Origin of the sequence: Agrobacterium sp. ICMP 6402, assembly GCF_009498615.1 — a bacterium.
Lineage (GTDB): Bacteria > Pseudomonadota > Alphaproteobacteria > Rhizobiales > Rhizobiaceae > Agrobacterium > Agrobacterium burrii.
In genome coordinates, this window is sequence record NZ_QSNV01000002.1 from 454,839 (window position 1) to 656,925 (window position 202,087).

A 202,087-nucleotide genomic window follows, 5' to 3' on the forward strand; every position below is an offset into this window, starting at 1 on the left:
CAGAACCTGGAAATCGGTGAAGCCGGACTGGCGCAGCATATGGGCCAGAAGTTCGGACTTCTCGATCGAGGTCGTGCCCACCAGAACCGGCTGGCCACGCTCATGCGCCGCCTTGATCTCGGTGATGATGGCGAGGAACTTCTCCTCGCCGGTGCGGTAAACCTCGTCGTCCTCGTCGATACGCTGGATCGGCAGGTTGGTCGGCACTTCGATGACGTCGAGGCCGTAGATGTTGCCGAACTCTTCCGCTTCCGTCGATGCCGTACCGGTCATGCCGGCGAGCTTGGAGTACATACGGAAATAGTTCTGGAAGGTGACGGAAGAAAGCGTCTGGTTTTCCGGCTGGATCTGCACCTTTTCCTTGGCTTCCAGCGCCTGGTGCTGGCCTTCGGAATAACGGCGGCCGGGCATCATGCGGCCGGTGAATTCGTCGATGATGACGATTTCGTCGTTACGGACGATGTAGTCCTTGTCGCGGGTGAAAAGCTTGTGGGCCTTCAGCGCATTGTTGATGTGGTGAACGATGGCGACGTTTTCGATGTCGTAAAGTGATTCGCCCTTCAGGAGGCCCGCCTGCCGCAGCAGGTTCTCGAGCTTCTCGGTGCCGTCTTCGGAGAAGTTGGCCGAGCGCTGCTTTTCATCGATTTCGTAATCTTCCGGCGACAGAAGCGGAATGAACGCGTCAATGGTGTTGTAGAGATCGGAGCGGTCGTCCAGCGGGCCGGAGATGATGAGCGGCGTGCGCGCCTCATCGACAAGGATCGAATCGACTTCGTCGACGATCGCGTAATTGTGGCTACGCTGCACCATCTGGGCGCGGTCGTATTTCATGTTGTCGCGCAGATAATCGAAGCCGAGCTCGTTATTCGTCGCGTAGGTGATGTCACAGGCATAGGCCTCGCGGCGCTGGTCGTCGTCCAGCCCGTGTACGATGACGCCGGTCGTCAGCCCGAGGAAGCCATAAAGCCTGCTCATCGTGGCGGCGTCGCGCTTGGCGAGATAGTCGTTGACGGTAACGACATGCACGCCCTTGCCGGCCAGGGCGTTGAGGTAGACCGCAAGGGTCGCCACCAGCGTCTTGCCTTCACCGGTCTTCATTTCGGCGATGGCGCCGCCATGAAGGATCATGGCGCCGGTCAGCTGCACGTCGAAGGGGCGCATGTGCAGAACGCGGCGTGACGCCTCACGGGCGACGGCGAAAGCCGGGATCAGGAGATCGTCCAGCGTCTTGCCATCGGCAAGCTGCTGGCGGAACTCCGCCGTCTTTGCCGCAAGCGCTTCGTTGGACAAAGCCTTGGTGGCCTCTTCCAGCGCATTGATGGCTGCGATCTTGCTTTTATAGGAGCGGACGCGGCGTTCATTTGCCGAACCGAACAACTTGCGGGCTATTCCGCCGAGACTGACCATCTTACTGGCCCTTTCTGAAATTCCGTTTTCACGGGCGCTTTTCTCCGTCATGCCGATTTCAGCAACAAATGACGGACTTCGCCCTTCAACGTATCTGGACGCGAGGTTGCGTGACAGATAAGAGGGGGGGCAAATGATGTCAACGGTTCTGCCCGTTACAGAATGGCCACAATCCGGTGTTTGGAAGTTTTTTCAGAGCCGGAAACCATGTCTGGAGCCGGCATTGTCCCCGAAAGGTTCAAAATGTTGCGCTATAATAAAATTGCGGCTGCGGTGATTGTGGCCACGCTCGGCCTCCAGCTTCCGGCTTTTGCACAGGAAGACAAGGTTGTCGCCAAGGTCGGCGATCTGGAGATTCACCAGTCCGAACTCGATCTGGCCATGGGCAACCTCGATCCGCAGCTCGCGCAGCTTCCCGACGAGCAGAAGAAGGTCGCAGCCCTTTCCGGCGCGATCGACGTCAAGCTTCTCGTGAAGAATGCCAGCGCCGAGGGTCTCGAAAAGACTGAAGATTTCAAGAAGCGCATGGAATTCATCCAGGACCGTGAGCTGCACAACGCCTATTTCCGCAAACATGTGGTTGATGCCGTCACCGCTGATGAAGTGAAGGCACGCTACGACAAGGAAGTCGCAGCTCTGCCGCAGGAAGAAGAAATCAAGGCTGCCCACATCCTCGTCGCCAGCGAAGATGAAGCCAATGACATCATCAAGCAGCTTGATTCGGGCAAGGATTTCGCCGCACTCGCCAAGGAAAAGTCGACCGATTCCAACAAGGATGACGGCGGCGATCTCGGCTGGTTCGGCAAGGGCCGCATGGTGCCGGAATTCGAAGAAGCCGCTTTTGGTCTCGAAAAGGGCGCTTACACCAAGACCCCGGTGAAGACGCAGTTCGGTTTCCACGTCATCAAGCTGGAAGACAAGCGCATCGCCCCGCCGCCGGCTTTCGAGCAGGTGGAGCCGCAGGTTCGTCAGCTTGTCATGCGTGACAAGTACGTTGCCCTCATCGAGAAGGCCAAGGCTGACCAGAAGATCGAAATCATGGATGAGACGCTGAAGAAGGGCTACGACGAAGCCACGAAGGAACAGCAGGCTCAGCCGCCGCAGCAGTAATAATCACCTTGTTACGGGGCGGCTTTGAGGCCGCCCCGTTTCATCTCAGGCACTTCCATACCTCCCATTTCCAGAATTTCAGGCGCTTTTCCATGTCCGTTGCCGTTTCCCCGCTCGCTCCGAAATCCTATCCCGACATGCCAGCGCTGCGCGGCGTTCGCATGGCGACGGCCGCCGCCGGCATCAAGTACAAGAACCGCACCGACGTTCTCCTGATGGTGTTCGACAAGCCGGCAAGCGTGGCCGGCGTTTTCACCAAATCGAAATGCCCTTCCGCTCCGGTCGATTTCTGCCGCGCCAATCTCGGCGGCGGCGCGGCGCGTGCCGTGGTGGTCAATTCCGGCAATGCCAATGCCTTTACCGGCATCAAGGGCAAGGCGGCGACCGAGCTGACGGCGAAATCCGCCGCCGCTGCCGTCGGCTGCTCTGAGGGCGAAGTGTTCCTGGCATCGACCGGCGTGATCGGCGAACCGCTGGACGCCTCGAAGTTTGCCGGCGTTCTCGGCGACATGAATGTCCGGGCGGAAGCCGATTTCTGGCAGGAAGCCGCCAAGGCGATCATGACGACGGACACTTATCCGAAGGTCGCGACCCGCACCGCCGAGATCGGCGGCGTGATCGTGACGATCAACGGTATTTCCAAGGGGGCGGGCATGATTGCCCCCGATATGGCGACGATGCTCTCTTTTGTGGTGACGGATGCCGATATCGATCCGGCCGCCCTGCAGGTCCTGCTTTCGGCCGGTGTCGGCCCGACCTTCAATTCCGTGACGGTCGACAGCGACACATCCACGTCAGACACGCTGATGCTGTTTGCCACGGGTGCGGCGGCCGAAGACGGTCAGGTGAAGGTGACGAGCGCCGATGACGAGCGCCTGTCCTCCTTCCGCGCCGCGCTCAACGATCTCCTGAAGGATCTGGCGTTGCAGGTGGTTCGCGATGGCGAAGGTGCCCGCAAGATGGTGGAAGTCACCGTCACCGGCGCGGAAAACGATGCCGCCGCCAAGAAGATCGCCCTTTCCATCGCCAATTCGCCGCTGGTGAAGACGGCGGTCGCCGGTGAAGACGCCAATTGGGGCCGCGTCGTCATGGCCGTCGGAAAATCCGGCGAAATGGCCGACCGCGACCGCCTCGCCATCTGGTTCGGCGGCGTGCGCGTGGCCGTGAATGGCGAGCGCGACCCCGATTATTCGGAAGCGGAGACCACCGCCGTCATGCGTCTGGAAGACATTCCGGTGAAGGTGGATATCGGTCTCGGCCAGGGTACGGCCACGGTCTGGACCTGCGATCTGACCAAGGAATATGTTGCGATCAACGGCGACTACCGGAGCTGACCGTTGGAGCCGAAGAGAATGCAGGACAACAAAGCCGTCAATCTGCCGCTGGTTCGCCGTCTGGAAGCCGTCAGCTTCCGCGCATGGCCGGCCTCGTCGGTGATTTATGACGGCAGCTGGCAAATCCGCCTGACGGGGTCGCATCCCTCCAAGCGCATCAACTGCGTGGTGCCGCTTGACCCGTCCGACTATGGCAACAGCGCAGTGCGGCTGGAAAAGGCACGCAAGCGTTTCGAGGATTTCGGCCGACCGCTGGTGGTGCGCGAAACGACACTGATGCCGCCGCAACTCAAGGACTTTCTGGTCAAGGACGGTTGGTCCGTGTTTGAGGAAGTCAAGGTGATGACGGCTGATCTTTCCGGAATGGAGCTTCCGGAAACGCTCGTCAGCCTGCCGAGCCACGATATCGGCCGATTTGTGGAGGCCAGCCTCAAGGTCAGCGATGGCGATGCGTCCCTGCGTCCGGCGATTGCCGAGATCGTCAGTTCCATCAAGCCGACACTCGGCCTGTTCATCAACGAGGAAGTTGAAAGCCAACCGCTGGCGACTGTTATCTGCGTGCAGGATAACGATCTTGCCGGCATCATCTCCCTCGATGTCGACAAGTCGCAGCGACAAAAGGGTCTTGGCACGCAGATTATGGCCTCGGCACTGCGCTGGGCCAGAATCAGCGGCGCGAAAAGCGCCTGGTTGCAGGTGGTTTCCACCAATGCTGCCGCGATTGCGCTCTACGAAAAATTCGGTTTCACCGAAGCTTATCGTTATCGCTATTGGCACAAGGGTGCTGAAGAATGAGTGAGGCGGGCAAAAAAATCCTGCTGGTCGCTGCCTGCGCGCTTCTCGATCAGGATGGCCGCATTCTTCTGGCGCAGCGGCCGGAAGGCAAATCGCTCGCCGGCCTGTGGGAATTTCCCGGTGGTAAGGTGGAGCACGGCGAGACGCCGGAGGAAACCCTTGTCCGCGAGTTGGACGAAGAACTGGGTATCAAGACCAGGGTCGCCTGCCTCGCACCGCTGACCTTTGCCAGCCATACCTATGAGACGTTTCACCTGCTGATGCCGCTCTATGTGTGCCGTCGTTATGAAGGCATCCCGCATGGTCGGGAGGGTCAGGCGATAAAATGGGTAAAGCCGATGGCCCTGCGTGACTACCCCATGCCGCCGGCCGACGAGCCGCTGATCCCTTTCCTGCAGGATCTGCTTTAAGACGCCGCCTTACACCGTCACAGCTTCGTGAAAACCTTCCATTCGCTGCGTTTTGCCGTGCCAAAACGGGGCTATGTTAAGAGATCGTTCAGCACCCTCTGGCAGATTGTTAATCTAAAGAAGCGGTAAACTGCGCGAGACGAGGTTGGTTATGAACGAGGATTTCTGGAAGACGGTGGAAGGTCGTCACTCTTATTCCGATAAATCCCGTCGCACCGGCGTTCTTAATGTCGCGCTGCTTTTCGGCACGGCCGTTATCGCTCTCTCCCTGATCATCACCCCCATGCTTGCCGGAAAATCATCCACCCGTGTGGCACAGTTTCCCGACAATTATGACATGATCAGCACCGGCTCGATCAAGAAAACCGATACGGGCAAGACCTATTCCATTCGCCGCAGCATAACCCAGCCGATGCCGGAAATGCCCTGCGTCGTGACGGGTTACAGCAATGAGAGCGGTTGCTGATCGTTTACCATCATCGGTAACCGATTCCTCACACTGGCGGCCTTAAGATATATTCGATTTCAATAAAGCATAATGCCGGCTGGCGGATTGGGCATATCCTGTGCTGCTTTCATTTATCAATTTTTGCAAGAACGAAGATGGTGCGACAGCAGTTGAATACGGCCTGATCGTCGGGCTGATTTCCGCGGCGCTCATTGGTGGCGCGAGCACCATCAGCAGCGATATCAACACAGTTTTCCAGTTTCTCACCGACACTTTCGCCAAAAGTTGAAAGTGTCGGGCGAGCGCTCAGGACAATTTCACCTCGGTGGTTTTCAGCGCATCCGCAAGGCGCATTTTGGCGGAGCCGGGCTTCAGCGGTTTCTGCTGGCTCTCATGCGGCGCCCAGCCTGAAACATAGATGATGGAAAATGTCGCCCTTATCCGTCCATCCGGGTCTGAATAACGTTCGGCATAAAGCTCCGCCGCGCGCAGGAAGAACGCGCGGTTGAGCGGTTTTCTGCTGCGGCTTGCCAGCGGATTGGCCATGCCCATGGCGCGCAGGTCGCGCATCAGCGGAAAAATCGAATCGTACCGCACCGTATAGGTTTCCGAATCGGTGACCGGAAGGGCAAAACCGGCGCGCTGCAAAAGCGCCCCGACATCACGCACATCGGCGAAGGGAATGACGCGCGGGCTGGCGCCGCCGGTCAGTTCCGCCTCCGCCGTCAGCAACACGTCGCGCAGTTCATGCAGTGTGCCGCTGCCGGGAATGGCGCCGAGAAACAGGCCGTCCGGCTTCAATGCCCGCCGGATCTGGATCAGCGCGCCGGGCGTATCATTGGTGAGATGCAGTGCAAGCGGCGAAACGACGAGATTGGCGGACGCCTCCTCAAGCGGCAGATGTTCCATTGAGGCTGCCTGCGGAATATTCCCATCCGTGGCAAAACAGCTCTCGGTCTCGATACGGCGGATTGCCTCCACCTTGCCCGTCTCGGCCAGGCGCTGCGCGGTGATGCCGGTTCCGCCATGCAGTTCGATCGCGGTCTCGAATTGGCGCTCGACAATGGCGAGCCTGTCGGCGAGTTCTTCAGCTGCCATATCGAGAAGAAACAGGGCCTTGTCGTCGCGCCGGTTCCATGCCCGGCGACGGTTTTGTTCGATCAGGGCCTGGTCAAAGAGAATATCCATCGTCTTGCCTGCTCGGCCAATAGCGCCTTGGGGTCGGCGGGCCGCTTCTTTGCTGTCATGCCGTCAGGGGCATCGTTTTCCGGTGTCTGGCCGGACCATATCGCTCTCGCAAAGGCACCCGTTCGGCGCTAAAGTCAACCTTATGGGTGCTGGTGAAGATCTGTTTTCGGAGTTGCTGTCGAAGTCTGCCAGCGTGCCGGCCGCCGCCCGTGGCCTGTTGCGCGCGGCCTTCCGCATGGTCCACCCACCAACCTGCGCCGGCTGCAATCGCATGACCGGCGGCGAGGGGGCGTTGTGCCCCGATTGCTGGCGGGAGGTTGCCTTCATCGAACGGCCTTTCTGCGAGGTTTTGGGTGCCCCCTTTTCGCGCGATCATGGCGAAGGCGTTGTGAGTGCGCGGGCCATTGCCGATCCGCCATCCTTTGATCGCCTGCGCGCCGTTGCCAGCCATGAGGGCACTGCCCGTAAGCTGGTGCACCGGCTGAAATATCAGGACCGCACTGATCTCGCCCGGTTGATGGCGATATGGATGCTGCGGGCAAGCGACGGAACGGTGGATGCCTGCGATTGCATTGTGCCCGTGCCCTTACATCGTTACCGTTTCCTGCGCCGTCGCTTCAATCAGTCCGCCGAGCTGGCGCGGCATCTGGCGAGGGCGGCCGGCAAACCTCTGCTCGCCGGCACGCTGTTGCGCGTGAAGCCGACCGAGCGTCAGGTGGGGCTCTCCGCACTCGCCCGACGGCATAATGTGCGCGGCGCTTTCTCGCTGGCGCCCGGCCGGGAAGCCGATGTTCATGGAAAGCGCGTGGTGCTGGTGGATGACGTCTATACGACCGGTGCGACGGTGGGTGCGGCAAGCCGTGCCCTGCGCAAGGCAGGTGCCGCGGATGTGACAGTTTTGACCTTTGCAATGGCCATTTCCGGGCCTATATGAAGCCTGAATGATGTGAGGAAACCGTGCGTTCATCGCACGTTTGCGAGGCTTTGAAAGACATGGCACCGGTGACGATTTATACGCGGGATTTTTGTGGTTATTGCGCGCGCGCCAAGGCGCTGCTGGACAGCAAGGGCGTTGATTATGCGGAATATAACGCTACCACGACACCGGAATACCGGCAGGAAATGATCGAGAAATCCGGCGGAACGACCTTTCCGCAAATCTTCATCAATGGTGAGCTTGTTGGCGGTTGCGACGATCTGCATGCGCTGGAGCGCGCAGGCAAACTGGATACGATGCTGGCTGGCTGATCGGTCCGATCGACGGAGGATGTGATGAGTTTCAAGGTTGCTGCCATCCAGATGCGCTCGGGCGTTGATCCGGCGAAAAACGCCGCCGATATGGAACGGCTGGTGCGCGCCGCTGCGGCGGAAGGCGCTGTTTATGTCCAGACCCCGGAAATGACGGGTGCGATCCAGAAGGACAGACAGGCGCTTCGTGCCCAGCTGCGCGATGACGATGGCGATATCATCGTTGCCACCGCCGCACGGCTGGCGCGCGAACTCGGTATCCATGTCCATATTGGCTCCACGGCGATTGCCAGGCCGGATGGCAAGATTGCCAATCGCGGGTTTCTCTTCGCGCCGGATGGTTCGCGCATCTGCAGCTATGACAAGATCCACATGTTCGATGTCGATCTCGACAATGGCGAAAGCTGGCGCGAAAGCGCTGCCTATGAGCCCGGCGAAGTTGCGCGTATCGCCGAACTTCCCCTGGCGAAATTTGGCTTTTCTATCTGCTATGACGTCCGTTTCCCGCAGCTTTTCCGCGCAGAAGCGCTGGCCGGCGCCGAAATTCTGACGGTGCCTGCCGCCTTTACCCGCCAGACGGGGGAAGCCCATTGGGAAATTCTGCTGCGCGCCCGCGCCATTGAAAACGGCGCTTTCGTCATCGCCGCCGCACAGGCGGGGGTGCATGAGGATGGGCGTGAAACTTTCGGCCATTCCATCATCATCGACCCCTGGGGCAAGGTGCTGGCCATTGCCGGCGGCGGCGGGGAAGAGATCATCTTCGCTGAGATCGACACGTCTCTTGTGGCGGCGGCGCGCGGAAAAATCCCCAATCTGCGCAATGCCCGCGAGTTCGGGCTGGATACGGTTATTCCCCTGAAACCTGCCGGAGGTGAGGCGGCGTGATCCGTTATGCGCTGGCCTGTGAGAAGGGCCATGAGTTTGAAGGCTGGTTTGCCGGTAGCAACGATTTCGACAATCAGTTGCAGCGCGGTTTCCTGTCCTGTCCGGTCTGCAATTCCGTGCAGGTCTCCAAACTTCTGATGGCGCCTTCAGTCTCTACCGCCCGTAAAAAGGACGAACGCCAGACGCTCGCCATGGACACGGCAAAAAAGGAAGCGATTGCGAAAATCCGCGAGGCCGTCGCCAATATTCGCGCCAATGCGGAGGATGTCGGCGATAAATTCCCTGAAGAGGCCCGCAAAATCCATTATGGCGAGGCGGACGAGCGCGGCATTATCGGCAATGCCTCCGTGCAGGACGCCAAGGCCCTGCTGGACGAGGGCATCGAAATCGCGCCGCTGCCGTCGTTACCTGACGACATAAACTGAGTTTGGCTATGCGGTTAGCAATCTATAATTTCGGAATACAGATTGCCGCTTATGATGATCCCGCCGTTGCCGGATTTGCCCGGCGCGAACCTTTGAATTTCATGGCCGCCGAACGCGCGGAAGGTTTCATCGGCCGGTCCGGTTACGAAGGCGAACCCGGACCCGCAAGCTGGGGCGTGCAGGTCTTCCCACGTTTCCTGAAGGAAAACGGCGCGACAAGCGGTGTTTCGTCCTTTTCGCTCTGGCGCGATCTCGAATCGCTGATGGCCTATTCCTACTCCGGCGTGCATGCGGAGGCCCTGAAGCATGGACGCAACTGGAATATTCCACAGAAATGGCCGCCGCTTGTTCTATGGTGGGTGGATACGGCGGATAATCCTCTCTGGACAGATGCCGTCAGAAGGTTCGAGCATCTGCACGACCACGGCCCGTCGCCACAGGCGTTTAATTTCAAGCAGCCTTTCGCGGCGAACGGAACTCCGGTTGAAGTCGACCGGGCCGAGGTCCGGAAAATCGTCGCAAGAAATGCTGCCGGGCAAAAGGAACTGCTGTTGGCGGTGCAGGCTATTCCAGTCTGAATGCCGATTTATGCCGGCCGTTTCGCCAGCATCATGTAGTTGACGTCCATATCCGGCGAGAGATTCCACCGATCCTGCAGCACGTTGTAGAAGACGCCGGTGCGGTGGATGATATCCATGCCGCTTGCCACCATCGGCCGCTCAAGCTCTTCCGGGCGAACCAGCTTCTCATATTGGTGGGTGCCGCGCGGCAGCCAGCGCAGCACGTTTTCGGCGGCGAAAATGGCGAGTGCCCGGGCTTTCAGCGTGCGGTTGATGGTGGCGGCAAACATCAGCCCGCCGGGGCGCGCCATTTTGGCGCAGGTGGTGACGAAGAAATCGACATTCGCCACATGCTCCACAACCTCCATGTTGAGGATGACGTCGAAGGTTTCGCCCGCTTCCTGCAACTGTTCGGCGGTTACGGCGCGGTAGTCCACTGTGACACCGCTTTCACGCGCATGGGTGGAGGCGATGCCGATGTTCTTCTCCGAGGGATCGGCACCCACCACGGTGGCGCCCATGCGCGCTACGGGCTCGGAGAGAAGACCGCCGCCGCAGCCGATATCCAGCACGCGCAACCCTTCCAGCGGGCGATGCGCCTTCGGGTCGCGGCCGAAATTCTCGCAGACGCGGTTGCGGATATATTCCAGCCGCACCGGATTGAACTTGTGCAGCGGGCGGAACTTGCCCGTTGGGCTCCACCATTCGGCAGCCATCGCGGAGAAACGATCCACTTCGCTCTGGTCGACGGTCGTCTGTGCGGTTTCGCTCATGGTTCTGCTCCATATTGCTGTTGCACTGAAGTCGGATGATTGCCCCCCGAAGTCAAGACCGACGGGCCATTCCGCTGGCAATTTGTCGGGCGCGCAATGCCGCAGGTGGAACTGATACGGCGCCTCATTTGTTTCATGCTGCGTTCATGGAGAGACGCGTATTTTCCGATCGTGGCAGTATGCGGAACGCATACTCGTCCATCGAAGACGATGGATGCCGACAAGGGCAAAGCGGGCCTTTGCTTGAGGAGAAAGAAGTGAAGAGAAAACTGTTTGGCGCAATTGCGCTGGTGGCCATGCTCGCCGCGCCGGCACTTGCCGAAGCCGCGACACGCGGCTTTGCCACAGCGAACGTGAATATGCGCTCCGGCCCGAGCACGGCTTATCCGGCCGTCGTCGTGATCCCGAACGGCGCACCGCTCACGGTGCATGGCTGCCTGTCCGATACTCCCTGGTGCGACGTGTCCTTCGTTGCCGGTCGCGGCTGGGTTGCCGGGCGCTATATCGAAACCACCTACCGGCAGAACCGCGTCTATGTCGAGCCGCGCTACTACCGGGATCTCGGCGTGCCGATCATCACCTTCGAAGCCGGCCGGTACTGGGACCGCTATTATCGCGACCGCGATTTTTACCGCGAGCGTGATCGCTGGCGTCGCCCCTCCGGCGGTTACTGGAATGCCGCACCGCCGCCACCGCGCGCAGACTGGGACCGCCCACGTCCGCGCGACGAGTGGCGTGATGGCCGCCGGGATGACTGGCGCGACGGCCGCCGCGATGAATCGCGTGATCCGCGCCAGGGCGGCGGACCGAATGACGGCCGCTGGGAGCGCCGTTATGGCGACTGGAACCAGGGTGATCGCAATAAGGGTGACAGAAATCAGGGCGACAGGCCGCGCCGTGAGGACAATCGCCCCCGCGTCGAAGACGATAACCGGGACCGCAACCGCGACCGTCAGCAAAATCAGGATGAAGGCCAGCGCCGCCCTGAACGCCGCCAGTGGGACGAGCAGCGCCGCGCGCCTGGCTCGGAAAACTTCCAGGGCGGTTGCCGGATCGGCGATCCGGGCTGCGACGCACGCTAAACAGACAAAGCCCGGCGAGATTTCGTCGGGCTTTTTCATTTGCTGCTTCAGATGACTATGTGGGGGTCTTTATTTCGCAGCGGCAGCCTTGCGAGCGCGGGCTTTGGGTTTCGCCGGGGCTTCTGCATCCGGTGCGGCGGCATCAGCGGAGACTGCTTTGGGAGCTGCCTTCTTGCGCTGCGCGGGTTTCGTCGCTTCCGATGTTTTCAGAAGTGAAAATTCGTGTTTTGCCTGTTCCCAATGTGCCGCATCGCGGCCGTGGGGGTGGCCTTCTTTTTCCCAGAGTGTATAGGCGCGTTTGCTGATCCACTCGTTTTCCGAAACCTGCATGCTCGTCTCCCGTTGCTGTTTACAGCGCCTTTGAGAAGGCGACATTTCGCTTGGTCCGGCACACGCTCGACAGGAATCAATGCCGGCATTTCCAGAACCCATTACATGCCATCATCTTCCGGGCGTCAAGCAAACATGCTGCATTGCGAAAGCGGATTTCAGGCATTTTACGCCTGGGAAAGCGGTTTAAGCGAAAGACGTTCCCATACGACAAGATCAACGTTGCGTGATTGCGTCAAGGCCGCCAAGATGGGCGGAGAACCGGCAGCGGAGGAGGCGAGATTGGAACTGGGAACCGAAGCGGAGGTGCAGGTCATCGTCGAGAGACGGCAAGGAGCCGGCATCATCAGCCTTAACCGTCCGAAAGCCATCAACAGCCTGACGTTGCCGATGGTGCGCACCCTGTTCCAGTCGCTTCAGCGTTTCGAGGACGACCCCGGCATATCCTGCGTCGTGCTGAGGGGGGAGGGCGAAAAAGGACTTTGCGCCGGCGGCGATGTCCGCATCATTCATGATCTCGGCAAGGCGGGTGACCCGCAGGTGCTTGATTTCTGGCGGGAAGAATTCCCGCTCAACTATCGGATCGCCCGCTTTGGCAAACCCTATGTCGCGTTGATGGATGGCATCGTCATGGGTGGCGGCGTCGGTATTTCCGCGCATGGCAGCCACCGCATCGTTACCGAGCGCACAAGGCTCGCCATGCCGGAAACGGGTATCGGTTATTTCCCGGATGTCGGTGGTTCCTGGCTTTTGCCGAAGGCGCCGGGCGAGTGCGGCACGTGGCTGGGGCTGACCGGCAACGCCGTTACCGCTGCCGACGCGATCTATGCCGGGTTTGCCGATTATTTCGTCCCCTCGGACCGTCTCGAAGCTCTGGTGCAGGATCTGTCGCAAACGACGGATGTCGAAGGTTTGGAGGCAGCGATAGCGGCCTATGCCACTGATGAGGGTGAAGGCATACTGGCTGCAAACCGGGATATCATCGATGCGACATTCCGTTTCGATACGGTCGAGGAAATTTTCGCCGCCCTTTCGGCGCGGGACGATGCCTTTTCGCGAGAAACGCTTGAAGTTCTGCAAAAACGCTCTCCCACCAGCCTTAAACTGACACTGAAGCTTCTGCGGCTTGGCCGCGAAAGTGCAAGCCTGATCGAGTGCCTGGAGCGGGAGTTCGCCGCCGGCACCGAGATATTGCGCCAGCATGATTTTTACGAAGGCGTGCGTGCGGCCTTGGTCGACAAGGACCGTAATCCCCGCTGGCGTCCGGGGCGGCTGGAAGAAGTGCGGGAGGAGGATATTTCACGCTACCTTGTTGATCACTCCGGCAATCTGTTTCCCGAACATCGTCTCTAGCCTGACGCAAAAGAAATCCGCCTTGTCGCCATATATGAAATTATCGCCTGTAGAAATTTTGTTCTTTGGGTGAAATTTCCAATTCATGACCCCGTAAAGCACGACTGTTTCTCGCCGCAGTTGCTTCCGCCCTCTATGTTGAGGACCATTCGATTTTCCGGGGGTATTCATGAAACGTCTTCTCATTATCGGCACTGCCATTGCCGCCCTTTTTGCAGGTGCGGCGCAGGCGCAGTCTCCGACCACTATTCTCAACGCATCTTACGATGTCGCCCGTGAAGTTTTTGCGGCCGAGAACGAGGCGTTCATCAAGCAGCATCCGGGCATCACTGTCGATCAGTCGCATGCCGGCACCTCCAAGCAGGCGCGCGCCATCGTTGAGGGTCTGGAAGCCGATGTCGTTACCTTCAATCAGGTGACCGATGTCGATTTTCTGGTGAAGCAGGGTTTTGTCTCCGCCGACTGGCAGAAGGATTTCCCGAATGACGCTTCACCGTTCTATTCCTTCCCGTCCTTCCTCGTGCGGGCCGGTAATCCCAAGGGCATCAAGGATTGGGACGACCTTGCCCGCGACGACGTGAAGGTCGTTTTCCCCAATCCGAAAACCTCGGGTAACGCCCGTTACACCTACCTCGCCGCCACGGCTTACGCCAAGGAGAAGTTCAACGGTGACGAGAAGAAGGTTCAGGAATTCGTCAAGAAAATCTTCGACAACACGCCGGTTTTCGACACCGGAGGGCGTGCTGCCACCACCACTTTCGTGGAGCGTGAAATCGGCGACGTGCTGATCACCTTCGAGGCTGAGACCCGTGGCATTGCCAAGCAATATGGCAAGGACAAGGTTGAGGGCGTCGTGCCTTCCGTCAGCCTGCTGGCCGAATTCCCGGTGGCGGTTGTGGACAAGGTGGTCGACAAGCGCGGTTCGCGTGAACTGGCCAAGAGCTACCTTGATTTCCTCTATACGGAAGAAGGCCAGCGCATCGCGGCGCAGTTCGGTCACCGCGTGCATGATGAAAAAGTCGTCGGCGAATTCAAGGGTGACTTTCCGGCCATTCGCCTCGTCAACGTCAATGACGTCTTCGGCGGCTGGAATAAAATCCAGAAAGAGCATTTTGCATCCGGCGCGACGCTTGATACGCTTTACGGCAGCCGCTAATCACAGCGAAACAAAACTTGAAAACGACCCGGCGGGACACTGCCGGGTCGCTTCATGATGAAATGGGGGCGGGGGTTTGAAGCGGAATGTTCTGCCGGGGCTGAAATTGTCCCTTGGCGTTACCCTGACTTACGTTGCCATCATCGTGCTTCTGCCGCTCTCGGCGCTGGTGTTCAAGGCGGCAAGCCTGGGGCCGGCCGAATATTGGGCGATTATCTCCTCGCCGCGCGCCGTTGCCAGTTATCGCGTCACCGTGCTCTGCGCGCTGGCCGCCACGCTGTTCAATGTCATTTTCGGACTGGCGCTCGCCTGGGTGCTGACGCGATACCGCTTTCCCGGCTGGCGTCTCGTTGATGCCATTGTCGATTTGCCTTTTGCGCTTCCCACTGCCGTTGCCGGCATTGCCTTGACGACGCTGTTTGCGGGCAATGGCTGGTTCGGTTCGCTGCTGGCGCCGCTCGGCATCAAGGTGGCCTATACGCCTGTTGGCATCATGGTGGCGATGGCCTTTACCAGCCTGCCGTTTATCGTGCGCACCGTGCAGCCGGTGCTGGAAGACCTCGATCCGGCGCTGGAGGAAGCGGCGCAATCGCTCGGTGGTTCGGATCTGGAAATTTTCCGTAAGGTCATTCTGCCGCTTTTGACGCCCGCTCTTCTGGCCGGTCTGTCGCTTTCCTTCGCCCGCAGCCTTGGCGAATTCGGGGCGATCATCTTCATTGCCGGAAACCAGCCGTTCTCTACTGAGATCACGGCATTGCTGGTCTTCATCCGGCTGGAGGAATATGACTACCAGGCTGCAGCCGCCATCGCCTCCGTGCTGCTCATCACCGCTTTCATCATGCTGGCCGTGACCAATTACCTGCAGACGCGCGCGCTGCGTTATACGGTGAGGAGCTAGGAGATGAGCGCCTTTTCCCAACACCGCAAGCCACCGCGCGTCGGAGATGCAAACTGGGTTCGTCGCAGCCTCATCGCCTTCGTGCTGGTCATCGGCGCTTTGCTGGTTGTCGCACCGCTGATCATCATCGGCGTCGAAGCTTTTTCGCAGGGCTGGAAGGTTTATTCCGCCACCATCGCCCATCCCGATACCCGCCACGCCATCATGCTGACGGTGATTACGGCGCTGATCGCGGTGCCCATCAACACGGCCTTCGGCGTTGCGGCTGCCTGGGCGATCACAAAATTCGACTTTCCTGGCCGGCGTTTCCTGCTGGTGCTGATCGAGATACCCTTCTCCATCTCGCCGATTGTCGCCGGTGTCGCCTATCTCTTCGTTTACGGATTGCAGGGGCTGTTTGGGCCGTTCCTCGATGCGCATGATATCAAAATCCTCTTCGCGCTGCCCGGCATCGTCATCGCCTCGATGTTCGTCACGGCACCTTTCGTAGCGCGTGAACTCATTCCCTTGATGCAGGCGCAGGGCCGTGATCTGGAAGAGGCGGCGACCTCGCTGGGCGCATCCGGCTGGCGCACCTTCTTTTCGGTGACGCTGCCGAATATCAAATGGGCGCTGCTTTACGGTGTGGTGCTGTGCAACGCCCGTGTGATGGGTGAGTTTGGCGCGGTATCAGTCGTGTCAGGCAATATTCGCGGCCAGACCAACACGCTGCCGCTGCATATCGAACTGCTCTACCACGATTACCAGACGGCCGGCGCTTTCGCCTCGGCCTCGATCCTCGCTTTGCTTGCCGTCGTCACCATCATCGCCAAGGTGGCGCTGGAACGGCGCGGTGCGGGACGCGGAGCCAAAAAGACCAACGGCGATGCCGCCATCGCCACGGAGACCTGATTCCCATGAAAATCCGCCTCGAAAACGTGGTGAAGACCTTCGATACCTTCCGCGCCGTTCGCGACGTCTCGCTGGATATCGAAAGCGGCGAGCTTCTGGCGCTGCTCGGCCCTTCCGGCTCCGGCAAGACGACGATTTTGCGCATGGTTGCCGGTCTCGAATATAGCGATGGCGGCCGCATCCTGTTCGGAGACGAGGACGCCACCAATATTCCGGTGCGTGATCGCGGCGTCGGTTTCGTGTTCCAGCACTACGCGCTTTTTCCGCATATGACGCTGCACGAAAACATCGCCTTCGGCTTGAAGGTCTCGAAGGTCAAGCGTGACAAACCAGCGATCGACGCGCGCGTCGAAGAACTTCTGAACCTCGTCAAACTCGATGGTCTGGGGGATCGTTTTCCGGCGCAGATATCCGGCGGGCAACGGCAGCGCGTGGCGCTGGCGCGCGCCCTTTCGGTCGATCCCAAGGTGCTTTTGCTGGATGAGCCTTTTGGCGCGCTGGACGCCAATGTGCGCCGCGATTTGCGTCGCTGGCTGCGCGAAATTCACGATGCTCTCGGTATCACCACGATTTTCGTGACGCATGATCAGGAAGAGGCGCTCGATCTCGCTGACCGCGTGGTGATCCTCAATCAGGGTGAGATCGTGCAACAGGGCACACCAAAAGAGGTCTGCCGCCAACCAAACAGTGCTTTTGTCATGCGCTTTCTCGGCGATGCCAACCGGGTCTCCGGTGTGGCGCGCGGCGGCAAGGTCTATGTCGGCGACAACGAGCTGCCCTTCTCCTACACTCAGGGAGACGGTGCCGTCGAGATTTATGCCCGTCCTTCCGATCTGGAGTGGGAAGACCTGCATGAAGGCATTCCGGCCTCGGTGGCGCGGGTTCTTGACCGGGCGGGTGAGCGGCGGGTTATCGCCAGCACCGATGGCGGTGATCTCCTGGAATTCGACGTGCCGCCGGAAAATGACGTCGCCGCCGGTGACCGTGGCTCAGTCATTATCCGCCGGGCAAAGATTTTCCCGGCGGCTTAAGCGGCGCTCGCCGCCTTTAGATCAGAAGCTCGAAAGAGGCCTCGGCCGCCAATCTGCCATTGATCATGAGATCAACCCTGTGAACACCCGCATAGTGCTTGCGGGTGGTGAAATCGCGCATGGCGCGGCTGATCGACAGCGCGCAGCTTTCCCCCGGCTGAAGCTCGATCTCCTTCCATTTGAAGACTTTCGCGGAGGCATCGCCGCTCTTCTTGACGTAATGCACGGCGTAATCGATCACCAGCTTCTGCGGGCTCTTTGCCGCGGAGGTGAAAGAGGCTGAAATCCGCACCGGATTGCCGAGAACAACCTTCTCCGGTGAGACCTGAAACGCGGCAAGCGCGATCTGCGCTTCCTCATGCGCGCCGAGATGGGAGAGTGCGGCGGCGTCACCCTTCTTGATCAACGTGCGCAATGCCTGCCGCATGATCCAGCGCGTATGCGGATTATCCTTTGGCCATGTATCGATCAGCGCCAGCACGAAGGCGGGATTGTCCTTGGTGATGTCGTTCAGGTGGTTGGCGACGGATTTGCGGACGTAAAGCGCCTCATCGGCTTTCATGGCGTCGAGGATCGCGGTCACCGGCGATGGGTCGTCGATCAGCGGTTTGAGCTGGAAAGACCAGGGCAGGCGCGGCCGGCAGCCCTCGCTTGCCAGACGTCGTACATGCTCGTTTTCGTGCCGCGACCATGTTTCCATCACGGCAAGGGTACGGGCAATATCCTTTTGCAAAAAATGACGAATGGCGAATTCCGAGGAGCCGAAGCCGGTGAAATAGGACAATGCCCGCATGGAAATATCGAAATCATCGAGACCATAAAGCGCCACATATTCCGGCAGCGAAATGGATGCAAAACCATTGCCGATGCCGGGGGCTGCAGCGGTCAGGATTTCGATATTACGGGCATAGTCGCCGGGCAACGTGGCATGCAGGCTGGTCGCCACCTGTCGCATGCGTTGCATGATCCCGAGAGCATCGAGATTTGTGGTGGCAAGCGCCATGAAGGCGGAAACGTCGAACGGCGCGTGAACGGCCTTGGTCTGATCGGCGATATGCCGCAGTTTTTCGCGGTTGAAGATTTCCTTCAATGCCGGTGCCGCCGTGTCGCTCATATCGCCCTCAAAGTTCACTTTTTGTTCTTTTAGGGCATGATGAGGCCGGAGGCAAGCTACGGCTGAGCAACTTTCAGAGAGTGCTGGCTGACTGGGTGGGTAAGGCTCGCTTCTTCTCCCCGCCGGGGAGAAGGTCGCGGCAGCGGGATGAGGGGGCAGGGCCAGAGTTATTCGGAGAGCTTGCCCCCTCATCTACCCCTTCGGGGCATCTTCTCCCCGGCGGGGAGAAGAGATTTTCGTACAAATCAGCTCATCTGGCTGATGAAGCGGGTCTCCAGATAGGCCTGAACGGCTTCCGAGCCGCCTTCCGTGCCGTAACCGGAATCCTTGATGCCGCCGAAGGGGACTTCGGGAAGTGCAAGGCCGTTATGGTTGATGGTCAGCATGCCGGCCTCGACCTGATGGCCGAGCGCATGTGCCGTCTTGACCGAGCCGGTGAAGGCGTAAGATGCAAGACCGAAGGGCAGGCGGTTCGCTTCTGCAACCGCATCGTCGAAGCTCGAGAAACGGTTGATGATTGCGACCGGGCCGAAGGGCTCGTCATTCATGATTTTGGCGGTGGTTGGCACGTTGGCCAGAACCGTCGGCTCGAAGAAATTGCCCTTGTTGCCGATGCGGCGGCCGCCGGTCTTCAATTCGCCGCCATGGGAAACCGCGTCGCTGATGAGCCCTTCCAGTGCGGGAATACGCCGCTCATTGGCGAGCGGACCCATGATGACACCGTCTTCCAGCCCGTTGCCGACCTTGATGGCCTTCGTGGCCTCCACGAAACCTTCAAGGAAACGGTCGGCCACGCCGTCCTGCACGAGGAAGCGGGTGGGAGCGACGCAGACTTGTCCGGCATTGCGAAACTTCGAAAGCGAAGTCACCTCGATCGCTTTTTCAATATCGGCGTCGTTAAAGATCATCACCGGCGCATGGCCGCCGAGTTCCATCGTGGCGCGCTTCATGTGCTTGCCGGCCAAAGCCGCGAGGTGCTTGCCGATCGGTGTGGAGCCGGTGAAGGAAATCTTGCGGATGATCGGATGCGGGATCAGATATTCCGAAATCTCTGATGGAACGCCGTAAACGAGGCCGATGACGCCCGCCGGCACGCCGGCATCCACGAAGGCGCGGATGAGTTCTGCCGGCGATGCCGGGGTTTCTTCCGGCGCCTTGACGATGATAGAGCAGCCGGTGGCGAGCGCTGCGGAAAGCTTGCGGACGATCTGGTTGATCGGGAAGTTCCACGGCGTAAACGCCGCAACGGGACCGACCGGCAGCTTGATGGCAAGCTGCGAAACGCCGGCCGCGCGCGCCGGGATAACCTGACCATAGGTGCGGCGTGCTTCTTCGGCGAACCAGTCGATGGTATCGGCGGCCCCCATGATTTCGGTGCCCGATTGCGCCAGCGGTTTGCCCTGCTCGCGGGTCATCATATAGGCGATCCTGTCCTTGCGCTCGCGCAGGATATCGGCCGCCCGGCGCATGATCTTCGAACGCTCGAAGGGCGAAGTGTCGCGCCACACCTTGAAGCCACGGTCAGCGGCGGCAAGTGCGAGATCGAGGTCTTCCTTCTCGGCGTGGGCGATCGCGCCGATGATCTCGTCGGTTGCCGGATCGGACACGGCGATCGTCTTGCCGGAAACGGCGTCTCGCCATTCGCCATCAATGAGAAGTTTGATGTCGGGATAGGTGTGCATAGGGGCTACCTTCATGATGCGGCCGATACGGCGGATGCCGTCCGACCCGGAGACGTGAACAGAATTTTCCTGGCCGGACGATATCCGGCATCGCGGCTTTCGCTGCGCGGAACTTGTGCCTGGACATTTCCGGCGGGGGATTCTGGAATTGCCGGAAACGGAAACGACAGTCTTTATATTAAGTTCCACGCGGTATGTTTCAACCGTCGGCTCCGGCAAAGGCGATGATTTTTCTGTGACGTGGAACTTGTCTTTTGTCATTTCGGTTTAGCCTGCACGCCGATGCCGGATTTCCGGCCACAACCTCCGGCTCGCGCGAATCACATGTTTCTCCATGTGAGCAGGAAAGCTCCCGCCACAATTTGGCCTTCGTCGCGCCGGACGAATTTGATGAGACGGCGTAAGTGAGGTTCGCCTGCGTCATAACAGAGCGCGAAACGTAAAAAAGTACAAATAAGACGGAAAAATTATCCAAAGGGTTTACTCAAAACCTAGAGAAAATACGGATAAAATCTCAGTGAGGATATAACATCCGTTCCTGATATATAGTGCTTACGTCGGTTCCCTTGACCATCAGCGGTTGGCGAAAACCTTCGACGTGAACGTTATCGATGGAGAAAAAGTATGAGTTTCGCCCGGGTACTTCTTAGTGCGTTCTTGTCGCTCGTGTGGCTTTCCTGTGCCGAAGCCGGAACGATTGCCAAACCGCAAGGCAAGCCGATATTAACCATATCCGGAAAGATCACCAATACGAATGCCGATGGTGCTGCGCAGTTCGATCGCGACATGCTGGAGGCGCTTGGCATGGTGACGGTGGAGACGACGACGCCATGGCATGATGGCCGCGTCCGTTTCGATGGTGTTTCGCTGGCAAAATTGATGGACGTCGTCGGCGCGACGGGCACCAGCATCACGGCGGTCGCTCTCAATGATTATGTCAGCACGATACCGGTTGAGGATTTTAAGAAATTTAACGTTATTCTGGCGATCAAACTGGATGGCAACTACATGACAGTTCGAGAAAAGGGTCCGTTGTTCGTCATCTACCCCTATGACAGCGACCCGGAATTGCAGAAGCAGACCTATTATTCGCGGTCCGCCTGGCAAGTCGCCAAATTGATAGTGGAATAAAGGTGCCGTTTGCGAAAACTTGTGGCGGTGATCATCTGTTGCTTCGTCCTGGCAACGGGCTATATCGCTTTCGTCATTGCCGAGCGGCAAACCGCTCTGCAAAAGTTCGCCCGCTATAACGATTCGTGGGCTGTCAGCCAGACCGTGGCGGAATATCTTCGCCTGCAGAACAAGCTGGCCATATTCGCGCTAAGCCCGGGCAAGCTCGACCGGGACGAACTGCAGCTACGTCTGGACATAATGCTGAGCCGCCTGGAGCTTTTGAAACAGGGCAATCTGGGGGCTTTCATCAATGAAAAACAACAGTGGCGGGATCTCGTAACCCGCCTCGACGCTGTTTTGGCCCGTCTGGAGCAGCAGATGAACCAGCTGACGCCGGCTGATGTTCCGGATCTGCTCTCGTCCATGAGCGCGCTCGATGCGCCGATGACGACATTGGCCTCGTCATCAGTGGCTTATGATGTCAATCTCATCGATACGGCCCATGAGGATGTGCGCAAGCTGCACATCGTCTATACCGCGCTGGCGGGTGGCCTCATTCTGTGCGGCATCGCGCTTGTCATATTGCTGCTTCGCCAGAACGACCTGCTGAACCGGGCGCAGAAAAGCATGCGCGGCCTGACGGACGACCTGCGCGCCGCCACGCTGGAGTTGCAGGCGAAGAATGTCCGGCTGGAACATGACGCTTATCACGACGCGCTGACGGGGTTGCCCAACCGGGCATTGTTCCGCCAGGAATTGATCGAGAGGTTGCGCCGATCCTTCGGCGGGACAGGAACGACGGCGATCCTTCTGCTTGATCTCGATGGTTTCAAGGACGTCAACGATACGCTTGGTCACGATGCGGGCGATGCGCTGCTTCAGGCCGTGGCGCAGCGTCTTTCCGGCATTAGCGGCGATTACGACATGGTGTGCCGGCTGGGCGGCGACGAATTCGCCGTGGTGTCCGATGACCTTAACGAGGATACCGCCCGCCGCCTTGCCTCCAAGCTCATCGACCAGATCAGCCGCACCTACCAGCTTGGCGAGCAGGAAGTCAAAATCGGCACCTGCATCGGCATCGCCATATCGCATGGCACAGTCGATGCGGACGAATTGTTCAAGCGCGCGGATCTGGCTCTTTATGAGGCAAAGGCCATCGGCCCGGGCCGGGCGAGTGTTTTCAAGGTCCGTATGCAGAAGCAGCTGACCGAAAAGAAATCCTTCGAGGCCGATCTGCAGACGGCGCTGCAGAATGATGAGATGGAAGTCTATTACCAGCCGCAGGTGGCGACGCAGACACGCAAGCTCTGCGGCTTCGAGGCACTTCTGCGCTGGAAGCATCCCGTGCGGGGGGATGTACCGCCCAGCGTGTTCATTCCCGTTGCGGAACGAACCGGACTTATCCATTCGCTCGGAAAATGGGTGATGGAGACCGCCTGCCGTGAGGCGATGGGCTGGGACGAGGACATGAAAGTGGCGGTCAATCTGTCACCGGTTCAGTTTCACAGCACCAACCTCATCCAGAACGTCATGGGTGCTCTTGAAAAAAGCGGGCTGGAGCCGAGCCGGCTTGAGCTTGAGATCACCGAATCGATCCTGTTGAACAAGAGCGACCAGACGATCAATACGCTGACCCGGCTGAAGGATGTCGGCATCAAGATCGCCATGGATGATTTTGGTACAGGTTATTCCTCGCTCGCGAATTTGCGCGGCGTACCCTTCGACAAGATCAAGATCGACCGGTCCTTCCTGCGCGATATTACCAGCGACCGTGACGCGCTGGCGATCGTCGAATTTGTGGTCGGGGTGGGGCGTAGTCTGCGGATGACCACGATTGCCGAAGGCATCGAGACGGAAGAGCAATATGAATGCGTCAGACGTCTGGGGTGCGATCAGGTGCAGGGTTATCTGATCAGCAGGCCGTTGCCGGCCAAGGAACTGGTGTTCTGGAGTTCCGTCTGAAATCCCCGTTTTTGTGTCATCGCAAGCGTATCGAAATTTTAACCGGATGCATCGGTTCCTGCTAAAACCGATACCGGTTGCTGCACCGATGCTGTAGAGCATTCCCGGTCGATACGGGATCGTTCTGGTGAAAACGACCGGGTTTTGCGAAAAGGCTTGAGACATGGAAATACTGGACGTGCATGGAGTTGCCCTGCCTCTTTCTTCCGATGAGGTGTCACCCGTCATCTGGCAGGCGCTGACCGACGGCAGCTATGAGGCCAAGGAGGCCCGCAGCGTCCTGAAAGCTATCAAACCCGGCGACCGCGTGCTGGAACTGGGGTCCGGCATCGGTATCATCACCTCCATCATCGCCGGCATAGACGATGTTTCGGTGTGGGCTTTCGAAGCCAATCCTTCGACGGCGGCGCTGGCAGAACGGGTACTCGAGGCCAATTGCCGCGGCAATGTCGTGTTTTCACAGGGGCTTCTCACCGCCGATGCGCCGAGCATCTATCCTTTCTACGTCCGCAAGGATCTCTGGATGTCCTCCATGGACGAAAATCAGGGGCCTTATGAACAGCGCATCGAAATCTCCTCCGAAAATATCGACGCGTTTATTGCCAGCCACGGCATTACCGCCCTCGTGATGGATATCGAAGGCGCCGAGCGCGACCTGCTCGGTAGGGCCGATCTGACCGGTGTGGAGCGCATATTCGTCGAGTTGCACGACCATCTTTATGGCCTCGCCGGGGTCCGTGATATCATGCAGGCGCTGACGGCCAAGGGTTATGCCTATGATCCGCGCGGTTCCCGCGGACCCTGCGTGTTGTTCTCCAGGGATGACAGCCCGAGGGAATACGATCCCGACGTGGATTGAAGATAACAGTCGCCCAGCAGGTGATTGAATTCACGGAACCGTGTGCCTATCCTCTCGTTCTCACTCCATAGTGAGGGCGCGGAGCGGTTCGATGCGTGTGCATCCACGCGGATCGAAAAGATAATTTCACTAACAGCAATTCAATGCCAACTATTGTTGCAATTGTCGCAACCGTTGTCCTGCGTCATCATCCCTCCATCAAACCGGCGCACAACTGACAGCGTATCGGAAGATGCCAACGCAACCGAAGGAGAAACGATCATGGGCTTTGTGACAACGACGGACGGCACCGAAATCTTCTACAAGGACTGGGGCCAGAAGGATGCCCAGCCCATCGTCTTCCATCACGGCTGGCCGCTCTCTTCCGATGACTGGGATGCGCAGATGCTGTTCTTCCTCGCCAAGGGTTTTCGCGTCGTCGCCCATGACCGCCGTGGCCATGGCCGGTCTGCCCAGGTTGCTGAAGGTCATGACATGGATCATTACGCCGCCGACGCCTTTGCCGTCGTCGAGGCGCTCGATCTGAAAAATGCCGTGCATATCGGCCATTCCACCGGCGGCGGTGAAGTTGCCCGTTATGTCGCCAAACATGGCGAACCCTCAGGCCGCGTCGCCAAGGCCGTGCTCGTTTCCGCCGTGCCGCCGCTGATGCTCAAGACGGCGGCCAACCCCGAAGGCCTGCCGATAGAGGTTTTTGACGGCTTCCGCTCGGCGCTGGCCGCAAACCGCGCGCAGTTCTTCCGCGATGTGCCGTCCGGCCCGTTCTACGGTTTCAATCGTGACGGGGCGACCGCTCAGGAAGGCGTGATCCAGAACTGGTGGCGGCAGGGCATGATGGGTGGCGCGAAAGCCCATTATGACGGTATCAAGGCTTTTTCTGAAACCGACCAGACCGAAGACCTGAAGGCGATCAGCGTTCCGACGCTGGTGCTGCATGGTGAAGACGACCAGATCGTGCCGATTGCCGACTCCGCACTGAAATCGGTGAAGCTGCTGAAAAACGGCACGCTGAAGACCTATCCCGGCTTCTCGCACGGCATGCTGACCGTCAATGCCGATGTGCTGAACGCCGATCTTCTGGCCTTCATCAAGGGTTGATCTTCAGGCGAAATGGAATGCGGCCCCCTATGAGGCCGCATTTCGTGTTTTGCGGGTGTTGCGTCAAGCCAGATGCGCGAGCCAGTCGGTGCGGTAGGGATGAAGCCCGGCAATGGTATCAGGAGTGAAATGACGCTCCCGGCCGGCAAGTGGTTTGATGCCGGTAAGGAGTGCGGCGCCTGCGCTGGTGCCGGTGGAGCCGCCGACGGCTATCACCTCCGTATCGGTAAAACCGGCCAACGCCTTGAGATAAAGTGCATTGCTGGCAAAGGGGCCTTCCACCAGTATTGGGCCTTTCCGCCCGATCAGCGAAAGACTGAACTCCGTCATCAACGCAAGATAAAGTGCTGCCGCCGCGTGGCGCTCCGCGACTGTGGCATTGTCGTCGGCGATCCAGCGAGCCGTTTTGTCCGGGAAGGGGCCGGAGCCGCTGACGACGCTGGGCAACAGCATCATGCCTTTGGCCAGCACCTTTCCGAGCGCGGCTTCGATCTCTTCGTGTTGAGCAGACCCGAATTGCTGCGTCAGCATTTCATATTCCCTGCCGCCCATGAAGCGGGAGGAGGGAACGGAACGTCCGAAAGCATCGACATTCAACAATGTATCGCGGGCAGGATCCAGCGCCTCCGCCGTGCCGCCTATGGCGAAATTCACCACCCATGTGCCGGTCGAGACGACGGAAAAATCGCCCTCCCGGCGCAAGAGATGCGGCAGCAGCGACGCATTGGAATCATGGATGCCGCAATAGACCGGAATATCTGGCGAAAGCCCCATTTCCTGCGCCATTGACTTGCGGATGGGCCCGAGCACATCGAAAGCGGAACGCACCGGCGCCATCAATTGCGCGATGCCGAGACGCTGGACCAGCGTGGAGAAAGCTTTCCGCCGAGGGTTCCAGAGGTCCGTATGGCAACCGAGGGACGTCGTTTCGGTTGCGTGAACGCCGGTGAGCCGCCCCGCCCAATATTGCGGATAGGTGACGATGCTGTGAACCCTGGAGAATTCCCGCGGAAACGCGGTTTTCTGGAAATGGATCTGCGCGCCAAGGTTCAGGCCGACGGGAAGCTGCGGCGAGCCGGTCTCAGTAAAAACAGGCCGTATGTCTAGATAGGCCTCCTGAACAGCAGCGGGATAGGCGTGCTCATAATCGAGCACCGGCATGGCAAGCTCGCCGTTCTCATCGAGAAGCGCCGCTGCCGCACCATGGGTGGTGATGGAAATGGCGTTGAAACCCACCTCTTTGCCAAATCGCCGAAGAGCGGCGAGAATGAAGCTCCACAGCATCTCCACATCGTAATGCGGATAGATGCCGTCGCGAAGAACGGGGTTGGAGCGCCTGTCGCTGGCAATTTCGTCGCCGCTTTCGGTGTCGATGACCACGACCTTGGCGTTGGTCTTGCCGATATCGATGACCGCGATGTGGCGGGGCTTGATACTGTCGCTCATGGCAGATGGAACACCGGCACCAGGTCTTTTGCGACGGGCGAATTGTCGGGGTTACTTTCCATGATATCGGCCATATGCGCCCACCATTTTTTCATCACCGCATGTTCGGGCAATGCCGCCATGCCGTGGTTCTTCGGGCGGGTCAGCACGCCGAACAGGATGTTGGTTTCCGGGTCGAGATGGATGGAGTAATCGCTCACGCCCGCCTCATGCAGCAGCGTCACCAGTTCCGGCCATATTTCGTCATGGCGTTTTTGATATTCCGCCTGTTTACCGGGAAAGAGTTTCATCTTGAAGGCGTGTTTTTCGAATTCCGGCATGGCTCAGCCTCTCATGGCTCTAAGGCGACGAACGACGATGGGGATGGCGATGGTGATGATCAGCAACAGGCCGACGAAGATCGACATGACGATACCCGGCACGTTCAGCAGCCCGAGACCAAAGGTGACGAGGCCCATGACGAAGGCGGCGATGACCACGCCGGCAATGGTGCCGGAACCGCCGAGAATGGAAACGCCGCCCAGCACCACCATGGTCACCACCTCAAGCTCCCAGCCTTGAGCGATCGACGGGCGGGTGGAGCCGAGCCGCGAGGTGAGGCAGACGGCGGCGATGCCGCTCATCAGGCCGGTGAGCAGGAAGAGGATGAACTTCACGCGCTCGACGGGAATGCCGGAGAAGCGGGCGGCAAAGGGATTGGTGCCGATGACATAGACCTGCCGGCCGAAATTGGTGGCGTGCAGCAAAATGGCGAAGAGGACGGCCATGACGATGAACAGCACGAATTCGAAGGAGATGACGGAGAAGACGTAGCCTTGCCCGAAATAGGCGAAATCCGCCGGATATTTGCCATAGGCCTGATCGCCCAGCACCATATAGGAGATGCCGCGAAACAGGCTCATTGTGCCGATGGTGACGACGATGGACGGCAGTTTCAGTCCCGCAACGAGAAAGCCGTTGAAAGCCCCGCACAAAAGTCCGGTGCCGATGCCGATGGCGACGAGGCCGGGCGTGCCGACACCCATCTGCACCGCAGCGCCCATGGCGGTGGAGGCGAGTGCGATGATGGCGGCGACCGAAAGATCGATTTCGCCGGCGATGATCAAAAGCGCTATGGCAAAGGCGATGATCGCCTTTTCGGTGAAGTTAAAGGTCGCGTCCGACAGGTTCCAGGCATTGAGGAAATAGGGCGAGGCGAGCGAATTGGCGATGAAGATGAGGATGGCGACGCCTAGCAGCAGCACTTCCCAGCTGGCCAAGACGCGCCGCAGCGGCGTGCCGAGCTTGTCTGGAATGATGCGCGGTGTCTGTGTCGGTTGCGAGGTCATGCTGCGGCCTCCTTGGCCTGATCGCTTGCTGCCCGGTCGCGCAGGATGATGCGGCCTTTTCGAGCTTCGGCGCGGGCGTTGAAGACGACGGCAAGCACGATGACCACGCCGGAAATCGCCATCTGCGCGAAGGGGGAGATGCCGATGACCGGTAGCGCGTTCTTGATGACGCCGAGGAACAGCGCGCCAAGCACGGCGCCGGCCACCGAGCCGATGCCGCCGGCAATCGAGATGCCGCCGATGACATTGGCGGCCACGCTGTCCAGTTCGAAACCGGCGGCGATATCCACATAGGCGACAGCATAACGCGAGACCCAGAGGTAGCTGGCGAGACCGGCCAGCGCGCCTGAGAGAACGAAGGCGAAAAAGCGCGTGCGGCCGACATCGATGCCCGCATAAACGGCAGCACCGGGGTTGCCGCCGGACGCATAGGCCGAACGGCCGAAGGAAGTGCGGCTGAGCACCAGCCACGCCCCGGCGATGATGAGGATGGCCACCCATGAAAGAACCGGCATGCCGAGAACCATGGTGCGCGGCACGTTGAGGAAGGTGGGTGAAAACTGGTGCGCGTTCACCCAACCGCCGCCCGACAGCACGAAGGCCATGCCGCGATAGATGGTAAGCGTGCCGAGCGTGACGACGATGGGCGGAATGCCGAGCCACCAGACCAGCACGCCGTTGATCGAACCCAGAAACGCGCCGATGCCGACCGCCATGGCGATGAGAAGCGGCAGCGGAATACCGGGAAAGGCGGCATTGGTCATCGCCACCGCCATGCCGGTGAAGGCGAGGTTGGCGGCCACCGAAAGATCGATGGATTTGGTGAGAATGACCGCCATCTGGCCGAGCGCCAGAATGATGAGGATCGAGGTATCGTTAAAGATGTTGACCAGATTACCCGGCCGGCTGAATCCGGGCGCGCGCAGCGCAAAACCGGCGATCATGATGACGATGATGCCTGCCAGCAGCCATTCGCGATTTTTGAGGAAACGTTGCATGGTTTTGCCCCTCTCAGGCGTTGCCGGTGGCGGCGCGCACCAGCTTTTCCGGAGAAAAATCGGCGCGTTCGAACAGGCCCGCCATCAGGCCTTCGCGCATGACGATGGCGCGGTCGGACATGCCGAGGATTTCGGGAAGTTCGGATGAAATCATGATGATGGAAAGCCCTTCGGCCGCAAGCTCGCTGATGAAGCCGTGCACGGCGGCCTTGGAGCCGATATCGATGCCCTTGGTAGGTTCGTCGAGAATGATGACCTTGGGCTGGGTGGCGAGCCACTTGCCAATCACCACCTTCTGCTGGTTGCCGCCTGACAGCGTGCCAACCGGCACGGAGAGTGCAGCTGCACGCAGATCGAGACGGGACGCATACTTGCGTGCCAGCGCGAATTCGTTGGCCGCCGCCAGAAAGCCCTTGCGGGAAGTGCGTGTCAGCGAAGGCAGCGACATGTTTTGGTAGATCGGCATGTCCAGCGCCAGACCGTGGCGGCCGCGCTCTTCCGGCACGTAAACGATGCCGGCGCGGATCGCATCTTCAGGCGAGCGGATGGTGAGCGGCTGGCCGTTCAGCGTCACTTCTCCCGAAGCCGGGCGGGTGATGCCGAACAGCGACTGGCAGAGTTCGGATCGCCCCGCACCGATCAGCCCATAAAGGCCGAGAATCTCGCCCTTGCGCAGATCGAGTGAAATATCTCGGAACTCCGTCTGGTGCGAATAATCGCGGACTGACAGAACCGTTGGCCCCAGCGTGACAGCCTGTTTGGGGAAGGCGTTCGTCACGTCGCGGCCGACCATCAGGCGAACGATTTCGTCCTGCGGTGTAGCTGCAAGATTACCCGTGCCGACCATCTTGCCATCGCGGAACACGGCGTAATTTTCGGCGATTTCATAGACTTCATCGAACTTGTGGCTGATGAAAAGGATCGCCTTGCCCTGCCGCTTGAGGTTTTCAACGATGCGGAACAGATCGTCGATTTCCTTGCGTGACAAGGCGGCGGTCGGTTCGTCCATGATGACGATGCGCGCCTCGACGGACAGCGCTCTCGCGATCGCGACCAGATGGCGCTGGGCGATCGAAAGGTCCTTCAACCGGATCGATGGATCGATGGTGCTCTCGAGCTGTTCCAGCAGCACGCTTGCGCGGGCATTGATGGTCTTCCAGTCAATGAGGCCGAAGCGGCCTTTCGGCGCATGGCCGAGGAAAATGTTTTCGCCGACGGAAAGCTCGTCGAACAGAACGGTTTCCTGATGAATGGCGGTGACGCCGGCATCGATGGCATCCTGCGCGCCGTGAAACGTGACGGGCTGACCATCCAGCAGGATTTCGCCTTCGTTGGGGCGGTAGATGCCGGTGAGGATCTTGACGAGCGTGGATTTGCCCGCGCCGTTTTCGCCGATCAGTGCGGTGACTTTGCCGGGGTACAGCGCGATATCGACGCCATCCAGCGCTTTGACGCCGGGGAATATCTGGCTGATGCCGCGCATTTCCAGAATGGGCGTGGCGCTGGAAGCTTCTGTCATTGGTAAAGTTTGGGGTTCAGCACGCATCTTCTGTCATACCGGTCAGTTTTGAGTGAAGCGGCGAGGGATACCCCCCTCTGCCCTGCCGGGCATCTCCCCCTCAAGGGGGGAGATCGGCAGGAGGCGCTACCACCACTTCATTCGCAAATGTCGAGATGGGCGAGACTTATCCGCGAGTCGATCTCCCCCCTTGAGGGGGAGATGTCCGGCAGGACAGAGGGGGGTGCCCTTCGCCCGCCGTCAGCAACTTCTCAGATCAAAAAATCTTCGAAAACTGATCGATATTCTTCGCGTCATAGATGAACGGATCAGCCATCGCCGCTTCGCTGTTTTCTCCGACCTTGATCTTGCCCATGCGGCCGGCTTCGATTTCCGAGCCCGGCTTGCCGTCTGCTTCACCCTTCACAAGGCGATAGGCAATCTGGGTGGCGGAATAACCGAGGTCGATGGGGTTCCAGATGGCGAATTCCTTGGTCGCGCCTGATTTGATGGCGCCGGCCATTTCGGATGGCAGGCCAAGGCCGGTCACGAAGACCTGACCGATCTTGCCGGCATCCTTCACGGCCTGCGAGGCGGCGAGAACGCCAACCGTCGTCGGTGCGACGATGACCTTCACATTCGGCTGCGAGGAGAGCAGGCCCTGCGCTTCGCGGTAGCTCTTGTCGGCCAGGTCGTCACCGTAAACTGTCGTGACGAGGTTGAGGCCGGGGAAGTCCTTCAGCTGCTTCTTCATCTCATCGATCCAGATATTCTGGTTCGTGGAGGTGGTGGTGGCCGAAAGGATGGCGAAATCGCCCTTGCCGCCTTCCAGATGCGATGCGGCGAGCTGCAGGCACATCTTGCCGATCAGCGCGTTGGACGAGGGGTTGAGCTGGAGAATGCGGCCTTCAGGCGCTACGCCGGAATCCCAGGAAATGACCTTGATGCCGCGCTGCGCCGCCTTTTTCAGTGCTGGAACAACCGCGTCGGGGTCGTTGGCGGAAATGGCGATGGCATCCACACCCTGCGCGATCAGCGAATTGATGACTTCGATCTGGCCTTCCGCCGTGGTGCTGGTCGGACCGGTATAGATGATCTCGACACCGCCGAGGTCCTTTGCGGCCTCCTGCGCGCCCTTGTTGGCGGCTTCGAAGAAGCCGTTGCCGAGCGACTTGACCACCAGCGCGATCTTCACGTCGGCTGCCTGAGCAATGCCGCCAAAGCCGGCGACAGAGAGTGCTGCGCTCAGCGCCAAAACGCTCGTCAATGTTCTGCGTGTAAGTTTCATGTCCCTTTTCCTCCCGTTTTGAACCTTGTTTTTCCTTGATCGGCGCTCCTCAAGCGACCGAAGAAGAATTCTCCTCATCCGGCGGACCGGCTGTTTTATCCGCCGCCACGGCACCGGCGATCAGCAGTTCGACACCGGCATCTTCCACCATCCTCGCCGCTTCATCCGAAATCCCGTCATCGGTGATGATGGTCGAGACGTTTTCGAGCGGGCAAAGAATGAGGCTGGACCGTTTTCTGAATTTCGAGGAATCGACCATCACGATCAGTTCTTCTGCCTGCCGCATCAGCTTCTGCTCGCTCTGGATGACCAGCGCGTCGGATTCCATGATGCCGAGAGCGCCCACGCCCTGCGCGCCGAGAAAAATCCGTCGCGCATAAAAATTGCGGATCGCATCGTTTTCGAAAGGCGACAGGATGAGGCTCTGGTCGCGATAGATCGCGCCGCCCGGCACGCTGACGCTGCATTTGGAATGTTTGACCAGATGCTCGGCAATCGCAAAGGAATTGGTCATCACCTGTAGCCTGCGCGCGGCCATGTAATGCACCATCTGGAATGTCGTCGTGCCGCCATTCAGGATGATCGCGTCACCCTCATGGCAGAGATCGACCGCTTTGCGCGCAATTGCGCGTTTCTTGTCGATATTGACTGATTCGGACACACGGAAGGGACGGGCGGCCAGATTGCCGAGCTGCGGCGGATGCACCGCCTCCGCCCCGCCGCGCACACGCCGCAACTTGCCCTGAACATGCAAAGACGCGATATCCCTGCGGATCGTCGCTTCCGACGCATCCGTCAGTTCAGCAATATCCTGCACCGTCACGACAGCTTTTTCCTGCGTGGCGCTCAAGATGATGCGATGGCGTTCGCGTTCGTGCATGGGGTCCTCCTGATTGTGATTATTCGCAATCTCTTTACGTTGTCAATCAAGAACGATCAAATTAATCAATATCGCGCTGCAACATGAAAATTTATGATCGTTTTTGATTGACATTGTGCTTTTGCATGCGCGATACCTGCGATCAATGGATGCGGGCCGATGCCGGTGCCGCCAATGCAGACCGATATGGGAGGAAGACATGACGGGAACATCCCGCCTTCTCGAAAGCCGTTGGGACGACGCTTACGCCAGGACGCTCGATGAGCCCGGCAAGCTGCTTTATCGTTCCAATCTGCTGGGTGCTGACAAGCGCATCACCAATTACGGCGGCGGAAACACCTCCGCAAAAGTGCTGGAAACCGATCCGCTGACTGGCGAGAAGGTCCGCGTCATGTGGGTCAAAGGCTCCGGTGGCGACGTCGGCACCATCAAGATCGATGGCTTTTCGACACTCTATCTCGACAAGCTGGAAGCGCTGAAGGGCATCTACAAGGGTGTTGCGGACGAGGACCGCATGGTCGGTTTCCTGCCGCATTGCACCTTCAACCTCAATCCGCGCGCCGCCTCCATCGATACGCCGCTGCATGGTTTCGTGCCTTATGATCACGTCGATCATATGCATCCGGACGCGATCATCGCGATTGCAGCGTCGAAGAATTCGAAAGAACTGACGCAGCAGATCTTTGGCGATGAAATCGGCTGGCTGCCCTGGCGTCGTCCCGGTTTCCAGCTCGGTCTTGATCTCGAAGCTTTCGTCAAGGCCAATCCGAAGGCCAAGGGCGTGGTGCTGGAAAGCCACGGCCTGTTCACCTGGGATAACGACGCCAAGGCATGTTACGAACTGACGCTCGCCATCATCAACAAGGCGATCGAATGGTTTGCAGGAGAGACCGAAGGCAAGACGATCTTCGGTGGTGCCGTGGCCAAAAGCCTGCCAGAGGCTGAGCGTCGCGCCATCGCTGCCCGGCTGATGCCGGAAATCCGTGGCCGCATCGGTCGTGAGGAGCGCAAGCTCGGTCATTTCGACGATCAGGATGCGGTTCTCGAATTCGTCAATTCGAATGACCTGAAGCCGCTCGGTAATCTCGGCACGTCCTGCCCGGATCATTTCCTGCGCACCAAAATCCGCCCATTGATCCTCGACCTCGATACGGCAAATCCCGATGTGGATACGCTGATGGCCGGTCTGGACAAGGCGCTCGAGGCTTACCGGGCCGATTACAGCCGCTATTACGAAGCCTGCCGCCACGACAATTCGCCCAAGATGCGCGATCCGAACCCGGTGATCTTCCTGATCCCCGGTGTGGGCATGTTGTCCTTTGCCAAGGACAAGGCGACGGCGCGTATCGCCGGTGAGTTTTATGTCAACGCCATCAATGTCATGCGCGGCGCTTCCACCGTGTCCGAATATCAGGGTCTTCCCGAGCAGGAAGCCTTCGATATTGAATATTGGCTGCTGGAAGAGGCAAAGCTGCAGCGCATGCCGAAGCCGAAAAGCCTTGCCGGCCGCGTGGCCTTCGTCACCGGCGGCGCTGGCGGCATCGGCCGGGCAACGGCGGAACGGCTGGTGGCCGAGGGCGCCTGCGTTGTGCTCGCCGATATTGACGAGGCGGCGCTGGAAGCCGCAAAGGGCGATTTCGCCAAGCGCTACAGCACTGACGCGGTGCGCAGCGTCAAGCTGGATGTGACGCAGGAAGACGCCGTCATTTCCGCTTTCGCACAAGCGAGTGTGGAATTCGGCGGCGTGGATATTCTCGTTTCCAACGCCGGCATCGCTTCCTCCGCGCCAGTGGAAGAGACGACACTTGCCATGTGGAACAAGAATATCGACATTCTCGCCACCGGTTATTTCCTTGTTTCGCGCGAAGCATTCCGGCTGCTGCGACGGCAAAATCTCGGCGGCAACGTCGTGTTCGTCGCTTCCAAGAACGGTCTTGCATCCTCGCCTAACGCTTCGGCCTATTGCACCGCGAAGGCGGCGGAAATCCATCTCGCCCGTTGCCTTGCTCTTGAAGGGGCGGAAGCCGGCATTCGTGTCAACACCGTCAATCCCGATGCGGTACTGCGCGGTTCGAAGATCTGGAACGGCGAGTGGCGCGAGCAGCGTGCTGCTTCTTCCAAGATCGAAGTAACCGATCTGGAGGAACATTATCGCAAGCGCTCGCTGCTGAAGCTCAACGTGTTGCCGGAAGATATCGCAGAGGCGATCTACTTCCTGGCATCCGATGCTTCGGCCAAGTCGACCGGCAACATCATCAATGTCGATGCCGGTAATGCGCAGAGTTTTACGCGATAAGGCGTTTGGCGCGTTCTTACTTTCGTCATTCCGGCCTTGAGCCGGAATACAGCCGACGCGCGTTTGCGCGGCGAGAAGGGTCTTTTCAGCCCAAGGATTTGGGCTGGCTGGATACCGGCTCAGGGCCGGTATGACGGATTGAGCGTGATCAACTAGCATGTACGGATTGATTTCCGGGGAGGAAAAAATGACCGAGACGAAAATCACCGCCAATTTGATCGCGGTTGAAAATGGCAAGCGCGCAGCCGCGCATAAGGAAGACTACGACGCGCTCGGCAACCAGCTTGCGCGTCGCAACATCGATATCGATGCTGTCACCGCGAAAGTTGCGGAATTTTTCGTCGCCGTGCCTTCCTGGGGCGTGGGCACCGGCGGTACCCGTTTTGCCCGTTTTCCCGGCACGGGAGAGCCACGCGGCATTTTCGACAAGCTCGATGATTGCGCCGTCATCAACCAGCTGACGCGCGCCACACCGAATGTCTCCCTGCATATCCCGTGGGACAAGGAAGATCCGAAGCGGTTGAAGGCCCATGCCGATGCGCTGGGTCTCGGCTTCGACGCCATGAATTCCAACACGTTTTCGGATGCGCCGGGCCAGAGCCATTCCTACAAATACGGCTCGCTCAGCCACACTGACGCCGCCACGCGCCGTCAGGCCGTGGAGCACAACATCGAATGTATCGAAATCGGAAACGCCATCGGCTCCAAGGCGCTGACGGTGTGGGTGGGCGATGGTTCGAACTTCCCCGGCCAGAGCAATTTCACCAGAAGTTTCGAGCGTTATCTTGCCGGCATGGCCGATATCTACAAGGCGCTGCCGGATGACTGGCGCATCTTTTCCGAACACAAGATGTATGAGCCGGCGTTTTATTCGACCGTCGTGCAGGATTGGGGCACCAATTACCTCATCGCCAATACGCTCGGCGAAAAGGCCTTCTGCCTCGTCGATCTCGGCCACCATGCGCCCAATACCAATATCGAGATGATCGTCGCCCGGCTTATCCAGTTCGGCAAACTCGGCGGCTTCCACTTCAACGACAGCAAATATGGCGATGACGATCTGGATGCCGGTTCGATAGAGCCATACCGCCTGTTCCTCGTTTTCAACGAGCTGGTGGATGCGGAATATCGCGGCGTAAAGGGTTTCCATCCGGCCCACATGATCGACCAGTCGCATAATGTGACGGACCCGATCGAAAGCCTGATCTCCAGCGCCAATGAAATCCGCCGGGCCTATGCGCAGGCTCTGCTGGTGGATCGCGCCGCTCTTGACGGCTACCAGCAGGATAATGATGCGCTGATGGCTTCCGATATGCTGAAACGGGCTTATCGCACTGATGTAGAACCGATCCTTGCGCAGGCCCGGCAATTGGCTGGCGGTGCGATCGATCCAATCGCGACCTACCGTGCGAGTGGTTATCGCAGCCTCGTTGCGGCGGAACGGCCTGCTTCCGTTGGCGGTAGCGGCGGGATCGTCTAGGGTTCTCGCATCCGTCATACCGACCTTGAGCCGGTATCCAGTGCGATCAAGTCTTTTATCGCGAAAGACTTGTTTCTCACGGGGCAGACGCGCCGTGGCCGGGATGCCGGATCTAGTCCGGCATGACGGGGAATAACCTCATCCTGTCGGGCTTCCTTACTCCCCCGAACGCGGCTGCTTGCGAACCTGAAAAGTATGCTCCGGCCCCGGAAACGCGCCGGAGCGAACCTCATCGGCATAGTCCCTTGCCGCATCCGAAACCGCCGCACCAAGGTCGGCGAAGCGCTTGACGAATTTCGGTTTGAAATCGGAAAACAGGCCGAGCATGTCGTCGGAGACGAGCACCTGCCCGTCGCAGGCCGGCGATGCGCCGATGCCGATGGTGGGGACGGAAAGTTTCTCGGTAAGCTCGCGGGCAAGCGGCTCAACTGTGCCCTCCACGACAATGGCAAAGGCGCCGGCCTGATCGACCGCAATTGCATCGCGCCAGATTTTCTGCTTTTCCGCCTCCGAATGTCCGAGCGAGCGGAAGCCGCCGGCGGTGTGGACCAGTTGCGGCATCAGCCCGACATGGCCGAACACGGGAATGCCGCGCGCTACCAGAAAGGCGATGGTTTCGGCCATTTCTTCGCCGCCTTCCAGCTTCACGCCGTCGCAGCCGGTTTCCTGCATCACCCGCACCGCGTTGCGAAAGGCCTGTTCCTTGGATTCCTGATAGGTGCCGAAGGGAAGATCGACGATGACGCAGGCATGCTCGACGCCGCGCATGACGGCGCTGCCGTGGGCGATCATCATATCCAGTGTGACGCCAACCGTCGTGTCCATGCCGTAAAGCACCATGCCGAGGGAATCTCCCACCAGCAGCAGATCGCAATGCGGATCGAGCAGGCGGGCGATCGGCGTCGTATAGGCGGTGAGGCAGACGATGCGCGCCTCACCTTTCATCTGCCGGATAGAGGCTGTCGTCAGCCGCTTCAGTTTTCCATGGGTGCTCATTGGGCAGCCTCTCTTTTTTCAGTTCTGTCGCGGCCGATGACGCGGTTATCGAGGAGCCGCGTGCTGCCGAAGCGAACGAACAGCGCCACCAGCACGGGGCCTGCCTGCACGGAGGCAACCGGTGCCAGCGTATCGGGATCGCGCACCGCAACGACCTCCGGCGAAGCCAGCGGCTCAGAGGCGATGAACTTTTCTATTGCCGCTTCGAAGGTGGCCGGATCGTCGAGGCCTTGGTCATAAAGCCGGTTGGCTTCCTCAAGCGCTCGCGGCACGATCACGGCGGCGGCGCGTTGCTCAGGGCTTAGATAGACGTTGCGGGAAGAACAGGCCAGCCCATCTGCCTCGCGCATCGTGGCGACGGGAACGACCCGCACCGGCTGGGCAAGGTCTTCCACCATGCGGCGGATCAGCGTCACCTGCTGATAGTCCTTCTCGCCGAAATAGGCGGCATCCGGCTGGACGAGATTAAAAAGCTTGGTCACGACGGTGGTCACGCCGGCAAAATGCCCCGGCCGCACCGCACCTTCCAGCTGGCTGCCCAGTTCCGGCACATCCACGATGGTCGACATCGGGCGCGGATACATCTCGGTTACATCAGGCGCGAAAAGAATATCGACGCCCGCCTCTTCCAGCAGCGCGCTGTCGCGGGCGAGGTCACGCGGGTAACGCGCCAGATCCTCATTCGCGCCGAATTGCAGCGGATTGACGAAGATGGAAACCACCGTCACGTCGTTTTCTGCCTTGGCTTGGGCAACGAGTGTGAGGTGGCCGATATGGAGAAAACCCATGGTCGGCACGAAGCCGACACTCTTGCCTTCGCGGCGAAAGGCGGAAATCGCATCCCGCAATTCGGCGACGGTTTTTACAAGGCGCATGGGGTCTCCTCCGGCTGCCCGATCACCCTCCGGCGAAAGGTGCTGGATAAAACGCGATTTGCCGAACGGGGTCAACGCGGCTGCGGGCATTATATCGATTAACGTCTCAAGAGACGACGACTGCGGTGAAAGTGCTGCGGTTCAGGACCTGCCGGTCCATATAGGAGGCCGCTTTTCTGCAAAAGCCTGCCGCCCTTCGCGCGCTTCATCGCTGCTGCTGATGGCGGCGATGGCGCCTTCGGCAAAGGCAAGCCGTTCATCGGATGACATGTCGCCCATCGCCAGCAAGGCTGCCTTTCCGGCTGCGATGGCGCCCGGCGCATTCTGTCGCAGCTTCGCAAGAACATCCTCGATCAAGCCATCGAGTTCCGCCGCAGGCGCGGTGCGATTGACAAGGCCGAGACCTGTTGCCTCCGGGGCGCTGACTGGTTGGCCGAGATAAGCCATTTCCTGAAGCCTGCCCAAGGGTATTTTCGCCAGAAGCTTCGCCGCCACCATGGCCGGGAAAAGCCCGACCCGCACTTCCGGCAGACCAAATTCGGCGTGATCGGCGGCATAGGCAAGATCGCAGGCGGTAACGACGCCAAGCCCACCGGCCAAGACCCGGCCGTTGATGCGGGCGATGACGATCTTGTCGCAGGTTTCAATGGCGCGCATCACGTCGGCAATGGGGTTTGTTCCATCCCGTGAGAGGAACACGCTGCCGGCGCTCTCCTTGAGATCGGCCCCCGAACAGAAACTGCGGTCTCCCGCTGCCGTTATGACCACGGCGCGCAGACCACGGTCACCGGATGCCGCGCGGATGGCATCGGCAAGCGCATCCGTCATGGCGGCGTTGAGGGCATTGTGCACCTCGGGCCGGTTGAGCGTCAGCCACAGAACATCCTTGCGTCTCTCACGCAACAACTCATCCGCCATGCAGGTCACCCTCCTGTTTTGCGGCAAGCAGCGCTTTTCCGGCGCGTGCCGCGTTCGGCCTGCCGAGATACCGGCTGATCCGGTCTCCGATCTTCGCCACGGCCATCAGGTCGATACCGGTTTCGATGCCAAGCCCCTGCAGCAGATAAACGACATCTTCGGTGGCGACATTGCCGCTCGCCCCCGGCGCAAAGGGGCAGCCGCCCAGCCCGGCAACGGAACTGTCGAAAACGGCTATGCTTTCCTCCAGCGAGGCCAGCACATTGGCGACGCCCTGCCCATAGGTGTCATGGAAATGCATGGCGATTTTTTCGCGCGGGATACGGGTCGACACCCGCTCGATGACATTGCGAATCCGGCTGGCCGTGCCGATGCCGATCGTATCGCCGAGCGAAATCTCATGGCAGCCAAGCGCGACAAGCGCCTCGGCCATCGCGGCGACCTCATCGGGCGCAACCGCTCCGTCATAGGGGCAGCCGGCAATGCAGGAGACGTAACCTCGCATGTGGATATTTCGGTCGGCGGCCGCCTGCGCGACATCGTGCAGCCGCTTAAGGCTTTCAGCGCGCGAGCAGCCGATATTGTGCTGGCTGAAGCCTTCTGATGCGGAAACGAAAACGGCGATTTCCGTCACACCGGCTTCGATGGCCGCCTCGAAACCTTTCATATTGGGAACAAGCGCCGGATAGGCCGTGCCGGGTCGCCGTCTAAGGCCCTGAAACACCTCTTTCGAACCTGCCATTTGCGGCACTTTTTTGGGTGAAACGAAGGCTCCCGCCTCGATGGCTGCCAACCCGGCTGCGGCCAGCCGCTCGATGAGTTCGATCTTGATGGCGGTGGAAACCTCCGCACTTTCATTTTGAAGACCGTCACGCGCGCCGACTTCGACAATCTTTGCCGCTTGCGGAAAACCCATGTCAGGTGCCCTCCGGCTCGAAATCCACCAGCACCGCACCGGCCGCCACCATATCGCCTTCTGCGCAATTGATAGCGGTAACGGTGCCTTTTGTCGGGGCACGGATCGTGTGTTCCATTTTCATCGCCTCCATCACCACCAGCGCCTCGCCGGCTTCAACGAGCGTACCTTTCTGGCTGAGTACGGCGCGGATAACGCCCGGCATGGGTGCTTCCAGACCGCCGGTATGGGTGGTGGCATCCGCGATATCGACGGGGTCTGGCTGGCTGATGCGATAATGCTCGCCGTCCAGAAAAAGCGTATGGCTGCTGTCCTCGGCGAAGAAATAGCCCTGCCTCTGCCTTCCATCCATGACCGCACGCAGCTTGCCATTCTCTGCGAGATTACCACTGACACGGATCATCCCTCCGCCGATTTCCAGCGAAAACCCGTCCTCATGCGTAACGGCAACCGCGAGCGGCTGGTGGTCGAGAGTGAAATTCAGGGTTTCCCGCGTCGGTGCATTCAGGCGGAAAGCGTTGGTGTTGTTCCATGGGCTATGGGGATCGGCCGATGATGGGGAACTGGTCCCGGCCGCTTTCTGTCGTGACAGAAGGAGGCCGAGCGCAGCTATGGCGATTTCGCTCTCGCCGGTGACTGCGGGGGCGAAAAGCGCTGCCTCGTTGCGGGGGATGAAGCCGGTATCGAGATCGGCGGTGGCAAAAGCCTCGAGCCCTGCAAGCCGCGCCAGAAACGCAACATTGCTGGTGACGCCGCAGATCGCCAGTTTTTCCAGCGCTAGCCGCAGCCGCCGCACGGCGGCGGCTCGGTCGTGATCCCAGACGATCAGTTTGGCGATCATCGGATCATAATGCACGGTGATGGCATCGCCGGCGCGGATGCCGCTGTCGATCCGGAGGTGCGGGCCGTCATCAGGAAAGATCAGACGGCTGACCGTGCCGATCGACGGCAGGAAATCATTTGCCGGGTCTTCGGCATAAATCCGCGCCTCGATGGCATGGCCGTTGATACGGAGATCGGCCCAGCCTTCCGGCAGGGCCTCGCCGTTCGCGACGCGGATCTGCCATTCGACCAGATCGAGGCCGGTAATATACTCCGTGACCGGATGTTCGACCTGAAGCCTGGTGTTCATTTCCATGAAATAGAACTCGCCGGAAGGGTCGAGCAAAAACTCCACGGTTCCCGCACCGCGATAGTCTATGGCGCGGGCGGCAGCGGTTGCCGCATCATACATGCGTTGGCGCAGCTCGTCGGGCAGGCCGGGGGCAGGGGCTTCCTCTATGACCTTCTGGTGCCGACGTTGGATCGAGCAATCGCGCTCGAAAAGCGAAACACAATTGCCATGGCCATCGGCGAAGACCTGCACTTCCACATGGCGTGGACGCTCCAGGTATTTTTCGATCAGCATGCGGTCATTGCCGAAGGCGGCCAGCGCTTCGCGTTTGGCACCGGCAAGCTCGGCTGCGAAGTCGAGCTTTTGCCTAACCACGCGCATGCCCTTGCCGCCGCCGCCGGCAGAGGCCTTGAGCAACACCGGATAACCGATCTTATCCGCCTCGCTCGCCAGCCGTTTCTCGGCCTGCTCATCGCCGTGATAGCCGGGAACAATGGGAACGCCGGCTTTCGCCATCAGCGCCTTCGCTTCGCTCTTGCCGCCCATGGCGCGGATTGCTTGCGGCGGCGGGCCGATGAAAATGAGGTCAGCGGCGGCGCAGGCTTCGGCGAAGGCGGCATTTTCGGACAGAAAGCCGTAACCCGGATGGATCGCTTCCGCACCGGTTGCTTTTGCGGCTGCGATGATTTTTTCCGCATCGAGATAGGAGGCGCGCGCCGGTGCGGGGCCGATGGCGACGGCTTCGTCGGCAAGCGCCACATGCATGGCGTTTCGGTCGGCATCCGAATAGACCGCGACGGTGCGGATGCCCATCCTGGCGGCGGTGCGGATGATGCGGCAGGCGATTTCGCCCCTGTTGGCGATCAGTATTTTCGAGAACATCGTCGCCTCACATCCTGAATATGCCAAAACGGGTGGGTTCTATCGGTGCGTTAAGCGCGGCCGACAGTCCGAGGCCAAGTACGAGGCGGGTATCCTTCGGATCGATGATGCCGTCGTCCCACAGCCTTGCACTGGCATAATAGGGATGGCCTTCCCGTTCGTATTTTTCCCGGATCGGCTGCTTGAACGCCTCTTCGCCTTCCTTCGACCAGTGGCGGCCATCGGCCTCGATGCCGTCGCGCCGGATTTGCGCCAGCACGGAAGCCGCCTGTTCGCCGCCCATCACCGAAATACGCGCATTCGGCCACATCCACAGAAAGCGTGGTGAATAGGCCCGCCCGCACATGCCATAATTGCCGGCCCCGAAGGATCCGCCGATGATGACGGTGAATTTTGGCACCTTGGCGGAGGCGACGGCTGTCACGAGCTTGGCACCATCCTTGGCGATACCGCCCGCCTCATAGGCCTTGCCGACCATGAAGCCGGTGATGTTCTGCAGGAAAACCAGCGGGATGCCACGCTGGCAGCAGAGTTCGATGAAATGCGCGCCCTTCAGCGCAGATTCCGAAAACAATATGCCGTTATTAGCGATGATGCCGACGGGATAGCCATGGATATGGGCGAAACCGCACACCAGCGTCGTGCCGTAAAGCGCCTTGAACTCATCGAATTCAGAACCATCCACCAGACGGGCGATGATCTCGCGCACCTCAAAGGGTTTTCGCGTATCGGCGGGAACGATGCCGTAAAGTTCTTCGGTTGGATAAAGCGGCTCCGCCGGTTCGCGCATGTCCAATTCTACCTGTTTGCGGCGATTGAGGGTGGAGACGATCCGCCGGGTGAGCGCCAGCGCATGGCGATCGTCATGGGCGTAATGATCGGTAACGCCGGATTGCCGGGAATGCACATCCGCGCCGCCGAGGTCCTCCGCGCTCACCACCTCGCCGGTTGCCGCCTTCACCAGCGGCGGGCCGCCGAGAAAGATCGTGCCCTGATTTTTGACGATCACGGACTGGTCGCTCATGGCTGGCACATAGGCCCCACCCGCCGTGCAGCTGCCCATCACCACGGCAATCTGGGCAATGCCCTGCGCCGACATATTGGCCTGATTGTAGAAGATACGGCCGAAATGGTCGCGGTCGGGAAACACCTCGTCCTGATTGGGCAGGTTCGCGCCGCCGGAATCCACGAGGTAAATGCAGGGCAGGCGGTTCTCCGTGGCGATTTCCTGCGCGCGCAGATGTTTTTTCACTGTCAGCGGATAATAGGTGCCGCCTTTTACCGTCGCGTCATTGGCGACGATCACACATTCGCGACCTGAGACCCGGCCGATACCGGTGATGATGCCGGCGGCGGGAACGGGTTCGTCATAGACCTCGTAAGCTGCAAATTGCGAAAATTCGAGGAATGGACTGCCGGGATCGAGAAGCGCTTCGATGCGGTCTCGCGCCAGCAATTTGCCGCGGGAAAGATGCCGTTCGCGGGCCTTTTCGCCGGCGCCTTTCGAGATTTTTTCGACGTGCTGTCGCAGGTCGCCTACGAGACCCGACATGAACTCTACATTGGCGGCAAAGGCGGGATCGCGGTTCAGGTTGGAAGTAAGCTTCATCGCGTTCTCACCCGTTGCCCTTAACCAGTTCGCGGCCGATCAGCATCCGGCGGATTTCGCTGGTGCCGGCACCGATCTCGTAAAGCTTGGCGTCGCGCAGCAGCCGTCCGGCCGGACTTTCATTGACATAGCCGGAACCGCCGAGAAGCTGGATCGCATCCAGCGCCACCTGTGTCGCCCGCTCGGCGGCAAAGAGGATAGCGCCGGCCGCGTCCTGCCTTGTGATGCGGCCATTGTCGCAGGCACGGGCCACGGCGTAGACATAGGCACGCGACGCATTCATGGACGAGTAGATATCGGCGATCTTGCCCTGCACCAGCTGGAATTCGCCGATGGGTTTGCCGAATTGTTTGCGCTCGCGGGCATAGGGCAGCACTAGGTCGATGGCCGCCTGCATGATGCCGACCGGACCGGCGGCCAGCACGGCCCGCTCGTAATCCAGCCCGCTCATCAGCACCGTCACGCCGTCATTGAGGCGGCCGAGAATGTTTTCTTCCGGCACCTCGCAATCCTCGAACACCAGTTCTGATGTGGGTGAGCCGCGCATGCCGAGTTTGTCGAGTTTCTGGGCCGGGCGAAACCCCTTGAATCCCTTTTCGATCAGGAAGGCCGTGATGCCGCGCGGGCCGGCGGACATATCCGTCTTGGCGTAAACCACCAGCGTATCGGCCTCGTGACCATTGGTAATCCACATTTTTGCGCCGTTCAGCACATAGCGATCGTCTCTGCGTTCCGCCTTCAGCCGCATCGACACGACATCCGAGCCGGCTTCCGTCTCGCTCATGGCGAGTGAACCGACATGTTCGCCCGAGACCAGCTTCGGCAGATATCTGTGCTTTTGCTCTTGCGTTCCCCAGCGGTGGATCTGGTTGATGCAGAGGTTGGAATGAGCGCCATAGGAAAGGCCGATGGAAGCCGAAGCCCGGCTTATTTCCTCCATCGCCACGCAATGGGCGAGATAACCCATGTCGGCACCGCCGAATTCTTCCGAAACGGTGATGCCGTGCAGACCGAGCTCACCCATCTCTGGCCAGAGCTTGCGTGGAAAACGGTCGTCGCGGTCTATTTCTGCCGCCAGCGGGGCGATTTTATCGTCTGCGAATGCACTTGCGCTGTCACGCAATGCTGCGATTTCCGGGCCGAGATCGGCATCGAAAATGGCGGCGAGGTTCAAACTCATCGCGTCTCCTCCTCCGGACGGTGTTTGCCGTCCCTTTTGTCAGTTGCCGGCACCTCCTCCGCGCCGGCAACCCTCATTTTTACTGCGCGTCACCTCCGGTGAAGGCGGCGGAACGGCGCACGAATGTCTTGATGGCGAAATTGGACTGGATGCGCGACACGCCGGGAACCGTGGTCAGGAAATCCAGTAGCTCCTGATAATGCGGCAGGTCCCGCACCATAGCGTGGATCAGATAATCGGAACTGCCGCTGGTCTGGTAACCGCCCACGACCTCGGGAATGGAGGCGACATGGTGTTCGAAGGTCGTCAGCGCTTCCTTGATCTGCCGTTCCAGCGTGACGGAGATGAAGACGCCCATATTACCGAGCAGCCGGTTCTCATCGAACACGGCGGTATAGCCACGAATGATGCCTTCCTCTTCCAGCTTGCGCACGCGGCGCAGCGTTGGCGTGAAGGAGAGGCCGATGCGGGCTGCCAGATCGCGCCAGCTCACCCGCCCGTCATCGCCGAGCACATGCAGAATCTTGCGGTCGAAACTGTCGAGCTCAATCATGGATCATTTGCTCTATGATATGACTAATTGTTGGATCAAAGATATCGTCAATCAAAAAACTGTCAATCAAAATAGCTTTGAAATGAATTCGAGTTGGTGATAGCGTTCACCTAGAGCGATGGACCGCTCTAGGTTTTTGCTTGGTATCGGATTATCCGAAAACCGCGGCACACTTTTCGGTCCGATGCTTTTGTCGAGGTCTGGAGGAGATCGCGATGACGGTCGTTTTCTCAAGCGAGAGAATGCCCAAGGGAGGTGAATTTGGCTGTGCATGACCCTGTCGTGATCGTCGGGGCCGCCCGTACTGCTATGGGTGGGTTCCAGGGCGAATTCAAATCGGTGGCGGCACCCGATCTTGGGGCCGCGGCGATCCGTGCGGCCGTCGAACGGGCTGCTGTTTCGGTTTCTGATATTGACGATGTATTGATGGGCTGTGTGCTTACGGCCGGGCAGGGGCAGGCGCCCGCCAGACAGGCAGCCATTGCCGCCGGCATTCCCAATTCGATTGGCGCAACGACCATCAACAAGATGTGCGGCTCGGGCATGAAGGCGATCATGCTGGGCCATGACCAGATCGCGGCGGGAAGCTCTTCCATCGTGCTTGCGGGCGGCATGGAAAGCATGAGCAATGCGCCCTATCTGCTGGATCGTGCCCGAAATGGTTATCGTCTCGGCCACGGCAAGGTCATCGACCATATGTTTCTCGACGGTCTCGAAGACGCCTATGACAAGGGTCGGCTGATGGGCACTTTTGCGGAAGATTGCGCTGAAGCTTACCAATTTACCCGCGCCATGCAGGATGATTATGCGCTCGCCTCGCTGGAACGGGCGCGTCGTGCCATCGCGGAGGGAGCGTTCGAGGCGGAAATAGCGCCTGTCGGTGATGTTATTGTTGACGAGCAACCGGGCAAGGCAAGGCCGGAAAAAATTCCGCAGCTGAAGCCCGCCTTTCGCGATGGCGGAACGGTGACGGCGGCCAATTCCAGTTCTATTTCCGATGGTGCGGCCGCTCTCGTTCTCATGCGTCGCTCCGAAGCGGAAAGGCGGGGCCTTTCGCCGCTGGCGACCATTATCGGTCAGGCCTCCCATGCGGATGCCCCTGCCGGATATCCAACAGCTCCCATCGGCGCGATGAAAACGCTGTTCGATAAAACCGGCTGGACGGCGAAGGATGTCGATCTGTTCGAAATCAACGAGGCCTTTGCCGTGGTGGCGATGGCGGCGATGCGCGATCTCGATCTGCCGCATGAGAAGGTGAATGTGCATGGAGGGGCCTGCGCGCTCGGCCATCCGATCGGCGCTTCCGGCGCGAGGATCGTTGTCACCCTGCTGGCCGCCCTGCAGCGTCACGGGTTGAAGCGCGGCGTGGCCGCAGTCTGTATCGGCGGTGGTGAAGCAACTGCGCTCGGCATTGAGCGGCATTAAGGGAGGCGGCGATGATCCTGAATGACGCCCAGCAGCAGATCAGGGACATGGCCCGCGATTTCGCCCGCGAGCGGCTCGCCCCTGGCGCCGCCGCGCGTGACCGGGAAAGCCGGTTCCCGAAAGACGAGCTGAAAGAGATGGGAGACCTCGGTTTCCTTGGAATGCTGGTCTCAGAAGACTATGGTGGGTCGGAAACCGGTGCCGTGGCCTATGCGCTGGCGCTGGAGGAGATCGCCGCCGGTGATGGCGCCTGTTCCACCATCATGAGCGTCCATAATTCGGTCGGCTGCGTGCCGATCCTGAAATTCGGCACGGAAGACCAGAAACAGCGTTTCCTGCCGAAACTGGCTTCCGGCGAATGGATCGGCGGTTTTGCGCTCACCGAACCGCAGGCAGGCTCCGATGCCTCCAATCTGAAGACCCGGGCGCGGCGAGACGGCGACCGCTATATTCTCGACGGCGCGAAGCAGTTCATCACGTCAGGCAAGAATGGCGATGTCGTCATCGTTTTTGCCGTCACAGATGTGGCGGCGGGCAAAAAGGGCATCAGCGCCTTCATCGTGCCGACCGATACGCCGGGTTACGAGGTGATCAGGGTCGAGGAGAAGCTCGGCCTTCATTCTTCGGATACCTGCCAGATTGCCTTTACCGACATGGTGGTTCCGGCCGAGTTGCGGCTGGGCGAAGAAGGGCAGGGATATCGGATCGCGCTTGCCAATCTGGAAGGCGGCCGCATCGGTATCGCTGCGCAGGCGGTCGGCATGGCGCAGGCCGCCTTCGAGGCGGCGCGGGATTATGCCCGCGAGCGCAAGGCTTTCGGACAGGCGATCATCGAACATCAGGCGGTGGCGTTTCGCCTCGCGGATATGGCGACGCGCATTACGGCGGCGCGGCAGCTGGTGCTGCATGCGGCGGCGTTGAAGGAAGCGGGTGAGCCCTGTCTTTCGGAGGCCTCGATGGCCAAGCTCTTCGCGTCCGAAATGGCCGAACGCGTCTGCTCGGACGCCATCCAGATTCACGGCGGCTACGGTTACATGGCGGATTATCCGGTGGAGCGGATTTATCGCGATGTGCGCATTTGCCAGATTTACGAGGGGACAAGCGATGTCCAGCGCATGGTGATCGCTCGGAACCTGTGAGGATTGTTTCGCGGTCTGGAGGAGACCGTGATGGGAGGAGTAGAATGGATATAACCGAAACGCCACATCTCAGCCTGCATGTTCCAGAGCCTGCGGTGCGGCCCGGCGGGGAGCCGGATTTCTCCAATGTGAAGATACCCAAGGCCGGCTCCGTGCCGCGCCCGGATGTGGATGCAGCGCCGGAAAGCATGCGCGATCTCGCTTATTCGATCATCCGCGTTCTCAACCATCAGGGCGAGGCTGTCGGGCCGTGGGCAGGGCTGCTTTCGGACGAGGAATTGCTGGTCGGCCTCAAAAACATGATGCGGCTTCGAGCTTTCGATGCCCGCATGCTGATGGCGCAGCGGCAGGGCAAAACCTCGTTTTACATGCAGCATCTGGGGGAGGAGGCGGTCAGTTGCGCCTTCCGCAAGGCGCTTTCCAAGGGCGACATGAATTTCCCGACCTACCGGCAGGCGGGGCTGTTGATCGCCGACGACTATCCGCTCGTCACAATGATGAACCAGATCTATTCCAACGAGCTTGACCCGCTGCACGGGCGGCAATTGCCGGTTCTCTATTCTTCGAAGGAGCATGGCTTCTTCACCGTCTCCGGCAATCTTGCCACACAATATGTCCAGGCGGTCGGCTGGGCGATGGCCTCGGCCATCAAGGGCGATACGAAGATTGCGGCCGCCTGGATTGGCGACGGTTCGACGGCAGAGTCGGATTTTCATTCCGCGCTGGTCTTCGCCTCCACCTACAAGGCCCCGGTCATCCTCAATATCGTCAACAATCAATGGGCCATTTCCACCTTTCAGGGCATCGCGCGCGGTGGTTCCGGCACATTTGCGGCGCGCGGGCTGGGCTTCGGCATTCCCGCACTCCGGGTCGATGGCAATGATTATCTCGCCGTTTATGCCGTGGCGCGCTGGGCCGTGGAGCGGGCGCGCCGCAATCTCGGCCCGACGCTGATCGAATATGTGACCTATCGCGTCGGTGCCCATTCCACCTCGGATGATCCAAGCGCCTATCGCCCCAAGACCGAATCCGAAGCCTGGCCGCTGGGCGACCCGGTTCTTCGGCTCAAGAAACATCTCACCCTGCGCGGTGTTTGGTCGGAAGAGCGGCACCGGCAGGCGGAGGCGGAAATCGCCGACGAAGTGCTTGAAGCGCAGCGCGAGGCGGAAAGCCACGGCACGCTGCATGAAGGCAAAAAACCGCCGAAAAAGGATATTTTCGAAGGCGTTTACGAGGAGATGCCGCCGCATCTCGCCCGCCAGCGCCAGAAGGCAGGATGGTAAGACATGGCAAGAATGACGATGATTGAAGCCGTCCGCAGCGCCATGGATGTGTCCATGGAGCGCAGCGACGATGTCGTGGTGTTCGGCGAAGATGTGGGTTATTTCGGCGGCGTCTTCCGCGCCACGCAGGGACTGCAGGGGAAATACGGAAAAACCCGCTGTTTCGACGCACCAATCAGCGAATCCGGCATTGTCGGCACGGCCATCGGCATGGCCGCTTATGGCTTGCGGCCCTGTGTCGAAATCCAGTTCGCCGATTACATGTATCCCGCCTATGATCAGATCACCCAGGAGGCGGCGCGCATTCGTTATCGCTCCAATGGCGATTTCACCTGCCCGATCGTGCTCAGAATGCCGACTGGCGGCGGTATTTTCGGCGGGCAGACGCATAGCCAGAGCCCGGAAGCGCTTTTCACCCATGTCTGCGGGCTGAAGGTGGTTGTTCCCTCCAACCCTTATGATGCCAAGGGGCTGTTGATCGCCTCGATCGAAGACCCCGATCCCGTGATGTTTCTGGAGCCGAAGCGACTCTATAACGGTCCCTTCGACGGTCATCACGACCGGCCGGTAACACCGTGGTCCAAGCACGATATGGGCGAGGTGCCGGAAGGGCACTACACCATCCCCATCGGCAAAGCCGAAATCCGCCGCCCCGGAAACGCTGTCACCGTCATCGCTTATGGCACCATGGTGCATGTGGCGCTGGCGGCGGCGGAAGAAACCGGTGTGGATGCCGAGATCATCGATCTGCGCAGCCTGCTGCCGCTTGATCTCGATAGTATCGTCAAATCCGTCTCCAAGACCGGCCGCTGCGTCATGGTGCATGAGGCGACGCTGACCTCCGGCTTCGGGGCAGAGGTGGTGTCGCTGGTGCAGGAACATTGTTTCTATCATCTCGAGGCCCCCGTCGTCCGTGTCGCCGGTTGGGATACGCCTTACCCGCATGCGCAGGAATGGGACTATTTTCCTGGACCCGCCCGCGTCGGACGCGCACTTGTCGAAGTCATGGAGGCCTGATTATGGCGGAATATATCATTACGATGCCCGATGTCGGCGAAGGCGTTGCTGAAGCCGAACTGGTGGAATGGAACGTCAAACCGGGCGATCCGGTGCATGAGGACATGGTGCTGGCCGCCGTAATGACTGACAAGGCGACGGTCGAAATTCCGTCACCGGTGGCGGGCATCGTCACCTGGCTGGCCGTGACGGTCGGAAACACCGTGCCAGTGAAAGCACCGCTCGTCCGCATCGAAACCGATGTCTCTGCTGCCGCTCCCGAGGGCAACGCGCCGGAAGCGGAAGCGCCGGCGGATATGACGGAAGCACCGCCACCCGTTGAAAGCCAGCCGGCTGCGCGTCCCGCCGAGGACTCGCCGCCGCCACTTCCAGCTGAGCCGCATCATAAACCGCTGGCGTCTCCCGCCGTTCGCCAGCGTGCCGACGATCTCGATATTGATCTCACAAAGGTCAAGGGAACTGGGCCGGACGGGCATATCACCCATGCCGATCTCGATGGGTTCTTAACCGTGCGGGGACGGCCGGAACGCTCCGAATACGTAGCGCCCCACGACAGCGCCGTCGAGGAAGTGAAGGTCACGGGGCTGCGGCGCAAGATCGCCGAGAAGATGGTGCTCTCCGCCTCCCGTATTCCGCACATCACCTATGTCGAGGAAGTCGACGTGACCGATCTGGAGGATTTGCGCGCGACCATGAACGGCAATCGTCGTTCCGGACAGCCGAAATTGACTATCCTGCCGTTTCTGATGTGCGCTCTGGTGAAAGCAGTGGCCGATCATCCCGGCATGAATGCCACTTTCGATGACGAGAACGGTGTCGTCCGCCACTACGAAGCCGTCCATATCGGCATCGCCACGCAGACACCGTCCGGCCTCACCGTTCCCGTGGTGCGCCACAGCGAAACGTTCGGCCTTTGGCAATGTGCAGACGAAGTCGCACGCGTTGCCGAAGCTGCCCGTACCGGCACGGCGCATCGGGAAGAACTGATGGGCTCCACCATCACCATCAGTTCGCTCGGGGCATTGGGCGGCGTGGTTTCGACACCCATCATCAACCATCCTGAAGTGGCGATCATCGGCGTCAACAAGATCATGATGCGGCCAGTCTGGGATGGAACGCGCTTCGTGCCGCGCAAGATGATGAACCTGTCGTCCAGCTTCGATCACCGGGTTGTCGACGGCTGGGATGCCGCCGTCTTCATCCAGGCCATCAAAGCGCTGTTGGAAAAGCCGGCTCTGATCTTTATCGACGGCTGAAAGCTTTTTTTCCGTGAAGCACTCCGGCTTCACGGAACTGTTTCGGTGTCGGTATAGGCTTGCGTTCGCGATCTTCGGGTATAGAAGAGAAAGAACGAGAAGCCGTGTTTTCTCATCATGATCATAGTGGCGGACGGGGGCGCTCCGGTGCCCAGCGCTTCGCTGTCCGCCGGCAACCGAATGAAGAAGAAGGTCCTCCCATGCGCACTCCCAAACCCGTTGTCCTGACTATTCTCGATGGCTGGGGCTTAAGCGAGGACAAATCCAGCAATGCGCCTGTTCTGGCGAACACGCCCACCATGGACCGGCTTTTCGCCACCTGCCCGAATGCGACGCTGACCACTTTCGGCCCGAATGTCGGCCTGCCCACCGGGCAGATGGGCAATTCCGAAGTCGGCCATACCAATATCGGTGCCGGCCGCATCGTTGCCATGGATCTCGGACAGATCGATCTGGCGATCGAAGATGGCAGCTTTTTCCGCAATGCGGCGATGCTTGATTTCGCCGCCAAGGTAAAGACCGCGGGCGGCGTAGCGCATCTGATGTGCGTCGTTTCCGATGGCGGCGTCCATGGCCATATTCTCCACGGCCAGGCGGCGGTGAAGCTGATGATCAGCCACGGTGTGAAGGTCGTCGTGCATGCCATCACCGATGGCCGCGATGTTGCGCCGCAATCGGCAGAAGATTTTGTGGCAGCGCTCGTGGCGAGCCTGCCGCAAGGCACCAGCATCGGCACCGTGATTGGCCGTTATTATGCGATGGATCGCGACAACCGCTGGGAGCGCGTTGAAAAGGCCTATGACGCCATGGTTCTCGGCAAGGGCGAACATGCGTCGGATGCGGTGAGCGCGGTCGCGCAGAGCTACAAGAACAATGTGACAGATGAATTCATCCTGCCGACGGTGATCGATGGTTATGAGGGTTTTAAGGCCGGCGACGGGTTGTTCTGCCTGAATTTCCGCGCCGACCGCGCCCGTGAAATCCTGCTTGCCATCGGTGCGGATGATTTTGATGGTTTTGCGCGTGAAAAGCCGGTGCTTTCGGCATTGCTTGGCATGGTGGAATATTCCACCCGGCACGCTGCTTTCATGACGACGGCCTATCCGAAGCGCGATATCGCCAATACGCTGGGCGCATGGGTGGCAAAACAGGGGCTGACGCAGTTCCGTCTCGCCGAAACCGAAAAATATCCGCATGTCACCTTCTTCCTGAATGGCGGCAAGGAAGAGCCGGAGGTGGGCGAAGACCGCTTCATGCCGAAATCCCCCAAGGTTGCGACGTATGATCTGCAGCCGGAAATGAGTGCGCCGGAAGTGACGGAGAAATTCGTTGAGGCGATCGGCAAGGGTTATGATCTGATCGTCACCAATTTCGCCAATCCGGACATGGTCGGCCATACAGGTGATCTGCAAGCGGCGATCAAGGCCTGCGAAGCTGTGGATCGCGGACTTGCCGCGGTCGTTGCTGCTCTGGAAAAAGTCGGCGGCGCGATGCTGGTGATTGCCGACCATGGTAATTGCGAAACCATGGTCGACCCTGTGACCGGCGGCCCGCACACGGCGCATACCACCAATCCGGTGCCGGTAATCCTGTTTGGCGGCCCGCAGGGTGCAAAGCTGCATGACGGCATTCTTGCCGATGTTGCGCCCACCTTACTGCAACTGATGAACGTGCAGCTGCCCCCGGAAATGACGGGCAAGAGCCTGATCGACCTGTAGTCGAAGGTCTTCGCGCGGGTGCTTTGCCACCCGCGCAGGCCATCTTTATCATGCTTGTCGTATGAACGTTGACCGGTTGAGCTACGGCTCTTTTGCCAGGAGGCGATCATGCGCCAACATGCCTGCAATCATGGCGCAGACGAAAAGAATGACCGGCAAAAGCCCGAGAGCGAAAGCCGACAATGCCGGGCCGGGGCAGAAACCGGCAAGCCCCCAACCGATGCCGAAAATGGCTGAACCAAGGATGAGGGGCCGGTCGATGCGGGTTTTTGCCGGAAGGCTGAACTCTTCGGCAAGAACCGGCCTGGCAATAAAACGGCTGAGCAGAACACCCGGCACGGCGACCGAGACTGCACCGCCAAGAACAAACATCAGGCTCGGGTCCCAATGGTCGCTCGCCACATCGAGAAAACCTGAAACGCGAGCCGGATCGACCATGCCGGAGAGCGACAGGCCGAAACCGAACAGTGCTCCTGCGATCAATGCCAGCACAACACGCGCCATGGCTTGATTTTTCATGACAGGGCTCCCGTTATTGTTGCAGCAAGAATGCCGGTCATCAGGAAGGTTGCGGTTGCGGCGATGGAGCGCCGGGAAAATCGCGCCAGCCCCATGATGCCGTGGCCGGAGGTGCAGCCGGAGCCCATGCGCGTGCCGAAACCCACCAGCAGGCCGGCAATGATGATCAGTGGCCACGGTGCGACTATGGTTACTGCGGGAAGCCGGCCAAATGCGGCGGCGTAAAGATAAGGCCCGGCCAGCAGGCCGGCCACGAACGCCAGATCGGCGAGACGCCGCTCTCGGCTGAGCATCCTGCCCATGATACCGCTGATGCCGGCGATGCGGCCGTTGAACAGAAACAGAAGGATGCTTGCAAGACCGAGAAGCATGCCGCCGAAAAGCGAGGGCCAATAGGGGCTCACGCGGCCGCCTCCGGCGCACAGAATATGGCGTAAAGAGCTTCGATAAGCTGGGCCGCTTTCGTCTCGCTCATCCGGTAGAAAATCTGCTTGGCTTCGCGCCGGGTTTCGACAACACCCGCTTCCCGCAGCACGCCAAGCTGCTGGGAAAGCGTGGGCTGGTGAATATCAAGCTTCGCCTCCAGTTCGCCGACGGAAAATTCTGCCTGCGCCAGCGTGCAGGCCAGCATCAGCCGGGCGGGATGGGCGAGTGTCTTTAAAAGCAGCGCAACTTCGACGGCGCGTTCTTCCATGGCGGGCAGGGGGATTTCGGTGATGCGCGGAGCCTGTTGCCATATATTGTCCTTCACCATGTGCTGCCCTCCAGCCCATCGAGCGGGAATTTGAGGTAGCGTTTGCCGTTGGCCTCCGGTTCCGGCAGACGGCCGCCTCGGATATTGACCTGCAATGCGTGCAGAATGAGCTTGGGCATCGGCAAGGTGCGATCCCGAGCTTCGCGCAGACGGATGAAGCCTTCTTCCGTCATGTCGGCCAGATGCGGATTGTTGCGTTTCTGTTCTCCGACCGTGCTTTCCCATTTCGGCGCGCGACCGCCGGGTTGGTAGTCATGACCGGTAAAAAGCCGTGTTTCGTCAGGAAGGGCAAGGATATCCTGAATGGAGGCCCAAAGCTCCCTGGCGCTGCCGCCTGGAAAATCGGCGCGCGCGGTGCCGGAATCCGGCATGAAAACCGTATCATGCACAAAGGCGGCGTCGCCCACCACATAGGTGGTGGAAGCCAGCGTGTGGCCGGGGGAAAACAGCACGTGGGCTTCCAGCGCACCGATGTTGAACCTGTCACCCGCTTCAAACAGCCGGTCCCATTGCGAGCCATCGGTCTCGAGGTCGAGCCAATTGTATTTCGCCTGCCAGAGCTTTTGCACGCCGGTAACTTTTGCGCCGATGGCGGTCTGCGCGCCGGTTTTCTGTTTCAGATAATGGGAGGCAGAAAAATGGTCGGCATGCGGATGGGTATCGAGTATCCATTCTACCGAAAGGCCCTCGCTTTCGACATAGGCCAGAATGGCATCGGCATTCATCGTGCCCGTCGCGCCGGATTTCTCATCAAAATCATAGACGGGGTCGATAATGGCGCAGCGTCCGGTCGCGGGGTCCGAGACGACGTATTGCAGGCTGGATGTACGTGGATCGAAGAATGCCTTGACGTGCGGCGTCGCCAAAGTCCGCCGCTCCAGCCAGCGAACCGCGCCGGACAGGTCAAAACCATGCGTCCTGCCGAAAGCCTCGATTTCGCTTTGCTGTATACGCGCGTCAAGCGCTTCGCCGAGCACGTAGAGTGTCAACGCGCGGGTACCGCCTTTGCAATGGGCAAAAACAGGGCCGTCGGCCGCGGCCATCGCCTGCTGGAAGGCCCGAATATCGGCCTCGGTTATGGCCGGTCCGGTCACCGGAATGAAGCTGTAAGTCAGACCTGCCGTACCGGCGGCGCTTTTTTCCCGCATGTTGCCCGGCTGGCCGGCGTCTTCTCCATCCGGTCGAGCGTTGATGATGCCTCTATAGCCTTGAGCGGAGAGTGAAGGGAAATCGGCGATCTCCGGCTGGCCGGCTACGGTTAGACGCTCGTTGATCTTGACGGCGCTCATCAGCATCTCCTGTTGTTCTAAATTAATATATGTTATTGTATAATGTATATCGTCTTCTTGCAAGAGTTGGAAATTTCTTATCGAGCGTCTGGGTTGATTTGATATCGTTCGTGACAGGGTATTCTGGCTGGCGCAAGGCTTCGCCCAAGATGGATGACCGCGAGGAGCAGGCAAGGCAGCCAGTCGTCAAGGCGTCCCGGCCCTTGCAATGTTGCGGGTGTTTGCTAACATGCCAGACAGGTTAAAAACAGGTGGGCTGGAATGGACGTTGAGAGCAGCACGAAGCAGGGGGTATCGCTCGCGGCGAAAATCAGTTCTGCACTGAGACGGGATTTGTCGGAAGGCGTGTTCCTCCCCGGTGACCGTCTTCCGAGCGAGAGCGCGCTCACGCGTGAATATTCCGTCAGCCGCACCGTGGTGCGCGAAGCCATCGCCATTCTGCGCGCCGATGGTCTCGTTGAAGCCCGCAAGGGCGCGGGCGTTTTTGCCGTGGAAACGAAACCGGCCAAGGAACTACCTTTCAACGATCTGGCTGTCGGGCGGATTTCCTCGGTGATCGAATTGCTGGAATTGCGCACGGTTTTCGAGGTTGAATCCGCCGGGCTTGCGGCATCGCGCCGTTCCGCCGTGCAGGTGGAGGCGATTGTCGACGCGCATAGGCAGATTGGTGATTGTCTCGCCGCGGGGCTGCCAACACGCGATGCCGATTTCGAATTCCATCTGGCGATTGCTCAGGCGACGCAGAACCGGCGTTTCCCGGAATTTCTTCAGCTGATCCGCTCCGGCATCATTCCTCGCGGGGAATTGCAGGGTGCTGCACCCGGCGCGCGTCCGAAGGACTATAATCTGCATCTCCAGGAGGAGCATGCGAGGATTGTCGACGCCATCATCGAAGGTGATGCCGATGCCGCGCGCCAATATATGGCGGCACATCTGCGCGGCAGTCTTGAACGCTACAAGGTACTTCTGCGCTCGCGCACAGCAGCGGAGTGAGTGAGCTTATATCATTGCTGTGGTTACGGACGGGTTTGATGTTATGGCGCATTGGCGCTGTGAGCGCGCTTTTATTTCCACCGAAAATCCCATTCGCATTCGATCGCGGCTTGTTTCGGGTGAAATGACCTCCAATGGAAGTGATTTCAAGAATCCTCCGCCTGCCAACCCGGTAGCAACCCAGCAGGGTCGCTTCGCCCCTGACGGCCTTTCCCTATTTCGAAACAAATCCCAGCACAGATTTCACAGCTTGCTTGCTTGACAGCTTTCAACACCTGTGACAACTTATCGATAGTTGTCAGACAGGATCGTGCCTTTGTTCTTCGCGCCGGTCGACTTCTGGCAAGGGAGGAACCATGTCAAAAAGACGTCTTTCGCTGTATGGCCTGTCCGGCCAGATCGGAAGTATTGCGGTCACGCTGCTCGGATTGTTGCTGCTGACCTTTTTCATTGGCCGCCTGATGCCTGCCGATCCCGTGCGGGCCATCGTCGGCGAGGATGCGACGCGCGAAACCTATGAACAGGTTTTCCATGCGCTCGGCTTCGACCGGCCGCTGTGGCAGCAATTCATCTATTATCTCGGCGACGTGTTCACCGGCAATTTCGGAACCTCGATCCGCACGGGCCGCCCGGTTATCGAGGATATCATCCGGGTCATGCCGGCGACGATGGAGCTTGCCACCTTCGCGATCCTGATCGGCGCGGGCCTCGGCATCCCCATGGGCGTCTATGCCGCTGTCAAGAAAGACCGCTGGCAGGACCATCTCGTGCGCGTTCTCAGCCTGTTTGGCCATTCCATGCCGATTTTCTGGACGGGCATGATCGCGCTGATCGTTTTTTACGCCCATCTCGGTCTTGTCGGCGGCGGTGGTCGCATGGACCAGTTCTATATTGGTCTCGTAGAAGAACGGACGGGCTTTCTGCTGATCGACAGCCTGCTGGCGGGCGATATGGAAGTGTTCTGGTCGGCGATCAACCACCTCATCCTGCCCGCCGCTTTGCTCGGTTATTCCTCCTCGGCCTATATCACCCGCATGACGCGCAGCTTCATGCTGGATCAGCTGGGCCAGGAATATGTGACGACCGCGCGCGTCAAAGGTCTGTCGCAGCGGCAGACGGTTTGGCTGCATGCCTTCGGCAATATCCGCGTGCAGCTGGTCACCATCATCGCCCTTGCTTACGGCTCGCTGCTGGAAGGCGCGGTGCTCATCGAGACCGTGTTCGCTTGGCCGGGTTTCGGCCAATATCTGACCAGCAATCTTATCATCGGCGACATGAATGCCGTGATGACCTGCGTGCTTATCGTCGGCGTCATCTTCATCGGGCTTAATCTCTTGTCCGACATTCTCTACCGCTTTTTCGATCCGAGGACCCGCTGATGACGGCTCGTGCAGAAACATCCTCTCGTCTTCCGGTGCCGTTGAACGCGCTGAAGAACATTGTCATCTTCCTGCTGAAAAGCCCGACATCGGCTTTCGGTCTGGTGATATTGCTGCTTCTCGTCGTTTCGGCCGTTTTCGCGCCGTGGCTGGCGACGCATGATCCTTACGTGCAGGACCTCGCCAACACGCTGCAGCCGCCCGGCAACGGCCATGTCTTCGGCACCGATGAGCTGGGGCGCGATATCTACAGCCGCCTGCTATGGGGTGCACGCATCACGCTGACCATCATCACGCTGGTGTCGATCATCGTCGGCCCGGTCGGCCTTCTGGTCGGCACTGCCTCGGGTTATCTCGGCGGCAAGTTCGATACGGTGATGATGCGTATCACGGATATTTTCCTGTCGTTTCCCAGCCTCATCCTGTCGCTCGCCTTCGTCGCAGCGCTCGGTCCGAGCCTCAATAATGCGATCATCGCGATTGCGCTCACCTCGTGGCCGCCGATCGCGCGTCTTGCGCGCGCCGAGGCCATGACGTTTCGGAAAGCGGATTATATCGCCGCCGCACGGCTTCAGGGCGCCTCGCCACTGCGCATTATCGTCAAGTCGATCATGCCCATGTGTCTGCCCTCAGTTCTTATCCGCCTGACGCTGAATATGGCGACTGTTATTCTGACTGCTGCCGGCCTCGGCTTTCTCGGTCTTGGCGCGCAGCCGCCGCTGCCGGAATGGGGGGCGATGATCGCCACCGGCCGGCGCTACATGCTGGATAGTTGGTGGCTGGTGACTTTCCCCGGCATTTCAATCCTCTCCGTCAGCCTCGCCTTCAACCTTTTAGGCGATGGCCTGCGGGATGCGCTCGATCCGAAACAGATGAATCGGAGATAAGACCATGGAAAAACCAATCCTTGACGTCGAAAATCTCCGCATCCGTTACGGTGGTTCACCGACCGAGGCGGTGCGCGGCATTTCCTTCACGCTTGGCCGGGAGCGGCTGGGCATCGTCGGCGAAAGCGGCTCGGGCAAATCTACCGTGGGCCGGGCCTTGCTGCGCCTCCTGCCATCAGCGACGATCACCGCCGACAGGCTGGATTTCGAAGGGCTCGATCTTCTGGCGCTCAGTGAAAAAGAGATGCTGAAGGTTCGCGGACGACGCATGTCGATGATCCTTCAGGATCCGAAATTTTCGCTCAATCCCATTCGTCGTGTCGGTGAGCAGGTGACGGAGACCTATCTACGGCACTTCAAGGCGTCGAGGTCGGAAGCGCGAGAAAAGGCGCTCGCCATGCTCGACGCGGTAAAAATCCGCGACGCCGCGCGCGTCTACGAGCAATATCCGCACGAGATTTCCGGCGGCATGGGCCAGCGCGTGATGATCGCCATGATGCTGTTGGCCGATCCTGATCTCGTCATTGCCGACGAGCCGACCTCGGCGCTGGATGTGACGGTGCGGTTGCAGGTTCTGAATATTCTCGACGGACTGGTGCGCGATCGCGGCATCGGCCTCATCATGATCAGCCACGACCTCAATCTCGTGCGCAATTTCTGCGACCGGGTTCTCATCATGTATGCCGGCCGTGTGGTGGAAACGCTTGCCGCGCGCGATCTCGATCAGGCGCAGCACCCCTATACGCGTGGCCTTTTGGCGGCGCAGCCGCGCATCGGCGGCTCGCGCACGCCGCTCGCGGTGCTGGATCGCCGTCCCGAATGGCTGGAGGAGAACGTATAATGGCCGTTTCCGTCGAAACCCGCGATCTTTCCATCACCTTCGGCAGCGGCCATACGGCGCTGAAAGTGCTGCCTTCGGTGTCCTTCCGCGTCGAACCCGGCGAGTGCTTCGGGCTGGTCGGCGAAAGCGGCTCGGGTAAATCCACCGTGCTGCGCTGCGTCTCCATGCTGAACGATTTCTGGAGTGGCGAAATCCTTATCAATGGCAGGTCGGTTCGTGACATGCCGCTGATCGAGCGATGCCGCATGTTGCAGATGGTGTTTCAGGACCCCTATGGGTCGCTGCATCCTCGCCAATCGGTGCGCACCATGCTTTCGGAATCGCTTGCGATCCATAAGCTCGGCGACCGCGAAGAACGCATGCGCAAGGTCATAACGGATGTCGGCCTGCCCGTGTCATTCCTCGATCGTTTCCCGCACCAGCTTTCCGGCGGCCAAAGGCAGCGTGTGGCGATTGCCCGTGCGCTGATCCTCGAGCCGTCGCTGCTTTTGCTCGATGAACCGACATCGGCGCTCGATGTCTCGGTGCAGGCGGAAATCCTCAACCTGTTGCAGCGCCTGCGCGAAGAACGCGGCTTCACCTATATCATGGTGACGCACGATCTCGCCGTCGTTGATCACATGTGCGACCGTTTCGCCGTGATGCTGCGTGGTGAAATCACCGAAATCCTGCCGCGCGACGCTATCGCCGGCAATAGGGCGACGCATCCCTATGCGCGCGAACTGATCGGCGCCTCACTGGAATATGAAGGCGCATGACGGCTCCAAAACCGTGACCGTCCTCCTCCGGGGCGTCACGCATAATAACATCTTCCCTACCTGCCCGGCCTTTGTGCCGGGTATTTTTTTGGATGGGGCAGGCCGAAAATAGAAGAGACTGGGTAGTGATTGTGCCTTGGGCTCGGGCTGCTGGCAAAGCGAAAACCTCTCTTCCGTCATGCCGGACTTGTGTGGACGATCACACGAATATGTGGTCCGTTCTTGCGATGGCGTTGAGGATCGTGACGAGCTTTCGGGCACGAATGAGGTAGCGGTGTCATCCGATGGTCGGCAAACCTCGCCAAACACGCCGACGTCATCCTCGGGCCTGTCCCGAGGATCTGCAACGGCTTGATTTTGTTGGCGTGTTTAGATCTTTGGGACAAGCCCAAGGATGACGTCGAGAAAAACGCACTACGTTCGCCAATAACCTCTATGCCATATAAAGTGTCCAGAATTTTAAACCGGACAGTGGTGACGGCGTGGGGGATGCTCCGCTTTCGTCAAACGCTTCGGGCTTGCGAGGCCTCGTTAACAGCAAAAAGGCGCGGGGTGAGCCGCGCCTTTTTCATGCGTCGATATGTCGACCGACTACCGCTCCTTGCTGACGCTTTCAAACCGCGAGAGCCAGGGGCTGACGATCATGCCCTTGACGTCGCTCCGGAAGGCGGCAGTGTCGATGACTTCCGAGAAGGGCTGAATGGACATGACGATTTCGTCCATATAGCCCTGCAGGTCCTCATAGAGTTTCGCCTGTTTGGTGGGGTCGCGCTCGACAAGCGCCGTCTCGATCATCTTGTTCAGCTTTTCATCGAAGAAGCTCGTCCGCCAGCTCTGGTAGTTGGTGAGCTTGGCGTCGTCGGCATTGTTGGGATTATAGGCGATGGAGCGCAGGTTGTTGTCCGGGTGCGGCTGCTGGCCGCCGCCGCCGCGACCGAGCAGCAGTTCGAAGTTACGCTCGCGCATCGCGCCGTAAATCTGGTCGCCCGAGCCGCTGATCAGTTCGGCCTGAATGCCGGCCTGCGCCAGCGTGTTCTGGATCGCCGTTGCCGCCTTCATGAACGGGTCTTCCGAAAGCACGCGCAGCGTCGTCTTGAAACCATTTGGATAACCGGCCTCAGCCAGAAGCGTCTTGGCCTTTGCGATATCGAGCTTGTAGCCCTCGTCGGGCAGCGCACCCATCACGCCGGTGCTGAGGGAGCGCTGATGCAGCTTGCCGTAATAGGGCATCACCGCCTTGTCGAGGCCTTCGTAATCGATCAGGTAACGCAGTGCTTCGCGCACCTTCTTGTTCGCGAATTTCTCATCCTTCATCGAAACGCTGAGGTAATAAAAACCGGAGCCGGGGGTGGATTCGATGGTGACGGCCTTGTCGGCCTCAAGCGATTTTAGGTCGGGGGCCTGCAAGGAGTAGGCGACGTCGATATCGCCCTTTTCCAGCATCAGGCGCTGCGACTGCGATTCCGGCAGATGGCGCATGAGGATGCGCTTCATCTTGGCTTTTTCACCCCAATAATCGTCATTGCGGGTAAGGATGATATATTCGTTGGATTTCCACTGGGTCAGCTTGAAAGGGCCGGAGCCGGCGGAATTCAGCGTCAGCCATGCGCCGCCCAGATCGCCGTCCTTTTCATTCTCAAGCGCCGTCTTGCTATCGATGATCGAGCCGGGACCATTTTGTCCGAGGATCATCAGGAGCAGGTTGGGGTCGTCCGGCTTCGGAATATTCAGCACGAAGGTCTGGTCGTTTTCGGCAACGAACAGCTCGTCGGCCTCTTCCAGCTTGAAGCCACGGGTTTTCAGGAAGGATGATTGCGCCAGATTGCGGGCGAGCAGCCGCTTCAGGCTCCAGGCTACGTCCTTTGCGGTCACCGCATTGCCGGACGCAAATTTCGCATCGGCGCGCAGATGGAAACGGATCGATTTCCGGTCCTCGGCAATTTCCCAGCGTTCGGCAAGGCGGGGCTGAACACTGCGATCTTCAGGCGAAAGCACGACCAGTGTGTCATAGACGTTGTTCAGAACCTGCACCGTTTCGCGGCCGGTGATGGCGGCGGGATCGAGGGTCAGGATGTTGCTCATGGTCGTGGCGACGATAAGCTGGTCTTTTGGCGTTTCGGCGAAAACACTGAGCGGCATGGCGCCGATCAGCAAGGCGCCAAGCGCTGCGGTTGCAAGAAAATGTTTCATCTTTCCTCCCAATGCGGCCGGTTCATACGGCCTTCCAAGTTTCGATCCACGCGCCTGGTTCCTCCAAAGGCTTTGCGTGATCAGCCAAGAATGTCTCTGACGGGTGCAACAAGCGCCCGGCCGATTGCCGCCGTTGCCGGCGCTTCCAGATGCACGCCATCCACCGGCGAGGCGCTGGCGACCGACCCGGCATCGAAGAAGGCGTGTCCGAGTTCGGTCGCAAGTTTGCGGTAAAGCGGGGCAAGCCGCAGCGATTGTTCGATATCGCGCCCGCCAGCAGGTTCTCCGCCGGGGCCTGCAACGCAGGGCGGCGGCGCGACTATCAATAGTTTCGGCACCGCCTCTCGTGGCTTGTAGATGAAGGTCTCGACGATCTGCGCCAACCTGCGCATGCCGGAAACGGCAGCTTCCGCCCTTCCGCCGTGTACCGGCTTGATGTCGTTGGTGCCGAGCATGACGATGACGAGATCAAGCGGCATGTGGCACGACAGCGCGACCTCAAGCGCCCGCGCGCCGTTGCGGCAGGCGGGACCGGCATGATCGTCATAACAGGTGGTGCGCCCTCCAAGACCTTCCGGGTGAACCTTCGCCTTGCCGGAAAGTGCTGTCTCCAGCACCTCCGGCCAGCGATGTTCGGCCGGGTGCCGCAGGCCCGTTGCCGGGTCCGCGCCCCAGGTGAGGCTGTCTCCAAAGGCGAGCACCGTTTTCATCGCCCGTTACCTCACCCGGTTGTTATCGATGAAGGTGAAATCGATGTCCTCGCCAAGGCCCGGCCGGTCGGGAACGTGAACGAAGCCGTCGCTGTCCATCGGGTCCGACAGCGACTTCAGATAGTCGTGGCCGTCATCATATTCGAGGAAGGGATGTAAGAGGCCGCGCTCGTACCAGCGGCAATTCTTGGTGGCGGCGACGACATGTAGATTCATGGCCGTGTTGCCATGCACTTCGCATTCCATGCCGAAGGCTTCGGCCAGATGCATGGTCTTCAGCGCCGGCGTGATGCCGCCGACATCGTTGACGCCGGTGCGCAGGATATCGCAGGCGCCGGCCTTGATCCATTCGGCGCGGTGCCAGTGCTTGCCGGCCGCACTTTCCGGGCCGACGACGGGAATATCAAGATTGTCGGAGAGCCATTTGTAGGAGGACAGCGACTGCTCATCCATCGGCTCTTCGATCCAGTCGAAGCCGAGCTTTTCGAGGCCACGTCCGAGCGCCAGCGCATCGGTGCGGGAATACCAGTGGAAGGCGTCGATCATCAGGTGAATATCGGGTCCGACCGCCTCGCGCACGGCGGCGCAGGCCTTGAGGTCCATCTTCACATCCGGCGCCCAGCTGACAGGCGGCATCCAGGTGTGCAGCTTGATACCCTTGTAGCCGCGCTTCACCAGCGTTTCGGCAAAACGGCCATAGTCCTCGGGCGTTGCCAGCCCGCCTTCCAGCTCGTCACCGCACATGATGGAGCCATAAGCGAGAACCTTGTCGCGATAACCGCCGATCAACTTGTATACAGGTTGTCCGAGCGAGCGGCCGGCGAGGTCCCAGAGCGCGCAGTCCACCACCGCCAGCGTCCGGTCCGTCAGCTGCGCCGCCGAGCCGCGCTGCCAGTGGGCAAGGTCCTGCCACAGGCGTTCGCGGTCACGGTGGTCTTCGCCGATCAGGACCTTCTTGACGAATTTTTCGATGAGATGCGGGCGAACGATCTCCGGCGCGGTGAAGGAGTGGCCTTCCTGCCCATCTTCCGTGCGGATGGTCAGCATGGCCTGTTCCACCTGATGCGCCGGACCCGGATGTGCGTGACCGGCACTGTCCGAGTGGCGACGGGTCGTCGTGCGGAAAACACGGACCTCGACGTCGGTGATGATCATAATTCCTCCCTCATGCAGGTATCGCAGCTTTCATGGTTGCTACAATGTCATACATGTCTGCGTTATTTGTCAACATGTATGATAATCTGTATTACATGTTTGAGGCGGAAATCAAGTTTTTTGTCGGGTAGCTCGTATCTGGCATCGTGGGCCAGACCGGCTTTGTGGCTGGCAGAAACTGCGAAAGAAACGGGGAAGTGGAGAGCTGGACGCGGCAGGATCGTCGCGAATAACCTATAATTTTAGTAGACTATTAAATCGCGCAACGATCTTTCAACAATGACCGGGACTATAAAAGACCATGCCGTGCCAGCCGCGCCCGTCATCGTGCATTCTGCTGAATATACGCGGCACGGAAGAATTGCCGCCTGAGCCCATCTTTGTCAGCAACTATTCCCGGACGCACACTATGCCCCTTTCCCATATCTCCCATTTCGCCTTTCTGGTTCCCGGCAATTATCACGATGATGGCCCCGCAAAGGGGCTGGAGGAAACGCTGCAGCTTTTCGAAACCGGGGAGGCGCTGGGTTATCACAGCGCTTGGGTGCGTCAGCGCCATCTGGAGCGGGGGGTATCCTCGGCTGCCACTTTTCTTGCCGCTGCGTCACAGCGCACCAAGCGGATCGGCCTTGGCACCGCCGTTATCCAACTGGGTTATGAAAACCCGTTCCGGCTAGCCGAAGATCTCGCCACGGTGGATATCCTGTCACGCGGGCGGCTGAATGTCGGCGTTTCCGTGGGCGCGCCGCCCTTTGCCCATCTCATCTCGGATTATGTCGATCCCGTTGCCGATGCGGATTACAGCCATGCGCGCGCTGAGAAGTTGGCCAAGGCCTTGAGATCGGAACCCCTGTCCAGTGACACGGAAGCCGGTAATGCGGCAGGCGCGCAGGTGCCGCGCCTCCGGCCCTTTGCCAGGGGTTTGACCGACAGGTTGTGGTATGGCGGCGGATCGCAGAATTCCGCTCGCTGGGCTGGCAAGGCAGGCTTCAATCTCCTGACCGGCAACATCGTCAGCGGTGAAAATACCGATGATTTTCTGACAGCGCAGGCGGCTCTCGTTGCCCGCTTCCGGCAGGAATGGGCGCATGAGCGCCAGCCGCGTGTCGCGCTTGGCCGGGTGATCCTGCCGACCGATAGCGCAAGCCCCGCGACGCGCCGCCGTTATGCGGAATTCGTTGCCGAGCGCGACAAGCGCACGACCACACCGCATGGTGCGCGCCGCACACTTTTCCTGCCCGATATCGTTGGCACGACTGAGGAGATTCTGGAAAAGCTGTCGCACGACCCCGTGCTGCCGCATGTCACGGAATTCCGTCTGGAATTGCCCTATGAGTTCCAGCCGGAAGATTATCGCCAGATCGTCACGGATTTCGCGTCCGTCGTACCGCAGTTTTTCGGCGGGCAGGCCGTTTTGAAAGTGGCGGCGGGGCAATAATATGTCCCTGACATCAGCCACTCCCGCTTGCAGCGGGAGACGGCTGGACATGGACCTGCGGTGCTTCAACAGCGCCGCATCTGCCATTCAATCGGGGTAGGGCAGGCCATAGCGGTCGCGGACCGTCGCACCTTCGTATTCGCGCGGGTAAACGCCGCGATCCTGCAGAACCGGCACGACCTTTTCCACGAATTCGGCAATATCGTCCGGTGCGCGCGGCGGCTGCAAGGTGTAGCCATCCACCGTGCCATCCTGCCACAGGTCGATAATGCCGTCCGCCACCTCTTCCGGCGTGCCGAGCAGCAGCCGGTGGTGTCCTTCCGAGCGCCTTAAGGCCTCACGGGCGGTGAGCTTTTCATGGGTCAATAACTCGGAAAGGCCAAGCCCCATACCAACTGCCCATTGCCGGTTCTGGTCGGGAATAAATCGCTCGCCATCGAGTTTTACGTCGGGATCGAAATCACGCGGATCAATGCCGTTTTCCCTGGCGAAGCGTGCCAGAAGACCGTCCTCCGAGCCGGTTCCGCTGTAAAGTTCATGCTTGCGCAACGCCTCCTCACGGTTCTCGCCGAGAATGACGACGAGGCCGGGCACGATGCGGATGCCGGAGGGATCGCGGCCGAAAGAGACGGCGCGGTCGCGGACCTTTTTACCGAACGCCTGCCCCGCCGGTCGGGACAAGATATTGCAATAAATGATCTCGCCATGGCGCGCCGCCAGATCGATGCCGCCTTCGGAAGCGCCGGCCTGGGCGATGACGGGGTGCCCCTGCGGCCCGCGCGGAACATTCAGCGGGCCTTTGACATGGAAGAACGCCCCCTCGTGATCGATCGTCTCGGCGGTCGTCGCATCCCAGAAGCGGTCTTCCGGTACCTCGCCTTCGCGGCGTGGGTCCCAGCTTGACCAGAGTTTCTTTGCGACATCGAGAAATTCGGTGGCCTTGGCATAACGTTCGCTGCGCGGCGGCAGCGGGTCGTTGCCGAAATTGGCCGCGACACTGGGATTGAAGTTGGAGACGATGTTGACGATCAACCGACCGCCGGTGACGACGTCGATGGATTGCGTTCGTCTCGCAAAATTATAGGGAGAATTATAGGTGGAGGAAACCGTCGCCACGAAACCTATATCCGGCACCTGCGCGGCAAGCGATGTGGAGAGAATGAGCGGATCGATGGTATGAAATGGGCGGCTGGCCGGGTCGGTCAGCAATGCCGGATGATCGGACAGGAAAACGGCATCGAACCGGCCTTTATGCGCCAGCTCCGTCAGCCGCCGATAATAGCCGATATCATTGATATCGTGCCGGTCGCCGCTGCGATATTTCCAGGCATTGGGAAGATATCCTGTCGTGTTGATGCCGACGTTGAGATTGAGCCGGCGTTTGGTCTTGCTCATGTTTTTACTTTTTCTTTTCAGCCCGTGTTGGATTTCCGGCCTGCGGCCGGTGTAATTGTCGGGAAGCGTAACAGCCGGGGTTGCGGTCGCGAGTTAAAAATCCTTGCCGCTCGGAGAAGAAAAACTTTCGCGGGCCGTCGTATCCGGCCCGCAGTTGAAGGGGGAGGTGGTCGAGGCGCGGACGATTATTTCACCGAAAATGCTCCTGTTATCGAAAGGATATTCTGTCTTCCCTCCGGAACGGTCGCGATATGGAAACGAATTTCCTTAACGCCCTCCTAAATAGTACACTTTATCTATAGAAAATATTCTACGGCGTGTAGCGTGCTGTCCAGATCGCAATTCGAGGACGAACGCCATGGCTGATGCCGCCCTTCGCCAAGCAACCCAACCCGTAACGCTGTGGTACACACGCTGCCCGGCGCCAACGCCACTCTCCATCGCGGTGCAGCTTGGCTGGATCGAGGAACGTTTCGCCGGTCATGGCATCTCTGTTTCCTCCATTCGCGATGCGGCTGATCCGGCCATTCGCCAGAGCCATTTCGATCATAGACTGGACTGGTCCTTCCGTCAGGGCGGCAATATTCCCCCCATCTGGGCGAGAGCCGGCGGCCGGAAAACGCGGCTGGTAGGGCTGACGAGAACCGACGAATTTCAGGCCGTCATCGCCTTGCCGGCAAGTGGAATTAGCAAGGGCGGTGATTTGAAGGGGCGGCGCGTCGGCCTGCCGAAACGACCGAACGAAACCATCGATTTTCAGCGCGCGACGTCCCTGAAGGGTATCGTCTCGGCATTGACCGTTTCCAGCCTCTCTGTTGCGGATGTCGAGCTGATCGATCTGACGGCAAGGGAACCGGTGCTGCTTGGGCCGACGGATGAGCGGTTCCATGGTCTGCGCCGACGGCTTCCCTATGGCGAGGAAATCGCAGCACTGCACCGCGGCCATATTGATGCGTTTTTCGTGAAGGGTGCGGAAGGCGTCACCGTCGCCAATCTCATCGGCGCGCAGGTCGTCGTATCGACGGGGTTTCATCCTGATCCGAAAATCCGCATCAACAATGGCACGCCGCGCCCTTTGACCGTGGATGCCACCTTTGCCGACGAGCGGCCCGATCTGGTGGCGGAACTGGTGGCCACCGTGCAGCGGGTGGCCCAATGGGCGAATGATAATCCGGCGGAAGCCGTGCGTTTCATCGCCCGCGAGATTGGTGTCAGCGAGGAGGCGGTTCTGGCCGCCAATGGCGCGGATGTGTATCGCAATCTCAGGCTCGATCTCGATCCGGCCGAGCTGGATGCACTGAGCCACTTCAAGGATTTCCTGCTGGAATGGAAGTTCATCCCTGACGATTTCGATGTGCGGCAGTGGGCCGATCCACGCGCCCTTTCTGTGCTGCAAGAGGCCACGCAATCCGATAGAGCGAAGTGAGGGCGTCATGACAGCCAACATTCTTGTAACCGGGGCAACCGGCAAGCTCGGCCAGCGTGTCGTCAGCCGCCTTTTGCAAAAGCAGGGGAAGGTTCGGGTGTTGACCCGCCGGCGTGAGGAAGCTCTCAAGCTCTGGGGCGACAGGGTGGATATTGCGGAAGGAAACTTCTCCGACCCGGCCAGCCTGAACGAGGCCTTGCGTGGCATAGAAACGGTCTTCCTGCTTTCGCCCATCGGTGAAACGCTGGCGACAGACCAGAATGCAGTCATCGATGCGGCTCTCTTTGCCGGCGTGTCGCGGATCGTGAAAATATCCGGCTCCGACTGGACCATTGAGCACGCCGCGCGCTCCATCTCCGGTGCGGCCCATGCGCAGGTGGAAGCGCATCTGGCCGGCAGCGGCATCGCGCACACGGTGTTGCGGCCGAATGCCTGGATGCAGGTGGCGCTGGAGCCCGTTGTTGTCGCGCTGCGCAGGGGAGAGGATGTGCCGGCCCGTTTCGGCAATGCGGCTGTCTCCTTCATCGATGCCGACGATATTGCCGATGTGGCTGTTGAAGCGCTGACCGCCAGCGCGCCGCTTGCCGGTCCCTTGGTGCTGACCGGTGGCGAAGCCCTGACGGCGCTGGAAATTGCCCGCATCGCTGCTCGTATCCTGCATCGTCCGGTCGGAGTATCGCACAACGTCCCGGCCTTTCCGCCCCATATCGGCGCGTTCGAACAGAAAGCGATAGGCGAATTCGGCCAGCTCATCCGCGAAGGTCTCGCCGCTTCCGTCAACGATAATATTCACCAGATTACCGGTTGTTTGCCCCGTGGGGTGGAAGGTTATCTGCGCGCACGGTTGGCTGCGCCCACCCCGCAGGGCGATCATTCCGAGGGAGAAAAGACATGGCGCTGACTGTTCCATTGCAAGATGGCCACGAACTGAAAGGTCCGGCCGATTTCGAAGACAGCCCGCTCAGCCGGGCGGTAAAACAGCCGCTGATGCTGGGCTTGTTCCTCAATCTGCAGGACATCAATTTCTCCAGCCTGCCGACCAGCAACAGCTGGACGTTCGATTACAATGTCGAACTGGTGAAGCGGGCGGAAGAGCTTGGTTTCGAGATCGCCTTCAGCCGCACGCAATGGCTGCCCAAGGGCGGTTATGACGGCGAATCCTCGCTCGACAGTTTCATCGCTCTGGGTGCCATGGCGGCGGTGACGAAGAGCATTCTGTTGATCTCCACAATTCATGTGCTTTACGGGCCTCTGCACCCGCTGCATCTCGCCAAATATGGTGCGACGCTGGATCATATCGCCAAAGGACGCTGGGGCATCAACATCGTCACCGGCCACCGCGCCATCGAACATGAAATGTTCGGCTGGCAGCGCATCGACCACGACAAGCGCTACGATATGGCGGGTGAATTGTTCGATGTGCTTCACCGGCTATGGGGCGAAACCGAAAACTTCTCCTATGAGGGCAAGCTCAATCCGTGGGCGATCAATAATGGCTGGATCACGCCGAAACCCGCCTTTGGCCGCCCGCCGCTGGTAACCGCGACCGGTTCGCCCGCCGGCATCGATTTCGCCGCCCGTCATTCCGATCTGGTATTCGTCACTTCACCCGGCGGCGCGCATATCGACAGCGCGCTGGAAACGCTGCCCGATCATGTCGCCACCATCAAGAACCGCGCCAGGGCCTATGGCCGGCAGGTGAAGACGCTCATCAATCCGATCATCGTCAGCCGTGACACGGAGAAGGAGGCCTTTGCCTATGCCGATGCCATCGAGGCGGGAAAACCGCAGTCCGGCACCCGCGCCTTCGCCACCAATAATTACGACAGCGACGCCCATGCCTGGCGTGGCCGCGGCGATGCGCGCCACAAGCAGGGGCGCAATCTCGGCGGCAACATCGAAATCATCGGTTCGCCGGAACAGGTGGTCGAGCAGCTTGTCAGCCTGAAAAAGGCTGGCATCGATGGCGTGCAGCTGAATTTCTACGATTTCCGCGAAGACCTTGATTATTTCGGCGAGCGCATTCTGCCGTTGATGAAGGAGGCGGGTCTGAGGCTCTGACGCCTCTTCCGCCCCGATTTTCCAGTTCCGAAGCCTGCACTTCGCAATCGCCGAGATTGCGAGAACGATGTTTTTTGCCCTGAGGAGATACCGTGAATATAGCCGTCGATCCCGTCAAAACATCAGCACCGAAAATTCTGGAGCGGATCGGGACCTATGTTCCCGAACTCGTCTCCATCCGCCACGATCTGCACCAGCACCCGGAAATCGGTTTCGAGGAGGTGCGCACATCAGGCATCGTCGCTGAAAAGCTCGCTTCCTGGGGCATCGAGGTGCATCGTGGTTGTGGCAAGACCGGCGTGGTCGGTGTGCTGCGCGGCCGCCACGCGGGCAATCGCTCCATCGGGCTCAGGGCCGATATGGACGCCCTGCCGATGCCGGAGGAAACCGGCCTGCCTTACGCGTCAATCTATCCCGGCAAATTCCACGGCTGCGGGCATGATGTGCACACCACCATCCTGCTCGGCACCGCCCGTTATCTGGCGGAAACCCGTGATTTCGCCGGCACGGTCGTCTTCATTTTCCAGCCGGCCGAGGAGGGTCTCGGCGGCGCGCGCGCCATGATCGCCGATGGGCTGTTTAGAGATTTTCCCGTTGACGAGATTTACGGGCTGCACAATTCCTCCCATGCAGCCCCCAATCATCTCAAGGTTTCGCCCGGCACCATTCTGGCGGGTGCGGATTTCTTCGATATCCGGCTGAAGGGCAGGGGCGCGCATGCGGCCCATCCGGATGTCGCGCGCGATCCGGTGCCGGCCACGGGGGAACTCATTCAGGCCTTGCAGACCATCGTCAGCCGCAACATACCGCCCACCGATCCCGCCGTGCTGTCGATCACCCGCATCGAGGCGGGATCGGCCTATAACGTCATTCCCGAAACGGCCTCGATTGCCGGAACCGTGCGGGCCTTCTCCGACAGCGTGCGCGAAACCATTCGGGGCCGCATCCGCACCATCTCGGATCACATCGCCGCGGCTTACGGCCTGACTGCCGAGGTGGATATTCGCGACATATTCTCGGTTTTGACCAATGACAACGCTTCGGTGGACATCGTTGCCGGCGTGGCGCGCGAGGTGCTCGGGGATGAGCGCGTTTCCACCGAACCGGGCCGCTTCATGGGCAGCGAGGATTTCGCCGATCTCCTGAAACACGCGCCCGGCGCGTTTTTCACCCTTGGCCATTCCGGCACCCTGCCGGCCCACAATCCCGGTTTCATCGTTGACGACGCCATTCTTCCGGTTGGGGCCACCCTGTTTGCCCGGCTGGTGGAAACCCGGCTGAAGGCTGTCTGAAAATTTGAAAACGAGTCTGCAAGAGGAAACATCCATGGATATTACAAGACGTAAGACATTGCTTCTGGCCGCTGCGCTGAGCGGGGCTGTCCTGTTGCCATCATTGCCGGCAGTGGCGGCGGAGGCGCCGAAAAAGGGCGGGATCGTCACTCTTGCGGGTCTTGGCGAGCCGACGACGCTGGTGCCGCTTTCCGATTCCAACACGCGCACCCGCGCCATTTCCACGAAAATCCTCGAAGGGTTGGTGCGGTTCGACGGCGAGTTCAAACCGCATCCGGTTCTGGCCGAAAACTGGGAAACATCGGCCGACGGACTGCGCCACACTTTCAGGCTGCGCAAGGGCGTCAAATGGCATGACGGCAAGGATTTCACGTCGCAGGATGTGAAATTCTCGCTGCTGGCCTTCAAGAAGGTCGGCCCGCGCGGGCGCTTCACCTTTGCCAATATTGCCGATATCGAAACACCCGATCCGCTGACGGCTGTGGTGGTGCTTTCCAAACCCGCACCCTACCTTCTGCGGGCGCTGACGGGCGGCGAAACGCCCATCCTGCCGGCCCATGCCTATGCTTCGGAAAACTACAATGAAAGCCCGAACGGCAATGCGCCCATCGGCACCGGCCCCTTCGTTTTCGAGGAATGGAAACGCGGCAGCTATGTGAAGCTCAAGAAGAACCCGAATTACTGGCAGGCCGATCTGCCCTATCTCGACGGTTTCGTGGCGCGCTTTGTTGCCGATGCGGCCTCCACCACCATTTCGGTGGAAACCGGCGAGGCGGATTACACAGCCGATGTTTCCTACAGCGATCTGGAGCGCCTGCGGCAGAATCCGAAACTTGCGGTGGAGGTCTATACCGACGCCTATCTCAACAATGCCGCCATCGTTGAGTTCAATCTGGAGAACCCGATCCTTGCGAAAAAAGAGGTCCGGCAGGCGCTGGCCCATGCCATCGACCGCGATTTCATCAACGATGCAATCTTCTTCGGAACAGCCAAACCAGCTGGTTCAAACATTCCGGCCGTCTTCACCGCCTATAATGATGAAAAGCCCTTCACCTATCCCTTCGATCTGGCCAGGGCAAACGAGTTGCTGGACAAGGCCGGTTACCCGAAAGGCGCGGATGGCACCCGTTTTTCGTTGCGGCTGGCCTTCCTGCCATCCGACGTCTTCCGCAAAACAGCTGAATATCTGCGTTCCTCCTTCGGCAAGCTCGGTGTGAAGGTGGACATCGTTGAAGGCGATCTCGCCACCTTCATCAAGCGCGTTTATACCGAGCGCGGTTTCGACCTGACGGTGAACGGCATCAGCCGGCTTTTTGACCCGACGGCGGGCGTGCAGCGTCTCTACTGGTCGGACGGCATCAAGAACCCGGCGCCTTATGTCAACGCCGCCCACTATAACAATCCCAAGGTGGACGATCGTTTCCGCGCTGCCGCAACCGAGGTGGATGAGACAAAACGGGCGGCGCAATTCCACGACATTCAGAAAATCACCGGTGACGACCTGCCGAATTTCTCGATCGTCGCTTTACCGACCGTCATTCTGCGCAACACCAGCCTGAAGTCTCTCGTGACGACCATCGACATTGCCTATGGCGATCTGGCGACGGCCTGGAAGAGCGATTGAGGGCAAGTCCGGCGATCCTGTGGAGCGAGAGTAATGACGAACCTTCCTCCACATTCGACGTCGTCCTCGGTCTTGTACCGAGGATGTGCCAAGTCATCCTGGCCTTGTAGATTGCAGATGCCCGGGATAGGCCCGAGCGTGACCAAGGAGAGGTTTTGCGCCAACGACCTCTCACCAGAACCCGGCAATTCTGCCGGGTTTTTTATTGCCGAAATCTGCCCTCCATTCTTTTTGCACCTTCGCGCCGCGCGCCCGTTTTCGAGAAAAACTTTGCGCATGAAACATGTCGGCCGAAACAGCGATGTTACTAACGGAAATTTCGAAAAAATCAGTTTCATCAGTAATTTAGCGCAAAGTAATTCTTCGTTTTAAAGCAAGAATTGCTTTCTGGACCCACGCTTTGGCCACCTGCACTGTGAGCAGGAAATCTCACCTGCAAATGATGGATGCCATGGCCAAGGACACACTTTTTCTGATCGCCCCCGGATTTGAGGACCCGAAACTCCCCGGTGTCCGGTTCGTCTGCCCGCATTGTAACCAGATCGAAGGCCTGCTTGCCGCCTTTCCAGAGCTTGCGGCGCAGATCGATATCCGCCGGGTCGGTTTTCAGCGTCCGCGTGAGGCGGTCATTGCTGTCGTGGGTGAAGAAAACCAGTCACTGCCGCTGTTCGTCTTTGCCGGCGATGTGCCCAACGACGCGACGGCCAAGGGCGACACGCATTTCATTCAGGACACCAAACGCATTTTGCAAATTCTTGCCGAGCGCCATGGGTTCCCGCAGCTGCATTGAGTTGCCGCACCCGCACATCGGATTTTTTCGGAGACAGACATGACCTTTTCCAGACGCCAGTTTCATAAAATAGCCCTCGCCGCCGGCGCTTTCGTGGCGCTGCCGGGCGGTTCTTTTGCCGCTGCCGAAGAGCCCGTTTCAGGCGGCACGCTGAAGATCGTGTATTTCCCTGAGCCGACCCAACTCGTGGCCATCAATACCAGCGCGGGCGGCCCGCAGTTCATCGGCTCGAAGATTTACGACGGGCTTTTGACCTATGATTATGAGCTTTCGCCGCAGCCCAGCCTTGCGAAGGAATGGAGCGTTTCGGCCGACGGGCTGGAATATGTCTTCCATCTGCAGCCGAAAGCGAAATTCCATGACGGCAAACCGGTGACATCGGCGGATGTGGAATTTTCGATCCTGCGGCTGAAGGAAGCCCATCCGCGCGGCCGGGCGACGTTCTCGCATGTCGAAAGCGTCGATACGTCCGATCCGCTGGTCGCAAAGGTGAAGCTCTCCAAGCCGGCACCGGGCCTGATCACCGCGCTCGCCTCGTCGGAATCGCCAATCGTGCCGAAGCATATTTTCGAAACCTTCAAGCCGACCGAAAATCCGAAAACCGCCCAGATCATCGGCAGCGGTCCCTTCGTGCTGAAGGAATGGGTGCCGGGCAGCCACGTTCTGCTGGAGAAAAATGCGGATTATTGGGATGCGCCGCGCCCCCATCTCGACCGCGTCATCATCCGCCTTATCAACGATGCGGGCGCCCGTGCGGCCGCACTGGAAACCGGGGAAGGCGATATCGGCCCCAACCCGGTGGCGCTTGCCGATCTGGAACGGCTGAAATCCATCCCGACGCTGAAGGTGGATGACCGCATCTATGCCTATGCCGGCCAGCAGAACCAGCTGGTGATCAACCTGGAGAACGACTATCTCAAGGACTTGAAGGTCAGGCAGGCCATCGCCCACGCCATCGATGTTCCGGCGCTGATCGATACCGTGCTTTACGGTTACGCCGTGCCCTCGCCCACGCCGATCAGCCCCGGCCTTGCGAAATTCCACAATCCCGACATTGGTTTTGCCGAGTTCGATATAGCGCTTTCGGAAAAGCTGCTGGATGAGGCGGGCTTCCCGCGCAAGGACGGCGGCAAGCGCTTCAAGCTCAGGGTTACCACCAACCCGTTCAATCCACAGACCTATTCGGATTTTATCGCGCAGGCGCTGTCGAAAATCGGTATCGAGGCGGATATCCAGAAGTTCGATTTCGGCACCTATGTGAAGGTAGTCTATACCGACCGCGCCTGGGACCTTTCGGTGGAATCCCTCTCCAACACCTTCGATCCGACGGCCGGCGTGCAGCGCGTCTACTGGAGCAAGAACTTCAAGATCGGTCTGCCGTTCTCCAATGCCAGCCACTATTCCAACCCGGACGTGGACCGGCTGCTGGAAGCGGCGGCGGTGGAACCTGACATCGAAAAACGCGCGGCGTTCTTCAGGGAGTTTCAGGCCGTCGTCGCCAGGGATCTCCCCGTCATCAATCTCGTCTCGCCCATCCAGCCGGTCGTCGGCAGCGTGCGCATCAAGGATTATGCGACGGGGGCGGAAGGTCTCAGCGGCAATCTCGCCAAAGCATGGGTGACGAAGGAAGCGTGAGGTTTCCTCACCTTTTTCGAAGCCGAGTCAGAGTTAAAAAGGGTTCATCGCCATGAGCAGAAAATCCGAGAAGCTGGTCCTCAATGCCTTCATCTATCCGGGCGGACATCATGAGGCGGCCTGGCGGCATCCAGAGTCGGAGCCGCACCGCGTCACCGATATAAGGCTCTATCAGGATATTGCCCGCAAGGCCGAGGCGGCGAAGCTGGATGCGATCTTCTTTGCCGATGCGCCGGTGCTGGACGCCAATATCCGTTATGCCGCCCGCCACCGGCTGGAGCCGATCACCATGCTGGCGGCCCTTGCCGCTGTCACCGAAAAGATCGGCTTCATCGCCACGGCCTCTACCACCTATTACGAGCCTTACAATCTCGCCCGGCTGTTCGCCTCGGTCGATCATATCAGCGGTGGCCGGGTGGGCTGGAACATCGTCACGACCTCGGCCGATGCGGCGGCCGGCAATTTCAATCTGCAAAAACATCCGCCCCATGCCGACCGTTACCGGCAGGCCATCGAGTTCGTCGATGTGGTGACGAAGCTCTGGGACAGCTGGGAAGACGACGCCATCGTCGCCGACAAGGAGAGCGGGCTTTTCGCCGATACCGACCGCATTCATCCTGCCAATCACGAAGGTGAGTTTTACCGGGTGCGGGGAGCTCTCAACCTGCCGCGCTCACCGCAGGGCAGGCCGGTCTATGTGCAGGCCGGCTCCTCGGAGGAGGGGCGTGGTTTTGCTGCCCAATATGCCGAGGCGATCTTTACCGCGCATCAGACTCTGGAGAGTGCGCGGTCTTTTTATTCCGATATCAAGCGTCGCGTGGCGGCCACGGGGCGCAATCCCGCCCATGTGAAAATCCTGCCGGGTATCAGCCCCTTCATCGCCTCCACCGAAGAGGAGGCACGAAAACTCGAGGCCTCCTTTAACGATCTCATCCAGCCTGCCTTTTCGCTCGGGCAATTGCAGCGCATCACCGGCATAGACCTCTCATCGGCCGATCTCGATCAGCCCTTGCCGCAGGAGGCTGTGGAAGCCACGCGGGCGCAGGCGGATAGCAGCCGTCATCAACTGGTTCTCGATGTCATCGACCGGGAAAACCCGACGATCCGGCAATTGCTGCACCGTCTGGCCGGCGGGCGCGGCCACAAGGTGATATCCGGAACGCCGGAACAGGTGGCGGACTGGATAGAGACCTGGTTCCGTGAGGGCGCTGCCGACGGCTTCAACATCATGCCGCCATGGCTGACTGGCGGGTTCGATATTTTCGTGGATGAGGTGGTGCCGATCCTGAAACAGCGAGGCCTGTTCCGCGAGGATTATGAGGGCGATACGCTGCGCGACCATTATGGTCTGCCACGGCCCGAAAATATCTACGCGGCCAAAGAGTTGCAAAGGGAACGCGCCTGAGGTGGGACGGGCGTGTTCAGGCGGCGGTCTCTAGGGAGAGTATATCCTCGCGCAACAAAGCGAGTAGAGATGCGACCTCCGGCAACCGCCGCCTGTCAGGGCTGGTCAGCAGGTGATAACGGCTGGCCGTCGGCTGCGGTGCGCCGAAAGGTGCAATCACGCGGCCGCTTTTCAGCTCTTCCGAAATCAGGGAGTGGCGCGCAAGGCCGATGCCGTGGCCGGACAAAATCGCTTCGATCAGCGCGGTCTGGCGTGAAAAACGGGGGCCGGTGGCCGAAAGCCTGAGCGGAATGCGGCAGGCGCGAAGCCAGTTTGCCCATTCGAAAGCGGCGTCCGCGCCATTGCCGCGCAACATTGCAAAGGAGAGATCGCGCAGCCGGTCAGGCTCGCCGCAAAGCCGGTGGCGGCTGGCGAAATCAGGCGTGCAGACGGCACTGACGGTATCGGTGAAAAGCGGTTCATGAATGAAACCGGGGATTTGCGCATGGGTGGCGATAATGGCGCAATCGGCATCGAAATGGGTGAGGTCTATGGTGTCGCCCTCAAGAGATAAGATCGAAAGGTCCATATCACCAAGCGCAGATGCGATGTTTCCCAGCCGCGGCGCCAGCCAGCGGGCGGCAAAACAACCTTCCGCCAGAACCTTCAGCTGCGGCCGGGCGTTCGAAACCATCAGGTCGGAAAGACTGCCGATCATCGTCTCGAAAGCATCTGCAAGGCCGGGATAAAGCGCGCTGCCGGCATCGGTCAGCAGCAATTCGCCGCGCTGGCGGCTGAAAAGCGGCTGACCGAGATGGGTTTCGAGAATTCGGACCTGCTGGCCGATGGCGGCGGTCGAGACATGCAGTTCCTCCGCTGCCCGCGAAAAGCTGGCATGGCGGGCGGCAACCACGAAGGCGCGCAGCGCCGTCAGCGGCGGCAGCCGGGAAAGTGTCGGCAGGCGAAAAGCCGCCCGGCTCCCGGCGGGAGCGATAAACTCCGTTCTCATTACTGCTCCTCCTGTGCCGCCTGCCATCTTCCGCATGGTCAGAACACCCGGCCTTCCCTAAGGTGGGTCGTGGTGCCGTTGAGGTAATAGTCGCCGATCACCCGCGCCTTATGGGCCAGCGGATTGTGATTGTAGACGGTGCGGATGTTGCGCCAGTGGCGGTCGAAATTCCGATCGCTCGATGTCGCCGAGCCGCCGCCGAGTTCGTAGAGATTGGTGGCGACCGTCAAAGACAGCTGCGAGGCGATAATCTGGGTGCGGGCGGTGGCGAGCGAACCTTCCAGCAACGCCGCTTCTATCGCCTCTTCATCACCATTCGCAAAGGCGACAGCCGTCCGGTCGAGCGTTCTGGCCGCTTCGCGGATGAGTGTCTTGACGGCGAAAGCGCCGGCGCTGATTTCGCCGAGCGTCTTCTGCACGAAGGGGTCTTGATTGGCGGTTTCCGCAGCGCTGTGAAGCGTGGTGCGCGCCTGGCGCAGAACATATTCCACACCGTCGTTGAGCGCCCCCTGAACCGCGCCGGCGGCAGATGCGGCGAGATGCAGTTGCCGCATGGCCGAGCTGTGGCGGCCGATCTGGGTGCCGAGCTTGCGGGTCGTCAGCTCATGCGGCAGCACCTCGACATTCTCAAGCAGCACGCCGCCGCTTGCGGTCATCCGCTGGCCCATGCTGTCCCAGTCATCGAGAATGGTGATGCCGGCACGATCAAGCGGAATGAGCACGCCGATCGGCTGCTCGTCATCGCCAATGGCGCTGAAGGTGCCGAAATCGGCAAAGGCGGTGCCGGTCGCATACCATTTGCGGCCGTTCAGCCGGTAGCGGTCGCCATCCGCACTCAGCCGCGTGGTGATTTCGCCGGGGCGTTTGGTGCCCTGTTCGGTGCTGGCGCCCGCGAAAAGTTTGCCGGCGAGGACCTGTTCGAGATGCCGCCGGTCCTCCAGCTCGATGGGTGCCAGCGCGAGGTTTTCGGTGAAGTTGAAATGGCTGCGAAGTGCGTGCGGAATATTGCTGTCGGCTTCGCCGAGGATCATCAGCACTTCAATATAGTCGGCAATCGAGCCGCCCGGTCCGCCCTTGGCTTCGGGGACACGCAGCGTGCCAATCTTCGCCTCTTTAATAAGGGCGAAGATGTCGAAGGGCAGGTCGCGCTGGCGCTCGCGGCGGGCGGCATCCCTGGCCGCGATAGCCGCAATGTCCTTAGCCCGGGCCAGAATCTCGTCACGGCTCGGCACGCCGGAATTGTCGGTGGTGGTTGTCTGTGGTTTCAGATTGGACATTGCGGTTTTCCCGTGAGCGGATGTGAGGGCCTGCGGCACAATCGCGCCGCAGGTTTTTTCTTATCAGGCGACCGCGCGCGGCTTGACGACCGGGCGGGGTGCGGCTTCGACATTGCGCGGCACGCGGCCTTCGACGGGATGACTCGGATCGTTGAAGCCGGGTGTAGAGGGATGACCTGTCGTGACGAGGCTGTCGACCAGCACTTCATCCTCCGCATCGATCTTCACATCGAGGGCGCGGACATAACCGTTCCAGTGCTCTTCAGTGCGCGGGCCGGTGATGGCGGCGGTGACGAACTTGTTGTTCAGCACCCAGGCCAGAGCGAAATCCGCTGCCGAAACGCCCTTCGATGCGGCGTGCGCCGCAACCTTCTGGGCAATTTCAATAGATTCCGGACGCCATTCCGTTTCCAGAACGCGCTTGTCGCCACGCCCGACGCGCGTGTCGGCGCCGGGCTGTTCGCCCGGCTGGTATTTGCCGGTCAGCACACCGCGCGCCAGCGGCGAATAGGACACGACGCCAAGGCCATAGTGATTGGCCGCCGGCAGCTGCTCGACTTCCGCCGTGCGGTTGACGATGTTGTAGAGCGGCTGGCTGGCAACCGGCCGGTCGATGCCGAGCTGGTCGGCCAGATGCGCAATTTCGGCAATGCGCCAGCCACGGAAGTTCGAAACGCCGAAATAACGCAGCTTGCCGGCGCGGATGAGATCGGCAATGGCGCGCAACGGCTCTTCCAGCGGCGCGTCGAAGACGGCGCGGTGGAAATAGAGGATATCGATATAGTCGGTGTTGAGCCGGCGCAGCGAATTCTCGACGGTCTCGATCACCCATTTGCGCGAATGGCCACCGAGATTGGGGCCCTTGGTGTGGGAATTGACGAATTTCGTCGCCAGAACCCAATGGTCGCGCGTGGCCTTGATGCCGCGACCGACGACTTCCTCTGACTTGCCGTCGTGATAGACATCGGCGGTGTCGATGAAGTTGATGCCCTGTTCGCGCGCCTTGTCGATGATGCGGAAGGCCACGTCATCCGGTGTCGGGCCTCCGAACATCATGGTGCCGAGGCTAAGCGGTGAAACTTTCAACGCGCTGCGTCCGAGATAGCGATAGTCGACCATTATGGTTGCTCCTTCAAGTTATTGGGCATGGTTGGCAAGTTATTGGGCATGGTGGCAAGCCACGGCGTGGTTCTTGCCGAAAAGGGTGTAATCCGGCGCTTTTTCGCGACAGAGATCGGTGGCGAGCGGGCAGCGGGTGTGAAACCGGCAGCCGGATGGCGGATCATGCGGGCTCGGCAGATCACCGGAAATCGGTGCCGCCTGTTTGCGGCGGGCGGGATCCGGAACGGCGGCGAGCAGCGCACGGGTATAGGGGTGCTTCGGCGAGGCCCAGAGTTCTGCGGTCGGCGCGCTTTCCACGATCTTGCCGAGATACATGACCAGCACCCGGTCGGAAAAATAACGCACGACGGACAGGTCATGAGAGACGAAGAGATAGGAGAGCGACAGCCGCTTCTTCATTTCCACCAGAAGGTTGAGGATTTGCGCCTGTATCGAAAGATCGAGCGCCGAGACCGGCTCGTCGCAGACCACCAGTTCCGGCTCCAGAACCAGTGCGCGAGCAATGCCGATGCGCTGGCGCTGGCCGCCGGAAAATTCATGCGGATAACGGTCGAGCGCATCCGGCGGCAGACCCACCTGCGCGATGATGGCCTCGACGATGTCTCGTTGCTGCGCCCTGTCGCCGATGCCGTGCACTTTCAGTGGCGCGGTAAGGATGGTGCGAACCGTGTGGCGCGGATTGAGCGAGGCGAAGGGATCCTGAAAAATCATCTGGATGCGGCGGCGGATGCCACGCAGTTGCGATGACGACATTGCCGTCACATCCGCGCCCTTGAAGGTGATCCTGCCGGAAGACGGCTCGACCAGTCGCATCAGCGATTTGCCGAGCGAGGATTTGCCGCAGCCGGATTCACCCACCAGAGCCACCGTCTCGCCGGCCTCGATATTAAGCGACACATCATCGACGGCGCGCACGGTGCCGCGTCCGCCCGTGTAATGGGTGGAGAGACTATGCACTGACAAGAGCGTCATCGGATACCTCCTGTGATGTCGGGAATACGAAGGGGCAGGCGGCGTAGCGGCCTTCCGAAATCGGCCGCAGCGGCGGCACGAACTGCCCGCAGAAACCACGGGCGCTCGGACAGCGCGGCCGGAAGGCGCAGCCGCGCTCGCCGGTGGCGGAGACGATGGAGCCCGGAATTTCGATCAGCGGTCCGTCACGATAATGCTGGCCGTCTTCCGCGCGCGGCGAGGCGGCGAGCAGGCCGCGCGTATAGGGATGGTAGGGGTTGGAGAACACCGGTTCCGGCAATCCTTCCTCTACCTTGCGGCCGGCATACATGACCATCACCCGATCCGCCCATTGCGCCACGATGCCGAGATCGTGGGTGATGAGGATGACAGCCATGTTGAGATCGCGGCGCAGATTGTCGAGCAGCTGCAGGATCTGCGCCTGTATCGTCACGTCGAGCGCGGTCGTCGCCTCGTCGGCGATCAGGAGTTTCGGATTGCAGGCGACGCCGATGGCGATCATGACGCGCTGGCGCATGCCGCCGGAAAGCTGGTGCGGATAATCATCCACACGACGGCCGGCATCGGGAATATTGACGAGGTCGAGCAACTCGATGGCGCGTTTGCGGGCCTGACGCCGGTCGATCTTCTCGTGGATGCGCAGCACCTCGATGATCTGTTCGCCGACCGTCAAAACCGGGTTGAGCGAGGTCATCGGTTCCTGAAAGATCATGCCGATATCGCGACCGCGAATGCCGCGCCATTGCCGCTCCGAAAGCGGCAGGAGATCGCGGCCCTCGAGCAGAACCCGCCCGCCGGTCTTGGCGTGTGACGGCAGAAGGCCGATGAGCCCGAGTGCCGTCAGCGATTTGCCGGAGCCGCTTTCGCCGACGATGGCCAGCATTTCGCCTGCCTGTAAGTCAAAGCTGACGCCCTTGACCGGCTGGGCTTCGCCGAAGCTGACGGAGAGATCGTGGACTTCGATCAGTTTGCTCATCGGCGTTCCTCCGAAAAACGCGGGTTGAGCGCATCGTTGAGACCGTCGCTGATGAGGTTCAGCGAAATGACGGTGAAGACGATGGCAAGGCCGGGAAGGGCGGTCAGATACCAGGCGGTGCGGATGACATCGCGGCCCGAACCGATCATCGACCCCCAGGAAACACGGTTGGGGTCGCCCAACCCCATGAAGGACAGTGCTGCTTCCATGAGGATCGCGCCTGCCACCATGACGGAGGAGGTGACGATGATCGGCGGCAGCGCATTGGGCAGAATTTCCTGAAAGACGATCCGCGCATGGCCATAACCGAGGCTTCGAGCCGCCAGCACATAGTCCTTCTCGCGGATGGCGCGGAATTCGGCGCGGGTGAGGCGGGCGACGAGCGGCCAGGTGATGATGCCGATGGCCGATGTGACCGTGGTGACCGAGGGCTGGGCGATAGCGACGAGCACGACCAGCAGCACGAAATTCGGCAAGGTCTGGAAGATTTCGATCAGCTTGACGAGAATATCGTCGATGACGCCACCGAAATAACCGGCGAAAGCACCAACGGCGATGCCGATGGTCAGGCCGATCAGCGTCGCCACGACACCGACGGTCAGCGAGATACGTGCGCCGTGCACGATGCCGGCCAGAACATCCCGGCCCATGCTATCGGTGCCGAGCGGATAGGCCGGGTTCTGGCCGGGCCAGAGGAAGGGACGGGCGACCATTTCCAGCGGGTCGCCGGGATAGATCAGCGGGGCTGTGAGAGCGGCGATGAGGACGGTGGCGAGAAACAGCAGCCCGACGATGGCGTTGGGGTTGGTCAGGAAGATTTTCAGTTCCCGCCGCAGGCCGCGCCGGGGCACGGAAACGGAACGGGCCGAAAGCGCATCCGGCGCGTGGATATAGGGCCAGACTTTTTCTTCGGGCTTTTTCGGTTTTGGATTGGTCTCTTCAGCGCCAAGTTCGGCCGTGTCGAGAACCGCAGTGATGGGGGAGGAATTCATCGGCTTTCTCCGATGCGGGGATCGAGCCATGCCTGCAACAGGTCGACGGCCGCATTGACGATGATGACGACGAGGGAAGAGAGAAGCAGGATGCCGAGCAGCACGCTGAAATCACGCGCCATCACGGCTTCGAAGGCGAGGCGGCCAAGACCCGGCCAGCTGAATACGGTCTCGACTACGACTGCGCCGCCCAGCAGGCCGCCAATATGCATGCCGGCCATGGTGGTGATGGGGATCAGCGCATTGCGCAGAATATGGCGTGTGGTGAGCCGGAGCGGCGAAACGCCCTTGGCGCGCGCCGTGCGCACATAGTCCTGGGATTTTACCTCCAGCATCGCCGCACGGGTGAGGCGGGCATAGATCGCCAGAAAATAAAGCGCCAGCGAAAGGGCGGGAAGAATAATATAGCGCAGCCTGTCCAGAAAGGCTGCGAAACCGGTGAGGTTACTGCCAATGGTGCTGTCACCGCCGGAGGGAAGCCAGCCGAGCTTGACAGAGAAGGTGAGGATGAGCATCAGGCCGATCCAGAAACCCGGCACGGAATAAAAAATCAGCGAACCGATCGAAATGATCCGATCCGGCAGCTTGCCGGAAAAAAGCGCCATGATCGAGCCGAGGAACACACCGACGAAAATCGCAATGCCAAGCGCTGCTCCCATCAGGGCAAGGGTGCCCGGCAGGCGCTGACCGATGAGTTCTGCCACCGGCATGCCGTAGCGAGGGGAAAAGCCGAGGCTGAACTGGGCGAGATTGCCGAGATAGTTCATGAGCTGATGCACGATCGGCAGGTCCAGCCCGAAGCGGGAGCGCATTTCGGCCATGGTCTCGACGGTTGCCGAACCCGCTTCCGCCGCCAGCACATCCGCCGCATCACCCGGCGCCAGTTGCAGCAGGAAGAAGTTCAGGATGACGATGCCCAGCACCGTCGGAATGGCCTGAATTGCCACCCGCTTTGCCTGCGATAAAATCCTCTTCGAATTCGACATCGGCTCCAGTCCGTAAACTTGCAAAACATAAATCAGCCTCTCGAAGGCAGGAGTATTAGTTGACTAATTTTATGGAATTTGTCAAAGAGTAATAGAATTATTTTCTGAATTTTACGGAAAATAACACGCTATAAAAAAGAAAATTCCTAATTAAAGGCAATATTGGTGTTTCATGCCAATATCGCTCTTAGTCATGAAACAAACTTCTTTCAAAACGTGGCCATTCAGTTTCACCGGGTTTTGCCGGCAATATCAAGGAGAGGGTATCGCATGACTGTTTTCAACCAGACGACGCGGCGTGGATTTCTGCTGGCGTCCGTGGCGCTCGGCGTCGTGTCGTTGCCGGGGCTGCAGCTCCGCGCGGCGGAGCCGACAAGCGGCGGCACGGCCACCCTGCTGATCTCGTCGGAACCGCCGGTGCTGACGACCATTGCGCACACGGCCTATAATTCCGTCTATATATCGCCCAAGGTCACCGAAGGGCTGCTGACCTATGATTTCGATCTCAACCCCAGGCCGCTTCTGGCCAAATCCTGGGACGTGAGCGCGGATGGCCTGCGGTACACCTTCAATCTGCGGCCCGGTGTGACGTGGCATGACGGTAAGCCGTTCACATCCGCCGATGTGGCGTTTTCCATCTCCACCATCAAGGAAGTGCATCCGCGCGGGCGCAACACATTCCTGAACCTCACCAGCGTCGAGACGCCGGATGAGTTGACGGCGGTTCTGGTTCTTTCCAAGCCGGCACCTTACCTGATAACTGCGCTTGCCGCAGCTGAAACGCCCATCGTGCCCAAACATCTCTACGAGGGTACGAAAGTCACCGAAAACCCGGTCAATCTGGCCCCCATCGGCACCGGCCCGTTCAAGTTCAAAGAGTGGGTGCGCGGCAGCCATATCGTTTTTGAGCGCAATGCCGATTATTGGGATGCGCCGCGCCCCTATCTCGACAAGCTGATTGTTCGCTTCATTCCGGATGCTTCTGCCCGGGCGATTGCCATCGAAACCGGAGAGATCGATCTCGCCCCCAGCACGCCGGTCGCCTATAGCGATCTCGACCGCCTGAAGGAGCTGCCGAGCCTCGGCTTCGAGACGAACGGTTATCAATATACCAACTCCATCAGCCGCGTGGAATTCAACCTTGAAAAGGACGTCTTCAAGGACGTGCGGGTGCGCCGCGCCTTCGCGCATGTGATTGACCGCAATATCATCTTCAACACGGTCAATTTCGGTTATGGCGCGACGATAACAGGGCCGATCAATCCGAAGCTTGCGAAGTGGTATGTCAACGATCTGAAGACCTATCCGATCGACCTGAAGGCCGCCGAAGCGCTGCTGGATGAGGCGGGATACAAGCGCGGTGCGGATGGCATCCGTTTCAAGCTCAATCTCGATTATGTGCCGAGTACCGAGGCCTATCCGCGCGGTGCTGACTATATTCGTCAGGCACTGGCCAAGGTTGGTGTTGACGTGACGGTGCGCACCCAGGATTTCGCCACCTACACCAAGCGCATCTACACGGATCGCGATTTCGATTTTGCCTATGAGGGCATGAGCAATCTCTTCGACCCGACCGTCGGCGTGCAGCGGCTTTATTGGTCTAAGAACTTCAAGAAGGGCGTGCCTTTCTCCAATGGTGCGGCCTACAGCAACCCGAAGGTCGATGCGCTTCTCGAAGCCGCCGCCATCGAGATCGATCCGGACAAGCGCATCGCGCAGTGGAAGGAAATCCAGCAGATCCTCGTCGAGGATGTGCCGGCGATCGACATCGTCGCAGCACCTGAAATCACCATCTTCAACAAGCGCATCGCCGATCACACCATCGGTGCCGAAGGGGTGGCGGGCAGCCTCGCCTTCGCGCATATCGCCGCATCCTGATCGTCTCACCAGACCCGGCCCGCGATTGCGGCGGGCCGGGACTTTTCCCTTTCATCGAGGCCAAAGCCATGAGCACGACACTTTCTGAAATCTGGTACACACGCTGCCCGGTGCCCACGCCAGTCGGGCTGGCAGCGCAGCTCGGTTATCTCGGGCAGACCTTCGAGGAGGTCGGCATCGCGCTGAAATCCATCATCGATTCGCCGGATCGTTCCGTGCGGCAAAGCCATTTCAACCACACGCTGGAATGGTCCTTCCGCCACGGCGGCAATGTGCCGCCCATCCGCGCCCGTTCCGAAGGGCGCAATACGCACCTCATAGGCATTACCTGGACGGATGAGTTTCAGGCGATCATCACCCTGCCGGAAACCGGCATCCGCTCGCTTGCCGATCTCGCCGGCCGCCGTTTCGGCGTGCCGCGCCGGCCGGAAGGCATCGTCGATTTTATGCGGGCAACGGCGCTGAAGGGCATCACCTCGGCGCTTTCGCTGGAAGGGCTGAAGGTCGAGGATATCCAGCTGACGGATATCGTCATCAAGGATTCGGTGCTGGCCTCGCAGGAGGGGCCATCGCTTTTCGGCCTGAAGCGTAGGCAATCCTTCGGCGAGGAGATCATCGCGCTGTTGCGTGGCGAGGTCGATGCGATTTTCGTCAAGGGAACCGCCGGCATCGCCGCTGCGAATCTTGTGGGTGCGGTGCAGGTGGCGGAGTTCGGTTTTCACCCCGATCCGAAGATACGCATCAATTCCGGTTCACCCCGTGTGCTGACGGTTGACGGACGGCTTGCCGATGAGCGCCCCGATCTGGTGGAGCGGCTGGTTGGTGCCATTGCCAGAGCCTCGCTCTGGGCGGAGCAGCATCCGGAAGAAACGCGCCGTTTCATCGCCCGAGAGGCGGGTGCCACCGAAGAGCAGGTTCTGGCCGCCAACGGGCCGGAGGTTCACCGCCATCTTTGCCTCGGTCTCGATGCGGACCTCGTTGCCGCTGTCGGCCATTACAAGGATTTCCTGCACCAATGGGGTTTCCTTGAAAACGACTTCGATCTCGGCGGGTGGATTGACGACCGTTTCGTCACGGCAAGTGAAAGGGCGGTTGCATGAGCGTCGCACTCTCCGCCGTTCCGCCGGTGCAGCCTTCCAGTCCCGTCGCCATCGCAACCGCGCTGGCCGAAGATTTCAGCCGGACCGCAGCGGATCACGACAAAAGCGGCGAATTCGCCGCCGGCAATTTCGAGGCGCTGTTCAAATCGGGCCTGCTTGGGCTCGTCACGGCTGAAAAAGACGGTGGCTGGGGGGAGGGCATGGAAACGGCGCATGCCGTGATCGCGGCCATTGCCAAGGGTGATCCCTCCACCGCCCTCATTCTCGCCATGCATTACAGCGTTCATGCCGCAGTCCGGCGTGGCAAGTGGCCGGCGGCTCTGGCCGCGAAGGTACTGGCCGCCAATAGCAGGGAGCCGGCGCTCTTGAACAATGCGCAGGCCGAGCCGGGTATCGGTTCGCCGGCACATGGCGGCCTGCCGGAAACGACGGCGCGGATCGAGGGCGAGTTCTGGGTGGTGAACGGCCGCAAGAGCTTCGTCACTGGCTTGCCGGGCCTTAAATGGGCAATCGTGCTGGCCGTGACGACAGAGGACGTGCCGCGCCTGATCCAGCTTCTGGTTCCCATCGATGCGCCCGGCATCCACAGGGAAAAAGCATGGGAAGCGACCGGCATGTATGCCACCGCAAGCGACGATCTGGTGCTTGAAGAGGTGAAGGTACCGCTTGCCGATTTGGTCGCCGAACAGCCGGCGGACGAACCGTTGCGGCGCGACGAGGTGGATGGTTATAATTTCTTCGTGCTTCTGGCGTCCGTCTATCATGGTGTTGCGCTTTCGGCGCGTGACGCACTGTTGCGCCATCTGACGGGCCATGTTCCCGCCAGCCTCGGCGCGCCGTTGTCCTCCATTCCCCGCATTCAGGAAGGTCTCGGCCAGATCGAAGTTCTGCTGGCGGCAAACAGGCGTCTGCTTCTTTCCGTCGCGCGCGATATCGATGCGGGAGAAAAGGTGGGAACGGATGCGCTGGCCGTTCGGCATGTGGTGATCGACAATGCGGTGGCGGTGACCGATCTGGCGCTGGAACTCGGCGGCAATCGCGGTCTGCGCCGGGACCATCATCTCGAGCGTCATCATCGCGATGCCATCACGGCGAGAGCGCATGCGCCGCAAAGCCATATGATCCGCACCATTCTCGGCCGACAGATTATCAAATCCGCCAGTGTTTGATCGGCGAGGAGATGGGCGGCCTTGCCGGACGAGGCCGCCCATTTTGTCAGTCCCGGAGTAGCGGCAACAGCCTGTCGCCCTGCCGTTCGATCTCCTGAAGATAGGGCGTGTCGGACAGCACGAAATGGGTGACGCCCAGCGCGCGATATTTGCGCAACGACGCGGCCACATCTTCCGCCGAACCCACCAGCCATGTGGTTGCGGCCCCGCCGCCGCCGAATTTGCCGGGTGCGGTGTAGAGATTATCATCAAGCACATCACCCCGCTGATGCAAATCCAGCAGACGACGCTGGCCGACTGCCACCCCTTGCAGGTGGTCGTTCCAGCGCACGCCATTGTTGGCGGCCATCTCGGCAACCTTCGCTTCCGCATCGCGCCAAGCCTCGGCTGTCGTTTCGCGCACCAGCGTGGTGATCCGTAGGCCGAATTGCAGCGGCGGCAGGTCGCGGCCAAGCTTATCACTCAAGTGCCTCAGCCGTTCGATCCGTTCGTGCACGCCAGCAAGCGGTTCGCCCCAGAACAGTTGCACATCGGCCTCGGTTGCGGCCACCTGTTCGGCGGCCTCGGAGGCACCGCCGAAATAGAGCCTCGGATGTGGCCGGTCAGCGCGCTCGGTGATGCGCGGCGAAACGGTGGAATTCTTGACCCGGAAATGCTCGCCGTCGAAAGTGACGTTTTCTTCGGTCCAGAGCCGCCGCACCAGCCCCATGAATTCTTTCGTGCGCGCATAACGGTGCGCCTGATCGCCTTCTTCGTCGCCATAGGCTGCAAGCTCATCCCGGCCGGAGACGACATTGATCCGCACCCGGCCACCGGAAAGTTGATCGAGCGTGGCGGCGGCTGAGGCGAGGTTGGCGGGTTTCCAGTAACCGGGGCGGATGGCGATCAGCGGCTCGAATGTGGTGGTGCGCGCCGCAAGTGCTGCCGCCACAGTGAACGTATCGGGCCGGCCCCAGCCGGTGCCGAGCAGTGCGCCTTTCCAGCCATGGTTTTCCAGCGCCTTCGCGTGGCTGGTCAAGGTGTCGAGACTATTGTGGTTGTCGCTGACGGCATCGCCCCGGTGGCCGGCTTTGACGTCATTGGGGATGTACCAGAGGAATTCGCTCTTGCTGCTCACATTATCCGCCTGAATTTTCGTTTATGTCGCGGTGAAATGGGCTGGCCGAGGTGCGGCCTTTGCCATTTTTAGGTTCAGGAGGCGAAAGCCTCCGATCCTGCGAGAATGGCAAACCGGCGGCGGCCCGGCCAAGCAGCGGCGTTTCTTTTGGGGTGTGGCAGAGGAAAAGCTTTCCGCATCGATCCCTCATATTGCACATATTTTCTATCGAAAAAATTTTAGACAATGTTTCTATAGGATTGGTTCCAGAACCCCCGTTATAAAAGCATTTTCTGCTCTTTCAGCACTGCCTAGATCAATTTTTCTCGAGGCAAGCGAAGGTGAGCAAGGCAATAGTCGATTAAAATCGGAAAATTCAGCATGCTTGGCACACACCGCCCGCAAAAAATGGAGTAGGCATGTGTACCACCTTGATTGTCTCCGGTCTCAACGGTTCGGATGAGGGGCATTGGCAGCGGCATTGGCTGTTCGATGATCCGCAGGCGCAACTGGTCGATCAGGAAAATTGGGATTGCCCGGTTCTTGAAGATTGGCTCGATCGTCTGGAAGCGTCGCTCGCTTCAACGGAAAGCGCCTATATCGTCGCCCACAGCCTTGGTTGCCTGCTGGTGGCGAATATGGCGTCGCGACCAGTGGCTGCCAAAATCAAGGGCGCGCTTCTGGTGGCGCCCGCCCATCTCGACAAAGTCGAGGCGATGCATCCCTGCATCGTTCGCTTCGGCGCTTTTCCGCAGGCGCCACTTGCTTTCCCCAGCCTCGTCGTGGGCAGCACGAACGACCCCTATATGAACCCGGAAGAACTGGCCCGCACTGCCGCCGATTGGGGAAGCGATCTCGTCAATCTCGGTTCCGTCGGGCATATCAACATCGCCGCCGGGTTCGGACGTTGGCCGGAAGGATATGCTCTTTTCGCACGCTTGAAGTCGGCAGCCGGTTCTGAATGGACGGCTACTCGATCGAGGAAGCGCGGATTGTCGGCCTTGCACGGTGCGCTGGTTCAGGGTGATGCCGGCGGTTTGTAGCGTTTTCATTCGTCAATGTATTCGCCTCCGGCGGTCGGTCCCCATTTGCGGCATACTGCAACCTTTGGGAGCTTTAATGCCGAATTATCCGCATTAAATTTTGAATTTCACCTTTTGATTGTTTTTGAGAGGCTGTATTTATTTTCTACAGAAAATATGGAAAAGTGTTTCTTCGCTCCGAATGGTTTTGTTGTCACATTTCATCGGTCATCAAATCAGGAAGGGGTAAGGAAATGTCCAGAATAAAGCTTGTAACGTCGGCTCTCGGCGGATTGTTGTTGTCGGCGGTATCGCTGTCTGCGGCGGGGGCTTCGGAAGCGCTGGTAACGGCCGACTGGCTGAAGGAAAATCTCGATAATCCGAATGTCCGGGTGTTTGAGGTCAGCGTCGATACCGGTGTTTATGAGCGCGGGCATATTCCCGGTGCAGTGAACCTCAACTGGCACACCGATCTCGTTGACAAGGAAAAGCGCGACATCGCCGCGCGTGAGAATTTCCAGTCCCTGCTGCAGAAGGCCGGTGTGGACGACGATACGACAATCGTTTTATATGGCGACAACAACAACTGGTTCGCCGCCTGGGGCGCATGGATTTTCGAAACCTATGGTCTCGGCGACCGGGTGAAGCTGCTGGATGGCGGCCGTAAGCTCTGGGAAGCGCAGGGCCTGCCTTTCGATACATCGGCACCGACAACGGCTGAAACGAAGCTGAAGCTCGGCGAGCCGGATACGTCGGTGCGGGCGCGGTTCGTGGATGTCGTTGCGGTGGCCGAAGGCAAACACAATATCAAGCTCGTCGATATCCGCTCGGCGGATGAATATTCGGGCAAAATTTTCGCGCCTGATGGCGTCAAGGAGCTTTCGGTTCGCGCGGGCCATATTCCCGGCGCTGTCAACGTGCCGTGGGGCACCATCGTCAACAAGGACGGGACCTTCAAATCCGCAGATGAGATCAAGGCGATCTATGCCGAAAAGGGCATCGACGGCTCCGCCCCGGTCATCACCTATTGCCGTATCGGCGAGCGCTCCAGCCACACCTGGTTCGCATTGAAGAAGATACTCGGTTACGACGTCCGCAACTATGACGGCTCCTGGACCGAATATGGAAATGCGGTCGGCGTTCCCATCAGCAATCCAACCGGCACGGTCTGGACAGGCAAATAAGCCGCCGCTCCCTCCTCTTCGAAGCCAGTGCGCCAGCGGTGTACTGGCGTTTCTCCTGACATGTCCGGTCCCACATGCGTTTCACCCTTCGCCGCCTCACGGCCTTTGCCATTTTATGCACGTTGGCTGTTGCGGCTCATCAGCTGGGGGCGCTTGAAAATGGCAGGCAGCTTGCATTTTCACTTCTGGCCGGCGTTGCTTTCGGCATTGTGATGCAGCGCGGACGGTTCTGTTTTCTCTGCAATTTTCGCGATTTCGTCGACAACAGGCGCTCGGATGGCGTTCTTGCAATCCTTGTCGCACTTCTTGCGGGCGTGGTATTTTATCAGATCATCACCATCGCGTGGATGCCGGTTCCGCAGCCCGGCCGCCTGCCGCCCAACGCGCATATCGGCCCGGTCGGCTGGGTCCTGGCGTTGGCGTCGACGGTTTTCGGTGTTGGCGCTGCGCTTTCCGGCTCCTGCCTGTCGGGACACTTTTACCGGCTGGGGGAGGGAGCCTTTGGTTCCGTTCTTGCCATTGTCGGTGCAGCGCTCGGTTTTCTGCTGGCGCTCCTCAGCTGGAATTTCCTTTATACGCTCAGCGTTTTCAGCGACCCGCCGATCTGGCTGCCGCACCATCTTGGATATGGCCTGGCGCTGCTGCTTGCCGGCTTTGTTCTGGCCGGGCTGATCTTCATTGTTCTCTTTTTCGACAGGGAAGCGCCTGTTTCATTGTGTGCATCGGAAAACCGGCTGCATCAGGCCCTGCGAAGCGTTTTTGTTGAACGCTGGCCGCCCGTCGTCACCGGGGTTCTGGTTGCAGCCATCAGCGCCTTTTCCTATTTCCGCGTTGCGCCGCTTGGGGTAACCGCCGAACTCGGCAGCATCGTCAGAACGGCTGGTGCATCCGCGGCATGGGTGCCGGAAACGCTTGCGAGCCTCGATACGGTACGGGGCTGCATCAGCGCGGTAAAAACCACGATCCTGTCGCCTAACGGCGTCTTTGTGCTGGGGCTGATCTTTGCGAGCTTCGCAGCCGCGCTTTCGGCGGGAAAATTCCAGCCATCCTGGCCGTCTACTGGTGGGCTGATGACCCGGTTTGCCGGAGGTGTGCTGATGGGCTGGGGTGGCATGACAGCGCTTGGCTGCACCATCGGCGTGCTGCTGTCGGGCATTCATGCGGGTGCGGTGTCGGGTTGGGTATTTTCCCTTTTTTGTTGTCTTGGCGCTTTTGCAGGTCTCATCCTCAAACGCCGGTTTGCCTGGCCGTGACGGTCATGCGCTGAAATCCTGCCGATTCTGGCCTTCGAAATGGAATTTTCCTCATCTTGGCAACCTTAGTCCGCATTTGCGAGCAGCCGGGTAATTATAGAATAGTAATTTGATGGAAAATATTGACGATTTTGGATCGTCGCCGGAGGATAGTGGGCGTTGAGCAAAGGAGGCGCACATGCCGCAGGGATTTCATGCGTTTACTTTTGATCTGTTCGGTCTGACCCGGCGTCGGCCTCACGCAGATGAGCAGGTTACTCTTCATCCGCTGGATCATTCCGGGCGTATCAGGCAGGGAAAAAGCGATCTCGAGCTTGAGCGGGAAGAAATCTGCGAAATGAACTTCGCCATGCTCAGCCTGTACCCGGTTTTCTAAGGTTACAGGCTGCCGGTGCGGCAAGTCTCGCGGAGGGAGACAAACACTCCCCTCTTCGGAAAAATTGGAACGAAATTTCTTATATAGCCGGGGGAATTGGCTACCCTTTTTTTGTCCGGTTTCTTGTCGGCCGGGTTGAGTAAGAAAGGGTCTGACAGATAGAACATTATTTCCATAGAATATAAATATTATGGAAAACGATGTCTATTTAATCCCCTGCCGCCGCTGCTAGCTATTGGACAATTCAGCTGTTTTCAGGAGCGATCGATGACACTGCAATATGCGGCCAAGGATCAACAATTCATCAATCTTCGCGATCCGGTTTCGGGTAAGGCTGCGGATGCCGATAGCCTGAAGGCGGCGCTGAGAACGCTCGGCGGCGGCGTCAGCGTCATCACCGCCGGAGAAGGCGAGGCGCGCACCGGTGCGACCGTCACTTCGGCCACCGCTTTGTCGGTCGATCCGCCGAGAATTCTGGTGGCGCTCAACCGGTCGTCGTCCACATGGCCGGTGGTGCAGCGTTTCGGTCACCTCGCCGTCAATATCATCGGCGCGAACCACCAGTTCATCGCCAACCAGTTTGCCGGCATTGGCGGCCTGAAGGGTGCGGACCGTTATCGCGGTGCGGAATGGACCCGGCTTGCAAGCGGCGCACCCATCCTTGAGGACGCCGTTGCCGCTATCGATTGCACCATTGAAGAGGCAATCGAGCGGCATAGCCACGTCATCATCATCGGCAAGGTGGAGGCGATCCGCATCGGCTCCGGACATTCGCTGGTCTATCAGAACGGGCGTTATCATTCGCTGGACTGAGTGAACGCATTCAACGGGTTATTTTTTGAGGGAGTTGAGCATGGGATCTGTCACGCCGCTCGGCGAAAGAATTCGTTTCATTCCTCCACGTCTTGGCGCGGATGGCGATGTGCTGACCGTCGCCCGGGCAATTGCCGGGAAATGTCCCTTCGAAAATAGCGGGCAGGTCCACGCGCGGATCGCCCGCTCCGGCCTTCTTGCCCTCTCGGTTCCGAATGAACTGGGTGGAGCGGACATAACCAACGATATTCTCGCGCAGGCGCTTTCGATTATTGCTGCCGCGGATGCGGAGGCGGCGCGTGATCTGGTCGAACATTTCACTGCGCTTGAATTCATCCGGAATGCCGGCGGTGAAGAGCAACGCAAGGCCCTCTTCGCCCGCCTCGATCTTGGTGAAACCTTCGCTCTTGCTTCCTCCGATCTCAGCGCGGAGCACGCGGTTTTAACGAACGACGACGATTTCGCCCTGCGGCTTCCCGACGATGTGGTGCGCCCTGTTGCTACCGATGCGGACTGGATTGTCGTTCCGGCTGTGAATGCGGCGGGAAAAAACCTGCTCGTGGTTTTGCGCAATCGGCCGGATACATCATGGGATGGCCTGCTGCGCGCCGATCAGGTTACATTTCTTGCGCAGGGCGCAGGAAATCTCGCCGCCTCCGTCGCCACCCTGCTGAAAGCGGCGGTGGCCCTGGGTGAAAAACAGCGTGAACTTTCGACGCTGCTGATTGACCGATTGGCAGACGAGGGCGCGGCGCGTCCCGTCATCGGCGAGGTTTTTCTCGCCACTGAACTCTTGAAAGCACAAATCTCCAGCCTGGCGGCAAATATCGATGCGGCGCAGGTGGGCTCGGAAAACGTTACCTTTCGTTCGGTCAGGAACAACGCCATCACGCTTGAAATCCTGATGGCGCGTCTCGGCCTTATCGATGGCCTAAGTGAGCCCGGGCTGATTGCATCTCTGGAGGATGATCTGCGCCGGCAATAAGCGAAGCCTATTTGCCGGCAGGAATGGAAAGCGCGTCCTGTCCGTCCTTCGCGACGAATTGTGCGAGCGTCATATTGTCCAGAATGGTTGCGATGGCGTCGCGCACGTCCGTCATCGAAACCCTGACCTGACAGGTCTCGGGATCGTCACAGTCGTCGCAGGCTTCAAAGGCGGTGCGGCTGGCACAGCGGATGGGGGCCAAAGGCCCGTCCAGCGTGCGGATAACCTGGCCGATCATGATTTCGGATGGCATTTTCGAGAGCGAATAACCGCCATTCGGTCCTTTCTTTGAGCGCAGGATACCGCTGTTGCGCAGCTCCAGAAGAATGGTGTCCAGAAATTTCTTCGGAATATTGTTGCGCGTGGCAATCTCGGTCACGAAGGCGGTCTCTCCCTGGGGCAATCGCGCCAGATCGACCAGAGCCTTTAATCCGTATTTGCCTTTTTTGGTCAACATCGCCTGATCCGCAAAGAGGGCCGGCACATTCCGCAACGCCGGCCATATTATTCCTAACTTACTAAGTAGTTTTTAGCGAATTCCCGCGCAAGCCGTTTCCTCCGGATATGGCTTTGAAAACCGCCTGTTTTCCGCCTTTTCGACGTCACATCTCCGGCGCTGCGGATATTTTTTGCCAGAACCGGTTTTCAGAATCGTGACGGAAAACAATATTTTCTCTGATCGCGTCGCAACGTGGAACGAACGTTCTTTATTAGAATATAAAATCAGTAGACAAAGTATGCATCAAAAGACATGCGAGGTGATGATGTATACTCTCAGTTTGCTGGATAAGAGCCCCGTTTCGGCGGGTGAGGATGCGGCAGGCGCATTCCGCGACACGATCAATCTCGCCAGACGCGCCGAAGATCTGGGTTACCGCCGGTTCTGGGTGGCCGAGCATCACAATTCGCCGGAGCTTGCCGGTTCCGCGCCCGAGGCGCTGGTGGCGTGGATTCTGGCGAAGACATCCCGCATCCGCGTCGGTTCAGGCGGCGTCATGCTGCAGCATTACAGCCCCTATAAGGTTGCCGAAGTCTTCAACGTGCTATCGGCGCTTGCGCCTGGCCGGGTCGATCTTGGTGTCGGCAAGACGCCGGGCGGGTTGCCGCTGGCCACCTCAGCCCTGCAACAGGCTTATGACCCGGCGCGAAAGCCGGATTTCGAAACGGCATTCGGAGAACTCACCACATTCTTGTCCGGTGTCGCGCCGCAGGACCACGCGCAGGCCGGATTGCAGGCAACGCCGGCGCCGCCGGTCGCAGCGGAGAGGTTTTTGCTCGGCGCCAGCCCGAAAAGCGCAAGGCTTGCGGCCTCAAAGGGATGGAACTTCGTCTTTGCCGGCCACCTCAATGGTGATCCGGAGGTTCTTCGCCGCAGCCTTTCAGCATTCCGCGAGGAAAGCGGGGGCAAAGTTCCGGTCCTTGCCCTGTCGGCTTTTGCCGCCAGTGACCCCGACCATGCCGCAAGGCAGGTGGAGGGACAGCGCATCTACCGGGTATTTCTGAGCGATGGCAGGGCGTTCAACCTTGGCCGGCGGGAGCAGGCGGAAGAGTTCGCCCGCCAGTCCGGTGACAGCGATTATCGCATCGAGGAGCGCAAGCCCAACGTCCTCCATGGCGCACCGGAAGATATTCACCGGGCGTTGCGTGCTCTTTCCGAAGAGCACGGCATTGAGGAATTCATCATCGAACCGCCGCATGTGGGGGCCGATCAGCGGCTTACCTCGATTGAACTCTTGGCCACGCATCGCCTTTCCCGGGCGGCGTGATCTTGTCCTCAGGAGAAATGACATGACGAGAAAGAAAATCCGTTTCGGCATCATGCTTCAGGGTCCCGGTGGGCATATGAATGCCTGGCGGCACCCCAAAAGCCCGGTCGATGCCAGCGTCAATTTCGACTTCTTCAGGAAGACGGCGCTGAAGGCGGAGGCCGCCGGCATTGCCTTCGCCTTCGTGGCGGACGGGCTTTACATCAACGACAAGTCGATCCCGCATTTTCTCAACCGTTTCGAGCCGTTGACCATCCTTTCGGCGCTTGCCTCCGTCACCTCGAAGATCGGTCTCGCCGGTACTGTTTCGACGTCTTATAGCGACCCTTTCACGATCGCCCGCCAGTTCGCCTCACTCGACCTGTTGAGCGGCGGCCGTGCGGGATGGAATGCCGTGACGACGCCGCTTGAAGGCACGGCCAGGAATTACAGCCGCAATCATCCGGAACATGCGCTGCGCTACGAGATCGCCGATGAATATCTCGAAGTCATCAAGGGCCTGTGGGATAGCTGGGACGACGACGCCTTCGTGCGCAACCGGGAGAGCGGACAGTTCTTCGAGCGCGACAAACTCCATACGCTAGGTCACAAGGGACGGTTCTTCCAGGTGGAAGGCCCGCTGAACATCCAGCGTTCGCCACAGGGGCAGCCGGTGGTGTTTCAGGCCGGCTCCTCCGATGCGGGCATCGGCCTTGCGGGCAAACATGCCGATGCCGTCTTCACCAATTCCGCTTTGCTGGAAGAAAACCAGACCTTCCTCAAACGTGTAAAGCAGAGCGCCGTTGCACAGGGCAGATCCGCCAGCGATGTGAAGATTTTCCCCGGTATCGGCCCGATCGTCGGCGAGACGCAGGAGGAGGCGGAGGCGAAATATGACGTCATCCGCAACCTCATCACCATCGAGGACGCGCTTGCCTATCTCGGCCGCTTTTTCGACCACCATGATTTCAGCGCCTATCTGCTGGATGAACCATTCCCTGAACTCGGTGATATCGGCAAGAACAGCTTCCGTTCAACGACCGACCGTATCAAGCGCCGGGCAAAGGAAAAGAACCAGACGCTGCGGGAAGCGGCGCTGGAGGCTGCGACACCCCGCGAAGGCTTCATCGGTACACCGGACAAGGTGGCGGATGAAATCATCCGCTGGGTGGAAAATGATGCGGCCGACGGCTTCATTCTGGGCTTTCCCGTAATTGCCGAAGGGCTGGATGATTTCATCCGCCTTGTCATTCCGGTGCTGCAGCGGCGCGGTTATTTCGATCCGCATCTGGAAGGGGCAACGCTTCGCCATCATCTCGGCCTGCCTTTCCGGGAAAGCGTCTATTCCAGCGGCGAAAGCGGCTCGGACAAGGCCATCGCATAAGGCTGCGGCCGGGCGGCGAGGCCGCCGCCCGCGCAGGTTAGAAGACGCGGCGCGCAAAAAGCCGTGCAGGAGACAGAACCATGAATATCCGCATTGACGGCGCGCGTCCGCAGGACGACGCCGAACGGGGAATCCTTGCCTTCATCGAGGAGAGCATCGCCATCCGGCATGATCTCCACCGACATCCGGAGCTGTCGCTCAAGGAAAACCGCACGGCGGCGCTCATCGCCCGTTATCTGCTGTCGTTCGGATATGAGGTGACGGAGGGTGTCGGCGGTCACGGTGTCGTTGCCACCCTGAAACGGGGTCATGGTGAAAAACGTCTCGGCATCCGCGCCGATATTGATGCGCTGCCAATTCATGAAGAGACCGGCCTTGCCTATGCCAGCGAAGCGCCGGGCGTCATGCATGCCTGCGGTCATGATGGTCACACAACGATCCTGCTTGCTGCCGCCCGTTATCTTGCTGAAACCTCAAATTTTTCCGGTACCCTGACGCTGATTTTCCAGCCCGCCGAGGAAATCGGCGCGGGTGCGAGGGCGATGATAAAGGACCGGCTGTTCGAGCGGTTTCCCGTCGATGCGGTCTTCGGCCTGCACAATTGGCCGGGTGTGGAAACCGGACAGTTCGGTTTCGTCGAAGGCCCTGCCATGGCCTCCGTCGACAAGGCGCAGGTGCGGATCGTCGGCAAGGGCGGCCACGGGGCGGCGCCGCATGAGACGGTCGATCCGGTTCTGGCTTCGGCAAGCTTCATCACCGCCCTGCAGAGCATCGTTTCCCGCAACGTCGATCCGCGCGAAATGGCGGTGCTGACCGTCGGTTCCATCCATGGCGGAACCGCCTCCAACGTCATTCCCGAGAGTGTGGAATTGCAGATCACCGCCCGGGCTTTTTCACCCGCCGTGCGCGACAGGCTCGAGGAACGGCTTCCGGCGCTCGCCAAAGCGCAGGCGGAAAGTTTTGGCGCCAAGGCGGAAGTCGCCTATTCCCGCGGTTTTCCGCCTGTCATCAATCATGCCGCGCAGACGATTTTTGCCCGCGATGTCGCCAGACAGCATTTTCCCGCCGGACAGGTAGCGGAAGGCTTTCAGCCACGCACGGCGAGCGAGGATTTCGCCTTCATGCTGCTGGAGCGGCCCGGCTCTTACCTGTTCGTCGGCAATGGCGACAGCGCGCCGCTGCACAGCCCTCACTATGATTTCAACGATGCGATCATCGCGCCTGCGGCCCGCTTCTGGGTGCGCCTGGCTGAAGCATACCTCTCCTGATTGCCCGTAACCTGAGGACCAACGACATGAGCGATAGTTTTCTCTACACATCCGTCAATGATCCGCTGGCGACGCCGCTTCTGGAGGAGTTGCTGTTTGAATATGACAGCCGTTACGGCACTTTTTTCAATGCGGAAGGGGCCAGGGCGGAACTGAACAAATATCCGCCGGAAGCCTTCAGCCCGCCTTCGGGCAATTTCCTGCTGCTGCTGCGCGACGGCAAGGCAATCGCCGGTGGCGCCTTCATGCGTTACGACGAGGAGACCGCCGAGTTCAAGCGGGTCTGGACCCATTCGACCCATCGTCGGCAGGGGCTTGCAAAAATCGTGCTGCAGGAGCTGGAGCAGCAGGCGATCCGGCAGGGTTATGCCCGCGTCTATCTGACGACGGGGTTCCGCCAGCCGGAAGCCGTCGGTCTTTACCTCACCAACGGTTATCGCGCCCTCTTCGACACGGCGGCCGATCCGGAGACGATCCGGTCGCTGCCGTTCGAAAAATGGCTTTCCGACACCGTTCTCGTTCCGACCGGGGAAAGCGCGGCGATAGCGCACACCAGCCCTCAACCCTCCTCAGCCCATCTGTGAAAGGCTTTTTCCTATGACGATAGCCTCTGATTTTCCGCATGTTGCGGTCAGCGAGCAGAAGGGTGAAGCGGTGAAGGGCGGTTATTCGCATTTTCGCATCGTTCCGGCCCGTTATCCCTTGCGAACGGTGGGCACGGTTTTCTCCGTTCTCATCATCGCCGCCGTGCTGCATTCCGTTTTCGGCAATCCGCGCTGGGGTTGGGACGTCTTTGCCGAATGGTTCTTCGCCGAGCCGGTGCTCGTTGGCCTTGGCCGGACATTGCTGTTGACGGCGCTGGGCGCGCTGTTTGGTTTTGTTCTCGGAACGCTGCTGGCACTTGCCCGTGTGTCGCGCTCGCCGCTGCTGGTTGCCGTTTCCTGGACCTATATCTGGATTTTCCGGTCGATCCCGCTGATCGTGCTTCTGCTGATCCTCAACAATCTCGGTTATCTCTATGAAACGGTGACGATCGGCGTGCCCTATACCGGCATCAACTTTTTCAGCTGGAATACGACGCAGCTGATGACGCCATTTGCGGCCGCTGTGCTGGGCCTCACTCTCAATCAGGCGGCCTTTGCATCGGAAATCGTCCGTGGCGGCATTCTCTCGGTCGATCAGGGGCAGCTGGAAGCCGCCGCCGCGCTCGGCCTTCCACGCCGGCGGCAGGCCTCCCGTATCGTTCTGCCGCAGGCCATGCGCTCTATCCTGCCAACGGCCTTCAACGACATCATCGGCCTCGCAAAGGGAACGTCGCAGGTCTATATTCTGGCGCTGCCGGAATTGTTCTACACCATTCAGATCATCTATCGCCGCAATCTGGAAGTGATCCCGCTGCTCATGGTCGCAACCGTCTGGTATCTGGTGATCCTGACGGCGCTATCGATCGCTCAGCATCATATCGAACGGCATTTTTCCCGTGGTGCGCTCCGCAATCCGCCCCCTTCGCTTTTCGCTACCGTCTACCGCACCTTCCTGCCACGCCGGGCAGCGGCGGAGCCGGCGGCCGTGGTGACAGTGCCTGCAAAGCGAGAAGCTTCGGTATCTGCGCGTGCAGGAGGTTTCCGCATCGGAAATCGTGGAGGTTCGGTGAATATCCACGGGGTTTCCAAGTCTTTCGGCACACTCAAGGTGCTGGATGATGTCTCCCTTTCCATTCCGGCAGGCAGCGTCACCACCATTCTTGGCCAATCCGGCTCGGGCAAATCCACCCTGCTGCGCTCCATCAACCATCTGGAGCGCGTCGATGACGGCTTTATCGCCATAGACGGCGAGCTGGTCGGTTATCGCCAGCAGGGCGATACGCTTTATGAGCTGAAGGAGCGGGAAATCCTCAAGCGCCGCGTCGAAGTGGGCATGGTGTTCCAGAGCTTCAACCTGTTTCCGCATCTCACCGCGCTTGAAAACATCATCGAAGCGCCGGTCGCGGTTCGCGGCATCTCGAAAGAGCAGGCGCAGGCCGAGGCGCGCGATCTTCTGGCCCGTGTCGGCCTTGCCGAAAAGGCCAATGCCTACCCGCGCCAGCTTTCCGGCGGCCAGCAGCAACGTGTGGCGATTGCCCGGGCACTCGCCCTGCGGCCCAAGGTGTTGCTGTTCGATGAGCCGACATCGGCGCTCGACCCTGAACTGGTCAACGAAGTGCTTGACGTCATCAAGGAGCTCTCCCGCTCCGGCGTCACACTCATCATCGTCACCCATGAAATCGGTTTTGCCCGCGAAGTCTCCGACAGGGTCGTCTTCATGGAACAGGGCCGCATCGTAGAAACGGGCACACCGGAGAAGGTGTTCAACAACCCCGAACATCCACGCACGGCCGAATTCCTCGCAAAAGTCCTCTAATCACAACAAAGGCAACACTCACATGGCTTTTTCATCGAAATTATTGTCCCTGCTCGCCGGTGGTCTTTTCACTGCCACCACCGCGCTCATTCCGGCCGCGCATGCGCAGGAGGTCGATCTGTCGCCCGAACAGAAGGGCCGGGTGCGCGCCGAAAAGGTTGAGGAGGCAATCAAGCTCCTGCCGGCGGGTCATAAATTCATTGCCGACGGGAAGCTGACGGTTGCGACCGTGCCCTTCCGCCTGCCACTGGTCGATTATGCGAGCGACACGAAAACGCCGATTGGCGTGGAGCCGGATATCGCCCAGCTGATTGCCGACAGCCTTGGACTTGAACTGCAGCTTGTTCCGATTGCCTGGGCCGACTGGCCGCTCGGCCTTGCTTCCGGCAAATACGATGCCGTCGCATCCAACATCACGGTGACGGAAGCGCGCAAGGAAAAATTCGATTTCTCCAGCTATCGCAACGATCTGCTCGGCTTTTATGTGGGCAGCAACAGCAAGGTCACATCAATCGGCAAGCCTGAAGATGTCGCCGGGCTGAAGGTGATCGTCGGCGCAGCCACCAATCAGGAACAGATTCTGTTGAAATGGATCAAGGATAACAAGGCGAAGGGACTGGCCGACACCGAAGTGCAATATTACGACGATCAGGCCGTGCTTGACGTCGCCCTGCAATCCGGTCGTGCGGATGCCTATCTCGGCCCCAATGCCACCTCGGCCTTTCAGGCGGCAAGCCAGAAAAAGACCAAGCTCGTCGGCACCTTCTCGGGCGGCTGGCCGGAAGCGGCGGAAATTGCCTTCGCTTCCAAAAAGGATGCCGGCATTGCCGAGGCCGTCACCGCTGCGCTGAATGCCCAGATCAAGAACGGCAATTACGGCAAGGTTCTCGCTCGCTGGAATCTCGGCTCGGAAGCCATCACCGAATCCCGCACCAATCCGCCCGGCCTGCCCAAGAGCTGAGCGTGAAAAACTGAGTTCCTAAAAGCTGAGTCGAAGGTGGGACATCACTCAGCCGGTGGCGCGGGCATCCTCCCGCCCGCGCTACCTCCGTCCCGCAATCCTTTCTCGGGAAATCATGATGAGTTTCACCTCTCGTTTCGCCACAGCCATGCTCGGCGTCTTTCTCTCTATCTCCGGTTTCGCCCCGGCCTTCGCAACCGATGTCTTCGATCTGTCACCGGATCAGCCCGGCCGTATCAGGGCTGAAAAAGACCCCGGTGCCATCGCCGCCGTACCGAAAGATTTCAAATTCGTCACGCCGGGCAAACTCACCGTTGCCGTTTCTCCCGGCGGGCCACCATTGGCGACCTATGCGACCGATGCGAAGACCGTCGTGGGCGCAGACCCGGAATACGCGCTTGCCGTTGCCGATAGTCTCGGCCTTGAACTGGAACTGGTGGCCGTGGCCTGGGCCGACTGGCCGCTCGGCCTTGCCTCAGGCAAATATGACGCCGTCATTTCTAATGTCGGCGTTACCGAACAGCGCAAGGAAAAGTTCGATTTCTCCACCTACCGTCAGGGCCTGCACGGCTTCTTCGTCAAGTCCGACAGCGGCATAACCTCCATCGCCGAGCCGAAGGATGCCGCCGGTCTGAGGATCATCGTCGGTGCCGGCACCAATCAGGAGCGTATTCTGCTGAAATGGAGCGACGAGAATGTCGCCGCCGGTTTGAAGCCGCTTGAATTGCAATATTACGATGACGAGGCGACGCGGCTTGTCGCGCTTTCCGCCGGCCGGGCGGATGTGATCGTCCAGCCGCATGCGCAGCTGGTTTTCATTGCCGCGCGCGACAAGACCATCAAGCGGGTGGGAACCCTCTCGGCCGGCTGGCCGGAGCGCTCCGATGTCGCCATTACCACCCGCAAGGGTTCTGGACTGGCGGATGCACTGACGCTTGCCACCAATGATCTGATCAAAAGTGGAGCTTACGCGAAAATTCTCGATCGCTGGCAGCTTGCGGAAGAAGCCCTGCCGGAATCGCGCACCAATCCCCCCGGACTGCCAAAGAGCTGACTGGTCAAAAAAAAGCGGCGGACGGCAATATCCGCAGGTTCGCCTGCGGATATTGTTTTGCTGTTATGGCTTCAGAAATCCGCAACCTTGCCCCATGACGAACCAAGGAACCGGCTGGGGTGATAAGGGGCGGGATCGACGATCGGGCTTGAACCCGTGACGATATCGGCGATCAGATGACCGGCGCCCGGCCCGATGCCGAAACCATGACCGCTGAAACCTGCGGCGAGAATGAAACCGGGCAACTCGCTGGTTTCGCCAATCGCCGGCACACCATCCGGCGTGCTGTCGATGAACCCGGCCCAGGCGGCGGAAATTTGGGTTTTACCAAGTGCGGGCAGGAGTTCGATCGCCCTTTTGTGGGTCTCCCGGATGGCCGCGGCATTGGGTTTCGGATCGAGAATGCGAACCCGCTCCATCGGCGTCGGCGCATCGAGCCGCCAGCGCTTCAACGTTTCGTGGCCGCCGCGAACGCCTTCCAGCCCACCCGGCCGCAGGCTGCGCCAGCGCTTGAGGAACATCGGCACGAATTCACGCGCGAACCGCATCTGCTGCGCCGTCGGATCGACGCGGCCAAGGCCGCTGATGGCGAGGGTGTAACCGCCGTTGTTCCGGCGTGTCAGGGAAACGGCCTTCGTATGCAACGCGTCCGGCAGGCCTTCCGCACCCGGCGTGACCGAGAGGATGGAGGAACGGACGGAAGCCTGCGGGAAACGAATGCCCAGCTGACGGCAAAAGGAAGACGCCCAGGCCCCGCCGGACATGATGGCGGTTTTGGTGCGGATCGTGCCTTTTTCGGTGACGACGGCGCTGACCCTGCCGCCTTCCGTCTCAAGCCCGCGCGCGGCGCAATTCTGATGCACCGTGCCGCCGAGCTTGATGATGGCGCGCGCCACGGCGGGTGCTGCCATGGACGGATCGGCCGTGCCATCGGTGGGTGAGAAGACGCCGCCCTTCCAGCGTTTGCCCGTGGCGCGCCCCCGCTCACTTGCCTCATCGGCGCTCAGCATATGCGTCGTCACGCCGGCGGTGAGGGCAAAGTCGCGCCAGCGCGCCCAGCCGGAAAGTTCCGCCTCGTTGTCGCTCAGGTAAAACAATCCGCAGCGGCGAAAGCCGGTGTCTTCGCCGCTTTCCGTGGCAAATTGTTCCCAGAGAGCAAGGCTCTGGGTCGAAATCGGCAATTCGCGCGCATCGCGGTTCTGCTGCCGGCACCAGCCCCAGTTGCGGCTGGATTGCTCCGCGCCAACAAGGCCTTTTTCCACCAGGGCCACTTTCAGGCCGCGACGGGCAAGGTAGTAGGCTGCGAACACCCCAACGACGCCACCGCCGATAATGACGGCGTCCGCGGCTTTCGGCAGCTCCGGCGATGTCGTGATCTGTTGCAGCGGGGCGGGCATGGGGCGAACTCCTTATATTCATCCTAATTTACCTTGGCTGGCGTGCAAGCGCTGCCAGACTGAGCAGTTTGCCGGAATCTCCTGCTGTTCGGGGCTGTGTCTGCAACTCTTTATGCTGCATCAAAAAAACATGCTTACATCGACAGGGCTCGCGCATGTGATAAGATTTCCACTGCAGCGTCAGAATTTTATGCCGCTCGCTCAAAAACAAAAAAGGGGTTCCGCACGTGATGAAACTTGACCGGATCGATATCAAGATTCTCTACGAACTGCAGAAAAACGGTCGCATCACCAATGTGGAACTGGCGGAGCTTGTCAATCTTTCGCCAAGCCCCTGTCTGATGCGGGTGAAGAAGCTCCAGTCCGAAGGTTATATTGAAGGTTATTCGGCGCAAATCAACATCAACAAGCTTGGCCAGACACTGACCGTCTTCACCGAAATCACCTTCAAGAACCATCGTCAGATCGATTTTGCCCGCTTTCTCGGCGTTGTCGAAAAGATCGATCAGGTGGTGGAATGCCACCTCGTTTCCGGTGGTTACGATTACCTGCTGAAATTCGTCACGTCAGGCATCGTTGAATATCAGTCGATCATGGAGCGGCTGACGGATATGGATGTCGGCATCGATAAATATTTCAGCTTCGTGGTGCTGAAATCGCCGATCACCAAATCGCATATGCCGCTGACCAGCCTGTTTCCGCTTTGAGGGACGGGAACATTTTTGGCAAGGTTGCCAAGGTGCTGAGGCAGGTCGCCTCACACTCGACATCATCCTCGGGCTTGTCCAGAGGATCTGCAACCAATTGATTTTATTGACGTGTTTAGATCCTTGGGACAAGCCCAAGGATGACGCAGGAATATTTATACTCTTCGCCCTGAACTTCGATGCAATGGCTCACCTCTTGGAGAACGCCCGTACCAACTCCGCATCCTGCTGAAGATTGTCGAGCCATGTCGGGTCAAGTTTCGGCACTGAGGAGAACAGCAGCTTCGAATAGGGATGGGTGGGCGATTTGATTGCTTCGGTTTCCAGATGCTCCACTTTCTGGCCGCCATACATCACGACGATTTCGTCGCAGATTGTTTCAACCACCGAAAGATCGTGGCTGATGAAGATGTAAGAAAGGCCAAGCTCCCGCTGCAATTCTCCGAGCAGATCTATGATCGCGGCTGCGACGACCGTATCGAGCGCCGAGGTGATTTCATCGCAGATGATGAGTGATGGTTCGGCCGCAAGCGCGCGGGCGAAATTGACGCGCTGCTTCTGCCCTCCGGAAAGGCCGGAGGGATGGCGGTGGCGGACCGAGCGCGGTAGCTTCACCATATCGAGCAGCTGGTCGATCCGCGCATCGCGGGCCTTGCCTTTCATGCCGTGATAAAAGGTCAGCGGCCGGCCGAGAATATCTTCGATGGGTTTTGCCGGATTGAGCGCGGTATCGGCATATTGGAACACGATCTGCATGCGGCGCAGCTGGTCGCTGGTCCGACGCCGGGCATCGACGTTGAGTTCATGCCCCTCGAAGACGACGTGACCGCTCGCGGCGGGCAGAATGCCGGCAATGGCGCGCGCCAGCGTCGATTTTCCGCAGCCGGATTCGCCGATGATGCCGAGATTGCGGCCGGGATAGACCGCAAGGCTGACGGAATCCACCGCACGCACCAGCGGCATCCGGTCGTCGCCTTTCGTGCCATAACCGGCGATCAGCTGATCAATATTAAGGAGCGGTGTCGCCTCACTTTGCCTGAGCGGTGTCACGACGCGCACCTTGTCGTTAAAAGCGGTCAACAATTCGCGGGTATAGGGATGTTGGGCGTTCTCCAGAATATCCTTGGTCGTGCCGGTTTCCTGAACCTCGCCGCCTTTCAGCACGACGATCCGGTCGGCGATCTGGGCAACGACGGCAAGGTCGTGCGAAACATAGACGCCGCCGATGCCGCCCTTGCGCATCGCCGATTTGAAGGCACGCAGAACCTCGATCTGTGTCGTCACGTCAAGTGCGGTCGTCGGTTCGTCGAAGATTACCAGTTGAGGATTGCCGATCAGCGCCATGGCGGCGGAGAGGCGCTGCAGCTGGCCGCCGGAAACCTGATGCGGGTATCGCTCGCCGATGGTTTCCGGATTGGGCAGTGACAATGCCTTGAAAAGCTCAACCGCTTTTTTACGCGCCTCCTGAGGCGGCATAAGGTGGTGGATGCGGGTGACTTCGATGACCTGATCAATGATTTTCTGCGCCGGGTTGAATGCGGCGGCCGCACTCTGCGGCACATAGGATATTTTCGTGCCGCGCACTTTGGCGCGCTCGGCTTCGGAAAGCTGCACCATGTCGCGGCCTGCCACGGTGACGCTGCCGCCGGAAATGCGGCAGCCCGGCCGGGCATATCCCATCAGGGTTAGCGCGATGGTGGTCTTGCCGGAGCCGCTTTCGCCGATCAGTGCAACGATTTCGCCCTGGGCGATATCGATATCGACGCCCTTGATGATGTCGATGCGGCGGCCAGAATCGGTGGTGGCCTCGACTTTCAGTCCGCGGATTTCAACGAGATTGGTCATTATTCGCTCCTGTCGCGGATTTTCTGCGGCAGATTGTCGATCAGCAGATTGACGCTGATCGTCAGGCTGGCAATCGCCAGCGACGGGAAGATCACGGCCGGCGCGGCAAAGGGCAGGCCGCCGATGTTTTCACGCACCAGCGCACCCCAGTCGGCATTCGGCGGCTGCAAGCCGAGGCCGAGGAAGGAGAGGCCCGACAGAAGCAACACGATGAATACGAAACGCACGCCGAGATCGGCGAGTACGGGGCGGATGATGTTCGGCAGGATTTCCGAGCCGACGAGGTAGAACAGGCTTTCGCCGCGCACGCGGGCGACGGTGACGAAATCCATGGTGTTGACGTTGACGGCGAGCGCCCGGGCGAAACGATAGGCCCCCGGCGTATAGATGACCGACAGGGTGGCAATGAGTACGGGGATGGAGGAACCGACGGCGGCGACGACCACAAGCCCGAAAAGCTTGCTCGGAATGGAGTTTACCGCATCGAGAAAGCGGCTGAGGGCCGCATCAAACCAGCCGCCGACCACGGCGGCACACATGCCGAGAACGACACCGGACACGCAGGCGATCGTGACTGCGGCAAGCGAGATGCCGACGGTGAAACGTGCGCCCATGAGAATGCGGGAAAACACGTCGCGGCCGAGATAATCGGAACCGAGCCAGAGATCGGAGGTCATGGGGCCGAAATAATCGAAGTCGACGATTTCACCAACCGGATGGGGAATGAGATAGGGCGCGAAGATCGCCACCATCGCCCAGAGAAAAATAACGAGAAAGCCGAAAACGCCGACTGCGTTGATCTTGTAACCCAAACGCGAGGTCCCCGACGTTGTTTTGATATGATCGGTCATCAGCGCAGCCTCGGATTGGACATGATGGCGATGATGTCAGCCGTGGTGATGAGGAGGAGATAACCCACGCAGAAAATCATCGCGCAGCTCTGGATCAGCGGCAGGTCGCGGGTCGCGACGCCATCGACCATCAGCTTGGCGATGCCGGGATAGTTGAAGATGGTTTCAACGATGATAACACCGCCGACGAGATAGGAGAGCGACAGGGCCACGGCATTGACGATGGGGCCGAGCGCATTGGGAAGCGCGTGGCGCAACACGATGCGCATGCGCGGCGCGCCCTTTAACAGCGCCATTTCGACATAGGGCGTATCGAGCGTCTCGATCACTGCGGCGCGGCTCATGCGGATCATCTGTGCCGACACGACAAAGGTGAGGGTGATGACCGGCATCGCGTAAACGCGCAGCACATCGAACAGGGTATGAACCTCGCTAACCAGCGACAGGGCTGGCAACCACTTCAGATAAACGGCGAAAACCAAGACGGCGAGCGTCGCGATCATGAATTCCGGCACGGAGATGACGCCGATGGTCAGCACCGTGACGACGCGGTCGTAAAGCGTTCCGCGCAGCATGGCGGAGCTGATGCCTAGCGTCAGCGCCAGCGGCACGGCGATGACGGTGGTGATGCCGGCAAGCTTCATGGAGTTGACGAAACGCGGGCCGATTAGATCAGCGATCGCCATGTTGTTGGCATAGGATGTGCCGAGTTCGCCGTGCAGAAGGCCGAAGAGCCAGCGAACGAACCGCAAAAGCGCCGGGTCGTCGAGATGCATGGCGGTGCGCAGGCCGGCCACGGCCTCCGGCGTCGCCGCCTGGCCAAGCAGGATCGTCGCCGTATCACCGGGCAGCAGGCTGGTGGCGGAAAAGACGAGAAATGACACGATAAGCAGGGTCGTCAGCATGACGACCAGCCGCCTGGCGATAAGGGACAATATCCGGCTGTTCATTGACATGCTCCTGCGACCGACAAAGAGGCTTTCCGCGCTGGCGGAAAGGTTGCCGGACGCATTTGCGCGCCCGGCCCATGGTCTATCAGGCTTCGAGCCATACGTATTCCGCAAAGGCGTAACCCATCATGCCGCCGAGCGGATTGGCTTCCAGGCCCTTGAGCTTTGAGGAGATGGCATCGACATTCGAAATATAGGCGGGAATGATGGTGCCGGCTTCGTCGGCGATCATCGTTTCCAGTTCGAAGTAGATCTGCTTGCGCTTTTCGAGGTCGAGCATGCCGCGTGCTTCGAGCATCATCTTGTCGAACTTCGGCGACTTGTACTGGCTTTCGTTCCACGGCGCGTCGGAGGCGTAAAGCAGCGAGAACAGGATGTCCGGCGTCGGGCGCGGATTGATGTTGCCGAAGTGAACCGGCGCCTTCAGCCAGTAATTGCTCCAGTAACCATCCGAGGGAACGCGCTGCACATCCAGCTTGACGCCGATTTCGGCGGCGGAGGCCTGGATAATCATCGCCATATCGACAGAAGAGGCTGCCGCATCCGATGCGATGACCGGAATGGACTGGCCGATGAGACCTGCCTTTTCGAAGTGGAATTTCGCCTTATCCGGGTCGAAGGCTTTCGGCTTCAGGTCCGGATTGTGATAGGGGTTCATCGGCGGCACCGGCTGGTCGTTGCCGACTTCGCCAAGGCCGCGCAGCGCCGCCTTGACGATCTGCTCACGATTGACGATCGACTTCATGCCGGCGACGAAATCGGCATTGTTGCCCGGCGACTGATCCAGCCGCATGTTGAGGTTGGTATAGTTGCCGGAGGTCGTCTTGGACAGCACGACGCCTTCCTGCTTGTCGAGCAGGCGCAGCGCACGTGGGTTGATGGCTGCTGCAAGCTGGATATCGCCGGAAATAAGGGCGTTGACGCGGGCATTGTCGTCGGAAATCGCCATGAATTCGAAACTGTCGATGTGCGGCCCGCCGGACTTCCAGTAATTGGCGTTCTTGGCCATGATCGAGCGCACACCCGGCTCGAACGTCTCGAGCTTGAAGGCGCCGGTGCCGTTGCCCTTGGAGAAATCCGTGGTGCCGTCGGCAACGATCATGAAATGGTGCAGGGCCAGAATGGCCGGCAGGTCGGCATTCGCATTTGCCAGTGTGATCTCGACGGTGCTTTTGTCGAGAGCCTTGAAGCCGGTCATCTGGGCGGCGATCTTGGCGACCTTGGAGCCAACGGCCGGATCGAGGTGGCGCTTCAGCGAGTAAACCACATCGTCTGCGGTCAGCGCCTTGCCGTCATGGAAGGTGACGCCGGAACGCAGCTTCACGGTCCAGGTCTTGGCGTCCTTCGTTTCGATGGATTCGGCCAGTTCCATCTGCGGCGTGCCGGAAGCATCGAGGAAGCTCAGCCGGTTATATAGGGCGCAGCAGCGGACATAGTCCGTGGAAAGCGAGGCTTTTGCAGGGTCGAGCGTATCGGCCGTGGAGGAGGACCAGCCGGCGGCTTTCAGCGTACCGCCTGAAACGGGGGTGGCCGCCACGGCCTGCGAGGCGCGGCCGAGAATGGCCGAACCGGCGGAAAGGGCGACGCCGCCCGCCAGCATCATGTGAAGCAGTTCTCGCCGCGTCGCGCCGCGACGGATGGCCTGTTCAACGGCGGCATCGTCGGAGCGGGTCCAGTTTGTAATCCTGTCACTCATGGTCTTCCCCTTTTGTATGATTTGTTAAAATGCGTCTGCAGAAATGTCCGGCATGTCGCGTCCCAGTTCGCGCCACGCCCTTGGCAAAGGCGGTTCAGCCGCCGGTTTGTTTCACGGCCTCGGCAAGGCCGGCCATGGAGGTGAAGTGATAGTCCGGTTGGGTAAAGTTTTCCGGCTCGATCGTGCCGCCATATCCCTGCTGGGCGTGACGCCGCTCGATCCAGCAATTGGTCATCCCGAGTTTCCGGGAAATGCCGATATCGTGGTACTGGCTTTGCGCGACATGCAGAATGTCGTCCTTTGATGCCCCTTCACTCTCGACGAAGGCGAAAACCTTCTCGAAAAATGCCGGGTCCGGCTTTTCCGTGCCGGTATCATCGGCGGTGAAAGCGGCATGAAATGGGTTGCCGAGTTCGCTGGCGAAATATTCGAAGGCCCAGCGCTGGGCATTGGTCATGGCAATGAGGCGATGGGTCTTTGCAAGCTGCGCCATGGCGGCACGGCTGTCTTCGAAACCCTTCCAGTTCTTGGCAGCATCGCGCAGCCGCTCGCCAAGCGCGCGTTCGGCCGGCAAGCCCAGTTCCGGAGCGATGATGAGATACACTCGGACGAGGTCATCCGGAAACAGGTCGGTCGCATCGGAGTAACGCGCCGCGCGGTAAAGGCCCAGCGCTTTTTCACCGTCGACCTCGACGCCGTTTTCAGCACCGATCTGCATCAGGGTCGATTTCATGCCGCCTTCGAAATCGATGAGAGTTCCCACCACGTCGAAGCTCATATATTTGAAGTCGTTCAGGTTTTTGGGCAATGTCGGTCTCCGCTCTGCCGCCTCGTCCTCTTGGGGGAGACTGCGGCATTTTATTTTGTTCCCGGACGGGATCCTTGTCCCGTTCCCATTTTTGAAAACGCCGGTTTTCATGGCGTTTCGTGCTTTTTCTAAGGATAGTTTGGCACTTCCCGCACGCCGTATTCGCCGAAATGGATCGGCTCTTCGGCAGAATATTGCGAATATGCGGTGCGTCGCGACATTTAGAGAAGGTGTCGCGACACAGCCGGGTTGCCGCTTCAGGCCATCGCTGCCCGCACGGCGGGGTCTTCGAGCGTCTGGTCGAGGGTTTTCAGTGTCCGCTCGACAATGGCGTCGATCTCGCTATCGGTGCAGCAAAGCGGCGGTGCGTAGCCCAGTATGCCGTTTGCGAAGGCGCGCACGACAAGCCCGTTTTCCCAGGCGCGGTCGAAAACCTTGCGTGCAGGGGCCGCCGCTGCCGGCAGCGGGGTTTTCTTGTCCTTGTCGGTCACAAGCTCGACGGCGGCGAGCATGCCGCGACCGCGCACATCGCCAACCAGCGGGTGGGCTCGAAGGCTCTCCAGCCCGGCCATCAATCGCGCCCCGGCGCGGCGACCATTTTCCAGCAGCCCGCCCTCGTAGAGTTTCAGCACTTCCAGCCCGACGGCGGCGCTGACGGGGTGGGCGGAATAGGTATAGCCGTGCCCGACGGCCGCATCGCCTGCGAAGTCGGCAATTGTATCATAAACATGATCGGCCATGAAGACCGCGCCCATTGGAACATAACCCGATGTCAGACCCTTTGCGGCAGTGATGAAGTCCGGCACGATATCCTCGTCGGCACAGGCAAACAGCGGTCCGGTGCGGCCAAAGGCGGTGATGACTTCGTCAGCGACGAACAGGATGCCATAGGAGCGGCAGAGTTCGCGCATTGCCTTGATCCAGCCCGGTGGCGGCACCAGAACACCGCCCGAGCCCTGAATGGGTTCGGCATAAAAGGCTGCAACCCGATCCGGTCCAATAGTCTCGATCTTGTCCTTCAGAATTTGCAGGGAGGAAGCGATGATGGCGGCCGGGTCGCTGCCGACCGGGTTACGGTAGGCATAATGCGACGGGATTTTATGCTGCCAGTCGTAAGGCACGCCAAAACCGGCATGAAAAGCGGGCAGGGCGGTGAGGCCCGAACCGGCCGTGGTGGAGCCGTGATAACCCTGTTCAATGGAAATGAACTGGTCACGTTGCGGCTCACCCTTTGCATGCCAGTAATAACGAATGAAGCGGATGGTGCTGTCCACCGCGTCCGAACCGCCAAGCGTGAAATAGACGTGGTTGAGATCGCCGGGCGCACGGTCGGCAAGCTCGGAGGCGAGCCGGATGGCCGGTTCGCTGCCAATGTCGAAATAGGCGGTGGCATAGGGCAGTTCGCGCATCTGCTTTGCCGCCGCCTCGACGATGCTGTCATGCCCGTAACCGGCATTGACGCACCAGAGACCGGCAAAACCATCGATCAGCTGATGGCCGGTCATATCGGTGATGGTGGCGCCCTTTGCCGATTTCAGCACGCGCACACCGAGCTTTTCATGGCCGCGGAAGGAAGAGACGGGGTGCACCAGATGGGCTCGGTCTAGTTCGATCAGTGAATTGCTTAACATGGGTCTCTCCAGATTCAGCCCAGTGCCTGGCTGGTCAATGCGAATGTTTTCAGTGTTTTGTCGGCAGGGATTTCGGCTTTGGCCCGGCGCATGGCGATGCCACCGCCGACATGACCAAGACCCTGTTCGGCAAGCCAGGGGCCGAGACCGGTATCCGCTGTGGTGTCCACACGCAGGAATGCGCCGGGGCGCTCGGAAAGCACGAAAGCGATCAGATCCCGGGCGATTTCAGCATTTTCCGCCACAACCGGACCGATGACCTCGCCGCGACCGAAGGCGCGCAGGCCCACGAAACCCGTGATGACGCCTTGTTCTTTCACGACCGCGAACCGCGCCCTGTCGGCAAGTTGCGTAAAGAGTGCCGTGCGGTCTGCGCCGAAAGCCTGCGCATCAAGGGTGGCGAGTTCGGCCGGAACAATGGTCTCCGCCCACGCCACACCGGCTGGCTTATGGGTCGCAACCGGAATTCCCTGATGCTGGAGCACGTCGCCGCAGGCGGCAAATCCCAGCTTCTCGTAAAGCGGAAGACCATCGGCGGTGGCGGTCAGGCGACATTCGCGATTTTCGGCGGCGTCGAGGGCTGCGTTCATCAACTGGCGACCGAGACCCCTGCCGCGCATGGTTTCATCCACGATCACCATGTTGACGGAGGCACAGGTGTCGCCGAGAAGCGTTGCCATCGCGGTTCCGACGACACGGCCGTTTTCCACAGCGATAAAGCCCTTGCTCAGGGAAAGGACCAGCGCCCAGTCTTCCCGGCGGTGTGGCCAGCCGGCCTGGCGGGAAAGTTCGACGGCGGCATCGAGATGTTGAGGCTCGAAATTCTGGATAGCGATCAGGCTGGCTTGCATGGCCCAACTCCGTTTATTCTGCTCATTCATTGATAGACCGGGGGTAAAAGAACATTGTCCCGACGAATGGCAAGGTTCGATATGTTTCACTGTTGCTTTTACCCGCCGCCGCATCTTATGCCGCCCTTTATTCGCATCAGGAGGTAAAACGGGGCGTGGCGGTGACGGGCCGGAGGTGTGAACGCAACTCTCTGCCAAACTGGCGGCTGCATACGCAACAATCTGCTTCCACTGATGGCAATTGCGGTGCGCCGACCGGGCAAAGGCTTTCTATGATCAATTCATTCCGGCACGGCCGATCTCCAAGCAAGGATGACGACGACATGACCATCTTCCGCCCGAAATACATTTCCTTCGATTGCTACGGCACGCTGATCAATTTCCAGATGGCCGAGGCCGCCCGCGATCTTTACGGCGATCGCCTCGACGAAGCGCAGATGCAGCAGTTCATCAAGAATTTTTCGGCCTATCGTCTGGATGAGATCATGGGCGCATGGAAGCCCTATGCGCAGGTCGTCCATAATTCTCTGTCGCGCAGCTGCAAGCGCAATGGTGTGGTTTTCAAGGATGAGGATGCGACCTTCGTTTACGAGCGCGTTCCGACCTGGGGTCCGCATGCGGATGTGCCGGCGGGTCTCGCCAAGGTGGCGAAGGAAATTCCGCTGGTCATCCTGTCCAACGCCATGAATTCGCAGATCATGTCGAATGTCGAAAAGCTCGGTGCGCCCTTCCATGCGGTGTATACCGCCGAGCAGGCGCAGGCCTACAAGCCGCGCTTCCAGGCTTTCGAATATATGTTCGATATGCTCGGCTGCGGCCCGGAAGATATGCTGCACGTTTCTTCCTCGTTCCGTTACGATCTGATGTCGGCCCATGATCTCGGCATCAAGAACAAGGTCTGGGTCAATCGCGGCCACGAGCCGGCCAACCCCTATTACGGTTACGTCGAGATCGCCGACATCTCCGGTCTCGCGGGCGTCGTCGGACTGTAAGGAAGGACTGGATCATGAAGCTCGTCTCCTATTGGCACGATACCGCGCCCCTGTTTGCGGGGGCGGCGCAGGGTCCTGTCGAGGGCCACTATGATGTGGCCGTCATCGGTGGCGGCTTCACGGGTCTGGGTGCTGCGCGCCAACTGGCCAAGGCCGGTGCGCGCGTCGTCGTTCTGGAAGGGCAACGCGTCGGCTGGGGCGCTTCCGGCCGCAATGGCGGGCATCTCAACAATGGCCTTGCCCATTCCTATCTTTCCGCCAAGGCGGAACTGGGCAAGGAGCGCGCCATCGCTCTCTACAAGGCGCTGGATGATTCAGTCGATACGCTGGAAGCCCTGATTGCCGAGGAAGGCATCGATTGCAACTTTCGCCGTTCGGGCAAACTGAAACTTGCCTCCAAGCCGCAGCATTTCGAAGGTCTGGCCAAGAATTTCGAGGCGCTGCATGCCGAGGTCGATCCCGATACCGCACTTCTGTCCGCCGCCGATCTCAAGGCGGAAATCGGCTCGCCCTTTTATGGCGGCATGCTGTCGAAGAAAAGCGCCATGATGCATATGGGCCGTTATGTCGCCGGCCTTGCAGAAGCCGCCAGCCGCCACGGCGCGGTGATTTTCGAAAATGCGGCGGTGACGAAGCATATCCAGAACGGCAAGACCCACACGCTGGAAACGACACGCGGCAAAGTGACGGCCGACAACGTTCTGGTGGCCACCGGGGCCTACACACCCTCCGGCTTCAGCTATTTCCGCCGCCGCATCATCGCGGTCGGCAGTTTCATCATCGCCACGCGGCCGCTCACGGATGCCGAAGTCAAGGCATCGGTTCCGGGCAACCGCACCTATGTCAACTCCATGAATATCGGCAATTATTTCCGTCTCGCGCCGGATAACCGGCTGATCTTCGGCGGTCGCGCGCGTTTCTCCGCGACATCCGATCAGCGCTCGGATGCCAAGAGCGGCGCGATCCTGACGGAAAGTCTGCACCGCATCTTCCCGCAGCTGTCACATGTGCCGATCGATTATTGCTGGGGCGGTCTGGTCGATATGACCAAGGACCGTTATCCACGCGCCGGTTTTCATGACGGGGTATGGTACGCCATGGGCTATTCCGGCCACGGCGCGCAACTCTCCACCCATCTCGGCATGATCATGGCCGATGCCATCATGGGGCGGCCGGACAACAACCCGCTGAAGGGGCTGGACTGGCCGGCGGTGCCGGGCCATTTCGGCAAGCCGTGGTTCCTGCCGCTGGTGGGGTATTATTACAAGATGCTGGACAGGTTTCAGTAGAGAGCGTGATCGAGCGCTGAAGTTGATGGCGAACGTTTCGCATCATCTCAACGTCATCCTCGGGCTTGTCCCAAGGATCTAAACACGTCAACAAAATCAAGCCGTTGCAGATCCTCGGGACAGGCCCGAGGATGACGTCGGCGTGTTTGGCGCGGTTTGCCATTCATCGGATGACGCCCATACTTCATTCGTGTCCGAAGGTTGGGATACGTCTGAACAGCATTAAAAATCAGTATTATAGACGGTGATCGAAAATTTAAACCGGACAGGCAGTGGGCTTGACCCGAGGACGACGGAGGAAAGGGCGGCTTCCGGGCCGCTTTTTTGTTGGCATTGGCGCAAAAAGAAGGGCCGCAGAGCGGCCCTTTAGGCGAGGAGAAAGACAAGGGCTCAGGCAAGCCCGCCAATGTGGAATGTCTTGATTTCCAGATATTCTTCGATACCGGCCTGCGCACCTTCGCGGCCAAGGCCGGATTGCTTGACGCCGCCGAAGGGGGCGACTTCGGTGGAGATCGCGCCGGTGTTGAGGCCGACCATGCCGAATTCCAGCGCTTCGCCCACACGCCAGGCGCGTTTGAGGCTCTCCGTGTAGAAATAGGCGGCAAGGCCGAAGGGCGTGCCGTTGGCGATGGCGAGGGCTTCCTCTTCGGTCTCGAAACGGAAGAGCGGCGCGACGGGGCCGAAGGTCTCTTCGCTTGCCAGACGCATCTGCGTGGTCGCTCCGGTCAGCACCACGGGTGCTGTATATTGCGGACCATCAGGCAGATCATGCGGCTTGGTGATGATCTTCGCGCCCTTGGAGATCGCGTCATCGATATGGGCGCGGATCTTGGTGATGGCAGGCTCGTTGATCATCGGACCGATGGCAACGCCCGCTTCCGTTCCTGGGCCGACCCGCATGGCATCGACGCGATCCGCCAGTTTTTTCGCGAAGGCGTCGTAAACGCTCGCCTGAACGAGAATGCGGTTGGCGCAAACGCAAGTCTGGCCGCCATTGCGGAATTTCGAAACCAGCGCGCCTTCGATAGCGAGATCGAGATCGGCATCGTCGAACACGATGAAGGGCGCGTTGCCGCCGAGTTCCAGCGATAGCCGCTTGACGCTGTCGGCAGCGCCACGCATCAGAAGCGAACCGACGCGGGTGGAGCCGGTGAAGGAGATTTTCCGCACCGTCTCGTTGGCCATGATTTCGTTGCCGATCTCCGTCGGCATGCCGGTGACGATGTTGATGACGCCGGTGGGGATGCCGGCCCGTTCGGCGAGAACGCCAAGCGCCAAGGCCGAATAGGGCGTGAATTCCGAAGGCTTGATGACCACGGTGCAGCCGGCCGCAAGTGCTGGCGCGACCTTGCGGGTGATCATGGCGTTCGGGAAGTTCCATGGCGTGATGATGCCGCAGACGCCGACCGGCTCTTTGAGGATAACGATCCGCCGATCCGGCGTCGGCGAGGGAATGGTGCCGCCGCTGATGCGCCGGGCCTCTTCCGCAAACCATTTGACGAAGGACGCGCCGTAGCGGATTTCGCCCTTCGCCTCGTCCAGCGGCTTGCCCTGTTCGATAGTGAGGATCAGGCCGAGATCGTCGACATGCTCGATCATCAGCGCGAACCACTTTTCGAGAAGCGCTGCGCGCTCCGCATGGGTTTTCTTCTTCCATGCCGCAAAGGCGGCGTTGGCCGCTTCGATCGCTGCGCGGGTTTCCGCGCCGCCCATGTCAGGCACCGTGCCGATCACTGCCTGTGTCGCCGGGTCGATCACGTCGACCACCTTGCCCGATGCCGCCGCCTGCCATGCGCCGCCGATCAAGCCCGTCTGGCGAAAGAGATCCTTGTCCTTCAAACCCTGCATCATCTGTCTCCGAAATCAGTCGAGCGCCGCGAGAACTGCGGCAGTAATGGCGTCCGTCTTGTCCTGGCCCGGCATGGTGCCGATGCCTTTGCCGGTCGCCTTTTCGAGCGCCGCCATGATCTTCGCGGCCGCATCATGTTCGCCGAGATGATCGAGCATCATCGCGCCGGACCAGATTGCGGCAATCGGGTTGGCGATGCCGAGATGGGCAATGTCGGGGGCGGAACCATGCACCGGCTCGAACATCGACGGCGCGCTGCGGTCTGGGTTGATATTGGCGGAGGCGGCAAAACCGAGGCCGCCCTGAATGGCGGCACCCAGATCGGTCAGAATATCGCCGAACAGGTTAGAGGCGACCACGACATCGAGGCTTTCCGGGGCCATCACCATGCGCGCTGCCATGGCGTCGATATGGTAGCTCGAAACCTCGACGTCAGGATATTCCGCGGCGAGCTTTTGCGTCACCTCGTCCCAGAACACCATCGAATATTTCTGGGCGTTGGACTTGGTGACGGAAGCGAGTTTGCCGCGACGTTTCTGTGCCTGCTCGAAACCGAAGCGCAAAATGCGCTCCACGCCCTTGCGGGTGAAGATCGAGGTTTCGACGGCCACTTCGTCGTCCGTGCCCTGATGCACGCGCCCGCCGGCACCGGAATATTCACCCTCGGTATTTTCACGGATGCAGAGAATGTCGAAGCCACCGGCTTTCAGTGGTCCCTGCACGCCGGGCAGAAGTCGGTGCGGGCGGATATTGGCATATTGCACGAAAGCCTTGCGGATCGGCAGCAGCAGGCCGTGCAGCGACACCGAATCCGGCACCTGCGCCGGCCAGCCGACAGCGCCGAGCAGAATGGCGTCGAAACCGCGCAGGGTCTCGATACCGTCCTTCGGCATCATCGCACCGGTTTCCTTGTAGAAGGCGCAGGACCAGGGGAATTCGGTGCCTTCAAGCGCAAAGCCGGTGCTTTTCGCAGCGGCGTTGAGAACCTGCCATGCCGCGTCGGTGACGCTCTGGCCGATGCCGTCTCCGGGAATGAGTGCGATGCGATGCGTTTTCAAGACATTTCCCCTGTTACAGTCCAATCAGGACACTTTTGCTCTTGCGGTTGGCGAGATAGGCCTCCCGTCCGAGATCCTTGCCGATGCCGGAGCGTTTGTAACCGCCGGTCGGCAAAATATGGTCGCGCGAGCGGCCATAACGATTGACCCAGATCGTTCCCGCCTGAATGGCGCGCGACAGGCGCAGGACACGCGAAATATCCCGACTGAAAAGACCCGCCGCCAGACCGTAGGTCGGATGATCGGCAAGCGCCAGCGCCTCCTCTTCCGTGCGGAAGGTTTGCAGCGTCAGCACCGGTCCGAAGATTTCCTCGGTAACGGCAGGCGAGGTCTGGTCGACATTGGCGATCAGCGTCGGCTGGTAGAAATAGCCGGGTCCGTCCATGTTCGCACCACCCGTCAGGCATTCGCCGCCATGGGCGACGGCGGCCTGCACGATGCTGTCGATGCGCTTGCGCTGCACGTCGGAAATGATCGGCGAATATTGCGTCGCCTCGTCCCATGTCGGGCCGGGCTTGACGGCCTTCATGCGGGCGATGATCGCCGCCGAAAGTGCCTCGGCCGCACTTTCCTCGACGACGATGCGCGAACCGGCCACACAGGCCTGCCCGGCATTGGAGAGAATATTGCCGGCAATCGCTGCCGCCGCCTTTTCGATATCCGCATCGGCAAAAACCAGCTGCGGGCTTTTGCCGCCAAGTTCCAGCGTCATCGGCTTGATGCCGGTGCGGGCGACATTGGCCATAATGGCGCTGCCTGCGGCGGTGGAGCCGGTGAAGCTGACTTTCGAAATGTCAGGGTGTCCGGTAATCGCGTTGCCCGTCACCGCGCCATCACCCAAAACGATGTTGATGAGACCTGCCGGCAATCCGGCCTTGATGGCCAGTTGCGCCATGAAAACGCAGGAGAATGGCGTCATTTCCGATGGTTTGAGCACCACGGCATTGCCGGCGGCCAAGGCCGGGCCAAGCTTCCAGCCGGCCATGGAGACAGGATAATTCCACGGCGTGATGGCGCCGACGACGCCATAGGGCTCAGTCATGATCATACCGACACTGGCATCATCGGTCGGCACCAGATCGCCGCCTTCCTTGTCCGCAAACTCGGCAAAGAAGCGGATTTGCTCGGCGGTGACGGCGATATCGCCGGCAATCAGGTGGCCCACCGGCCGTGTTGAGGAAAGCGCCTCGATTTTCGCCAATGTTTCGGCTTCCGCTTCGATCAGGTCGGCCCAGCGTTGCAAAACCTTGGTGCGTTCACGCGGCCGCACGCCGCCCCAGTTGCTGCTTTTCAGCGCCGCCTTGGCGGTTTGCACCGCCTCGTCCACCAACGCCGCATCCGCCTTCGGGCAGCCGGCATATTCGATGCCGTCAGACGGGCGATGCATGTCGATGCCGTTTTTAGCCGTGATCAGCCGGTCGCCGATGAAGTGGCCGATCGGCAGGGATAGGCTGTCTGGATCGAAGCTGAGCGTCATGGGAAATCCTCTGTGGATATGCCCTTAAAACTACTCCCTGCCGGCAAGCGAAATCGGCCGACTGCGGCCGGGACGGTGAACGAAAATCCCGTTTTGTCACCGGCAGACAGCGCAATCTTCGGCGATGCGCTGCCTGTGGTGTTTTTGCGGTTTCCGCGACCGCGACTGATTTCGAAAATGCCGGGTTTCACCTCATCCGTTCACTGTGACGTAAATCTTGCGCACCGTCTCGATGGTCTTCCAGACGCCGACGAAACCCGGCTTCATGACGAAGCTGTCGCCTGCCGTATAACGCTGCGGTTCGCCGCCATCAGGGGTGATTTCGATGACGCCGGCCAGAATATGGCAGAACTCGAAGGTTTCGCCCTTGATCGAGCGGCTTTCGCCTGGGGTCGCTTCCCAGATGCCGGTTTTTACGGTGCCGTCGCGGGCTTCGTCCAACGCCCAGGTCTTGAACGAGGGATCGCCGGCGATGAGGCGTTCCGGCAAGGCCTTGGAGGCCTTCGGCTCGAAATCGGGATTGGTGTCGATGGGCTTGAGAAGCGGCATGGATTTTCCTTTCAGAGATGGGTGGCTGATCAATATCCGCGGCTGCGGTCGACGAGGCCGAGCGGTTCGAGACCGGTTTCGTATCGTCTGATGTTATCAACGACGGTGCGGGCGGCGGAATGGGGTTGGGTGACGCTGGCAATATGCGGCGTCAGCAGAATTTTCGGATGCGTCCAGAAACGGTGGTCTTTCGGCAGGGGTTCGGGATCGGTGACGTCGATCACGGCGCCTGAAAGCCTGCCGCTATCCAGGGTGTCGATGAGGGCGTCATGGTCGAGCTGTTTGCCGCGCCCGGCGTGAACCAGAGCCGCGCCTTCGGGGAGCGAATTCAGACGCTCGGCATTCAGAAGTCCAGTCGTCTCATCGGTCAGCGGCAGCAGGCAGACCAGAATATCGCTGGTGGAGAGGATGGTGCCCAATCCCTCATCGCCATGATGACAGGTGACGCCATCGATCTTGCGCGGCGAGCGGCTCCAGCCGGACAGTGGAAAACCGAAAGGTTTCAGCCGCTCCAATGCTGCAATGCCCAGTATGCCGAGGCCGAGAATGCCCACCCGGCACTCCTCCGCCTGACGCTGGGGCAGGGCTTTCCACACTTGCTGGCGCTGCTGTTGCAAGTAGACCGGCAGGTTGCGGTGAAGGGCAAGCACGCCGAGGCAGACATATTCCTGCATCATGCGGATAATGCCCTCATCCACCATGCGCACGACCTTCACCGTTTCCGGGATGGCCTCGATGTGAAACTGATCGACACCCGCGCCGATCGAAAAGAGCACTTCGAGATTGCGATATCGGGCGATGTCGTCAGGCACCGTCCAGGTGATGAGATAACGCACCGCATCGGGATCGACGCTCGAAACATCCATCGAAAACGGCAGATTGGGAAACTCTGTGACCAGGGCCTGCCGGAAGATTTCACCGCGTTTTGCGTCGGAATTGAAGAGAAAGGTCATCTGAAATCCATATGTCCCGAAGTTTTAAACCGCGCAGCGGTGGCCGAGCGTTTCCAGCATCGATTGGCAGGCTGAAAGCTCAGCCGCCGTAATGAACTCGTCCGGTTTGTGGGCGCGGCCGATATCGCCCGGCCCGCAGATGATGGCATCGATGCCCGCCGCCTGAAAAAGCCCGGCTTCCGTGCCGTAGCTGACGGCTGCGAGGTTGGGGGTGTCGGTCAGTTCCTCCAGAAGCACGGCGAGCGGTGCATCGGCTGGAAGCGACAGCGCGGGGTAAGCGCTCATCGGTGTCCATTCGATATCGACGCCCTTTGCGGCAAGCGCTTCGACGGCGCTTTGTACCGGCTCCAGCAGGGCGAGCGGGGAGACGCTCGAAATTGCCCGCGCTTCCAGTTCTATGGCGCAATGATCGGGGATGATGTTGATTGCCTGCCCGCCTTTGACCGTGCCAATCTGCAAGGAGGAGTAGGGCGGTTCGAAGGTCGCTTCGAACGGTCCCCGCGTCAGCACATCGGCGGTGTCGACTGCTTTCGCCATGATGCCTGTCATCAGGTGAATGGCGTTCACCCCCTGATCTGGACGCGACGAGTGGCCTGACCGACCACGCAGCGTGATGCGCGCTGCGGCCTTGCCCTTGTGGGCGCGAACGGCGCGCATATTGCTTGGCTCGCCGATGATCGCGCCTGCCGGCGGGGCGCACAACTCCGGCAATCTGGCGATGAGATGGGGAACGCCGCGACAGCCCGCTTCTTCGTCATAGGAAAAGGCGATATGTATCGGTCGTTTCAGCGACATGCGCGAAAATGCCGGTGCTGCGGCGAGAACCGTGGCGAGAAAACCTTTCATGTCTGTGGTGCCGCGTCCGTATAGCCGGTCGCCTTCGGTTCTGAGCGTAAACGGATCGGAGGTCCATTCCGGTTCACCGGCCGGCACCACATCCATGTGGCCGGAGAGGATATAACCGGCGCGATCGGCTGGACCAAAAGTGGCGAAGAGATTGGCGCGGTCGCCCTCCGGCCCCGGCAGCAACGATATTTTCGCGCCGTGGCTTTCCAGATAATCCGCAATCCATCCGGCAATATCGCCATTGGCGGTTCCGACGATGGACGGGAAGGCGACGAGACGCTCAAGGATTTCGATTGCGTTCATGGTCTTCCCCACAGGTCTTCCCCACTGACCGGCCGTTATGCTGGCCGGATTATTCATCGCAGAAGCTTAGAGTGGCCGGCGGCGTTTATCTGCTGAAATGCCGATGATTTCGGTAGATTGTTGTGTCCTTCCAGTGCTTTCAGAAAATTCGTGCTGGCGAGGCTGGTTATCTTCGGATGTCATGGGCTGGGCTGCCGGGACTCCAAGGTTCCGCGCCGGAGGGAATGAGAGCCGTTTGCTATGGAGCTGCTCAAAGTCGATAGTTTCGAATTGCGGACCGTGGATATCGCCGATGTGGAGGCCGATCATCTGCATGCCTTGTCCATGGCTGTCGGATGGCGTTATCACGCCAATGAATGGTGTTTCCTGAGGCAATGCGGCGTCGGCCTTGCCGCACTGGACGAGATCGACCGCGTCGTCGCAACCGCCATGCTTTTTCCCTATGATCCGAATTTTGCGACGCTTGGCATGGTCATCGTTTCTCCCCGTCTGCAGGGTCAGGGCGTCGCACCCTGGCTGGTGCGGCAGCTTTCGGCAAAATATCCTGCCGCGGCCTTGCGGCTAAATGCAACGGAGGTGTCGCGGCGACTTTTTTCCTCGCTGGGTTTTGCCGGAGATACGGAAAAGGTGCATCTCCTGCGGGGCAAGGCGCATTGCGCCACAGAGACGCCACAGCTCGGCAGAAAACAGCGGATCGAGCCGCTTTCGGAAGATCAAATTTCCGCCGTGGAGGATCTGGATCAGGCAGCTTTCGGCGTTTCGCGCCGGGGCGTCCTGCAACGTCTGCTGCGGGAGAATGCCGGTTACGGCCTGTTCGAGGCGGACCGTCTTGTCGCCTTTGCACTGCGCCGGGCGGCGGGGCGGGGCCATATTGTCGGCCCGGTCGTTGCGGGTGACGAGGCGGATGCGATCGCGCTGGTCAGGCGGCATTTTGCCGATCTGGAGGGGCAACTTGTCCGGCTCGACGCCGTGCGCGACAGCGGTCTTCTCACCGATTTTCTGGCGCAATCCGGGCTGGTGGAGATCGAAACACTCACCACCATGTCGAAAAACGCGCCGCAACCGGCCGGTTTTGGTGCGGGACAAATTTTCGCGTTGGCAGGCCCGTCTTTGTGCTGATCTGCGGCACTATCGCAATTGACGCCTCGCTTCTTGCCCCGTATGTGAGAAAGCGACGGTTCCTGCAGCCGAAAGGCGAAGGGATTAATAGGGAACATGGTGCGGGTGATGATGATCGCCCAATGCCGTGGCTGCCCCCGCAACTGTAAGCGGATTGCCGTTCATCCTCGTGACGCTTCAAAGGCGTCATGCCACTGCATTCTCTAGAATGCGGGAAGGCAGATGAGCGGCGTAAATTCGTGAGCCAGGAGACCTGCCGTCAAAATATGAACCATCGTTACGGGCGGGGAAGCCCGGAGGAGGAAATTGTAATGTTATTTCATAACATTTGGTTTGCGTCCCGTCGTTGTTCTCCGTACAAGACGTTCCGCTGTTGCTGCGCGTTCTAACGCCTGCTGCTCTGGAACAAGCGATTTAATTTCGACTGGAGAACACATGTTTATTTCTGGACCCCTGTCGGCCTATGCCGGCTTTCTGGCCGCTGCGCTTGCGGCTTTGCCTGTCGCTTCCGCCCATGCTGCCGAAACGGTCTATCCCCTGACGATCAACAGCTGCGGTCAGGACATCACCTTCAAACAGGCGCCCGCCCGCACCGTATCCGTCGGCCAGAGCACGACCGAAGTGCTCTATCTTCTCGGCGTTGCCGACAGGGTGGTAGGCACCGCGCTGTGGATCGGCCCGGTTCTGAAGGGTTACGAGGAAGCCAATGCCAGGGTGGAGCGGCTGGCCGACAATGATCCGAGTTTCGAGGCCGTCGTCGGCAAGAGGCCGGATCTGGTGACGACGCAGTTCCAGTGGCAGATCGGCCCGGAAGGTGTTGTCGGTACGCCGGCGCAATTCGCCGAGCTGGGTATTCCCGTCTATACCTCACCTGCCGATTGCGTCGGCAAGGACAATTCCGGCGGCGGTGACGGCGTGCGCAAGACCGGTTTCACCATGGATCTGATCTATCAGGAAGTCCGCGATCTCGCCAAGATCTTCAACGTGCAGGATCGCGGTGAAGAGGTCGTTGCCGACCTGAAGAAGCGCGAGGAAGCCGCCCGCGCCAAGATAGCCTCGGCGAATGGCAAGCTTTCGGCCGTCTTCTGGTTCTCCAGCGCCGAACTGGATATCGACCCTTATGTAGCGGGCCGCCATGGTGCGCCTGGTTACATCATGTCGGCGCTGGGGCTGACCAATATCATCGAAAGCGATGAGGAATGGCCGACCGTCGGCTGGGAAACCATCGCCAAGGCCAACCCGTCTGTCATCGTCGCCGGCAAGATGGACCGTCGTCGTTTCCCCGCCGATGACGTGGCGGTCAAGCACAAGTTCCTCGCAACCGATCCCGTGGCCAGCATCATGCCCGCCGTCACGCAAGGTCATGTCTTTGACATGGATGCGCAGGCGATGAACCCGACCATCCGCACGATCGAAGGCATTGAAACGCTGGCCGAAGCGATCTCGGCTGCCGGCCTCGCCAAGTGAACGGTCTTTCCGTCAATCTCAGCAGGGCGGGGCTGGTTTTTGCCGCACTCGCCCTGCTGCTCGTCGCGCTGATGGCCGGAGCGGCGATCGGCGAGACCGCAATTCCGTTCGATGTGGTGGCAAAAACCATCGCCAACCGCGTCTTCCATGCGGGTTACCCGCTGGAGCCGCTGGATGAAGGCATCGTCTGGAGTTACCGTCTCAGCCGCGCCGTTGTCGCCGCCTGTTGCGGTGCTTCGCTGGCGCTGGCCGGTGCAGTGCTGCAATCGCTTCTGCGCAACCCGCTTGCCGATCCCTATATTCTCGGCATTTCCGCAGGCGCTTCCACCGGCGCGGTGGCCGTGGCGCTCTTGGGTTTTGGCGCAGGGTTCCTGACCATGCCGGCCGGCGCGCTGATCGGAGCTTTCGTGGCGTTCTCGCTGGTCAGCCTGCTGGCGGTGCGGGCGGGACACGGCAACAGCGCCATCATTCTGGCGGGGGTGGCCGGTTCACAGCTATTCAATGCCATGACCTCGTTCATCGTCACCAAATCCGCCAATGCCGAACAGGCGCGCGGTATCATGTTCTGGCTTCTGGGCAATCTTTCCGGTGTGCGCTGGCCGGATGTCTGGCTGGCTCTGCCGGTCTGTATTGCCGGTCTTGCGGTGTGCCTCTGGTATTCCCGCGCGCTGGATGCCTTTGCCTTCGGCGGTCAGGCAGCCGCCTCGCTTGGCATTCCGGTGCGCCGGACCTATGCGGTGCTCATTTCGGTTTCGGCGATCATGACGGCGGTCATGGTGTCGCTGGTCGGCTCCATCGGCTTCGTCGGTCTCGTCATTCCCCATGCGGCGCGCATTTTCGTCGGCGTTCGCCACGGGTTGCTGCTGCCGGTAACGGCGCTGACCGGCGCGGTGTTTATGATCGTCGCCGATATTCTCTCGCGCATCGTCATTCCCGGTCAGGTGCTGCCGATCGGGGTCATAACCGCGCTTGTCGGCGCACCGGCTTTCGCCTTCATCCTCGGGCAGAAAAGGGGGCGTTCATGAAATTATCCGCCCACGACCTGCATTTCCACGCCGGCAATGTCGATATTGTCAGCGGTGTTTCGCTCGATGTCGGGTCCGGGGAGTTTCTGGGCATTATCGGCCCGAACGGTTCCGGCAAAAGCACGCTGCTTTCCATGCTGGCCGGCATCCGCAAGCCGCGCCGAGGCCATGTCACGCTTGGTGAGGAGCCGCTTGCTTCCTTCGGGCGGCGTGAACTGGCGCGCCGGCTGGCCTTTGTGGAACAGCAGGCCGAAACCACCGAGCGCATCACCGCCCGACAAGCCGTGGAACTGGGGCGCACGCCCTATCTCGGCCCGCTTTCCGCCTGGTCGGCCAGTGACGATGCCATCGTTGATGCCGCGCTCGACAATGTCGATATGGCGGACAAGGCGCAACGATACTGGCACCATCTTTCCGGCGGCGAACGACAGCGCCTGCATATCGCCCGCGCCTTGGCACAACAGCCGCATATCCTGCTGCTGGATGAGCCGACCAACCATCTCGATATCGGCCACCAGATCGGCCTGCTCGATCTGGTGCGGCGGCAGGGGCTGACGGTTGTGGCGGCGTTGCATGATCTCAATCACGCCGCGATGTTCTGCGACCGCGTCGCCATCATGCATTGCGGCCAGATGATTGCGGCCGGTCCACCGCGCGAGGTTCTCACATCGGCGACGATCGCCGATGTTTTCGGGGTGCAGTCCGTTGTCACCACGGATGAAGGCGGCTTTTCCCATATTCGTTTTCTGCCGGCGCATGGAGCGGCCGATCAGACGAAGAAAGCACTGGTGCGATGACGAGATCGAAAAAGCTTCGCCTTGGCTTGCAGCCGCGTAGCGCTCTGGCTGGAATTATCTTGGTGCTGGCCACGAGTCTTCCCCTGCATGCCATGGCCGAAACCTTCGAGGTTAAAATGCTGAACCGGGGCGAAAAAGGCCCGATGGTATTCGAGCCCGATTTCCTTGAGATCGCCCCCGGAGACCACGTGCGCTTTGTGCCGACCCACAAGAGCCACAATGCCGCGACCATCGACGGCATGGTTCCTGAAGGTGCCGAGGGTTTCAAGAGCCGGATCAACGACGAATTCGAGACTGCTTTCGACAGGCCGGGCTTTTACGGTATCAAATGCTCGCCGCATTACGGCATGGGTATGGTCATGCTGATCAAGGTGGGGGAGGCGACCTTGCCGCAGAGCTACAGGACGGTCGACGTGCCCGGACGCGCCAAGCCCCGGCTGGACGATCTCTTTGAGCAGGCCGAAAAATGAGACGGCTCTGGCCGTCCTCAGTCTTTCGCGGACATATCCGGCTTCACGGCGCAGACCGCATAACGGTGCTGCAGGCCACGCAGAATGCCCTTCAGCAGGCTGAAGTTTTTCGACTGGGCGCGGTGGATACCCTGTAGCTCCTGATCGACAGCGACGGGTTCGAAGCCCGTCGCGCGCAACAGCGCCGCGACATCACCGGCCCGCGCGCCGCTGGAAAAATAGACCCGTGAAAGAATGCTGTTGAAAGCATTGCCCGGATCCGCTGGCTTGTGCGGCTGGTCCGGTTTCACGAGGCCGATGCCTTCCAGACCTGCGGCCAGTTTCTTGACGAGTTTTTCGCGCCAGCCGGTATTGACGAAATCGCCGTCGACAATCAGCAGCCGCCCGCCCGGTTTTAGCACGCGGAACCATTCGGCGAAGCTTGCCTGTGGGTCCACCAGTGTCCAGACGAGATGACGCGTGATGATGACATCGGCGCTTTCATCCGGCTCCATGGTATTTTCGGCATCGCCGACAAAAAAGCGGATGATGCGGCCGCGGGTTTTGGCTTTTTCGCGGGCAAGCGCCAGCATGGTTTCCGACCAGTCCATGCCGGTGACCTGAAAACCGAGATCGTCCATCAGATGCGAGATGACGCCGGTTCCGCTGGCGAGATCGAGCGCCTTGCGGCCCTCTCCCTGTCCCAGATGCTTCAAAAGCAGCGCATGCCAGGCTTTACGCTCATCTTCGGAAAAAATCTCGTGTCCGGGGGAAAGATCGAAGGTCGCGGCGCGGCCGGACCAATAGGCTTTGATTTCATCTCGCAGGCTGTCGTTCTTGCCATACTGGATTGTGTCGATCATCGGGTTCAACTCATGTGCCGGTTAGTTAAGAATGGCTCTAAAACATAAATCTTGACTAGTATAGTCAGAAAATAATACAGCCGCGCCAGTCAACACTGGAGAGCAATATCCGATGCGCATCTCAGCCAAATCCACGGCACTTGCCCTTGGCCTTCTCGTATCCGCCGCCTGGCCGGCATTGGCCGAAAAGGTCACCGTCAAGGATGTGACCGGCCGGGATGTCGAAGTCAATGTTCCCGTTTCGCACGTCATTCTCGGCGAAGGCCGGCAGATTTATTTCCTGGCGGCGCTCGACAAGGAGAACCCTTTCCAGCACGTCGTCGGCTGGCGCGATGACCTGGCGAAGGCCGATCCGGAAACCTATGACGCCTATCTTGCCAAATATCCTGAGATTGCCAAGCTGCCGACCTTCGGCGGCATGAAGGACGGCACTTTCGACGTCGAGCAGGCCGTTGCGCTGAAGCCGGACGTGATCCTGATGAATATCGACGCCAAGACGGCGACCGAAGAGGCCGGCTACATCGAAAAGCTTGCCAAGGTTGGCATTCCCCTTGTTTATGTCGACTTCCGCGAAAAGCCGATGGAAAATACCGAGCCGAGCATGCGCCTGATGGGCAAGCTGACGGGCAAGGAAAAGATCGCCGAGGACTTCATCACGCTCCGTGCCGACTCCATCGCCAAGGTCACCGATACGCTCGCCAAGGCCAATCCAAAGAAGCCGGTGGTGTTCGTCGAGCGCGCCGGCGGTTACTCCGACGATTGCTGCATGTCCTTCGGCAACGAGAATTTCGGCAAGATGGTCGAGCTTGCCGGCGGCATCAACATGGCGAAAGACATCATTCCCGGCACCTTCGGCACCGTCAATCCGGAACAGATCATCGCCTCCAACCCGGAGCAGATCATCATCACCGGCGGCAACTGGAATGGTTACGTTCCAGGCGGCAACTGGGTCGGCGTCGGTTATGGCGCGGATGTGAAGGAAGCCCATCGCAAGCTGGAAAACCTCACCAAGCGCCCGGCCTTTACCGGCGTGCAGGCGGTGAAGGACGGCAATGTCCATGCCATCTGGCACCAGTTCTACAACAACCCGTACCAGTTCGTGGCCATTCAGGAAATCGCCAAGTGGCTGCATCCTGATCTCTTTAAGGATCTCGACCCCGAGGCGACCTTCAAGGAACTACATGCCCGCTTCCTGCCGCTTGACTACAAGCCCGGCTACTTCGTGTCGCTGAAGGATGCGAAATAAGACAGGGACGGTGAAGAGGAGCGCCGTCCGTTCGATGGATGAAGCCGCAGCCATGCGGCTTCATCATTTTGTTTTGCAACTCAATGAGGACTTCTCATGCGGCTCAATGCTCTGAGGCATCTTGCGGTGCTGGCCTTCTCTCTTCTCGCCATGACAGCCCATGCAGGCGAGATCACCGATGTTACCGGCCGCAAGGTCGAGCTGGACCTGCCGGCCAAGCGTGTCATCGTTGGCGAAGCCCGCCAGATCCACGTCATTGCGGCGCTGAAGGGCGATAAAACATTCGAAAACATCGTCGGCTGGCGTGACGATCTGCTCAAGAAAGACCCTGACAGCTACACGGCCTATGTCGAGCGTTTTCCGCAGATCGAGAAACTGCCGCGCTTCGGTTATCTGCCGCAGGGCGACTTCAGCCTGGAAACGGCGATCACCCTTTCCCCTGATGTCATCACCCTCAATCTGGAAACAGAAAAAACCGCCAAGGAAAGTGGTTTCGAAGAGAAGGCTGCTGCTGCCGGCATCAAGATCGTCTATCTCGATTTCCGCATCGATCCCGACAGGAATAGCGAAACCTCGATCGAAATCCTCGGAAAACTGTTCGGTGCGGAAGAGCGCGCCAAGGAATTCATCGCCTATCGCCGTGCTGAAATCGCCCGCGTGACCGACCGGCTCGCCAGCGTCAAGGACCTGAAGCGCCCGAATGTCTTTATCGAGCGTTCGCCCGGCATTTCCGGCGAGAACAATTGCTGCCGCACCTTTGGGCCTGCAAATTTCGGCGCGATGGTCGATCTGGCCGGTGGTCACAATATTGCCGACGGCATCATCAAGACGACCTTCGGCGATCTCAATCCCGAGCAGCTGGTCGTCGCCGATCCTGACCATGTCATCGTCACCGGCTCGAACTGGGCGGCGGAATCCGACATCAACCAGTTCGTTCCCCTTGGACTTGGCGCAGACACGGCGCTTTCGCGCGAGCGGCTGGCCAATCTGATGACGCGTACGCCGTTTCCGGAACTGAAGGCGGTCAGCCAAGGCAATGTCCATGCCGTCTGGCACCAGTTTTATGGCGCTCCATACGAGTTTTTGCCGATCCAGCAATTTGCCAGGTGGTTCCATCCGGACCTCTTCGCCGATCTCGATCCGGAAAAAAATGCTGAGGAATTTTACCGGAAGTTCCTCCCCGTTACCTACAAGCCAGGCTATTTCGCCTCGCTCGAAAAAGGTTTGAACCAATGAGTTCGCTGAATGAAAGCGCCGTTGGCGTCAGTGGGCGCGATCAATATCGCGCCCTTGCCGCGCGCAGGATCATTATTCTTGTCGGGCTTTTCATTGCCCTGTGTTTCAGCATGGCCGCCGATATGGCGCTCGGTCCGGCGCGCTATACCATCTCCCAGGTTCTGGCGACCATTGCCGATCCGGCCGCTGCTGCAAACCAGCTGCGGGTGGTGATCTGGGATATCCGTATGCCGATTGCGCTGATGGCGGTCACCGTCGGTGCATCGCTGTCGGTTGCGGGCGCGCAGATGCAGACCATTCTGTCCAACCCGCTCGCCAGCCCCTTCACGCTCGGCATTTCGGCCGCCGCAAGTTTTGGCGCGGCGCTGGCACTTGTCGGCGGCGTGGCGATCTTTCCGGCTGCCGTGCATTACATGGTGCCGATCAATGCCTTCATCATGGCCATGGTTGCGGCGCTGTTCATCCATTTCGCCTCGACGCTGCGCGGTGTGACGGTCGAAACCATCGTGCTCCTCGGCATCGCGCTGGTCTTCACCTTCAATGCGGCCCTGTCGCTGCTGGAATATCTGGCCTCCGAACAGGCGCTCGCCGCCGTCGTTTTCTGGACCATGGGCAGCCTGACGAAGGCAACATGGGAAAAGGTCTATGTGACCGCCGCCATTCTCGTCATCACCGTGCCGATGTTCATGCGCAACGCCTGGGCGCTGACGGCGCTGCGGCTCGGCGATGACAAGGCGGCCAGCATGGGCATCAATGTCCGCCGGCTGCGATTGCAGACAATGCTGACGGTCAGCCTGCTGGCGGCCATTCCGGTTTCTTTTGTCGGCACCATCGGTTTTGTCGGGCTTGTCGGTCCGCATATCGCCCGCATGCTGGTCGGTGAAGATCAGCGCTTCTTCCTGCCCGGCTCGGTCATCTGCGGCGCGCTGCTTCTGTCGACGACCTCGGTCATCAGCAAGGTCCTCATCCCCGGCGCCATTCTGCCGATCGGGGTCATCACGGCGCTGGTCGGCGTACCGTTCTTTTTCGTACTTATTTTCGGTAACAGGAGGCGTGCATGGTAGCGCTCGCACTGAAGGATGTCGGTGCCGCCTATGGCCGCACCACTGTTCTGTCCAAGGTCGGTATCGATACGCTGGAAAGCGGCAGCATGACGGCGGTGATCGGACCCAATGCCGCAGGCAAATCCACGCTGTTCAAGCGCATCGCCAGCCTGATCTCCGGTCCCGGTCTGGTGGAACTCTCCGATACGGCGCGCGGCAACCGCGCCATCTGCTACATGCCGCAGGATACCGGTGCCAATGCCGTGCTGACGGTCTACGAATCCGTGCTTCTTTCCGCCAAGCAGGGCGGCCATAGCTGGCGGGTTCAGGATGATGAGCTGTTTGAGATCGATGCCATTCTCAAGGCGCTGAAAATCCACGATCTTGCCTTCCGCGGCCTCGGCGAATTGTCCGGCGGCCAGCGGCAGCTGGTGTCACTGGCGCAGGCGCTGGCGCGCAAGCCGGAAGTCTTGCTGATGGACGAGCCGACATCGGCGCTCGATCTTCACCGGCAGATCGAAGTTCTGGGCTTCGTGACCGAGCTTGCCCAGAAGACCGGCATGATCGTGTTGATCGCCCTGCACGACCTCAACCATGCGCTGCGTTATTGCGAAAATACCATGGTGATCGCGCGTGGTGAGATGGTGGTGAGCGGCAGTACCGAAGCGGTGATAACCTCGGATATGCTGCGCGATATCTATCGCATCGATGCCCGCATCGAGCCCTGTTCCCAGGGTCGGCCGATGGTTATCGTCGACGGAGCTATCTAACGGCTGCAGAAACAGGCCGCATCTACCGGGGGCCGCACAAATTCTTGATGACAATAGTCATGAAATATCTGTTCGGCTGACGGTTTGGATGCTAGAGATTTTTACCGGAAATCTGCGCTGCCAATCAGCAGCTTGCAGTTTCGTTGATCCTTGAAATTTCTCTCGGTTGAGACATGGGCATACGGGAAGATGACAAGCGTTATAACGCTTACGTCGCGCATAGGGTCGACCTGATCAAATACGCCACCCTCATTTTGGGGTCCCGGGCGGACGCGGAAGACGTTGTTCAGGAGGCCTTCCTGAAATTCGTTCCGGAAGCCTCAGGCAACCCCTCCAACCTTAAATCCTATCTCTTTCGCATCGTTCGCAACCTTGCCCTTGATAATCGCCGACGCAGCCGGCAGGACCTGCGGGAACGGCCGGATGACACCCCGTTCTGGGGTGTGCCTCAGGATCACGGTACGCCGGAGGAACATGCGCTGTTCTGCGATGAAGTCCGGCAGATGCAGACTATTTTGGCCTCCCTGCCGGTTCAGGCACGCGTGGCATTGGAAATGCACAGATTCGGTGGTTACAATATGGAGGAGATCGCGCGTCACCTCGGTGTGTCCGTGGCCAGTGCTCACCGTCTGATCAAAGGCAGCATTGCCGCGATTACCAAAGAAATGAAGTAAAATTGCCCCGCTTGCCGCATCCCGTGAAAAAAATCTCTCTCTCAAACGTCTTTATAACAACGCGGAAGACTAGGCGGCTCCTCCGCCTGCCCACAGGAACTGGCCGGGTTCAATGACCATTGATCCAGATAATAAAATAGAACTATCGAACGGGAAGGCGGAAGAAGCGGCCGAATGGCTGCTCCGCCTCCAGGCAGGCGCAGTGGAACCGCGGCTGAAGGCTGAATTCGACCGATGGCTGGCTTTGTCTCCGGCAAACCGTCTTGCCTGGGAGCGGACCTGCAAGACGTGGCGTAACCTCGGTCTGGTAGAGCCGGAATTCAAGAACCTCTGGGAAGATGCGCCGCATCTGCCGGAAAAGGCTGCGAAACCGGTATCGAGGCGACGTTGGTCCGGGCGGCATTATGCCGGTGCGGCGATGGCGGCGGCGGCTCTCTGTCTTGCCGTGCTGTTCGTCCCGGCGTCTCTCGTCCGTATCAAGGCTGATTATCAGACCAGCACCGCTGAAAGCCGCACGATAATTCTCGATGATGGCAGCAGGGTACAGCTTGCGGCGGCGAGCGCGCTTTCCACGGATTTCACCAATGGTCGCCGCACTGTGAAGGTGCTGAAGGGCGAAGCTTTCTTCGATGTCGCGCCGGACACCACACGCCCCTTCATCGTGGAGGCGAAAAACGTCACCGTTCAGGTGCTGGGCACGGCTTTCGACGTCGACCTGACGGATGGTGTAACGCAAGTCGCGCTTGCCCATGGTTCCGTGGAAGCCTCCTTCCGCAACGCACCGCCAACGCGGCTCGTGCCGGGCGAGATGCTGATTGTCGATGCCTCCGGTGCGATCCGGAAAGAAAATGTTTCCGTCGAGGATATTGGCGGTTGGCGCAACGGCGAGCTTTACGTGGTGGATGCGACGATCGGTTCTGTGGTGGAGCAGATCCAGCGTTACCATCCGGCATGGCTGACAATGGCCGACAAGACGCTTGCCGGGCAGCGGGTGACGGGTTTTTATGATCTACGCGACCCGGACCGCGCGCTGGAAGCATTGGTGGAGCCCTATAGGGGCAAAGTTCACGCGATTGGCGACAGCGCCCGCATCATCACTCGCTTCTGAAATCTTCTGAAACAAAAATCATGTTTATTTTCAGTAATTTATAAAATTTCTTCCGAAAGCCTGAAAAAAATTGCCGAGGCAATCGTCTTTTTGTTGAGTAATCCGGTCAAGATATGTCCGGAGTGAAAGACAGGAAGACAAAACTAGTATGCGCCTCCAGATACGTATGACGGGCCACGGGAAAAAAGCGGGAGGGCAGACGCGCAGGGCCGTGCTGCTGGCGACAACGGCGCTTGTCGTTTCAGTCTCGACGGTGGTTTTTGCACAGACCGGACCGAATGCCGCAAACAGCCAGCGCGCCGGTGGTGAGCAGGGCGCAACGCGGCCATTCAATATTCCCGCCCAGTCGCTATCGTCCGTCGTCGGCGCTTTCGGGCGGCAATCCGGCCTTCAGGTCACGCTTGCCACGCCATCTGCCGGCAATGTGCGCACCAATGCCGTTGCCGGCAGTTTCACGGTGCGGGAGGCCCTGTCACGGCTGCTGGCCGGCACGGGCGTCAATTTCCGCATTGCTGGAAACGGCAGAACGGTTGTCATCGGCACGGGGCAGGCGGCCGCCGATCTTTCCGGGGCCGAAGGCACGACTGTTCTGGAAGCAATCACCGTCACTGGTAAAACAGGGCGCAATTCCATTGCCGGCACCGGTTATCAGGGAACGCCGGACTGGGTTTATGAAACCCCTGCCAGTATCAGCGTTGTCAGCCGTGAGGCGATCCAATCCGCCGGCGTGCGCAACACCCGCGATGTTTTCAACCGCGTGTCCGGTGTTTATGCCGGGGAAGGCAATGGCAGTTTCCCGACGGTCTCGCCCAATGTGCGCGGTTTGCAGGAAAGCGGCCGCGTGGTCGTCTCCATCGATGGTGCGCGGCAGAATGCACAGCGTGGTTTCAGCACCGGCGGCGCCTCGATTTATTCCGCCAATAATGGCCAGGCCTATGTGGACACGGCCTTTATCCGCGCGGTTGAGGTCGAGAAAATGACCAACGCCACCTCCGGTAATGCCGGTTCTCTGGGTGGCAAGGTCGAGTTCCGCACCATTCGCGCCGCCGATCTGATCCCCGAAGGTGCGAACAAGGGTGGCGAGGTCAATATTTCCCGGGGCACCAACGGCTATGATTTTCAGGGCTCGGTTCTGGCTGCCGTTCGAGAGCCGGATGGCCCGCTTTCTTTCGTCGCAGGTTACAGCCGCACGATCATGGACGAATACAAGATCGGGACGAAAGGCGAGGCCCGAAGCACCGCACTGACAATAAAAGATCTGCTCGGCCGGGATGGCTGGTCGACCTTCTTCAAGGGAGAAGGCGATTTCGGAGATGTGCAGACATCATTGTCGTGGATGCATCAGCAGAATGATTTCGTGCAGGGCGCGGCCGAACAGGTTGACCGGGAAAGCGTGCGAAACGACAGCATCGTGGCCAAGCTGGACTGGGACCCCGAAAGCGAACTCATCGATTTCAAGTCGTCGCTGTGGCTGAACGATAACATGACGCATGAGCTGCGGTCGGCGCGTCCCGGATATGCAGTTGAAACGAACCTTGATATGGGCCTGCGCAGTTTCGGCGGCAGCGTGGAGAATACCAGTCGTTTCGATACGAAAGTTGGCGCGCTGAGCCTTACTTACGGGGCTGAAGCCTTCCGGGATATAGCGACATCAGTTGCCACCAGTTCCAAAATCGCGCTCAATCCGACATGGGAGAGCAGCTATACGGCGTTCAGCCCCGCTGGACGACGCGACGTGGCCAGCCTGTTCTTCAACGGAGAACTCCAGCCTGCCGATTGGGTCACGATACGCGGGGGTGTTCGGTATGACTGGTCGCGCCTGAAAGGAACGACCACCTATTATAACCAGACCGTGATTGAAAAGGGGGTAAACCGTATAGTGGGGACGGGGGACAATTATCTCGCCTACGCTTCGCAATATGTACAGACGACCTATGACCGAATTTATACGAGCTGCACCACAGGTGCATATGCCGGTCGCGTCTTCACGCCGACCCAGCAGGCAAATTTCTGTAACACTTTGAACAATGTCTGGCCCAATACCAGAGGCGAAATCATCAATGGTCGGTGGCACGATGCCGGCACCACCTATTTTGGTACGACCTATGATACCGAGTACCCCTCTTACGATGTCGAAATAGACCGCACAGATAGCGCTTGGCTGCCTTCGGCGACGGTAGAATTCAAGCCGACCGACTGGTTCCGGCCTTATCTCAGCTATTCACAGAGTTTCCGTCCGCCCACTATTCTCGAAGCCTTCTTCGCCGGTGCGCGACCGGGGGATTCGGTGGGTTATGAATATGCCCCCAATCAATCCTTGCGGGCGGAAAAGGCAACGACCTATGAAATTGGCGCGAATATCAGTTTGGATGGTGTGTTGCTGGACCATGATTCCGTGCGCATCAAAATGGCCGCCTTTCGCCGCGAGGTGAAAGATTACATCGCGCTCGGTTATCTCGTCACCGATCAGGTTGCGGACCGCACCTATACCAGCTTCGTCAATCTCGACGGCACGACCTATATGCGCGGGCTTGAATTTGAGGGCAATTATGATGCGCGAAGCTTCTGGCTCGGCGGTTCTGCAACGTTGCTGAAAACAGACTGGCCCGACAAAACGCAGGTTTTTTCCAACGGCACCACAACAACGAGCGGCGAGATCGTTGCCTGGCCCGGCGATGTGGCCCCAAAAGTTAAGCTCACGCTCGATGGCGGTATGCGTTTCTTTGAAGAAAAATTCTCTCTCGGCGCACGGTTGAACCACGTCACACCGACACAGTCGCGCACGCTCGATACGGAGGGCAATCTGCGTGAGGTGACCGATCCCTACACGACGGTAGATATCTATGGGTCCTACGCTTTCAATGACAAGGCGACGCTTCGTTTCGCCGTCAACAACCTGACGGACCGCAAATATATTCCGGCAACAAGCGCCTACACCGCGCCTGGCCGTACCTTTATCGCGACGATGAACGTGAAGTTCTGAGGCGCGAAAGCAATTCTCCGGGCTGGGTTGCAGCCCGTCCCGGAGATGAAACGCCTTCGTCACAGGACGAAGGTATCTATATTGGCCAGTAAAGGAGTACACCTATGGCTACCACAATTCAACTGACGCAGTCTTCCTCCGACCTGATCGGTTACCTCAACGGTTGGACGAGCGGTTTCGGTTCGACCTATGGTGCGTTCTACGACGCTCAGACCAGCTCTCTCGCCACCACCACCATCGACCCGAACACCACCTATGAGGCATGGGGCGACGGCAGCAACGGCGGCAAGGGCATCGTCATGAGCGGCGCTCTGCAGTACTCCCAGGGCAACCTGACGGGTTCGGTCGACAGCATCGTTCTCGGCACCGGCTACAGCCAGTCCACCAGCGGCATCGCCGTCAGCCAGCAGGAACTGCTGATCGATCCCGATAGCGCCTACTCGCTTGCCGGCGCGCGCGATCTGCTCGATCTCGCCGTTTACCAGCTCGCCCGCTTCGGCTCGCTGGCCGGTTTCTATGATTATTTCGCGGCCACCGGCACAGTGATTGAGGACACAGCATCCTCCAACACCCTGACCGGTTTTGCGGGCGCGGATACTTTCGTATTCTCTGGCGGCAATGATGTGGTGCAGGCAGGTCCCACTGGAACCTACGGTTATCAGGATGGTGCGGACAAACTGGACGTCTCCGCCTGGGGTGCTGGCAGCATTGACGACGTCATCATCAGCAACAATGCAAATGGACACGCTGTCATTGAAAATCTCTTTGGTGGCGACACTATCACACTCGTTGGTGTAGATTCCAGCGTACTCGACGCATCGGACTTCATTTTCGCCAGCGCATCGGCGCTTGCCGCGTAAAGGAAAAACAGGCTGTGGGCTTTCAAAACCACCAGCAGACACCGCCGCAGTCCCTCACTGCGGCGGTTGTTTCGCCCCTTAAAAGCACGTTTCTCGGTGTCGCGCTCGTCAGCGGCGTGGTCAATATACTGGCGCTCACCTCGCCGCTCTTCATGCTGCAGGTCTATGACCGGGTGCTGGCCAGCGGCAGCCTGCCGACGCTGGTCGGGCTCGCCATTCTCGCGCTTGGCCTTTACGGTTTCCAGTGCCTGCTCGATATCATCCGCGCCCGCGTTCTGATCCGCATCGGCGAAGACTTCGACATGCGCCACTCCGGCAGGGTGCATGATGCCGTGGTGCGCCTGCCGCTCGTCAACCGCATGCCGGGCGACGGGTTGCAGCCGCTGCGCGATCTCGACAATGTCCGCGGTTTCCTCTCCGGCACGGGGCCAACAGCCTTTTTTGATCTGCCGTGGATGCCGCTTTATCTCGGCATATGTTTTCTGTTTCATTTCTGGATCGGCGTGACGGCGCTCGCCGGCGCGATATTGCTGATATCCCTTACCGTTCTGACCAATATCTTCTCGCAGAAACCGATCCGCGACACTATGGTCGAAAACATGGCCCGCAACCGGCAACTGGAGGCCTCGCGCCGCAATGCCGAAGTCGTTCAGGCCATGGGGCTTTCGGGCCGGCTCGGTAAACGCTGGCAGGTCTCCAACGAGGCCTATCTTGCCGCCAATCGCAAGGCGGGCGATGTGGCCGGCGGTCTTGGCAATATCGCGAAATCCCTGCGGGTCGTGCTGCAATCGGCCATTCTCGCGGTGGGGGCATGGCTTGTCATCAACCAGGAAGCTTCGGGCGGCGTGATGATCGCGAGCTCCATCATGATGGGCCGGGCGCTGGCACCTGTCGATCTGGCCATTTCCAACTGGAAGTCCTTCGTGGCGGCCCGGCAGAGCTGGGCGCGTCTGGGGGCGCTTTTTGCGCAGATGCCCACCACAGCCGCAGCCATGGCGTTGCCAAGGCCCGAAAAGGAATTGCGGGTCGAGAACGCCACTATCGTTCCGCCGGGAGAGAGAAAGCCGACCGTTACCGGGCTCGGTTTTGTCATCACCGCCGGAAATGCGCTCGGCGTCATCGGCCCTTCCGGCTCCGGCAAATCCACGCTTGCGCGCATTCTCACGGGCGCCTGGATGCCAGCGGCCGGCAAGGTGCGGCTGGATGGTGCGAGCTTCGATCAATGGGATCGCGCCGCACTCGGCCGCCACATCGGTTATCTGCCCCAGGGAGTCGAGCTATTCGATGGTACGATCGGCGAAAATATTTCCCGTTTCGAGGATAATCCTGATCCGGAAGCCATCATCGCCGCTGCGAAGGCCGCCGGCGCGCACGAACTGATTCTGCGTTTCGAAAATGGCTATGACAGCGATATCGGCGAGGCCGGGTCCGCGCTTTCGGCGGGACAGCGCCAGCGCATCGGCCTTGCCCGCGCGCTTTACGGCGATCCCTTCATCGTGGTGCTGGACGAGCCGAACGCCAATCTAGATGCGGAAGGCGAGGCCGCCGTGGTCAAGGCGATTGCGTCGGTCAAGGCGCGCAAGGGCATCGTCGTCGTCGTCGCCCACAGGCCTAGTGCCATAGGCGTAGTCGATTTTATTTTGATGATGGAAGAGGGGCGCATGAAGGCTTTTGGTCCGCGTGACGAGGTGTTGTCGAAGGTGCTGCGCGTTCCGCAGGCACAGGCGGCCAAGGGATTTACCGCATCCGCGCAGACGATCTCACCGCTGCGCGTCGTAGCCAATGCCCGACCCAAGACACTGGTGCTTGAAGAGGCCCGTGAAGAGAACGGTCAGGAAGGAGATGCGGATGCCAAACATTGATCCGCGCACCCATGTGTCTCGCTCTATCCGCACACATCTCCTCGCCGGCCTTGCAGCAAGCGTTGCGTTGCTTGCCGGTGTAGGCGGCTGGGCTGCCACCACCAATCTCGCCGGTGCCGTCGTCGCGTCCGGTCATCTCGTGGTGGATTCCTACAGCAAGAAAGTGCAGCACCCGAGCGGTGGCGTCGTTGGCGAAATTCTGGTGAATGAGGGCGACAGGGTGAAGGCCGGCGATGTCGTCATGCGTCTCGACGCGACCCAGACCCGCGCGAATCTCGCCATCGTCACCAAAAGGCTGGATGAGTTGAATGCGCGCATGGCAAGGCTGGAAGCGGAGCGGGACGATATGCCGGAACTCGTGTTTCCCCAGGCTCTCATCGCGCGAAAGGACGATCCTGATGTCGTTTCCGCCATGCGCAGCGAAACCAAGCTTTTTGAATTCCGCAAGTCTTACCGCGAGGGCCGGAAAGCGCAGCTTTCCGAACGGATCACCCAGTTCGAGCATGAAATTGAAGGCCTGAAGGCGCAGGAAGTCGCTTATGATAACGGCCTTGCGGTTTTGCAGGCGGAAATCACCTCGCAGAAATCCCTGCGGGAACAGGGCGTCGTCTCGGTGCAGCGGCTGAACAGCTTGCAGACGCAGGCCGCGACCTTCGGCGGTGAGCGCGGCGAAAAAATCGCTTATCAGGCACAGACCGCGGGCCGTATCACGGAAACAAAACTGCAGATCCTGCAGATCGATCAGGAACTGCGCACCGAGGTTGGGCGGGAGTTGCGCGAGATACAGGCCCAGATGGGGGAGTTCGTCGAGCGCAAGGTCGCCGCCGAAGATCAGCTGAAACGCATCGATATTATCGCGCCGCAGTCCGGGATGGTGCATGAAATGGCGGTGCATACCGTCGGCGGCGTCGTGACGCCGGCAGACCCGATCATGCTTATTGTACCTGACGGTGACGAACTGGCGCTGGAAGTGCAGATCATGCCAAAGGATATTGACCAGTTGCAGGTGGGGCAAAAGGCGATGTTGCGCATGACCGCCTTCAACCAGCGGGTCACACCGGAACTGGAAGGCCATATCAGCCGCATTGCGGCGGATATCACCACCGATCAGCGCACCGGCCTTTCCTATTATCTGGCGCGGATTTCCGTGCCAGCCACGGAACGGGAAAAGCTGAACAAGGCGCCGCTGGTGCCGGGTATGCCGGCAGAGGCCTTCATCCAAACCAGCGAAAGAACGGCGCTATCCTACATCGCCAAGCCGCTGACGGATCAGATCAGCCGCGCCTTCCGGGAGGAATAGAACCACGAGCCGGGCCTCCGGGCTTTAATCGATGTCGCCAAGACGGAAGCCGGGGAAGCCTTTCGTCTGCGTCGGGATTGCCCAGACGCCGCCCGAGAACGGCGCTTCGTTCAGCTGGTCCTCGGACATGTTGTGGCGGTGTGATGTCAGGAAAAGAATACTGAAATCAGCTCCCCCGAAGCAGGGCATGGTGGGATGCGGCACAGGGGCTGTGATCACATCCGCCAGCTTGCCATCGGGCGTGAAAACGTTGAGCAGGCCGGCAGAAACGCCCGCGCTGTAGTAATTGCCGTTGCTATCGCAGCAGCCGCCATCTGGCCTTCCCGTTTCTTGCGTCATCTCGGCCACCAGCACGCCCTCATCGAACCTGCCGTTGGCCCAGTCGAATCTTCGCCGGCGTATCCATTTCTGGATGGAATCGCTCTGCCACATGATGGAACCGTCCTCGGAAAAAGCGAGGCCGTTCGGGCATGTCAGCCCGGTCTGCATGCGCTCGGCGTTCGTTTCAGTGATCCGCCAGAGTTCGCCACGGGGCTCCATCTCCGAAAGCGGCACATTGTGCATGGTTCCCACCCAGAACGCGCCGTCCGGGCCGATCCGCCCGTCGTTCAGCCGGCAGGCGATGCCTTCGGGTGCGGGAATGGAGTGGAGGAGCCGCGTTTTGCCGCTGTCCGGATCGAGGACGATGATATCCATGCCGCAGGCGATGATGAGGTCGCCGTTCTGGCAAAGCCCGAGGCTTGAGACCGTGTGGGGAAACGACCATTCGCGATAGTGGCCGGGCTCAAGCGCTGCGGACCGCACCGTCTTGCCGAGAATATCGCACCAGAAAAGCACCTGTCGCCGCTCGTCCCACACAGGGGATTCGGCCAGCGTGCTCATCGTGTCGCACAGAAGTTTCGCCTGCGAGATGTCAAGCGCTTGTCCGGGGTTTGCTGTATTCATGATGCTCGAACCGTTGAAAGGGGATGCCGCAGAATTATTCGAAATAGTCCTGATGGTTCTCGAAAACCTGCGAGAGAATGCCGAGGACGCGTCTCAGATGCTTGCGCAAATTATCTGTTGCGCGGGCTTCGTCTCCCGCCCTGATCGCGTCATACACCGCCTCATGTTCGGCAAGCAGGCCCGCCATATGCGCCTCGTCGGTGATGGCGAGGGCGCGCAGGCGATCCAGTCCCGCCTTTTCGCGGATCAGCAGTGATTCCAGCCTTTCCAGTCCCGTTGCGGCGGCAAGCGCGCTGTGGAACTGGTCGTCATGGATACGGAAAGCTTTTCTGTCTCCACGGCGCATGGCTGCCCGCTGGCCGTTCAGGGCATGTTCGATCTCCTGTTCGGCTTCCGCCGTCAGGCCGATCTGGCAAAGCCTGCACACTGCTGCAACCTCAAGCGCCTCGCGAATGAATTGCGCGCTGCGAATGTTCTTGTCCGATAACCGCGAAACATAGGTGCCGCGGCTTGGCAGCGTGACGATCAGACCGTCATCCCGCAGGCGGCTGAGCGCCTCGCGCACCGGCGTGCGGCTGGAATTGAAGGAATGCCCGATTTCGTTTTCCGAAACCGCCTGGCCCGGAAAAAGCTCGCGGGAAAGAATGGCGGATTTCAGCGCGGAGTAAATCTGGTCCACAACCGGGCGGTTAAGGTCCAGCCGTTCCATCGTCGGCACGCCTGTTACGGGAATTTTCGGCATGTACCCTCCACTGTTTCCATAACCGGTATACCGGAACACAAGGCTGTTGACAACCGGCATACCGGTATGCAAATGATTACGCATTGGGAAGGAGGCTCCCGAATGCAAACTATTAAGACCTGCGTCATCGTTGGTGCCGGAATGGTGGCGAAGACGCATGTGCTTGCCTGTGCGGCAAGCCCTGAGAAAATTCGCCTGAAGGGCATCGTCGATGGTGGTTCCGGCCGCGCCAAGGCGCTGGCCGCTGAAGCATCGAAACACACCGGATATGATGTCGCCGTTTATTCCTCGGTCGAGGAAGCGGCGCGCGATGCGGATGTCGATTTCGCCATCATCGCAACACCGCCCAATGCCCGCATCGATATCGTCGGGAAACTGGCGAAGGCGGGCAAGCATATCCTTATGGAGAAGCCCGTCGCCCGTAACACAGAGGAAGCAGACGGTCTCGTCGCCCTGTGTCGCGAGGCAGGTGTCACGCTCGGCATCATCTTCCAGCACCGCATGCGGGCTGCATCGCAAAAAGCCCGTGAGCTTGTTAATGGCGGCACGCTCGGAGCGCTGGGTCTCTGCGAAATTTCCGTGCCGTGGTGGCGCGCGCAATCCTATTACGATGAACCGGGCCGCGGCACGCTGGCGCGCGATGGCGGCGGCGTTCTGATCTCCCAGGCAATCCATACGATTGACCTGGCATTGAGCCTGACGGGGCCGGTCGCCCGTGTTCAGGCCATGGCTGCGACGACGCGGTTCCATCGCATGGAAACCGAAGATTACGTTTCTGCCGGGCTGCGCTTCAGGAATGGCGCTGTCGGCTCGCTTGTCGCGAGCACCGCGAGTTTCCCCGGCGCTGCGGAATCGATCCTCCTGCATTTCGACAATGCCAGCCTGCGGCTCGCTTCCGGTCTGTTGCATCTCGACTGGCGCGATGGCCGGCAGGAGACATTTGGCGGCGCGGCCGCTGGCACGGGCGGCGGCGCTGACCCCATGGCTTTTACGCATGAATGGCATCAGGGTGTCTTCGATGATTTCGCAGACGCCATCTCTTCAGGACGCCCGCCGGTCGTCTCCGGCGAAGCGGCTCTTTTGTCTCACAGATTGATCGACGCGATCATCAACTCGGCCGACACCGGCAAGGAAGTGGAACTGCAGGATGACTAAAGCAATCAAGTTCGTCGCTCTCGGTATAGAGCATCGGCATATTTTCGGCATGGCCCAGAATCTGCTGGACGCCGGCGCAGAATTTGGCGGCTGGTGGACAGAAGGCGAGCCCGATGTCGTGGAAGGCTTTGTCAAGCGCTTCCCGGATGTGCCGCGCGCAGCATCGAAAGAGGCGCTGCTAGCTGATGGCAGCATCGATCTCGTTGTCATCGCCGACATTCCGTCCAAGCGTGCCGATCTGGCAATCGCCGCCATGGAAGCCGGCAAGGACGTCATGTCGGACAAGCCCGGCTGCACCACCTTCGAACAGCTTGATCGTCTTCGCCAGACAGTCGCAAAAACCAAGCGTATCTGGACCGTTGATTTTTCCGAGCGCTTCGAAGTGCCGAGCGTGACCAAGGCTGCCGAACTCGTTGCACAGGGCGCGATCGGCCGCGTCATCCAGACCGTCGGCCTCGGCCCGCATCGTCTGAACCGCCAGATCCGTCCGACGTGGTTCTTCGAACGCGCGGCTTACGGCGGCATCCTCACCGATATTGCCAGCCACCAGATTGATCAGTTCATGTTCTTCACCGGCTCGACCGAAGTCGAGATCGTGTCCGCCACCGTTGCCAATTACGCCAATCCGGGCGATCCGGGCCTGCAGGATTTCGGCGAAGTTGTGCTGCGCGGTGACAAGGGCCACGGTTACATTCGCGTCGACTGGTACACGCCGGATGCGCTACCGACCTGGGGCGACGGCCGCCTAACCATCCTCGGCACCGAAGGTTACATCGAACTGCGTAAATATGTGGATGTCGGCAACACCGAAGGTACTGACCGCCTCGTTCTCGTCAACGGCGACCGCTGCGAATACATCGATGCCTCCGGTGCCGGCCTGCCGTATTTCGCCCGCCTCTGCGACGATATCCGCAACCGCACGGAGACGGCAATGACGCAGGAACACGTCTTCAAGGTCTGCGACCTCTCGCTTCAGGCACAGGCCAAGGCCGAGGGAGCCTCGAAATGATTGGTGTTGCCATCATCGGCGCCGGCATCGGCGCCCAGCATCTGAGCGGCTACCGGGCGCTGCCGAAGCGCTTCGTCGTCAAGGCGATCTGCGATCTCGATCTGGAGCGCGCCCGCTCCGTCGCCGGCGATGATACTTCCATTCGTTTGACCACCGACCTCGATGAGGTTCTGGCCGATGAAAGCATCCAACTCATCGACGTCTGCCTGCCGCCGCACCTACATTTCCCCGTGACGCTGAAGGCGCATGCGGCGGGCAAGGATGTGGTCTGCGAAAAGCCGCTGGTCCGCTCTCTGGAGGAGGCCAACGCGCTGATCGATTCCGTCAAGAAGACCGGTCGCGGTGTGTTTCCGGTCTTCCAGTACCGTTTCGGACAAGCAATGCGCCAGATGCGTGCGCTGATCGATGCCGGTCTTGCCGGCAAGGCCTTTGTCGCAAGCTCGGAAGTTCATTGGAACCGTGGCGCCAGCTATTACGACATTCCCTGGCGCGGCACCTGGAAGGGTGAATGCGGCGGAGCGATCCTTGGCCATGCCATCCATGCCCATGATCTTCTCTGCCACGTTCTCGGCCCGGTCGATGAAGTTTTCGCGATGGCCGATACGCGCGTCAACACCATCGAAACCGAAGATTGCGCCGCACTCAGCTTCCGCATGAAAAGCGGCGCGCTGGCAACCAGCTCGGTCACGCTCGGTGCTGCGGAAGACACGTCGCGTCTGCGCTTCTGCTTTGAAGGCTTCACGGCGGAAAGCGGCACCTTGCCCTATCGTCCGGCGGAAGACACCTGGCGTTTCATCGCCCGCGCGCCGACCACGCAGGACCAGATCGACGCCGTTCTGGCAACGGTGGCTGATGGCGAAAACGGCTTTGCCGGTTTTGTCGAAGCCATTGCCGACGCGATGGAAGGACGCGGCGGCAAGGAAGTGACGGTCCATGACGGCTTGCAGTCCATCGAACTCGTGACGGCCATCTACCGGTCGGTTCGGGAAGGAAAGCCGGTGCGTCTGTCCGACGCGGCTGAAGGCGAATGGATCAAGGGCTGGGCGCCGCGCGCATCTGCCAACGCATAATCATCTAACGGGAGGAAACCAGATGACCAGAAAATACAGCATGGCATTGGCGCTCGCCTTGGGTGCGGCGTCTTTTGCCGGTGCCGCTCAGGCAGCCGAGGAAGTGCGCTTCACCTGCGCTTATGACGGTAACGGCTGCGAAATCCTCAAAGATATTCTCGCGCGTTACGAAAAGCAGCATCCTGATGTGAAGATCGTCACCGATGTCGTGCCCTACAAGGCACTGCTGGAAGGCCTGCCCGTGCAGCTCGCCGGCGGCAGCGGCCCGGATTTCGCAACGGTGACCGATCTTGGTGGCCTCAACCGCTATTATCTCGATCTGACGCCCTATGTGGACGCGAAATATTGGGAAGACAACTTCTCCAACGTGCTGAAATGGTACCGCAGCGGCCCCGACGACAAGGGCATCTACGGTATGCACACGCAGCTCACCATCACCGGCGCCTTCATCAACCGCACCCTGTTCGACCAGGCAAATGTTGCCGTTCCCGGCAAGGATGCGACGATGGATGACTGGGCGAAGGCGGCAAATGCCGTTGCCAAGGCAACCGGTACGCCTTACCCGATGGCGATCGACCGTTCCGGCCACCGCATCGCTGGCCCGGCCATTTCCTATGGCGCGAAGATTTTCGATGCTGACGGCAAGCCGATCCTCGTCGACGAAGGGTTCACGACGTTCGTGAAGAAGTTCGTGGAGTGGAACAAGGACGGCACCATGGCGCGTGACGTCTGGGCCGGTCAGGGCGGCAATACCTACCGCGACGCCGCGCAGGAATTCATCAACGGCCAGCTGGTCTATTATTACTCCGGCAGCTGGCAGACCGCGCGTTTCGACAGCCAGGTGGGCGATGCGTTTGACTGGGAAGTCGTGCCGCAGCCCTGCGGTGGCGCAGCCTGCACCGGCATGCCCGGAGGAACCGGCATCGTCGGTTTCAAGCAGACCAAAAACCCGAAGATCGTTGCCGATATCCTGAACTTCATGGCTCAGGACGAGAACTATCTCGACTTCACCGTTCGCACCCGTAACGTTCCGGCCAACAAGTCCGTGGCTGACAAGGGCGTGACCTATACCGGTGCAACGCCTGCGACGCAGAAGGCCATGAACGCCTGGCTCGACCAGATCCCGAGCCTTAGCCCGATTGCCTATGCCTACCAGGGTTACAAGAATAATCGTGCCATGTTCAACATCTCCGTCCAGCGCATCACGCAGGCCACCGTTGGTGAAAGCACCGTTGATGAGGCCATGGCCCGTGCAAAGACGGACCTTGAGGAAGCGTTGAAACAGGCGAAGTGATCCATCGCCTTCCGGCGCGGCGCATGCCGCGCCGCGCCGGATCGAAGGAGGACCCCTCATGTATAAATTTCTTGCGCCCGTGATGGGCATCGTCGAATTGCCTTTTTCCTTCCTGCAGAAGGTTCTTGGCCACAGGCGGATTGCTTGGGTGTTTCTGACACCCAACCTGATCCTGTTCGCGGTCTTCGCTTTCCTGCCGATCCTGCTGAACATGGCCTATTCCGTGACCGGCAGCGAACACATATTGCTTTCCGAGCGCCCTTCGGTGGGCGGCGAAAACTTTTCGGTCCTTCTTTCCTGTCAGAATTACCTTGATCCCAATTCCTGTGCGCGCGACCTGTTCTGGCGCTCCGTCTGGAACACGTTGTTCTTCGTTGTGCTGCAGGTGGGTTTCATGGTCGGCTTTTCGCTGATCACGGCTATCGTGCTCAACCGCGATATAAGGGCGCGCGGCTTTTTTCGTGCGGTATTCTTCTTCCCGGTTCTGTTGTCGCCCGTCGTCGTGGCGCTGATCTGGAAGTGGATTCTCCAGCGTTTCGGTGTGCTCAATGCAGCGATGGAAGGCCTCGGACTCGGTTCGGTAGACTGGTTGCTCGAGGCCAATCTCGCCTTCGGCTGGTCGGTCTTCCTGTCGGTCTGGGCGCATATGGGCTTTTACACGCTTATTCTTCTGGCCGGCCTTCAGGCAATCCCGCGTGATGTCTATGAGGCGGCGCAGCTCGACAAGGCAAGCCCGTGGCGCATCTTCCGGCGCATTACCCTGCCGCTGCTTGCACCCACCATGCTCGTTGTTCTCGTCCTGTCGGTCATCAAGGGCGTCCAGACTTTCGATGAAGTCTTTGCCTTTACCGGCGGTGGCCCCGGTTCGGCGACGACCTTCATCATTCAATTCATCTATCAGACCGGCTTTGCCGGGACGCCCCGGAATTTTGGCCTTGCTGCTGCCGCTTCGCTGCTGCTCGCCGTGGTCCTCGTGGTGCTGACCGCCCTGCAATTCCGGGCAAACAGGAGCAAGGTCGATGGCTAGGATTGGCGCATTTCTGACCCGTACCCGCGGCCGTAATGGCAAGTTGCACTGGACCGACTGGCTGTCTTACGCTTATCTCGGCGTTGCTGTGCTGATGATGTTCGGTCCCGTCGTCTGGCTGGTGCTCTCATCGTTCAAAACTGAAGCCGATCTTCAGCGTTTCCCGCCACGGCTTCTGCCCTATAGCCAGGAAACCGTTGCCGTCGACGGGCAGGCGGCGCCACTTCCGGCCTATGTGGACAAGGATGGCCGCAAGTTTGGCATGATCAGACGCATCGGCCTCGTGGCCCAGGTGGTTGATCCGGCCAAACCGACTGAAGTCTTGAAGATGCAGTTCAACGAGCTGAAGCCGGCTGAAAAGGTGGCGCTGGCGACGGAGAACTATACCGAGCTGTTCCAGCGCTTCAATTTCCCGCTCTATTTCTGGAACTCGACCTTCATCACGGTGACATCGACCATCATCATGCTGATCGTCAATTCCATGGCGGCCTTTGCGCTGTCGAAATATCAGTTCAAGGGCAGGGGTGTCGTGCTGGCGTTGGTGGTCGGCACGCTGATGATCCCGCAGACCGTCGTGCTTGTGCCGCTGTTTCTTATCACCAGCCAACTCGGTTTGATCAACAGTCTCTGGGGCGTCATCATTCCCGGCGCGGCAACACCGACAGGTGTCTTCCTGCTGCGGCAATATATGCTGACGATCCCGGATGAAATTCTCGATGCGGCGCGTATGGACAAGGCCAGTGAGTGGAAAATCTACTGGCGCATCATCCTGCCACTTTCCGCACCGGCGCTTGCGGTTCTCGCGATCCTTGCGATCATGTGGCGCTGGAATGACTTCCTCTGGCCGCTGATCGTGCTGACCCGCAACGACAACTTCACCCTGCAGCTGGCGCTCAACTCCTTCCAGGGAGAGATGACGACGGAATGGAGCAACCTTCTGGCGATGACGGTGCTGACACTCGCTCCTATCGCGCTGGTCTTCATGTTCCTGCAAAAATATATCGCCACCGGCATTGCGTCCACGGGCGGCAAATAATCCTCAGGGAGGAAATACGACAATGGCAAGTATTCAGCTTCGTCAGGTCAAAAAGACATATGGCGCACTCGATGTGATCAAGGGTATCGATCTCGATATCAAACATGGCGAGTTCTGCGTTTTCGTCGGTCCATCCGGCTGCGGCAAGTCGACCCTGCTGCGCATGATCTCGGGCCTCGAGGAATTGACTGGCGGCGATATCGTCATCGGCGGCGATGTGGTCAACACGGTGCCGGCGGCGGACCGTGGCCTCGCCATGGTGTTTCAGTCATACGCGCTTTATCCGCATATGACGGTGCGCGAAAACCTGTCTTTCGGGCTTGAGAATATCGGCACCCCCAAAAAGGAAGTCGCCGAGAAGATCGGTCAGGTGGCGAAGATGCTGCAGATCGACCAACTTCTGGAGCGTCGCCCCAAGGACCTGTCGGGCGGTCAGCGCCAGCGCGTCGCCATCGGCCGCGCCGTTGTGCGTGAACCCCGCGTGTTCCTCTTCGATGAGCCGCTTTCCAACCTCGACGCAGAGCTGCGCGTCGATATGCGTGGTGAAATTTCCAGTCTGCACCGGCGTCTCGGCAACACCATGATTTATGTGACGCATGATCAGGTGGAGGCCATGACCATGGCCGACAAGATTGCTGTTCTGCGCGCCGGCAAGCTTGAACAGTTCGGCGTGCCGCTTGATCTCTATAACCGCCCGGCCAATATTTTCGTGGCAGGCTTCATCGGCTCGCCGAAGATGAATTTCTTTGCAGGGGAAGTGACCTCGGACGCAACGCCTGCTCTCAAAATCGCAACGGGCGAGACTCTCCCGCTGCCGCAGACGGGCTTTTCTTACAAGCCCGGCCAGAAGGTGACGCTCGGCATTCGCCCGAACCATGTGGAGCCGGGCGAAGGCGGGGCGTTGACGATGTCGGTTCGTACCGCCGAGCAGCTGGGCGGCGAGTCCTATCTCTACGGTAATCTCGGTGACGGCACCCCGGTGACGCTGCATCTTTCCGGCCAGACCTCGACATCGGCGGGCGAAGTCATACGCCTGTCGGCGCCGCTTCAACACGCCCATGTTTTCGATACGACGAGCGGGCTGACGCTCCGGCAGGACTGACAGCCTTTGGCGCAACCCGCAACGCAGGACCATTGACATGACCGATAAAAAACTCCGCTCCGACCGCTGGTTCGCACCCGACGACCTGCGCAGCTTCGGCCACCGCTCTCGCATGATGCAGCTTGGTTATGCGGAGGAGGATTTTGTTGGCAAGCCTGTCATTGGTATTCTCAATACCTGGTCGGAGTTGAACACCTGTCACTCGCATTTCCCTGAAAGGGTGAAGGATGTGAAGCGCGGCGTGTTGCAGGCGGGAGGCTTCCCCGTCGAAATGCCATCGCTATCGGTCGATGAAAGCTTCACCAAGCCGACATCGATGCTTTACCGCAACATGCTGGCGATGGAGACGGAAGAAATGATCCGTTCGCATCCGCTTGATGGCGTGGTGCTGATGGGCGGATGCGACAAGACCACGCCCGGTCTCGTCATGGGGGCAATCTCGGCCGGTGTGCCGATGATCTATCTGCCGGCCGGCCCGATGCTGCGGGGCAACTATGCAGGCAAGGTTCTGGGCTCTGGCTCGGATGCCTGGAAATATTGGGACGAACGCCGCGCCGGTAACGTCACCGATGAGGAGTGGCGCGGCGTGCAAGGTGGCATCGCCCGCTCTGCCGGCGTGTGCATGACCATGGGTACGGCCTCGACCATGACGGCCATTGCTGATGCGCTTGGCATCACGCTGCCGGGTGCCTCCTCCATTCCGGCTGTCGATGCCGAGCATCAGCGCATGTCCGCTGCCTGTGGCCGCCGCATCGTCGAGATGGTTTCGGAAGACCTGACGCCGAACCATATCCTGACAGCGGCAGCGTTCCGTAATGCCGCCATCGTCGCAATGGCGACGGGTTGTTCCACCAATGCCGTCGTGCACCTCATCGCCATGGCGCGCCGCGCCGGTGTGCCAATGACGCTGGATGAGCTGGACGAGCTTGGCCGCGTCACGCCACTCATCGCCAATGTCCGTCCTTCCGGCAAAGACTATCTGATGGAGGACTTCTATTATGCCGGTGGTCTGCGGGCGCTGATGAAGCAGCTGGAAAGCCGTCTCGACTGTTCGGTGCTGACCGTCACCGGCCGCAGCATGGGCGAAAACCTCGAGGGCGCGAAAGTCTATAATGACGACGTCATCCGCTCGCTCGATAATCCGGTCTATGCAGAAGGATCGCTTGCCGTCTTGCGTGGCAATCTCTGCCCCGACGGCGCCGTCATCAAGCCTGCTGCCTGTGATCCCAAACTCCATGTGCATCAGGGCCCGGCGCTGGTGTTTGACAGCTACCCCGAAATGAAGGCCGCCATCGACGATGAGAATCTCGATGTGACGCCTGACCATGTGCTGGTGCTGCGCAACGCCGGTCCGCTCGGCGGTCCCGGCTTTCCGGAATGGGGCATGTTGCCCATTCCCAAGGCGCTGATCAAAAAGGGCCACCGCGACATGCTGCGCATTTCCGATGCACGGATGTCCGGCACCTCCTATGGCGCCTGCGTGTTGCATGTCGCGCCGGAAAGCTTCGTCGGCGGCCCGCTGGCATTGCTGAAAACCGGCGATATCGTCCGCCTCGACCTGCCGCAGCGTCGCCTCGATATGCTGGTCAGCGAAGAAGAGATCGCTCAGCGTCGGGCGGCATGGCAGACGCCTGTGCCGCGTTATGAACGCGGTTACGGATATCTCTTCTCCAAGCACGTGACGCAGGCCGATCAGGGTTGCGATTTCGACTTCCTGCAGACAGATTTCGGGCGCTCCGCCGGTGAGCCGGATATTTTCTAAGAGACACCTCATGTTGAAGCGATTGCTCATCACCGGTGCCGGCGGAAAGCTGGGCAGCATGTTGCGCGGGCGGCTTGGCCATGTTGCCGAAACCATTCGCCTGTCCGACGTCGTTGATCTCGGTTCGCCAGCGCCTCACGAAGAACTGGTCCGCTGCGCGCTGGAGGACGAGCAGGCCGTTCGTGATCTGGTCAAGGATTGCGACGGTATCGTTCATCTCGGCGGTGTTTCCGTCGAGAGGGCTTTTGACCCCATAGAGGCCGCCAATCTGCGTGGTGTCTACAATCTCTACGAGGCGGCGAGGGCACACGGCAGCCCCCGCATCCTTTTCGCCTCCAGCAACCACACGATCGGTTATTATCCGCAGGGTCAGCAGCTTGGTCCGGATACGCCCATTCTGCCTGATGGCCTCTATGGTGTCTCGAAGATTTTCGGGGAGGCCATTGCAAGCCTTTACCACTCCAAATTTGGTCAGGAGACGGCCATCGTGCGCATCGGCTCCTGTGACGAGAAACCCACGAACTGGCGGATGTTGTCGACCTGGCTGAGCTATGGCGACTTTGTTTCGCTGATCGAAGCCACGTTCCGCGCACCGAAACTCGGATGCCCCGTCATCTGGGGCGTCTCGGCTAATGACGACAGCTGGTGGGATAATTCCCATATCGATTTTCTCGGCTGGCAGCGGCGCGACAACGCTGCGCGCTACCGGGCCGAAATCGAGCGCGACGTACCGCGCCCCGATTCTGAGGCTGCGATTGCAAAATATCAGGGCGGCATCTTCATAGACGAGCCCATTCACAAGACTTGAAACACATCCATCGGCCCATTGCGAGGAGACTGCCATGAATAATGAAACGCGCGAAAAACTGCTGACGATTTCCGTCGCCACACTGGCGACGGCGCTTTACAAGCGTGGCCTGCGAAACCAGGTCATTCAGGGCGTTCGCCCGCTCGGCTACAAGGGCACGAATATGGTGGGCCCAGCTTTCACGCTGCGCTACATGCCGGCCCGCGAAGACCGCAACCAGCTTGTGGAATTCCGCAATCCCGCTCATCCGCAGCGCGTCGCCATTGAAACCTGCCCGCCGGGCCACGTACTTGTCATGGACAGCCGCAAGGATGCCAGCGCTGCGTCGGCCGGTGATATTCTCGTTACCCGCCTGATGGTTCGCGGCGGTGCGGGCATCGTTTCCGATGGCGGTTTCCGTGATGCGGCCACGATCGCCGAGCTGGATATCCCGGCCTATCACACCCGCCCCTCCAGCCCCACGAACCTCACCAAACACGAGGCGATCGAGATCAACGGCCCGATCGGCTGCGGCGATGCACCGGTTTTCCCCGGTGACATCATCGTCGGTGATGCGGATTGCGTCATTGTCATCCCGGCGGGCATTGCCGATGAAGTGGCGACCGAGGCCGTGGAAATGACGGCTTATGAGGATTTCGTGGTGGAGCAGGTGAAGGCCGGCCAGACGATCATCGGGCTTTACCCCTGCACCAAGGAAGAGCACCAGACGGCCTTTGCCGAATGGCGCAAGAAGAACAACCGCTGAGCTTTATAGCCAGCCCAATGCTTTCGCCGCGCGGATCGCCTCCGCGCGGCGTTTGCAATCCAGCTTGCGGAACAGGTTGCCGAGGTGAAATTTCACCGTCACTTCCGAGATGTTGAGCGTCTGGGCGATCTTCTTGTTTGACATGCCGCTCGCCAGCAGTTGCAGCATCTGCGCCTCCCGCTGCGAAAGCCCGCCATGCAGCGCGCGCGCCTGCGGGGAGTTTACCGAGGCGGCGAAAATCGACAGCGCGGTACGGACATCGGAAGAGGTTTCGATGAAACTGCGAATGCGGCGATTGTTCAGAAGCGGTGACAGGAACACGCGCTCTTCCGACAGCACGCCGTTGCAGCCTAGACGCGTCGCAGATTCGAGAGCGATGAGGATATGGGCGCGGGCGGCGGCGTTGTCGCGGCGCTGGTGCGCAGTATAGCTCTGCCAGATTCTCAGTGCGACCTTCTCGCGGTTGGTTACCTTGGGGTTGGCGATCATCGCGTCTATCTGCCGCGAAAGATAAGCGCGGGGCGTGAAAAGATGCACCGCATCGCGCAGCCACGCCATCACGTAGGCGATTTCGTCCCGGCGTGTCAGGCGGGACAGGTCTTCATGGGCGCTCTCCACCCAGTTGCGGCCCATGGGCATGCGGATTGCGGATAGGGTGGCTGCGGCGTCGGCCCAGCGGTTGGCGTTCTGATAAGCGATGGCCGTCCTGATCTCCATCATCGCATGGAATTGCAGCCCCTCCGAAAGATGGATCCACAGGCCATCGAGAAAGCCCGGACGAACGGTCATCGGAAAATGGTCGATCAACACCTGCGAGGCGTAAAACAGGGCAAACTGCATCAGGCTCGGCCAGATTTCGGCAGCGGCGAAGTGATCGAATTCATGCTCTAAGAAATGCAGCAGGTCGCGGGGCTTTCCCGCCTCATAGGCGAGGCAGGCTTCGGCGAGCCGCAGCATCCGGAACTCCTGCTCTGCATCATGCGCCACCTGCTCCAGCCGTGCGCGGGCGTCCTGCGCCGCCCGGCGGGCCAGAAGCACATCGCCGCTCATTAGCCGCAGCACAATCTGGTGCAGATGGATGAAGAATTCGAGCAGCGGCTGACCGCCCATCTTGCGCAGATAGATGAGCGCGCGGGCGGCGGCCGCTTCGGCTTCGCGAAAATTGCGGCGGCGGATTTCGAATTCGAGCAGCGCGTTGTAATAAGCTGCCCATTTGCCGTGATCGTCCATGGGATAATCGGCCATGAATTCCCCCAGACGTGTTATGACAGCGTCATTCGGGGTCAGGTCCTCGGCAATCATCAGGTTCAGGCGGAAGGTGCGGGCTGCGAAGGAAAAACGCGAGCCGCGGGCCAGCACCTTGAGCGGATCGAGATAATCCGATCCCAGGCTCTTGCCGAGCAGATGGCGCACGCGCTGCAATTCACCCTGTTTCAGCAGTGCGCGGGTAACGGCGAAGAGCACGGTTTCATTCGCCGCGATCATATCCTGCGAAAACCGCATGATGATCTCGCGGAACCGGTCGACGCTGCTCCTGTAGATCAGTTCACGGCCATCAGCGCGCTCGAGGATCTGGGCGGCATGGGTCTCATAACCACGATCGAGCAACATGGCCATGGCGGCCAGTGAACGCCCGGCCTTTTCGAAAGCCGAGGCAACCTCCACCACGGCGCTGCCGGCTTGCAATGTCGTGAGGCGTTCTTTCGCCGCCAGCGCCAGAAGCCGTATCAGCGTGCCGTGTTTTTCCGGATTCCTGCTCAGGAAGGGTGGCAAAAGCTCCGTCCAGTCCGCTTTGGGTTCTGCCGACGGATTTTCGAGCCAGAATGAAAGTTCCACCGTCTGGGCTGGAGAGAGATGCGGCAGATAGTTTTCCCGCAGATAGTCGGCGCAAAGTTTCTCGTCGGCCTGGCGGGCGAGGGACAGGAAGGCCGGCCACCCCGCATAGTCGTCAAGCACCAGACGCTTCTGTTCCGGTGGAAGGTGGTCCGCCTCATCCCCACCCAAGGTCAGGTCGTTCGAACCGATGGTGAGCGAACCGCGATGCAGGATCTGCCGCGCCAGCCCGCTGATGCGTTGATCCGGCCGGCAGGCGATGACGACGAAACGCACGGCTTCAAGAACAGGGGCGGGCATGCGCACCGCACGCGCGAAGACCGGCACATCCCACAGCAGCCAGCCCTTTGCCGCATCGTCGCTTCGTGGCTGGTGCGTCCGGCACACCTCTGTTCCCAGTTTCTGTGCCAGCATGTCCAGCAGCACGCTTTTCCCAGCACCCGCAGGCGCGCGCAGAAAAATCACGCCTGCGGTTTCGCTGGCAATGCGGTGGCAGAGTTCCGTCCGAGGCAGAAGCGTCATTCGAAAAGGGATAGGGGGTTTTATTTCAAAAACCTATACTCATTCTTCAAAAAACTATACCTTTCGGCAATTGTTCAAACCGACATGCGGTGAAAAATTGTGCGCAGGCAACTGATGCACAAGGAACGTTCCACCGATGCAGCAACATCCGCTGGTCGCGATTTTGAACAGGCTCGGCGCTTTCGTGCTGGTCATGATCGCCCTGTCCATCATGATTTTCGCGTTGGCCCGCGTGGTACCGGGAGATCCCGCCCGCATGGCGCTCGGCCCGGCGGCAACGCAGGAACAGGTAGATGCGCTGCGCGGCGAGATGGGTCTCGATAAGCCGCTGGCTGTCCAATATCTCGACTACATCGGCAATGCGCTGCATGGCGATCTCGGCTTCTCGCTGGTGTCCCAGCGTCCCGTCACCACCGATCTGGCGCAGACTGTTCCCGCCACCGTCGAGTTGGTGCTGGTCTCGGTCGTCTTCATGTTCGCCGTCGCCATCCCGCTCGGCGTCATCACCGCGCATTACCGCGACCGGCCGCTTGATCATATCGGCCGCATCCTGTCGCTCACCGGGGTGACGATCCCGAGCTTTCTCTTCGCCATCACGCTGCAATTGCTGGCCGCCAGGTTTCTCTCCGGCTGGCCGATCATCGGCAGGCTTGACCACGGGCTCGGCTGGCAGGGCGGTCCGACCGGCTTCATCCTGATCGACGGCATGCTGGCCGGACGGTTCGATGTGGTGCTGGATGCGCTGAAGCATCTCGCGTTGCCGGCCTTTGCGCTTTCCATGGCAGGCATCGGCCAGATCACCCGCATCACGCGCTCCTCGATGATCGAGAACCAGCGCAAGGACCATGTGCTGACCCTGCAAAGCTTCGGCGTGCCGGAGCGGGTCATCATCTTCCGTTATCTCTTGAAGCTCTCTTCCATTGCGCCGCTGACGATCATGGGGCTCGAATTCGCGTCCTTGATCGGCAATGCCTTCGTGATCGAGATGGTCTTCGCCTGGGGTGGTTTTGCCTCCTACGGGCTGAACGCCATCCTGCAGAAAGACCTCAATGCCGTGACCGCCGTGGTACTGGTGGCCGGCCTGTTCTTCATCGTTGCGAACCTGATCGTGGATGTCCTGATCTCGATCATCGACCCGCGCCTGCGCCGCAAGGAGGCTCGCTGATGGCTGATATGAAAATGCTCGAACCCACCGATCGCGGTTTAAGCGCCGGTTACATGATGTGGTATCGTTTCAGCCGCAATCCGGCGGCGGTCATCGGCTCACTGATCCTGTTATCGGTGCTGGTGCTGGCGATCTTTGCGCCATGGCTCACGCCCTATCCGAAACATATCGGCGCGGTCGTCGATTTCCGTGCCCGCCATATGCCGCCGGATCTGGAGCACTGGTTCGGTACCGACAAGGCCGGCCGCGATATCTTTTCCCGTACCATTTTCGGGCTGCGGGTCTCGCTGCTTCTCGTCATCGGCGTGCTCGGAATCTCGGTTCCCGTCGGCACGGTGCTCGGCCTGATCGCCGGTTATTTCGGCGGCTGGACCGAGAAACTCATCAGCGGCCTGACGAATGTGATGCTGGCCATGCCGCCGCTCGTGATGGCGCTGGCGGTCTCCAACCTTCTGGAACCGACGCTGACGAACGCCATGATCGCGATCACCCTTCTGTGGTGGACCTGGCATGCGCGGCTGATCTATTCGGTATCGAAGTCCATCGCGTCCGAGGATTACATCGAGGCGGCGCGCCTTGCCGGTGCCGGCCCGCTGCATATTCTCTTTCGCGAAATCCTGCCTAATTGCGTCTCGGTCATATCCGTCAAGACGACGCTGGATGCCGCCTTTGTCATCCTCTTCGGTGCGACGCTGAGCTTCCTCGGTTTCGGCGTCAAACCGCCGACCCCCGACCTCGGATCGATGGTTGCCGACGGGCGCCAGTTCATGCCGGATTTCTGGTGGGAAGTGCTCTGCCCCGGTGCAGCCGTGCTGTACGTGACGCTGGGTTTCAACCTGCTGGGCGACGGCCTGCGTGACATGTTCGACGTGGAAAGCTAAAGTCATGACTGAACTGCTTCTCAAGGTCGAAAACCTCAACGTCACCTTCACCAATTACGGCCGCACGCGCCAGGTGCTGCGCGATGTCGCCTTCACGGTTGCCGCGGGCGAACGCGTGGCGCTGATCGGCGAAACCGGATCTGGAAAATCGGTCACCGCCAAGACGATCATCGGCACCCTGCCGAAGAATGCCGCGATCACGTCCGGCGCCATCATCATCGATGGCCGGGATGTGCTTGCCCTGCCGCGCAGGGAACGGGAGGCCCTGAAAGGAACGGCGTTTTCGCTGATCATGCAGGACCCGCTGTCTTCCTTCAATCCGGTCTTCAAGATCGGAACGCATCTCGATGATGTCATGCGCTTTGCCGACAAACGCGATGGCATCAACTCGTCCAAGGCCGAGCGCCGCACCCGCATTGCGGCGGTTCTGCGCCGGGTGCAGCTTGCCGATACCGAGCGGGTGATGAATGCCTATCCGTCCGAGCTTTCGGGCGGTATGCGCCAGCGTGTGCTGATTGGACTTGCGCTGCTGCATCAGCCAAAGCTCCTGATCGCCGATGAGCCGGGCACGGCGCTCGACGTGACGACGCAGGATGAAATCCTTAACCTCATCAACCAGCTGGTGGCCGAAGAAAACATGGCGCTGCTGATGATCACCCACAATCTCGGCGTCGTGCGCAAGGTGGCGGACCGGGTCGTGGTCATGCATCATGGCGATATCGTCGAGACCGGTCCGTGCGCGCAAATCCTGCATGCTCCCGCTGCGGATTATACGCGTTCGCTGCTGGATGCGGTGCCGCCGCTCTATGGCTCACGTGTCACGGATCTCGCGCAAAGCACGCGGCAGCCGATCATCACCATCGAAGGCCTGAACAAGATTTACGGCAGACGCAATGGCTACCATGCCGTGCGTGACGTGAACCTGACGCTGAAGCAAGGCGAGGTTTTTGGCCTTGCGGGTGAATCCGGCTCCGGCAAGACCTCGGTTGCCCGCATGATCATGGGCCTTTCGCGTCCCACGTCTGGCAATCTTGTCATCGACGCCCCGGCGCCAGAGCGCGGCAAGCGGTTGACGCAGATCGTCTATCAAAATCCCGGCACCTCGCTCAATCCGAAGCGTACTGTCAAACAGACGCTTGCCCTGCCGTTGAAATCCATCGGCATGGACGGGCAGGCGCGGGAAAACCGGATGCAGGAACTGTTGGGGTTGGTGCGGTTGCCGCAATCCTATCTCGGCAAATATCCGCATGAGCTTTCCGGCGGACAGAAGCAGCGCGTGGCGATTGCCCGCGCGCTCGCGGCAGAACCGAAAATCCTCATCCTCGACGAGCCGACGGCGGCACTCGATGTTTCGGTGCAGAAGACGGTGATCGACCTTCTCCTGCAGCTGCGCGAGGAGCTTGGCCTGACCTATCTGATGATCTCGCACGACCTGTCGCTGATGCGCAATTTCTGCTCGCGCATCGCCATCATGCTGCGCGGCGAGATCGTTGAGGAGGGCGTGACGTCTGCGGTCTTCGCCCAGCCGTCGCATCCCTATACCCGCGCCCTGATCGCGGCCATCCCCGTCGTCACCGACGAGGAAGAGCGTCTGAAACCCACCGTGACCGAGGAAGAGCGCATGCGTTTCCTCGTAAAAACGACCGATTGATGAAAGAGGAGCCTGACGTGTATCGCGTTGGAATTGACGTCGGCGGCACGAATACCGATGCCGTTGTGTTACAGGATAAAACCGTTCTGGCGGGGGTGAAGGCCTCCACCACTGAGGATGTGACGTCCGGTGTCATCGAAGCCCTTGAAAAGGTCATCGAGGCGTCGGGCATCGACCGGGCGCGCATCGGCGCCGTGATGATCGGCACCACGCATTTCACCAATGCGGTGATCGAGCGCCGGCATATGGATGAGGTCGCCGCCATCCGGCTCGGCCTGCCATCCGGCGCCGGCCTGCCGCCAATGGTGGACTGGCCCGATGATCTCAAGGAAATCGTTGGCAACCACGGTTATCAGGTCCGGGGCGGCTATGAGTTCGATGGCCGCGAAATTTCGCCGCTCGATGAGGACGAGATCGTCCGTATCGCGGCCGATATCCGCGCCAAGGGCCTGAAGGCCGCCGCCGTCACCTGCGTTTTCAGCGGCATCAATGATGCGATGGAGCTGCGGGCGAAGGAAATCCTTCAGGAACGTTGCCCCGGCCTGCCGGTGGTTATGTCGAAGGATATAGGCCGCCATGGTCTGCTCGCCCGCGAGAGTGCTGCGATCATGAATGCCAGCCTCCTGTCGCTCGCCGACCGCACGGTTGCCGCTTTCGGTGAGGCGCTGAAGGCAGCGGACATAACCTGCCCGTTCTACATCACGCAGAATGACGGCACGCTGATGGCGGCTGACGTGGTGCGCGGCTTCCCCGTGCTCACCTTCGCTTCCGGCCCGACGAATTCCATGCGTGGAGCGGCGTTCCTCACCGGCCTCAAGGATGCCGTGGTCGTGGATGTCGGCGGCACCACTTCCGATGTCGGCTCGCTGTCGCACGGCTTTCCGCGCCAGGCGTCCACGACGGTGGATATTGGCGGCGTGCGCACCAATTTCCGCATGCCGGATGTGTTCTCCATCGGCCTTGGCGGCGGCTCACTGGTGGTCAATGGCGACCATGGCCTGACCGTCGGCCCGAAATCCGTTGGTTACCGCGTCCGTCGCGAGGCGCTCTGCTTTGGCGGCTCGACCTTGACCGCAACCGATATCGCGGTTGCTTCCGGCAAGGCGGATGTGGGCGAAAAGGTACTGGTGTCCACTCTCGATAAAAGGCTGGTGGATGCTGCGGTCCAAAAGATCAACGACATGCTCGAGGCATGCGTGGAGCGTAGCCGCATCTCGTCATCACCGGTGCCGGTGATCGCCGTTGGCGGTGGTTCGATCCTGATGCCGGATCGTATCGGCGATCTGGACGTCATCCGCCCGGAGAATTTCGCGGTGGCCAATGCCGTCGGCGCGGCGATCGCGCAGATCAGCGGCGAGACCGATCGCGTCTTCTCGCTGGTCGAGGGGCGAACGCGCGAGAGCGCGCTGGCCGAGGCCGAGGCTGAGGCACGCGAGAAGGCGATTGCGGCAGGCGCACTCGCCGAGACGCTGGAAGTCATCGAGCGCGAGGATATGCCGCTCGCATACCTGCCGGGCAATGCCACCCGCATTCATGTGAAAGTTGTTGGAGAAATGGGGGCCAATCATGGCTGACACGCGCAAGCTGAAATATGACGAAGCGGCATTGCGCACGCTGACGCGGGAAGATCTCGACGCGCTGGAAATCGGTGCCGGCATTCTCGGCACGGGCGGCGGCGGCAATCCTTATCTCGGCAAGCTGCTGGCGCTGGAGGCCATGAAGGCCGGTTACGAGTTGAAGATACTCGCGACCGACGCCATCGAGCCGGACGCGCTCTGCATGTCCATCGGCGGCATCGGCGCGCCGGTGGTCGGCGTCGAGCGCATTCGCGAGGGCCGCGAAGGCCTACGTTGCCTGCGCGCGATGGAGGAGCTGATCCGCACGCCCGTGGACGCCATTGTCTGCGAGGAAATCGGCGGTTCCAACTCCATGAACCCGCTGGTCACGGCGGCGCTGGGCGGCCTGCCGATCCTCGATTGCGACGGCATGGGCCGGGCTTTCCCGGAAATGCAGATGACCACCTTCTCCATCTATGGTCACAGTTCCACCCCATCGGTGATGTGTGACCTGCATGGTAATGCCGTCATCTTCAGCCACGCCGTTTCCGAAGTCTGGCACGAGCGCATGGCGCGTGCCTGCGTCGTTTCGCAGGGCGGCGGTGCGATGCTGGCGACCGCGCCGATGCAGGCGCATTACGTGCATCAGTATGGCATTCCGAAAACCTATACCAAGGCGATCGCCATCGGTGAGGCGGTGATCCGCGCCCGCAAGCAGCAGGAAGACCCGATTGCGGCTGTCTGCGCGCTGGAAGGCGGACGGCGCATCTTCAACGGCAAGATCACCGATCTGAAGCGTCATCTGCGCGGCGGTTTCGCCGTGGGCGATGTCGAGCTTTCTGGCTTTGACGATTGCTCGGGCCAGACGGCAAGCGTGGCGATCCAGAACGAATTCCTGCTGTTCCGCCGCGACGGCAAGGTGGAAGTGACCGTGCCCGACCTGATCGTCCTGCTCGATGTCGATACGGGTTATCCGATCACCACCGAAGTCCTGCGCTACGGCCAGCGTGTGGCCGTCATCGCCATCCCTTGCCATGACCTGCTGCGTAGCGCCCGCGCGCTTGAGGTCGTTGGACCGGCGGCATTCGGTTACCCGGAAATTCCTTTCTCACCGCTGCCCGTACCGGTCAGCAAGGCTGCCTAACCATAAGTGGGGCCAATGCCCCCAATAAAGAGGAGAACGATAATGAAAATGCCTGTACTTTCTTCCCGTCTCGCCGCGCTGGCGCTAGGCACGGCGCTCGTGTTGCCGCTTGTTTCTTCCGCAGCCTTTGCGGAAGATAAAGTGTCGGTCGCGGTCAATACCATGCAGATATTCAGCTCGCTCGACCCCGCGAAGGTGACGGATTACACCGGCTACATGGCCATCGTGAACATGTATGACGGCCTGACCACGGTGAACGCCAAGGGCGAAATCGTGCCGCATCTGGCGAAATCCTGGGATATTTCGCAAGATGGCCTGACCTACACCTTCCACCTGCGCGACGATGCGAAGTTTCAGGATGGCACGGCGGTAAAGGCTGCCGATCTTGCCTGGTCGATCCAGCGCCTGCTCGGCATCAACAAGGGCCCGTCGAACCTCATCGTCGGCGTACTGAAGCCCGAAAACGTCACCGCGCCTGACGATGCGACGCTGGTCATGAAGATCGAGCGCCAGTTTTCGCCCTTTATGGCCGCCACACCGCTGATGATGGCTCTGAACAAGACGCTGATCGAAGCCAATGCCAAACCCGAAGACAAATGGGGCGAGGCCTATGTCGGCGAACATTCCGCCGGTTCCGGTCCCTACAAGCTCGTCAGCTACAACCGTTCCGCCGATATGGTCATTGCCCGCAACGCCGATTATTTCCTTGGCTGGAGCAAGGGCAAGCCGATTGACGAAGTGCGCTTCGTGCAGACGAGCGACGACGCCACCGTCAAGGCGCTGGCGGAAAAGGGCGAACTCGGCCTTTCCTCGCACGGGCTTGGCAACGACACCTATGAATCCATCGGCCGGATGAAGGGTTACAAGCTGATCCAGACACGCACCGCCGGCGGTTTTGTCATCAAGCTCAACACCAAGGTTTACCCGACCGACGACGTTCACGTTCGCCGCGCCATCGCCTATGCGACGGACTACAAGACGATCCAGGAAGTGATCTATCCCGGTTTCGATATGCAGGGACCGCTTTCCGATGCCTTCAAGGATGCGCATAACGGCGATATCCAGCCCGGCGTTTATGATCTGGAAAAAGCCAAGGAAGAACTGGCCAAGTCGAAATATGCCGGGCAGAAGATCACGCTCGTCAACAGCTATGTCGCTTCGCTCGCTTTCGAAGCGGAAGTGGCGTTGCTGCTGCAGTCCAGCCTCGAGCAGATCGGCATCACGCTTGATATCAAGCCGGAGCCGTGGAACCGTATCGTCGAGCTGTCTTCCAAGCCGGAAACGACGCCGGCATCGACGCAGGTGAACATCTCGCCGACCTATCCGTCGCCGGATGCGATGTTCTACAACCAGTATCACTCCAAGGCTTCCGGCACCTGGATGTCGATGGAATGGTTGCAGAATGCCGAGATCGACGGGTTGATCGACAAGGTCCGCGCCACCACCGATGTCAGCGAGCAGAACACTACCTACAAAGAACTGCAGACGAAGATCGCCGATCTTCAGCCGGATGTCTGGGCCGTTGCGCCGAACCGCCGTTATGCCGCGAACAAGTGCCTTCAGGGTTACGAGTTCATTCCCATGCAGAGCTGGGACCTGAACTTCTCCAATTTCCATTGGGACTGCAAAGCGGAGTGATCTTCGCTTCATGAAAACCGGCCCCGCCACAAAGGCGGGGTTGGCCAGACTTGGAACTTCAAAGGGAAGGAGCATCGCTTGCAGCCGGAAAGGCTGTGGCATGCCCGAGGATGACGCATGATCCAGGAATTTTCCGAAGACGATATCGAACCTCTGGCCACCGGCGCCTGGATTCTGGGAACGGGCGGCGGCGGCAACCCCTATATCTCGACGCTCAATCTGCGCCGTCTTTATGACGAAGGCAAACGGGTGAAGGTCATGGATCCCATGGCGCTCGCCGATGACGACATGGTTGCGGTCGTCTCCAAGATGGGTGCGCCGCTTGTCGGTCAGGAGCGGCTGGGAGACCCTGTCCATCTCGCCCGCGCTGTCGAGGTGATGGAGGATTATCTCGGCAAGCCGTTCCGGGCGATCATGAGCGTCGAAATCGGCGGTTCGAACGCACTGTCGTCCTTCCTCGCCGCCGCCATGCTTGACCGACCGGTCGTGAATGCCGACGCCATGGGACGCGCCTATCCGGAAGCGCAGATGACATCCTTTGCCATCGGCAACCTGCCGATGTTTCCGCTGTCGCTGGTCGATGTCCGCGACAATGAGGTGATCGTGACGCGGGCGGCCTCCTGGAAGTGGATGGAGCGCATCTCGCGCAAGGTCTGCACCGAAGTCGGCTCCACCGCCGCCACCTGCAAGGCACCGCGCACCGGCAGGGAAGTGAAGGAATGGGGCATTCACTACACCGTCACCAAGGCGACCGAACTCGGGCGCGCGGTGATGGAGGCGCGTGCGCGCCATGACGATCCGGTTCAGGCGGTTCTCGATCATGAGGGCGGCAAGCAGCTGTTCCGCGGCAAGGTGGTGGATGTGGCCCGCGAGACCACCGGTGGTTTCCTGCGTGGCAGCACGACCATTGAAGGCATCGATGCCGACCGCGGTTCGCGCATGGAACTGGCCTTCCAGAACGAATGGGCGGTCGCCTTCCGCGATGGCCAGCCGGTTGCCATGACGCCGGACCTGCTTTGCCTTCTCGACACTGTTTCCGGCGGCGCCATCGGCACGGAATCGGTGCGTTACGGCCAGCGCGTCACGGTTGTCGCCTTACCCGCGCCGGAGCTCTTGACGACACCTGCCGGCATCGCCGCCGTCGGCCCGCGCGCCTTCGGTTATGACATTGATTTCAGATCGGTATTCCCATGAAACGCATCGGTATTGACGTTGGCGGCACCAATACGGATGCCGTTCTGATCGATGGAGACACTATCGTCGCCTCCATCAAGGTCCCGACCACGCAGGATGTCCTCTCCGGCGTAAAGGCGGCGCTCGCTCATGTGGCAGGCCATGTCGGCGCGGCGGACCCGCCGATCGATGCCGTGATGATCGGCACCACCCATTTCACCAACGCAGTGGTGGAGCGCGCCAGGCTGGAGCGGGTCGCCGCCATCCGCATCGCGCTGCCGACAGGTTCTTCGCTGCCGCCGATGTGTGATTGGCCGAAGGATCTCCGCGAGGCCGTCGATCCGCTGATCTTCATGGTGCATGGCGGCCATGAATATGACGGCAGCCCGCTGGTGCCGATGATCCCCGACGAAATCCGCGAGGCGGCGATGAAAATTCGCGATGCGGGCATTACCTCCATCGCCATTTCCGCGACCTTTTCGCCGCTGACGACGGAATGTGAGGTGCGGGCGGCGGAGATTGTCCGTTCGGTGATCCCTGATGCGCGCATCACGCTTTCCCATACGCTTGGGCGCATCGGGCTTCTGGAGCGTGAGAATGTCGCCCTCCTGAATGCTGCCTTACAGACGCTTGGCAAGACCACCGTTCAGGCATTTTCGGATGCGCTGCGCGAAGCCGGTGTGAAAGCACCGTTCTATCTGACTCAGAACGATGGCACGGTGGCGCTGGCGGATGTGGCTGCCGCAAACCCCGTGCACAGCTTCGCCTCCGGCCCGACGAATTCGATGCGCGGTGCGGCCTTCCTGACCGGGCTTTCCGATGCCATGGTGGTGGATGTCGGCGGCACCACCTCCGATATCGGCTGCCTTGTCGGCGGGTTTCCGCGGGAGGCGAACAATATCGTCCATATTGGCGGGGTGCGCACGCTTTTCCGTATGCCCGATCTTCTACCGATTGCGCTCGGCGGTGGCACCATCGTCGATCCGCAGACAGGCAAGATCGGTCCGCGCTCGGTGGGGTATCGCATTCTCACGGAAGCCCGCGTTTTCGGCGGCGAAACGCTGACGACATCGGATATTGCCGTGGCCGCAGGCCTGATCGAGATGGGTGACAAAGATCGCGTGAAGGGGCTGGACCCGGCTTTTGTGCAGGCCTCGCTTCAACGCATCCGTGACATGGTGGCCGACAGTTTCGACCAGATGAAGACGTCTGCGGAAGACGTGCCGCTGGTTGCGGTTGGCGGTGGGGCTTTCCTGATCCCCGAAACGGTTCCGGGCGCATCGGAAGTGCTGCGTGTGGAAAATGCCGGCGTTGCCAATGCGCTCGGCGCGGCCATGGCGCAGGTTTCCGGCGAGGTGGATCAGGTCTTTTCCGGCCTGAGCCGCGACGAAGCCCTTGCGAAAGCCGAGACCGAAGCGCAGAACGCGGCGGTTGCTTCAGGTGCGGGGCGCGAAAGTCTCAAGACGCTTGAAGTCGAGGATATCCCGATCGCCTATCTGCCTGGGGGCGCGCGGCGAGTCCGCGTGCGGGTCATCGGCGATATTGCCTTTCATTGATGGTAAGAGGCCCTGCCGGGACGGGGCTACGAGGGAGTGAGCACATGACGAAGATCGCACTGGCCATTCACGGTGGTTGTGGCGTGATGCCGGAAGACAGCATGACGGCCGAGGAGTGGGCTGCCGCGCGTGATGATCTGGCGGCAGCGCTGCGTGCCGGTTACGGTGTGCTGAAGGCTGGCGGAACCGCGCTCGAAGCCGTCGAGGCGGCTGTCGTTGTCATGGAGGATAGCCCGCATTTTAATGCCGGGCATGGTGCCGCACTCAACGAAAACGGCATTCACGAACTCGACGCCTCGATCATGGATGGTGAAACGCTGGCGGCAGGTGCGATCAGCGCATCCCGTGCCATTCGCAATCCGGTGAAGGCGGCTCGCGCGCTGATGGTGGATGAGCGTGCCGTCTATCTGACGGGTGAGGCGGCCGACCGCTTCGCAAAGGAAAAAGGGCTTGCCACCGAGCCTCAATCCTATTTCACCACGCAAAAGCGCGTGGAGGCGCTGGCGGCGATGAAGCACCATGCCGCTACAGGCACGGAAGCGACCGAAAACGAAAAACACGGAACCGTTGGTGCGGTGGCGCTCGATGCGGCGGGGCACCTTGCCGCGGCCACTTCGACGGGTGGTTACACCAACAAACCGGACGGCCGGGTGGGCGACAGCCCGGTAATCGGTGCCGGCACCTATGCGCGTGATGGCGCCTGCGCTGTATCAGGCACCGGCAAGGGCGAGTTTTTCATCCGTTATGTCGTCGGCCATGAGATCGCGTCCCGCGTCGCCTACCTCGGACAGGATCTGGAAACCGCTGCCGGCAATCTGGTCCACAAGGATCTGGCCCCCTATGATATCGGTGCCGGACTTGTGGCGATCGACGCCGAAGGCGGCGTTGCCGCACCCTATAACACGCCCGGCATGTTTCGTGGCTGGGTGACGCCATCGGGCGAGGCACGCGTTGCCACCCATGACACGGTCTATGAGGTGAAATTGTAGGCCGCTATCTCGTTCGGAATAAAAAACCGGTGACATGAAGCACTATCGGCGGCAAAAGGTTTGAACCGATACAGGCGCGTTTTTCATCCATGGTGCTGGCCTCATGAACATCAAGCAACTCGAAGTCCTGCGCACGCTTCTCTCCACCGGCTCCACCATCGCTACCGCCAAGGCCATGGGCCTCAGCCAGTCCGGTGTCAGCCGGCTTCTGGCGCAGCTGGAGGCGGACCTGTCGCTGACGCTGTTTGCCCGTGACAAGGGGCGGCTGATACCGACGCCGGAGGCCGCACTTCTTGCCAGCGATGCGGAAAATGTGCTGCTTGCCGTTGATCGTATGTCCGGCCACGCTGAAGATCTGCGCAATGGTGCGGCCGGTCCGGAAATCGTCCGCATCGGCCTGCCGAGCAGCATGTGGGAAAATTTTGCGCCCGCGATGCTGATCGACTATGTCAGGGATTTTCCGGGGGTGCGTATCGAGACTTTTTTCGAAACGACCACCGCCATCAACAAGCTGGTCGGCGAGCGGGTAATCGATCTCGGTTTCCTGCGAATGGAAGGCGAGATCGGGCCGGGCATCGATGTCGAGCGTGTTGCGACTGGTAAAAGCGTCTGCGTGGTCCGGCAGGACCATCCGCTTGCCGGGCTTGCCGAAATCACCGTCAAGGACCTGCGCAACATTCCGCTGATCCTGATCGGCCGGCAGCGGCCGAACCGCATGGCGCTCGATCAGGTCTTCAAGAAGGCGGGCGTCAAACCGATGGTGAAGATCGAGACCCATACCAACAGTTCCGCCTGCGCCTATGTCGCGCACGGGCTGGGGGTGACGATCATCAGCAGTTTTTACGCGAATCTCTACCGGCACCTTCCCGTTGTCGCCCGACCCTTCATTCCCCAGTCGACGCAGGAGTTCGGTCTTGCCCGTGCCTCAGGCGCGCCGCTTTCCATCGCCGCCCAGGCCCTCAGCGACGCGCTGAAAAGGGAAATCCAGCTATCGCAAAAAATCGACTGAAAACGGGGTTTTGCGCAAGAAATCTCATTGTCCCTGTCAGGGCAGAACATGCGGCCATTCTGCATAGATGTATGACGTTTACGCATAATATTGCGCCTTATTTATCATTCCGTCATAGTCATCGGCAACGAAACCGATAGAGGCGGGATGTCATTTCCGGCCATCAATCGTGGGGAACCGATGATAAGATTTATACTGAGCCGTCTTTTGATGGCGCTGCCGACGATCGCATTCGTGTCGATCACGGTTTTTGCGCTCATCCGCTTCATTCCGGGCGATCCGGCCGCCCTGATGCTGGGCGACATGGCGCAACCGGAACAGATCGAGGCCATGAGGACCGAACTCGGCCTCGACAAGTCCATGCCGCAACAATTCGTCATCTGGGCCGGTAATGTGGTGCAGGGTGATTTTGGCCGCTCCATCGTCAATGACGAGGCGGTGTTGCCGCTGGTCGTATCGCGCTTTCTCGTCAGTGCAGAGATCGTCGTGGTCGCCGTGTTGCTCGCCAGCCTGATTGCGGTTCCGGCGGGTGTTATCGCCGCGTGGAAACAGAACAGCCTCACTGACCTCGCGCTTGTGGGAACGGCAACCCTGCTGCTGTCCATCCCGACATTCTGGCTGGGCCTTCTGCTTCTGCTGTTCTTCGGTCTCAAGCTCGGCTGGTTGCCGGTGCTGGGATATGTGTCGATCGGCGACAATCTCGTCGGCGGCATGCTTTATCTCGTCCTGCCTGTCATGACGCTTGTCATCCACGAAATGGGTGTTCTGATCCGCATGGCGCGCGCCTCCACGCTGGAAGTGCTGCGGCTGGATTACATCACCCATGCTCGCGCCAAGGGGCTTTCGGAAAGTGCTGTACTCTGGCGGCACGCCTTCAAGAATGCCTTCGGCCCGACCTGGACGATGATCGGCCTTATCCTCGGCAATCTTCTCGGCGGCATCGCCGTCATCGAGACGGTGTTCACCATTCCGGGTCTCGGACGGCTGATGGTCGATAGTATCTTCGCCCGCGACTACCCCGTGATCCAGGGCTGCCTGCTGTTCGTCTCGCTGTCCTATGTGCTGGTCAACCTCTTCGTCGACCTTCTTTATCCCCTCTTCGATCCGCGGGTGGTTGCCGAATGAAAAAGTTCACACTCAACGGGCTTATCGGCGGCTTTCTCATCGCCATCCTGCTCATCACAGCCATGACAGGCCTGCTCTGGACGCCGTATGATCCGATGAAGCTCGGTTTCGCCTCGCGTCTGGCCGGCCCAAGCGCCAGTCATCTGCTCGGCACCGACGAATTCGGGCGCGATGTTTTGAGCCGCCTGATGGTCGGCGCGCGCGCCAGCGTCTGGATCGGCTTCCTGACGGTCAGCTTCGCGACGATCTTCGGTACCCTGATCGGCCTTGTCAGCGGTTATGCGCGCGGCTGGGTGGATGGCGTCATCATGGCCATCAACAATGCACTCTTGGCCTTTCCGGGTATTCTTCTGGCACTCGGTTTGCTCGCGGTGTTCGGCGCAAACCAGTATGGCATCATCTTCGCGCTCGGCATCGCCTATACGCCATCCATGGCCCGCGTGGTGCGCGGTGCGGTGCTTTCTCTGCGTGAGCGGGAATTCATCGAGGCGTCGCTGGTGATGGGCAATGGCGAGATCTACACCATGTTCCGCCATATCCTGCCCAATTGCATCGCGCCGATCACGGTTCTTGCCACCTCCATGTTCGGCTGGGCCATCCTGTCGGAAAGCGCGCTCTCCTTCCTCGGTCTCGGTGTGCCGCCGCCGGCCCCTACTTGGGGCAACATGCTGGCCGCCGGCCGGCCCTTCATCCAGCAGGCCGTCTGGCTCGGGCTGTTCCCCGGTCTCTGCATCGCGCTGACGCTGCTCGGCATCAATCTTCTGGGCGATGCCCTGCGCGACAGGCTTGACCCGCGCATGAGAGGTCTCAAATGACGGACAATACTCTTCTTACCGTGCGCGGCCTTTCGCTGGAGGTCAAAGGAAGTGGCCACCGGGTGGTGAAGGATGTCTCCTTCGATATTGCCGCTGGCGAAATCTTCGGCATCGTCGGCGAAAGCGGATCGGGAAAAACGCTTGCCACACGCTCGCTCATTTCGCTTCTGCCGCCTGCGATTGCCGTTACCGGCGGATCGGTCATCTACAAGGGGCAGGACGTGATGTCCCTGCCGGCGAGCGCGCTTCGCCGCCTGCGCGGCGCAGAGATCGGCGTCGTGTTTCAGGAGCCGATGACCTCCCTCAATCCGTCGATGACGATCGGCCGACAGCTGGAAGAGGGGTTGGTCCTTCACACGAAGCTGTCGCCGGAAGAGCGCCGCGAGAAAATTCTCGGCATGTTGCGGCGGGTCGGCATCCGCGACCCCGAAGGCGCACTGGCAGCCTATCCGCATGAGTTTTCCGGCGGCATGCGCCAGCGCATCATGCTGGCCTCGGTCATGCTCCTGAAACCGGCCTTGCTGATTGCGGATGAGCCGACGACGGCGCTCGATGCGGTCATCCAGCGCGACGTCATGGAACTGATGGTGGAACTGACGCGGGCTGAAGGCACCGCCGTGCTGCTCATCAGCCACGATCTGCCGATGGTGGCGCGTTATACCAGCCGCATCGTGGTGATGGAAAAAGGCGCCATCGTAGAACAGGGCCGCACCGAAGACCTGCTGGATGCGCCGCAGCATCCCTATACGAAAAAGCTGCTTTCCTCTCTGCCCTTTCGGGGGGAGCCGCGCGCCATCGACACCAGCAAGGCACCGATGGTTTCGGCAAGGAATATTGTCGTCGATTATGCCGGCCGCAAGTCGCTGCTCAAAAAGGCCAAGTCGAAGCGGGCGCTGCATGGTGTCAGCATCGATATTCACGAGGGCGAGGTCGTGGCGCTCGTTGGCGGCTCCGGTTCCGGCAAGACGACGCTTGGCCGCACCATTGCCGGTCTGGTCAAGGAAAGCGAAGGGCAAATCCGCTTTCAGGGCCGGGAGCGCAACGAGGACTGGAACGATTATCGCCTGAATTGCCAGATGGTGTTTCAGGATCCCTATTCCTCGCTCGATCCACGCATGACCATTCAGGCGCTGGTGGAAGAGGCGCTGCGGCTCGTACCCGGCCTTGACCACGTCGCCAAGCGCAAGCGGGCGCTGGAAACGCTGGAGGAGGTGGGGCTGGCGGCGGATTACGCCGCCCGGTATCCGCACGAGCTTTCCGGCGGCCAGCGCCAGCGTGTGGCGATTGCCCGCGCCATTGCCCGCCGCCCGCGTTTCCTCATCGCCGATGAGCCGGTTTCGGCGCTCGATGTGACCGTGCGGGCGCAGGTGCTCGATCTCTTTTCCGATCTGCAGAAACGTTATGGTTTTTCCTGCCTATTCATCAGCCACGATCTCGGCGTGGTCGAACAGGTGGCCGACCGTGTCGTCGTCATGCAGGACGGCCGCATCATCGAAGAAGGTGACCGCGACACGATTTTCGACAGCCCGAGAGAGGCCTATACGCGCCGGCTGCTCTCGGCCATTCCCGCCCTCGACCAGAATGAAAAGGGTGGTGTGACACTGAAATGGCGTCTGGAAGATGAAGTTTAACAGGAAGATGACAATGACCGTGGCTGCCCAACTGAATGCGATCTGTGATGCACAGCCTTTCGTGACGCGCTTCATGGTGCGCAATCTCCTGACCGGCGAAGAGATCGGTCGGGGGGAAAACGAGGAGACGCCATCGGGCAGCACCCGCAAGACGTCGATCATGATGGCCGTGCTCAAGGCCGCCAGCGAAGGGCGGATCGATCTCGACCAGCCCGTCACCTATGAGAAGCGGCTGGCGGAAGAGGTGGCGAGCGGCATGTTCCGCTATATGACGCCGGGCATCGTCATTTCCCTGCGCGATGCGCTGGCCGGCATGATGGTGCTGAGCGACAATGTCTGCACCAAGATGGTGCTGGAACGGCTGACGCTGGAAGAGGTGGACAGCTATTGCAAGTCGCTCGGGATGGCCAATACCCACCACCGTTTCCTCATTCCGCCGCTGGCACTGGCGGCTGACCATCCGTTGAAAACCGTCACCACCACCTCGGCGGCGGATCAGGTGCTTCTGCTGCAGACCATCCTCGATGCCCAGTCCTCGCCGGAGGCGCAGGCAAAGCTCGGTTGCAGCCCGCAATTATGCGGTTGGGCGATGCAGACGCTGAAAAACCAGATTTTGCGTTATGGAATCCGCTCCCGCCTGCCTTTCGAGGCCATGGTGGCCAGCAAGAGCGGACGCGGCAAGCGCGGGCGCATGGATGCCGGCATCGTCTACAGAAACGGCGCACCGTCCTTCATCATCACCGCCTATACGGACGAGGTGCCGCAAACCATGCCTGATGGTACGCCCGGATACACCATCGCGCTCGAAACGATCGGCCGGCTGGCACAGGCCTGCTGGGACGGGTTTTAATCAATCACAATCAACGACAACAAAGAGGGTAGAACAGTGAAAAAACTTCTTCTCGCAGGCGTTGCCCTGCTGGTAACGGCCAATATCGCGGCGGCCCGCGACATCACCATTGCGCAAAGCTCGGATCTGCGCAGCAACAATCCGGGCGTGAACCGTGACGGCAATACGGACGGGGTTATCCTGCATATCGTCGAAGGCCTTGTCGGCTATAACAATGCCGGCGAGGTGAAACCGCTTCTCGCCGAAAGCGTCGAGGTTGCGCCTGATGGCCTGACCTATACGTTCAAGCTGCGCAAGGATGTGAAATTCCACAATGGCAAGCCGCTCACCGCAGAGGATGTCGTCTGGAACTGGACACGTTACCTGAAGCCGGAAACCAAATGGGCCTGCCTCAATGATTTTGCGGAAGGCGGGGCAGCACACGTCACCGGCGTCAAGGCCACGGATGCATCTACGGTCGCGATCACGCTTGCAAAACCCTCCGCCGTCTTCCTCGGCCTGATGTCGCGGCCGGAATGCGGTTATACCGGCATGATCTCGCCGGAATCCGTCGCTGCCGATGGCAGCTTCGTCAAGCCGATCGGCACCGGCCCTTTCCAGTGGGATGAGTGGAAGAAGGGCGAATATATCCGCCTTGCCAAATTTGCCGATTATGTTTCGCCGGCAAATGACGGCAAGCCGGATGGCATGGTCGGCTCCAAGCGGCCGCTGGCTGACGGTATCAAGTTCATGGTCATTCCGGATGCATCGACCGTGAAGGCGGGCCTTGAATCCGGTGTGCTCGATACGGCCGAGATTTCTCCCGATCTCATTCCGGAATTCAAGACCAACGAGAAGATGCAGCTGATTGTTGCCCGCAACAACGGCAAGAACCTGTTCTACATCCAGACGCGCGACAAGGTGCTGAGCAATCCCGGCGTGCGCCGCGCCATGGCGATGGCGCTTGATCTCGACGAACTGGTCGCCGCCGCATCGAACGGCACGGGCGAAGCCAACGGTTCGATGGTCTCGCAGGACTCGGTCTATTTCGACGAGGCCCAGAAGAAGCGTCCGGCCTATGACGTCGAGGCGGCGAAGAAGGAACTCGAGGCCGCCGGCTACAAGGGTGAGCCGATCTCGATCATCGCCAACAAGCGCGGCAACGTGCCGAGCTTCCCGGCCGCCGTGATGGCGCAGGCCATGATGCAGCAGGCGGGTCTCAACGTGCAGATCGAGGTGCTGGATTATGCCACGCAGGTCGACCGCCGTCGCTCCGGCAATTATCAGGTGATCTCACAGTCGGTCGCCCCGCGCCTCGATCCGGCTCTGATGTATGCCTTCTATGTCGGCAACAAGGACAAGAATGCTTCGCTGATGTGGGATGATCCGAAGGCGATCGAGCTGATGAAGGCCGCCTATGTCGAGGCCGACCAGACCAAGCGTCAGAAGATTTTTGACGAGTTCCATGAGCTGATGCTGAAGGAAATGCCCGGCATCTTCCTTTACGACATGGTCGATGTCTGGGGTGCGACGAAGAAGCTCAAGGGCCAGCCGGTCTGGCAGTCGAACGCCCGCCTCTGGGAAGTCTCGGTCGACAACTGATCCACTATCGCCCGCGCCGGAAGTAAAGCCCGGCGCGGGCATTTTCCATCATAGACCGTAAGGATTTGGCGGTGCCTCCGCCGAAACGATTGCGTGCGCCCGCAAAGGGCGGAAATGCGAGGACAAGCCATGAACCGTGAAGCCGTGATGTCGATTGCCGCCGAAATCGAAGCGATGAAGCCCGATTTCACCACCCTGAGCGACAGCATCTGGGATTTTGCCGAGCTGAAATTCGAAGAACGGCAATCCGCCGGCGTTCTGGCAGCCGCGCTTGAAGAAAATGGCTTCGCGGTCCGCCGTGGTGTGGCGGGCATGGAGACGGCCTTCATCGGCGAATTCGGCAGCGGCAAGCCGGTCATTGCCTTCCTCGGTGAATTCGATGCGCTGGCCGGCATGAGCCAGGTGGCCGATGTGGCGCAGGTTCAGCCGCTTGAACCTGATGCCACCGGCCATGGTTGTGGCCACAACCTGCTCGGCGTCGGCTCGCTGATGGCGGCCATCGCGCTTGCCCGGCATCTGAAAGCCAGCAATCTGCCCGGCACGGTGCGTTATTACGGTTGCCCCGGCGAAGAGGGTGGTTCCGGCAAGACCTTCATGGTCCGCGCCGGCCTGTTCGACGATGTCGATGCGGCGCTGACCTGGCACCCGGCACCCTTCAATGGCGTACGTTCCACCAATAATCTTGCCGTGCTGGAATATTTCTACCGTTTCAAGGGTGTTGCGGCTCACGCCTCCAACGCCGCCCATCTCGGCCGCTCAGCTCTCGATGCCGTCGAACTGATGAATGTCGGCGTCAATTTCCTGCGCGAACATATGCCGCAGGATTGCCGGGTGCATTATGCGATCACCGATACCGGCGGCAAGGCGGCGAATGTGGTGCAGGCGAAGGCCGAAGTGCTTTACCTGATCCGCGCCCCGGAAATGCGCCAGGCGCTCGATCTTGCCGCCCGGGTGGACAAGGTGGCGCGCGGTGCGGCCATGATGACCGAAACCGAGGTGGAGATCATCTTTGATACTGCCTCCACCAACCTTCTGCCCAACATCACGCTGGAAACGGCGATACATGAAAACATGGTGGCGCTTGGCCCTGTCGCCTTCGACGAAGCGGATATCGCTTTCGCAAAGAGTATTCAGGACACCTTTACTGATGAGGCGATCAAAAGCAGCATCCGGCTCTACCAGATAAAGGGCGATGTCTTTTTCAACCGGAAGATCGATGGTTCGACGCCCCTGCATCTCGGCCTGCGCGATTTCGAGGGCGAGTCACATTTCCGGGCGGGCTCCACCGATGTCGGTGACGTCAGCTGGATCACGCCGACCGCGCAGTGCTGGACGCCGGCCTGGGCGATCGGGACAAATCCGCATACCTGGCAGGTGGTAGCGCAGGGCAAGAGCCCGGCCGCCCACAAGGCCATGGCGCATGCCGCCAAAACGCTCGCATCGACCGGTCTTGCGCTGATGACCTCGCCGGAATTGCTCGCCAGTGCAAAAAAGGAATGGCAGGAAAAGACCGAAGGCAGCGATTACGTCTGCCCGATTCCCGCAGATGTCATGCCCGGTTCGCATAAATAGAACGTACCGTTCCAGCATCCGTTTCAATGGCCGATATGCGGGCTTGAGATTGAATTCGACCTCGCATCAAACTTGGCGCTATCCTCGGGCTTGCCCCGGGGGTCCATAATTTCAAAGGTTTATGGCTCCTCGTCGCAAGGGCGGGGAGGACATGAAAAGAACGGGCCGGTACACCTGTCGGCAATCCGGCCCGAAGCTCCATCCCTCTTAATCTCCCGTCATCACCGCCTTGTGTGCCGCTTCGTCGCCTGGCTGCGAAGAAAACATTGACGTTCGAACCAAAAATGGAATAAATATATCGAACAGCAGAAAATCGGTTTCATTATTCCGTTTTCTGAATGTGAGGAGGTAGCGGCGGGCTTTCGGGTCCGCTTCCGGCTGGGAGAGGTGGCGCCGGACACCGCGGAGGAGAAGACAATGAAGAAGCTTATTATTGGTGCAGCCATGTCTGTGCTTCTGGGCACGGCGGCACATGCAGAAACCGTCGGTGTTTCGATGGCTCAGTTCGACGACAACTTCCTGACCGTGCTGCGCAACGGCATGCAGGATTATTCCAAGGAACTGAAGGGCGTTACCCTGCAGGTTGAAGACGCGCAGAACGACGTTGCCAAGCAGCAGAGCCAGATTCAGAACTTCATCGCGTCCAAGGTCGATGCGATCATCGTCAACCCGGTTGATACCGACGCGACGGCGGCCATGTCGAAACTTGCGACAGAAGCCAAGATTCCTCTGGTTTATGTTAACCGCCAGCCGGTGAACGTGGATAGCCTGCCGGACGGACAGGCCTTCGTGGCATCTGAAGAAACCGTGGCCGGTACGCTGGAAACCAAGGAAGTTTGCCGTCTTCTCGGTGGTAAAGGCAAAGCCGTCGTCATGATGGGCGAGCTTTCCAACCAGGGCGCGCGCATGCGCACGCAGGCCGTGCACGATGTTCTGAAAACCGATGACTGCAAGGGCATTTCGGTGGTTGAAGAGCAGACGGCCAACTGGCAGCGCACGCAGGGCGCCGACCTCGTCACCAACTGGCTCTCCAGTGGTGTCGAATTCAACGCGGTCATCGCCAACAATGATGAAATGGCCATTGGTGCCATTCAGGCGCTGAAATCCGCTGGCAAGGACATGAAGGACTATGTCGTTGCCGGTGTAGACGCCACGCAGGACGCGCTTGCCGCCATGCGGTCAGGCGATCTCGATGTGACGGTGTTCCAGGATGCTGCGGGCCAGGGCAAGGGCGCTCTCGATGCGGCGCTGAAGCTGGTCAAGGGCGACAAGGTCGACAAGAAGGTCTACATTCCCTTCCAGCTCGTCACGCCTGAGAACGTCAAGGACTACGTGGCCAAGAACTGACGATCCCGTTCCGGCATTTGCGCCCGATTGAAGTAACATCGGTAGCAGATGCCGGACTCGGACGGCAACCGAAGGCCCAGCCTGCGGGCTGATCTCGATAATTAGAATTTCAGTGAATTCAAAGTGTTACAGCGCCCTTTTTGTCTTTAATGACTCGGCGCTGTAAGCCTCCCCGGAGGACGGCTGCGATTTCGCAGGCCCATTTTCCGGTCATTTTTGTCTATTGTGGAGGGTGAGATGGTCGTCAGTCCATCGACAATGGCCGCCGTGCGCGCCAGCGGCGCTGTGCCGAACGCAGAATTTCTTCTGGCAGCGGACGGCATACGCAAGGAATTTCCCGGCGTCGTGGCGCTTGATGATGTGCAGTTCCACCTCAAGCGCGGCACCGTGCATGCGCTGATGGGCGAGAACGGCGCCGGCAAATCGACGCTGATGAAAATCCTTGCGGGTATCTACCAGCCGGATGTCGGCGAAATCCGCCTGAAGGGCGCCCCTATACGCCTCGATTCCCCACTCGACGCGCTCGAAAACGGCATTGCCATGATCCATCAGGAACTCAACCTGATGGCCTATATGACGGTGGCCGAAAACATCTGGATACGCCGCGAGCCGAAAAACCGGCTTGGTTTCATCGACCATGGCGAAATGTATCGCCGCACGGAAGCGCTGCTGGAAAGGCTCGGCATCGACCTTGACCCGGAAACGCGCGTCGGCGAGCTGTCGGTTGCGAGCCGACAGATGGTCGAGATCGCCAAGGCGGTTTCCTACGATTCCGACGTTCTGATCATGGATGAGCCGACATCGGCGCTGACGGAGCGCGAGGTGGAACATCTGTTCCGCATCATTCGCGACCTCAGGGAACGCGGCATCGGCATCGTCTACATCACCCACAAGATGAATGAGTTGTTTGAGATCGCCGACGAGTTTTCCGTCTTCCGCGACGGCAAATATATCGGCACTCACGCCTCCACCGATGTGACGCGTGATGACATCATCCGCATGATGGTGGGCCGCGAAATCACCCAGATGTTCCCGAAGGAAGAGGTTCCGATCGGCGATGTGGTGCTGTCGGTCAAGAACCTGACGCTCGACGGCGTGTTTCACGACGTCTCTTTCGATGTTCGTGCCGGTGAAATTCTCGGCGTTGCCGGTCTTGTCGGCTCGGGCCGTTCGAATGTGGCGGAAACGGTGTTCGGCGTCACGCCGGCGTCGTCGGGTACTGTTGCAATCAATGGCAAGCCGGTTTCGATCATGAGCCCGACGGAGGCCATTCGCCACCGCATGGCGTTCCTGACGGAGGACCGCAAGGATACCGGGTGTCTGCTGATCCTCAATATTCTGGAGAACATGCAGATCGCCGTGTTGCAGGACAAGTATGTCGCCAACGGTTTCGTGCAGGAAAACGCTCTTTCGGAAGCCTGCGAGGAAATGTGCCGCAAGCTCCGGGTCAAGACGCCGCATCTTTACGAGCGTATCGAAAACCTGTCGGGCGGCAACCAGCAGAAGGTGCTGATTGGCCGCTGGATGCTGACCAAGCCGCGCATCCTCATTCTGGATGAACCGACGCGCGGCATCGATGTCGGGGCCAAGGCGGAAATTCACAAGCTGGTTTGCGAGATGGCGCGCGAGGGCGTCGCCGTCATCATGATTTCCTCCGAAATGCCGGAGGTTCTGGGTATGAGCGACCGTGTCATGGTCATGCATGAAGGTCGGGTCACGGGTTTCCTTGACAGAAGTGAAGCCACGCAGGTGAAGGTGATGGATCTCGCATCGCGGTGAGGCGCGCCGGGATTTCTCGAGGAGGAACGATTATGAACACAAACGCCGCCGCCAACGCAGAGTTGGATGCAAAATCCGGACGCAAGCCGCACAGGCGCATACCGCCGGAAGCCAATATCTTTTTCGTGCTGATCGGCATCGCGCTGGTCTATGAAATTCTCGGCTGGATTTTCATCGGCCAGAGCTTCCTGATGAACCAGCAGCGCCTGACGATCATGATCCTGCAGGTGTCGGTGATCGGCATCATCGCCGTTGGCGTGACGCAGGTCATCATTACCGGCGGCATCGACCTGTCCTCCGGTTCGGTTGTCGGTCTGACGGCGATGTTGTCTGCCAGCGTGGCGCAATCCTCCACCTGGCCGCGGGCGCTTTATCCGGGCTTGACCGACCTGCCATTCTTTATACCGCTCGCTGTCGGCATATTGGCCGGGGCTTTGGCCGGGTTCATCAACGGGCAGCTGATTGCACGCACGAAAATCCCACCCTTCATCGCAACACTTGGCATGATGGTGACAGCGCGTGGCCTTTCCAAGTGGTACACGAAGGGCCAGCCGATCTCCGGCCTGACCGATGGTTTCAACTTCATCGGCACGGGCATCTGGCCGGTCGTCGTTTTCCTCGTCGTTGCCGCGATCTTCCACGTTGCGCTGCGTTATACGCGTTATGGCAAGTTCACCTATGCGATTGGCGCTAACCAGCAGGCGGCACGCGTTTCCGGCATCAATATCGAGGCGCATCTGATCAAGGTCTATGCCATTGCCGGCATGCTGGCAGGTCTCGCCGGCGTCGTCACCGCCGCCCGTGCACAGACGGCACAGGCCGGTATGGGTGTGATGTATGAACTTGACGCCATCGCCGCAGCCGTTATCGGCGGCACATCGCTTGCCGGCGGCGCTGGCCGCATCACCGGAACGGTCATCGGCACCATCATTCTCGGGGTCATGACATCCGGCTTCACGTTCCTCAGGGTCGATGCCTATTATCAGGAGATCGTCAAAGGCCTGATCATCGTGGCCGCCGTCGTCGCCGACGTCTACCGACAGAAGAAACGCGCAAAGCGCTAAACACTCCTCCTCCCGGACTTGGGGCAAGCTTTCAGGCTTGCCCCTTTTTTTGCGCTGGCCTTGGAGACCCGGCTTATGTCGGAGGGCAGGGGATGATTTTTAGGCCTTGCTGTTTCGGTACTCGTGAACAGCCTTGCCGAAGGCCTCGAACAAGGCGCGGGACGGCGCGTCCGTCTCGGCCCAATATTCCGGATGCCATTGCACACCGACGGCAAAGCCCTTGGCGTCGATGACGGAAACGGCTTCGATCGTGCCGTCCGCTGCCGTTGCCTCCACCTGAAGGCGCGGTGCTGTTTCGGCAATCGCCTGCCGGTGCAGCGAGTTGATCTGGATTTCACCCGACATGCCGAGGTGCTGCGCAATGCAGGAGCCTTCTCGGACATGCACGGGCTGGCGGATGGCGAAGGATACGTCGCGGTCGTCATGTTCGGGCTTGCGGTGATCCCAGATGCCTGCCTGTTCCTGAATCTCGGAGGCCAACGTGCCGCCGAGCGCAACATTCAACTCCTGAATGCCGCGACAGATGGCCAGCATCGGAATGCCACGTTCGATGGCGCGGCGAATGAGCGGCAGGCTGGTCGCGTCGCGGGCGGGATCGAAGGGGCCGTCGCTTTCCTGCGCCTCTTTTCCATAGAGGGAAGGGTGCACATTGGTGGCCGAGCCGGAGACGAGCAGGCCGTCTACCCTGTCCAGAATGGCGTCGACCTCGTTACCGTCCTCGAAGGCCGGAACGATGAAGGACATGACACCGGCCACCTTCAACGCTGCGGAAAGATACTGGTTCTGCGCCGCATGCCAGTCGGCTCCGGTGAAGTGCCGGATGTCGGCGGGAACGGCAATAATGGGTTTTGGCATGGTGGCTCCGGGGCGAATCTTCGAAATTTGTGCGACTGCCGGTGCGCCAAGTCAAGCAGGTGTTTTGCGTTTTGCCGGTAATGGATGCGCCTAAAGTATAAGGCGGTGCGAGGATATTTCAGTTGCAAATAAAATACGAAGGGGAGTTCCCGAAAAGGCCGGTTTTCCGCGATTAATTCTTGGCCCGGGTGCTTGTCAGCCGGGCGGTAACCGTGCTTACTTTGCTGCGATGCCTGAACAGCAAAGAGGGGAATTCAAAGCTGCGGGCAGCGTTCATATCTGGGAGGATATAGATGGATCGCCGTTCCTTTATGAAAAAAGGTGCGCTTGCGGGAGCCGCTACGGCCGCTCTGGCCGCGCCCGCCATTGCACAGCAGAATACCAAGATCACCTGGCGTCTGACGTCGTCGTTTCCGAAATCGCTCGACACGATCTATGGCGGTGCCGAGGATATTGCCAAGCACGTCTCTGCCGCAACCGACGGCAATTTCACCATCCAGCCCTTTGCTGCCGGTGAAATCGTGCCCGGCCTGCAGGCGGCCGATGCCGTGTCGTCAGGCACGGTGGAAATGTGCCATACCTGTTCCTACTATTACGTCGGCAAGGATCCTACCTTCGCCATCGGCACGGCGATACCCTTCGGCCTCAATGCCCGCCTGACCAATTCCTGGTTCTATGAAGGCAACGGCAACAAGCTGCTCAACGAATTCTACGCCAAGCATAATCTCTACGGCATGATCTCAGGCAATACCGGCGCGCAGATGGGTGGCTGGTTCCGCAAGGAAATCAATACCGTCGATGATTTCAAGGGCGTGAAGATGCGCATTGCCGGTCTGGCCGGCAAGGTGGTGGAAAAGCTTGGTGTCGTGCCGCAGCAGATCGCCGGCGGCGACATCTATCCGGCACTGGAAAAGGGCACCATTGATGCCGCCGAATGGGTCGGACCCTATGACGACCACAAGCTAGGTTTCTACAAGGTTGCGAAATATTATTATTACCCGGCCTTCTGGGAAGGCGGCCCGGTCATTCATTCCTTCGTCAATCTGGACAAATGGAACAGCCTGCCGAAGAACTACCAGGCTGTGTTGCAGGATGCTTGCGCCTTTGCAAACACCAGCATGATGGCGAAATATGACGCCAAAAATCCGACTGCGGTGCGGCAACTTGTGGCTGAAGGCGCTGTTCTGCGGCCGTTCAGCCAGGAAATCCTCGAAGCCTGCTATAAGGCTGCGCTGGAAGTCTATGCCAATATCTCGGCATCCAACCCCGACTTCAAGAAGATTTACGAGGACCAGGTGGCCTTCAAGCGCGAGGGCTATCTGTGGATGCAGCTTGCGGAATATACGTTTGATACATTCATGATGATTCAGCAGCGCAACGGAAAGCTCTGATCTTTCGGTAAAGGCGGACCGGCAGAAAGCCCCGGAGATTTCGGTCTCCGGGGCCTTTTGTTCTTGAGCTGGAATTTCGGCCTCGCTGGCCTGTCAACCAACACTGATCAATTTATTATATCCGCGTGCCTGATGCCTGGATGGCAATGGGTCGGCGCAGCGTTGCGCGGGGATCGCTTTCGATCACCGCTGCGCTGCGCCGGTCGTGCTCTTATGGCCCGATCTTGGGCGGCTGGTTAAGGTCGGGTTGGGTGTTCGGCACGGGCTGCTGAGGTTGCGGTCCGCCCAAATTGAGCGGCGGCAAACCGAGCGCCGGCGGTGCTGCCGGAGCCTGGTTCCCCAGCCCGGATGGGGCTGGAGCCGGCCCACCGAGGTTGAGCGGCGGCAGACCCATGGATGGCTGTTGCTGAGACGCGCCGCCGCTGAGCGGAGGCAGTGACAGGTTGTTGTTTCCCAGCCCGCCGGGTATCTCGATCTTGATGGTGCTTGGATCGACGGTGGTGTGGCCACTCTTGTAGGTCAGGACCAGGCCGGGGAATGCGATGACGACCAGGATCATCACAAACTGGATGATGATGTAGGGGAATACACCCTTGTATATTTCCGTTGTTTTCACACCGGGCATTTTTTTGCCCGTCACCTTGTCCACCCAGGTGGAAGTAGGCGCGATTGAACGCAGGAAGAACAGCGAAAAACCGAAGGGCGGGGTCAGGAACGAGGTTTGCAGGTTGATGCCGAGAATAATGCCGAACCAAACGAGGTCGATCCCGAGTTTCTCTGCCACCGGGGCGAGCAACGGCACCATGATGAAGGCGATTTCAAAGAAATCGAGAAAGCAGCCGAGGATGAAAATGATGATCGTGACCACGATCAGGAAGCCGTATTCCCCACCAGGCAGGGCAAGCAGCAATTCTTCAATCCAGACATTGCCGTTGATGCCATAGAAGGTCAGACCGAAAACGCGGGCGCCGATGAGGATCATCATCACGAAGGCGGAAAGCTTCGTCGTCGCATCCAGCGCGTTCTTGACGATCGCCAGCGAAAGTCTGCCTTTGGCGAGCGCAAGGATAAGCGCGCCGGTTGCGCCCATCGCGCCGCCTTCGGTCGGTGTGGCAATGCCGAGGAAGATGGTGCCGAGGACGAGGAATATGAGCGCCAGTGGCGGCACCAGAACGATAATGACCTGTTCGGCGAGGCGTGAAATGACCTTCTTGCTCGCGGCGCTATTAAAAATAGCAACGAGATAAACCGCGAATACGGCGAAGGCGAGCGCTGTAACGAGCCGCCATTCCGGGCTTGTTATGCCGCTGAAGAGCACATGCATGCCGAGGAAATAAAGCGCCACCGACAGGGCGATCATCACCAGCAGCGAAGTAACGCCGTTTCCGAGAGTGCGGGCTTCCTTGGGAAGTGCGGGCACGAGCGCCGGTTTGAAAATCGAAATGGCGAAGATATAGGCGCAATAGGTCGCGACGATCAAAAGCGCGGGGTAGAGTGCGCCGACATACATGTCACCGACCGAACGGCCGAGCTGGTCCGCCATGACGATCAGAACGAGAGATGGCGGGACGATCTGGGCCAGCGTGCCGGAGGCGGCGATCGTGCCCGCGACGAGCGGACGGTTATAGCCGTAACGCATCATGATCGGCAGCGAGATAAGGCCCATCGCCATGACGGAAGCAGCCACGACGCCGGTGGTGGCGCCCAGCAGCGCGCCGACGAGAATGACCGCATAGGCGAGGCCGCCACGGATCGGGCCGAAAAGCTGGCCTATCGTATCGAGAAGGTCCTCCGCCATGCGGGAACGCTCGAGGATGATGCCCATGAAGGTGAAAAACGGGATCGACAACAGGGTGTCATTATACATGATCCCGTAGATGCGTTCCGGATGAGATTGCAATAATGGCCAGAACAGGCGGATTTCCGGAGAAATCCACGATAGCTCCACGCCCAGGGCAAAATAGATGAGACCGCCGGCGGCCAGGGTGAAGGCGACGGGGTAGCCGAGCAACAGCATCAGCATCACGCTGCTGAACATCACCAGCGGCAGGTTGTGCGCAATCAAATCTATCATGTCAGGTCCCTGCCGTGTCGTGGGTTTCTGTTTCGGAATCCGACAGCACGGTTTCGCGGGGATCATCGATATATCCCGCAATCACTGCGTATCGCTTGATGATTTCCGAAAACGCCTGAAGTAGAAGCAGGGCAAAGCCCAGCAGGACGACAAGTTTTGCGGGCCAGATGATCAGCCCGCCGGCGTTGGACGACATTTCTCCGGAATTAAACGAGGTCCAGAACCACGGCCAGGCCAGATATGTCATCAATCCGGCAAATGGAACGAGGAAAATGATGTGAAGCACGAAATCGACGACGTCGCGCGTGCGCTTCGACCATGTGGACGACAGGATATCGATCCTGACATGTTCGTTCTTCAGAAGCGCGTAAGCCGCAGCCAGCATGAAAACGGTGCCATAGAGATACCATTGCACCTCGAGCCATGCGTTTGATGACATATCGAACATCTTGCGCACGACGGCATTGGTGGCGCTGATCAGGACTGCTGCCAGCAACAACCAGGACACAGACTGACCGATAACCGTGGTGACCGCATCAACGGCACGGCTGATTCCCAAAAAAAATTTCACTTTCCCCTCCTCAGGACCAGATACAAGGTCCGGACCGCGACTTTTTTATTGGCGGTTTATTGAGCTTGCCGCCAAGCAAGTCGGTTTTTTGTTGTTTGCAGGTGCTTATTGAACCGCTTTTCAAAAAGCAACTCAGAACGGTATAGTCATCCTCCGAGAACCCCGTATGGCAAGCACTTGCAATGATTTATCGTGCACTGATTTTACCCTGGACGCTACAGCATGCCCCTTTTGCAACGGATTAAAATTCGCTTTTCCACGGATGTCGGAACCAACCGCGCGGGTTGATGATCCATTGCACTTTTCAGCGACTTCATGTTACCTCTGGCTTCGGAGAATCCGGTATGAGCCCGTGATCGCGGGCAGGGCAGGTTCCCTGGCGATACGGGAATGACGGATGGAGCAAAGGGGAAGCGGAATGAGCGAACACCACACGGGTCCGGTCGAAGTTGGCGCCGAGATGAACTACGCCGAGCACGAAAAGACCTATAATGGTTTTCTGGCTATGGCGAAATACGGCACGATGCTCCTGTGCGTGCTGATGCTGGCCATGGTCGCTGGTTTCTTCGCATCTGCGGGTCTTCTTGGCGGTCTTATCGTGTTTCTCGTGCTTTCGGCCGCGGGCTTCATTCTGCTGCGCTGAACGGTCTCCTTCTCGGGCGGTTTCCCGATGCGGAAACCGGGCGACGCCGGATATCGGAAAGGCCAGCCATGAAACGCCTGCTATCCTGCCTGATTTTGTTTGCGGCGCTTTCGCAGCCCGTTCTGTCGCGGGATATTTTGCCGTCTGAGCAGGACAGGCTGCATACGCAGATTGAACGGTTCAGTACCGCCTTGAACGGGCAGGATTTCGAAACCGTCGGCAAGACGGTGCCGCCCAAAATCTTCGAGTTTATCGCAAGGAATGCGGGTGTTTCCGTCGAGCAATTGCGCAGCGCCTTGACGACGCAGATGCAGATGGCGCTTGCGGCGGTCAAGATAACCGAGTTCACCATGGACAAAGGGGCGATCAGCGTTGAGCAGACGCCGGATGGCACGCCCTATGCGCTCATTCCGACAAAAACGGTGATGGAAACCGGCGGCCAGACGATTGAGGCGAAATCCCATACGCTGGCTTTGATGGACGGCGCGGACTGGTATCTGCTACGCGTGAGCGACCAGCAACAGGTAGCGATCCTGCGAAAAGTCTATCCGTCCTTCGCCACGGTGGAATTCCCTGATGATTCCATGCAACCGGTGAAATAACCCGCTTATTGCTGTCGGCAGCTTTAGAGCAGGCCTCACGCTCTTCACTTATGAAAAACGCCCCGGTCGGAAAGGATCGACCGAAATCGCGGTCTCTTCGCCGTTCGCCAACTGGGTCACGAGGCGGGCAGTGGCTGCCGATTGCGTCAGTCCCAGATGGCCATGGCCGAAGGCGTAGATGACGGAGGGTGTGGTACGCGCGGTGCTGATGACGGGAAGACAGTCCGGCATTGACGGACGGAAACCCATCCATTGCGTTCCGCCTTCCATTTTGAGGCCGAGCAGGAAGCGCCCCGCCTTTTTCAGCATCGCTTCCGACCGTTTGAAATTCGGCTGCAGCTCCAGCCCGCCAAGCTCGACCGCGCCACCGACGCGGATGCCTGAAGAAAGCGGTGTCACGACGAAGCCGTGATCGTTGAAATAGAGCTGGCGTGTCAGGTTGAAGGCGCCGGCGGGCAGGGTGGTGTTGTAACCTCGCTCGGTTTCCAGCGGCACGATATTACCAAGCGTCGCGGCAAGTTTCCTCGACCAGGCGCCGCAGGCGATTACCACCCTGTCAGCATCGATCTTGTCGCCATTTTCCAGGGTGACGATCGTGCTTTCACCGACGGCATCGATGCGTTCGGCCTCGCCTTTACGCAGGCTGGCCCCACGGGCAATCACCAGATCGAAAATGGCGCGGGTGAAATCGTAGGGGTCGGAGACCTGCAGACCATCGGGGGAGAACATGGCATGGCGGAACTGCGGGGCAAGGCCCGGCTGCAATTCATCTATCTCATTGCGGCCGACACGTTCAAAGGAGAAGCCCGCGCGCTGCTTTTCGTCCCAATCCTTCGCGGCGGCATTCAAGCTTGCTTCGCTATCGTAAAGATCGAGTGTGCCGGTTTTTGAAACGAAGGACGAAAGCTCCGGCATGGCGGCGACATGCGCCATTTCACTGGCTGCCAGCCGGTTGATATCGCTGAGTGCCCGAAGCCCGTGACGGAAGTTGCGCTCGGCGCTGGCACGCCAGAAGCGCCAGAGCCAGGGGGCGATCTTTGCGGCATAGGCCGGTGGCACGCTGAGCGGACCGAGGGGATCGAAAAGCCAGCGCGGCGCTTTCTTCATGACGCCGGGGGCGGGAATGGGGATGATTTCGGGAAAGGCCAGGATGCCGGCATTGCCGGAACTTGCACCGCGGGCAACTTCGCCGCGTTCCAGAAGAACAACCTCACGGCCGGCATTTTGCAGGTAAAGCGCCGCCATGGAACCGATAATGCCGGTGCCGATCACCAGCACGTCGCATTTCAGGGTTTTAGTCATCGGCGCTCCTGCAACACAAATCTCTCAAGCCCGCCATAACAATGAATGCCGCCCCGATGAAAGGCCGCATTGCACCGCGGCCGCAGAAATATCAGCACTGTGGCAAATAAGCGGTCCACATCAGAGGGGATGCCGCAGGTCGGAGGGCTGGATTTCTCGGCTTTTAACAGCAGCTTCGGCCTCTGAAGCAATAGTTATAATTCATCATTAATCGCTATTTAACGGTGTCCCGCTAATTTGCGTGCGGGCAGACCGATCAGTTTTCATCTCCTGGATTAGTGAGGATTGAGGAGGTCCGCAAACTGGTCATTGTTGGGGGTTCAAAAGCATGTCTCACTTTTCTAAGTTTGGTTTGGATGCATCTGCGGTGCTGGAAGCCCTGAACCGCTCACAGGCCATCATCGAGTTTGATCTGACCGGCAAGGTTCTCAAAGCGAACGATAATTTTTGCAAGGCGATTGGCTATAGTCAAAATGAGATCGTCGGGCTCCATCACCGCACGTTCCTTTCCGCCGAAGATGCGGCGTCTGCGTCGTACAAGACTTTCTGGGAAAAACTGTCGCGCGGCGAGCACGACAAGGGGCAATATCGTCGGCGTGCGAAAAGCGGCGCGGATATCTGGATCGAAGCCTCTTACAATCCGGTTTTCCGTTTCGGCAAGCCCTACAAGGTGGTCAAGATCGCGACCGACATTACGGCCATCAAGCGCCAGAGCGCGGATGACAACGGCAAGCTCGCGGCACTCTCCCGTGCCCAGGCCATGATCGAATTTTCGCCCGATGGAACGATCCTCAGCGCCAACGAAAATTTCCTCGAAGCGATGGGATATCAGGCGCAGGAGATCATCGGCAAGAACCACTCGATGTTCTGCGAACCTTCTTATGCCAGGTCGATGGAATACCGCACCTTCTGGGAAGATTTGCGAACCGGTCGTTTCTCCACTGGCCAGTTCATGCGGCTTGGCAAGGATGGCAAACGTATCTTCATCCAGGCATCGTACAATCCGATCCTCGATGACCGTGGCCAGGTCTTCAAGGTAGCCAAATTCGCCTTCGACGTGTCGGACCGGGTGCATGCGGTGGAGGAGCTTGGCGCGGCGCTGGAGCGACTTTCCCAATGCAACATCCGCGTCACGCTGGACAAGCCGTTTGTCGGCGAGTTCGAGGGACTGCGGCGGGACTTCAACAAGTCCATCGCGGAATTCCAGAAGACGCTGGAGAATGTTCTCGGCCAGACCGGCGATCTGACCCGCAGCAGCCAGGAAGTCAGCGAAGCCTCCGTCAATCTTGCCGAACGTTCGCGCGAGCAAGCGGTGGCGCTGGAGGAAACCTCGGCGGCGCTTGAAGAGATCACCGCGACGGTTCGTTCGTCCACCGAAAACATGAAAGAGACGCGCAAACTCGTGCAGAGCGCGCGGACATCCACGGTTGCTTCCACGGAAGTGGTCGAGCGGACGGTTGATGCCATGCAGCGCATCGAGACGGCATCGCGGGAAATCAGCCAGATCATCGGTGTTATCGATGAAATCGCCTTCCAGACCAACCTTCTGGCGCTGAATGCCGGTGTTGAAGCGGCACGTGCGGGTGAGGCTGGCAAGGGCTTTGCCGTGGTGGCGCAGGAAGTGCGCGAACTGGCGCAGCGTTCCGCCAACGCCGCCAAGGAAATCAAGGCGCTGATCAACAATTCCGGCAGCGAGGTTCTCGAAGGCGTCCGGCTGGTCGGTGAGACCGGCGAAGCGCTAAAGCAGATCGACGGGCTGGTCAGGCACATTGACGGCAATGTCGAGATGATTTCAAAGGCGGCCGACGAACAGGCTGTCGGCATCAGCGAGATCAACAAGGCGGTCAACCGGCTGGACCGGATGACGCAGGAAAATGCCGCAATGAGCGCCCGCACCACCGCGATCAGCGCCACGCTGGCTCAGGGTGCCGATGTGCTTGCGCAGCTCGTCAGCCTGTTCAAACTGAACCGTCGTAACATTCAGCGCGAAGACGGTTCATCTGTCCGGTCGGATTTTTCGAATGCCGGCCGTCAGGATAAGGAATCTGGACGGAAAGCCGCATAAAAAGGCGGGCTCATGCTCGCCTCGACCTGCTGACGAAATTGTTGGATGCGGATGCCTTTGATCGGGCATCCGCATTTCTTTATCCCTGCAATGCCGGCCGTTCGATGCCGAGGTGGTCGCGCAGCGTTGAACCTTCGTAGTCCTTGCGGAACAGGCCACGCTCCTGCAACAGCGGCACGACTTCGCGGTTGAATTCTTCCAGCCCGCCGGGGAAGAAGGGCGGCATGACGTTGAAACCGTCGGCAGCGCCGTTCTCGAACCATTGCTGCATGCGGTCGGCCACGTCTTTCGCCGTGCCCATGACGATGTGGTGGCCACGGCCGGCGGCAACACGCAGCGCGAGTTCCCGGATCGTCAGCTTCTCGCGGCGCGCCAGCTCGGTCAGAAGCTCGGCGCGGCTGCGCAGCTGGTCGGAGATCGGCAGATCCGGCAGCGGGCCGTCGAGATCGTATTCTGTCAGGCTGTGGCCGATACGCTCCTCCAGCAGCGGCATGGCGCTCTTGATGTCCGTCCAGCGGTTCAGTTCCTTCAGCTTTTCAGCAGCTTCGTCAAAGCTCTTGCCGATAATCGGCATGAATCCAGGCATGACGGCAACGCTTGCGGGATCGCGGCCGAACTTCGCCACCCGCGCCTTGAGGCTGGTGTAGAAGGTCTGCGCCTCGGAAATCGCCTGCTGGGCGGTGAAGACGATATCGGCGGTGCGGGCGGCGAGATCCTGACCCGGCCCGGAGGAACCGGCCTGAATGAGAACCGGGTGTCCCTGCGGCGAACGTGGAATGTTAAGTGGACCCTTGACCGTGAAATATTTGCCTTCGTGGTCGAGAATATGGACCTTTTGCGGATCGACGTAACGGCCCGCCTGCTTGTCCTTGACAAAGGCGTCGTCGTCCCAGCTGTCCCACAGGCCACGCACGACATTCACATATTCTTCCGCAACGGCATAACGCTCGTCATGCTCGGGATGGTCCTTGGAGAAATTCGCCGCCGTGCGGGCGTAAGATGTGGTGACGATGTTCCAGGCCGCACGACCATGGCTCAGATGATCGATGGAAGCGAAGGCGCGGGCGGTGTGGTACGGCTCGCCATAGGTGGTGGAGGCAGTGGCGGCCAGCCCGATCTTGTCGGTCACCATGGCTAGGGCCGCCAGCAGTGTCAGCGGCTCGAAACGGGCAATCATGGAAGGGTGGGCGTCTACACCGCTGGTCAGGCCGTCGGCCAGGAAAACCATGTCGAACTTCGCCGCTTCGGCCATTTTCGTGACACGGGTGAGCAGGTCAAAATTCTCGCTGCCAGCCTCCGCATCCGGGTGACGCCAGCCGGAAACGTGGTGGCCGGCGCCCTGCAGGAAAAGGCCGAGATGCATTTGTCTTTTGCGGGTCGTATTGGTCATGGGGTCATGCCTTCATGTCGGTCGTGTTATATTTCAGTTGCCAGAAGCATTTCGAGCTTCCTGAGATCGGCTGCGGTTTTCATGCTCCGCACCAGTGCCGGAATTCCGGCGAATTTCTCATTGCCGCCAGTGGCGTCGGCGAATTTTTCGGTTGGGTCATCGATGCCGGGCAGGCCATCGACGCGGCGCGACAGCACGGTGCCATCCTTTTTCGTCACCTCGATGACCACAAAACGGGTGGTTGGATCAGGTGACAGGCGGCGGGCGGTCTCGTCATGTTGACGCGAAACTTTTGCCGAAAGCGCCAGCAGATCGGTACGCACAGGGCTTTCATCGAAATGGCCGATGGTGAGCGCGCCGTCCACAAGCGCTGCGGCAAAGACATATTCGGCGCTGAAGCGGGCATCAATGCCGGTCTGAGGGGCGGGCGTGCCGATAAGGGCTGCATCGCCGCCCGGCGGGAAAGTGATGACCGCAGTTTCGATCTCGTCCGCCGTCAGATCATGCGCGCTGCGCAGTGCAAGCGCGCCGACGGCGACGGGGTGGGCGGCGGTGCAGCAGGGAAAGGCCTTGAGGGTGAGGCCGGGCGAGACGATCTGCCAGGGTGCGCCCCAGCCCGAAAGAACCCGTTTCGGCTGTTCCACGCCAAAGGCGAAGGCGGAATAAAAGCCGATGGGGTTTTCCAGAAAATCCGGTGCGCCCTGAAAACCCGATCGTGCCAGCCGCGCGGCGGTGAGGCCGGCGCGGGTGGCAAGCCCGGCATGCAGCGGCTTGGCATCGAACCCGAATTGCAGGCGAAGCCCGGCTGATTGCGTGGCGGCGAGGCCAAGTGTGACCGCCGTGGTCTGCGGATCGAATTTCAGAAGATGGGCAATAGCTGCCGCAGCGCCGATGGGTCCCAGCGTGGCGGTGGCGTGGAAGCCGTTTTCGTAATGTTTCGTGCCAAGCGACAGGCCAATCCGCGCCATTGTCTCCAGCCCGACAATATAGGCGGCGATGAAGGCATCCGCCGTCGAAGCTTCCTCGACTGCAACGGCCAGAAGTGCGGGAATGATGGCGACCGTGGGGTGGCCGCGCACGCTGCCGTGGACGTCGTCATAGTCAAGCGCATGGCCGGCATGGCCGTTGATGAGGGCGGCGGTAAAGACATCCGTGCGCAGATCGTGGCCGATGATACCTGCCGTCCCTGAGGTGCCTGAGGTAAAGCTGTCGATCAGGATTTTGGTGCTTCTGTCGGCAGCGCCGCCGAGCACGCAGGCGAAAAAATCGATCAACGCGGTGCGGGCAATCGCCACCGCCTCATCGTCGCGCAGCGGATCGGAGGCGGCGATGGCTTCGGCGAGATGAAGGGTGAGTTTTTCCTCGGTCGTCATGGCGTCATATCCCTTCGCCGTCATTGACCCGCGCCACCTGCCCTCCCAGACCCTTGACGAAGGCGTTGATGCGCGGATTGGTCGACTTGTAGAAGATATGGTCAGGTGTGCCCTGGTCAACGATCAGGCCGTTTTCGGTGAAGACGATATTGTCGCTGATTTCCTCGGCAAAGCGCATTTCATGGGTGACGAGAATGCTGGTCATGCCGTCATTGACGAGATCGCGGATGACGGCGAGCACTTCGCCCACGGTTTCCGGGTCGAGTGCCGACGTCACCTCATCGAACAGCACCAGTTCGGGGCGCATGGCAAGCGCGCGGGCAATGGCCACACGCTGTTGCTGGCCGCCGGAAAGCTGGCCAGGATAGGCATCGACCTTTTGCGACAGGCGGACCTTTTCCAGCAATTCGCGGGCATGGCGTTCTGCTTCCGCCTTCGGCGTGCCGAGGATTTTGATCGGCGCGATGGTGATATTTTCCATGACAGTCAGATGCGGGAAGAGGTTGAACTGCTGGAACACGATGCCGATGCGCTTGCGCAGTGTTATGCGCTCGGCTTCGGTTTTCAGCTGGTCGACACGGGTGCCGCCGACGGTGATCTTGCCCGATTGCGGAATGAGCAGGCCGTTGATGCAGCGCAGGATGGTGGATTTGCCGGAGCCGGAGGGGCCGATGATGGAAACGGCGTCGCCCTTGTTCACCGTCAGATCGATGCCCTTCAGAACCTGATTGTCGCCGAAGGACAGGTGTACGCCTTCCAGTTCGACCAGAGCTTTTGCGACGGTTTGTGGTGCGGGTGCGGACATGGCTTGTTCCAATCAGCGGGAAGCGAAGCGCCGCTCAAGGCGCTGCGTGAAACGGGAGACGGGATAGCAGAACAGGAAGAACGCCATCAGGACGGTGAGATAAACGACGACGGTGAAATCGTTGCGCTGCACGGCGGTGCTGGCGTCTGTCGCGGCATGCAGCAGCTCATGCACGCCGACCAGCGAGGCAAGTGCGGTACCCATGGTTATCGAGGCATAAAGGTTCATCCATGGCGGCAGCGAACGTTTGACGCATTGCGGCAGGATGATCCAGCGCAGGGTCTGGTTGCGCGAAAAGCCGAGGCCCTGTGACGCTTCCCATTGCGCGGTGGGAATGGACTGGATGGCGCCGCGGGTGATTTCGGCGATGTGGGCGCTGGCCGGAATGGCAAGCCCGACCACGGCCTTGATCCAGTCCGGAAACGGAATGTAATGGCCGAAGGCGACGATCTCGAAAGGGAAGATGTAAGTCGCTGCAAAGATCAGCACCAGATGCGGGGCGTTGCGGAAGATTTGCACATAGGTCAGTGCCGGCGCCCGAACCAGACGATAGGGTGCAAGCTCCATGATGCCGAGCAGGACGCCGATGAAGGTGCCGATGGCGATCGCCAGAATGCTGATCAGCACATTCATGGCGAAACCCTTGGCCAGATAGGGCAGCCATTGTAACAGCACCTGTCCCAGCGAAGGATCGAGGATAAGCCACAGCACGACGGCGACAAGCACGCCGAGCAGCAGAATGGTGCCGAAGGGCAGCTTCTTTGCTGCCCGCGTTTGAGAAACCACCGCGCTCATTGACCGAACCCCGGAACTGCGAGACGCCGTTCGAGCCAGAGACCGGCCCGTGCGACGATGAAATTGATGACGCTGAAGAAGATGAGGATCACCAGCATCAGCTCGACGACATTGTCGCGCTGTGTCCATATCAGGATCGAGGCATAGGTGATTTCACCGACCGCAATCGCCGATCCGACGGTGGTGAGCTTCACCAGATTGATGAGATTGTTGATGATCGAGGGCAGGGCGGTGCGGATCGCCAGCGGAAACTCCACATAACGCAGCACTTCGAAAGAGCTGAAGCCGATGGCCCGCGCCGCTTCGATGGTGGTGGCCGGCACCGCTTCGATACCGCCTCGCAGCGCCTCCGCATGGAAGGCGGCGATATGCAGGCCGGTAATGGCGACGACCCAGAAGAATGGCGTGAGCGGGTTGTTCTGTGCCCCACCCAGCACGTTGGAAATCAGCATGTTGAGCACGAGGAAGCCGCACATCAGCTGCACCAGCGTTGGTGTGTTGCGCGTCAACTCCACATAAGCGCGCACGGGGCCGGCGAGCCAAGCCTTGCCGGAGGTCAGCATCGCCGCGAATATGAAGCCGAAAACGAGGCTGAGCGGCAGAGTGACGGCGACGAGGATGAGCGTCATCTTCATGCCGTCGAGCCAGATTTGAACCTCGTAACCGCTGTTCAGAAAATCATAGTTGAGGCCGAGATGCGCGGCCAGTTCTATGAAGCGCGCTGTAAAAGAATCCTGCATCGGAAATCCATGCTGTTATTGCGGGTGCCGCCCTGCGGGCGGCGCCAGAGTTGCCTGCCTTGCCATACAAGCAGAAAAGAAGCGCGGGCGCATCTCGCTTCCGTCATTCCGGCCTTGAGCCGGAATCCATCCGCCGCGCATCTGCGCGGCGAAAACAATCTTTTCAGCCCCAAGACTGGGGCTGGCTGGATACCGGCTCAAGGCCGATATGACGGCGGTGGGGTAGGCAAGCGCGACACCGTCGCGCCCGTTTTCACTGCGCAGCGGAAAGCTTGGTCTTCTGCTCTTCCATAAAACCGATGCTCGGCAGGCGGTTGGCCTTGGCGAATTCGATCATCTTGCCGGAAGCGTGCAGCTCCTTGACGATCTTGTCGAGAGCGGCCTGCGTGTCGGCCTCGCCCTTGCGCAGCCAGATGACAGAATCGGACGGGATGAGGTCGGTGGGGATCAGGATGCCGTAATCCTTCCACTCATCGGCGCGGTCCTGCAGCATCAGGCTCAGCGTGCCGTTGACGTGAACGGAGACATCACAATTGCCGCCCTTTAGCGCCAGTAGCGATTCCGGCTGGCTCGGCAGCGCCTTCACCTGCGCGCCATATTGCTCGATCAGCGGCTGGGTGTAGTTGGAGCCCTGAGAAACGCAGGCGATCTTGCCCTTCAGATCCGACCAGTCCTTGATGCCACTATCCTTGCGGCCGATGGCAGCGCCACCCTGGCGGTCATAGGGGGTGGGCACGTAGTCCAGCGTTTTGGCGCGTTCTTCAGTGTACTGCATGTTGGCGATCAGAATATCGACCTTGCCCTGCTGCAGGAACTGCACGCGGTTGGGCGGGGTCACGGTTTCGGTGACCAGTTCAACGCCGAGACCGGCGGCCAGCGCCTTGGCAACGTCGATGTTGAGGCCCTTCTGCTCCTGCGTCTTCGGATCGATAAAGCCGAAAGGCGCGCCGGACAGGATGACGCCGACGGTAAGCTTGCCACGACCCTTGATGCGGTCAAGCGTCGCATCGGCGTGAGCGGCGGTCGCCATCGAAGCAATGACGACGGTTCCGGCGATGAGTTTTGCGGCAAATCTGGAAAAAGAGAGGGCCATGGGTATTTCCTTTTGATTGTGAATGGAAACTACATGAGGCACCCGCCAAGAGCGAGAATTGGCATTGCGCGAAAAATAGTATGAATAAAATCGTGTTCCAATAAAGCTTTGAGCGCGAAAAAATATCCTAATAATTTTAAATCGTAGAATCCTGTTCTTTGTCTTCCTGTTTGGGCTTTGTCGCGAAGGGCGGCAGGTAATCCACCTGCTGCCTGCTCACCGGATAGCGAGCGGATGCCGCTTGTTTCTTCTCCCCCCGGGGAGAAGATCGCGGCAGCAGGATGAGGGGGCGAGGGTCGAGACATGCGGAGAGCTTGCCCCCTCATCTGACCCTTCGGGCCATCTTCTCCCCGGCGGGGAGAAGAAACAAGCCGCACGCCCTGTGCTTATCTCCCGGCATTATAGGCCGCAATCGCCGCCATGTTGACGATATCGCTGTCCTTCGCACCCATCGAGGTGATCTGCACCGATTTGTCGAGACCGACGAGCAGCGGGCCGATGACGGTTGCGCCGCCCAGTTCCTGCAGCATCTTGGTGGAGATGGAGGCGGAGTGGATGGCGGGCATGACCAGCACGTTGGCGGCACCGGAAAGGCGGGCAAAGGGATACTGGCTCTGCATACGATGATGGTTGAGCGCCACATCCGCAGACATTTCACCGTCAACCTCGAAATTGACATTGCGCCGGTCGAGGATTTTCACCGCTTCGCGCACCTTGTCGGAGCGTTCGCCGACCGGTTGGCCGAAGGTGGAATAGGCGAGCATGGCGACGCGCGGCTCGTAACCGAAACGGCGGGCGAGGCCGGCCGCCTCTTCGGCGATATCGGCAAGGTCTTCGGCCGACGGCATGTCGTGTACGGCGGTATCGGCCACGAAGACGGTGCGGTTGCGCGAAACGACCAGCGAAACGCCGATGACGCGATGGCCGGGCTTGGTGTTGATGCAGCGGCGGATATCTTCGAGCGCGGTCGAATAGTTGCGGGTAACACCTGTCACCACGGCATCCGCATCGCCCATCGCCACCATGCAGGCGGCGAAATGGTTACGGTCATTGTGGATCAGGCGCTGCACGTCGCGCAGCAGGAAACCGCCGCGCTGCAGCCGCGCATAGAGATAATCGACATAGGCATCGACGCGGCTGGAGAGACGGGCATTGGTGATCTCAATATTGGCCCGGTCGAGATCGATGCCGGCACGTTCCGCATTGGCCTTGATGATATCGTCGCGGCCGAGCAGGATGGCGGTGCCAAGACCTTGAGCGGTGAACGAAATCGCCGCACGCATGACCTGTTCTTCTTCCGCTTCGGCAAAAACGACACGCTTCGGTGAGCGGCGCACGCGCTCGTAGAGACGCTGCGTTGTCGAAGCCATCGGGTCGCGGCGGGCGGAAAGCTCACGGGCATAGGCGTCGAGGTCCGGCAGTTCGCGCTGGGCGACGCCGGTCTCGATGGCGGCTTTCGCCACGGCCACCGGAATGGCCGAGATCAGGCGCGGATCGAAGGGAACCGGAATGATGTATTGCGGCCCGAAACGCGGGCGGTTGCCCTGATAGGCGGCGGCCACATCATCAGGCACGTCTTCACGGGCAAGATCGGCCAGCGCGTTTGCGGCGGCGATCTTCATCGCATCGTTGATCTGGCGGGCGCGCACGTCGAGTGCGCCGCGGAAGATATAGGGGAAGCCGAGGACGTTGTTGACCTGATTCGGGTAATCGGAGCGTCCGGTCGCCATGATGGCGTCGTCGCGGATGCGCGACACTTCTTCCGGCGTGATTTCCGGGTCCGGATTGGCCATGGCGAAGATGATCGGCTTCGGGGCCATGGAGCGGATCATCTCTTCGCTGAAAGCACCCTTTTGCGACAGGCCGAACACCACATCCGCACCCTTCATGGCCTCTGCCAGCGTTCGGTTATCGGTCTTCACCGCATGGGCGGATTTCCACTGGTTCATGCCTTCGGTGCGGCCCTGATAGATCACGCCCTTGGTATCACAGAGCGTGATGTTTTCGGGGTTGAAGCCCATGGCCTTGATGAGGTCCATGCAGGCGATTGCGGCAGCGCCCGCGCCATTGCAGACCAGTTTCGTCGTCTTGAAATCGCGGCCGGTCAATTCAATGGCGTTGATAAGCCCGGCGGCGGCGATGATGGCGGTGCCGTGCTGGTCGTCATGGAAAACGGGAATATCCATCAGCTCGCGCAGGCGGCTTTCGATGATGAAACATTCCGGCGCCTTGATGTCTTCCAGATTGATGCCGCCGAAGGAGGGGCCGAGGTACCGCACGCAATTGATGAATTCATCGGCGTCTTCGGTATCGACCTCGAGGTCGATGGAATCGACATCGGCGAAGCGCTTGAAGAGGACCGATTTGCCTTCCATGACCGGCTTCGACGCAAGCGCGCCGAGATTGCCGAGGCCGAGGATCGCGGTGCCGTTGGAGATGACCGCCACCATGTTGCCGCGCGTCGTGTAATCGTAAGCACTCGCCGGATTTTCGGCGATGGCTTTCACCGGCACAGCCACGCCGGGCGAATAGGCAAGCGACAGATCCCGCTGCGTCGCCATCGGCTTGGTCGGGGTGATTTCCAGTTTCCCCGGTCTGCCTTGCGCGTGGAAATCCAGGGCTTCCTGATCCGTAACCGATGTTCGTGTGCTGGCGGGTTTTGGCGTGTCGGACATGGGCTGTGTGCGCTTTCCTGTCGTTAATCGTATAAAAATATTCGTTGTTGTTATGGTATTTTTTGCACGCCTGCCAAGCGTTGAATGTTGTTCAGTGCAGCAAATTTAGCACGAGTGAATTTTACGGACGTTTCAATCGATTAAGTCGATATGGTTCAATTTTGGGAAGCGGGTTGGCAGATGAATTTCCGCGATCCCTTGCGTCATCGACGCGGCGGATCAGGCGGAACCTCGCGTTTGCCCCGGCGTTAGCAGGATGGGTCCGCAGGCAATCGGCATGTGCTCCCAATGCCCGCCATCCGTTCACCAAGCTTTCACAGAGCGAATTTATGAGCTTGCGCTTGTGTGCCCGTGAACCGATGATGGCGGCATTGGCAAATATGTATATTGTCCGGCGCGCCGGGAAATTTATTAGAGTTGGAAAGGTTTTATTGTGAAGGAACACTCTCGAAAGATCACGCCGGTTCTTCTTGCTGGCGGTGCGGGCTCGCGGC

179 protein-coding genes and 1 riboswitch (1 of these 180 running past the window's edge) are annotated in these 202,087 nt (G+C 59.9%); of the genes, 110 read left to right on the plus strand and 69 right to left on the minus strand.

The window, feature by feature from the left end:
* Positions 1–1,407: the 5' portion of a preprotein translocase subunit SecA gene (gene secA / locus DXT96_RS10285; RefSeq protein ID WP_153514843.1), read on the minus strand. 1,302 nt of this gene lie to the left of the window's left edge; the window shows 1,407 of its 2,709 coding nt (coding positions 1–1,407); its start codon is at positions 1,405–1,407; the stop codon falls past the left edge of the window.
* 243 nt (positions 1,408–1,650) lie between these two features.
* On the opposite strand from secA, the gene DXT96_RS10290 reads away from it, so the two are divergent.
* The 6 genes from DXT96_RS10290 (at position 1,651) to DXT96_RS10315 (ending at position 5,793) form a co-directional block, all read left to right on the plus strand.
* On the plus strand, positions 1,651–2,517 hold the full coding sequence (locus DXT96_RS10290; RefSeq protein ID WP_153514531.1) for a peptidylprolyl isomerase: 867 nt from the start codon (positions 1,651–1,653) through the stop codon (positions 2,515–2,517).
* Between the two features lie 92 nt (positions 2,518–2,609).
* A complete protein-coding gene (gene argJ, locus DXT96_RS10295) occupies positions 2,610–3,851 on the plus strand; it encodes a bifunctional glutamate N-acetyltransferase/amino-acid acetyltransferase ArgJ (protein WP_153514532.1) in 1,242 nt (413 codons plus the stop codon).
* A gap of 18 nt (positions 3,852–3,869) precedes the next feature.
* Positions 3,870–4,646, plus strand: a complete 777-nt coding sequence (locus DXT96_RS10300; RefSeq protein WP_153514533.1) for an N-acetyltransferase — start codon at positions 3,870–3,872, stop codon at positions 4,644–4,646.
* Complete coding sequence (mutT, locus tag DXT96_RS10305; RefSeq protein ID WP_153514534.1) at positions 4,643–5,056, plus strand: 8-oxo-dGTP diphosphatase MutT; 414 nt, start codon at positions 4,643–4,645, stop codon at positions 5,054–5,056. Before DXT96_RS10300 ends, mutT begins: the two co-directional genes overlap by 4 nt.
* A 151-nt stretch (positions 5,057–5,207) precedes the next feature.
* Entirely contained in the window at positions 5,208–5,522 is a 315-nt protein-coding gene (locus tag DXT96_RS10310; RefSeq protein WP_149899370.1) for a hypothetical protein, read from the plus strand.
* Between the two features lie 100 nt (positions 5,523–5,622).
* Positions 5,623–5,793, plus strand: coding sequence for a Flp family type IVb pilin (locus tag DXT96_RS10315; protein WP_369809530.1), 171 nt, complete (start codon positions 5,623–5,625; stop codon positions 5,791–5,793).
* Between the two features lie 17 nt (positions 5,794–5,810).
* Here the strand turns inward: DXT96_RS10315 and DXT96_RS10320 are convergent, their stop codons facing one another.
* Positions 5,811–6,692, minus strand: a complete 882-nt coding sequence (locus DXT96_RS10320) for a methyltransferase domain-containing protein (protein WP_153514536.1) — start codon at positions 6,690–6,692, stop codon at positions 5,811–5,813.
* A 142-nt stretch (positions 6,693–6,834) separates the two neighbouring features.
* Here DXT96_RS10320 and DXT96_RS10325 point away from each other — a divergent pair, with 142 nt between their 5' ends.
* Genes DXT96_RS10325 through DXT96_RS10345 form a run of 5 tightly spaced genes read left to right on the plus strand, consistent with a single transcriptional unit; the run spans position 6,835 to position 9,828 of the window.
* Positions 6,835–7,626: a ComF family protein gene (locus DXT96_RS10325; RefSeq protein ID WP_153514537.1), complete on the plus strand. Its 792-nt coding sequence runs from the start codon at positions 6,835–6,837 to the stop codon at positions 7,624–7,626.
* Between the two features lie 59 nt (positions 7,627–7,685).
* Positions 7,686–7,940, plus strand: coding sequence for a glutaredoxin 3 (gene grxC, locus DXT96_RS10330; protein WP_153514538.1), 255 nt, complete (start codon positions 7,686–7,688; stop codon positions 7,938–7,940).
* Between the two features lie 24 nt (positions 7,941–7,964).
* A complete protein-coding gene (locus DXT96_RS10335; RefSeq protein ID WP_153514540.1) occupies positions 7,965–8,825 on the plus strand; it encodes a carbon-nitrogen hydrolase family protein in 861 nt (286 codons plus the stop codon).
* Positions 8,822–9,250, plus strand: a complete 429-nt coding sequence (locus DXT96_RS10340; protein WP_371418830.1) for a DUF1178 family protein — start codon at positions 8,822–8,824, stop codon at positions 9,248–9,250. The genes DXT96_RS10335 and DXT96_RS10340 overlap by 4 nt, the downstream gene beginning before the upstream one ends.
* 8 nt (positions 9,251–9,258) lie before the next feature.
* A complete protein-coding gene (locus tag DXT96_RS10345) occupies positions 9,259–9,828 on the plus strand; it encodes a DUF3291 domain-containing protein (protein WP_153514542.1) in 570 nt (189 codons plus the stop codon).
* 8 nt (positions 9,829–9,836) lie between these two features.
* On the opposite strand, the gene ubiG is transcribed toward DXT96_RS10345, so the two are convergent.
* Positions 9,837–10,583: a bifunctional 2-polyprenyl-6-hydroxyphenol methylase/3-demethylubiquinol 3-O-methyltransferase UbiG gene (gene ubiG, locus DXT96_RS10350; RefSeq protein WP_153514544.1), complete on the minus strand. Its 747-nt coding sequence runs from the start codon at positions 10,581–10,583 to the stop codon at positions 9,837–9,839.
* Between the two features lie 257 nt (positions 10,584–10,840).
* On the opposite strand from ubiG, the gene DXT96_RS10355 reads away from it, so the two are divergent.
* Positions 10,841–11,665: an SH3 domain-containing protein gene (locus tag DXT96_RS10355; RefSeq protein WP_371418831.1), complete on the plus strand. Its 825-nt coding sequence runs from the start codon at positions 10,841–10,843 to the stop codon at positions 11,663–11,665.
* Positions 11,666–11,734: 69 nt separating this feature from the next.
* Here DXT96_RS10355 and DXT96_RS10360 read toward each other — a convergent pair whose 3' ends face one another.
* Positions 11,735–11,995, minus strand: a complete 261-nt coding sequence (locus DXT96_RS10360; protein ID WP_153514546.1) for a DUF2934 domain-containing protein — start codon at positions 11,993–11,995, stop codon at positions 11,735–11,737.
* A 282-nt stretch (positions 11,996–12,277) separates the two neighbouring features.
* Between DXT96_RS10360 and DXT96_RS10365 the strand changes: the two genes are divergently transcribed.
* The 5 genes from DXT96_RS10365 (at position 12,278) to DXT96_RS10385 (ending at position 17,324) form a co-directional block, all read left to right on the plus strand.
* Positions 12,278–13,348: an enoyl-CoA hydratase/isomerase family protein gene (locus DXT96_RS10365; RefSeq protein ID WP_194287617.1), complete on the plus strand. Its 1,071-nt coding sequence runs from the start codon at positions 12,278–12,280 to the stop codon at positions 13,346–13,348.
* A 169-nt stretch (positions 13,349–13,517) separates the two neighbouring features.
* Positions 13,518–14,504, plus strand: coding sequence for a thiosulfate ABC transporter substrate-binding protein CysP (gene cysP, locus DXT96_RS10370; protein ID WP_153514547.1), 987 nt, complete (start codon positions 13,518–13,520; stop codon positions 14,502–14,504).
* A 76-nt stretch (positions 14,505–14,580) separates the two neighbouring features.
* Entirely contained in the window at positions 14,581–15,402 is an 822-nt protein-coding gene (cysT, locus tag DXT96_RS10375; RefSeq protein ID WP_149899361.1) for a sulfate ABC transporter permease subunit CysT, read from the plus strand.
* A gap of 3 nt (positions 15,403–15,405) precedes the next feature.
* Complete coding sequence (gene cysW, locus DXT96_RS10380; RefSeq protein ID WP_153514549.1) at positions 15,406–16,293, plus strand: sulfate ABC transporter permease subunit CysW; 888 nt, start codon at positions 15,406–15,408, stop codon at positions 16,291–16,293.
* Between the two features lie 5 nt (positions 16,294–16,298).
* Positions 16,299–17,324, plus strand: coding sequence for a sulfate/molybdate ABC transporter ATP-binding protein (locus DXT96_RS10385; RefSeq protein ID WP_149899359.1), 1,026 nt, complete (start codon positions 16,299–16,301; stop codon positions 17,322–17,324).
* Positions 17,325–17,340: 16 nt separating this feature from the next.
* On the opposite strand, the gene DXT96_RS10390 is transcribed toward DXT96_RS10385, so the two are convergent.
* Both DXT96_RS10390 and DXT96_RS10395 read right to left on the minus strand, forming a co-directional pair.
* Complete coding sequence (locus tag DXT96_RS10390) at positions 17,341–18,438, minus strand: DNA alkylation repair protein (RefSeq protein ID WP_153514551.1); 1,098 nt, start codon at positions 18,436–18,438, stop codon at positions 17,341–17,343.
* 245 nt (positions 18,439–18,683) lie between these two features.
* On the minus strand, positions 18,684–20,120 hold the full coding sequence (locus DXT96_RS10395) for an NAD-dependent succinate-semialdehyde dehydrogenase (RefSeq protein WP_153514553.1): 1,437 nt from the start codon (positions 20,118–20,120) through the stop codon (positions 18,684–18,686).
* Positions 20,121–20,744: 624 nt separating this feature from the next.
* Between DXT96_RS10395 and DXT96_RS10400 the strand changes: the two genes are divergently transcribed.
* The 4 genes from DXT96_RS10400 (at position 20,745) to DXT96_RS10415 (ending at position 25,152) form a co-directional block, all read left to right on the plus strand.
* A complete protein-coding gene (locus DXT96_RS10400) occupies positions 20,745–21,251 on the plus strand; it encodes an oxidoreductase (protein WP_149899356.1) in 507 nt (168 codons plus the stop codon).
* Positions 21,252–21,272: 21 nt separating this feature from the next.
* Positions 21,273–23,195 carry an EAL domain-containing protein gene (locus DXT96_RS10405; RefSeq protein WP_309574338.1) on the plus strand — a complete coding sequence of 641 codons (1,923 nt, stop codon included), beginning with the start codon at positions 21,273–21,275 and terminating at the stop codon, positions 23,193–23,195.
* A 163-nt stretch (positions 23,196–23,358) separates the two neighbouring features.
* Positions 23,359–24,054: an FkbM family methyltransferase gene (locus tag DXT96_RS10410; RefSeq protein WP_153514555.1), complete on the plus strand. Its 696-nt coding sequence runs from the start codon at positions 23,359–23,361 to the stop codon at positions 24,052–24,054.
* Between the two features lie 261 nt (positions 24,055–24,315).
* Positions 24,316–25,152, plus strand: coding sequence for an alpha/beta fold hydrolase (locus tag DXT96_RS10415; RefSeq protein WP_153514556.1), 837 nt, complete (start codon positions 24,316–24,318; stop codon positions 25,150–25,152).
* Between the two features lie 63 nt (positions 25,153–25,215).
* Here DXT96_RS10415 and DXT96_RS10420 read toward each other — a convergent pair whose 3' ends face one another.
* From DXT96_RS10420 to DXT96_RS10455, 7 genes are all read right to left on the minus strand, one after another.
* Positions 25,216–26,598 carry an FGGY-family carbohydrate kinase gene (locus tag DXT96_RS10420; RefSeq protein ID WP_153514557.1) on the minus strand — a complete coding sequence of 461 codons (1,383 nt, stop codon included), beginning with the start codon at positions 26,596–26,598 and terminating at the stop codon, positions 25,216–25,218.
* Entirely contained in the window at positions 26,595–26,918 is a 324-nt protein-coding gene (gene rhaM, locus DXT96_RS10425; protein ID WP_153514559.1) for an L-rhamnose mutarotase, read from the minus strand. The genes DXT96_RS10420 and rhaM overlap by 4 nt, the downstream gene beginning before the upstream one ends.
* A 3-nt stretch (positions 26,919–26,921) precedes the next feature.
* On the minus strand, positions 26,922–27,926 hold the full coding sequence (locus DXT96_RS10430; RefSeq protein WP_153514561.1) for an ABC transporter permease: 1,005 nt from the start codon (positions 27,924–27,926) through the stop codon (positions 26,922–26,924).
* Positions 27,923–28,924 (minus strand): ABC transporter permease, encoded by a 1,002-nt coding sequence (locus DXT96_RS10435; RefSeq protein ID WP_153514563.1) that lies wholly within the window; start codon positions 28,922–28,924, stop codon positions 27,923–27,925. The genes DXT96_RS10430 and DXT96_RS10435 overlap by 4 nt, the downstream gene beginning before the upstream one ends.
* A gap of 13 nt (positions 28,925–28,937) precedes the next feature.
* Positions 28,938–30,470 carry a sugar ABC transporter ATP-binding protein gene (locus DXT96_RS10440; protein WP_153514565.1) on the minus strand — a complete coding sequence of 511 codons (1,533 nt, stop codon included), beginning with the start codon at positions 30,468–30,470 and terminating at the stop codon, positions 28,938–28,940.
* A 229-nt stretch (positions 30,471–30,699) separates the two neighbouring features.
* A complete protein-coding gene (gene rhaS, locus DXT96_RS10450; protein WP_149899347.1) occupies positions 30,700–31,710 on the minus strand; it encodes a rhamnose ABC transporter substrate-binding protein in 1,011 nt (336 codons plus the stop codon).
* A gap of 49 nt (positions 31,711–31,759) precedes the next feature.
* Complete coding sequence (locus DXT96_RS10455) at positions 31,760–32,590, minus strand: DeoR/GlpR family DNA-binding transcription regulator (protein WP_153514567.1); 831 nt, start codon at positions 32,588–32,590, stop codon at positions 31,760–31,762.
* A gap of 199 nt (positions 32,591–32,789) precedes the next feature.
* On the opposite strand from DXT96_RS10455, the gene DXT96_RS10460 reads away from it, so the two are divergent.
* Together DXT96_RS10460 and rhaI are read left to right on the plus strand one after the other, a co-directional pair.
* Positions 32,790–34,886, plus strand: a complete 2,097-nt coding sequence (locus DXT96_RS10460; RefSeq protein ID WP_153514568.1) for a bifunctional rhamnulose-1-phosphate aldolase/short-chain dehydrogenase — start codon at positions 32,790–32,792, stop codon at positions 34,884–34,886.
* A 187-nt stretch (positions 34,887–35,073) separates the two neighbouring features.
* Complete coding sequence (gene rhaI, locus DXT96_RS10465; protein WP_153514570.1) at positions 35,074–36,366, plus strand: L-rhamnose catabolism isomerase; 1,293 nt, start codon at positions 35,074–35,076, stop codon at positions 36,364–36,366.
* Between the two features lie 156 nt (positions 36,367–36,522).
* On the opposite strand, the gene panB is transcribed toward rhaI, so the two are convergent.
* From panB to DXT96_RS10505, 8 genes are all read right to left on the minus strand, one after another.
* Positions 36,523–37,362: a 3-methyl-2-oxobutanoate hydroxymethyltransferase gene (panB, locus tag DXT96_RS10470; RefSeq protein WP_153514572.1), complete on the minus strand. Its 840-nt coding sequence runs from the start codon at positions 37,360–37,362 to the stop codon at positions 36,523–36,525.
* A complete protein-coding gene (gene panC / locus DXT96_RS10475; RefSeq protein WP_153514574.1) occupies positions 37,359–38,237 on the minus strand; it encodes a pantoate--beta-alanine ligase in 879 nt (292 codons plus the stop codon). The genes panB and panC overlap by 4 nt, the downstream gene beginning before the upstream one ends.
* 141 nt (positions 38,238–38,378) lie before the next feature.
* Positions 38,379–39,155, minus strand: a complete 777-nt coding sequence (locus DXT96_RS10480; protein ID WP_153514576.1) for an enoyl-CoA hydratase-related protein — start codon at positions 39,153–39,155, stop codon at positions 38,379–38,381.
* The gene (locus DXT96_RS10485) at positions 39,145–40,071 is read right to left on the minus strand and encodes a hydroxymethylglutaryl-CoA lyase (protein ID WP_153514578.1); all 927 of its coding nucleotides are present in this window, start codon (positions 40,069–40,071) and stop codon (positions 39,145–39,147) included. The genes DXT96_RS10480 and DXT96_RS10485 overlap by 11 nt, the downstream gene beginning before the upstream one ends.
* Position 40,072: 1 nt before the next feature.
* Positions 40,073–42,067, minus strand: a complete 1,995-nt coding sequence (locus DXT96_RS10490) for an acetyl/propionyl/methylcrotonyl-CoA carboxylase subunit alpha (RefSeq protein ID WP_153514580.1) — start codon at positions 42,065–42,067, stop codon at positions 40,073–40,075.
* A 7-nt stretch (positions 42,068–42,074) separates the two neighbouring features.
* Entirely contained in the window at positions 42,075–43,676 is a 1,602-nt protein-coding gene (locus DXT96_RS10495; RefSeq protein ID WP_153514581.1) for a carboxyl transferase domain-containing protein, read from the minus strand.
* Positions 43,677–43,683: 7 nt separating this feature from the next.
* Positions 43,684–44,856, minus strand: a complete 1,173-nt coding sequence (locus DXT96_RS10500) for an isovaleryl-CoA dehydrogenase (protein ID WP_153514583.1) — start codon at positions 44,854–44,856, stop codon at positions 43,684–43,686.
* Positions 44,857–44,935: 79 nt separating this feature from the next.
* The gene (locus DXT96_RS10505; protein WP_153514585.1) at positions 44,936–45,409 is read right to left on the minus strand and encodes an Lrp/AsnC family transcriptional regulator; all 474 of its coding nucleotides are present in this window, start codon (positions 45,407–45,409) and stop codon (positions 44,936–44,938) included.
* A gap of 261 nt (positions 45,410–45,670) precedes the next feature.
* Between DXT96_RS10505 and DXT96_RS10510 the strand changes: the two genes are divergently transcribed.
* The 6 genes from DXT96_RS10510 (at position 45,671) to gpmI (ending at position 53,247) form a co-directional block, all read left to right on the plus strand.
* On the plus strand, positions 45,671–46,834 hold the full coding sequence (locus DXT96_RS10510; RefSeq protein ID WP_153514587.1) for an acetyl-CoA C-acyltransferase: 1,164 nt from the start codon (positions 45,671–45,673) through the stop codon (positions 46,832–46,834).
* An 11-nt stretch (positions 46,835–46,845) separates the two neighbouring features.
* Entirely contained in the window at positions 46,846–47,973 is a 1,128-nt protein-coding gene (locus tag DXT96_RS10515; RefSeq protein ID WP_153514588.1) for an acyl-CoA dehydrogenase family protein, read from the plus strand.
* Between the two features lie 44 nt (positions 47,974–48,017).
* Positions 48,018–49,256 carry a 3-methyl-2-oxobutanoate dehydrogenase (2-methylpropanoyl-transferring) subunit alpha gene (locus tag DXT96_RS10520; protein ID WP_149899334.1) on the plus strand — a complete coding sequence of 413 codons (1,239 nt, stop codon included), beginning with the start codon at positions 48,018–48,020 and terminating at the stop codon, positions 49,254–49,256.
* A gap of 3 nt (positions 49,257–49,259) precedes the next feature.
* The gene (locus tag DXT96_RS10525) at positions 49,260–50,273 is read left to right on the plus strand and encodes an alpha-ketoacid dehydrogenase subunit beta (RefSeq protein ID WP_153514590.1); all 1,014 of its coding nucleotides are present in this window, start codon (positions 49,260–49,262) and stop codon (positions 50,271–50,273) included.
* A gap of 2 nt (positions 50,274–50,275) precedes the next feature.
* The gene (locus tag DXT96_RS10530) at positions 50,276–51,529 is read left to right on the plus strand and encodes a dihydrolipoamide acetyltransferase family protein (RefSeq protein WP_153514592.1); all 1,254 of its coding nucleotides are present in this window, start codon (positions 50,276–50,278) and stop codon (positions 51,527–51,529) included.
* A 200-nt stretch (positions 51,530–51,729) separates the two neighbouring features.
* Positions 51,730–53,247 carry a 2,3-bisphosphoglycerate-independent phosphoglycerate mutase gene (gpmI, locus tag DXT96_RS10540; RefSeq protein ID WP_153514593.1) on the plus strand — a complete coding sequence of 506 codons (1,518 nt, stop codon included), beginning with the start codon at positions 51,730–51,732 and terminating at the stop codon, positions 53,245–53,247.
* Between the two features lie 81 nt (positions 53,248–53,328).
* Here gpmI and DXT96_RS10545 read toward each other — a convergent pair whose 3' ends face one another.
* From DXT96_RS10545 to blh, 4 genes are read right to left on the minus strand one after another with little or no spacing between them, the layout of a single operon-like run.
* On the minus strand, positions 53,329–53,766 hold the full coding sequence (locus DXT96_RS10545) for a YeeE/YedE family protein (protein ID WP_153514595.1): 438 nt from the start codon (positions 53,764–53,766) through the stop codon (positions 53,329–53,331).
* Positions 53,763–54,170, minus strand: coding sequence for a YeeE/YedE family protein (locus DXT96_RS10550; protein ID WP_371418832.1), 408 nt, complete (start codon positions 54,168–54,170; stop codon positions 53,763–53,765). Before DXT96_RS10550 ends, DXT96_RS10545 begins: the two co-directional genes overlap by 4 nt.
* Entirely contained in the window at positions 54,167–54,520 is a 354-nt protein-coding gene (gene bigR / locus DXT96_RS10555) for a sulfite-sensing transcriptional repressor BigR (RefSeq protein WP_153514597.1), read from the minus strand. Before bigR ends, DXT96_RS10550 begins: the two co-directional genes overlap by 4 nt.
* Positions 54,514–55,809: a bifunctional sulfur transferase/dioxygenase Blh gene (blh, locus tag DXT96_RS10560; RefSeq protein ID WP_153514599.1), complete on the minus strand. Its 1,296-nt coding sequence runs from the start codon at positions 55,807–55,809 to the stop codon at positions 54,514–54,516. The genes bigR and blh overlap by 7 nt, the downstream gene beginning before the upstream one ends.
* 261 nt (positions 55,810–56,070) lie before the next feature.
* Here blh and DXT96_RS10565 point away from each other — a divergent pair, with 261 nt between their 5' ends.
* The 5 genes from DXT96_RS10565 (at position 56,071) to DXT96_RS10585 (ending at position 60,667) form a co-directional block, all read left to right on the plus strand.
* Entirely contained in the window at positions 56,071–56,802 is a 732-nt protein-coding gene (locus tag DXT96_RS10565; protein WP_149899326.1) for a FadR/GntR family transcriptional regulator, read from the plus strand.
* A 356-nt stretch (positions 56,803–57,158) separates the two neighbouring features.
* Positions 57,159–58,181 (plus strand): ABC transporter permease, encoded by a 1,023-nt coding sequence (locus tag DXT96_RS10570; RefSeq protein ID WP_149899325.1) that lies wholly within the window; start codon positions 57,159–57,161, stop codon positions 58,179–58,181.
* On the plus strand, positions 58,181–59,068 hold the full coding sequence (locus tag DXT96_RS10575) for an ABC transporter permease (RefSeq protein ID WP_153514601.1): 888 nt from the start codon (positions 58,181–58,183) through the stop codon (positions 59,066–59,068). Before DXT96_RS10570 ends, DXT96_RS10575 begins: the two co-directional genes overlap by 1 nt.
* Before the next feature lie 4 nt (positions 59,069–59,072).
* Entirely contained in the window at positions 59,073–59,909 is an 837-nt protein-coding gene (locus DXT96_RS10580; RefSeq protein WP_153514603.1) for an ABC transporter ATP-binding protein, read from the plus strand.
* A complete protein-coding gene (locus tag DXT96_RS10585; protein WP_153514604.1) occupies positions 59,909–60,667 on the plus strand; it encodes an ABC transporter ATP-binding protein in 759 nt (252 codons plus the stop codon). Before DXT96_RS10580 ends, DXT96_RS10585 begins: the two co-directional genes overlap by 1 nt.
* Before the next feature lie 591 nt (positions 60,668–61,258).
* Here the strand turns inward: DXT96_RS10585 and DXT96_RS10590 are convergent.
* The 3 genes from DXT96_RS10590 to DXT96_RS10600 all read right to left on the minus strand — a co-directional run bounded on the left by DXT96_RS10590 (position 61,259) and on the right by DXT96_RS10600 (position 64,722).
* Positions 61,259–62,857 (minus strand): ABC transporter substrate-binding protein, encoded by a 1,599-nt coding sequence (locus DXT96_RS10590; RefSeq protein WP_153514606.1) that lies wholly within the window; start codon positions 62,855–62,857, stop codon positions 61,259–61,261.
* Between the two features lie 80 nt (positions 62,858–62,937).
* A complete protein-coding gene (locus DXT96_RS10595; protein WP_153514608.1) occupies positions 62,938–63,567 on the minus strand; it encodes an SGNH/GDSL hydrolase family protein in 630 nt (209 codons plus the stop codon).
* A 6-nt stretch (positions 63,568–63,573) separates the two neighbouring features.
* Positions 63,574–64,722: a mandelate racemase family protein gene (locus DXT96_RS10600; protein WP_153514609.1), complete on the minus strand. Its 1,149-nt coding sequence runs from the start codon at positions 64,720–64,722 to the stop codon at positions 63,574–63,576.
* 409 nt (positions 64,723–65,131) lie between these two features.
* Here DXT96_RS10600 and DXT96_RS10605 point away from each other — a divergent pair, with 409 nt between their 5' ends.
* Positions 65,132–66,160, plus strand: coding sequence for an LLM class flavin-dependent oxidoreductase (locus DXT96_RS10605; protein WP_153514611.1), 1,029 nt, complete (start codon positions 65,132–65,134; stop codon positions 66,158–66,160).
* An 87-nt stretch (positions 66,161–66,247) separates the two neighbouring features.
* Here DXT96_RS10605 and DXT96_RS10610 read toward each other — a convergent pair whose 3' ends face one another.
* Positions 66,248–67,555, minus strand: a complete 1,308-nt coding sequence (locus tag DXT96_RS10610; RefSeq protein WP_153514612.1) for an NtaA/DmoA family FMN-dependent monooxygenase — start codon at positions 67,553–67,555, stop codon at positions 66,248–66,250.
* A gap of 358 nt (positions 67,556–67,913) precedes the next feature.
* Between DXT96_RS10610 and DXT96_RS10615 the strand changes: the two genes are divergently transcribed.
* The 8 genes from DXT96_RS10615 to DXT96_RS10650 all read left to right on the plus strand — a co-directional run bounded on the left by DXT96_RS10615 (position 67,914) and on the right by DXT96_RS10650 (position 77,788).
* On the plus strand, positions 67,914–68,981 hold the full coding sequence (locus tag DXT96_RS10615) for an ABC transporter substrate-binding protein (RefSeq protein ID WP_153514614.1): 1,068 nt from the start codon (positions 67,914–67,916) through the stop codon (positions 68,979–68,981).
* A 7-nt stretch (positions 68,982–68,988) separates the two neighbouring features.
* Positions 68,989–69,882 carry an NmrA family NAD(P)-binding protein gene (locus DXT96_RS10620; protein WP_153514616.1) on the plus strand — a complete coding sequence of 298 codons (894 nt, stop codon included), beginning with the start codon at positions 68,989–68,991 and terminating at the stop codon, positions 69,880–69,882.
* On the plus strand, positions 69,873–71,042 hold the full coding sequence (locus DXT96_RS10625) for an LLM class flavin-dependent oxidoreductase (RefSeq protein WP_153514618.1): 1,170 nt from the start codon (positions 69,873–69,875) through the stop codon (positions 71,040–71,042). The genes DXT96_RS10620 and DXT96_RS10625 overlap by 10 nt, the downstream gene beginning before the upstream one ends.
* Before the next feature lie 92 nt (positions 71,043–71,134).
* Positions 71,135–72,334: a M20 aminoacylase family protein gene (locus DXT96_RS10630; protein ID WP_371418833.1), complete on the plus strand. Its 1,200-nt coding sequence runs from the start codon at positions 71,135–71,137 to the stop codon at positions 72,332–72,334.
* Positions 72,335–72,368: 34 nt separating this feature from the next.
* Positions 72,369–73,958, plus strand: coding sequence for an ABC transporter substrate-binding protein (locus DXT96_RS10635; protein ID WP_194287618.1), 1,590 nt, complete (start codon positions 72,369–72,371; stop codon positions 73,956–73,958).
* 439 nt (positions 73,959–74,397) lie between these two features.
* Entirely contained in the window at positions 74,398–74,748 is a 351-nt protein-coding gene (locus DXT96_RS10640) for a DUF3088 domain-containing protein (protein ID WP_153514622.1), read from the plus strand.
* A gap of 39 nt (positions 74,749–74,787) precedes the next feature.
* Positions 74,788–76,383, plus strand: a complete 1,596-nt coding sequence (locus tag DXT96_RS10645) for an ABC transporter substrate-binding protein (RefSeq protein WP_153514623.1) — start codon at positions 74,788–74,790, stop codon at positions 76,381–76,383.
* A gap of 52 nt (positions 76,384–76,435) precedes the next feature.
* Positions 76,436–77,788, plus strand: coding sequence for an LLM class flavin-dependent oxidoreductase (locus DXT96_RS10650; RefSeq protein ID WP_153514625.1), 1,353 nt, complete (start codon positions 76,436–76,438; stop codon positions 77,786–77,788).
* A gap of 16 nt (positions 77,789–77,804) precedes the next feature.
* Here the strand turns inward: DXT96_RS10650 and DXT96_RS10655 are convergent, their stop codons facing one another.
* The 7 genes from DXT96_RS10655 to DXT96_RS10685 form a co-directional block, all read right to left on the minus strand.
* Positions 77,805–78,776 (minus strand): LysR substrate-binding domain-containing protein, encoded by a 972-nt coding sequence (locus DXT96_RS10655; RefSeq protein ID WP_153514627.1) that lies wholly within the window; start codon positions 78,774–78,776, stop codon positions 77,805–77,807.
* Positions 78,777–78,814: 38 nt separating this feature from the next.
* On the minus strand, positions 78,815–80,053 hold the full coding sequence (locus DXT96_RS10660) for an acyl-CoA dehydrogenase family protein (protein WP_153514629.1): 1,239 nt from the start codon (positions 80,051–80,053) through the stop codon (positions 78,815–78,817).
* 63 nt (positions 80,054–80,116) lie between these two features.
* Positions 80,117–81,172, minus strand: coding sequence for an aldo/keto reductase (locus tag DXT96_RS10665; RefSeq protein WP_153514631.1), 1,056 nt, complete (start codon positions 81,170–81,172; stop codon positions 80,117–80,119).
* A 39-nt stretch (positions 81,173–81,211) separates the two neighbouring features.
* A complete protein-coding gene (locus tag DXT96_RS10670) occupies positions 81,212–82,147 on the minus strand; it encodes an ABC transporter ATP-binding protein (protein WP_153514633.1) in 936 nt (311 codons plus the stop codon).
* Positions 82,125–83,123 carry an ABC transporter ATP-binding protein gene (locus tag DXT96_RS10675; protein WP_153514635.1) on the minus strand — a complete coding sequence of 333 codons (999 nt, stop codon included), beginning with the start codon at positions 83,121–83,123 and terminating at the stop codon, positions 82,125–82,127. The genes DXT96_RS10670 and DXT96_RS10675 overlap by 23 nt, the downstream gene beginning before the upstream one ends.
* A complete protein-coding gene (locus tag DXT96_RS10680) occupies positions 83,120–84,115 on the minus strand; it encodes an ABC transporter permease (protein WP_153514637.1) in 996 nt (331 codons plus the stop codon). The genes DXT96_RS10675 and DXT96_RS10680 overlap by 4 nt, the downstream gene beginning before the upstream one ends.
* Positions 84,112–85,101 carry an ABC transporter permease gene (locus tag DXT96_RS10685; protein ID WP_153514638.1) on the minus strand — a complete coding sequence of 330 codons (990 nt, stop codon included), beginning with the start codon at positions 85,099–85,101 and terminating at the stop codon, positions 84,112–84,114. Before DXT96_RS10685 ends, DXT96_RS10680 begins: the two co-directional genes overlap by 4 nt.
* A gap of 270 nt (positions 85,102–85,371) precedes the next feature.
* Here DXT96_RS10685 and DXT96_RS10690 point away from each other — a divergent pair, with 270 nt between their 5' ends.
* The 3 genes from DXT96_RS10690 (at position 85,372) to DXT96_RS10700 (ending at position 89,248) form a co-directional block, all read left to right on the plus strand.
* On the plus strand, positions 85,372–86,979 hold the full coding sequence (locus DXT96_RS10690; RefSeq protein ID WP_153514640.1) for an ABC transporter substrate-binding protein: 1,608 nt from the start codon (positions 85,372–85,374) through the stop codon (positions 86,977–86,979).
* Positions 86,980–87,047: 68 nt separating this feature from the next.
* On the plus strand, positions 87,048–88,079 hold the full coding sequence (locus tag DXT96_RS10695; RefSeq protein WP_153514641.1) for an ABC transporter substrate-binding protein: 1,032 nt from the start codon (positions 87,048–87,050) through the stop codon (positions 88,077–88,079).
* The gene (locus DXT96_RS10700) at positions 88,076–89,248 is read left to right on the plus strand and encodes an acyl-CoA dehydrogenase family protein (RefSeq protein WP_153514643.1); all 1,173 of its coding nucleotides are present in this window, start codon (positions 88,076–88,078) and stop codon (positions 89,246–89,248) included. Before DXT96_RS10695 ends, DXT96_RS10700 begins: the two co-directional genes overlap by 4 nt.
* A 46-nt stretch (positions 89,249–89,294) precedes the next feature.
* Here DXT96_RS10700 and DXT96_RS10705 read toward each other — a convergent pair whose 3' ends face one another.
* On the minus strand, positions 89,295–90,365 hold the full coding sequence (locus tag DXT96_RS10705) for an LLM class flavin-dependent oxidoreductase (protein WP_371418834.1): 1,071 nt from the start codon (positions 90,363–90,365) through the stop codon (positions 89,295–89,297).
* Between the two features lie 398 nt (positions 90,366–90,763).
* On the opposite strand from DXT96_RS10705, the gene DXT96_RS10710 reads away from it, so the two are divergent.
* The 6 genes from DXT96_RS10710 to DXT96_RS10735 all read left to right on the plus strand — a co-directional run bounded on the left by DXT96_RS10710 (position 90,764) and on the right by DXT96_RS10735 (position 95,977).
* Positions 90,764–91,387 carry an alpha/beta hydrolase gene (locus DXT96_RS10710; protein ID WP_153514644.1) on the plus strand — a complete coding sequence of 208 codons (624 nt, stop codon included), beginning with the start codon at positions 90,764–90,766 and terminating at the stop codon, positions 91,385–91,387.
* Positions 91,388–91,620: 233 nt separating this feature from the next.
* Complete coding sequence (locus DXT96_RS10715; protein WP_153514646.1) at positions 91,621–92,550, plus strand: sulfurtransferase; 930 nt, start codon at positions 91,621–91,623, stop codon at positions 92,548–92,550.
* Between the two features lie 74 nt (positions 92,551–92,624).
* On the plus strand, positions 92,625–93,803 hold the full coding sequence (locus DXT96_RS10720) for a YeeE/YedE family protein (protein ID WP_153514647.1): 1,179 nt from the start codon (positions 92,625–92,627) through the stop codon (positions 93,801–93,803).
* Between the two features lie 178 nt (positions 93,804–93,981).
* Positions 93,982–94,179 (plus strand): hypothetical protein, encoded by a 198-nt coding sequence (locus tag DXT96_RS10725; protein WP_153514649.1) that lies wholly within the window; start codon positions 93,982–93,984, stop codon positions 94,177–94,179.
* Between the two features lie 267 nt (positions 94,180–94,446).
* A complete protein-coding gene (locus DXT96_RS10730; protein ID WP_142843630.1) occupies positions 94,447–94,992 on the plus strand; it encodes a flavin reductase family protein in 546 nt (181 codons plus the stop codon).
* A 40-nt stretch (positions 94,993–95,032) separates the two neighbouring features.
* A complete protein-coding gene (locus DXT96_RS10735; protein WP_153514651.1) occupies positions 95,033–95,977 on the plus strand; it encodes an acyl-CoA dehydrogenase family protein in 945 nt (314 codons plus the stop codon).
* Positions 95,978–95,984: 7 nt separating this feature from the next.
* Here DXT96_RS10735 and DXT96_RS10740 read toward each other — a convergent pair whose 3' ends face one another.
* Positions 95,985–96,434: an Rrf2 family transcriptional regulator gene (locus DXT96_RS10740; RefSeq protein WP_046801485.1), complete on the minus strand. Its 450-nt coding sequence runs from the start codon at positions 96,432–96,434 to the stop codon at positions 95,985–95,987.
* Positions 96,435–96,738: 304 nt separating this feature from the next.
* On the opposite strand from DXT96_RS10740, the gene DXT96_RS10745 reads away from it, so the two are divergent.
* The 7 genes from DXT96_RS10745 (at position 96,739) to DXT96_RS10775 (ending at position 104,789) form a co-directional block, all read left to right on the plus strand.
* Complete coding sequence (locus DXT96_RS10745; RefSeq protein WP_194287619.1) at positions 96,739–97,743, plus strand: LLM class flavin-dependent oxidoreductase; 1,005 nt, start codon at positions 96,739–96,741, stop codon at positions 97,741–97,743.
* Between the two features lie 22 nt (positions 97,744–97,765).
* Positions 97,766–99,106 (plus strand): LLM class flavin-dependent oxidoreductase, encoded by a 1,341-nt coding sequence (locus DXT96_RS10750; protein ID WP_153514655.1) that lies wholly within the window; start codon positions 97,766–97,768, stop codon positions 99,104–99,106.
* 80 nt (positions 99,107–99,186) lie between these two features.
* Positions 99,187–100,374: a M20 aminoacylase family protein gene (locus tag DXT96_RS10755; protein WP_153514657.1), complete on the plus strand. Its 1,188-nt coding sequence runs from the start codon at positions 99,187–99,189 to the stop codon at positions 100,372–100,374.
* A 26-nt stretch (positions 100,375–100,400) separates the two neighbouring features.
* On the plus strand, positions 100,401–100,958 hold the full coding sequence (locus DXT96_RS10760) for a GNAT family N-acetyltransferase (RefSeq protein ID WP_153514659.1): 558 nt from the start codon (positions 100,401–100,403) through the stop codon (positions 100,956–100,958).
* Positions 100,959–100,971: 13 nt separating this feature from the next.
* Entirely contained in the window at positions 100,972–102,774 is a 1,803-nt protein-coding gene (locus DXT96_RS27335) for an amino acid ABC transporter permease/ATP-binding protein (RefSeq protein ID WP_153514661.1), read from the plus strand.
* Between the two features lie 22 nt (positions 102,775–102,796).
* Positions 102,797–103,735 carry an ABC transporter substrate-binding protein gene (locus DXT96_RS10770; protein ID WP_153514662.1) on the plus strand — a complete coding sequence of 313 codons (939 nt, stop codon included), beginning with the start codon at positions 102,797–102,799 and terminating at the stop codon, positions 103,733–103,735.
* A 118-nt stretch (positions 103,736–103,853) separates the two neighbouring features.
* Positions 103,854–104,789 (plus strand): ABC transporter substrate-binding protein, encoded by a 936-nt coding sequence (locus tag DXT96_RS10775; protein WP_153514664.1) that lies wholly within the window; start codon positions 103,854–103,856, stop codon positions 104,787–104,789.
* A gap of 71 nt (positions 104,790–104,860) precedes the next feature.
* On the opposite strand, the gene DXT96_RS10780 is transcribed toward DXT96_RS10775, so the two are convergent.
* Positions 104,861–106,186, minus strand: coding sequence for an FAD-binding oxidoreductase (locus tag DXT96_RS10780; protein ID WP_153514666.1), 1,326 nt, complete (start codon positions 106,184–106,186; stop codon positions 104,861–104,863).
* A 230-nt stretch (positions 106,187–106,416) separates the two neighbouring features.
* On the opposite strand from DXT96_RS10780, the gene DXT96_RS10785 reads away from it, so the two are divergent.
* The gene (locus DXT96_RS10785) at positions 106,417–106,893 is read left to right on the plus strand and encodes an Lrp/AsnC family transcriptional regulator (RefSeq protein ID WP_153514854.1); all 477 of its coding nucleotides are present in this window, start codon (positions 106,417–106,419) and stop codon (positions 106,891–106,893) included.
* A gap of 189 nt (positions 106,894–107,082) precedes the next feature.
* On the opposite strand, the gene DXT96_RS10790 is transcribed toward DXT96_RS10785, so the two are convergent.
* The 7 genes from DXT96_RS10790 to DXT96_RS10820 all read right to left on the minus strand — a co-directional run bounded on the left by DXT96_RS10790 (position 107,083) and on the right by DXT96_RS10820 (position 115,525).
* Entirely contained in the window at positions 107,083–108,738 is a 1,656-nt protein-coding gene (locus DXT96_RS10790; RefSeq protein WP_153514668.1) for an ABC transporter ATP-binding protein, read from the minus strand.
* Positions 108,738–109,589, minus strand: coding sequence for an ABC transporter permease (locus DXT96_RS10795; protein ID WP_153514670.1), 852 nt, complete (start codon positions 109,587–109,589; stop codon positions 108,738–108,740). The genes DXT96_RS10790 and DXT96_RS10795 overlap by 1 nt, the downstream gene beginning before the upstream one ends.
* Positions 109,589–110,539 (minus strand): ABC transporter permease, encoded by a 951-nt coding sequence (locus DXT96_RS10800; RefSeq protein WP_153514672.1) that lies wholly within the window; start codon positions 110,537–110,539, stop codon positions 109,589–109,591. Before DXT96_RS10800 ends, DXT96_RS10795 begins: the two co-directional genes overlap by 1 nt.
* Positions 110,540–110,624: 85 nt before the next feature.
* Positions 110,625–112,235, minus strand: a complete 1,611-nt coding sequence (locus DXT96_RS10805; protein WP_153514674.1) for an ABC transporter substrate-binding protein — start codon at positions 112,233–112,235, stop codon at positions 110,625–110,627.
* A gap of 94 nt (positions 112,236–112,329) precedes the next feature.
* A complete protein-coding gene (locus DXT96_RS10810; protein WP_174373690.1) occupies positions 112,330–113,043 on the minus strand; it encodes an HAD-IA family hydrolase in 714 nt (237 codons plus the stop codon).
* A 257-nt stretch (positions 113,044–113,300) separates the two neighbouring features.
* Positions 113,301–114,674 (minus strand): aspartate aminotransferase family protein, encoded by a 1,374-nt coding sequence (locus DXT96_RS10815; RefSeq protein WP_153514678.1) that lies wholly within the window; start codon positions 114,672–114,674, stop codon positions 113,301–113,303.
* A gap of 14 nt (positions 114,675–114,688) precedes the next feature.
* Complete coding sequence (locus DXT96_RS10820) at positions 114,689–115,525, minus strand: GNAT family N-acetyltransferase (protein ID WP_153514680.1); 837 nt, start codon at positions 115,523–115,525, stop codon at positions 114,689–114,691.
* Between the two features lie 323 nt (positions 115,526–115,848).
* Between DXT96_RS10820 and DXT96_RS10825 the strand changes: the two genes are divergently transcribed.
* A complete protein-coding gene (locus DXT96_RS10825; RefSeq protein WP_153514682.1) occupies positions 115,849–116,517 on the plus strand; it encodes a haloacid dehalogenase type II in 669 nt (222 codons plus the stop codon).
* 14 nt (positions 116,518–116,531) lie between these two features.
* On the plus strand, positions 116,532–117,806 hold the full coding sequence (locus tag DXT96_RS10830) for an FAD-binding oxidoreductase (protein ID WP_153514683.1): 1,275 nt from the start codon (positions 116,532–116,534) through the stop codon (positions 117,804–117,806).
* A 390-nt stretch (positions 117,807–118,196) separates the two neighbouring features.
* Here the strand turns inward: DXT96_RS10830 and DXT96_RS10835 are convergent, their stop codons facing one another.
* The 6 genes from DXT96_RS10835 to argE all read right to left on the minus strand — a co-directional run bounded on the left by DXT96_RS10835 (position 118,197) and on the right by argE (position 124,841).
* Positions 118,197–119,654, minus strand: a complete 1,458-nt coding sequence (locus tag DXT96_RS10835) for an NAD-dependent succinate-semialdehyde dehydrogenase (RefSeq protein WP_153514856.1) — start codon at positions 119,652–119,654, stop codon at positions 118,197–118,199.
* Between the two features lie 15 nt (positions 119,655–119,669).
* On the minus strand, positions 119,670–120,713 hold the full coding sequence (locus tag DXT96_RS10840; protein WP_153514684.1) for a tartrate dehydrogenase: 1,044 nt from the start codon (positions 120,711–120,713) through the stop codon (positions 119,670–119,672).
* Between the two features lie 13 nt (positions 120,714–120,726).
* Positions 120,727–122,190, minus strand: a complete 1,464-nt coding sequence (locus tag DXT96_RS10845; RefSeq protein WP_153514686.1) for an aldehyde dehydrogenase — start codon at positions 122,188–122,190, stop codon at positions 120,727–120,729.
* A gap of 192 nt (positions 122,191–122,382) precedes the next feature.
* Positions 122,383–122,739, minus strand: a complete 357-nt coding sequence (locus DXT96_RS10850; protein WP_004438300.1) for a cupin domain-containing protein — start codon at positions 122,737–122,739, stop codon at positions 122,383–122,385.
* 29 nt (positions 122,740–122,768) lie between these two features.
* Entirely contained in the window at positions 122,769–123,692 is a 924-nt protein-coding gene (locus tag DXT96_RS10855) for a glyoxylate/hydroxypyruvate reductase A (protein ID WP_153514688.1), read from the minus strand.
* Between the two features lie 24 nt (positions 123,693–123,716).
* Complete coding sequence (argE, locus tag DXT96_RS10860; RefSeq protein WP_153514689.1) at positions 123,717–124,841, minus strand: acetylornithine deacetylase; 1,125 nt, start codon at positions 124,839–124,841, stop codon at positions 123,717–123,719.
* Between the two features lie 240 nt (positions 124,842–125,081).
* On the opposite strand from argE, the gene DXT96_RS10865 reads away from it, so the two are divergent.
* The 5 genes from DXT96_RS10865 (at position 125,082) to DXT96_RS10885 (ending at position 129,719) form a co-directional block, all read left to right on the plus strand.
* Positions 125,082–125,960: a GNAT family N-acetyltransferase gene (locus DXT96_RS10865; protein ID WP_153514691.1), complete on the plus strand. Its 879-nt coding sequence runs from the start codon at positions 125,082–125,084 to the stop codon at positions 125,958–125,960.
* Positions 125,961–125,999: 39 nt separating this feature from the next.
* A riboswitch (cobalamin riboswitch) is annotated at positions 126,000–126,236 on the plus strand.
* 159 nt (positions 126,237–126,395) lie between these two features.
* A complete protein-coding gene (locus tag DXT96_RS10870; RefSeq protein WP_153514693.1) occupies positions 126,396–127,427 on the plus strand; it encodes an ABC transporter substrate-binding protein in 1,032 nt (343 codons plus the stop codon).
* Positions 127,424–128,452 (plus strand): iron ABC transporter permease, encoded by a 1,029-nt coding sequence (locus tag DXT96_RS10875; protein ID WP_149899267.1) that lies wholly within the window; start codon positions 127,424–127,426, stop codon positions 128,450–128,452. Before DXT96_RS10870 ends, DXT96_RS10875 begins: the two co-directional genes overlap by 4 nt.
* Positions 128,449–129,249, plus strand: coding sequence for an ABC transporter ATP-binding protein (locus DXT96_RS10880; RefSeq protein WP_149899266.1), 801 nt, complete (start codon positions 128,449–128,451; stop codon positions 129,247–129,249). Before DXT96_RS10875 ends, DXT96_RS10880 begins: the two co-directional genes overlap by 4 nt.
* A 92-nt stretch (positions 129,250–129,341) precedes the next feature.
* The gene (locus tag DXT96_RS10885) at positions 129,342–129,719 is read left to right on the plus strand and encodes a pseudoazurin (RefSeq protein WP_246670560.1); all 378 of its coding nucleotides are present in this window, start codon (positions 129,342–129,344) and stop codon (positions 129,717–129,719) included.
* A gap of 17 nt (positions 129,720–129,736) precedes the next feature.
* Here DXT96_RS10885 and DXT96_RS10890 read toward each other — a convergent pair whose 3' ends face one another.
* Complete coding sequence (locus DXT96_RS10890) at positions 129,737–130,561, minus strand: class I SAM-dependent methyltransferase (protein WP_153514697.1); 825 nt, start codon at positions 130,559–130,561, stop codon at positions 129,737–129,739.
* 112 nt (positions 130,562–130,673) lie between these two features.
* Between DXT96_RS10890 and DXT96_RS10895 the strand changes: the two genes are divergently transcribed.
* The 10 genes from DXT96_RS10895 to DXT96_RS10940 all read left to right on the plus strand — a co-directional run bounded on the left by DXT96_RS10895 (position 130,674) and on the right by DXT96_RS10940 (position 143,643).
* Positions 130,674–131,807 (plus strand): ABC transporter substrate-binding protein, encoded by a 1,134-nt coding sequence (locus DXT96_RS10895; protein WP_153514698.1) that lies wholly within the window; start codon positions 130,674–130,676, stop codon positions 131,805–131,807.
* Positions 131,808–131,903: 96 nt separating this feature from the next.
* Complete coding sequence (locus DXT96_RS10900; protein WP_153514700.1) at positions 131,904–133,043, plus strand: ABC transporter substrate-binding protein; 1,140 nt, start codon at positions 131,904–131,906, stop codon at positions 133,041–133,043.
* Positions 133,040–134,107, plus strand: coding sequence for an iron ABC transporter permease (locus DXT96_RS10905; protein WP_153514701.1), 1,068 nt, complete (start codon positions 133,040–133,042; stop codon positions 134,105–134,107). Before DXT96_RS10900 ends, DXT96_RS10905 begins: the two co-directional genes overlap by 4 nt.
* Positions 134,101–134,856 (plus strand): ABC transporter ATP-binding protein, encoded by a 756-nt coding sequence (locus tag DXT96_RS10910; protein WP_153514703.1) that lies wholly within the window; start codon positions 134,101–134,103, stop codon positions 134,854–134,856. The genes DXT96_RS10905 and DXT96_RS10910 overlap by 7 nt, the downstream gene beginning before the upstream one ends.
* Before the next feature lie 173 nt (positions 134,857–135,029).
* A complete protein-coding gene (locus tag DXT96_RS10915; RefSeq protein WP_046801413.1) occupies positions 135,030–135,530 on the plus strand; it encodes an RNA polymerase sigma factor in 501 nt (166 codons plus the stop codon).
* A gap of 112 nt (positions 135,531–135,642) precedes the next feature.
* A complete protein-coding gene (locus DXT96_RS10920) occupies positions 135,643–136,638 on the plus strand; it encodes a FecR family protein (RefSeq protein WP_153514705.1) in 996 nt (331 codons plus the stop codon).
* Positions 136,639–136,786: 148 nt separating this feature from the next.
* On the plus strand, positions 136,787–139,621 hold the full coding sequence (locus DXT96_RS10925) for a TonB-dependent receptor (RefSeq protein WP_153514707.1): 2,835 nt from the start codon (positions 136,787–136,789) through the stop codon (positions 139,619–139,621).
* A gap of 104 nt (positions 139,622–139,725) precedes the next feature.
* Positions 139,726–140,481, plus strand: a complete 756-nt coding sequence (locus DXT96_RS10930) for a hypothetical protein (protein ID WP_153514709.1) — start codon at positions 139,726–139,728, stop codon at positions 140,479–140,481.
* Positions 140,482–140,495: 14 nt separating this feature from the next.
* Positions 140,496–142,343 (plus strand): type I secretion system permease/ATPase, encoded by a 1,848-nt coding sequence (locus DXT96_RS10935; protein WP_371418835.1) that lies wholly within the window; start codon positions 140,496–140,498, stop codon positions 142,341–142,343.
* Complete coding sequence (locus DXT96_RS10940; RefSeq protein WP_153514711.1) at positions 142,330–143,643, plus strand: HlyD family type I secretion periplasmic adaptor subunit; 1,314 nt, start codon at positions 142,330–142,332, stop codon at positions 143,641–143,643. The genes DXT96_RS10935 and DXT96_RS10940 overlap by 14 nt, the downstream gene beginning before the upstream one ends.
* A 24-nt stretch (positions 143,644–143,667) precedes the next feature.
* Here the strand turns inward: DXT96_RS10940 and DXT96_RS10945 are convergent, their stop codons facing one another.
* Together DXT96_RS10945 and DXT96_RS10950 are read right to left on the minus strand one after the other, a co-directional pair.
* Entirely contained in the window at positions 143,668–144,588 is a 921-nt protein-coding gene (locus DXT96_RS10945) for an SMP-30/gluconolactonase/LRE family protein (protein WP_153514713.1), read from the minus strand.
* Positions 144,589–144,622: 34 nt separating this feature from the next.
* Complete coding sequence (locus DXT96_RS10950) at positions 144,623–145,330, minus strand: GntR family transcriptional regulator (protein ID WP_153514715.1); 708 nt, start codon at positions 145,328–145,330, stop codon at positions 144,623–144,625.
* 102 nt (positions 145,331–145,432) lie between these two features.
* Here DXT96_RS10950 and DXT96_RS10955 point away from each other — a divergent pair, with 102 nt between their 5' ends.
* The 10 genes from DXT96_RS10955 to DXT96_RS11000 are packed head-to-tail and all read left to right on the plus strand — an operon-like array spanning position 145,433 to position 156,338.
* Positions 145,433–146,485 (plus strand): Gfo/Idh/MocA family protein, encoded by a 1,053-nt coding sequence (locus DXT96_RS10955; protein WP_153514716.1) that lies wholly within the window; start codon positions 145,433–145,435, stop codon positions 146,483–146,485.
* The gene (locus DXT96_RS10960) at positions 146,478–147,494 is read left to right on the plus strand and encodes a Gfo/Idh/MocA family protein (protein ID WP_153514718.1); all 1,017 of its coding nucleotides are present in this window, start codon (positions 146,478–146,480) and stop codon (positions 147,492–147,494) included. Before DXT96_RS10955 ends, DXT96_RS10960 begins: the two co-directional genes overlap by 8 nt.
* Positions 147,491–148,564 (plus strand): Gfo/Idh/MocA family protein, encoded by a 1,074-nt coding sequence (locus tag DXT96_RS10965; protein ID WP_153514720.1) that lies wholly within the window; start codon positions 147,491–147,493, stop codon positions 148,562–148,564. The genes DXT96_RS10960 and DXT96_RS10965 overlap by 4 nt, the downstream gene beginning before the upstream one ends.
* Before the next feature lie 22 nt (positions 148,565–148,586).
* On the plus strand, positions 148,587–149,858 hold the full coding sequence (locus DXT96_RS10970; RefSeq protein WP_153514722.1) for an ABC transporter substrate-binding protein: 1,272 nt from the start codon (positions 148,587–148,589) through the stop codon (positions 149,856–149,858).
* Positions 149,859–149,916: 58 nt separating this feature from the next.
* Complete coding sequence (locus DXT96_RS10975; RefSeq protein WP_004438359.1) at positions 149,917–150,885, plus strand: carbohydrate ABC transporter permease; 969 nt, start codon at positions 149,917–149,919, stop codon at positions 150,883–150,885.
* Positions 150,878–151,921, plus strand: a complete 1,044-nt coding sequence (locus DXT96_RS10980) for a carbohydrate ABC transporter permease (protein ID WP_149899247.1) — start codon at positions 150,878–150,880, stop codon at positions 151,919–151,921. Before DXT96_RS10975 ends, DXT96_RS10980 begins: the two co-directional genes overlap by 8 nt.
* A gap of 22 nt (positions 151,922–151,943) precedes the next feature.
* The gene (locus DXT96_RS10985; RefSeq protein ID WP_153514724.1) at positions 151,944–153,023 is read left to right on the plus strand and encodes an ABC transporter ATP-binding protein; all 1,080 of its coding nucleotides are present in this window, start codon (positions 151,944–151,946) and stop codon (positions 153,021–153,023) included.
* Between the two features lie 37 nt (positions 153,024–153,060).
* On the plus strand, positions 153,061–154,785 hold the full coding sequence (araD, locus tag DXT96_RS10990) for an L-arabinonate dehydratase (RefSeq protein ID WP_153514726.1): 1,725 nt from the start codon (positions 153,061–153,063) through the stop codon (positions 154,783–154,785).
* Positions 154,786–154,795: 10 nt separating this feature from the next.
* The gene (locus tag DXT96_RS10995) at positions 154,796–155,593 is read left to right on the plus strand and encodes an NAD(P)-dependent oxidoreductase (protein WP_153514727.1); all 798 of its coding nucleotides are present in this window, start codon (positions 154,796–154,798) and stop codon (positions 155,591–155,593) included.
* Positions 155,594–155,627: 34 nt separating this feature from the next.
* Positions 155,628–156,338, plus strand: a complete 711-nt coding sequence (locus tag DXT96_RS11000) for a ribonuclease activity regulator RraA (protein ID WP_149899243.1) — start codon at positions 155,628–155,630, stop codon at positions 156,336–156,338.
* Positions 156,339–156,341: 3 nt separating this feature from the next.
* On the opposite strand, the gene DXT96_RS11005 is transcribed toward DXT96_RS11000, so the two are convergent.
* Complete coding sequence (locus DXT96_RS11005; protein ID WP_194287620.1) at positions 156,342–158,693, minus strand: helix-turn-helix transcriptional regulator; 2,352 nt, start codon at positions 158,691–158,693, stop codon at positions 156,342–156,344.
* A gap of 136 nt (positions 158,694–158,829) precedes the next feature.
* Between DXT96_RS11005 and DXT96_RS11010 the strand changes: the two genes are divergently transcribed.
* The 19 genes from DXT96_RS11010 (at position 158,830) to DXT96_RS11100 (ending at position 183,219) form a co-directional block, all read left to right on the plus strand.
* Positions 158,830–159,858 (plus strand): ABC transporter permease, encoded by a 1,029-nt coding sequence (locus DXT96_RS11010; protein ID WP_153514729.1) that lies wholly within the window; start codon positions 158,830–158,832, stop codon positions 159,856–159,858.
* On the plus strand, positions 159,858–160,739 hold the full coding sequence (locus DXT96_RS11015) for an ABC transporter permease (RefSeq protein ID WP_020011940.1): 882 nt from the start codon (positions 159,858–159,860) through the stop codon (positions 160,737–160,739). Before DXT96_RS11010 ends, DXT96_RS11015 begins: the two co-directional genes overlap by 1 nt.
* 4 nt (positions 160,740–160,743) lie before the next feature.
* Positions 160,744–162,390, plus strand: a complete 1,647-nt coding sequence (gene nikE / locus DXT96_RS11020) for an ABC transporter ATP-binding protein (RefSeq protein ID WP_153514731.1) — start codon at positions 160,744–160,746, stop codon at positions 162,388–162,390.
* 17 nt (positions 162,391–162,407) lie between these two features.
* A complete protein-coding gene (locus DXT96_RS11025) occupies positions 162,408–163,964 on the plus strand; it encodes a hydantoinase/oxoprolinase N-terminal domain-containing protein (protein WP_371418836.1) in 1,557 nt (518 codons plus the stop codon).
* A complete protein-coding gene (locus tag DXT96_RS11030; protein WP_153514735.1) occupies positions 163,957–165,090 on the plus strand; it encodes a DUF917 domain-containing protein in 1,134 nt (377 codons plus the stop codon). The genes DXT96_RS11025 and DXT96_RS11030 overlap by 8 nt, the downstream gene beginning before the upstream one ends.
* Before the next feature lie 42 nt (positions 165,091–165,132).
* Positions 165,133–166,728 (plus strand): ABC transporter substrate-binding protein, encoded by a 1,596-nt coding sequence (locus tag DXT96_RS11035; protein ID WP_153514737.1) that lies wholly within the window; start codon positions 165,133–165,135, stop codon positions 166,726–166,728.
* Between the two features lie 117 nt (positions 166,729–166,845).
* Positions 166,846–167,922, plus strand: a complete 1,077-nt coding sequence (locus tag DXT96_RS11040) for a DUF917 domain-containing protein (protein ID WP_153514739.1) — start codon at positions 166,846–166,848, stop codon at positions 167,920–167,922.
* Complete coding sequence (locus DXT96_RS11045; protein ID WP_153514741.1) at positions 167,919–169,457, plus strand: hydantoinase/oxoprolinase N-terminal domain-containing protein; 1,539 nt, start codon at positions 167,919–167,921, stop codon at positions 169,455–169,457. The genes DXT96_RS11040 and DXT96_RS11045 overlap by 4 nt, the downstream gene beginning before the upstream one ends.
* Positions 169,458–169,501: 44 nt before the next feature.
* Positions 169,502–170,446 carry an isoaspartyl peptidase/L-asparaginase family protein gene (locus tag DXT96_RS11050; RefSeq protein ID WP_149899236.1) on the plus strand — a complete coding sequence of 315 codons (945 nt, stop codon included), beginning with the start codon at positions 169,502–169,504 and terminating at the stop codon, positions 170,444–170,446.
* Positions 170,447–170,549: 103 nt separating this feature from the next.
* Positions 170,550–171,455 (plus strand): LysR family transcriptional regulator, encoded by a 906-nt coding sequence (locus DXT96_RS11055; protein ID WP_153514743.1) that lies wholly within the window; start codon positions 170,550–170,552, stop codon positions 171,453–171,455.
* 180 nt (positions 171,456–171,635) lie between these two features.
* A complete protein-coding gene (locus DXT96_RS11060) occupies positions 171,636–172,580 on the plus strand; it encodes an ABC transporter permease (protein ID WP_153514744.1) in 945 nt (314 codons plus the stop codon).
* Positions 172,577–173,395: an ABC transporter permease gene (locus tag DXT96_RS11065; RefSeq protein ID WP_153514746.1), complete on the plus strand. Its 819-nt coding sequence runs from the start codon at positions 172,577–172,579 to the stop codon at positions 173,393–173,395. Before DXT96_RS11060 ends, DXT96_RS11065 begins: the two co-directional genes overlap by 4 nt.
* Positions 173,392–175,026, plus strand: coding sequence for an ABC transporter ATP-binding protein (locus DXT96_RS11070; RefSeq protein ID WP_153514748.1), 1,635 nt, complete (start codon positions 173,392–173,394; stop codon positions 175,024–175,026). Before DXT96_RS11065 ends, DXT96_RS11070 begins: the two co-directional genes overlap by 4 nt.
* 13 nt (positions 175,027–175,039) lie before the next feature.
* On the plus strand, positions 175,040–175,876 hold the full coding sequence (locus DXT96_RS11075) for a serine hydrolase (protein WP_188356019.1): 837 nt from the start codon (positions 175,040–175,042) through the stop codon (positions 175,874–175,876).
* 36 nt (positions 175,877–175,912) lie between these two features.
* Positions 175,913–177,457, plus strand: a complete 1,545-nt coding sequence (locus DXT96_RS11080; protein ID WP_188356018.1) for an ABC transporter substrate-binding protein — start codon at positions 175,913–175,915, stop codon at positions 177,455–177,457.
* A gap of 129 nt (positions 177,458–177,586) precedes the next feature.
* Positions 177,587–179,029 (plus strand): M20 family metallopeptidase, encoded by a 1,443-nt coding sequence (locus DXT96_RS11085; protein ID WP_153514750.1) that lies wholly within the window; start codon positions 177,587–177,589, stop codon positions 179,027–179,029.
* A 417-nt stretch (positions 179,030–179,446) separates the two neighbouring features.
* Complete coding sequence (locus DXT96_RS11090; protein WP_149899228.1) at positions 179,447–180,376, plus strand: sugar ABC transporter substrate-binding protein; 930 nt, start codon at positions 179,447–179,449, stop codon at positions 180,374–180,376.
* Between the two features lie 237 nt (positions 180,377–180,613).
* Positions 180,614–182,155, plus strand: a complete 1,542-nt coding sequence (locus DXT96_RS11095) for a sugar ABC transporter ATP-binding protein (protein ID WP_149899227.1) — start codon at positions 180,614–180,616, stop codon at positions 182,153–182,155.
* A 32-nt stretch (positions 182,156–182,187) separates the two neighbouring features.
* Positions 182,188–183,219, plus strand: a complete 1,032-nt coding sequence (locus DXT96_RS11100; protein WP_149899226.1) for an ABC transporter permease — start codon at positions 182,188–182,190, stop codon at positions 183,217–183,219.
* A gap of 99 nt (positions 183,220–183,318) precedes the next feature.
* Here the strand turns inward: DXT96_RS11100 and DXT96_RS11105 are convergent, their stop codons facing one another.
* Positions 183,319–184,074 carry a gamma-glutamyl-gamma-aminobutyrate hydrolase family protein gene (locus DXT96_RS11105; RefSeq protein ID WP_149899225.1) on the minus strand — a complete coding sequence of 252 codons (756 nt, stop codon included), beginning with the start codon at positions 184,072–184,074 and terminating at the stop codon, positions 183,319–183,321.
* Between the two features lie 293 nt (positions 184,075–184,367).
* On the opposite strand from DXT96_RS11105, the gene DXT96_RS11110 reads away from it, so the two are divergent.
* A complete protein-coding gene (locus tag DXT96_RS11110) occupies positions 184,368–185,465 on the plus strand; it encodes a TRAP transporter substrate-binding protein (RefSeq protein WP_153514751.1) in 1,098 nt (365 codons plus the stop codon).
* Between the two features lie 211 nt (positions 185,466–185,676).
* Here the strand turns inward: DXT96_RS11110 and DXT96_RS11115 are convergent, their stop codons facing one another.
* Positions 185,677–187,539, minus strand: a complete 1,863-nt coding sequence (locus tag DXT96_RS11115; protein ID WP_153514753.1) for a TRAP transporter large permease subunit — start codon at positions 187,537–187,539, stop codon at positions 185,677–185,679.
* 1 nt (position 187,540) lies between these two features.
* Positions 187,541–188,110: a TRAP transporter small permease subunit gene (locus tag DXT96_RS11120; RefSeq protein WP_309574333.1), complete on the minus strand. Its 570-nt coding sequence runs from the start codon at positions 188,108–188,110 to the stop codon at positions 187,541–187,543.
* A gap of 418 nt (positions 188,111–188,528) precedes the next feature.
* Here DXT96_RS11120 and DXT96_RS11125 point away from each other — a divergent pair, with 418 nt between their 5' ends.
* The gene (locus tag DXT96_RS11125; RefSeq protein ID WP_174375285.1) at positions 188,529–188,753 is read left to right on the plus strand and encodes an aa3-type cytochrome c oxidase subunit IV; all 225 of its coding nucleotides are present in this window, start codon (positions 188,529–188,531) and stop codon (positions 188,751–188,753) included.
* A 68-nt stretch (positions 188,754–188,821) separates the two neighbouring features.
* Entirely contained in the window at positions 188,822–189,355 is a 534-nt protein-coding gene (locus tag DXT96_RS11130; RefSeq protein WP_153514755.1) for a hypothetical protein, read from the plus strand.
* A 48-nt stretch (positions 189,356–189,403) separates the two neighbouring features.
* Here the strand turns inward: DXT96_RS11130 and DXT96_RS11135 are convergent, their stop codons facing one another.
* Positions 189,404–190,657 carry an FAD-binding oxidoreductase gene (locus DXT96_RS11135; RefSeq protein WP_153514756.1) on the minus strand — a complete coding sequence of 418 codons (1,254 nt, stop codon included), beginning with the start codon at positions 190,655–190,657 and terminating at the stop codon, positions 189,404–189,406.
* A gap of 328 nt (positions 190,658–190,985) precedes the next feature.
* On the opposite strand from DXT96_RS11135, the gene DXT96_RS11140 reads away from it, so the two are divergent.
* The gene (locus tag DXT96_RS11140; RefSeq protein WP_153514758.1) at positions 190,986–192,722 is read left to right on the plus strand and encodes a PAS domain-containing methyl-accepting chemotaxis protein; all 1,737 of its coding nucleotides are present in this window, start codon (positions 190,986–190,988) and stop codon (positions 192,720–192,722) included.
* Between the two features lie 79 nt (positions 192,723–192,801).
* Here DXT96_RS11140 and DXT96_RS11145 read toward each other — a convergent pair whose 3' ends face one another.
* The 9 genes from DXT96_RS11145 to DXT96_RS27070 all read right to left on the minus strand — a co-directional run.
* Positions 192,802–194,112 carry an LLM class flavin-dependent oxidoreductase gene (locus DXT96_RS11145; RefSeq protein ID WP_153514760.1) on the minus strand — a complete coding sequence of 437 codons (1,311 nt, stop codon included), beginning with the start codon at positions 194,110–194,112 and terminating at the stop codon, positions 192,802–192,804.
* Between the two features lie 26 nt (positions 194,113–194,138).
* Positions 194,139–195,485 carry an MmgE/PrpD family protein gene (locus tag DXT96_RS11150; RefSeq protein WP_153514864.1) on the minus strand — a complete coding sequence of 449 codons (1,347 nt, stop codon included), beginning with the start codon at positions 195,483–195,485 and terminating at the stop codon, positions 194,139–194,141.
* A 4-nt stretch (positions 195,486–195,489) separates the two neighbouring features.
* Entirely contained in the window at positions 195,490–196,290 is an 801-nt protein-coding gene (locus DXT96_RS11155) for an amino acid ABC transporter ATP-binding protein (RefSeq protein WP_149899216.1), read from the minus strand.
* A 12-nt stretch (positions 196,291–196,302) separates the two neighbouring features.
* Entirely contained in the window at positions 196,303–197,085 is a 783-nt protein-coding gene (locus DXT96_RS11160) for an amino acid ABC transporter permease (protein WP_149899215.1), read from the minus strand.
* Complete coding sequence (locus tag DXT96_RS11165) at positions 197,082–197,825, minus strand: amino acid ABC transporter permease (protein WP_153514762.1); 744 nt, start codon at positions 197,823–197,825, stop codon at positions 197,082–197,084. Before DXT96_RS11165 ends, DXT96_RS11160 begins: the two co-directional genes overlap by 4 nt.
* Before the next feature lie 253 nt (positions 197,826–198,078).
* On the minus strand, positions 198,079–198,918 hold the full coding sequence (locus DXT96_RS11170; protein ID WP_149899213.1) for a transporter substrate-binding domain-containing protein: 840 nt from the start codon (positions 198,916–198,918) through the stop codon (positions 198,079–198,081).
* A 29-nt stretch (positions 198,919–198,947) separates the two neighbouring features.
* Positions 198,948–199,223: a hypothetical protein gene (locus DXT96_RS11175; RefSeq protein WP_153514764.1), complete on the minus strand. Its 276-nt coding sequence runs from the start codon at positions 199,221–199,223 to the stop codon at positions 198,948–198,950.
* An 81-nt stretch (positions 199,224–199,304) separates the two neighbouring features.
* On the minus strand, positions 199,305–201,593 hold the full coding sequence (locus DXT96_RS11180) for an NADP-dependent malic enzyme (RefSeq protein WP_153514766.1): 2,289 nt from the start codon (positions 201,591–201,593) through the stop codon (positions 199,305–199,307).
* Between the two features lie 121 nt (positions 201,594–201,714).
* A partial coding sequence (locus tag DXT96_RS27070) for a hypothetical protein (RefSeq protein WP_210251588.1) occupies positions 201,715–202,087 on the minus strand: 373 nt, incomplete at its 5' end.

What these genes read in the sequence shown, in the direction of transcription:
- DXT96_RS10785 (WP_153514854.1), top strand. Translation starts at nt 106,417, where the DNA reads ATGAAACTTGACCGGATCGATATCAAGATTCTCTACGAACTGCAGAAA.
- DXT96_RS10490 (WP_153514580.1), bottom strand. Translation starts at nt 42,067, where the DNA reads ATGTTCTCGAAAATACTGATCGCCAACAGGGGCGAAATCGCCTGCCGC.
- DXT96_RS10325 (WP_153514537.1), top strand. Translation starts at nt 6,835, where the DNA reads ATGGGTGCTGGTGAAGATCTGTTTTCGGAGTTGCTGTCGAAGTCTGCC.
- DXT96_RS10725 (WP_153514649.1), top strand. Translation starts at nt 93,982, where the DNA reads ATGCCGCAGGGATTTCATGCGTTTACTTTTGATCTGTTCGGTCTGACC.
- DXT96_RS10740 (WP_046801485.1), bottom strand. Translation starts at nt 96,434, where the DNA reads ATGTTGACCAAAAAAGGCAAATACGGATTAAAGGCTCTGGTCGATCTG.
- DXT96_RS10390 (WP_153514551.1), bottom strand. Translation starts at nt 18,438, where the DNA reads ATGAGCGACACGGCGGCACCGGCATTGAAGGAAATCTTCAACCGCGAA.
- DXT96_RS11170 (WP_149899213.1), bottom strand. Translation starts at nt 198,918, where the DNA reads ATGGCCCTCTCTTTTTCCAGATTTGCCGCAAAACTCATCGCCGGAACC.
- DXT96_RS10865 (WP_153514691.1), top strand. Translation starts at nt 125,082, where the DNA reads ATGGAGCTGCTCAAAGTCGATAGTTTCGAATTGCGGACCGTGGATATC.
- DXT96_RS10760 (WP_153514659.1), top strand. Translation starts at nt 100,401, where the DNA reads ATGAGCGATAGTTTTCTCTACACATCCGTCAATGATCCGCTGGCGACG.
- DXT96_RS11145 (WP_153514760.1), bottom strand. Translation starts at nt 194,112, where the DNA reads ATGACCAATACGACCCGCAAAAGACAAATGCATCTCGGCCTTTTCCTG.
- DXT96_RS11175 (WP_153514764.1), bottom strand. Translation starts at nt 199,223, where the DNA reads ATGTCTCGACCCTCGCCCCCTCATCCTGCTGCCGCGATCTTCTCCCCG.
- DXT96_RS10300 (WP_153514533.1), top strand. Translation starts at nt 3,870, where the DNA reads ATGCAGGACAACAAAGCCGTCAATCTGCCGCTGGTTCGCCGTCTGGAA.
- DXT96_RS10635 (WP_194287618.1), top strand. Translation starts at nt 72,369, where the DNA reads ATGGATATTACAAGACGTAAGACATTGCTTCTGGCCGCTGCGCTGAGC.
- DXT96_RS10530 (WP_153514592.1), top strand. Translation starts at nt 50,276, where the DNA reads ATGGCGGAATATATCATTACGATGCCCGATGTCGGCGAAGGCGTTGCT.
- DXT96_RS10505 (WP_153514585.1), bottom strand. Translation starts at nt 45,409, where the DNA reads ATGATTGAGCTCGACAGTTTCGACCGCAAGATTCTGCATGTGCTCGGC.
- DXT96_RS10290 (WP_153514531.1), top strand. Translation starts at nt 1,651, where the DNA reads ATGTTGCGCTATAATAAAATTGCGGCTGCGGTGATTGTGGCCACGCTC.
- DXT96_RS10825 (WP_153514682.1), top strand. Translation starts at nt 115,849, where the DNA reads ATGACCATCTTCCGCCCGAAATACATTTCCTTCGATTGCTACGGCACG.
- DXT96_RS10660 (WP_153514629.1), bottom strand. Translation starts at nt 80,053, where the DNA reads ATGTCCAATCTGAAACCACAGACAACCACCACCGACAATTCCGGCGTG.
- rhaM (WP_153514559.1), bottom strand. Translation starts at nt 26,918, where the DNA reads ATGCCGGAATTCGAAAAACACGCCTTCAAGATGAAACTCTTTCCCGGT.
- DXT96_RS10500 (WP_153514583.1), bottom strand. Translation starts at nt 44,856, where the DNA reads ATGAGTTTGAACCTCGCCGCCATTTTCGATGCCGATCTCGGCCCGGAA.
- DXT96_RS11065 (WP_153514746.1), top strand. Translation starts at nt 172,577, where the DNA reads ATGAAAAAGTTCACACTCAACGGGCTTATCGGCGGCTTTCTCATCGCC.
- DXT96_RS10975 (WP_004438359.1), top strand. Translation starts at nt 149,917, where the DNA reads ATGTATAAATTTCTTGCGCCCGTGATGGGCATCGTCGAATTGCCTTTT.
- DXT96_RS10420 (WP_153514557.1), bottom strand. Translation starts at nt 26,598, where the DNA reads ATGAGCGACAGTATCAAGCCCCGCCACATCGCGGTCATCGATATCGGC.
- DXT96_RS10750 (WP_153514655.1), top strand. Translation starts at nt 97,766, where the DNA reads ATGACGAGAAAGAAAATCCGTTTCGGCATCATGCTTCAGGGTCCCGGT.
- panC (WP_153514574.1), bottom strand. Translation starts at nt 38,237, where the DNA reads ATGCGCCTTGTAAAAACCGTCGCCGAATTGCGGGATGCGATTTCCGCC.
- DXT96_RS10625 (WP_153514618.1), top strand. Translation starts at nt 69,873, where the DNA reads ATGGCGCTGACTGTTCCATTGCAAGATGGCCACGAACTGAAAGGTCCG.
- ubiG (WP_153514544.1), bottom strand. Translation starts at nt 10,583, where the DNA reads ATGAGCGAAACCGCACAGACGACCGTCGACCAGAGCGAAGTGGATCGT.
- DXT96_RS10830 (WP_153514683.1), top strand. Translation starts at nt 116,532, where the DNA reads ATGAAGCTCGTCTCCTATTGGCACGATACCGCGCCCCTGTTTGCGGGG.
- grxC (WP_153514538.1), top strand. Translation starts at nt 7,686, where the DNA reads ATGGCACCGGTGACGATTTATACGCGGGATTTTTGTGGTTATTGCGCG.
- DXT96_RS10695 (WP_153514641.1), top strand. Translation starts at nt 87,048, where the DNA reads ATGAGCACGACACTTTCTGAAATCTGGTACACACGCTGCCCGGTGCCC.
- DXT96_RS10580 (WP_153514603.1), top strand. Translation starts at nt 59,073, where the DNA reads ATGGAAAAACCAATCCTTGACGTCGAAAATCTCCGCATCCGTTACGGT.
- DXT96_RS11165 (WP_153514762.1), bottom strand. Translation starts at nt 197,825, where the DNA reads ATGCAGGATTCTTTTACAGCGCGCTTCATAGAACTGGCCGCGCATCTC.
- DXT96_RS10670 (WP_153514633.1), bottom strand. Translation starts at nt 82,147, where the DNA reads ATGACGCTCTTGTCAGTGCATAGTCTCTCCACCCATTACACGGGCGGA.
- DXT96_RS10335 (WP_153514540.1), top strand. Translation starts at nt 7,965, where the DNA reads ATGAGTTTCAAGGTTGCTGCCATCCAGATGCGCTCGGGCGTTGATCCG.
- DXT96_RS10685 (WP_153514638.1), bottom strand. Translation starts at nt 85,101, where the DNA reads ATGTCGAATTCGAAGAGGATTTTATCGCAGGCAAAGCGGGTGGCAATT.
- DXT96_RS10960 (WP_153514718.1), top strand. Translation starts at nt 146,478, where the DNA reads ATGACTAAAGCAATCAAGTTCGTCGCTCTCGGTATAGAGCATCGGCAT.
- DXT96_RS10460 (WP_153514568.1), top strand. Translation starts at nt 32,790, where the DNA reads ATGACGGGAACATCCCGCCTTCTCGAAAGCCGTTGGGACGACGCTTAC.
- panB (WP_153514572.1), bottom strand. Translation starts at nt 37,362, where the DNA reads ATGAGCACCCATGGAAAACTGAAGCGGCTGACGACAGCCTCTATCCGG.
- DXT96_RS10710 (WP_153514644.1), top strand. Translation starts at nt 90,764, where the DNA reads ATGTGTACCACCTTGATTGTCTCCGGTCTCAACGGTTCGGATGAGGGG.
- DXT96_RS11085 (WP_153514750.1), top strand. Translation starts at nt 177,587, where the DNA reads ATGAACCGTGAAGCCGTGATGTCGATTGCCGCCGAAATCGAAGCGATG.
- cysP (WP_153514547.1), top strand. Translation starts at nt 13,518, where the DNA reads ATGAAACGTCTTCTCATTATCGGCACTGCCATTGCCGCCCTTTTTGCA.
- DXT96_RS10655 (WP_153514627.1), bottom strand. Translation starts at nt 78,776, where the DNA reads ATGAGAACGGAGTTTATCGCTCCCGCCGGGAGCCGGGCGGCTTTTCGC.
- DXT96_RS10945 (WP_153514713.1), bottom strand. Translation starts at nt 144,588, where the DNA reads ATGAATACAGCAAACCCCGGACAAGCGCTTGACATCTCGCAGGCGAAA.
- DXT96_RS11110 (WP_153514751.1), top strand. Translation starts at nt 184,368, where the DNA reads ATGGATCGCCGTTCCTTTATGAAAAAAGGTGCGCTTGCGGGAGCCGCT.
- DXT96_RS10780 (WP_153514666.1), bottom strand. Translation starts at nt 106,186, where the DNA reads ATGCCCGCCCCGCTGCAACAGATCACGACATCGCCGGAGCTGCCGAAA.
- DXT96_RS10895 (WP_153514698.1), top strand. Translation starts at nt 130,674, where the DNA reads ATGCGCATCTCAGCCAAATCCACGGCACTTGCCCTTGGCCTTCTCGTA.
- DXT96_RS10620 (WP_153514616.1), top strand. Translation starts at nt 68,989, where the DNA reads ATGACAGCCAACATTCTTGTAACCGGGGCAACCGGCAAGCTCGGCCAG.
- DXT96_RS11150 (WP_153514864.1), bottom strand. Translation starts at nt 195,485, where the DNA reads ATGACGACCGAGGAAAAACTCACCCTTCATCTCGCCGAAGCCATCGCC.
- DXT96_RS10410 (WP_153514555.1), top strand. Translation starts at nt 23,359, where the DNA reads ATGGAAATACTGGACGTGCATGGAGTTGCCCTGCCTCTTTCTTCCGAT.
- DXT96_RS10690 (WP_153514640.1), top strand. Translation starts at nt 85,372, where the DNA reads ATGACTGTTTTCAACCAGACGACGCGGCGTGGATTTCTGCTGGCGTCC.
- DXT96_RS10525 (WP_153514590.1), top strand. Translation starts at nt 49,260, where the DNA reads ATGGCAAGAATGACGATGATTGAAGCCGTCCGCAGCGCCATGGATGTG.
- bigR (WP_153514597.1), bottom strand. Translation starts at nt 54,520, where the DNA reads ATGGTGAAGGACAATATATGGCAACAGGCTCCGCGCATCACCGAAATC.
- DXT96_RS10955 (WP_153514716.1), top strand. Translation starts at nt 145,433, where the DNA reads ATGCAAACTATTAAGACCTGCGTCATCGTTGGTGCCGGAATGGTGGCG.
- DXT96_RS10435 (WP_153514563.1), bottom strand. Translation starts at nt 28,924, where the DNA reads ATGCAACGTTTCCTCAAAAATCGCGAATGGCTGCTGGCAGGCATCATC.
- DXT96_RS10995 (WP_153514727.1), top strand. Translation starts at nt 154,796, where the DNA reads ATGTTGAAGCGATTGCTCATCACCGGTGCCGGCGGAAAGCTGGGCAGC.
- DXT96_RS10720 (WP_153514647.1), top strand. Translation starts at nt 92,625, where the DNA reads ATGCGTTTCACCCTTCGCCGCCTCACGGCCTTTGCCATTTTATGCACG.
- rhaS (WP_149899347.1), bottom strand. Translation starts at nt 31,710, where the DNA reads ATGAAACTTACACGCAGAACATTGACGAGCGTTTTGGCGCTGAGCGCA.
- DXT96_RS10485 (WP_153514578.1), bottom strand. Translation starts at nt 40,071, where the DNA reads ATGGGTTTTCCGCAAGCGGCAAAGATTGTCGAAGTCGGCGCGCGTGAC.
- DXT96_RS11055 (WP_153514743.1), top strand. Translation starts at nt 170,550, where the DNA reads ATGAACATCAAGCAACTCGAAGTCCTGCGCACGCTTCTCTCCACCGGC.
- DXT96_RS10495 (WP_153514581.1), bottom strand. Translation starts at nt 43,676, where the DNA reads ATGAAGCTTACTTCCAACCTGAACCGCGATCCCGCCTTTGCCGCCAAT.
- DXT96_RS10715 (WP_153514646.1), top strand. Translation starts at nt 91,621, where the DNA reads ATGTCCAGAATAAAGCTTGTAACGTCGGCTCTCGGCGGATTGTTGTTG.
- DXT96_RS10755 (WP_153514657.1), top strand. Translation starts at nt 99,187, where the DNA reads ATGAATATCCGCATTGACGGCGCGCGTCCGCAGGACGACGCCGAACGG.
- DXT96_RS11030 (WP_153514735.1), top strand. Translation starts at nt 163,957, where the DNA reads ATGGCTGACACGCGCAAGCTGAAATATGACGAAGCGGCATTGCGCACG.
- DXT96_RS10345 (WP_153514542.1), top strand. Translation starts at nt 9,259, where the DNA reads ATGCGGTTAGCAATCTATAATTTCGGAATACAGATTGCCGCTTATGAT.
- DXT96_RS27335 (WP_153514661.1), top strand. Translation starts at nt 100,972, where the DNA reads ATGACGATAGCCTCTGATTTTCCGCATGTTGCGGTCAGCGAGCAGAAG.
- rhaI (WP_153514570.1), top strand. Translation starts at nt 35,074, where the DNA reads ATGACCGAGACGAAAATCACCGCCAATTTGATCGCGGTTGAAAATGGC.
- DXT96_RS11115 (WP_153514753.1), bottom strand. Translation starts at nt 187,539, where the DNA reads ATGATAGATTTGATTGCGCACAACCTGCCGCTGGTGATGTTCAGCAGC.
- DXT96_RS10815 (WP_153514678.1), bottom strand. Translation starts at nt 114,674, where the DNA reads ATGTTAAGCAATTCACTGATCGAACTAGACCGAGCCCATCTGGTGCAC.
- DXT96_RS10415 (WP_153514556.1), top strand. Translation starts at nt 24,316, where the DNA reads ATGGGCTTTGTGACAACGACGGACGGCACCGAAATCTTCTACAAGGAC.
- DXT96_RS11005 (WP_194287620.1), bottom strand. Translation starts at nt 158,693, where the DNA reads ATGACGCTTCTGCCTCGGACGGAACTCTGCCACCGCATTGCCAGCGAA.
- blh (WP_153514599.1), bottom strand. Translation starts at nt 55,809, where the DNA reads ATGAGCGCCGTCAAGATCAACGAGCGTCTAACCGTAGCCGGCCAGCCG.
- DXT96_RS10600 (WP_153514609.1), bottom strand. Translation starts at nt 64,722, where the DNA reads ATGATCATCACCGACGTCGAGGTCCGTGTTTTCCGCACGACGACCCGT.
- DXT96_RS10360 (WP_153514546.1), bottom strand. Translation starts at nt 11,995, where the DNA reads ATGCAGGTTTCGGAAAACGAGTGGATCAGCAAACGCGCCTATACACTC.
- DXT96_RS10590 (WP_153514606.1), bottom strand. Translation starts at nt 62,857, where the DNA reads ATGAAACATTTTCTTGCAACCGCAGCGCTTGGCGCCTTGCTGATCGGC.
- argJ (WP_153514532.1), top strand. Translation starts at nt 2,610, where the DNA reads ATGTCCGTTGCCGTTTCCCCGCTCGCTCCGAAATCCTATCCCGACATG.
- DXT96_RS11070 (WP_153514748.1), top strand. Translation starts at nt 173,392, where the DNA reads ATGACGGACAATACTCTTCTTACCGTGCGCGGCCTTTCGCTGGAGGTC.
- DXT96_RS11010 (WP_153514729.1), top strand. Translation starts at nt 158,830, where the DNA reads ATGCAGCAACATCCGCTGGTCGCGATTTTGAACAGGCTCGGCGCTTTC.
- DXT96_RS10665 (WP_153514631.1), bottom strand. Translation starts at nt 81,172, where the DNA reads ATGGTCGACTATCGCTATCTCGGACGCAGCGCGTTGAAAGTTTCACCG.
- DXT96_RS11045 (WP_153514741.1), top strand. Translation starts at nt 167,919, where the DNA reads ATGAAACGCATCGGTATTGACGTTGGCGGCACCAATACGGATGCCGTT.
- DXT96_RS11140 (WP_153514758.1), top strand. Translation starts at nt 190,986, where the DNA reads ATGTCTCACTTTTCTAAGTTTGGTTTGGATGCATCTGCGGTGCTGGAA.
- DXT96_RS11100 (WP_149899226.1), top strand. Translation starts at nt 182,188, where the DNA reads ATGAACACAAACGCCGCCGCCAACGCAGAGTTGGATGCAAAATCCGGA.
- DXT96_RS11130 (WP_153514755.1), top strand. Translation starts at nt 188,822, where the DNA reads ATGAAACGCCTGCTATCCTGCCTGATTTTGTTTGCGGCGCTTTCGCAG.
- DXT96_RS10885 (WP_246670560.1), top strand. Translation starts at nt 129,342, where the DNA reads ATGGCCGAAACCTTCGAGGTTAAAATGCTGAACCGGGGCGAAAAAGGC.
- DXT96_RS10730 (WP_142843630.1), top strand. Translation starts at nt 94,447, where the DNA reads ATGACACTGCAATATGCGGCCAAGGATCAACAATTCATCAATCTTCGC.
- DXT96_RS11160 (WP_149899215.1), bottom strand. Translation starts at nt 197,085, where the DNA reads ATGAGCGCGGTGGTTTCTCAAACGCGGGCAGCAAAGAAGCTGCCCTTC.
- DXT96_RS10835 (WP_153514856.1), bottom strand. Translation starts at nt 119,654, where the DNA reads ATGCAGGGTTTGAAGGACAAGGATCTCTTTCGCCAGACGGGCTTGATC.
- gpmI (WP_153514593.1), top strand. Translation starts at nt 51,730, where the DNA reads ATGCGCACTCCCAAACCCGTTGTCCTGACTATTCTCGATGGCTGGGGC.
- DXT96_RS11000 (WP_149899243.1), top strand. Translation starts at nt 155,628, where the DNA reads ATGAATAATGAAACGCGCGAAAAACTGCTGACGATTTCCGTCGCCACA.
- DXT96_RS10850 (WP_004438300.1), bottom strand. Translation starts at nt 122,739, where the DNA reads ATGCCGCTTCTCAAGCCCATCGACACCAATCCCGATTTCGAGCCGAAG.
- DXT96_RS10855 (WP_153514688.1), bottom strand. Translation starts at nt 123,692, where the DNA reads ATGACCTTTCTCTTCAATTCCGACGCAAAACGCGGTGAAATCTTCCGG.
- DXT96_RS10320 (WP_153514536.1), bottom strand. Translation starts at nt 6,692, where the DNA reads ATGGATATTCTCTTTGACCAGGCCCTGATCGAACAAAACCGTCGCCGG.
- cysW (WP_153514549.1), top strand. Translation starts at nt 15,406, where the DNA reads ATGAGCGCCTTTTCCCAACACCGCAAGCCACCGCGCGTCGGAGATGCA.
- DXT96_RS10650 (WP_153514625.1), top strand. Translation starts at nt 76,436, where the DNA reads ATGAGCAGAAAATCCGAGAAGCTGGTCCTCAATGCCTTCATCTATCCG.
- DXT96_RS10800 (WP_153514672.1), bottom strand. Translation starts at nt 110,539, where the DNA reads ATGAACAGCCGGATATTGTCCCTTATCGCCAGGCGGCTGGTCGTCATG.
- DXT96_RS10400 (WP_149899356.1), top strand. Translation starts at nt 20,745, where the DNA reads ATGAGTTTCGCCCGGGTACTTCTTAGTGCGTTCTTGTCGCTCGTGTGG.
- DXT96_RS10880 (WP_149899266.1), top strand. Translation starts at nt 128,449, where the DNA reads ATGAAATTATCCGCCCACGACCTGCATTTCCACGCCGGCAATGTCGAT.
- DXT96_RS11180 (WP_153514766.1), bottom strand. Translation starts at nt 201,593, where the DNA reads ATGTCCGACACGCCAAAACCCGCCAGCACACGAACATCGGTTACGGAT.
- DXT96_RS10920 (WP_153514705.1), top strand. Translation starts at nt 135,643, where the DNA reads ATGACCATTGATCCAGATAATAAAATAGAACTATCGAACGGGAAGGCG.
- DXT96_RS10615 (WP_153514614.1), top strand. Translation starts at nt 67,914, where the DNA reads ATGGCTGATGCCGCCCTTCGCCAAGCAACCCAACCCGTAACGCTGTGG.
- DXT96_RS11015 (WP_020011940.1), top strand. Translation starts at nt 159,858, where the DNA reads ATGGCTGATATGAAAATGCTCGAACCCACCGATCGCGGTTTAAGCGCC.
- DXT96_RS10605 (WP_153514611.1), top strand. Translation starts at nt 65,132, where the DNA reads ATGCCCCTTTCCCATATCTCCCATTTCGCCTTTCTGGTTCCCGGCAAT.
- DXT96_RS10515 (WP_153514588.1), top strand. Translation starts at nt 46,846, where the DNA reads ATGATCCTGAATGACGCCCAGCAGCAGATCAGGGACATGGCCCGCGAT.
- mutT (WP_153514534.1), top strand. Translation starts at nt 4,643, where the DNA reads ATGAGTGAGGCGGGCAAAAAAATCCTGCTGGTCGCTGCCTGCGCGCTT.
- DXT96_RS10480 (WP_153514576.1), bottom strand. Translation starts at nt 39,155, where the DNA reads ATGGCGGATGAGTTGTTGCGTGAGAGACGCAAGGATGTTCTGTGGCTG.
- DXT96_RS10970 (WP_153514722.1), top strand. Translation starts at nt 148,587, where the DNA reads ATGACCAGAAAATACAGCATGGCATTGGCGCTCGCCTTGGGTGCGGCG.
- DXT96_RS11125 (WP_174375285.1), top strand. Translation starts at nt 188,529, where the DNA reads ATGAGCGAACACCACACGGGTCCGGTCGAAGTTGGCGCCGAGATGAAC.
- araD (WP_153514726.1), top strand. Translation starts at nt 153,061, where the DNA reads ATGACCGATAAAAAACTCCGCTCCGACCGCTGGTTCGCACCCGACGAC.
- nikE (WP_153514731.1), top strand. Translation starts at nt 160,744, where the DNA reads ATGACTGAACTGCTTCTCAAGGTCGAAAACCTCAACGTCACCTTCACC.
- DXT96_RS11035 (WP_153514737.1), top strand. Translation starts at nt 165,133, where the DNA reads ATGAAAATGCCTGTACTTTCTTCCCGTCTCGCCGCGCTGGCGCTAGGC.
- DXT96_RS10700 (WP_153514643.1), top strand. Translation starts at nt 88,076, where the DNA reads ATGAGCGTCGCACTCTCCGCCGTTCCGCCGGTGCAGCCTTCCAGTCCC.
- DXT96_RS11060 (WP_153514744.1), top strand. Translation starts at nt 171,636, where the DNA reads ATGATAAGATTTATACTGAGCCGTCTTTTGATGGCGCTGCCGACGATC.
- DXT96_RS10645 (WP_153514623.1), top strand. Translation starts at nt 74,788, where the DNA reads ATGACCTTTTCCAGACGCCAGTTTCATAAAATAGCCCTCGCCGCCGGC.
- DXT96_RS10905 (WP_153514701.1), top strand. Translation starts at nt 133,040, where the DNA reads ATGAGTTCGCTGAATGAAAGCGCCGTTGGCGTCAGTGGGCGCGATCAA.
- DXT96_RS10940 (WP_153514711.1), top strand. Translation starts at nt 142,330, where the DNA reads ATGCCAAACATTGATCCGCGCACCCATGTGTCTCGCTCTATCCGCACA.
- DXT96_RS10900 (WP_153514700.1), top strand. Translation starts at nt 131,904, where the DNA reads ATGCGGCTCAATGCTCTGAGGCATCTTGCGGTGCTGGCCTTCTCTCTT.
- DXT96_RS10745 (WP_194287619.1), top strand. Translation starts at nt 96,739, where the DNA reads ATGATGTATACTCTCAGTTTGCTGGATAAGAGCCCCGTTTCGGCGGGT.
- DXT96_RS10890 (WP_153514697.1), bottom strand. Translation starts at nt 130,561, where the DNA reads ATGATCGACACAATCCAGTATGGCAAGAACGACAGCCTGCGAGATGAA.
- DXT96_RS10805 (WP_153514674.1), bottom strand. Translation starts at nt 112,235, where the DNA reads ATGAGTGACAGGATTACAAACTGGACCCGCTCCGACGATGCCGCCGTT.
- DXT96_RS10570 (WP_149899325.1), top strand. Translation starts at nt 57,159, where the DNA reads ATGTCAAAAAGACGTCTTTCGCTGTATGGCCTGTCCGGCCAGATCGGA.
- DXT96_RS10770 (WP_153514662.1), top strand. Translation starts at nt 102,797, where the DNA reads ATGGCTTTTTCATCGAAATTATTGTCCCTGCTCGCCGGTGGTCTTTTC.
- DXT96_RS10950 (WP_153514715.1), bottom strand. Translation starts at nt 145,330, where the DNA reads ATGCCGAAAATTCCCGTAACAGGCGTGCCGACGATGGAACGGCTGGAC.
- DXT96_RS11040 (WP_153514739.1), top strand. Translation starts at nt 166,846, where the DNA reads ATGATCCAGGAATTTTCCGAAGACGATATCGAACCTCTGGCCACCGGC.
- DXT96_RS10575 (WP_153514601.1), top strand. Translation starts at nt 58,181, where the DNA reads ATGACGGCTCGTGCAGAAACATCCTCTCGTCTTCCGGTGCCGTTGAAC.
- DXT96_RS11105 (WP_149899225.1), bottom strand. Translation starts at nt 184,074, where the DNA reads ATGCCAAAACCCATTATTGCCGTTCCCGCCGACATCCGGCACTTCACC.
- DXT96_RS10965 (WP_153514720.1), top strand. Translation starts at nt 147,491, where the DNA reads ATGATTGGTGTTGCCATCATCGGCGCCGGCATCGGCGCCCAGCATCTG.
- DXT96_RS10440 (WP_153514565.1), bottom strand. Translation starts at nt 30,470, where the DNA reads ATGCGTGCTGAACCCCAAACTTTACCAATGACAGAAGCTTCCAGCGCC.
- DXT96_RS10595 (WP_153514608.1), bottom strand. Translation starts at nt 63,567, where the DNA reads ATGAAAACGGTGCTCGCCTTTGGAGACAGCCTCACCTGGGGCGCGGAC.
- DXT96_RS10430 (WP_153514561.1), bottom strand. Translation starts at nt 27,926, where the DNA reads ATGACCTCGCAACCGACACAGACACCGCGCATCATTCCAGACAAGCTC.
- DXT96_RS10870 (WP_153514693.1), top strand. Translation starts at nt 126,396, where the DNA reads ATGTTTATTTCTGGACCCCTGTCGGCCTATGCCGGCTTTCTGGCCGCT.
- DXT96_RS10980 (WP_149899247.1), top strand. Translation starts at nt 150,878, where the DNA reads ATGGCTAGGATTGGCGCATTTCTGACCCGTACCCGCGGCCGTAATGGC.
- DXT96_RS10985 (WP_153514724.1), top strand. Translation starts at nt 151,944, where the DNA reads ATGGCAAGTATTCAGCTTCGTCAGGTCAAAAAGACATATGGCGCACTC.
- DXT96_RS10775 (WP_153514664.1), top strand. Translation starts at nt 103,854, where the DNA reads ATGAGTTTCACCTCTCGTTTCGCCACAGCCATGCTCGGCGTCTTTCTC.
- argE (WP_153514689.1), bottom strand. Translation starts at nt 124,841, where the DNA reads ATGAACGCAATCGAAATCCTTGAGCGTCTCGTCGCCTTCCCGTCCATC.
- DXT96_RS10640 (WP_153514622.1), top strand. Translation starts at nt 74,398, where the DNA reads ATGATGGATGCCATGGCCAAGGACACACTTTTTCTGATCGCCCCCGGA.
- DXT96_RS11050 (WP_149899236.1), top strand. Translation starts at nt 169,502, where the DNA reads ATGACGAAGATCGCACTGGCCATTCACGGTGGTTGTGGCGTGATGCCG.
- DXT96_RS10545 (WP_153514595.1), bottom strand. Translation starts at nt 53,766, where the DNA reads ATGAAAAATCAAGCCATGGCGCGTGTTGTGCTGGCATTGATCGCAGGA.
- DXT96_RS10520 (WP_149899334.1), top strand. Translation starts at nt 48,018, where the DNA reads ATGGATATAACCGAAACGCCACATCTCAGCCTGCATGTTCCAGAGCCT.
- DXT96_RS11090 (WP_149899228.1), top strand. Translation starts at nt 179,447, where the DNA reads ATGAAGAAGCTTATTATTGGTGCAGCCATGTCTGTGCTTCTGGGCACG.
- DXT96_RS10915 (WP_046801413.1), top strand. Translation starts at nt 135,030, where the DNA reads ATGGGCATACGGGAAGATGACAAGCGTTATAACGCTTACGTCGCGCAT.
- DXT96_RS10675 (WP_153514635.1), bottom strand. Translation starts at nt 83,123, where the DNA reads ATGAGCAAACTGATCGAAGTCCACGATCTCTCCGTCAGCTTCGGCGAA.
- DXT96_RS10680 (WP_153514637.1), bottom strand. Translation starts at nt 84,115, where the DNA reads ATGAATTCCTCCCCCATCACTGCGGTTCTCGACACGGCCGAACTTGGC.
- DXT96_RS10610 (WP_153514612.1), bottom strand. Translation starts at nt 67,555, where the DNA reads ATGAGCAAGACCAAACGCCGGCTCAATCTCAACGTCGGCATCAACACG.
- DXT96_RS10845 (WP_153514686.1), bottom strand. Translation starts at nt 122,190, where the DNA reads ATGACGCTCAGCTTCGATCCAGACAGCCTATCCCTGCCGATCGGCCAC.
- DXT96_RS11155 (WP_149899216.1), bottom strand. Translation starts at nt 196,290, where the DNA reads ATGTCCGCACCCGCACCACAAACCGTCGCAAAAGCTCTGGTCGAACTG.
- DXT96_RS10930 (WP_153514709.1), top strand. Translation starts at nt 139,726, where the DNA reads ATGGCTACCACAATTCAACTGACGCAGTCTTCCTCCGACCTGATCGGT.
- DXT96_RS10820 (WP_153514680.1), bottom strand. Translation starts at nt 115,525, where the DNA reads ATGCAAGCCAGCCTGATCGCTATCCAGAATTTCGAGCCTCAACATCTC.
- DXT96_RS11075 (WP_188356019.1), top strand. Translation starts at nt 175,040, where the DNA reads ATGACCGTGGCTGCCCAACTGAATGCGATCTGTGATGCACAGCCTTTC.
- DXT96_RS10455 (WP_153514567.1), bottom strand. Translation starts at nt 32,590, where the DNA reads ATGCACGAACGCGAACGCCATCGCATCATCTTGAGCGCCACGCAGGAA.
- DXT96_RS10310 (WP_149899370.1), top strand. Translation starts at nt 5,208, where the DNA reads ATGAACGAGGATTTCTGGAAGACGGTGGAAGGTCGTCACTCTTATTCC.
- DXT96_RS10790 (WP_153514668.1), bottom strand. Translation starts at nt 108,738, where the DNA reads ATGACCAATCTCGTTGAAATCCGCGGACTGAAAGTCGAGGCCACCACC.
- DXT96_RS10395 (WP_153514553.1), bottom strand. Translation starts at nt 20,120, where the DNA reads ATGCACACCTATCCCGACATCAAACTTCTCATTGATGGCGAATGGCGA.
- DXT96_RS10735 (WP_153514651.1), top strand. Translation starts at nt 95,033, where the DNA reads ATGGGATCTGTCACGCCGCTCGGCGAAAGAATTCGTTTCATTCCTCCA.
- DXT96_RS11135 (WP_153514756.1), bottom strand. Translation starts at nt 190,657, where the DNA reads ATGACTAAAACCCTGAAATGCGACGTGCTGGTGATCGGCACCGGCATT.
- DXT96_RS10795 (WP_153514670.1), bottom strand. Translation starts at nt 109,589, where the DNA reads ATGACCGATCATATCAAAACAACGTCGGGGACCTCGCGTTTGGGTTAC.
- DXT96_RS11095 (WP_149899227.1), top strand. Translation starts at nt 180,614, where the DNA reads ATGGTCGTCAGTCCATCGACAATGGCCGCCGTGCGCGCCAGCGGCGCT.
- DXT96_RS10925 (WP_153514707.1), top strand. Translation starts at nt 136,787, where the DNA reads ATGCGCCTCCAGATACGTATGACGGGCCACGGGAAAAAAGCGGGAGGG.
- DXT96_RS10910 (WP_153514703.1), top strand. Translation starts at nt 134,101, where the DNA reads ATGGTAGCGCTCGCACTGAAGGATGTCGGTGCCGCCTATGGCCGCACC.
- DXT96_RS10585 (WP_153514604.1), top strand. Translation starts at nt 59,909, where the DNA reads ATGGCCGTTTCCGTCGAAACCCGCGATCTTTCCATCACCTTCGGCAGC.
- DXT96_RS10385 (WP_149899359.1), top strand. Translation starts at nt 16,299, where the DNA reads ATGAAAATCCGCCTCGAAAACGTGGTGAAGACCTTCGATACCTTCCGC.
- DXT96_RS10565 (WP_149899326.1), top strand. Translation starts at nt 56,071, where the DNA reads ATGGACGTTGAGAGCAGCACGAAGCAGGGGGTATCGCTCGCGGCGAAA.